The 230,686-nt window shown below is 41.5% G+C and carries 181 protein-coding genes, 5 tRNA genes, 1 other RNA gene and 1 pseudogene (2 of these 188 running past the window's edge); 108 read left to right on the forward strand and 80 right to left on the reverse strand.

Annotation, left to right across the window (positions count from 1 at the left end; all coding sequences use genetic code 11):
• Window positions 1–317: the start of a homoserine dehydrogenase gene (locus JMY09_RS01205; RefSeq protein WP_201621754.1), read on the reverse strand. Its footprint begins 1,057 nt before the window's first position; only the first 317 of its 1,374 coding nucleotides appear in the window; its start codon is at window positions 315–317; the stop codon falls past the left edge of the window.
• 349 nt (window positions 318–666) lie between these two features.
• Window positions 667–1,527 (reverse strand): DsbC family protein, encoded by an 861-nt coding sequence (locus JMY09_RS01210; protein ID WP_201621755.1) that lies wholly within the window; start codon window positions 1,525–1,527, stop codon window positions 667–669.
• 766 nt (window positions 1,528–2,293) lie between these two features.
• On the opposite strand from JMY09_RS01210, the gene JMY09_RS01215 reads away from it, so the two are divergent.
• On the forward strand, window positions 2,294–3,214 hold the full coding sequence (locus tag JMY09_RS01215) for a DUF808 domain-containing protein (protein WP_201621756.1): 921 nt from the start codon (window positions 2,294–2,296) through the stop codon (window positions 3,212–3,214).
• Between the two features lie 203 nt (window positions 3,215–3,417).
• Here the strand turns inward: JMY09_RS01215 and JMY09_RS01220 are convergent, their stop codons facing one another.
• Window positions 3,418–7,842, reverse strand: a complete 4,425-nt coding sequence (locus tag JMY09_RS01220; RefSeq protein WP_201621757.1) for an Rne/Rng family ribonuclease — start codon at window positions 7,840–7,842, stop codon at window positions 3,418–3,420.
• A 1,185-nt stretch (window positions 7,843–9,027) separates the two neighbouring features.
• On the opposite strand from JMY09_RS01220, the gene JMY09_RS01225 reads away from it, so the two are divergent.
• Window positions 9,028–10,038 (forward strand): RluA family pseudouridine synthase, encoded by a 1,011-nt coding sequence (locus JMY09_RS01225; RefSeq protein WP_201621758.1) that lies wholly within the window; start codon window positions 9,028–9,030, stop codon window positions 10,036–10,038.
• A gap of 202 nt (window positions 10,039–10,240) precedes the next feature.
• Window positions 10,241–10,987 carry an HAD family hydrolase gene (locus tag JMY09_RS01230; RefSeq protein WP_201621759.1) on the forward strand — a complete coding sequence of 249 codons (747 nt, stop codon included), beginning with the start codon at window positions 10,241–10,243 and terminating at the stop codon, window positions 10,985–10,987.
• Window positions 10,988–11,149: 162 nt separating this feature from the next.
• Here JMY09_RS01230 and yihA read toward each other — a convergent pair whose 3' ends face one another.
• Window positions 11,150–11,944, reverse strand: a complete 795-nt coding sequence (yihA, locus tag JMY09_RS01235) for a ribosome biogenesis GTP-binding protein YihA/YsxC (protein WP_227677095.1) — start codon at window positions 11,942–11,944, stop codon at window positions 11,150–11,152.
• A 462-nt stretch (window positions 11,945–12,406) separates the two neighbouring features.
• On the opposite strand from yihA, the gene JMY09_RS01240 reads away from it, so the two are divergent.
• The 4 genes from JMY09_RS01240 to JMY09_RS01255 all read left to right on the forward strand — a co-directional run bounded on the left by JMY09_RS01240 (window position 12,407) and on the right by JMY09_RS01255 (window position 15,529).
• Complete coding sequence (locus JMY09_RS01240) at window positions 12,407–12,757, forward strand: c-type cytochrome (protein ID WP_201621760.1); 351 nt, start codon at window positions 12,407–12,409, stop codon at window positions 12,755–12,757.
• A gap of 256 nt (window positions 12,758–13,013) precedes the next feature.
• Window positions 13,014–13,682 (forward strand): c-type cytochrome, encoded by a 669-nt coding sequence (locus tag JMY09_RS01245; protein WP_201621761.1) that lies wholly within the window; start codon window positions 13,014–13,016, stop codon window positions 13,680–13,682.
• A 348-nt stretch (window positions 13,683–14,030) separates the two neighbouring features.
• On the forward strand, window positions 14,031–15,170 hold the full coding sequence (locus JMY09_RS01250) for a hypothetical protein (RefSeq protein ID WP_201621762.1): 1,140 nt from the start codon (window positions 14,031–14,033) through the stop codon (window positions 15,168–15,170).
• Window positions 15,158–15,529, forward strand: a complete 372-nt coding sequence (locus JMY09_RS01255) for an RnfH family protein (protein WP_227677096.1) — start codon at window positions 15,158–15,160, stop codon at window positions 15,527–15,529. The genes JMY09_RS01250 and JMY09_RS01255 overlap by 13 nt, the downstream gene beginning before the upstream one ends.
• Window positions 15,530–15,701: 172 nt before the next feature.
• Here the strand turns inward: JMY09_RS01255 and JMY09_RS01260 are convergent, their stop codons facing one another.
• Window positions 15,702–16,127 carry an outer membrane protein assembly factor BamE gene (locus JMY09_RS01260; protein WP_201621763.1) on the reverse strand — a complete coding sequence of 142 codons (426 nt, stop codon included), beginning with the start codon at window positions 16,125–16,127 and terminating at the stop codon, window positions 15,702–15,704.
• Window positions 16,128–16,475: 348 nt separating this feature from the next.
• On the opposite strand from JMY09_RS01260, the gene fur reads away from it, so the two are divergent.
• The gene (gene fur / locus JMY09_RS01265; RefSeq protein WP_201621764.1) at window positions 16,476–16,907 is read left to right on the forward strand and encodes a ferric iron uptake transcriptional regulator; all 432 of its coding nucleotides are present in this window, start codon (window positions 16,476–16,478) and stop codon (window positions 16,905–16,907) included.
• A 325-nt stretch (window positions 16,908–17,232) separates the two neighbouring features.
• Here fur and JMY09_RS01270 read toward each other — a convergent pair whose 3' ends face one another.
• Both JMY09_RS01270 and JMY09_RS01275 read right to left on the reverse strand, forming a co-directional pair.
• Window positions 17,233–18,354 (reverse strand): PilT/PilU family type 4a pilus ATPase, encoded by a 1,122-nt coding sequence (locus tag JMY09_RS01270; RefSeq protein WP_201621765.1) that lies wholly within the window; start codon window positions 18,352–18,354, stop codon window positions 17,233–17,235.
• Window positions 18,355–18,501: 147 nt separating this feature from the next.
• The gene (locus tag JMY09_RS01275; protein ID WP_201621951.1) at window positions 18,502–19,539 is read right to left on the reverse strand and encodes a type IV pilus twitching motility protein PilT; all 1,038 of its coding nucleotides are present in this window, start codon (window positions 19,537–19,539) and stop codon (window positions 18,502–18,504) included.
• 251 nt (window positions 19,540–19,790) lie between these two features.
• Between JMY09_RS01275 and JMY09_RS01280 the strand changes: the two genes are divergently transcribed.
• Window positions 19,791–20,582, forward strand: a complete 792-nt coding sequence (locus JMY09_RS01280; RefSeq protein ID WP_201621766.1) for a YggS family pyridoxal phosphate-dependent enzyme — start codon at window positions 19,791–19,793, stop codon at window positions 20,580–20,582.
• Window positions 20,583–20,787: 205 nt separating this feature from the next.
• Here the strand turns inward: JMY09_RS01280 and JMY09_RS01285 are convergent, their stop codons facing one another.
• Entirely contained in the window at window positions 20,788–22,062 is a 1,275-nt protein-coding gene (locus tag JMY09_RS01285) for a hemolysin family protein (protein ID WP_201621767.1), read from the reverse strand.
• A gap of 261 nt (window positions 22,063–22,323) precedes the next feature.
• Complete coding sequence (locus JMY09_RS01290) at window positions 22,324–24,015, reverse strand: NAD+ synthase (RefSeq protein WP_201621768.1); 1,692 nt, start codon at window positions 24,013–24,015, stop codon at window positions 22,324–22,326.
• A 791-nt stretch (window positions 24,016–24,806) separates the two neighbouring features.
• On the opposite strand from JMY09_RS01290, the gene JMY09_RS01295 reads away from it, so the two are divergent.
• The 3 genes from JMY09_RS01295 (at window position 24,807) to epmA (ending at window position 28,290) form a co-directional block, all read left to right on the forward strand.
• A complete protein-coding gene (locus JMY09_RS01295; RefSeq protein WP_201621769.1) occupies window positions 24,807–25,964 on the forward strand; it encodes an AI-2E family transporter in 1,158 nt (385 codons plus the stop codon).
• Between the two features lie 70 nt (window positions 25,965–26,034).
• Window positions 26,035–27,156 (forward strand): 4-phosphoerythronate dehydrogenase, encoded by a 1,122-nt coding sequence (locus JMY09_RS01300; RefSeq protein ID WP_201621770.1) that lies wholly within the window; start codon window positions 26,035–26,037, stop codon window positions 27,154–27,156.
• Window positions 27,157–27,222: 66 nt separating this feature from the next.
• Window positions 27,223–28,290 carry an EF-P lysine aminoacylase EpmA gene (gene epmA, locus JMY09_RS01305; RefSeq protein WP_201621771.1) on the forward strand — a complete coding sequence of 356 codons (1,068 nt, stop codon included), beginning with the start codon at window positions 27,223–27,225 and terminating at the stop codon, window positions 28,288–28,290.
• A 221-nt stretch (window positions 28,291–28,511) separates the two neighbouring features.
• On the opposite strand, the gene JMY09_RS01310 is transcribed toward epmA, so the two are convergent.
• From JMY09_RS01310 to JMY09_RS01330, 5 genes are all read right to left on the reverse strand, one after another.
• A complete protein-coding gene (locus tag JMY09_RS01310) occupies window positions 28,512–28,961 on the reverse strand; it encodes a YaiI/YqxD family protein (protein ID WP_201621772.1) in 450 nt (149 codons plus the stop codon).
• Window positions 28,961–30,358: a 5-(carboxyamino)imidazole ribonucleotide synthase gene (locus JMY09_RS01315; RefSeq protein WP_227677097.1), complete on the reverse strand. Its 1,398-nt coding sequence runs from the start codon at window positions 30,356–30,358 to the stop codon at window positions 28,961–28,963. The genes JMY09_RS01310 and JMY09_RS01315 overlap by 1 nt, the downstream gene beginning before the upstream one ends.
• A 248-nt stretch (window positions 30,359–30,606) precedes the next feature.
• Entirely contained in the window at window positions 30,607–31,149 is a 543-nt protein-coding gene (purE, locus tag JMY09_RS01320) for a 5-(carboxyamino)imidazole ribonucleotide mutase (protein WP_201621773.1), read from the reverse strand.
• A gap of 187 nt (window positions 31,150–31,336) precedes the next feature.
• Window positions 31,337–32,284, reverse strand: a complete 948-nt coding sequence (locus tag JMY09_RS01325) for a metallophosphoesterase (RefSeq protein ID WP_201621774.1) — start codon at window positions 32,282–32,284, stop codon at window positions 31,337–31,339.
• Between the two features lie 45 nt (window positions 32,285–32,329).
• The gene (locus JMY09_RS01330; RefSeq protein ID WP_201621775.1) at window positions 32,330–32,938 is read right to left on the reverse strand and encodes a rhomboid family intramembrane serine protease; all 609 of its coding nucleotides are present in this window, start codon (window positions 32,936–32,938) and stop codon (window positions 32,330–32,332) included.
• Between the two features lie 1,249 nt (window positions 32,939–34,187).
• Here JMY09_RS01330 and JMY09_RS01335 point away from each other — a divergent pair.
• On the forward strand, window positions 34,188–35,819 hold the full coding sequence (locus JMY09_RS01335) for an OmpA family protein (protein ID WP_201621776.1): 1,632 nt from the start codon (window positions 34,188–34,190) through the stop codon (window positions 35,817–35,819).
• A 165-nt stretch (window positions 35,820–35,984) separates the two neighbouring features.
• Here JMY09_RS01335 and nagZ read toward each other — a convergent pair whose 3' ends face one another.
• Window positions 35,985–37,070, reverse strand: a complete 1,086-nt coding sequence (gene nagZ / locus JMY09_RS01340; RefSeq protein WP_201621777.1) for a beta-N-acetylhexosaminidase — start codon at window positions 37,068–37,070, stop codon at window positions 35,985–35,987.
• Between the two features lie 556 nt (window positions 37,071–37,626).
• Between nagZ and JMY09_RS01345 the strand changes: the two genes are divergently transcribed.
• Complete coding sequence (locus JMY09_RS01345) at window positions 37,627–39,837, forward strand: carboxy terminal-processing peptidase (protein WP_201621778.1); 2,211 nt, start codon at window positions 37,627–37,629, stop codon at window positions 39,835–39,837.
• Between the two features lie 722 nt (window positions 39,838–40,559).
• Here the strand turns inward: JMY09_RS01345 and JMY09_RS01350 are convergent.
• Window positions 40,560–41,045, reverse strand: a complete 486-nt coding sequence (locus JMY09_RS01350; RefSeq protein WP_201621779.1) for an FKBP-type peptidyl-prolyl cis-trans isomerase — start codon at window positions 41,043–41,045, stop codon at window positions 40,560–40,562.
• Window positions 41,046–41,357: 312 nt separating this feature from the next.
• Here JMY09_RS01350 and JMY09_RS01355 point away from each other — a divergent pair, with 312 nt between their 5' ends.
• Window positions 41,358–43,397: a M61 family metallopeptidase gene (locus tag JMY09_RS01355; RefSeq protein ID WP_201621780.1), complete on the forward strand. Its 2,040-nt coding sequence runs from the start codon at window positions 41,358–41,360 to the stop codon at window positions 43,395–43,397.
• 125 nt (window positions 43,398–43,522) lie between these two features.
• On the opposite strand, the gene JMY09_RS01360 is transcribed toward JMY09_RS01355, so the two are convergent.
• The 5 genes from JMY09_RS01360 to JMY09_RS01380 form a co-directional block, all read right to left on the reverse strand.
• On the reverse strand, window positions 43,523–44,395 hold the full coding sequence (locus JMY09_RS01360) for a DUF305 domain-containing protein (protein WP_201621781.1): 873 nt from the start codon (window positions 44,393–44,395) through the stop codon (window positions 43,523–43,525).
• A gap of 257 nt (window positions 44,396–44,652) precedes the next feature.
• Window positions 44,653–45,279, reverse strand: coding sequence for a pseudouridine synthase (locus tag JMY09_RS01365; protein WP_201621782.1), 627 nt, complete (start codon window positions 45,277–45,279; stop codon window positions 44,653–44,655).
• 194 nt (window positions 45,280–45,473) lie between these two features.
• Entirely contained in the window at window positions 45,474–47,693 is a 2,220-nt protein-coding gene (locus JMY09_RS01370; protein WP_201621783.1) for an NADP-dependent isocitrate dehydrogenase, read from the reverse strand.
• Window positions 47,694–48,230: 537 nt separating this feature from the next.
• Window positions 48,231–50,447: an NADP-dependent isocitrate dehydrogenase gene (locus tag JMY09_RS01375; RefSeq protein WP_201621784.1), complete on the reverse strand. Its 2,217-nt coding sequence runs from the start codon at window positions 50,445–50,447 to the stop codon at window positions 48,231–48,233.
• Between the two features lie 499 nt (window positions 50,448–50,946).
• Window positions 50,947–51,237, reverse strand: a complete 291-nt coding sequence (locus JMY09_RS01380; RefSeq protein WP_201621785.1) for a hypothetical protein — start codon at window positions 51,235–51,237, stop codon at window positions 50,947–50,949.
• A 119-nt stretch (window positions 51,238–51,356) separates the two neighbouring features.
• Between JMY09_RS01380 and JMY09_RS01385 the strand changes: the two genes are divergently transcribed.
• The 7 genes from JMY09_RS01385 (at window position 51,357) to JMY09_RS01415 (ending at window position 58,601) form a co-directional block, all read left to right on the forward strand.
• Window positions 51,357–52,829, forward strand: a complete 1,473-nt coding sequence (locus tag JMY09_RS01385) for a GNAT family N-acetyltransferase (RefSeq protein WP_201621786.1) — start codon at window positions 51,357–51,359, stop codon at window positions 52,827–52,829.
• 15 nt (window positions 52,830–52,844) lie between these two features.
• Complete coding sequence (locus JMY09_RS01390) at window positions 52,845–53,354, forward strand: chorismate--pyruvate lyase family protein (RefSeq protein WP_201621787.1); 510 nt, start codon at window positions 52,845–52,847, stop codon at window positions 53,352–53,354.
• Window positions 53,355–53,489: 135 nt separating this feature from the next.
• On the forward strand, window positions 53,490–53,933 hold the full coding sequence (locus JMY09_RS01395; RefSeq protein ID WP_201621788.1) for a hypothetical protein: 444 nt from the start codon (window positions 53,490–53,492) through the stop codon (window positions 53,931–53,933).
• A 440-nt stretch (window positions 53,934–54,373) separates the two neighbouring features.
• The gene (glyA, locus tag JMY09_RS01400; protein WP_201621789.1) at window positions 54,374–55,630 is read left to right on the forward strand and encodes a serine hydroxymethyltransferase; all 1,257 of its coding nucleotides are present in this window, start codon (window positions 54,374–54,376) and stop codon (window positions 55,628–55,630) included.
• 264 nt (window positions 55,631–55,894) lie between these two features.
• Window positions 55,895–56,392 (forward strand): hypothetical protein, encoded by a 498-nt coding sequence (locus tag JMY09_RS01405; protein ID WP_201621790.1) that lies wholly within the window; start codon window positions 55,895–55,897, stop codon window positions 56,390–56,392.
• A 61-nt stretch (window positions 56,393–56,453) separates the two neighbouring features.
• Window positions 56,454–57,584 carry a hypothetical protein gene (locus JMY09_RS01410; RefSeq protein ID WP_201621791.1) on the forward strand — a complete coding sequence of 377 codons (1,131 nt, stop codon included), beginning with the start codon at window positions 56,454–56,456 and terminating at the stop codon, window positions 57,582–57,584.
• A gap of 258 nt (window positions 57,585–57,842) precedes the next feature.
• Window positions 57,843–58,601 (forward strand): type 1 glutamine amidotransferase, encoded by a 759-nt coding sequence (locus tag JMY09_RS01415; RefSeq protein WP_201621792.1) that lies wholly within the window; start codon window positions 57,843–57,845, stop codon window positions 58,599–58,601.
• Window positions 58,602–58,827: 226 nt separating this feature from the next.
• On the opposite strand, the gene JMY09_RS01420 is transcribed toward JMY09_RS01415, so the two are convergent.
• The 3 genes from JMY09_RS01420 to JMY09_RS01430 all read right to left on the reverse strand — a co-directional run bounded on the left by JMY09_RS01420 (window position 58,828) and on the right by JMY09_RS01430 (window position 61,449).
• Window positions 58,828–59,145: a barstar family protein gene (locus JMY09_RS01420; protein WP_201621793.1), complete on the reverse strand. Its 318-nt coding sequence runs from the start codon at window positions 59,143–59,145 to the stop codon at window positions 58,828–58,830.
• 1 nt (window position 59,146) lies between these two features.
• Window positions 59,147–59,956, reverse strand: coding sequence for a ribonuclease domain-containing protein (locus JMY09_RS14650; protein WP_201621794.1), 810 nt, complete (start codon window positions 59,954–59,956; stop codon window positions 59,147–59,149).
• 191 nt (window positions 59,957–60,147) lie between these two features.
• A complete protein-coding gene (locus JMY09_RS01430) occupies window positions 60,148–61,449 on the reverse strand; it encodes a glutamate-5-semialdehyde dehydrogenase (protein ID WP_201621795.1) in 1,302 nt (433 codons plus the stop codon).
• A gap of 430 nt (window positions 61,450–61,879) precedes the next feature.
• Here JMY09_RS01430 and JMY09_RS01435 point away from each other — a divergent pair, with 430 nt between their 5' ends.
• The 13 genes from JMY09_RS01435 (at window position 61,880) to JMY09_RS01495 (ending at window position 76,217) form a co-directional block, all read left to right on the forward strand.
• Window positions 61,880–62,200, forward strand: a complete 321-nt coding sequence (locus tag JMY09_RS01435; protein ID WP_201621796.1) for a hypothetical protein — start codon at window positions 61,880–61,882, stop codon at window positions 62,198–62,200.
• 309 nt (window positions 62,201–62,509) lie between these two features.
• Entirely contained in the window at window positions 62,510–62,875 is a 366-nt protein-coding gene (locus JMY09_RS01440) for a hypothetical protein (RefSeq protein ID WP_201621797.1), read from the forward strand.
• A 201-nt stretch (window positions 62,876–63,076) separates the two neighbouring features.
• A complete protein-coding gene (locus JMY09_RS01445) occupies window positions 63,077–63,874 on the forward strand; it encodes an ABC transporter ATP-binding protein (protein WP_379606643.1) in 798 nt (265 codons plus the stop codon).
• Between the two features lie 394 nt (window positions 63,875–64,268).
• Window positions 64,269–65,063 carry a transporter substrate-binding domain-containing protein gene (locus JMY09_RS01450; protein WP_201621798.1) on the forward strand — a complete coding sequence of 265 codons (795 nt, stop codon included), beginning with the start codon at window positions 64,269–64,271 and terminating at the stop codon, window positions 65,061–65,063.
• A 136-nt stretch (window positions 65,064–65,199) separates the two neighbouring features.
• Window positions 65,200–66,093, forward strand: a complete 894-nt coding sequence (locus JMY09_RS01455; RefSeq protein WP_201621799.1) for a transporter substrate-binding domain-containing protein — start codon at window positions 65,200–65,202, stop codon at window positions 66,091–66,093.
• A 150-nt stretch (window positions 66,094–66,243) separates the two neighbouring features.
• A complete protein-coding gene (locus JMY09_RS01460; RefSeq protein ID WP_227677098.1) occupies window positions 66,244–67,200 on the forward strand; it encodes an ABC transporter substrate-binding protein in 957 nt (318 codons plus the stop codon).
• Between the two features lie 339 nt (window positions 67,201–67,539).
• Complete coding sequence (locus JMY09_RS01465; RefSeq protein ID WP_201621800.1) at window positions 67,540–68,274, forward strand: ABC transporter permease; 735 nt, start codon at window positions 67,540–67,542, stop codon at window positions 68,272–68,274.
• Window positions 68,275–68,286: 12 nt separating this feature from the next.
• Window positions 68,287–69,012 (forward strand): ABC transporter permease, encoded by a 726-nt coding sequence (locus JMY09_RS01470; RefSeq protein ID WP_201621801.1) that lies wholly within the window; start codon window positions 68,287–68,289, stop codon window positions 69,010–69,012.
• Between the two features lie 165 nt (window positions 69,013–69,177).
• Window positions 69,178–71,043, forward strand: coding sequence for a DUF3616 domain-containing protein (locus JMY09_RS01475; protein ID WP_201621802.1), 1,866 nt, complete (start codon window positions 69,178–69,180; stop codon window positions 71,041–71,043).
• A 169-nt stretch (window positions 71,044–71,212) separates the two neighbouring features.
• Entirely contained in the window at window positions 71,213–72,241 is a 1,029-nt protein-coding gene (locus JMY09_RS01480) for a DUF3616 domain-containing protein (protein ID WP_201621803.1), read from the forward strand.
• Between the two features lie 155 nt (window positions 72,242–72,396).
• A complete protein-coding gene (locus JMY09_RS01485) occupies window positions 72,397–73,059 on the forward strand; it encodes a fumarylacetoacetate hydrolase family protein (RefSeq protein ID WP_201621804.1) in 663 nt (220 codons plus the stop codon).
• A 242-nt stretch (window positions 73,060–73,301) separates the two neighbouring features.
• Window positions 73,302–74,780, forward strand: coding sequence for an alpha/beta fold hydrolase (locus tag JMY09_RS01490; RefSeq protein WP_201621805.1), 1,479 nt, complete (start codon window positions 73,302–73,304; stop codon window positions 74,778–74,780).
• 183 nt (window positions 74,781–74,963) lie between these two features.
• On the forward strand, window positions 74,964–76,217 hold the full coding sequence (locus tag JMY09_RS01495; protein WP_201621806.1) for a hypothetical protein: 1,254 nt from the start codon (window positions 74,964–74,966) through the stop codon (window positions 76,215–76,217).
• Window positions 76,218–76,372: 155 nt separating this feature from the next.
• Here the strand turns inward: JMY09_RS01495 and hslO are convergent, their stop codons facing one another.
• A complete protein-coding gene (gene hslO, locus JMY09_RS01500; RefSeq protein ID WP_201621807.1) occupies window positions 76,373–77,320 on the reverse strand; it encodes an Hsp33 family molecular chaperone HslO in 948 nt (315 codons plus the stop codon).
• A 378-nt stretch (window positions 77,321–77,698) separates the two neighbouring features.
• Between hslO and JMY09_RS01505 the strand changes: the two genes are divergently transcribed.
• The 5 genes from JMY09_RS01505 to JMY09_RS01525 all read left to right on the forward strand — a co-directional run bounded on the left by JMY09_RS01505 (window position 77,699) and on the right by JMY09_RS01525 (window position 82,545).
• A complete protein-coding gene (locus tag JMY09_RS01505) occupies window positions 77,699–78,664 on the forward strand; it encodes a glutamate/aspartate ABC transporter substrate-binding protein (RefSeq protein WP_201621808.1) in 966 nt (321 codons plus the stop codon).
• Window positions 78,665–78,763: 99 nt separating this feature from the next.
• The gene (locus tag JMY09_RS01510) at window positions 78,764–79,510 is read left to right on the forward strand and encodes an amino acid ABC transporter permease (protein ID WP_201621809.1); all 747 of its coding nucleotides are present in this window, start codon (window positions 78,764–78,766) and stop codon (window positions 79,508–79,510) included.
• The gene (locus tag JMY09_RS01515; RefSeq protein WP_201621810.1) at window positions 79,507–80,178 is read left to right on the forward strand and encodes an ABC transporter permease subunit; all 672 of its coding nucleotides are present in this window, start codon (window positions 79,507–79,509) and stop codon (window positions 80,176–80,178) included. Before JMY09_RS01510 ends, JMY09_RS01515 begins: the two co-directional genes overlap by 4 nt.
• Window positions 80,179–80,386: 208 nt before the next feature.
• Window positions 80,387–81,118, forward strand: a complete 732-nt coding sequence (locus JMY09_RS01520; RefSeq protein ID WP_201621954.1) for an amino acid ABC transporter ATP-binding protein — start codon at window positions 80,387–80,389, stop codon at window positions 81,116–81,118.
• A gap of 215 nt (window positions 81,119–81,333) precedes the next feature.
• The gene (locus tag JMY09_RS01525; RefSeq protein WP_201621811.1) at window positions 81,334–82,545 is read left to right on the forward strand and encodes an FAD-dependent oxidoreductase; all 1,212 of its coding nucleotides are present in this window, start codon (window positions 81,334–81,336) and stop codon (window positions 82,543–82,545) included.
• Between the two features lie 175 nt (window positions 82,546–82,720).
• Here the strand turns inward: JMY09_RS01525 and JMY09_RS01530 are convergent, their stop codons facing one another.
• Window positions 82,721–83,455 carry a pantothenate kinase gene (locus tag JMY09_RS01530; protein WP_201621812.1) on the reverse strand — a complete coding sequence of 245 codons (735 nt, stop codon included), beginning with the start codon at window positions 83,453–83,455 and terminating at the stop codon, window positions 82,721–82,723.
• 176 nt (window positions 83,456–83,631) lie between these two features.
• Window positions 83,632–84,636, reverse strand: coding sequence for a biotin--[acetyl-CoA-carboxylase] ligase (locus JMY09_RS01535; protein ID WP_201621813.1), 1,005 nt, complete (start codon window positions 84,634–84,636; stop codon window positions 83,632–83,634).
• A 195-nt stretch (window positions 84,637–84,831) separates the two neighbouring features.
• On the opposite strand from JMY09_RS01535, the gene JMY09_RS01540 reads away from it, so the two are divergent.
• From JMY09_RS01540 to ligA, 5 genes are all read left to right on the forward strand, one after another.
• Window positions 84,832–85,635: a sulfite exporter TauE/SafE family protein gene (locus tag JMY09_RS01540; protein WP_201621955.1), complete on the forward strand. Its 804-nt coding sequence runs from the start codon at window positions 84,832–84,834 to the stop codon at window positions 85,633–85,635.
• A gap of 80 nt (window positions 85,636–85,715) precedes the next feature.
• Window positions 85,716–85,964, forward strand: a complete 249-nt coding sequence (locus tag JMY09_RS01545; protein ID WP_201621814.1) for a hypothetical protein — start codon at window positions 85,716–85,718, stop codon at window positions 85,962–85,964.
• A gap of 227 nt (window positions 85,965–86,191) precedes the next feature.
• Window positions 86,192–90,070 carry an AAA family ATPase gene (locus tag JMY09_RS01550; RefSeq protein WP_201621815.1) on the forward strand — a complete coding sequence of 1,293 codons (3,879 nt, stop codon included), beginning with the start codon at window positions 86,192–86,194 and terminating at the stop codon, window positions 90,068–90,070.
• A gap of 380 nt (window positions 90,071–90,450) precedes the next feature.
• Window positions 90,451–91,491 carry a cell division protein ZipA C-terminal FtsZ-binding domain-containing protein gene (locus JMY09_RS01555; RefSeq protein WP_201621816.1) on the forward strand — a complete coding sequence of 347 codons (1,041 nt, stop codon included), beginning with the start codon at window positions 90,451–90,453 and terminating at the stop codon, window positions 91,489–91,491.
• Window positions 91,492–91,706: 215 nt separating this feature from the next.
• Entirely contained in the window at window positions 91,707–93,830 is a 2,124-nt protein-coding gene (ligA, locus tag JMY09_RS01560) for an NAD-dependent DNA ligase LigA (RefSeq protein WP_201621817.1), read from the forward strand.
• A gap of 183 nt (window positions 93,831–94,013) precedes the next feature.
• Here ligA and JMY09_RS01565 read toward each other — a convergent pair whose 3' ends face one another.
• The 7 genes from JMY09_RS01565 to JMY09_RS01595 all read right to left on the reverse strand — a co-directional run bounded on the left by JMY09_RS01565 (window position 94,014) and on the right by JMY09_RS01595 (window position 101,220).
• Window positions 94,014–94,874 (reverse strand): hypothetical protein, encoded by an 861-nt coding sequence (locus JMY09_RS01565; protein WP_201621818.1) that lies wholly within the window; start codon window positions 94,872–94,874, stop codon window positions 94,014–94,016.
• A gap of 66 nt (window positions 94,875–94,940) precedes the next feature.
• Window positions 94,941–95,495, reverse strand: coding sequence for an REP-associated tyrosine transposase (locus tag JMY09_RS01570; protein WP_201621819.1), 555 nt, complete (start codon window positions 95,493–95,495; stop codon window positions 94,941–94,943).
• A gap of 136 nt (window positions 95,496–95,631) precedes the next feature.
• Complete coding sequence (locus JMY09_RS01575) at window positions 95,632–96,000, reverse strand: hypothetical protein (RefSeq protein WP_227677100.1); 369 nt, start codon at window positions 95,998–96,000, stop codon at window positions 95,632–95,634.
• A gap of 9 nt (window positions 96,001–96,009) precedes the next feature.
• Entirely contained in the window at window positions 96,010–97,179 is a 1,170-nt protein-coding gene (locus JMY09_RS01580; protein ID WP_265087984.1) for a Fic family protein, read from the reverse strand.
• 183 nt (window positions 97,180–97,362) lie between these two features.
• A complete protein-coding gene (locus JMY09_RS01585) occupies window positions 97,363–97,914 on the reverse strand; it encodes a hypothetical protein (RefSeq protein ID WP_201621820.1) in 552 nt (183 codons plus the stop codon).
• A gap of 180 nt (window positions 97,915–98,094) precedes the next feature.
• The gene (locus JMY09_RS01590) at window positions 98,095–98,505 is read right to left on the reverse strand and encodes a hypothetical protein (RefSeq protein ID WP_201621821.1); all 411 of its coding nucleotides are present in this window, start codon (window positions 98,503–98,505) and stop codon (window positions 98,095–98,097) included.
• Window positions 98,506–98,769: 264 nt separating this feature from the next.
• Window positions 98,770–101,220: a YgiQ family radical SAM protein gene (locus JMY09_RS01595; protein WP_201621822.1), complete on the reverse strand. Its 2,451-nt coding sequence runs from the start codon at window positions 101,218–101,220 to the stop codon at window positions 98,770–98,772.
• Between the two features lie 275 nt (window positions 101,221–101,495).
• On the opposite strand from JMY09_RS01595, the gene JMY09_RS01600 reads away from it, so the two are divergent.
• A complete protein-coding gene (locus JMY09_RS01600) occupies window positions 101,496–101,801 on the forward strand; it encodes a hypothetical protein (protein ID WP_201621823.1) in 306 nt (101 codons plus the stop codon).
• Between the two features lie 46 nt (window positions 101,802–101,847).
• Here JMY09_RS01600 and JMY09_RS01605 read toward each other — a convergent pair whose 3' ends face one another.
• Window positions 101,848–102,315: an Lrp/AsnC family transcriptional regulator gene (locus JMY09_RS01605; RefSeq protein WP_201621824.1), complete on the reverse strand. Its 468-nt coding sequence runs from the start codon at window positions 102,313–102,315 to the stop codon at window positions 101,848–101,850.
• Window positions 102,316–102,608: 293 nt separating this feature from the next.
• Here JMY09_RS01605 and JMY09_RS01610 point away from each other — a divergent pair, with 293 nt between their 5' ends.
• Window positions 102,609–103,619: an EamA family transporter gene (locus JMY09_RS01610; protein ID WP_201621825.1), complete on the forward strand. Its 1,011-nt coding sequence runs from the start codon at window positions 102,609–102,611 to the stop codon at window positions 103,617–103,619.
• 160 nt (window positions 103,620–103,779) lie between these two features.
• Here the strand turns inward: JMY09_RS01610 and smpB are convergent, their stop codons facing one another.
• Window positions 103,780–104,256, reverse strand: a complete 477-nt coding sequence (gene smpB / locus JMY09_RS01615) for an SsrA-binding protein SmpB (RefSeq protein ID WP_201621826.1) — start codon at window positions 104,254–104,256, stop codon at window positions 103,780–103,782.
• 324 nt (window positions 104,257–104,580) lie between these two features.
• Between smpB and coaD the strand changes: the two genes are divergently transcribed.
• The 13 genes and pseudogenes from coaD to JMY09_RS01680 form a co-directional block, all read left to right on the forward strand.
• Entirely contained in the window at window positions 104,581–105,090 is a 510-nt protein-coding gene (gene coaD / locus JMY09_RS01620) for a pantetheine-phosphate adenylyltransferase (RefSeq protein WP_201621827.1), read from the forward strand.
• A 55-nt stretch (window positions 105,091–105,145) separates the two neighbouring features.
• Window positions 105,146–105,394: a YfhL family 4Fe-4S dicluster ferredoxin gene (locus JMY09_RS01625; protein WP_201621828.1), complete on the forward strand. Its 249-nt coding sequence runs from the start codon at window positions 105,146–105,148 to the stop codon at window positions 105,392–105,394.
• Between the two features lie 208 nt (window positions 105,395–105,602).
• Entirely contained in the window at window positions 105,603–106,970 is a 1,368-nt protein-coding gene (bioA, locus tag JMY09_RS01630) for an adenosylmethionine--8-amino-7-oxononanoate transaminase (RefSeq protein ID WP_201621829.1), read from the forward strand.
• Window positions 106,967–107,689: a dethiobiotin synthase gene (bioD, locus tag JMY09_RS01635; RefSeq protein ID WP_201621830.1), complete on the forward strand. Its 723-nt coding sequence runs from the start codon at window positions 106,967–106,969 to the stop codon at window positions 107,687–107,689. The genes bioA and bioD overlap by 4 nt, the downstream gene beginning before the upstream one ends.
• 139 nt (window positions 107,690–107,828) lie before the next feature.
• An RNA gene (gene rnpB, locus JMY09_RS01640) (RNase P RNA component class A) lies at window positions 107,829–108,193 on the forward strand.
• A 151-nt stretch (window positions 108,194–108,344) separates the two neighbouring features.
• Window positions 108,345–108,421 (forward strand) — tRNA-Met (locus JMY09_RS01645).
• A gap of 485 nt (window positions 108,422–108,906) precedes the next feature.
• A complete protein-coding gene (lepA, locus tag JMY09_RS01650; protein WP_201621831.1) occupies window positions 108,907–110,703 on the forward strand; it encodes a translation elongation factor 4 in 1,797 nt (598 codons plus the stop codon).
• 80 nt (window positions 110,704–110,783) lie between these two features.
• A complete protein-coding gene (gene lepB / locus JMY09_RS01655) occupies window positions 110,784–111,686 on the forward strand; it encodes a signal peptidase I (protein WP_201621832.1) in 903 nt (300 codons plus the stop codon).
• Between the two features lie 97 nt (window positions 111,687–111,783).
• A complete protein-coding gene (locus tag JMY09_RS01660) occupies window positions 111,784–112,179 on the forward strand; it encodes a DUF4845 domain-containing protein (protein WP_201621833.1) in 396 nt (131 codons plus the stop codon).
• Window positions 112,180–112,256: 77 nt separating this feature from the next.
• Window positions 112,257–113,054, forward strand: coding sequence for a ribonuclease III (rnc, locus tag JMY09_RS01665; protein WP_201621834.1), 798 nt, complete (start codon window positions 112,257–112,259; stop codon window positions 113,052–113,054).
• A 186-nt stretch (window positions 113,055–113,240) separates the two neighbouring features.
• A complete protein-coding gene (era, locus tag JMY09_RS01670) occupies window positions 113,241–114,395 on the forward strand; it encodes a GTPase Era (RefSeq protein WP_201621835.1) in 1,155 nt (384 codons plus the stop codon).
• Window positions 114,396–114,471: 76 nt separating this feature from the next.
• The gene (gene recO, locus JMY09_RS01675) at window positions 114,472–115,284 is read left to right on the forward strand and encodes a DNA repair protein RecO (RefSeq protein ID WP_201621836.1); all 813 of its coding nucleotides are present in this window, start codon (window positions 114,472–114,474) and stop codon (window positions 115,282–115,284) included.
• Between the two features lie 120 nt (window positions 115,285–115,404).
• A pseudogene (locus tag JMY09_RS01680) lies at window positions 115,405–115,854 on the forward strand (pyridoxine 5'-phosphate synthase); the annotation flags it as partial.
• Between the two features lie 90 nt (window positions 115,855–115,944).
• On the opposite strand, the gene JMY09_RS01685 reads toward JMY09_RS01680, so the two are convergent.
• Window positions 115,945–116,613: a prepilin-type N-terminal cleavage/methylation domain-containing protein gene (locus JMY09_RS01685; protein ID WP_201621837.1), complete on the reverse strand. Its 669-nt coding sequence runs from the start codon at window positions 116,611–116,613 to the stop codon at window positions 115,945–115,947.
• Window positions 116,614–117,269: 656 nt separating this feature from the next.
• On the opposite strand from JMY09_RS01685, the gene JMY09_RS01690 reads away from it, so the two are divergent.
• The 3 genes from JMY09_RS01690 (at window position 117,270) to mscL (ending at window position 121,403) form a co-directional block, all read left to right on the forward strand.
• Window positions 117,270–118,454 (forward strand): OmpA family protein, encoded by a 1,185-nt coding sequence (locus JMY09_RS01690; protein ID WP_201621838.1) that lies wholly within the window; start codon window positions 117,270–117,272, stop codon window positions 118,452–118,454.
• 383 nt (window positions 118,455–118,837) lie between these two features.
• Window positions 118,838–120,685, forward strand: coding sequence for a translational GTPase TypA (gene typA / locus JMY09_RS01695; RefSeq protein ID WP_201621839.1), 1,848 nt, complete (start codon window positions 118,838–118,840; stop codon window positions 120,683–120,685).
• A 274-nt stretch (window positions 120,686–120,959) separates the two neighbouring features.
• Window positions 120,960–121,403 carry a large conductance mechanosensitive channel protein MscL gene (gene mscL / locus JMY09_RS01700; protein WP_201621840.1) on the forward strand — a complete coding sequence of 148 codons (444 nt, stop codon included), beginning with the start codon at window positions 120,960–120,962 and terminating at the stop codon, window positions 121,401–121,403.
• A gap of 131 nt (window positions 121,404–121,534) precedes the next feature.
• Here mscL and JMY09_RS01705 read toward each other — a convergent pair whose 3' ends face one another.
• The 6 genes from JMY09_RS01705 to cysM form a co-directional block, all read right to left on the reverse strand.
• Entirely contained in the window at window positions 121,535–121,978 is a 444-nt protein-coding gene (locus JMY09_RS01705) for a hypothetical protein (protein ID WP_201621841.1), read from the reverse strand.
• 178 nt (window positions 121,979–122,156) lie between these two features.
• Window positions 122,157–123,134 (reverse strand): bifunctional DNA-formamidopyrimidine glycosylase/DNA-(apurinic or apyrimidinic site) lyase, encoded by a 978-nt coding sequence (gene mutM, locus JMY09_RS01710; RefSeq protein ID WP_201621842.1) that lies wholly within the window; start codon window positions 123,132–123,134, stop codon window positions 122,157–122,159.
• Window positions 123,135–123,196: 62 nt separating this feature from the next.
• Window positions 123,197–125,752: a RelA/SpoT family protein gene (locus tag JMY09_RS01715; protein WP_201621843.1), complete on the reverse strand. Its 2,556-nt coding sequence runs from the start codon at window positions 125,750–125,752 to the stop codon at window positions 123,197–123,199.
• Between the two features lie 606 nt (window positions 125,753–126,358).
• The gene (gene rlmD / locus JMY09_RS01720; protein ID WP_201621844.1) at window positions 126,359–127,915 is read right to left on the reverse strand and encodes a 23S rRNA (uracil(1939)-C(5))-methyltransferase RlmD; all 1,557 of its coding nucleotides are present in this window, start codon (window positions 127,913–127,915) and stop codon (window positions 126,359–126,361) included.
• Between the two features lie 193 nt (window positions 127,916–128,108).
• Window positions 128,109–128,933 carry a 3'-5' exonuclease gene (locus JMY09_RS01725; RefSeq protein WP_201621845.1) on the reverse strand — a complete coding sequence of 275 codons (825 nt, stop codon included), beginning with the start codon at window positions 128,931–128,933 and terminating at the stop codon, window positions 128,109–128,111.
• Window positions 128,934–129,050: 117 nt separating this feature from the next.
• A complete protein-coding gene (gene cysM, locus JMY09_RS01730) occupies window positions 129,051–130,004 on the reverse strand; it encodes a cysteine synthase CysM (RefSeq protein WP_201621846.1) in 954 nt (317 codons plus the stop codon).
• Between the two features lie 284 nt (window positions 130,005–130,288).
• Here cysM and JMY09_RS01735 point away from each other — a divergent pair, with 284 nt between their 5' ends.
• The 9 genes from JMY09_RS01735 to tsf all read left to right on the forward strand — a co-directional run bounded on the left by JMY09_RS01735 (window position 130,289) and on the right by tsf (window position 142,850).
• Entirely contained in the window at window positions 130,289–133,777 is a 3,489-nt protein-coding gene (locus JMY09_RS01735; RefSeq protein ID WP_201621847.1) for an ATP-binding protein, read from the forward strand.
• A 122-nt stretch (window positions 133,778–133,899) separates the two neighbouring features.
• Entirely contained in the window at window positions 133,900–134,712 is an 813-nt protein-coding gene (locus tag JMY09_RS01740) for a crotonase/enoyl-CoA hydratase family protein (protein WP_201621848.1), read from the forward strand.
• 176 nt (window positions 134,713–134,888) lie between these two features.
• Window positions 134,889–136,148 (forward strand): multidrug effflux MFS transporter, encoded by a 1,260-nt coding sequence (locus JMY09_RS01745; RefSeq protein WP_379606642.1) that lies wholly within the window; start codon window positions 134,889–134,891, stop codon window positions 136,146–136,148.
• Between the two features lie 922 nt (window positions 136,149–137,070).
• Window positions 137,071–139,329: an ATP-binding protein gene (locus JMY09_RS01750; protein WP_201621849.1), complete on the forward strand. Its 2,259-nt coding sequence runs from the start codon at window positions 137,071–137,073 to the stop codon at window positions 139,327–139,329.
• A gap of 20 nt (window positions 139,330–139,349) precedes the next feature.
• Window positions 139,350–139,712 carry a response regulator gene (locus JMY09_RS01755; RefSeq protein ID WP_201621850.1) on the forward strand — a complete coding sequence of 121 codons (363 nt, stop codon included), beginning with the start codon at window positions 139,350–139,352 and terminating at the stop codon, window positions 139,710–139,712.
• A 30-nt stretch (window positions 139,713–139,742) separates the two neighbouring features.
• On the forward strand, window positions 139,743–140,192 hold the full coding sequence (locus tag JMY09_RS01760) for a chemotaxis protein CheX (protein WP_201621851.1): 450 nt from the start codon (window positions 139,743–139,745) through the stop codon (window positions 140,190–140,192).
• Between the two features lie 43 nt (window positions 140,193–140,235).
• Entirely contained in the window at window positions 140,236–140,685 is a 450-nt protein-coding gene (locus JMY09_RS01765; RefSeq protein WP_201621852.1) for a chemotaxis protein CheX, read from the forward strand.
• 324 nt (window positions 140,686–141,009) lie between these two features.
• Entirely contained in the window at window positions 141,010–141,840 is an 831-nt protein-coding gene (gene rpsB, locus JMY09_RS01770; RefSeq protein ID WP_201621853.1) for a 30S ribosomal protein S2, read from the forward strand.
• A gap of 125 nt (window positions 141,841–141,965) precedes the next feature.
• Window positions 141,966–142,850: a translation elongation factor Ts gene (gene tsf / locus JMY09_RS01775; RefSeq protein WP_201621854.1), complete on the forward strand. Its 885-nt coding sequence runs from the start codon at window positions 141,966–141,968 to the stop codon at window positions 142,848–142,850.
• Between the two features lie 128 nt (window positions 142,851–142,978).
• On the opposite strand, the gene JMY09_RS01780 is transcribed toward tsf, so the two are convergent.
• Window positions 142,979–143,818, reverse strand: coding sequence for a lytic transglycosylase domain-containing protein (locus JMY09_RS01780; protein WP_201621855.1), 840 nt, complete (start codon window positions 143,816–143,818; stop codon window positions 142,979–142,981).
• Between the two features lie 576 nt (window positions 143,819–144,394).
• Window positions 144,395–145,855 carry a ribosome rescue GTPase HflX gene (hflX, locus tag JMY09_RS01785; protein WP_227677101.1) on the reverse strand — a complete coding sequence of 487 codons (1,461 nt, stop codon included), beginning with the start codon at window positions 145,853–145,855 and terminating at the stop codon, window positions 144,395–144,397.
• Window positions 145,856–146,270: 415 nt separating this feature from the next.
• On the opposite strand from hflX, the gene JMY09_RS01790 reads away from it, so the two are divergent.
• A complete protein-coding gene (locus JMY09_RS01790) occupies window positions 146,271–147,086 on the forward strand; it encodes a lysophospholipid acyltransferase family protein (RefSeq protein ID WP_201621856.1) in 816 nt (271 codons plus the stop codon).
• Between the two features lie 129 nt (window positions 147,087–147,215).
• Here JMY09_RS01790 and JMY09_RS01795 read toward each other — a convergent pair whose 3' ends face one another.
• Both JMY09_RS01795 and JMY09_RS01800 read right to left on the reverse strand, forming a co-directional pair.
• Entirely contained in the window at window positions 147,216–148,256 is a 1,041-nt protein-coding gene (locus tag JMY09_RS01795) for an aldo/keto reductase (RefSeq protein ID WP_201621857.1), read from the reverse strand.
• Window positions 148,257–148,349: 93 nt separating this feature from the next.
• The gene (locus JMY09_RS01800; RefSeq protein WP_201621858.1) at window positions 148,350–148,862 is read right to left on the reverse strand and encodes an FKBP-type peptidyl-prolyl cis-trans isomerase; all 513 of its coding nucleotides are present in this window, start codon (window positions 148,860–148,862) and stop codon (window positions 148,350–148,352) included.
• 154 nt (window positions 148,863–149,016) lie between these two features.
• Here JMY09_RS01800 and JMY09_RS01805 point away from each other — a divergent pair, with 154 nt between their 5' ends.
• From JMY09_RS01805 to JMY09_RS01815, 3 genes are all read left to right on the forward strand, one after another.
• Window positions 149,017–149,682 carry a DUF1294 domain-containing protein gene (locus tag JMY09_RS01805; protein WP_201621859.1) on the forward strand — a complete coding sequence of 222 codons (666 nt, stop codon included), beginning with the start codon at window positions 149,017–149,019 and terminating at the stop codon, window positions 149,680–149,682.
• Between the two features lie 80 nt (window positions 149,683–149,762).
• The gene (locus tag JMY09_RS01810; RefSeq protein ID WP_201621860.1) at window positions 149,763–150,374 is read left to right on the forward strand and encodes a glutathione S-transferase family protein; all 612 of its coding nucleotides are present in this window, start codon (window positions 149,763–149,765) and stop codon (window positions 150,372–150,374) included.
• A gap of 5 nt (window positions 150,375–150,379) precedes the next feature.
• Entirely contained in the window at window positions 150,380–150,847 is a 468-nt protein-coding gene (locus JMY09_RS01815) for a hypothetical protein (protein WP_201621861.1), read from the forward strand.
• Between the two features lie 145 nt (window positions 150,848–150,992).
• Here JMY09_RS01815 and lspA read toward each other — a convergent pair whose 3' ends face one another.
• The gene (gene lspA, locus JMY09_RS01820) at window positions 150,993–151,727 is read right to left on the reverse strand and encodes a signal peptidase II (RefSeq protein ID WP_406947570.1); all 735 of its coding nucleotides are present in this window, start codon (window positions 151,725–151,727) and stop codon (window positions 150,993–150,995) included.
• The gene (gene ileS, locus JMY09_RS01825) at window positions 151,702–154,578 is read right to left on the reverse strand and encodes an isoleucine--tRNA ligase (RefSeq protein ID WP_201621862.1); all 2,877 of its coding nucleotides are present in this window, start codon (window positions 154,576–154,578) and stop codon (window positions 151,702–151,704) included. Before ileS ends, lspA begins: the two co-directional genes overlap by 26 nt.
• Before the next feature lie 562 nt (window positions 154,579–155,140).
• Between ileS and JMY09_RS01830 the strand changes: the two genes are divergently transcribed.
• The gene (locus tag JMY09_RS01830) at window positions 155,141–155,956 is read left to right on the forward strand and encodes an ankyrin repeat domain-containing protein (protein WP_201621863.1); all 816 of its coding nucleotides are present in this window, start codon (window positions 155,141–155,143) and stop codon (window positions 155,954–155,956) included.
• A 118-nt stretch (window positions 155,957–156,074) separates the two neighbouring features.
• On the opposite strand, the gene JMY09_RS01835 is transcribed toward JMY09_RS01830, so the two are convergent.
• Complete coding sequence (locus tag JMY09_RS01835) at window positions 156,075–156,791, reverse strand: GntR family transcriptional regulator (RefSeq protein ID WP_201621864.1); 717 nt, start codon at window positions 156,789–156,791, stop codon at window positions 156,075–156,077.
• A 140-nt stretch (window positions 156,792–156,931) separates the two neighbouring features.
• Here JMY09_RS01835 and JMY09_RS01840 point away from each other — a divergent pair, with 140 nt between their 5' ends.
• From JMY09_RS01840 to ald, 3 genes are all read left to right on the forward strand, one after another.
• The gene (locus tag JMY09_RS01840) at window positions 156,932–157,630 is read left to right on the forward strand and encodes an aspartate/glutamate racemase family protein (protein WP_201621865.1); all 699 of its coding nucleotides are present in this window, start codon (window positions 156,932–156,934) and stop codon (window positions 157,628–157,630) included.
• A gap of 46 nt (window positions 157,631–157,676) precedes the next feature.
• Window positions 157,677–159,032, forward strand: coding sequence for an NCS1 family transporter (locus JMY09_RS01845; protein WP_201621866.1), 1,356 nt, complete (start codon window positions 157,677–157,679; stop codon window positions 159,030–159,032).
• 771 nt (window positions 159,033–159,803) lie between these two features.
• Complete coding sequence (gene ald, locus JMY09_RS01850) at window positions 159,804–160,919, forward strand: alanine dehydrogenase (protein WP_201621867.1); 1,116 nt, start codon at window positions 159,804–159,806, stop codon at window positions 160,917–160,919.
• A gap of 185 nt (window positions 160,920–161,104) precedes the next feature.
• Here the strand turns inward: ald and JMY09_RS01855 are convergent, their stop codons facing one another.
• Window positions 161,105–161,641, reverse strand: a complete 537-nt coding sequence (locus JMY09_RS01855) for a protein disulfide oxidoreductase (RefSeq protein WP_227677102.1) — start codon at window positions 161,639–161,641, stop codon at window positions 161,105–161,107.
• Between the two features lie 123 nt (window positions 161,642–161,764).
• Window positions 161,765–163,402, reverse strand: a complete 1,638-nt coding sequence (locus JMY09_RS01860; protein ID WP_201621869.1) for a carbon-nitrogen hydrolase family protein — start codon at window positions 163,400–163,402, stop codon at window positions 161,765–161,767.
• A gap of 436 nt (window positions 163,403–163,838) precedes the next feature.
• On the opposite strand from JMY09_RS01860, the gene JMY09_RS01865 reads away from it, so the two are divergent.
• Complete coding sequence (locus JMY09_RS01865) at window positions 163,839–164,468, forward strand: BLUF domain-containing protein (protein ID WP_201621870.1); 630 nt, start codon at window positions 163,839–163,841, stop codon at window positions 164,466–164,468.
• A gap of 550 nt (window positions 164,469–165,018) precedes the next feature.
• Entirely contained in the window at window positions 165,019–165,648 is a 630-nt protein-coding gene (locus JMY09_RS01870; RefSeq protein WP_201621871.1) for a BLUF domain-containing protein, read from the forward strand.
• Window positions 165,649–165,745: 97 nt separating this feature from the next.
• Here the strand turns inward: JMY09_RS01870 and JMY09_RS01875 are convergent, their stop codons facing one another.
• Window positions 165,746–167,302: an FAD-binding oxidoreductase gene (locus JMY09_RS01875; RefSeq protein ID WP_227677103.1), complete on the reverse strand. Its 1,557-nt coding sequence runs from the start codon at window positions 167,300–167,302 to the stop codon at window positions 165,746–165,748.
• Window positions 167,303–167,586: 284 nt separating this feature from the next.
• On the opposite strand from JMY09_RS01875, the gene serA reads away from it, so the two are divergent.
• Both serA and uraH read left to right on the forward strand, forming a co-directional pair.
• Entirely contained in the window at window positions 167,587–168,813 is a 1,227-nt protein-coding gene (gene serA / locus JMY09_RS01880) for a phosphoglycerate dehydrogenase (protein ID WP_201621872.1), read from the forward strand.
• 518 nt (window positions 168,814–169,331) lie between these two features.
• Entirely contained in the window at window positions 169,332–169,760 is a 429-nt protein-coding gene (gene uraH / locus JMY09_RS01885; RefSeq protein WP_201621873.1) for a hydroxyisourate hydrolase, read from the forward strand.
• Window positions 169,761–169,853: 93 nt separating this feature from the next.
• On the opposite strand, the gene trhO is transcribed toward uraH, so the two are convergent.
• Entirely contained in the window at window positions 169,854–170,930 is a 1,077-nt protein-coding gene (trhO, locus tag JMY09_RS01890; RefSeq protein WP_201621874.1) for an oxygen-dependent tRNA uridine(34) hydroxylase TrhO, read from the reverse strand.
• A gap of 548 nt (window positions 170,931–171,478) precedes the next feature.
• On the opposite strand from trhO, the gene JMY09_RS01895 reads away from it, so the two are divergent.
• The gene (locus tag JMY09_RS01895) at window positions 171,479–171,973 is read left to right on the forward strand and encodes a hypothetical protein (RefSeq protein ID WP_201621875.1); all 495 of its coding nucleotides are present in this window, start codon (window positions 171,479–171,481) and stop codon (window positions 171,971–171,973) included.
• Between the two features lie 200 nt (window positions 171,974–172,173).
• On the opposite strand, the gene JMY09_RS01900 is transcribed toward JMY09_RS01895, so the two are convergent.
• The 3 genes from JMY09_RS01900 to metX all read right to left on the reverse strand — a co-directional run bounded on the left by JMY09_RS01900 (window position 172,174) and on the right by metX (window position 175,203).
• A complete protein-coding gene (locus JMY09_RS01900; protein ID WP_201621876.1) occupies window positions 172,174–172,755 on the reverse strand; it encodes a tetratricopeptide repeat protein in 582 nt (193 codons plus the stop codon).
• A 415-nt stretch (window positions 172,756–173,170) separates the two neighbouring features.
• Entirely contained in the window at window positions 173,171–173,785 is a 615-nt protein-coding gene (gene metW, locus JMY09_RS01905) for a methionine biosynthesis protein MetW (RefSeq protein WP_201621877.1), read from the reverse strand.
• On the reverse strand, window positions 173,782–175,203 hold the full coding sequence (gene metX, locus JMY09_RS01910; protein WP_227677104.1) for a homoserine O-acetyltransferase MetX: 1,422 nt from the start codon (window positions 175,201–175,203) through the stop codon (window positions 173,782–173,784). Before metX ends, metW begins: the two co-directional genes overlap by 4 nt.
• Window positions 175,204–175,478: 275 nt before the next feature.
• Between metX and hemH the strand changes: the two genes are divergently transcribed.
• The 3 genes from hemH (at window position 175,479) to JMY09_RS01925 (ending at window position 177,500) form a co-directional block, all read left to right on the forward strand.
• Window positions 175,479–176,498: a ferrochelatase gene (gene hemH / locus JMY09_RS01915; protein ID WP_201621879.1), complete on the forward strand. Its 1,020-nt coding sequence runs from the start codon at window positions 175,479–175,481 to the stop codon at window positions 176,496–176,498.
• A gap of 167 nt (window positions 176,499–176,665) precedes the next feature.
• Window positions 176,666–176,974: a hypothetical protein gene (locus JMY09_RS01920; RefSeq protein ID WP_201621880.1), complete on the forward strand. Its 309-nt coding sequence runs from the start codon at window positions 176,666–176,668 to the stop codon at window positions 176,972–176,974.
• On the forward strand, window positions 176,940–177,500 hold the full coding sequence (locus JMY09_RS01925) for a BPSS1780 family membrane protein (protein WP_265087985.1): 561 nt from the start codon (window positions 176,940–176,942) through the stop codon (window positions 177,498–177,500). Before JMY09_RS01920 ends, JMY09_RS01925 begins: the two co-directional genes overlap by 35 nt.
• Before the next feature lie 99 nt (window positions 177,501–177,599).
• Here JMY09_RS01925 and JMY09_RS01930 read toward each other — a convergent pair whose 3' ends face one another.
• Window positions 177,600–177,938 carry a hypothetical protein gene (locus JMY09_RS01930; protein WP_201621882.1) on the reverse strand — a complete coding sequence of 113 codons (339 nt, stop codon included), beginning with the start codon at window positions 177,936–177,938 and terminating at the stop codon, window positions 177,600–177,602.
• A gap of 251 nt (window positions 177,939–178,189) precedes the next feature.
• Window positions 178,190–178,978, reverse strand: coding sequence for an SDR family NAD(P)-dependent oxidoreductase (locus JMY09_RS01935; protein WP_201621883.1), 789 nt, complete (start codon window positions 178,976–178,978; stop codon window positions 178,190–178,192).
• 237 nt (window positions 178,979–179,215) lie between these two features.
• On the opposite strand from JMY09_RS01935, the gene JMY09_RS01940 reads away from it, so the two are divergent.
• Window positions 179,216–181,474 carry an nSTAND3 domain-containing NTPase gene (locus JMY09_RS01940; protein WP_201621884.1) on the forward strand — a complete coding sequence of 753 codons (2,259 nt, stop codon included), beginning with the start codon at window positions 179,216–179,218 and terminating at the stop codon, window positions 181,472–181,474.
• 140 nt (window positions 181,475–181,614) lie between these two features.
• Here the strand turns inward: JMY09_RS01940 and polA are convergent, their stop codons facing one another.
• Entirely contained in the window at window positions 181,615–184,599 is a 2,985-nt protein-coding gene (gene polA / locus JMY09_RS01945) for a DNA polymerase I (RefSeq protein WP_201621961.1), read from the reverse strand.
• Window positions 184,600–184,873: 274 nt separating this feature from the next.
• Window positions 184,874–185,287, reverse strand: coding sequence for an Ohr family peroxiredoxin (locus JMY09_RS01950; protein WP_201621885.1), 414 nt, complete (start codon window positions 185,285–185,287; stop codon window positions 184,874–184,876).
• A 484-nt stretch (window positions 185,288–185,771) separates the two neighbouring features.
• Here JMY09_RS01950 and JMY09_RS01955 point away from each other — a divergent pair, with 484 nt between their 5' ends.
• Together JMY09_RS01955 and JMY09_RS01960 are read left to right on the forward strand one after the other, a co-directional pair.
• Window positions 185,772–187,379, forward strand: a complete 1,608-nt coding sequence (locus JMY09_RS01955; protein ID WP_201621886.1) for a peptide chain release factor 3 — start codon at window positions 185,772–185,774, stop codon at window positions 187,377–187,379.
• Window positions 187,380–188,242: 863 nt separating this feature from the next.
• The gene (locus JMY09_RS01960; RefSeq protein WP_201621887.1) at window positions 188,243–188,677 is read left to right on the forward strand and encodes an MgtC/SapB family protein; all 435 of its coding nucleotides are present in this window, start codon (window positions 188,243–188,245) and stop codon (window positions 188,675–188,677) included.
• A gap of 353 nt (window positions 188,678–189,030) precedes the next feature.
• Here JMY09_RS01960 and JMY09_RS01965 read toward each other — a convergent pair whose 3' ends face one another.
• The 3 genes from JMY09_RS01965 to JMY09_RS01975 all read right to left on the reverse strand — a co-directional run bounded on the left by JMY09_RS01965 (window position 189,031) and on the right by JMY09_RS01975 (window position 190,674).
• Entirely contained in the window at window positions 189,031–189,450 is a 420-nt protein-coding gene (locus tag JMY09_RS01965) for a hypothetical protein (RefSeq protein ID WP_201621888.1), read from the reverse strand.
• 319 nt (window positions 189,451–189,769) lie between these two features.
• The gene (locus JMY09_RS01970) at window positions 189,770–190,231 is read right to left on the reverse strand and encodes a DMT family transporter (RefSeq protein ID WP_201621962.1); all 462 of its coding nucleotides are present in this window, start codon (window positions 190,229–190,231) and stop codon (window positions 189,770–189,772) included.
• Window positions 190,232–190,239: 8 nt separating this feature from the next.
• Entirely contained in the window at window positions 190,240–190,674 is a 435-nt protein-coding gene (locus JMY09_RS01975; protein ID WP_201621889.1) for a DMT family transporter, read from the reverse strand.
• A 98-nt stretch (window positions 190,675–190,772) separates the two neighbouring features.
• Here JMY09_RS01975 and JMY09_RS01980 point away from each other — a divergent pair, with 98 nt between their 5' ends.
• The 9 genes from JMY09_RS01980 (at window position 190,773) to tuf (ending at window position 199,106) form a co-directional block, all read left to right on the forward strand.
• Complete coding sequence (locus tag JMY09_RS01980) at window positions 190,773–191,708, forward strand: LysR family transcriptional regulator (protein WP_201621890.1); 936 nt, start codon at window positions 190,773–190,775, stop codon at window positions 191,706–191,708.
• A 681-nt stretch (window positions 191,709–192,389) separates the two neighbouring features.
• Complete coding sequence (locus JMY09_RS01985; RefSeq protein WP_227677105.1) at window positions 192,390–193,202, forward strand: RsiV family protein; 813 nt, start codon at window positions 192,390–192,392, stop codon at window positions 193,200–193,202.
• An 84-nt stretch (window positions 193,203–193,286) separates the two neighbouring features.
• Complete coding sequence (locus JMY09_RS14480) at window positions 193,287–194,759, forward strand: FHA domain-containing protein (protein ID WP_227677106.1); 1,473 nt, start codon at window positions 193,287–193,289, stop codon at window positions 194,757–194,759.
• A 369-nt stretch (window positions 194,760–195,128) separates the two neighbouring features.
• Window positions 195,129–196,625, forward strand: a complete 1,497-nt coding sequence (gene trpE, locus JMY09_RS01995) for an anthranilate synthase component I (RefSeq protein ID WP_201621892.1) — start codon at window positions 195,129–195,131, stop codon at window positions 196,623–196,625.
• A 212-nt stretch (window positions 196,626–196,837) separates the two neighbouring features.
• Window positions 196,838–196,913: transfer RNA gene (locus tag JMY09_RS02000), tRNA-Thr, on the forward strand.
• A gap of 20 nt (window positions 196,914–196,933) precedes the next feature.
• Window positions 196,934–197,017: transfer RNA gene (locus tag JMY09_RS02005), tRNA-Tyr, on the forward strand.
• Between the two features lie 62 nt (window positions 197,018–197,079).
• Window positions 197,080–197,153, forward strand: a tRNA-Gly gene (locus JMY09_RS02010).
• A gap of 138 nt (window positions 197,154–197,291) precedes the next feature.
• Window positions 197,292–197,366 (forward strand) — tRNA-Thr (locus JMY09_RS02015).
• Window positions 197,367–197,915: 549 nt separating this feature from the next.
• On the forward strand, window positions 197,916–199,106 hold the full coding sequence (gene tuf, locus JMY09_RS02020; RefSeq protein ID WP_201621893.1) for an elongation factor Tu: 1,191 nt from the start codon (window positions 197,916–197,918) through the stop codon (window positions 199,104–199,106).
• A 262-nt stretch (window positions 199,107–199,368) separates the two neighbouring features.
• Here the strand turns inward: tuf and JMY09_RS02025 are convergent, their stop codons facing one another.
• Window positions 199,369–199,710 carry a hypothetical protein gene (locus JMY09_RS02025; protein ID WP_201621894.1) on the reverse strand — a complete coding sequence of 114 codons (342 nt, stop codon included), beginning with the start codon at window positions 199,708–199,710 and terminating at the stop codon, window positions 199,369–199,371.
• Between the two features lie 211 nt (window positions 199,711–199,921).
• On the opposite strand from JMY09_RS02025, the gene rimI reads away from it, so the two are divergent.
• Window positions 199,922–200,392 (forward strand): ribosomal protein S18-alanine N-acetyltransferase, encoded by a 471-nt coding sequence (gene rimI, locus JMY09_RS02030; RefSeq protein ID WP_201621895.1) that lies wholly within the window; start codon window positions 199,922–199,924, stop codon window positions 200,390–200,392.
• Window positions 200,393–200,444: 52 nt separating this feature from the next.
• On the opposite strand, the gene JMY09_RS02035 is transcribed toward rimI, so the two are convergent.
• From JMY09_RS02035 to trxB, 3 genes are all read right to left on the reverse strand, one after another.
• Window positions 200,445–200,864, reverse strand: coding sequence for a MerR family transcriptional regulator (locus JMY09_RS02035; RefSeq protein ID WP_201621896.1), 420 nt, complete (start codon window positions 200,862–200,864; stop codon window positions 200,445–200,447).
• A 118-nt stretch (window positions 200,865–200,982) separates the two neighbouring features.
• Window positions 200,983–201,795, reverse strand: a complete 813-nt coding sequence (gene aat / locus JMY09_RS02040) for a leucyl/phenylalanyl-tRNA--protein transferase (protein ID WP_201621963.1) — start codon at window positions 201,793–201,795, stop codon at window positions 200,983–200,985.
• Between the two features lie 26 nt (window positions 201,796–201,821).
• Complete coding sequence (trxB, locus tag JMY09_RS02045; RefSeq protein WP_201621897.1) at window positions 201,822–202,895, reverse strand: thioredoxin-disulfide reductase; 1,074 nt, start codon at window positions 202,893–202,895, stop codon at window positions 201,822–201,824.
• Window positions 202,896–203,400: 505 nt separating this feature from the next.
• Here trxB and JMY09_RS02050 point away from each other — a divergent pair.
• Window positions 203,401–206,751 carry a DNA translocase FtsK gene (locus tag JMY09_RS02050; RefSeq protein ID WP_201621898.1) on the forward strand — a complete coding sequence of 1,117 codons (3,351 nt, stop codon included), beginning with the start codon at window positions 203,401–203,403 and terminating at the stop codon, window positions 206,749–206,751.
• 488 nt (window positions 206,752–207,239) lie between these two features.
• On the opposite strand, the gene pepF is transcribed toward JMY09_RS02050, so the two are convergent.
• Both pepF and JMY09_RS02060 read right to left on the reverse strand, forming a co-directional pair.
• A complete protein-coding gene (pepF, locus tag JMY09_RS02055; RefSeq protein ID WP_201621899.1) occupies window positions 207,240–209,108 on the reverse strand; it encodes an oligoendopeptidase F in 1,869 nt (622 codons plus the stop codon).
• 142 nt (window positions 209,109–209,250) lie between these two features.
• Window positions 209,251–210,534: an MBL fold metallo-hydrolase gene (locus JMY09_RS02060; protein WP_201621900.1), complete on the reverse strand. Its 1,284-nt coding sequence runs from the start codon at window positions 210,532–210,534 to the stop codon at window positions 209,251–209,253.
• A gap of 350 nt (window positions 210,535–210,884) precedes the next feature.
• Here JMY09_RS02060 and JMY09_RS02065 point away from each other — a divergent pair, with 350 nt between their 5' ends.
• The gene (locus tag JMY09_RS02065) at window positions 210,885–212,378 is read left to right on the forward strand and encodes an amidase (protein WP_201621901.1); all 1,494 of its coding nucleotides are present in this window, start codon (window positions 210,885–210,887) and stop codon (window positions 212,376–212,378) included.
• 114 nt (window positions 212,379–212,492) lie between these two features.
• Here the strand turns inward: JMY09_RS02065 and JMY09_RS02070 are convergent, their stop codons facing one another.
• A complete protein-coding gene (locus JMY09_RS02070; protein ID WP_201621902.1) occupies window positions 212,493–213,401 on the reverse strand; it encodes a DODA-type extradiol aromatic ring-opening family dioxygenase in 909 nt (302 codons plus the stop codon).
• 135 nt (window positions 213,402–213,536) lie between these two features.
• The gene (gene rlmH / locus JMY09_RS02075) at window positions 213,537–214,025 is read right to left on the reverse strand and encodes a 23S rRNA (pseudouridine(1915)-N(3))-methyltransferase RlmH (RefSeq protein ID WP_201621903.1); all 489 of its coding nucleotides are present in this window, start codon (window positions 214,023–214,025) and stop codon (window positions 213,537–213,539) included.
• A gap of 235 nt (window positions 214,026–214,260) precedes the next feature.
• Between rlmH and JMY09_RS02080 the strand changes: the two genes are divergently transcribed.
• Complete coding sequence (locus JMY09_RS02080; RefSeq protein ID WP_201621904.1) at window positions 214,261–214,707, forward strand: DUF2147 domain-containing protein; 447 nt, start codon at window positions 214,261–214,263, stop codon at window positions 214,705–214,707.
• A gap of 135 nt (window positions 214,708–214,842) precedes the next feature.
• On the opposite strand, the gene JMY09_RS02085 is transcribed toward JMY09_RS02080, so the two are convergent.
• From JMY09_RS02085 to dapC, 6 genes are all read right to left on the reverse strand, one after another.
• The gene (locus JMY09_RS02085) at window positions 214,843–215,373 is read right to left on the reverse strand and encodes a DUF421 domain-containing protein (protein ID WP_201621905.1); all 531 of its coding nucleotides are present in this window, start codon (window positions 215,371–215,373) and stop codon (window positions 214,843–214,845) included.
• 226 nt (window positions 215,374–215,599) lie between these two features.
• Window positions 215,600–216,094: an ABZJ_00895 family protein gene (locus JMY09_RS02090; RefSeq protein WP_201621906.1), complete on the reverse strand. Its 495-nt coding sequence runs from the start codon at window positions 216,092–216,094 to the stop codon at window positions 215,600–215,602.
• Between the two features lie 117 nt (window positions 216,095–216,211).
• Window positions 216,212–218,323, reverse strand: a complete 2,112-nt coding sequence (locus JMY09_RS02095; RefSeq protein ID WP_227677107.1) for a D-alanyl-D-alanine carboxypeptidase/D-alanyl-D-alanine-endopeptidase — start codon at window positions 218,321–218,323, stop codon at window positions 216,212–216,214.
• Window positions 218,324–218,489: 166 nt separating this feature from the next.
• Complete coding sequence (locus JMY09_RS02100; protein ID WP_201621907.1) at window positions 218,490–219,095, reverse strand: 3'-5' exonuclease; 606 nt, start codon at window positions 219,093–219,095, stop codon at window positions 218,490–218,492.
• A gap of 83 nt (window positions 219,096–219,178) precedes the next feature.
• Window positions 219,179–221,248 (reverse strand): DUF294 nucleotidyltransferase-like domain-containing protein, encoded by a 2,070-nt coding sequence (locus JMY09_RS02105; protein WP_201621908.1) that lies wholly within the window; start codon window positions 221,246–221,248, stop codon window positions 219,179–219,181.
• 261 nt (window positions 221,249–221,509) lie between these two features.
• The gene (dapC, locus tag JMY09_RS02110) at window positions 221,510–222,766 is read right to left on the reverse strand and encodes a succinyldiaminopimelate transaminase (protein WP_201621909.1); all 1,257 of its coding nucleotides are present in this window, start codon (window positions 222,764–222,766) and stop codon (window positions 221,510–221,512) included.
• 219 nt (window positions 222,767–222,985) lie between these two features.
• Between dapC and JMY09_RS02115 the strand changes: the two genes are divergently transcribed.
• Window positions 222,986–223,612 (forward strand): hypothetical protein, encoded by a 627-nt coding sequence (locus JMY09_RS02115; RefSeq protein WP_201621910.1) that lies wholly within the window; start codon window positions 222,986–222,988, stop codon window positions 223,610–223,612.
• A gap of 149 nt (window positions 223,613–223,761) precedes the next feature.
• Here the strand turns inward: JMY09_RS02115 and glnD are convergent, their stop codons facing one another.
• Window positions 223,762–226,512 carry a [protein-PII] uridylyltransferase gene (glnD, locus tag JMY09_RS02120; RefSeq protein ID WP_201621911.1) on the reverse strand — a complete coding sequence of 917 codons (2,751 nt, stop codon included), beginning with the start codon at window positions 226,510–226,512 and terminating at the stop codon, window positions 223,762–223,764.
• A 279-nt stretch (window positions 226,513–226,791) separates the two neighbouring features.
• Window positions 226,792–227,583: a type I methionyl aminopeptidase gene (map, locus tag JMY09_RS02125; RefSeq protein WP_373416632.1), complete on the reverse strand. Its 792-nt coding sequence runs from the start codon at window positions 227,581–227,583 to the stop codon at window positions 226,792–226,794.
• Window positions 227,584–228,076: 493 nt separating this feature from the next.
• Here map and JMY09_RS02130 point away from each other — a divergent pair, with 493 nt between their 5' ends.
• The 3 genes from JMY09_RS02130 to JMY09_RS02140 form a co-directional block, all read left to right on the forward strand.
• Window positions 228,077–229,132 carry an esterase/lipase family protein gene (locus JMY09_RS02130; RefSeq protein ID WP_201621913.1) on the forward strand — a complete coding sequence of 352 codons (1,056 nt, stop codon included), beginning with the start codon at window positions 228,077–228,079 and terminating at the stop codon, window positions 229,130–229,132.
• A gap of 459 nt (window positions 229,133–229,591) precedes the next feature.
• Complete coding sequence (locus tag JMY09_RS02135) at window positions 229,592–230,077, forward strand: META domain-containing protein (protein ID WP_201621914.1); 486 nt, start codon at window positions 229,592–229,594, stop codon at window positions 230,075–230,077.
• A 498-nt stretch (window positions 230,078–230,575) separates the two neighbouring features.
• A protein-coding gene (locus JMY09_RS02140) for a PD40 domain-containing protein (RefSeq protein ID WP_201621915.1) crosses the window boundary here: on the forward strand, window positions 230,576–230,686 show its 5' portion. 891 nt of this gene lie beyond the right edge of the window; the window shows 111 of its 1,002 coding nt (coding positions 1–111); it begins with the start codon at window positions 230,576–230,578; the stop codon falls past the right edge of the window.

Raw genomic sequence — 230,686 nt, forward strand, 5'->3', positions numbered from 1 at the left:
AGTAGCGCTTTATTAGCAGTGACTACATGTTTGCCATTTTTGATAGCGTGCAAGATGATGTCTTTGGCAAGAGTAGTACCGCCAATCACTTCGATAACGATATCAACATTATCACTAGCCGCAATAGCCATTAAATCACTATTTTGGGTGATATCAGGATCAATATCATCACGCTGACGACGGGTGCCGACTTCGGTGATAATAATATCACGACCACTGCGACGCTTTAGTTCGTCTAAATTATCGCTGATTAGATTGATGACGCCTGTACCGACAGTACCTAGGCCTAGTATCGCTAGTTTGATGGATTTGCTCACAGTATCCTCAAGAGATTAGATTAATAAAAAGTAATTAAATAGAAATAAGGGGGAAGTGGAGTCAATAATTAGGCTGATTAACGCTTAGACCCCTAATAATTAGGGTGCAAAGGTAGTAACAGCTTAGTTTTTATAGCCTAATGTTAACAGTTGTATTGTTATAGCTCTATACTGATAATAGCATGCTTAGTAACAAGCTGATCGGCATCTTGCTTTATCGTATCATATCGCCAAGCATCTGCAATCACTAAAGCGTTGCTAGAATAAAGGGTTAGTAGATAAGGTATCGACTAACCCCTAAAAGCTTACATTTGATAGCTTTTGAGTAATACTTTTCAACTAATGCTTTTTAGCTAATGCCAAGTGCTTGTGCCAGTTGCGCTGCTGGTAGATAACCACCAACTTGCTCGCCCGTTTCAGTAAATACCGCAGGGGTCCCACGTACACCGAGCGCTGCCCCTAAGGCCAGCTGCTGTTCAACAGGGTTTTTACAACTAGGCCCTTGCACACTAGCGCCCATCTTTGCTTGATCCATAGCGGCATTACGATCTTCACTACACCAAATGGCTTCCATTTTAGGGATAGTTTCTTGACTGCGAGGCCAAGCTAAATAACGCACTTCTATACCACGTGCATTGATATCAGCCATCTCTTCGTGCATTTTACGGCAGTAGCCACAATCGGCATCAGTAAAGGCATAGAGCACAGATTTAGTTTTGCCTACTGCTGGGTAGATAATCATGTCTTTTTTATCGACTGCTGTCAGAGCTTGTTTAGCGGTAGCAGCTACTAGAGCAGCACTGATATCTACGGGTGTTTGCTGACCCACAGCAATAATTTGACCTTGAATAATATGTTTACCTGACTTATCGGCAAAAAATGGTGGAACTCCTTCACCAGTTACCCAGTAAATACCTGGCATATCAGTAGGTACTGCGGAGATAATTTTTTCTTCAATCCCAGAAGCTTTTAGGTTGGTCTGTAATGCTGTCACTACGGCAGGATCACTGGCTTTTGCAACGTTGCTAGCATTTTGAGTGGTTGGGGCGGCATCAATAGTAGCGCTATTATTATTAGTAGCGTCAGCCTCTTTATTTGAACAACCTACTGCAGCAATGACTAATAGCGTACTCATCATCGCCTGCGTCAGTTTACTACGAGAGAGCTTCTGAGTAGTTGAGTGGGCTTTAGTAGCTGAAAATAGGGACATAAGAGGTTTCCTGTAGGCCAAGTGCCTATATATGATATAAAAAACGTGATATAAAAAATGTGATATAAAAAACTATCATACAAAAAAATAATATGACATAAAAAGTAAAGCAGATAATACTAGCGATAAAACGCTAAGCTAAAATCTAGTAAAGAGGATTAAACTTGCACAAGTAGTTACTGCTGATGGCTACTGATTTATCAAAGCTGTGCTCTAGTCTAAGTAAAAATCGTAGGTACGAGGACAAGACTATTGTTGCCGTCAGCTACTATAAAATCAGTGTCTAAAAAAAGTCTCTATCAACAGAGTATAAGTGTTGTGGTCACTTGCTTAACCGCACTTAAACTAAAAATAGTTAGCTGGCAATAGCGTTGTACTTATTCGGCATAACTTTTGCATATGATGGTTATTAGCAAAATAATAAAACATTGTATATTAACATATTTTTTAAAATAGCAGCCAAACACATCCTGTAGCACCAGCTAAGGTTGTCATAAGCAAGATGAACACGGATTAAATGGCACTAGATACAAGCAAGAAGAAACATAGCCATAAAAATAAAATACATTGTTACTGTTTAATATAAGCGTCGCTATAGGTAGTCTACTGATAATAAACAGTCTGTATTCGCTAAGCTTACTATTATAACTATCGTCACTAACAGCATTATTGCCAAATGATTGCAAAAGCTGGGCCTAAGGTTATAGCAGCTATGCAGGCTACTCGTAAACAATATATCCAAATCACTCTCAATTAAGGAATATCTATGGCAGGTGCTAGTTTATTAATGCTGCTCGATGACATCAGTGTAATATTAGATGATGTTTCGGTCATGACTAAAGTTGCTGCTAAAAAGACTGCAGGGGTATTGGGCGATGATTTAGCACTCAACGCTGAACAAGTCACTGGAGTCAAAGCAGATCGTGAGCTACCGGTTGTTTGGGCAGTAGCAAAAGGCTCATTCATCAATAAGCTAATATTAGTGCCAGCAGCGTTATTGATCAGCACTATATATCCCCCATTAGTGACTTTTTTATTGATGTGTGGTGGATTATATTTAGCTTATGAGGGAGCGGAAAAAGTTATTCATAGGTTTTGGCCACATATTCTACCGCATGATGAAGAGCAGAATGCACGCCGACAAGCTAATGCCGATGACACTATAGATTTGGTAGCTTTTGAAAAGCAAAAAATAAAAGGTGCAGTACGTACTGACTTTGTTCTCTCAGCAGAAATTATTGTCATTACCTTAGGGGCGGCGGCTGGTGCAAATTTGTTAACCAAAACCTTAGTACTGTCTATTGTAGCGATTTTAATCACTATTGGGGTTTATGGACTAGTTGCAGGTATCGTCAAGATAGATGATTTAGGCCTTTATCTCAAAAAACAGAGCAGTAATATTAAACAAAAAATCGGTGATTTTTTATTAGCAGCAGCGCCAAAGCTAATGAAGTTCTTATCTATTGCTGGTACTTTAGCGATGTTCTTAGTAGGCGGTGGGATCTTAGTTCACGGTATAGGATTTTTGCATCATGGCGTAGAAGATATTGCTCATTTAACTGGAGTATTCGAAACAGTAACTACTACTTTACTTAATGGTTTAGTCGGCTTAATAGTAGGGGTGATAGTAGTCGCTATCGTTACTATTATTGGCAAGATACGCGGTGGCAAATCAGCTGCTCACTAAAGCTAAAAGTAACCGTTATAAGGATAGCTAGGGCACTTTGAGGTTACCAGAGTGTGCTATCAATAGTTATAAATAAGCAATGATAACTAAGATGAGTAACGCTGTACACTCTATCCTATAGCATATAAAAAGCCCCGAAACTATTGAGTTTCGGGGCTTTTTCTTGCGTACGTTTAGGATCTGCTAATAATGAGTACTAGTTATTAACTCTCACTATCTGACTCATCAGTCTCTGCTTTCTCTGCTTTCTCAGCTTGTGTAGGCTTCTTATGCTCAGTCTTAGGTTTACGAGTGCGAGCCTTTGGTACTTTTGCCGTAGTCAAATTAAACATGCCTGTTTGTGGCAGTAATTGCTCAGCCACATTCTCAATCATGTTCTTATAGCTAGCAATAGTGGTTTTTGACTTGCTGGCTTGGCTATCCTCTTTTACCGATAGCTCTGGTGAAGAGCCTTCAGCTGGCAAAGCGTTTGCAGAAGCATCCGATAATTCAGCATCCAGTGATTCATGACTTGCAGTCTTTAAGTTAGCATCAGCTTGTAGGAGTTGCTCGCTTTCAGTACTAACATCTTCGGCTTGGGCGGCGCCAGTTAATGCAGTTGCAGTAACTTGATGGGCATCTACGGCTTCAACAGCTGATGAGTCTACATTTTCAACTTGCTCAGCTTCAGCACTATCTTGTGGCTGAGCCTGCTGTGGCTGAAAACTAGGATGCTGACCACGTGGATCATTACTAGCACGCGCAGTCACTGCCTTTGGCTGTACAGAAGTTTTACCTTGCTCCATTGCAAACTGACTAGCAGCGGCCGTCATAGATTTAAAGCTAGTCACATAATCTGCTGTCAAAGGTTGATAACCGTAGTTGCTAAAATTAAAGCTACTATCACTGTCATCCGCTTTAGCGCTATGCGCATCCTCAGTCACAACATTTGCGCTCTGTACTTGAGCGGTTGCTTGGTTCTTATACTCAGCAATAGCAGCGATGAAACAGTTAATTACTCCTTCATCAGCTAAACGGGTTTGGCCGTCGGCTAGAGTAGCGCGGATAAAATCGCCAACCGTACCACGAATAGCTGGCACATCTGCGCTTGGCGCTATAACACTTGTGGCTACTGGCTGCTCAGCTACTGCCGGATTTTTGCCTTGTAGTTGTTGTGCCTGAATAATACGAGGATCATTACTGGCTTTGCCAAACTTATTAGCCGTCACATAGCGCTTAGCGAACAAGGCCTCATGAGTCAGCTCAATAGCTGGCTTCTCAGCAACGTCAGTTGCTTTGCTTGCGGGCTCTTCAATAGCTTTAGCTTCTGTAGCTTCTGTAGCTTCTGTAGCTTCTGTAGCTTCAGAAGCTTCGCTTGCCGTGGCTTCAGTAACTGGGCTTTTTGTAACTACGCTTTGTGTGACAGGAGTGTCAGCTTGCGGAGTTTCAGTAGAGACTACTGGTGTTGAGACTACTTCAGTTAGCGCTTGACTATCGGTATTGGCAGTACTGGCAGTATTAGCAATATTGTCACTAGGCTGCGAGCTGTGCTTAGGTTGAGTCGTTGTAGTTTCTTGCGGCGCTACTGGTTCGCTGCTAGCTTGCTGGACACTGTCTTGAGCTAGTTGATCTTCGCTAGAGTCAGCTTGGGTACGATCGATAGCAGCTGATTGATGTGCTGTATCCGTATCGACATCAGTATCGATACTATTAACAATATCAATATCAGTATCAACATCAGTATCGATACTATTAACAATATTAGTATTAATATTATTGTCAATATTGCTATCTGTATCAGCACCTTTATCATTGCTAGACTGAGTATTACCAGATTTGGCATTATCAGACTCATTGCGCGGTTTCGCTTCACTAGGTGAGGTAGTTTTATTATCTTTGGCTACTTCAACTATTTTAGCGGCAGGCTCAGCATTTTGCGGCGCAGCAGACTTATGATTCATTCGTGTAGATTTGCTGTCGTCTAAAGACAAATGCACTACTTCCGGCGATTTAAGTTTTGCTGGTGCTTCGTTTACTTGCAGCACAACCTCGTTTGGATTCTGATTACGACGCGCAGCAGCCGATTGACTATTACGATTGTCATTAGCGGTTTGCTTGCCATCATTGTTAGTGCTGGCAGTGGTCAAAGTCTCATTGCGTTCAAGAGTACCGCGTGAGCTGCGTTGACTGTGTGGCTTACGTTTAGCACGAACTTGCTCATCAGAGGCGGTAGTACTGTCTTTGCGCTCAGAATTAGTATCAGCATCAGCATCAGTGCTACGGTCTTGACGATTGCTGTCTTGACGATTGCTGTCTTGACGATTATTGCGATTACGATCGTTTGGACGTCTATTTTCAGAGCGTTGACTGTCATTACGCTGGTCTTGATCATTAGACGATTTAGTATCGTTGTCACTGTCATTAGCAGCATCGCTATCGCTACTAGTACTATCTAGTGCATCGTTATCGTCGCGCTGCTCTCTTCTTTGACGTGGCTTTGATGATCTAGATTTGCGTGACTTGCGTCTTCTTTTGTCATCGCTGCTCTCATCAGTGTCACCCTCATTATTGCGAGTGCTTGGCTTACGAGTATTATCTGATGGCTGCTCATCATTATTATTTTGGCTAGCATCTGGTTGAGTGGCTACTGAACCTTGAGTAGGCGTCAGCACACTGCTAGCAACTTGGCCAAATGAGCCTAAACTTTTGGCCCCAGTATTCACTAAGGTTTCGATAGCTTCAGCAGCATCACGACTGCTGACACTACTAGTGGTTTGCGCTTGTGGTGCTTGAGCGAACAGATTAGATAACCAAGCAACGGCCTGTGGCTGTGCTGGACTAACAGGATTTTGAGCCGCTACTGCTACTGCTGCAACTTGAACGTTAGTCGACACAGCAGAATCCTGCTGAGCATTAGTAGGCATCGTAGCAGTAGTATTATTGTTTTTACTATTATTACGATGCTCATTGCTATGGCTAACCGTACTAGCATTTTGCCCACTTTGCTGAGGGCTAGTAGCAGGGCTGTTTGGGCTAGCGTTTTTACTATCGCTGTTTCTTAGCGGCTGACGAGTGGGTTGCTGTTCAGGGCGCTCTTTTTCAGCCGTTTGCCAATCAACATTATAGCCAAGATCGCTATGCTCTTGCTGCTGAGTGTCAGTGATACGCTCGTAACTCGATGGGGCAAAGCCATCACGGTTGAAGTGTAGCTTGAAATTGGGTGACTCAAGGTGAGCATGCGGCAAGATAGTAATACGCGTGCCGCTGTCCTGCTCAAGATAAACTAAGCTATCGCGCTTTTCGTTTAGCAAAAACGCAGCAATATCAGTTGGCACTTCAGCTTGTACTTCGCCTTGACGTTCTTTTAGGGCAATCTGTTCAATCTGACGCATGATAGATAGCGATAGCGAACGTAAGTCGCGAATCATGCCATTACCATGACAACGAGGACAGATATAGCCAGTAGACTCTTCTAATGAAGGGCGTAGGCGCTGACGACTCATTTCCATCAAACCGAACTTAGAGATGTCGCCAAATTGTACTCGTGCTCGGTCGTATTTAGTGGCATCTATCAGGCGTTTTTCAACTTCTTTTTGATGCTTGTTGTCATTCATGTCAATGAAATCGATGACAATCAAGCCACCCATATCACGCAAGCGCAGCTGACGAGCGATCTCATCAGCGGCTTCTAGGTTAGTATGGTAAGCGGTTTCAGCGACATCTGAGCCTTTAGTTGACTTAGCAGAGTTGATATCGATAGACACCAAAGCTTCCGTTTGATCAATGACGATTGAACCACCAGAGGGCAGACGAACTTCACGCTGATAAGCGGTTTCGATTTGCTTTTCGATATTGAAACGCGAAAACATCGGCTCATAGTCAGTATATTTGCGTAGTTTTTCAGCTTGTTTAGGCATTACCGCATCGATGAAACCAGCTGCTTCAATATAAGCGTTTTCATTATCGATCCAGATCTCAGCGATGTCATCACGCAGATAATCGCGCACAGCACGAGTAACTACGCCTGCTTCTTGATGCACTAAACGTGGTGAAGGATATTTTTGATTTTGCTCTTGAATGGCTTGCCAGATGTTTAATAGATGGTTTAGATCGTGTTGTAAGTCTTCTTGAGTCTTGCCAATACCAGCAGTACGAATGATGACACTCATACCTTTTTCTAAATCAAGACTGCCTAGCATACGCTTCATGTCTTCACGAAGTTTGCCAGAGATTTGACGTGATATGCCACCACCACGAGGGTTATTAGGCATTAATACTAGATAACGACCAGCGAGTGAAACATAAGTTGATAGGGCAGCGCCTTTATTGCCACGCTCTTCTTTTTCAACTTGTACGATTAGCTCATCGCCTTCTTTGATGAGCTTTTTGATGTTTTCATCACGTGGATTACCGCTCAAGTATTCAGAAGAAATCTCACGAATAGGCAGAAACCCTTGACGCTGTGAGCCATATTCTACAAACACAGCTTCTAGTGAAGGCTCAACACGAGTGACGTGGCCTTTATAAATGTTGGATTTTTTTTGTTCGCGGGTACGGTTTTCTAAGTCAAAATCGTAGAGATGATTGCCTTTGCATAAGGCAACACGAATTTCTTCGTTTTGAGTAGCGTTGATCAAAATGCGTTTCATAATAGTATCCTATGAGTACGCAGAACAACGACTAGATTTCTTTGTGGCAGCAGTGGCAAAAAAGGGTAAAGCTGAGAAGGTTACTAATATTTATTGAAAGCTAATAAATAAACTATAGGCTTATCTGTCTGGCCTAGGAATATTGACCTAAAGCTCCGGCATAAACGTAAGTGCTACATGTCAGTGCTGAGCTAAAAGTTCAGCGTAAAATGTCAATAATAACTTACTTAGACGCTCAAGGCTATCTACCCGATTCGACTGGTTTTACCTACTCGCTAGCATAGTGATTTAGTTATTAGCAATGGCTATAAATTAAACAGGGTGTAAGGCTGTTAGCATCTAGTCTTTACAGGACGTTGGCAAATTTTGTAAGTATTCATACCCGAAGGATAAGGGGCTTACTAGTCAACATCGCTGGTCACTTTTTATCACTATGGTAATAGTAGCCGGTCATCAATATAAGTTGTAAGCTTATAAGGGCGGTTATAATCCAGTTGTACTTTAGAGCTAAAAGCTCAGAAATAAGTAATAGTATTTATTTATCAATTGGTTCAGTATTACAAAATATTAGTTTTATCTTTAATTAGATCAACACTGTATAAAAATTCAACGGGGCGTACTTGGCAAACAAAATAAAAATCCTAGCCTAGTTAGGGCATAAGTTGTCGATTGTTTAACTATTATTATCTGTTTGACCGTTAATATTTAAGCAACAGCGAAACACTAACCTCAATTTATCATTTTTTGCTCAACTGCGCGTGCCAATCAAAGTTGCAAAAATTGCAGGTCAAGTCGTGGTCATGCGTTTATTGAGTAAATGGTATCAAGTTATCGTTTAACAAATAAGCATATTCGCCTATATTACTAAGTCGAGTGGTCGATTGTTATATAAAGCTATTAGGTATAAATACCCTTTGTCGGGCGGGATTTACATGTCAGTAAGAAACTTGCCCTAAAAATCAGATGAAATGCATAAAGTTAGCAGGAGCCTTACTACTATTAAATATTGATTGCTACTCAGCCTTTATCAGTATTGAAAAATACTAGAATAAAAACTTCAGCAATAAAAATAGTAGTCGACTACAACAATGATTATTGTCGCAACCTCTGCTCAATTGGCATTCAACATGCTAAACTATAGCAAATCTTTATGCAAATACCTAACTAAAAATGACGAACTCCAAAATGACAAATGATGCACCCGTTCACGAAGCTCCTGTTATCTTCAATAGTAAAACTCGTCCCCAAAGCGCTGATGATGAGATTGGCAACTTTGAAAAGGTCAATTACTTAGAAGTGACTCGGCATCAGCATGACCAACGTTTAGACAATTTCTTATTGAATCGTCTAAAGGGCTTGCCAAAATCACACATCTATAAAATGATTCGCTCAGATGAGATTCGAGTCAACAATAAGCGTTGTAAAGCGCATGATAGACTGCAGCGTGAAGATGTTGTCCGTATCGCGCCAGTACAGTTAGCGACTCGCGAAAAACCAATCATTAGCGCTGAGTTTGCTAAAAGCCTATTGTCGCGTGTGGTCTATGAAGACGAAGGCTTGTTAGTATTGAATAAACCTTCAGGTATTGCAGTACACGGCGGTAGTGGTCTTGACTTCGGGGTTATCGAAGCCATGCGTGAAGCGACTGGTAAAAAGTACTTAGAGCTCGTACATCGCATCGATAAAGATACTTCAGGTCTACTGATGATCTCTAAAAAGCGCTCGGCACTTAAAACTCTGCAACAGCATCTCGTTGACAAGACTATTCAAAAGCACTATTTATGCTTAGCAAAAGGGCAGCCAGTACTTAATGAGCAGCGCATCGATGCGCCATTGCTACGTTATACGCTTGCTAGTGGTGAGCGCCGAGTCAAAGTGGATGCTCAGGACCCACAAGCCAAAGAAAGCCAAACTGATATCGTAGTACACAGTCGCTTTATGCATCTTAATCAGGCAATAAGTCTGATAGAAGCCAAACCATTAACTGGCCGCACTCATCAGATTCGTGTGCATTTGGCGCATATTGGTCATGCTATCTTAGGCGATGATAAGTATCACGTACATGATAAGTCTGGCGTGCATCGTTTATGCTTACATGCTTGGCGCTTAGATATCCCAGGTTATGAGACTATCACCGCTCCGCTACCTGAAGATATCGCTGCACTATTGCCAAAAGGGACTGAATTGCCCAAATAAGTGACTAACCTTTCTGATAAGACATTAAAGCCAAGCTACTAGCTTGGCTTTAAATATTGGTTTAGCTGAGTCTTATATGAGTTTGTTATCGGTATTTTGTCATTGTTAATTGAGCACGGGTCAGTTTATTACAGTTAGTCCCTAACAGCGTCCTGCAACATTATCCTTTCATGGTGCTAACCCTATTTATTAAGGTCTGTTTATGAGCGAAGCTACTGCCAATCCTACAGCAACGGCTACTGCTGCTACTTCAACACAAACTTCTTTACAGCCACTTGCTAGTGCCCCATCAGCTGCTGATTGCTTAGCAAGCAAAAAACTTATTATCTTTGACTGGGATGGCACCTTGATGGACTCCATAGGTCTAATCGTCGAGTCGATGCATATTGCTGGCGAGACTCATGGATTTGTTACTACTGATAAACAAGTGCAAGATATCATCGGTTTAAGCTTAGTCATAGGCATCGATATTCTGTATCCCAGCGCAACGGCTGCACAGAAGCTAGCCATTCAAGATAGCTATAGCGAGCATTACATCGCTAACAGTCACTGTACGCCGTTTTTTCCTCAAATCGAGGCGATGTTGCAAACCCTACAACAGCAAGGTAAGCAGCTAGCCGTAGCTACTGGCAAAAAGCGTCGCGGCTTAGAGCGAGTATTGAGCGCTACTAACAGCCACGATTATTTTGTGGTCACCCGCTGTGCTGATGAATCTGGCTCTAAACCTGATCCTAAGATGCTGATTGAAATTTTGCACGATACGCAGCAGCAAGTATCTGATGCGGTATATATTGGTGACAGTATTTATGATATTCAAATGGCCAATCAGTTGGGGATGACTAGTATTGCGGTTGACTACGGCTCAGCTGCTAGTCACGAGCTTGCTGCCCAGCAACCGACTTATCAAGTCACTACGCCACAAGCTTTGGTTAAGTTGTTAGGGGCTTAAAGTGGTTAGCGGTTAAAGCGTTACCATAAGCTATACTCAATAAAAAAGGGTTTATCGTGATTAGCGATAAACCCTTTTTATTTTTTAATAAGGCTATGCGTAGCAACTGCTAAATAATCTGTACTACAGCCTAATTAACAACCGTAAATAAAAATTATTTATCTATTTATCTGTTGATTGTTCGGTGGTTACTGTAGGTGTTTCTAAAGCTTGCGCTTCTAATTCAGCCTCTAATGCCGCATTGAGCGACGCTAGATCAGTTTGCTGGTTAAAGCCTGATGCCGATACTTTTTCATCGGTAAGTTTATAGTCATACCAATTACCCATGACGCCAGCCAATTCATCTAAACCTTCTTTTCTAAGAGCTGAAAACAACTGAGTAGTACAGTCTAGGCCTAATTTTTTTAGCTGCTTACGCGTATTGAGAAGCGCATTTTTAGAGGCTCCATACTTTAGCTTGTCCGCTTTAGTGAGTAAAATATGGACTGGTAGCTCACCTTCTTTGGCCCAATGCAGCATTTGCTCGTCATAAAACTTTAGAGGATGACGAATATCTGTTAATAGCACTAATCCAGCTAGGCTTGAGCGTGATACTAGATATTCCTCCAGCTCCACTTGCCACTCTTTTTTCATCTCTAGTGGTACCGCAGCATAGCCATAGCCTGGCAGATCGACTAGACGTCTATCAGTATCGCCTATGCTGAAAAAGTTGATCATCTGAGTACGACCAGGGGTCTTTGATGAGCGTGCCAACTGACGTTGATTGGTTAGAGCATTGATTGCTGATGATTTACCAGCGTTTGAGCGTCCAGCGAAAGCCACTTCAAAACCTGCATCGGGTGGACACAGACGAAAAGTAGGCGCTGAAGTCATAAACTCAGTTTGTTGTATGCGCTGGCGAGCTTTGGTATTAAATGCCGCATGCTCAGCGACAACATCTTTATACGGGGTACTCATAAAGGGCTCATTAATATATATAAATTCGAAATAAATCTTGGATAAAGGTAAGGGGTAGAGCGCTAGCAAGATAGTGAGTCTCGACATCACAGTATACGTGCCTATCTTTTGATTACTATCTACCTGCCGATCTCAAACTAGCTGCCGATCTAAAAAAAGATATTATAGCAACTGTTAGCGATAACTATCAGTATTTACGGGCAATTTAATAGTAAACTATAATCCAGATAGTTAATAAAAGGTGTAGCCGAAACTGTTGAAATAATAGCTAGGAACACCATATTAGTTATAGCATAACATTAAACGCCATAGGCGCTTATAGAAAGTTCTCAACACCGCTAAACAAAGCAGCACTACATTAAGTTAATATAATTTGTTACAATATAGGCCAAGCCAGTAGATATAAGAGAAGACAGCAATTCGCTGTACCTTTTATCGTTATCCAGCTAAAGGAGGCCTCTTATGCGCCTATTAACTCAATTGACAGCCGCTATCAGTAGCGTTTTAAGCAGTCGCACTTTAACTAGTGGGATAGCCGCTGTTTTATTAACTACAGCAATGGCAACGCCGGTTTCTGCTGCTGATATTGCTACTATCTATAATGATTCTTGCGCAGCTTGTCATAATAGTGGGGCTTTAAACGCTATCAAAAAGGGCGATAGTGTCAAATGGGAGCAGCTCAAGAAACAAAAAGGCATGCCAGCGCTTATCGAGTCAGTGAAGAACGGTATGATTCAAATGCCTGCTGGTGGCTTATGTAATAATTGTAGCGATGAAGATTACAAGCAGTTGATAGAATATATGAGCAAGTGACATTGAAAATGAATATAGATATAAAACTGAACAGGCTAATATATTCCTAAGATTAGGTAAGCAAATATTATAAAGTCTTGCTATAATAATCGTAAATAAACCTTGATGTCAGTAAGTACTTTTGGGTAGTTGATTACTAAGACTAAAAATGTAGCAATTGTTCTATGAGCAATGCTACCTACTATCGTATAGATAGAGTCTTGTTAATGCAATTATGCTAACGGATACTTACGCCAAGTTAGTAGGATTCATATAGATGAAAAAGTTAATCGCTGCCGCCAGCTTATGTATTGCAAGTTTCAGCGTACAAGCTGCTATTACTGTTCCTGAATATGACGCTAATGCAGGTAAACAAATTGTAGAAGCACAATGTGCCGCTTGTCATGGTGTTGACGGAGTAAGTGTAGTTCCGGCTCAGCCTAACTTAGGCGGCCAAAATGTAAAGTATCTTTATAAGCAACTAGTCAACTTCAAAGCCGGCTACCGCAAAAACGGTATCATGCAAGCGCAAGTTGCTAACTTGTCTCAGCAAGATCTAGCTAACGTTGCTGGTTACTACACTGAGCAAGCTGCTTGGGGAGTAGGTTTTGCTAACCCAGCTACTGCGCAAGAAGCGACTAAGTTATTCTTAGGTGGCGATAAGTCACGTGGTGTTATTGGTTGTGCGGGTTGTCATGGTCCAGATGCTGCTGGTAATATTTGGGCTGCTTTCCCACGTTTAGGGGGTCAACATGCTCAGTATATTGCAACTCAGCTTAAGCTATTCCGCGCTGCTGGCCGTGAAGATGATGTCGCTAGTGATGATCAAAAGCGCTACAATGATGCCGCTAAAGAAGGTGATAAAGGTATGATGCAAGTAGTAGCTTCGAAGTTGTCGGATCGTGATATCCGCATCCTTGCAGACTATGTCAGTGCTATCCATTAATTCACTACCTAGCACTTGAAAATATTAGCCTTATAGCGTAGCTAAATGAGTTTTTCAAATCCTATAGATTATCATTTAGCTACTAAACCCCGATTCCGGGGTTTTTTTATAGCTAGCTGTCTATTATGTGTAACCGCTGAAAGACACAGCTCTACAAATAATGGCTTATAGATACTGCCTTATATGAATCACAAGAGTTTATAATAAGCTGGTATTTCTATTAAGCTAGTACTCCTATATAGCTGTATTTATATATAAGAATAACTATATTTCTATATCAGGACGTATTTGTATCTATTGCAAAGCCTCTAACGCTACCTATTACTTTAGAACGTTTGGATTGAAATTATGATGATCCGTTATGCCTCTTATTTTATAGCTGCACTACTACCGCTATTATTGTTTCGCTGGTTTGCCCCAGCTTCAATTGGTGAAATTGATTTTTGGTTACTATGGTTATTAGCCATGGTGCTAGTATCTCTACCAGTCATTTATGCTGAGGTTGCTTTAGCTTATCGCAGTGCTGAGTCGCCATTAGCAGGCATGCAAAAGCTGACACGTGAAGCTGATGCCAGTTCACTATGGCGAAGTTTTGCCTGGCTTGCAGCTTTAGTATCGATAGTTATTGCAGCACTAGTAGTCTCTGATGCCAGTAACAGGATATTGGTCGCACTCACTGAGCTTAATAGTGTGCCTAATATACCAAGCTTCGCCGTTGGTGCCGGTTTGCTAGTCATAGCTGTCTTGCTAAGCTTGCTTGGAGCAGCTCCTTTACCAATTGGCCTAGGGTTGATGATCATAGGGTTAGCGCTAGGTGTTGCCAATGGCTTGCCTACTATTAGCTTTGCTATGACGGATATTAGCTTAAGCGAATGGGCACGAGCCGTAGCGTTAGCATTAGTGAGTGTAGGTGCTGGTACTGGTCTGTATTGGTTCGGACAGCACTTAGTCAGTAAACAAACGCTATTAACCTCAAGTGCCAACCATAGTGAAGCTGCCACGACAAAAAATCAGTCTACTGCGGTATACCGCACCACTAAACTAGTATTACCGATTTGGATATTACAGTTGATAGTTGGGGTGATTGCGTTATTTATTAGTGGTCTAAATCTGCCACCAATCGCGCAACTGGTATATGGGCTAGGGGTACTGTTTGTAGTCAGTTATTTGCTACATTATGCCGTACAACAATTATCTTATAAGTTTGGGCTGGTAATTAGCTTGCTATTGACTGTAGGTCTAGGGGTAGTGTTAGTAGTAGCCGTACCAACCACTTGGCTAGTAGGATTGTTAGTTATTATTAGCAGCGTAGCGGTATTATTACTTTCAGTATTCGTAGGTTGGCAGATGAAAATTAGTCATCTACGTAAGTCTTTAAACTTCGGCAATGAGGGTTTCTATAACTTATGGCGCATAGCCATTCGTATTTTTGTGCCCTTAGCACTGATTTTAGCCTTAGTAGGTTGGGTATTACAGTGGATAAGCTAATAGATAATGATGTGGCAGTGCAGATGCCGTTGCAAACGCTAGTATCTAAGCCAATAACGGTACACTTAGCTTATGCAGAGACGGCACAAATTCAGCATTATCTGAGCTTAGAAGTGAGTAAAGGCACGACAATATATCAGGCGTTGGCACAAGCAGGGTGGTTAACACAGTTTGCTGATTTGGCAGTATGGTGTGAGCAAGTAGCAGCGATTATCACTCCCACTGCCAAGCTATGGCATGTGGGAATTTATGCACAAAAGCAGCCACTCAGCTATCAGTTGCAGGCGCTTGATCGAATTGAGGTTTATAGGAGCTTAAGCACTGACCCTATGGCTCAACGCAAAAATAAGTCTAAATAAAGGCTAACTATACACTTATAGACTGTCAGCAGACAAAACCAAGCACATAAAAAAGCGCTGTTTAAAAAGTAAACAGCGCTTTATGCTAATTAGGGCTCAAGACTGAGTTATTAAAACTGATTTATCACCGCTAATTTATCATCCTAGCTTATCTTGCATTATTCAGCCTGTGTTATTTAACAGGTTGCGGCAAGGTTTCAATACCTTCAATACGATTAACTATACCATTGGCATCGAAATAGACTCGCAAATGCTGGCTAGCATTTTTTACATTAGCAATGCCCTTACGACTGCCTTCCGTACCTGCTTGGAAATCATAAATATAATCCCAACGATTAGGTTCTAGAGTGTCTCTAATGGCAGGGCTGCCTAAGATATAGAGCACTTGGTTCTGATTCATACCTACCTTTACGGTCTGGGCTTGAGTCTGAGTAATAGGGGTTCCTTGCGGCAGATCAATCTTATAAACGCTAAATAGTGAACAGCCTGATAGCGTCACTGTAGCACCAAGGCTCATAGCGATTATAAGTTTGCGTAGCATACGAGCATTAGCAATAGAACGAAGAGATAATGAATTTATCATGGTAAGATGACTCATAAGAAATGGGTTAGGTACGGCCAACAGTTGTTAATACAACCGTTACCGACAATCTTGGACAAATGATACGTGATTTACTTGCAATTGCCTATCACTTACGACATTATTTAATAAGCATTATAGAATAACTATAACTACTAGTACCTTATAATCTTAACAGAATTAAAGCTTTATAAGCTTAAGCTTGTATACTTACAATAGTATTTTCAGATAATTTAAAGCTGTTAAAGCCCAGTTCTTACCCTTTAATGATTGTTAGCTTTAGCCAATAGCTTGCTTTCAGCCGCACTTATTCATCATTGCAAAACATTTTTATTTACTGAGACTTTAATAGTCAAGAGAGATACTATGGCTTTTACCAATCAAGATTTACGTAAAGCAGGGCTTAAAGTTACCTTACCCCGTATTAAGATTTTAGAATTATTAGCAAGCGCTGAGCATCACCATATGAGTGCTGAAGAAGTTTATAAAGCACTGATTGGGCAAGGTGAAGATGTGGGTTTAGCCACGGTTTATCGAGTATTAACTCAGTTCGAGCAAGCGGGTATTGTTGAGCGTCATAATTTTGAAAACAATCTTTCTGTGTTCGAGATCACCCAAGACGAGCATCATGACCATTTGGTTTGTGATGTCTGTGGTAAGATTATTGAGTTTCACAACGAAATTATCGAAGAAGAACAGCTGAGAGTGGCAAATGAGCATGGTTTTAAGCTCTCAGGACACTCACTAGTACTGTATGGTATCTGCAATAATCAAGAATGTAAGGATAGCGCCAAGTAAGTCGCAGCATTCAGCTAGCTTTAGGGCTATTCGCTGTAGTACTGTGCTACTAATGTCTTACGCTTAGTAGCAAGTGCTTAGTATCGAATGCCTAGTATCGACTACTTAGGATTAAGCATAAGATATCAAGTATAAAAAAAGCCTTTATAAATGAAGGCTTTTTTTATTGCCGATAGCTTGAGGATAGCCCTTTCAAAGTTGGTTGGCAGTTGCTACTTTTCATTATTCGCCGTTATAAATATACTATCTAAACACTGACAGCTTAATAGCGGTGATTTGTTTAACCGCAGTTTATCAACGGCTGATGATGGCTCAATGCCAATAGTTAATTAGCATCTAAAGAAAGCTTTTCAATATTTTTATCTTTATGGTTATTACTATGTCTGCTATTGAGCTTGATCTGTAAACGCAGATCATTTGGTGAGTCAGCATACTTAATAGCATCTTGGTAAGTGATCTCAGAGTTTTCGTACAAGTCGAACAGGGCTTGATCGAAAGTTTGCATACCAGTATTACGTGAACGAGCCATAACCTGTTTTATTTCGTGAATTTCACCCTTACGTATGTAATCACTTATCAGCTGCGAGTTTAGTAATATTTCAACAGCGGCGCGGCGTCCTCGACCATCTGGGGTAGGAATGAGTTGCTGAGCGACAATCGCTTGTAAGTTAAGCGATACATCCATAAAGAGCTGACTATGACGATCCGCCTCAAAAAAATGAATAATTCGATCTATGGCTTGGTTGGCATTGTTAGCGTGCAAAGTTGCGAAAACTAAGTGGCCAGTTTCAGCGTATTGAATCGCATAGTTCATCACTTCACGATTACGAATTTCTCCGATTAGAATAACATCCGGTGCTTGACGCAGAGTATTTTTTAGACCTGTCTCAAAAGTTAAAGTATCGATACCCACTTCGCGCTGGGTGATAATACAGCCTTGATGCTGATGGATAAACTCTATAGGGTCTTCAATAGTAATAATGTGGCCATGCGAGTTACGATTACGATGTCCTATCATAGCAGCGAGACTAGTAGACTTTCCTGTTCCTGTAGCACCCACTAACAATATAATGCCGCGGTTCTTCATGGCCAGTTGTTGCAATAATGGGGGTAAGCCTAGCTCATCAGTAGTAGGAATTTTATTTTCGATTTTTCGCAAAATCATACCTGGCATGTCACGCTGCCTAAAAGCACTGACTCGAAAGCGTGCGGTTTCTAAGTCATCGGTGATAGCAAACTGACATTCATTAGTCTCAGCAAACTCTTTACGCTGACATTCTGTCATTACGCCTCTGACTAAGGTTTCAACTTGCTTACCTGTCAATGCAACTTTACCTACAGGATGGATGACACCGTTCATCTTCATCGATGGGGCGACATTGGCGGTAATAAACAAGTCAGAGCCATTATTCGTAATCATCAGTTGTAATAGTTTATCGAAGTCCATAATGATAGTCGCATATAGATAAAAGTTAAAAAGGCTCAAAGTAATCAAGTCGATGTCAAAAAGCCATGAAGTTATTGAGCACTAAATGTTGAGTAACAAGTAACAAGTAACAAGTATTAAGCTATAAAAACTGCCTATAAAATCAAATTACAAGAACGCATCAGGTTGTTTGGCATAAGGACGAGCGACTTCTTTACTAATAGTGCCTTTGCTGATTAAGTTCTTTAGTGATTGGTCGAGGGTAATCATGCCTTCGCTAGCACCAGTTTGAATAGAGGAGTACATCTGCGCTACTTTGTTTTCGCGTATTAAATTACGGATAGCCGGCGTACCAAGCATGATTTCGTGGGCAGCGACACGGCCACCTGTTTTGCGTGGCAATAGAGTTTGCGAGATAACGGCTTGCAAGGATTCAGATAACATAGCTCGAATCATAGATTTTTCTGCCGCAGGAAACACATCAATAACCCGGTCGATAGTTTTGGCGGCTGAGCTAGTGTGTAAGGTGGCGAATACTAAATGTCCAGTCTCAGCAGCAGTCAAGGCCAAACGTATGGTCTCAAGGTCACGTAGCTCACCGACCAAAATCACATCTGGATCTTCGCGCAAAGCTGAGCGTAGGGCTGGTTCAAAGCCCAAAGTATCACGGTGCACTTCACGCTGGTTAATTAGACTTTTTTTGGACTCATGAACAAATTCAATCGGGTCTTCGATAATTAGGATATGCTCTTTACGGGTCTCATTAATGTAATCAACCATAGCGGCTAAGGTCGTTGATTTACCAGAGCCGGTAGGACCAGTGACTAGTACTACTCCACGCTTAAAGTCAGATACCTGTTTGAAGACCTCACCCATATCTAAGTCATCCATGGACAAAACTTTGGAGGGGATAGTACGAAAAACAGCGCCAGCACCCCGGTTTTGGTTAAAAGCATTTACTCGAAAACGGGCTAAATTAGGTATCTCGAAAGAAAAGTCGGTCTCAAAAAACTGTTCAAAATCTGCTCGCTGCTTATCATTCATGATAGCGTAGATCAGCTGATGAACGACTTGATGGTTCATTGCTGGCATATTAATACGAGTCATCTCGCCATCCACTCGAATAATTGCTGGCATTCCTGCCGAAATATGTAAATCTGATGCTTGGTGCTTGACCGCAAAACGTAGCAAGTCTTCGATGCTCAAACTGCTTTTTTCAGACATAATTAACGATTCCTAATGGTCAATAAAATACAACGCTGTACCCTCTAAGCTTATATTTACAAAGAGCAAGGATGGTTTTATGTTAATCTGCTATGGCTATGATTGAACAAATATTCACATAGTAAGTAAGGTAATGTAACAATATAATAACAATACTAGTCACACTTAACCATCTATTAGCGCATACCAAGGCAAAAATAGATTTCTATAGAAACTTCCGATACGAGTATTTTATGAATAGTTCTTTGATTAATCCTAAAAATAACAACGATGCAAATACAGCAAGTAATAATGACCAAGCTAATAAGAGCGATAGTGATTACCGTCAACTGCTTAGTAACTGGCAACAAGTAAGTGCTCAAGTTATGCAAGCTTGTGAGCAGGCCTCTCAACAACCGGAATCCAAATCAGCGAGTAAAGTGACCTTATTAGCTGTGTCTAAGACTAAGCCTGCTGAGATGATTGCTACTTTAGCTAAGCAAGGTCAGCGTGACTTTGGAGAGAACTACCTACAAGAAGCCGTCGATAAGATAACTACCTTGCGGGCAGACCCTGAAGTTGCCGCTATTGTTTGGCATTATATTGGCAGTATTCAGCGCAACAAAACTCGTGATATAGCGGAGAACTTTGACTGGGTGCAGACTGTTGAACGTGACATTATCGCCAAGCGTCTGAATGATCAGCGCCCAGATGGTATGGCACCATTGAATGTCCTTATTCAGCTCAATATTGATAATGAAGACAGTAAATCAGGCTGCTTGCCTGCAGAGCTTGCTGATTTGATAGCTACTATCAAAAGTTATGAGCGCTTACAGCTGCGTGGACTTATGATAATTCCTGCCAAAGCAGATACTGATGCTTTTGCCCGTACTCAGCAGTTATTTAACGACATACAGCAGCAGTATCCAGAGCTCACTGCTTGGGACACGCTAAGTATGGGTATGAGTGATGATATGACTGAGGCGATTGCTAATGGCTCGACTATGGTACGAGTTGGCACCGCAATATTCGGTGCACGTGATTAGCCAGATGTTTTGTTTGAATGATTGTTGCTTAAAAAGAGCGTCTACTTGCACGAGCTACTACTTAAAAAAGCTCCTGCTCGAAAGAACTGTTTGTTGCCATAAGCTGTTATTAAAACAGTTCTTTCTACTCTTTGTTTTTGTGCAAACGGTGTTTTAGTTAAAGCTGGTCTTCTATAAATAGTATTTTATACAAACACGGTGCTGTTTAAACACCCTCCTCAGACTTAGTTACCAGCAGCTGATTGATTTTGAGTTTTTCAGTAGCAAGAATCTCAAAATGATAGTTGGCATAGTCAATACTGTCGGTCTTTTTGGGGATTTTGCGTAGCATATACATCATAAAGCCACTGATGGTTTCATAGTTTTGACTGTGCGGTAGATTGACGATACCAAGCGCTCTAATAACATCTTCAATCGGGGTCATACCGTCAATCAGCCACGAGTTATCAGTACGCTGAATGATAGGCTGCTCCTCTAAAGTAACTAGCTCGCCCATTACGATACTCATCACATCTTTTAGGGTAATAACGCCTACTACTAAAGCGTATTCATTAACGATGACCGCAAAATCTGCACCCGTTGATTTAAACGTTTCTAATACTTCAAATAGCGATAGCGTATTGGGAACGAACAGCGCAGGTTTTAGCAGTGCTTGATCGGTCAGGCACACCAGCTGTTGCTCAAGTACCGATGCCAAAAAACTGCGAGACTCAACATAGCCAATGATATTTTCTAAGTCGTCGTCGATACAAACTAAGAACTTATTGTGCGGCTGTCTAATCATCACGGCCACTATATGCTCAGTACTAGCCTTGCTATCAAAATAAACCACATGCTCGCGAGGGTTCATTACTGAAGTCACCGTGCGCTCTTGCATCTCAAAAATATTTTCAATCAAATGGTGTTCTTGATGCTTAATGACTCCTGCTTCTGCACCAGCATCCATCACCGCATAGATATCCTCTGAAGTCATATCATCTTGGCGAATAGTCGAAATACCTAGCGCTTTAAACAGTACGTTTGCTGCGCCATCGAATACCCAAATCATAGGCTTAAAAATAAAGATCAAAAATATCATTGGTCTTACTAATTTGACAGAGACATTTTCAGAGTCTGACATAGCCAGCCGTCTGGGCATTAAGTCGGCGAGCAGTGAAAATACACTAGTGATAATGATAAACGACAGCACAGAGGCCACAGTTTCATTTTTGAATAATAGGGATAAATAAGGACTGATAGCTGATTCGCCAATCGCTCCAGCGGAGATAGCTACTGCATTGAGCACGACTTGCACTACGGTAATAAAGCTACCGGAATGTTGTTGCATATTGAGGACATCAAGGGCGCGTACTTCCCCTTCTTTGGCCATTACTTGTAACTTAATCTTGCGGCTGGCGGCAATGGCAATCTCCGCACCAGAAACGAAGGCACTCAGGGCCAGTAATAAAAATAGAAATACACTAGCGGTTAGCAAGCTCATGAAATACTCGGATAAATATAGATAGGGTTAGAGAAGATTATTGAAGCGATAATTAAGGGGACGATTAAGGCGGCTATTGGGATAAAGATAAAAAGTAACGACATAAAGTAAAAACGCAACATAAAGACAGGGACTAAAATTTATCAACAGGTAATAAAAAAGCTGGGCAAGCACCCAGCTAATTATTTCATCATTGATTTCGCTATAAGTCTGATTATCGGCTAGCTAGGGTTTAAGCTAGCTAGCCTCTATCTTTTATAGTTAGCCTTTTAGTGACCATTTATTTACTAAAGGATAGCGGCGTTCGCGCCCAAAAGCTTTGTGGCTGATCTTAGTACCAATAGGGGCTTGTAGACGCTTAAACTCGCTATGGTCGACCATCTTGATAGTTTTAGCGACTAAGTCTTCGTCAAAACCTTTAGATACGATATCCTGATAGCCCATATCTTCATCAATATATAAAGTGAGGATGCCGTCTAATATGGCATAGTCGGGCAGACTGTCTTGGTCGGTTTGATCAGCTCGTAGCTCAGCTGAAGGTGGGCGAGTGATGACTCGCTCAGGAATAACTGGGGTATCTTCTAAACGATTACGATAGCTGGCCAAGTCATAAACTTGGGTCTTATAAACGTCTTTTAATACGTCAAAACCACCCGCCATATCACCATATAAAGTAGAGTAGCCTACTGCTAATTCAGATTTGTTACCAGTAGTGATGACCAAATGACCAAACTTGTTCGATAACGCCATCAAGATCACTCCACGGGCGCGAGCTTGGATGTTCTCTTCGGTAGTGTCCGCTGGTGACTTATTGAATAATGGCGCAAGGGTATGACGAATACCTTCTACTGCATCAAAAATAGGGCAGACAGTATAAGAAACATTCAAGCGACGCGCTTGTGCTTGGGCATCCTCTAAGCTGATTTTTGAGGTGTACTCATAGGGCATCATCACGGCATAGACTTTGTCTGCTCCTAAGGCATCGACAGCTATACATAAAGTCAGCGCTGAATCAATACCACCGGACAGACCAATGATCACCCCAGTAAAGCCTGAATTATTGACATAATCACGTAAGCCCACTACTAAGGCTTGATACATCTCAGACTCACGGCTCAATGACAGTGGCGCTTTAGCTTGAGTGTTAAAGGTACCAGTATTGACATCTAAAGTGGCTAGTAACAGCTGATTCATAAAGCGTGTAGCTTCGTGAGCAATAGTACCATTGGCTTGTACTGCCATTGAGCCACCGTCAAATACTAAATCATCTTGACCACCAACTGCATTAACATAAATAATCGGTAGCTTATTGTCACTACTGCGCTTGCTTAGCATAGCTTTGCGAGTATCTTGCTTTTCTCTTTGGAAAGGGGAAGCGTTGAGGCTAATAATTAGCTCTGCACCTTGCTCTTTTAGTTCTGCAATTAGGTTCTTTTCCCATAAGTCTTCACAGATAAGAAGACCTATAGTTATGCCTTTATAGTCAAATAAAACTTGGTTACGACCTTTATCAAAATAACGACGCTCGTCAAATACCCCATAATTAGGTAAGAATTGCTTATGATAAAAGCCCTTTTGATGGCCGTTATGCAGAATAGCTGCTGAGTTAAAAGTACCGTGATGATCCACATGAGGGTAACCAACAATCATGACGATATCTTCAATGTCACTCAAGTTCGATAAAGCGCTTTTGATACGACCTGAAAGACTAGGGCGTAGTAATAAATCTTGTGGAGGGTAACCTAAAAGCGCTAGTTCAGGGAAGATAATAACATCAGCACCTTGCTCACGTGCTTCTATTGCAAGCGCACGCATTTTTTCAGCATTGGCGGTAATGTCGCCGACTAAAAAGTGTGATTGAGCTAAAGCGAAAGTAATAGAGTTGGTCTTTGCAGATGGTTTTTCAGCAGTATTAGTAACAGGGGGATGAGCTTGGCTATTGTCTTTTGACATTGTTATTGTTCCTATCAATATAGTATTTAAAATTTAGTGGATTATTATTTATTTGGATCGTCTAGTTAAAATGCTTATTTAGAATGTGCTGACCAAACTATAATATATGGCTTAGTTTTTTTAAAATAATTCAGTTATAGGACTTAATGGTTTAACTTGTTTGTATAATTTATCGCTTATAATATTTGATAGCTAAAGTACCGCAATGGCCAGTAAGCTAGGCAAATAATAGGCAAAAAGTAAATACTTAGCTATTATTCGCAACTTTAGCACCAACGCAGGTCAGTGAATCTAGTGCTGAGACTAAGCTATATAGTTGTGCTAGCTAGCAAAAATATTGCCAAATAGGCAGCTAAAAAAAATCTCAATGGATTCCGTAAGCACAAAATAATACCCTTAGTATAACATCAATTACTAATGCTAAGAGAACGCTGCGGTGTTTTTGCACGCTAAACAAAACTATCTTATTATCGACTTAAGTGAATTTTGCTTACTATTACTTTTAGTTTTATTTCAAGACTAAAGCGTGTTGAACATTCGGCTGCAACAGGGCTACTGCTCGTGGCTCAACACCGCCTTAACACACTACCTAAAACAAAATTGTAAGTAAAAATTACAACACAGTATTATTTATTCGTCTTATCTTATTGCATAATGGCTGCTGGTTGTTAAGATGTTTACTGGGCGCATAGGTATACAGTTTATAAACTTCTATTCATAGGCTTATGCCTACATATTCATATAATTCGCAGTAATATCCTATAAGGCTGTTATTGGTTGGTTCATACGCTATGATTGAAAACTGGACAAAAGAGGTCGTTATTCAGCGATTACTAGCCATTACGTTACTAGTGATACTGTTTATACTTTGCTTTCAAGTGGTGCAGTTCTTCATTGTACCAGCGCTTTGGGCCGCGATTTTGGCCTACGTTACTTTTCCTATTTATAAGTTTTTCCATGAAAAAGTAAAGTTCAGTTCAAATGTTAGTGCGGCCATTATGACCATCAGTATCTCGCTAATGATAGGCATACCCTTAGTCATAGCGATATTTATACTGCAACAAGAAGCGCTTAGCCTTTACACTAACCTCATTTATCGTATCAAAGTTGGCTATCTTGATATGCCTGATTCTCTTAAAAACTTACCAGTTATCGGTCAACAAATTCAAGATATCTTATGGAGAATAAATAAGAATCCTGAAGGTACTCTCGAAGCTTTTCGTGCTTGGATTCAGTCGCACTTATACTACGGCAAAGTGGCTCTCGATGTGTTGTTCAGCAGCCTTGCTAAATTAGGTATGGCTTTGATGACGCTTTACTTCTTTTACCGTGATGGTATCAGTCTAATACGGCAGATTCGTCAAGCCTTGCGCAATATCATCGGCAATCGTATTGATGGCTATATTGATTCTGTAGGCACTACCACGCGCGCTGTGGTTTATGGTATTGGTCTAACAGCATTAGCGCAGGCATTATTGGCTGGTGTTGGTTATTACTTTTCTGGTGCGCCTAGTCCTATCTTGCTTACCCTCATCACTTTTGGAGTGGCGCTAATACCTTTTGGTACTCCGTTTGCGTGGGGCGCAGTATCGATTTGGCTGTTGAGTCAAGGTTATACTACTGAAGGTATTGGTCTGGCTTTATGGGGTGTTTTGGTGATCAGTTGGGTCGACAATCTTATTCGTCCTATCGTCATTAGTGGCGCTACTAAGATTCCTTTTATCATTATCTTTATCGGCGTATTAGGCGGTCTTACAGCTTTTGGTTTCGTTGGTTTGTTCATCGGCCCTGTAGTGCTAGCTATTGGCCTTGCTATTTGGCGCGAGTGGATATCACAGCATAAAAACGAGATTTTTGCCCCTAAGCAAGTCATATTAACTGATAATCAGATGTTACTAAACTTCGAGCAGCAGAACCAAGACGATAGTGAAAACCCTGCAAACAGTTAATAGCTGGTAATGATAAATGAATATTCCTACCTACCACTAATCCTATAACCATTAAGCTGGTGGCACTACTATGTTAACTAATAAACCGACTGTCCTTACTATCCTTGCCGATAGCAATATCGCTAGCCTTGATGACTTTTTTAATCCGCAAACCTTAGGTCAAGACCCAGCGCAGAATATAAAAATTATAAAAGCGATAGGCCGTGATATAGATGCGCAATTGCTAAGCGAGCTACAACCGGATATATTGCTGATACGTTCAGTGACGCTAGTGGATGAGCAATTACTAGCTAATAATACTAGTGTCAAATTTGTTGGATCAGCCACTATTGGTACTGATCATGTCGATCAAGCTTATCTGGCTGAGCGTCATATCACTTTTGCTAATGCTGCTGGCTGTAGCAAACATTCCGTTGCCCAATATGTGTTAACAGCGATACTGACTTTGCAGCCACAGTACTGGCAGCAGCCGATGAGCTTGGGTATTATTGGACTAGGGAATATTGGCAGTACGCTGGCTCAGTATGCTACTGATCTAGGCTGGCAAGTACTAGGTTACGATCCGTTGTTACCAGCATCAAAATATAATAATGCCAGCTTTGAGCAGCTGCTTAGCCAAAGTGCTGCTATTAGTTTGCATGTACCTTTGACGGTTGCTGCTAATGGCAAAGCTATTAACAATGCTAGCGATTATCCAACTGAGCATCTTATTGACTCAGCAGCGCTGCAGCTTATGTCGCCCGATACGCTACTGATTAATAGTGCGCGTGGGCCAGTGATCGCCGAGGCAGCGCTAAAGGCCAATATTGAAAGTACTGGACGCCAAGTGGTACTAGATGTGTTCGAGCATGAGCCGCAAGTCGACAAGAGCTTGCTGGACCAATTAACTTTTGCCACGCCACACATTGCAGGCTATAGCGTAGAAGGTAAGCTGCGCGGCACCCAGATGATCTATGATGCTCTATGCGAGCAGTTGGCTGTCGAACCTGTGCAATCTATGCTGCACTTATTGCCAGTGAACTTGTACTTATGGTCTGAGCTTAAAGCCCATCCTGAGCGTTTAAATAAGTTTTATGATATCGCAAAAGATGACCGAGCATTGCGAGCAAAAATAGCGGATGGGCAAGTTAAAGGTGCTGACTTTGATCAGTTGCGTCGGGACTATCATTTGCGTCGTGAATGGCAGTCCTAACGGTTTCGTTTCTAATATTTAACATAAAAAATCTAGTTGATAACTACCAGTGAGCACTAGTATAAGATGAGCCTAAATAATGAGTCGCTGATAAAAGCTACAGATGATAAGGCGATTTATGAGCCTACAATGAGCTTAGCAATGGCGCACAAAAGAGCAAAAATGCTAGCTGACATCAGGCAGTTTTTTGCGCAACGTCAAGTGTTAGAAGTGCAGACGCCTTTGTTATCACAAGCAGCAAATACTGACACTTTTTTGCAGTCAGTGGCTTGTAGGGTAACTTATCAGGACAAGCCTAGTGCTTACTATCTACATACCTCACCCGAATTCGCTATGAAACGTTTGCTCGCTAGTTGGCAAGTAGCGATATATCAAATCTGTCCAGTATTTCGTGATAACGAAATTGGTTCGCGCCATAACATTGAATTTACTATGCTCGAATGGTACCGACTAGGTTATAGCTTGACGGAGTTAGGTGAGGAGTTGGCAAAATTACTAGAGGTGCTGTACGGCTATCCGGTGGTTATGACTGACTATCGCTATATCGATGCGTTTATTGACTTTGTAGGTATTCATCCTCTCACCGCTAGTGTTACGGCATTGAGAGCTATAGCTGAGGATAAAGGCCTAGTCGCTAAAAGTTTTGCACCACCGTCCCACTCTGTAGAAAGTGAGGAGAGTATCAGCGCCATTTTAGAGGATGACGCTGACGATCGTCAACAGTGGCTGGATCTATTATTTAGTCACTTGGTAGAACCCAATCTAGGTCACGATTTACCTACTTTAATCATCGACTATCCTCCAGCTACTGCTGCACTAGCTAAGACTGATGTTGATAAAGACGGTAATCTTGTAGCCAAGCGCTTTGAGCTGTATATAAATGGTATTGAGATTGCTAATGCTTACGATGAACTGGCCGATGGCGCAGCGCTGCAACAACGCTTTGAGCAGGACAATCTGTTACGTCAACAGCATGATTTAGCACAAATGCCTATTGATCAGCATCTAGTTGCTGCTTGTGATGACTTACCGGCTTGTAGTGGTATAGCCGTTGGTTTAGACAGACTATTGATGGTTATCTCAGGTGCCAAAAATCTACGAGAAGTGATCCCTTTCCCTAGTGATTTGGCCTAATAGCTAATAGCGAGTAACCAGTAATTAACAAGCTATCAGCAATACTGATTAATTATCAATCATCAATAGCTACACCATTTAAATAAACAAAAGAGCGTACAGGCCTTTTAGCTTGTACGCTCTTTTAAGTATCTGCTTGCATGATGGTATAGTCACCATGCAAAATACCTTTCGCAAGTAAAAAATTTACAATTTAAAGTCAGTTAAAGCACGGGGTCTAATTAACGAACTAAGCGGTTCAGCCCATCAGCAAAAGACTTTTTATCACGGTCGCCATAAGGTTTCTGACCGCTCATCTCCTGCAATTCTAAAACGCCAGTACCACGCATAGTATCCATGAAGTCACGCATATTGAGCTTTTGCTTGATGTTATTATGATCGTAAATGACCCCACGTGAGGTCAGTACTTTGCCGCCTTTATCCAGAATATCATTGGCTAGTGGAATATCGCTAGTAATAGCCAAGTCTCCTGCTTGAATATTTTCGGCGATATAATCATCAGCTTTATCAAAACCTTGTGGCACCACGGTCATAATTAATAGCGGTGACTTACGTAATTTAATAGGCTGATTGGCGACGAATATTACGGTAGTCTGAGTACGTTCAGCTGTTTTAATAATCAAGTCTTTGGCTATTAGAGGTACTGAGTCAGCATCAACCCAAATCTGCATTATTTTTTCGCCTTATCAACAGGATGTTTTATAGATTTTGGCTTAGTAGTAGTTTTAGGCTCTGCTGTTTTGGTGGCATCAGCAGTATTACTAGCCATCACTATTTCAGCAGCGCTTGACTGCTCTTGTTGCGAATCATTGCTTTTAGTATCGGTTACTAGGTCCGCTATCGCTTGGTTAATTAATAGTGAAGAGGGCTTTTTATCTAAGCCCATTTTATTAGGCATAATAGTGATCAGCTTAGCTAATGCCAGTTCTAAATCGGCAACATCATTGGGCATCAGGGTAATATGAGCAATCTTGCGATCTTCACGCTCAGCTTTATGATAGCTGTGATAGTGCGCCCCATCAATAGCCATTATTGCTTTAGTATCAGGATACTGCCCCAGTACGTTGAGCATAATGACCGGATGTATATTATCAGTATCTCCAAGTGGTAAACCGACCACCGCCCGTATGTGATTTTCAAACTGACTAGTAACAGCGCCTTCAATGCTCCAATGCCCAGAGTTATGCACTCTTGGAGCAATCTCATTCGCCAACAGGTAATCATTACCGCGCTCATCTTTAGTAACGAACAGCTCAAGCGCCATAACGCCTACGTAGTCGAGATGATTCATCAAAGTAGTCATGCTGCTCTGTGCTTGCGCAAACAAGTGGCTAGTGCCTACAGCTGGTGCTTGAGTTTTAGCCAACACACCTTGATAGTGATGGTTTTCCACCAAATCATAACAGCGTACGGTACCGTCTTGGCCACGTGCTGCAATGATGGATACCTCACGGCTGAAGTTAATAAAGCCTTCGGCTATAAGTGGTGCTGGCAGTGAAGTAAGGCGACCATCGCCACTCACCGCAGCTTTGAGCTCTTGCCAAGCCAGCGCTATGTCATTTTGCTCTTTTATAACGTATTGACCTTTGCCATCATAGCCACCACGACTGGTTTTCAACACAATAGGCAGGCCCAAAGTACTGCAAGCTTGCTGCAAATCAGCTAGAGAGGAAACCGCTTTAAACGGTACAGTAGCGATGTCAAGATCATTGAATAATTGTTTTTCTTTTAAGCGGTCTTGCGCAATCTCAAGGGCGATAGGAGGTGGAAACATTCCCTGTTTTTGCTGGCTAGCAGAAAGTTTAGCCAAGCGTTCAACAGTCGCAGTAGGGGTGTTTTCAAACTCTAGCGTAAATACTTCAGCAGCAGCGATGAAATCCTCTAATTGCTCACTAGTATAAACCCGACCATAGAGGCCAGCTGGACAATCAGCATTGTCCTCCAAAAACACGCACTGATAACCTAACGGCATAGCTGCTTGAGCTAGCATCATGCCGAGCTGACCACCGCCTAAGATACCGATAGTGCGAATAGTTTGAGTAACAGGATAAGCATTGGCTGTGGTCATAGCTGGCCTTTAAATTAATAAGATGATTTGAATGATTTAGTTAAGCAGACTCTACAATACTCTAGAATATTGCAGAGTCAAAATCTAGGGATAGCTCGCAGAGTAGTAAGGCTAATAAAATAGCAAAAGGTGCACTATAGGCACCTTGTCACTAAAACACTCATGTAAAAGACTTATACAAAGTAACCTTTACCTACAATAAAAACTATTTATTAGCAAGTAAGTTAAATACAGTAGCTGTTTTTTATTTACTGGTTAATGATGCCTGGGGTGGGGCTAGCTAAGATAGTTTCGGTTTGCTTTTGACGTAGGTCATGCAGTTTGGTAGCTAGCACCTTATCTTGTAGCGCCAAGATCTGAATAGCAAGCAAAGCGGCGTTATAAGCACCGGCACTACCGATCGCCAAAGTACCGACCGCCACGCCTTTAGGCATTTGAACGATAGATAATAAGCTATCCCAACCGCTGAGCATAGAGGACTTAACGGGTACACCCAATACTGGCAATGGCGTTTGGCTGGCACACATACCTGGTAAATGAGCAGCACCGCCCGCACCAGCTATAATCACTTGTAAGCCATTATCTTTGGCGGCTTTGGCATAATCAAACAATCGGTCAGGTGTTCGATGGGCTGAGACTACTTCGCATTCAAAAGCAACATCGAAGTCGGCTAATAGTTGTGCAGCAGCGCTCATAGTAGCCCAATCAGACTGCGAACCCATGATGATACCTACTTTGGCTGGGCCGGCAGGTGAGGTAATGGGATTAGGTTGGGTAGTGACAGTGCTCATGGCGCAGTATCCTCAAAAAGACTATCATACAAAAATTCTACTACTGCCGTAAAGACAAGTTTGAGTGCTACTGTTAATAGAGCATAATTTAGCAGTTTTTTAAACGTTATTTAACTGCCGATTGCCAAAGGATGAATAACTAATCAATAATTAGTTAATTAATCAGACTGTATCAAACAGTAGAGGATTAGCAGTCGTGGCGATACTGAACAAAATTGCTGGAGGAGAGTGCTAAGGACTTAGTAGTCTCTAACTGGTAGCAAGTCAAGTAGCCACTATCTACCGCTGCAGAATAGTCGGTACAAATAACTTGTGCACTTAAGGGCTGTGGTTCACCAGTTAGCCAATAATGGCCCACGAATACTAGTTTATCGGTCTTCAAAGTAAAGTCTATATTTTCTGCTAAGGCATCTATCGGAATCTGCGCTAATCCTGAATCTGGGGCGCGCGCAATTTGATGGATAGTGCGTTTATTTAATTCATCTAGCCACCAGCGTACTCGCACTCTTGAACGTTCAGTACCTTCTTTATCGATAATGACTAACCCTGCTGGTAGCGGGGTTTCTACTCCCTTTAGCACCCGCTCTAATGCCTCATAAGGCAAGCTGTGCTTTTGTGAGGTCATTATCAGTGCTCGCTCCGTTAGACAGTGATTAGCGCTCAATAACGGCTGTAATACCGCCATGCTGTCGACATCCCAGCAAGCATGGACAAAACAAGCGTAGTCAGTTTCAATCCATAATGGCAGCTCATATAAACGTGCCAGCCAATAACGATGTAAATCAGAACCAAATGCTATCTCTGCCAAAAATGCTTGATGCTGAGCAGTATGGATAGCATTGTGCGGGCGTAAATACTGATCTGGCTCATTGGGGTCAATAGTAGCATAGGCTAAGGCATTGTATTCATGATTGCCCATAACCGCATCGGCCACATCAGCGTCTAACATGGCAAATACTAACTCTAAGGTGGCCAGCTGCTGCGAACCGCGGTCTATCAAGTCACCAATGAACAGCGCTCTATGATTGCTAGGAGGTTCAAAATATTGGCCGTTATGAACATAACCTAACTGCGTGAGCAAGCCAATAAGCTTGTCCGCATAACCGTGAATATCGCCGATAATATCTATAATCATAACTAGCTTTCTATACTGATTTTTTATACTAAAAGGTACAGCCCACTAAAAGCTGGGCGAGAGTAAAGCGTTAATGAAATGTGGCAATATCTGAGGCTGTAGAGCAATAGTAGCTATTACCCCAAAGGCACCACCCCATAAGTGAGCCATATGATTGATATTAGAGCCACCACGCTTGTTGGCATAGATACTGTAAGCGACGTAGGCGACAGCGAATAAAATCGCAGGAATAGGCACGATTGCGAATAAATAAATCATGTCCCAAGGTGCTAGTAAGATAAAGGCGAACAATACTGCTGACACCCCACCTGAGGCGCCTAGGCTTAAGTAACTGGCATTGCCTTTATTTTTAAGATAGCTTGGAATCATCGCCACGACGATAGCCAAAACGTAGAACACTAAAAAACCATATCCTGCTAAAAAAGGCTGATATATGCCTTCAATAGCTCGACCAAAAAAGTATAAAGTGAACATATTAAACAGCAAGTGCATACTGTCCGCATGAATGAAACCGTGAGTGACAAAACGATCCCATTGCCCACTGCTTACTGCTGGTGGATAAAAAATAAGACGATTAAACAAGGCCTTATTTTGCCATGCCAATAAGCTTACGATAACCGTAATAATGATAATAAGGGTGGTATGGTTCAGCAAAGGGAGTTCCTTAGGCAAATACTAATTAATAAAAGGGTCAAAAGGCTACCAGCTAGCATAAAAGGGTATAGCAAAAATCTAACAAGTAGACCTTATCTTAGTGACTTTAAAAATAAATCACAACGATAGCGCAGCGTAATTTACATACACATACAAATTTGTAATGACTAACTACTGCTTGAGTACCAGTGTCTTTATTACTTATCACTCATTACTTATTTATTAAAAGATTGACTTAATAGTTAAATCTTTCCCTGCCTTAACGTAATCTGTCATCAAAGTTTTCACTAGCAAATTAGCTGTTAAAACAGCAGGTGACCATATGTGAATACTTAGCGATATGGATAGCTTCTGTAATCTCAGCGGTTATGTTAGCTAGCCAAAAGCTATCTATAGCCTATTAGTTCTATAATTACTATCAGTTACTACTATTGATTACTATTATTAGCTAAAAAACCTAAAGCATAAATAGAAAGTGAGGCCAATAAGTCTATCTTATATAAGTCTTTATTCAATACGCTAGCAGTCGATAAAAATATGAATCCTAACCAGTAATAATTATTCAATAGTCACTGATACCTGCATTATTAATCAGTTTTTATTATTTCTTTACTATATTGTCCCATCTATATTCTGAGATAAAGAGTTAATTATTATCAATTATGGCTTATAGATTAGCAATTTAATAAGCTGATATTTCATTAATTCTCGTAATAGATAGCGCTATCTGTTTATATTATGTTATCCATTCGTTGCGAATAGGGCTTAGAGTTACGTCTAACGACTGAAAAATTACTTATAGTAGCATTTACACAACATCAGGTTTATTGTAGTTCACAGTTGTCCACAATTATAATGTAGGCATCTATTAGGTCAGCATTTGTATTTGTATTTATTTTTATAAGTAGTTATTTAGTAGATGGTTCTTTATCTAACGAGTTTGATTGTTAGAAGTGGTTGTTGATTGAATTGTGCGCATCTTCTTATAATAAGTAACTAATAAGTAGTGCTACCAATTATTATAATCCTACTGTTTATTGAATTTTAAAAGATAATATCAGACGTAAGTCATTATTTTTTTATAAAATCGATTACGTTATGGATAAATATTTTAGGTATAGTGATGAGGTAGAACCGTAGTCAATAAACAATTCTACTAGGCAGCAATTTCATGGTTTTGATGTTTTAAGAAAAGTACCAATGATTTAAAAGGTTGTTGGTAGACAATTATAACTTGAGGAAATATATTATGGATATTATTAGTCATTTAACACGCACGGTCACTCCAGCAGTACTAGGTGGTGATGATAACCCTGCTAAAAAGAACTTGCTTGAACAGTTCTATGCTGTTTTTGCCGCGCGTCTAGCAGACACAGACACTTATGGTCGCTTCGCTAACGAAAATATCGCTCGTGATGACCAAGGGTTTTATGATCGCGTATGGACAGAGGGTAGTCATCGTGATCAGATATCAAGTGAGTTATCAGCTGCGCACAATGTTGACGCTACTGCTTCACGTGGTTTAATCGCTATGGCAGCTCCTTTGGCTTATCACGAGATCAAAAGCTTGGCAGGTACTACGCCAGTACCGCAGTTCTTAAATGACAATTTATCCAGCTATCAGCATCATATTCCTGCTTGGGCTAGTGCGGTTATCCCTGCTGGCATGTTAGTTGCCGCTCCTGCTGGCAAACGTATTTCTGATACTACCAGTATGGCGCCACTAGTACGTGAAGAAGAAGAAAAATCAGGCAGCTTTATGAAGGCATTATTGCCTATCATAGGTCTGATTATTTTGGCTGCTTTGGCTTGGGCCTTGTTACGTGGTTGCCAAGAAAACCCAGAGCCTGTAGGAACGCCTGTAGTCACTGAAGAGCAAGTAGCAGATAATGGTCAAGTCGCCGTTGCTGCCGATGTAGAGCCTGCTTCATTACGTATCGCTACTGGCGAAACGAGCAGCACTTTATATGCTTGTAGTATGACTGTTGGTGATGATGCGCTACAAGGTACTGTAATGAGTGCGATGAGCGGTGCCTTTGGTACAGAAGCTGATAAGTGTCGTGCTGATGTCGATAATAACTTTGCTATAGATATGCCAGCAGCCCCACAGCTTGCTGCTATCTTAGCGGTTATTAAAGATGTTCCTAACGCTAGTATGGTTATTAAAGGCGATAAAATCTTAGTAAACTCATCTGATGAGACTGTGCTAGCTAAACTAGTTAGTGACTTACAAGCTGTTGCCCCTGCTATGACAGTAGAAGCAGAAGGTCCATTAGATCTACAAGGCGAAATTGATGGTGGTTTAGCTGCCGCTGATGCCGCTATGGGTAGACTTGGCGAAAACCCAGATCCACGTGATGTTGCTCGTGCCTTAAGCTTACAAGTTATCAACTTTGAACTTGATGAAGCGCTTATTCCAGAAGCCAACAAGCCTTTCCTTGACCGCGCTGCTGCCCTTATTAAATCAGTACCGGATATGGCATTAACTATTGTTGGTAATACTGATAGCTTAGCTTCAGATGCTTATAATTTAGATTTGTCACGTCAACGTGCAGAAGCTGTAAAAGATTACTTAGTGTCTAAAGGTGTCGATGCTAGTAAGTTATCTACTAAAGGCGCAGGTGAATCTAACCCTATCGCTGATAACTCAACGGACCAAGGTCGTTTCCGTAACCGTCGTATTGAGTTTACAGTATATGATGAGTCAGCAATGGGTAAAGAAGAAGTAGTTACTGCTGGTACTAGTACCAATACTGCTACTAAAGGTACGGCTACTATGCCAGATCCTGATTTGAATCCACTTGATAGCAACAATGATGATTTGCTACCAGATAGTGATGATCCAACTCAAGGTACTGCTTTAGATCCAAAGAAACCATAAGGTTAAAATATAACCCTGTTTAATTTTAACTAGTAAATGATTAAAGTTTCTCAGACTGTAGTAACCCTAAAACAAAAACCGCGTCTTTAATGGACGCGGTTTTTTTGGTTTTATCTATGACTTTGCAACCCGCTATCGATGTTGCATGCTATAGCTAACTAGCTATTATTTATAGTTAGTAGGATCTAGTAATTCGCTGACTTTATCTGATAGCTGCTCAGCCATTGACGGAGCAAAAAAAGCCGTTGAGACCGCAAGTCTTGCTTGTTGCCAGTGTTGAAACTGCTGACAAGTTTCTTCAAGATTGCCTTGCCATTGCGGAACCTTACCTCGCATGGTTTTAACTCGATTTTGATTAGGATAAGGCAGCTCTTGAGCTGCTTCAGCTGCTTCATGAGCCGCTACTCTATCATTACAAACTAAGGCGATATCACAACCCGCTTCAATCGCTGCTCGTACTCGTGCACTGACATCACCTGCAGCCTGAGCGCCTTGCATTGACAAGTCGTCGGAGAAAATTACACCATCGAACTGTAGCTGCTGACGTAGAATATCTTGTAACCAAACTTTAGAGAACCCAGCAGACTTAGCGTCGATCTGCGAGAAAATAACATGGGCTGGCATCACCGCATCAAGCCAAGGAAGGGTCTGTATAAAGGCTTGAATATCAGTCGCCATGATCTCATCAAAGCTACGCTCATCAATAGCTTCTGCAACATGCGAATCTGGCGCAATGGCGCCATGACCAGGAAAATGCTTGCCAGTAGTTGCCATACCAGCGGCTTTCATACCTTGCATCAGCTGAGTACCTAGAGCCACAATTATTTGCGGATCTTGGTGAAAACTGCGATCGCCAATCACTTGACTGATACCATCTCTGTCGAGCACAGGGGCAAAGCTGATATCGATACCTACTGCCAATACTTCAGCCGCCATTAAATAACCACAATCATAAGCTAAGCTTAAAGCGCGGCTCGGATCTTGATCAAATAACTTACCCAGCTGACCCATAGCAGGCAGCTTAGTAAAGCCTTCGCGTAAGCGTGCTACACGACCTCCTTCTTGATCAACTCCTATTAATATATCAGGGTTGTGATGGCGAATATCGTCACATAAATGGCGTACCTGCAAAGGCTCCTTTACGTTACGACCAAACAAAATTACGCCACCAACTTGGGCTTGCTTGATTAAGCTGATATCCTCAACTGTAAGTACTGTGCTATCAATATCAATCATTAATATGCCGTACATTGTCCATTCTCCAAAGTGCTATAGTTAAGTCAAAATTTATGGTTAGTTGTAGTTTACCGCGTTTACTATTATCGCTTGCTGATTAACTATAGCCTCTATTATAAGGCTAACTGCGCTAAAGTCTAACTAGCTGATATTATGTTATCGTTGGCATGCATTAATAGCTTTAATAAACAGTCCTGATAAGTAGCCCATTAAAATAACGGTTATATTAGGCTTATCCAGCTATCTTTAGACAGAGTGCTAGATTAGCAACAGTGCGAGGATAAACATAAAAGAAAGTTTGGTATAGCTAAGGACAGAGTGTAAGATTGTTTATACAGTTTGAGACAATTTGTCTTTAATTCGCATGCTACTATCAATTTTTCAACTAGATTTTTAGCTCAGTTTAAGTGGTTTTCAATGGCAGTTAAATCATTTGTTATCTAGCTTTGCACTATTTATAATTGATCAATCCTTAGACTATTAGCTTGTTAATTAACACCGATATTCAATAGCCCCAATAATAATTAGTTTCCAACTTAATACCACTATTCAAAACAACTAGGTAGATATGATGAAAAAACAACCCGCACAGTGGTTACTAAGCGCCGCTTCAGTTGGTCTCGCTGGTGTGATCTTGAGCCAAAGCTATGGCACGGCACTAGCAGACACTAATACAGAAGGCTTTGTAGGCACTCCAGAGCAAAAGCTCACTACTCGCCAGGTTGCCGCCTTACTTGATAGAAGCCATTATTTAAATCAGCCACTTGATACAAAGATGGGTAGTGAAATTTTGGCGATGTACATTGATAGCTTAGATCCTAATCATACTTTGTTTTTGCAGTCTGACGTCGATGAGTTCACCAAAAAGTATGGTAGCGAGTTTGGCAATCGTCTCAAACGTGGTGATCTATCAGCCGGTGTCGATGTATTTGAGCGTTATCGCAAACGCTCAAATGAGTATTTCGAGATGGCGACAAAAATGCTCAAGACTAAAATAAAACTAACGGGAAACGAGACTATAGTACTGGATCGGGAAAAGCTCCCCCATTTCACTACTAAAAAAGCCCAACGCGATTATTGGGAGCAGCAATTAAAGTTCCAGCTTATGAGCATTACTTTAGGTCAAGAGGACGAAAAGGCTAAAGAAAAAGTATTCCTAAGTAATCCTGATATTACGCGTGGACAAGATCTAGTACGTGATGATCAGCGTACGCCAAGTGAGATATTGATGAATCGTTTTTCGCGTCAGCAAGCACAAATGACGCGTCTTAACGATGACGAAATCATGGAAACCGTACTAAATACTGCCATGCTTACTTATGATCCGCACAGCAACTATTATGCCCCTGTTCAAGCTAATGAATTACAAATCCAATCCAGCTTACAGCTAGAAGGTATCGGGGTCTCTATCCGCCCTGATCGCAAAAACCCAGACTATACTCGTATTGTGACTTTAGTCGATGGGGGGCCAGCGGCTAAAAGTGGTCAAATCAAGCCTAATGACTTGATCATCGGTATTGCTAAAGACGGCAAAACTATGACCGACGTAGTAGGTTGGTCAACGCGTGAGATCGTCGGCCTTATTCGTGGTAAACGTGGCACTTCAGTGACACTAAAGGTACGTCAGCCCAATACTCCTGACGCCGCTGCTCGTACTATATCTGTAGTACGCGACATTATTCAGCAAGAAGAATCCGGTGTTACTCATCGAGTAGTAGAAGTCCAGCGTCCTAATATTGACGCTACTCCTAAACGCATAGGGGTGTTAGAGATACCTAGCTTTTATCTGAACTATCGTGCACGTCGTAATGGTGAAGACTATCGTAGTGTCAGCATCGATACCGAAAAAGCCTTAACAGAGCTTAATAAACAAAATATAGATGGGTTAGTCGTTGATCTACGTAATAACCCTGGCGGCTCATTAGATGAAGTGGCTAAAATGTTAGGGCTATTCGTCAAGAGTGGGCCACTAGTACAGATTCGTGATAACCGAGGTAATATCCAAGTCTATCGTGATGATGATGGTGGCAAGCAGCTGTATGATGGCAAAATGGTGGTGATAACCAACTTAGCCTCAGCTTCTGCTAGTGAGATTTTTGCTGCTGCTATCCAAGACTATGGCCGTGGATTGGTAGTAGGTAGCACAACTACTGGTAAAGGTTCAGCACAAATCCAGCTGGATACTTTGGCATTGGGTTCGGCGACTTTGACTCAGCGTAAATTCTATCGAATCACTGGTGGTAGTACGCAGAATAAAGGTGTGGTACCTGATATCAAACTAGTCAATATTTATGATGATGCGACTTTTGGTGAACGTGCTCAGAAAAAAGCTTTACCTTGGGATACTATAAAAACAGCGCCTTATAAGCCTGAAGCTAAGTTTAGTAACAGTACTTTAGCCACGCTTAATCAGCAGTCAAAGATTCGTCAGCAGCAAGATCCGCAGTTTGTCTATCTGTCAACACTCAACGATATTCGTAATATGGATGATGAGAAAAAACCTATAGATCTGGATATTAATAAGCGCCGTGCCAAAATGCAGCTGATCGAAAACCGTACTTTAGCCGCTGAAAATAAGCGTTTACAGGCTACTGGTGAAAAGCAATACTCTAACTGGAATACTTATCAAGCTGCTATGGATGCTAAGTTCGAAGAACTTAGTCAATTGAAAGAGAGTGAACGTCCCAAGCTACCAGAAAGTGAGGTGTTTGTTAATGAAGCGGCTTACTTGATGCTGAATGCTGAATCATCAGTACTAGCTAGTCCTGAGCAAAAACTATAATGGTAGACTAGTCATTAAATTTGCCACTGAAATAGGCGCTAAAATTGTCGTTAGGTCGATGTAAGCATATGCTTACGTCTAATGACGTTTTAGCGACTTACTGACTTTGAGCTAATCTGCGATTATGGACTCACAGCACAATTTAATGATATTGTTTATCGATACTGTTTTAGGATACTAGGGATTGGTATTTTCTCACAGCGTATAAATTGATCTAGGGATGGATTGCTGGTTATGGATGATAAAGCTGAATGACTGTTGGTTAGTGGGTACTTCGGGATTAAGTATTAACTAACGCTAGTAAAAATAGTTAGACAACTGTTGTAAATTGACAGTTAAGTGAGTAATAGAGACCGTATAGCGATTATCGTTATACGGTTTTGTTGCGTCTGGCGGCTAATTAATTTTTAGGGTTTAATAATGCCACTGAATAGTAGGTTATGGCTTTGAGATAGCTCGTTAAGGACGGTTATAGCTTGTTGCTGTAGAGGTTACAGGCATAGAATTATTATTAATCTAGCAAATAGCTCTTATTCAATAATTACCATTAAATCACTCCTAGTAAATAACTGCTATTTATTAAATAACGATAATCAGCCACAAAAAAGCCAGTAACTATTGCTACTGGCTTTTTTAGATTTAGACTATCAACCTGTTTAAATCTATAGATAGATCTTTGACAGAGTTATTGGCTAAATATTTCGCTAATCAATCAATTGAGATCAGTGCTCAACGCCACCAGCACCATGAGTATGGCCGTGGTTTAGTTCGTCTTCAGTAGCTGCACGTACTTCTTGGATTTCAACATCAAAAGTCAAACGCTTACCAGCTAGTGGATGGTTAGCATCTACAGTAACTTCTTTGTCATTAACGTCAGTAACAGTAACTAGCATTACTTGACCGCCAGCTTCTGACTGAAACTGCATACCAGGCTGAATGTCTTCTACGCCTTGGAAATTGTCGCGAGGTACTTTTTGTACCGCTAGTTCTTGATATTCGCCGTAGCCATCAACAGGCTCAACGACTGCATTGACTCTTTCGCCAGCAGATTTACCTTCGAGTTGTTGCTCAAGGCCTGGAATGATGTTGCTATGGCCATGCAAATAAGCTAAAGGTTGACCTTCTGGAGACTGGTCAAGCACGTTGCCTTCGTCATCTTTTAAAGTATAGTTAAATTTGACAGCAGTATCTTTTGTGATAGTAGTCATAAATTATCCTAAATATATTATAAAAATTAAATTCGGTTGCAATAAACCTGAAAAAGCCAATCTTTACGCTATAAAGCCAAAATATCAGTCGATTATAAGCAGTTTATTAAAGTAACTGTGACAGTTAGCCTCTTTAATTGAGATGGTGTTAATAACTTTCAAGGTAAAAACAATAAAAAAAACTAATTATATAATATATCAGCTGTTTTTAAGCTAATTATTATCCCAAATACTCATTACTCACGGTTTAGCCGTTGCGTTTTTTGCTAATGACTTTTACCATAAAGGTAAATATTACTATAAGTATAGACTATGACTACTATATCCAAAACCCCTAATGATCAAGCAAATAAAACAGTAGTAGACAGTGATAATACTACTGCCATCAACTACTGTATCAATTTTGAGCGCTTTAATGAGCATCTAGTGGATGTCACCTTAAACTTTACTGCGCTTGTTGATGCGCCGCAATTATGGTTGCCAGCGTGGATTCCAGGCAGTTACCTGATACGTGAGTTTGCCCGTCATATTACCGCCGTTCACTATAAGGTGTTAAATACTGATACTGATACTGATACTGATACTGATACTGATACTGAGGCTAATATTAATAATGCGCCTAATAAATTGTATCGTGGTCAAAAAATAGACAAAAATACTTGGCAGCTACCAGCGGTAAAAGCAGGGCAAAGGTTGAGCGTATATTATGAAGTCTATTGTTATGACTTATCTGTACGTACAGCTTATGTCGATCAGCAGCGTTTATATGGCAATTTTACCTCCTTAGCATTAGCTGTTGAGGGGCAAGAGCAGTCGCCAGTACAAGTCAATCTATTAGTGCCAGCTGCCTTTTTGGCGGATAAAAATCAGGCTGACGTTGAGTTGGCTTGTGGACTTGATGCTAGCCATGTGCAAAGCCTTAATCAACAGGGTGCCAACCAACAAGGTTATGGTTTACAAGCAGACAGTTATTATCAGCTGATTGATCATCCGTTTGAGATTGCCAGCCAACAGTTCTTTGATTTTATTATTCAAGATGATAATAATCAGGCTTTAAGCCATCGCTTCTATCTCTCAGGTAAGCATAGTGCCAATATGGTCCGATTACAGCAAGATATCACCCAAATATGCCAAACCTATCTTAATTGGCTAGGGGATGCGCCTTTTAATGATTATACTTTTATGACTTATGCCAGCGGTCAAGATTATGGTGGTTTAGAGCATATCAACTCTACTAGCCTCATTACCCCGCGCCGTGATCTGCCTAGTAGCAATGAGCCTGTAATGCCGAGTTCTGATTACCAGCGCTTTTTAGGCTTGTGTAGCCATGAGTATTTTCATTCTTGGTGGGTGAAGACAGTAAGTCCAGACGTGATGATCGATGTTAATTTGCGCCGTGAAGTATTTACCCCGTTACTTTGGGTGTTCGAAGGTTTTACCTCTTATATTGATGACTTTATGCTACAAGCATCAGCTGTTATCGATAAATCCAGCTATCTTACCTTGTTAGCTGAGCAGATCAGTCGTTATTATCAAACTCCTGGACGGGCCCAACAAAGCGTAGCAGAGTCGAGCTTTGATGCTTGGATCAAGCTCTATCGTAGCGATGAGAACACTGCTAATGCTGGTATTAGTTACTATAATAAAGGCGCATTAGTAGCCTTATGCCTAGACTTGAGCTTACTAGAAAAAAGCGCTGGTCAGTATCGTCTATTCGATGTGGTAAAAGCCTTTTATGGACAAGCTAAGCAACAGGGCAGCCAACGCGTTGGTATTAGTAGCGCTGATATGGGGCAAGTTATCAGTCAATTTATGCCACAAGCGGACTGGGAGGACTTTGAGGGCCGTTATATCAATGGGGTAGAAGAGTTACCTATCGAACGCCTGCTAAGCGCGAATGGGATCAAAATTCAAGTGGACTCTAAAGACAGTGCCGATAAAAAAATGCCTTGGGGTATGAGCTGTACGGAGACTGCTGCTGGGTTAAAAGTTAATCGAGTACAACGTAGTAGCGCAGCTGCGCTGGCAGGTATCTCTGCTAATGACGTGATTATCGCCCTCGATGGTATAAAAGCCGATAATAAGCAGCTATTCGCTTTAGCAGTGGCTAATAATGACCATGCCATTGGCTGTCATCTATTCCGCCGCGATGAGCTGCTATGCGTCACGGTATTACCCGCTGTACAACGGGATAGGCAAGACAGCTTGCAAGAAGTATTGGCCGCACCCTCTATACATAAAGTAAGTTTGCGTTTCGATAATGATGTTAATAGCACTAGAGATAATGTTGACCCTAAGCAAGCCCCTGCCTGGCAAAATTGGCTAGAAGTCCTATCAACAGCAAAAAGTTAAAATAATACTTTATAAATAAAACACTTAGAGTTAAACATCATGGTCTAACTCTAAGTTAATAACTAAATAAGCGTCGAGCGTGTTGCTAAGACAAGGGCTCCTAAAGTTGCAGCTGTCCAAGCAACTTAAGCGGCAGGCTTAGTCTTAGTAGCTGGTACAGTCTTTTTAATAGCCTCTGCGACTGCTGTGCTTTCGGCACTATTTAAGTCATTATTAGATACTGTTTCAATGCTTGGATGCATAGCAATCCATTGTTGCAGCATTTTTTTAGTAGGCTGCTGCTCGTCAATAATAGCTCTAGCTAATGCCAGCATATCTTCATCTGTACCATATTTCATCTCAATCATCGCCATATCAGCAGCGCCAACATAATGCGCAAGCATACTGCGAGCAAATGCTAGATCAGCTATTGGGTCTGTGCTAGCTAACATCATCTGGTCATACATCGGCTGCGTGCTATCCTTATAATCCTGCTGTACAAATGCAGTTTCAAGCTTAGGCTTAGCCGCGTCTAGATGGCTGGCCAGCCATTTGTTAATAATGGCCATCTCAGCTTGCTGCTCATCGCCAATTCGTTGAGCAAGCTCCTGCATACTAGCATCATCACCATACTTTAATTCGATAGTGACTAAGTCGAGTGCACCACGATGATGGCCAAGCATAGCTTTAGCAAAGGTAGCGTCTGGATCGTTATAGCCCATACCAATCTTCATCTCATCATACATTCTAGTTAGCGACTTAGTGTAGTCCTTACCCATATCAGTCAGCGGTGCTTGATCCGCCACCATATCACTCGCTGATATATTGTTATCAGTATAAGCTTCAGTACTAGCCTCAGTAGCAGTTGTCGCTTCATCTGTAGAGATTGATGGTTTGACTGGTTCAGCTGCCGTGGCCTCAGTAGTTTCTACCGAGCTAGTGGTTGGTTGACAAGCGCTGACTACAAGTGTTGCACAAGTACTAATAGCAACTAGAGCAAGACGATAACGACTAATCATGAGCGGTCCTTAACTTAAACTGGCGATATAATAGATTGGTAGAGCATAGGGCTACACTATAAAAAACCATATCATAAATACTAACAGAGTAACCTTACTGGTTCGAGACTCCAAGTTGCCAATGTATTAATAATAATGAGTTCAGCGGCTATAACTGAGTTCAGCGGCTATAACAGCATAGCAGACGTTGCTTTATCTCATTTAGGCCCTCAAGTTCAGTCACTGCTGTCATAACTAGAGCTTATAGCGGTTAGACCTTAATCGTTAATAGCTAATTGCTTATAATGCTCAGGGCTTAGCTCAATACGTAACTGTTCACCTACCGCAAGGTCTCCTAGCTCAAAACCTGCTACTGACCAGCGAATTAAACGTAGACAAGGCAGTCCAACTTGGGCAGTCATACGTCGAACTTGGCGATTTTTACCTTCATAAATGGTCAGCATCAACCATGAAGTAGGGATGTTTTTGCGTTCTCGGATAGGAGGATCACGTTGCCAAAGCTTGATTGGTAACTCAGCCTCATTAACTAGCACGGCTTTGGCAGGTAAGGTCTTCCCGTCTTTTAATAACACCCCTTTTGTTAATGCTAGCAGCTGCAATGGTGTCGCTAGCCCTTCAACTTGTACTAGATAAGTCTTACCTTGTTTGGTAGTAGAGCGAGCAAATTTATTGGTTTTTGGTGGCTGGGTAATGGCTTTATTCACCCGCCCATCATCAGTCAGTATCAATAAACCCTCTGAGGTAGCATCGAGTCTACCGGCTATGCGCAGTGATTTATCGTTAAAGTACTCAGATAAAGTCGTATGATCATTATTACTATCATCACGAAACTGGCTCTGTACCCCATAAGGTTTGTTAAACAACACGATGCTAGAGGTCGACATAAGACAGAGGTTCCTAAATAAACGAAGCAAAATTAAATAAAAATCAGACAAGTGAACGCCATGTTAGCAATCTTTACAGCAAAAAACACCCCAATAGTCTTAGACCATTGAGGTGCTTTACTTATAAGCCTAAATAGCGTCAAGCAATAAAGCCGCCTAAGCGCAATTATCTAAGCACAATAAGCCCATAAAAGTTATAAAGATGCCAAAGCTTCGTTAAATAACTTACTAGGACGCATTACTTGCTCGGCTAGTTTTTCATCAGCAAGGTAGTAGCCATGGATATCTACTGGTTTGCCTTGAGCTTCATTTAGCTCTTTAATAATCGCCGCTTCATTATCAGCGAGTTTTTGTGCTAATGGCGCAAACTGTGCTGCAAGCTCACTGTCTTTATCTTGCGCTGCAAGCTCTTGTGCCCAGTACATAGCCAAATAGAAGTGACTACCACGGTTATCTAACTCACCCGTTTTGCGTGAAGGTGATTTGTCATTTAATAATAGCTCTTCTGTAGCCTTATCAAGAGTATCGGCTAATATCTTAGCTTTAGCATTATTATCGTTCTCTGCTAAGTGCTCCAAAGATACCGTCAAAGCCAAGAACTCTCCTAATGAATCCCAACGTAAATGGTTTTCTTCAACCAATTGCTGGACATGCTTAGGAGCTGAACCACCAGCGCCGGTTTCAAACAAACCGCCGCCTTTCATTAGTGGTACTACTGACAGCATTTTTGCACTAGTGCCTAACTCTAGAATTGGGAATAAGTCAGTGAGGTAATCACGTAAGATATTACCAGTAGCAGAGATGGTATCAAGACCACGAGCAACGCGCTCCAAGGTATAGCGCATCGCACGAACTTGTGACATGATTTCGATGTGCAAGCCTTTAGTATCGTGATCTTTTAGATACATGTTGACCTTTTTGATCAGCTCGTTTTCGTGTGGGCGATACGGGTCTAACCAAAAGATGACTGGTGTATTAGATTCGCGCGCGCGACGTACGGCCAGCTTGACCCAATCTTGGATAGGCTCATCTTTTACCTGACACATGCGCCAGATATCGCCTTTCTCAACACGCTGCTCAAGTAAAACTTCATTGGTTTCTTCGTCAACAATACGCGCAATACCATCATCGCTTGCTTCAAAAGTCTTGTCATGCGAGCCGTATTCTTCGGCTTTTTGTGCCATTAGACCGACGTTAGGCACTGTACCCATAGTCGTTGGATCAAAGTTACCATGCCATTTACAGAAGTTGATCATTTCTTGATAAATACGAGCGAAGGTAGACTCAGGCATAACCGCTTTACAATCATAGGGCTTACCATCAGCACCCCACATTTTACCGCCGTTACGAATCATAGCAGGCATAGAAGCATCTACGATGATGTCACTTGGTGAATGGAAGTTAGTGATTCCCTTTGAAGAATCAACCATCGCCAAACGTGGACGGTGTACTTGGCAAGCATGTAAGTCGCGCTCAATCTCTTCACGTGTTGATGCGGGTAATTTTGAGATTTTGTCGTATAGATCTGCCATGCCGTTATTAACATTGATGCCTAACTCATCAAAGAAAGCACCATGTTTGTTAAAGGCATCTTTATAATAAGTTTTAACCGCATGACCAAAGACGATAGGATGCGATACTTTCATCATCGTGGCTTTTACGTGCAAGGAGAATAAAATACCTGCTTCACGGCAGTCTTCCATTTCACGCTCATAGAATTCAAGCAATGCCTTTTTGCTCATGAACATAAGGTCGATGACTTCTTTATCAAGCAAAGCGATGCCTGTTTTGAAGACATTAACCGTACCATCGTCGGCTAAGCGTTCCATACGCACGGTACGGGCTTTATCTAATGTGATAGATTGCTCACCTGCATAAAAGTCGCCGCTGTGCATGTGTGATACATGAGTTTGTGACCATTGCTTCCATTCACCCATTGAATGCGGATGCTTACGAGCATAGTTTTTAACCGCTTTGGGTGCACGGCGGTCTGAGTTACCTTCACGCAGTACAGGGTTCACTGAGCTGCCTAGGCTTTTGCCATAACGTTGACGCAGCTGTTGTTCTTCCTCTGTTTTTGGATCATCTGGGAAATTGGGTATAGCGTAACCTTTGCTTTGCAACTCTTTTATACAAGCTTTGAGCTGCTGAACCGAAGCACTGATATTAGGCAGTTTAATAATATTAGTATTAGGGTCTTGGGTTAAGCGACCTAGTTCCGCTAGATTGTCAGGGACACGCTGTTGTTCAGTTAAATACTCTGGAAATTCAGCCAACACTCGCGCGGCAACTGAGATATCAGTAGTTTCAACAGCAATCCCTGCTGTATGAGTAAAAGCCTTTACTATAGGTAAAAAGGATAGGGTTGCCAGCGCTGGGGCTTCGTCGGTTTTTGTATAAATAATTTTTGACATTGTTGTAGGTCATCCCTTTAGGTTGTCGTTAACGATAGAGCGTGTCTAATAGCTCAAAATAAAGCAAACCCTGTGCAGAGCTGCCAGTAGCTTGCAACACTATTTCAGACAAGACGCCCATTAAAGATAATATAAGTGGTTTAGTCTATTAGCCAATTAATGAGTCCATTAGCTAGTTATTGGGCTAAACCCTTATTTGTGAACAGCTAAGAGTAATATTAGTATCAGTGCCACTAGTATATAACAATGGTAAGACAGTTTATTATTATTACCGAATCAAAGATATCTATAAAGCAAGTTCCTACAGTAGGACAGACCTCAATAATTGTCAATTGAAGCTGTTAATTTTGACAATAAAAAACACCTCAACAGTCTTAGACTGTTGAGGTGTTGCTAGGATAAAGACTTTGACTATCCTAAGGCCAGCTTAGTTTTCCTGCAACGTTTTCAGTTGTAAAAAAACCAATCCAGCTTAGTGTGCCTGTAGCTCAGTCATTATTTAACTGCGATTGCCATTAAGTAATGACAAACATGCAATTACAAAGAAGCAATAGTCTCATTTAATAGCTTACTTGGACGCATCACGTCAGTGGCTAGTTTTTCATCGAAGAAATAATAACCATCGATATTGACAGCTTTGCCTTGAATGTCATTTAACTCTTTGACAATAGCGTCTTCATTATCAGCCAGTTTTTGTGCCAAAGGTGCAAACTTCTCTTTTAGCTCAGCGTCATCGTTTTGCGCGGCCAGCTCTTGCGCCCAGTACATAGCTAGATAGAAGTGGCTACCACGGTTATCCAACTCACCCGTTTTGCGTGATGGTGATTTATTGTTCAATAACAGTTTTTCTGTTGCCATATCTAAGGTATCGGCCAATATCTGCGCTTTTGCATTATCTTCATGAGTAGCTAGATGCTCTAAAGATACTGCTAGAGCTAAGAACTCACCTAGTGAATCCCAACGTAGATGGTTTTCTTCTACTAGTTGCTCAACGTGCTTAGGAGCTGAACCACCAGCACCAGTTTCAAACAGACCACCACCATTCATAAGGGGCACGATTGATAACATTTTGGCACTAGTTCCTAACTCTAAAATTGGGAACAGATCGGTTAGGTAATCGCGCAATACGTTACCCGTTACTGAGATAGTGTCTTTACCGTCTTTTAGGCGCTCTAAAGTGAAACGAGTAGCTTCACGTACAGGCATGATACGAATATCTAAGTCGCTAGTGTCGTAATCCTTTAGATAGTGTTCAACTTTTTTGATCAATTCTGCGTGATGTGGACGCTTTTTATCTAACCAAAAGATAGTTGGTATCTTGCTAGCACGAGCACGAGTCACAGCTAATTTAACCCAGTCTTCAATCGGCGCATCTTTGACTTGATTCATACGCCAAATGTCTTCGGCTTCTACTTTATGCTCAGTTAAGACTTTATCATTACTATCGATAACTTGTACTTTACCAGCAGAAGGTATTAAGAAAGTTTTATCATGTGAGCCATATTCTTCAGCTTTTTGCGCCATCAAGCCAACGTTAGGGACTGAACCCATAGTCGTGGGATCAAACGCACCGAATTCTTTATGGAATTTGATAGTTTCATCATAGATGCAAGAGTAGCTGCTATCTGGGATAACGGCTTTAGTATCATGCAGCTTATTATCAGCGCCCCACATTTTACCAGAACTACGAATCATCGCTGGCATTGAAGCGTCGACGATCACATCGCTTGGTACGTGTAGGTTAGTGATGCCTTTGTCTGAATTGACCATGGCAAGATCTGGGTTGCTTTCATAGATGCTCTGAATATCAGCTTCGATCTCTTTACGTTTTGCTTCTGGTAGCTCTTGTATCTTAGCTAGCAGATTGCTAAAGCCATTGTTAACGTTGACGTCTAGCGCTGCAAAAGTATCGGCATGCTTAGCAAATAACTCTTTGAAATAAACTTTTACTGCTTCACCAAAGATAATAGGATCAGAAACTTTCATCATCGTGGCTTTTAGATGCAACGAGAACAATATGCCAGATTTTTTAGCGTCTTCTACTTGTTCTTCAAAGAACTCAACTAAAGCTTTATGGCTTAAGATAGCGGCGTCGATTAGTTCACCTTTTAGTAGGGGAGCTGGCGACTTTAACTCAGTAACGGTGCCGTCATCAGCAGTATGGACGATACGGTAATCAGTGGCTTCAGCAAGAGTTACTGATTGTTCAGTATCAGCAAAATCACCATGGCTCATAGTAGAAACGTGAGACTGAGAATCGGCACTCCATGCGCCCATTGAATGCGGATGGCTTCTTGCAAATGCTTTAACCGCTTTTGGTGCACGTCTATCAGAGTTACCTTCACGCAAAACTGGGTTGATAGCACTGCCTTTGATTTTGTCATAACGCACGCGTGCATCTTTTTCTACGTCTGTTTCTGGGTGATCAGGATAATCAGGTAGATCATAGCCTTTATCTTGCAACTCTTTAATCGCCGCTTTAAGCTGCGGAATTGAAGCGCTGATGTTAGGCAATTTGATGATGTTTGCTCTAGGTTGTTTTACCAATTCACTCAAAGCTACGAATGCGCTAGGAATGCGTTGCTCTTCAGGTAAAAACTCTGAGAATAAAGCAATGATGCGACCCGCTAGAGAGATATCAGCGGTTTCAATAGTAATGCCAGCGGTGTTAGTAAAAGCCTTTACGATAGGCAAGAATGATAAGGTTGCGAGCGCTGGAGCTTCGTCAGTTTTTGTATAAATGATTTTTGACATTGTAGTATGACATTCCTTTAGGTTGTGGTTGATAAGGCTCAAATTTAATTTAATAGTGGTACATAGCCCTATAAAATAATGGACTGGGCGATTGGATCAAATACACTGCAGGTAGTTTGCGGAAGGCGTTCAAGTTTGCGTAGCTTTTTTTGTTGACTGGTCTTTAATTTACGGGCGTGAACGCTCTGAAAACGTTCATTAACCTAAGCCGTTTTGATGATGTAATCTGTACGGACTGAAAGAGAGAGACTAACTATAGTTAGCCTGCTATAAATCAATTAGGATGTTGAATGCGATGTCAACCTTGCATGTTGAACTTAGAATACTATTCTCGCTCGTATCCGCGGTATCTGAATTATATTAGACTATTAAAAGCATTATTCTACCAGTGATTAGTATAAATTACATCATTTGCGTGCAAGCAGCATTGATATAGCTTGTATCCTTAACCGCAAATTACTTAGTGGTTGGCTGTTTTTAGCCAGTAGACAGTAGTAGTTTAAGGATCAAAAGTATCGGCAGTTTTAATGACAGCATTACCATCTAAATGGTTATCGCTCTGCATTCGATCATCGATGCTATTACGTTTAATCTTATCAGGATTGGTTTGCGCAGCGAGGTTATTGCCTAAGGCTGACTTGTCACTGATCTGTTGACTATTGCAGGCAATTAAAAGCGTCAGACAGCTAATGATCAGTATAGCGCCAGCTTTCTGGTAACCGCAAAAGATAGATTCTATAGAGAAATAAGCATAGTATTCTCCTAAGGGGTATTGAGTATAATAAATCAATGTCCAGCTTAAGCTTGCCTATAATTTGCCTAAAAACCGAGATGATTTTTGCAAATCGTGACAGCAATCGGCTGGAATTTTGCTACCCTAGAAACCTTCCAAAATAAATGGTGAGCATTATGAGTTTACAGTATGCACTCGTCGGTGATATGAGCTGGCAAGATAGGGCTAAGTGGCAGACTCCTGACACCCCATTTATGTCTTTTGCATTTTGGCAAGCTTTGCATGCTACTGATGCTATTGGCGAGCAAGCTGGTTGGTTACCTATTTTTGTATTAGTGTATCGGGCTGGGACAGCAGCAGATAGTAACAGCGGCACTGATAACCCTGATGCCAGTAGGAGCGATGCTAATAACAGCGATGCTAATAAAAATCATACCAACAACAGTCAATTAAACAGTCAAGATGTTGATAAAGCGATCATTGATGAAAGCCTGATGCAGCCAGTAGCGGTAATGCCGGTGTTCGTCAAAGGCCATCATAAAGGCGAGTTCGTTTTTGATTATGCTTGGGCTGAAGCCTACGCCCGTTATGGTATCGATTACTATCCGCGTCTAGTGACTAGTTCGCCTTACACCCCTATTACCGGTCAGCGCTTGTGGCTAGTAGAAGGCGAGACTCTCAATACTCACATTATTGAAGCGGCTATGGCAGGGGTTGATGACCTCGCTCAACAAGTAGGTGCATCGAGCTGGCATGGCTTGTTTGTGACCCCTGAGCTGGCAGCGCTTGCTGCTTCGACAGACAATGAGATAGCGGAGGCGCTCGCCAATAGTCATAATGATAGTCATGCTAGCGATGAAAATGCTGAACTGATAAGTCCTAACGCTTTTACTACCCCTATTCTAGAGCGTCAAGGCTGTCAGTTTTTATGGCAAAATAAAAGTTTGCTAGATAACGAGCAGCCCTTTGCTGATTTTGACGGTTTTATCATGACCTTGACTGCCAAAAAGCGTAAAACTATTCGTGCTGAACGGCGTAAAGTGGCAGCACAAGGTATTACTTGTGTGCGTAAATGTGGTGATGCTATCACTGACCAAGACTGGAAAGCATTTTATCATTGTTATGTGATGACTTATGCGGTACGTGGCCAGCAGCCTTATTTGAGCGTTGACTTTTTTATGCAACTAGCAGCTAGCATGCCTGAGCATCTTATGTTGGCGCAAGCGCTCGATAGCGCTGGTGAGATTATTGCTAGCAGCTTATTCTTGTATGATGTACCGGATGCATTTAGCAGTGATGATAGTTCAGCAGATAATAGAGCGACAACTTTATACGGTCGCTATTGGGGTGCGCTTGGTGAGTACGATAGTTTGCATTTTGAGCTGTGCTATTACCAAGGTATCGAGTTTGCCATTGAGCAAGGCTTAAACTATTTTGATCCAGGTACTCAAGGCGAGCATAAGCTTATTCGTGGCTTTATACCGACCAAAACCCACTCGCTGCATCGTATTTTTGACTCACGATTTATCCCTGCAATAGCCAATTTCTGTAAAGAAGATCGCTCACGTATGGCGCAGTATAGACAGCAGGCGCATGAGGCTTTGCCGTTTAATAATGATAATATGCCAATATTCGATAGTAATGCTTAAGGGCTTTATCTGATTATGTCGCAGCTTAATAACTCCTATTCCTGTATAACTCAGCCAGCTGCACAACTGTTACCGTGGCTCGAAGCTAAAGGGTCGCTGACGGCAATGCTAGAGGCCAAAGCAGGGCAGCCACTACGAGTGCAACGCCAGTTTGAAGGCTATCGCCGTTTGTCGTTAGTACAAAAGCGCCAATTGGGTTTACAAGGTTCAGCGCTAAACCGCCCTATGATGGCGTGGGTGCGTGAGGTGCAGTTATATGGCGATAGTGAGCAGGCATGGGTATGGGCACAAAGTATTTTTCCAGTGTCCAGTTTACGAGGACGAGCCAAACGCTTACAGCAACTAAAAGGCACGCCGATTGGATATGTATTGTTTAAGCGCAGTCGCACTTTGCCTAATCAGCGCGGTATTAACGATACTAAGCAGGGCTGGCAACGACAAACTTGCTACGACTGGTACGGCCGTAAGCTATTAATTAGCGAAACTTTTTTGCCAGAATTTTTAGCTACATTATCCTTAGAATAGAGCAATACAGAGGCATATAATCAATAGGGCTTATTGGCTAATAACAAAATTAAAAACACTTGTTTGGTATAAGGAATTTATTATATAATTATTAGATTATGACAATATAGACTTCTATCGCCCTGAGGATTATTTATGACTCTGTCACCAGTTACTTGTTTACCACGCTCAGCGGCTACGTTAGCTGTACTAATGCTAACGATAACTGCACCACTTAGTGCTAGTGCAGGGTTTTTAGACAGCATATACGATGTCCAAAACACTATTAGCTCAATTGGACGCACGGCTGATACGATTCGAGGTAGTAAGCAAGCGGTAAGTAACTTAGGGGAAGAAGTCGGTTTTATAGGTCAAGCATCACAAAATGCCAATAGCAAGTTGGAGTCTGGATCTATGTTAGCAGGTAAGCTACAGAAGACTAACTTGTACTCGCAAGCTAACGGCTCGTCAAGTGCGGTCGCCGTATTGTCCCAAGATGATCCTATGGTTTATATGGGCAATGAGCAAAACGGTTATTACTATGTCCATAGCGATAAAGGCCAAGGCTGGGTCGCTAAGCCATTAGTAAACATACGATAGAGATAGCAATGTATGCTAAATCGTAGCTTTATAAAGGCTCTAGTAGTGAAGGAGTAAATTTTACCTAATCTGATTTTATAATTGAACACAGTCACCCTCGGGTGGCTATTTTTATGGCAATGATTTTATGCAAATTGCTTTGTAAACATTCTAAGCAGATAACAGATAGTTGTAAGGGTGAAATTATTAAAAAACTAAGCTTATGACGGTATTATTTGCCGATGCGGATGAGCATTTTATACAACTGACTCAGTTCAAAATGCGTATTTTTTGCGTTAATGATATAAGGTTTCATGGTACACTTGTGCGACAACAAAATTCAATATGCAACGGCGCATAAACAGTATTGTTGTGTATGGCAAGCCTCCTTTGGGCTAATCTCTTTAATATTTCCCTCTAGTAATATTTCTCATAAAAAATACTCTATATAGGACATAACTATGTTTAAAGATATCTCTATAAAAGAATATGACCCAGCTCTTTCTGCTGCTATGGAAGCTGAAAGCGTACGTCAAGAAAATCATATTGAGCTTATCGCTTCAGAGAACTATTGCTCACAAGCTGTAATGGAAGCCCAAGGTTCAGATCTTACCAATAAATACGCAGAAGGCTATCCAGGCAAGCGTTATTATGGTGGTTGTGAGCACGTAGATATCGTTGAGCAGTTAGCTATTGACCGTGCAAAACAGTTGTTCGGTGCTGAATACGTCAACGTGCAGCCACACTCAGGTAGCCAAGCCAACTCAGCAGTATTTTTAGCGCTTCTTGCTGCCAATGATACTATCTTAGGTATGAGCCTTGACGCTGGTGGTCACTTGACTCATGGTGCTCACATCAACTTCTCAGGTATCAACTACAATGCTGTGCAGTATGGCTTAGTTGAAGAGACTGGTCTTATTGATTATGACCAAGTTGACCGCTTAGCGCGTGAGCATAAGCCTAAAATGATTATTGCTGGTTTTTCAGCGTATTCACAAGTAGTCGATTGGCAGCGTTTCCGTGATATCGCTGATGAAGTTGGTGCTTACTTCTTAGTCGATATGGCTCACATCGCCGGTTTGGCTGCTACAGGCACTTATCCTAACCCAGTGCCGTTCGCTGACGTAGTGACTAGTACTACTCACAAAACCTTACGTGGCCCACGCTCAGGCATCATCATGTCACGTGATGATAAGCTAGCTAAAAAAATCAACTCAGCAGTATTCCCAGGCAACCAAGGTGGCCCATTGATGCATGTTATCGCTGCCAAAGCGATTTGCTTCAAAGAAGCTTTGGAAGATAACTTTAAGACTTATCAGCAGCAAGTGATCAAAAACGCCAAAGCTATGGCGGCAGTCATTCAAGAGCGTGGCTATGAAATTATCTCTGGCGGTACTGAAAACCATCTAATGCTTATCAGCTTAGTTAAGCAAGAAATGACTGGTAAAGAGGCTGATAAATGGTTGGGTGATGCACACATTACGGTTAATAAAAACGCCGTACCTAACGATCCAAAATCTCCGTTCGTCACTTCTGGTATTCGTATTGGTACTGGTGCGGTGACTACTCGTGGCTTCGATGAAGCAGACGTAAAAGAGTTAGCTGGCTGGATGTGTGACGTGCTCGACGCTCGTGGTGATGAAAAAGTACTAGCCGAAGTGCGTGCAAAGGTTGAAGCAATCTGCACGAAAAAACCGGTTTATGCTAAAAATCAGTAAGCTTTAATTAGTGACTGTTTGATTAATGACTATTTAATTGGTTATTAATAGTATTAAAAAAACCGCTTAGCTTTTTGCTAGGCGGTTTTTTTGTGGGTCGAAAATGTAGGTTTATTTAGCATATCAATGCTAATCTTGCTCTTTGCGCATACACTATCAATACTTATCGTGGTTTTGATTTTCTAATCTTTGTTGGTGGGTTACGCTTCGCTAACGCCACCCTACAGTGTAATTCATGAAGTTTGAGCGTTTAGGGAGCAGTCATTGTCAAATAATCTAAGTTTATTTGGGTCAGTATTCGTGGCGCTATTGCTTTCAGGTTGTGCCAGCCAAGCTTTAGAGACGCCTGTAGAGACACCTAAGATTGTGCAAACGGATGTGCCCCAACCTACACTCATTATTAAATCGGAACCAATAAAGCAACCCTTGCAAATCGCCACTTGGTCGCCAACCCCACTGATGGGTAGATTGACCGCCATGAACGCAGGCTATCTGCGCTCCTACCGAAACTGTCTGGTCTTAACTGATAGCAAGGACAGCTTACCAACGGACGAAAACAGTCTATTGCTGGTATTGGCCGATAAGTCCTTCTCTTGGGATGAGGGAGAACAAACGCTAGTCTTTGAAGGTAAGCCTTATAAGCTAGGCGATGAGCTTTATCTTGGTGGCGGCTCGTTCAGTTATCCCATAGGTATTCTCACGGATGAGGTAGAAATCAATTGGAAACAGTGTGGTTTAAATCGAGGCTGGCTTGGCGGTTAGGTTAGGCCTTTTTTGCTGGCTCTAAGCAGGCAATGTTAAAAAATAGTAATAGGAATAGACCTTGGCGATGACACCAGATATCGATCAATTACTCAGTCAGTTAGCTGACTATCCTGACGATGACAAATTATTAGCCATTATTGCTTTATATTATATGGAGCACCCAGACGGGGATAAAGATTTAGAGTATTTTGAGAGGGCTTATCAGGTAAATCCTTCGATAGAGAATACCCATAATCTAGCATTTTGGCTGCATCATGAATATGGTGAGCCCGAGCGTGGTTTGCTGCTACAAAAGCAGGTCATGAAGAGACAGCCGCAATCTTATTTGCCTTATATCAGCTATGCGCAGATGCTCTTAGCGCAAAATTATAATGAAGACGGGGTATTCACGCTTAGAGATGCTGAGCATCATGAAGAGGTCATCAGTACCTATCAGTTGGCCTTAGATAAGATTGATAATATAGCGCCTAATTATCGCCAATCTCATTTAAACAAGAGGGTGTTTTTTTATAAAAATATGGCCTGCGCTTATGCGATGATAGATAACTTTGAGCAGGCATTTACTTATTTTGAGAGGGCTCAAACCTTAATTTCTGAGTTGCTTACGGGCGACTTTAGCAGTATTCCTGCTGCTATATTAGAAGAGAAGTACTATGAGATTTTACTCGATAAAGCTCGCTTATATATATTACTAGGCGATGATTCTAAGGCGCTAACCCTATTGAATGAGGCCAGATATCATGGGGATTGCTGTAACTTAACAGTAGCCAGCCTATATAGTAGATTGGGCAGGTATAGCTTAGCCACCCAGTTAACTGAAAACGAGGCAGTTCATGAGTCTTGGGACTGGGTTTGGTATGCGGTTTATGAAAGTGATAGAGATAAATGGCGAAAAATTATGAGTGAAACATTGCAAAATGCGCAACAGTGTTTAGTAGAGAGCCAGTTAGAAGCTGAGCAATATCGCATAGAAAATAAACAACAATTGCTCAAGGAAAAACTGAATTTTATTGACCAACAGCAAGCCAAAATTAGTAGATTAGAGATGGTGTTGGCGGCGGACAATCACCCTAAACCGCAAGACGATATTAAACAAGAGATTCGCAGTATGTATTTTGGGTGTTTGTTATTTGGCTGTGAGCGTCATCGAGGCTTAATTGATGATAGCAATCTATACTATTGGCACTAAGTCATAGGGTTTAGGGCGTGTCCTCAATTAACAACACTAGCGTATAATGGACTAAAACTGGCTATATTTTCGTCACTCTGCGAAAATTTCTAGACAATATGCTTATATTCTCTGCAAAATTTCCATGGACTGACAAAAATCTATCTCACTTTTAGCCTCATGATTCAATTGAGGACACACCCTAGTCATTAAGACCAGTCAACGCTTTTAAAACCTGTAAATCACTATAACCCTTCATTAATTATAAAAGGTCACTCCATGACTCTTCGTATCCATGCCCTCTACCACGTTGATTTTGAAGATTTAGGCTATATCGGCCAGTGGGCTGACAGTCGGGGTCATCAGATAAATTACACCCGATTTTATAATGGTGAGTCTCTGCCAGAGCCAGACGGCTTTGATTGGCTAATTATTATGGGCGGACCTATGAGTATTCATGATGAGGTGGACTATCCTTGGCTAGCCGATGAAAAGCATCTTATAGCTGCGAGTATTAGTGCAGGCAAGACCATCATCGGCTTTTGCCTTGGCGCACAGCTGATCGCAGACAGTTTAGGGGCGACTGTGCAGCCATCAGGGATTAAGGAGATTGGTTGGTTGCCTATCGAGCTAACCGAAGCGGGTAAGCAACATTGCTTATTGCAAGACCTACCGAAAGAGGCGTTCACAGTGTTTCATTGGCATGGCGATGGCTTTGCGTCTCCCAAAGGAGCTACGCCTATTGCGACTTCAAAAACTTGGGAGCATCAAGGGTTTACTTATCAGACGGCTTTGCACAAACAGCAAGGGACATGGTTAATGGGCTGGCAATGTCATTTTGAAGTGACGCCTGAGAGTATGGTGAAAATGGTCACTAATGGCCGTGACTATATTGCCGAGTCATTGACTGACAACCTTGATTCTGTACAGACGGCTGAAACGATATTGCAGTTGCGGCAGCAGCATATTGCTAGTAATAATCACTGGTTATCGATGATGCTAGATAACATGGCTCAAGGTCAAAAACCTCATGAATAAAACCGCAGTGAAATATTAGAGAATAACTAGAATCAAAGGCTGCTTAGTGATCCCCTATAACCATCCTTTGATTCTAACTAAAGTAAGGAATAAGGAATAAGGAATAAGGGTCAAAATATAAAAAACGCCAACATTCAGCTCACGTATCTTAAAGGTTGATTAAAAACTAATTTTTAATACAGTTGGCACGGCACATCATATAAAATCTACGTAACCGATAAATATATCAGCCAATAACCCATAACTGCGGCTGCCCAAAGTCTCTATAAGCGTCCTCAACGATACTTTTAAACATATTGAAATCTTCGGTATTAATCTTCTCTATATCTGCTAAATCCAACTGCAAATATTTAATTCTACTATCTGTTAAGCAGTCCCATAGCGCATCCCAATTGTGACCGAAATAAGCGGGGAAATCGCCAGCTTTGGCTATGCTGGTTAATAGCGTCTCCTTACTTAATTCATCTTCGATATTGATATTGATAGCTTGCTTAGGGATGCTATCGGCATCGTTTTTATTAACATAAATAATGGCTTGGCTCATATCAGTCTACCTCAAGTTTACTAAAGCTGTTGTAATGGTCTAGAGTCAAGTAATAGACAGTTGGTGGATTGCCACCAGTGACGATACGTCGTGCGCCACGATGAGATACACCGGGCGTGGGTACAGTATATTCCCGATAGTAGCCTGACGACTGCGAGGGTAGTTGGCCTTCTCGATTATAAAAGCTAGTGCCGTCCTTACTAGGGTAAGGGAAAGGCCCACCTTGTTTAATCAGGGCAATAGTACGATCTATCTGCGCATCGCCAGTGATAGATGTCGCGGTTGCTTCACCAGTGGGAGCGCTTGAAGTTTGCGAGCTAGTTGCTAAGTCATTGGCAAACAAGCTGGACTTTAAGTCGGCAAAGAAATAAACCGCCACAGCAATAATGGCGATCAAACTAAATAGAGTCGATAACTTGCTTTTTTTATTAGGGTTAGCACGGTTGCTATTGCTATTGCTATTGCTATTGCTATTGCTATTGCTATTGCTATTGCTATTGCTATTGCTATTGTTATTAGTGTTGTGCTGACGATTCGCATTAGCTTTTTTAGAGTTATGCTTTAGTGAATGATTGGTTGAATCTGATGCTGAGCTTTCAGCAATACTTAAGGCAATGGAAGTAACTTCAGTTGCTTGTAGCTGGTTTTTATCATTGCGTTCACTATTGAAATACACCCGTTGGCCTACAGTTATTGGCTGCGATAGTCGCACTTTACTGATATGAAAGAATACATCTTCGGGTTGATCATCAACATCGATAAAGCCATAACCTTGGCTTTGATTCCAGTGTTTAATTTCGCCACTCTGCATAACTGCACTGCCTTAATAACTGTCTATGTTAAAGCAGTATATACAACATCATTAGCACTCACAAAACAAAAGCTAGTAGTAATGATGGTTCGTAAACATAAAAAACGCCAGCAACAATACTGACGTTTTAGTGGTTTGAGAGGATGAATATCATTAATGGTTATAAAAGCGATTAGCCATTATAAAAGTCACTAAGCACGAGTCTCGCCGTGACCATAAACGATCCATTTTTGTGAAGTTAGTCCTTCGAGACCTACAGGACCACGGGCATGGATTTTATCGGTAGAGATACCAATCTCAGCACCCAGACCGTATTCAAAGCCATCAGCGAAACGGCTTGAAGCATTAATCATCACACTAGCTGAGTCCACTTCACGAATAAAGCGCTGTGACTTAGTATAGTTATCAGTGATGATGACATCGGTATGATGGCTACCATGAGTATTGATATGCTCAATGGCTTCGTCTAAGCCAGCAACTATTTTGATCGCTAATATCGGTGCAAGGTATTCAGTATCCCAATCTTCAGCGGTTGCGGCCGATAGATGCCTAGCAAGCTTAGCATTGTCTTTTAATAGAGCATATGACTGCTCATCAACACGCAATTGCATCGCCTCGTCCGCTGCAATAATCGCTTCAGCAATCTTAGGCAGCAGCTCTTCAGCGACAGCTGTATCTACTAATAAAGTCTCCATAGTGTTGCAAGTACCGTAACGATGGGTCTTAGCATTAACACTGACTTTTATCGCAATCTCGGCTTGGGCATCACTGTCGATATAAGTATGACAGTTACCATCTAAATGCTTGATGACTGGTACTTTGGCATCGCGACTGATACGTTCAATCAAACCTTTACCACCACGGGGTACTATCACATCGACATAGGCAGTCATAGTGATCAATTCGCCGACCGCTGCACGATCAGTGGTCTGTAGTACTTGCACGCTATGCTCAGGAAGGTCAGCAGCTTTGAGACCTTGATGAATACACTTAGCAATCGCTTGATTAGACTCAAAAGCTTCTGAGCCTCCACGTAGAATAATAGCGTTACCTGATTTTAAGGCTAGAGAGGCCGCTTCTAAAGTGACGTTTGGACGTGACTCATAAATCATGCCCACTACCCCTAGTGGCACGCGCATCTTACCTAGATGGATACCTGAGGGCTGAAAAGTCATATCAGTGACCTCACCGATTGGATCAGGCAAAGTCGAGACATCTTTTAGGCCTTGAAGCATGCCATTAAAGCGAGCATCGTTAAGCTCTAAGCGATCTAGAAGAGCGGCGTCTAAATTATTCTTTTGCCCATTATCCATATCTGTTTTATTAGCCGCCAGAATCTCTGACTTAGCAGTGACTAATTGATCATGAATAGCTATCAATGCAGCATTTTTGTGACTAGTATTAGCAGCGGCAAGGGCGCGAGAGGCAGCACGTGCTTGTTTACCGACGCTTTGCATATAAGTAGCAATATCTGTAGTAATCGATTGAGTCATGTATTATTTTCCTTATGTTTATAAGATTTTTAAACCAGAGAAAGTAGCAAATGATTAGAGTGTTAAAGATACCAAATGGTAGCAAAAGCTGATATAAATAGAAGTTTTAGGCCCTTTACTGCCTAACGCTATTTAACATAGAGCAGATTAAGGCGATAGTAAAGGCGAATTTAAGCATACTAAGTAGTAATGATGGCCTGTTTGAGTAATGTTGGCTGAAGCGTATTGAGCATTTACAATTAAACTCTGCGCTAGTTGCATGGTCAACCTAGCCCAATAGTGTTACGTATTTTTAACACAAGTAGGGTGTAAATACTAAAGTAGTGCTTGCAAGTTGCCATTATAGTTACTATCAAATTATCCCTTATAACCGATAGTCTATTATCGTTATTTATTGCTAGGTAGGGCATAGCCACTATGGAGAGCCAAGATGGCCACGGAAGATAACAACTCTAGAAAACCAGCAATATCCAAAAAATGGCTATACGGCTCTTTGGCGGTAATTGCCCTGATTTTGGGGCTTTATTTAGATAATTCAGCGGTAGCTGCTGAATACAGGGCAGCCGTTAACTCAGTCACCCTAGTAAAGATTAATCCGCAAGAGGGCCATTTAGATAGGGCCACTGCTAGCGAAGACAATGATTCTGATAGTGCTGACGATTTTGACAATAACAATGATAAAGAAAACAACAACGATAAAGAAAACAACAACGACGTTGACTATTCTTTTGACGACGATATGGAAGACTGATTAATAGACGATATAGAAGACTAACTGACAATAGCAAAACTATTTTCTACCGCTATTGTGCTAGACCTATGCTCTTTGAATAAAAGTCTCGAAAGCTTTAGCGGGCTGGCTACTATCTTAAAATCAGCGAAAAAAATAGTCTTTGTTAAAAAAGCCTCCGCTAAAAATAGACAATTACTGTAGTCGATTATTAAACATTGCTTAATAAACCTAACTTGTTGCACAGCTCATGATGCAAGCTAGTCGGAAAAGTTCAAACTACTATTATTTATTATCACAGTTTTTAATTTCACTAAAAAGGTAACTATTATGATCACGTCATTACCAATAGCTAAGAAACTACTAATGGCTACTTTGGCAGTAGCGGCATTGACATTAAGTGCTTGTGCTGACAAAGAGGCGGCGACTACCGAAGCGGATACTACGGCCGATGCCCAAACTGCTATAGAGCAAGAAGCTACAGGAGTTAGTGATGTAGAGCAAGGGACTAAAAGCGTCACTAGTACAGTTACTGCAGATGATGCATCAGTCAATGGCAGTGTTAGCGCCGAAGCTGATGATAATAAGGCTACTGTTGATCAATTAGGCACGGAAGAGGGCACAGAAGCTAACACTATCGATGATTCAGAAATATTAGATGGTAGTGAAACGCAAGAACACGTGTCGACTTACTGAATTTGACCATTAAGCGGCTGACTAATCAACTCTGTAAAATAAACCTTTATGTTATTAAGTTGATTGGTAAAGCTGCTAATAGTGTTATTATATAGCCACATTTTGTGTTCTAAGATGATAAAATAAGGCTCAAGTCTGCACTAGCGGCTTGGCCTTTTTTTATGATGTATTTTTTATTAATAATCGGAAATATGCTGAACCATGCCTGATATGACTAAAGACTCGACTCGCCCTATCGCCTTAGAATTGCAAGACTTACATAAGAGCTATGGCTCCTTAGCTGTCCTAAAAGGCGTGTCTCTTACAGCCTACGATGGGGATGTTATCTCAATTCTGGGCTCATCCGGTTCCGGAAAATCCACTTTATTGCGCTGTATTAACTTGCTGGAAAAACCAACGCAAGGTCGAATTAGAGTAGGCGATGAAGAGCTAATATTAAAGCCTAATAAGTCTGGCGAGTTGCAGGCGGCAGATATCAAACAGCTTGAAAGCTTACGTGCCAGTGTGGGTTTTGTATTCCAGAACTTTAACTTGTGGCCGCATAAGACCATCCTGCAAAATATTATCGAAGGGCCAACGCAGGTTCTTAAGATAAAAAAAGACCAAGCGATTAGCGATGCAGAAGTATTATTAGCTAAGGTTGGCTTATTAGATAAAAAAGACGCTTACCCAGCCAATTTATCTGGCGGTCAACTTCAGCGAGTGGCTATCGCTCGTGCTTTGGCTATGCAACCTAGAGTATTGTTATTCGATGAGCCTACGTCAGCGTTAGATCCTGAGCTAGTTAACGAAGTATTAGTAGTAATGCGTGAGTTGGCAGAAGAGGGTCGTACTATGTTGATTGTCACTCATGAAATGCGTTTTGCCCGCGAAGTTTCTAGCCAAGTAGTGTTCTTGCATCAAGGCGTGGTGGAAGAGATAGGTACTCCTGAAAAAGTCTTTGATAATCCAAACTCGCAACGAGTCAGAGACTTTATGGCTTCGCATCGTCAACACTAGTATCTTAGAGCTATCCGCTTATCCGTTAGCAGATCAAAACTAGCAGCTGCCAAGGTTTTTGCCCAACACGCTCAGTACTACATATTAAGCCACTAGCCTTTGCTGAGTGGCTTTTTATTATCAACTAACCTTGAAGTAAAAAATCCACTCTCCTAGTTTTACTACTATTATCTGCATGGCACTAGTCAAAATCTCGGCTGAACTATTATAGTTATTACTCTACCGTTTATTACGGGATAATGACAGTCAACACCTAAAACGTTTGTTTTTGATATTTTAGTAAGGTATTATCGAGGGGTTTATAACCTATCGATATTTATGACTATTTTAGTGATTTGGCATGGATGTCAAATGCCAATAATAGCAGCCACGCTTATCAAGAATTAAGGAACATATGATGTTTAACTCCCGTCTTTTATGGTCATCTATGACTATTACTGCCGCTATAACCTTGGCTGCTTGTAGTCAGCAAGATACTGCTAACACTGATGCTAACGCTACTGCTACTGATAGCGCTGGTAAAACCATTCGTATCGCTACAGAAGGGGCTTATCCTCCTTTTAACTTCACTAATGCTGATGGTAGTCTTGGCGGTTATGACATTGATGTAGCTAATGCTCTGTGTAAGCAAATGCAAGCCAAATGTGAAATCGTTGCTCAAGATTGGGACGGTATCATTCCAGGCTTATTAGCACAAAAGTATGATGCAGTGATTGCTGGTATGTCGATCACTCCTGAACGTCAAGAAAAAGTTGACTTTACCGAACCTTATTTCGCTAACACTATGGTATGGCTTACTGACACTAAAGGCAGCTTTAATCCTTTAGCTATTAAAAATCTGAATCTAGGTGGTCAACGATCAACTACTCCTGGTGCTTATTTGCAAGATAACTATGAAGGCAAAGACGGCAATACTGTACAGTTATATGACAATTACGATAATGCCTATTTGGATCTAAAATCAGGGCGTAGTGATGCTGTATTAGCTGAAAAAGTCTCAGCAAAATCATGGTTAAAAGACAATCCTAAAGGCTTCGGTATAGTAGGCGATGAGATTGATAACGATGATAATATTGCTATTGCAGTACGCAAAGGTGATTCATTAAGAGAAGACTTCAACAAGGCTTTGACTGAGATTCGCAGCAATGGTGAGTTAGCACGCCTTGAACAAGCTAATTTTGGTGAATAGTTTTTAGTAATCGTTATGGTTTGTTAAGTTGCGATCTACTAAGTCATTTACCTATCAAGTTACTCCCTATACAGTAGTGAGCCCTTGGCTAATAAGCCAATTTAGCCACTACTAGATAAACACAGGAATAGACATTATGGCCCTTTCAATAGCTTCATCAAAAATAACTAAAGCCATGTGGCTGGCACCTTTGAGTGCTGCTGTACTTATGCTGGCTGGCTGTAATAATAGTGCCACACCAACTGAGAACGCTGCGACTGATACCTCAGCTGACGCTACGCCATTGAATATCAAAATCGCTACCGAATCGAGCTATAAGCCTTTTAGCTATACTGATGCTGATGGCAAACTTATCGGTTATGAGATCGAGCTAGTCGATGCTTTATGTGAGCAAATGAAAGCTAAGTGTGAAGTGATTTCTCAGGACTGGGATGGTCTGATTCCTGGCCTAAATGCGCAAAAATTCGATGCTGCTATTGCTGGCATGTCGATTACTCCTGAGCGTAAAGAAGTGGTAGAGTTTAGCGATCCGTACTTTTATAGTGGTATCGTGCTAATTGGTAAAAAAGGCGATAATATTAGGGTTGAAGACCTAAAAGGTCAATCTATCGGCTCACAGCGTGCAACTATTGCCTCGCAGTACTTGCAAGCCGATCATCCAGAAGCAGATATCAAGCTCTATGATACGCAAGATAATGCTTACTTAGATCTAACCTCAGGTCGTGTCCGTGCCATGATGTCTGATAAAGTCACTGGTATTGACTGGATAAAAACAGCAGCTGGTCAGGACTACGAAGTTAAAGGCCAAGAAATCAGCACTAATGATGATGCTATGGGTATTGCTTTTCGTAAAGGCGATGCTCTAGTAGCAAAATTCAATACCGCTTTAGCTGAGCTAAAAGCTAATGGTACTTATGATCAAATCACTAGTAGTTATTTCGGTACTACCACTACTGCTGCTGCGCAGACCTCAGTGACTCCAGCTACCGAAGCGGTCGTTGAAGATAAGACGGTTAAAGTAGCTAATTAATAGCCGCATCATTAATAGCTATATCAAAATCAGCTAAAAATATGATTTAACACTGTAGTAGCGGGTAGCTAATAGCCTGTTTATTGGTCAGAGCCAAGTTACTACTTTTAACTATTCAGTTCATACGCTTAGCTAATAAGGGAATTAAGGATGATGACCAACAGTAATGCTAGCCAAGTTTCAGTCTTCAATAAGCTACTAGATGGCAAGGGCACAACCAGAGGCCACCTATCGAAGACAATCCTGACCTTAGCTGCGGGCTTAGCTTTAGCGAGCTGTGGTAATAATCAACAAGTAGGCACAGAGGCGAATACTGACAGCAGCGACAATGCTGCTGCTAGTCATGATGAAGTGCTACGTATTGGTACAGAAGGCGCTTATCCGCCATTTAACTATACTAATGCTGATGGCTCGCTTGGCGGTTTCGATGTCGAAATGGCCAATGCTTTGTGTGCAGATATGAAAGTGACTTGTGAAATCATCGCTCAAGATTGGGACGGTATTATTCCCGGCTTAAAAGCAGGTAAATACGATGCCATCGTTGCTGCTATGTCGATCACCCCAGAACGTGCTGAGCAAGTCAGCTTTACTGATCCTTACTTTAGTAATAATTTAGTATTTTTGGCTAAGCAAGGTAGCAATTTTGATCCTAGCAACGCTGAGGATATTGATAAAAATCTAATCGCAGCCCAGCGCTCGACGATTTCATCACAGTGGCTTGAAAAAGCTTATCCACAAGCCAAAATGAAGCTCTATGATACTTTGAGTAATGCTTTTTTAGACTTAGGCTCAGATCGTGTTGATGCGATGATCTCTGATAAGCTACCAGCGCTACAGTGGCTTAACTCAACCTCTGGCAAGAATTATGTGCTAAAAGGTGATGAGATCGATATTAATGATAACTTCGCTATTGCTGTACGTCCGGGCGATGAGCTACAAGCTAAGCTCAATAAAGCCTTAGCCAATATAAAAGCTAATGGTGTTTATGATGATCTTAATAAAAGATATTTTTCAGTACCAGCCGCTACTAGTGCTGTAGGCGGTGAACCAGCAACCGCAGCAGCAGCAAAGCCGGAAGCTAGTACTGCTGATAGCAAAGCCCAGTAACCCTCGAATAATTTAGAAGTAAAATTTGGGATATCACTGTAATGGTGTTATCCTTTTCGCTTTTTTAGCTTCGCCTTTAACGGGCTATTTGAGATGGGCGTTAGCAAGATAAAGCCGTAGTACTATTAGCAATATAAAACCTTTATGCAAAGAGAAGTTTTTTGCTGATTATGGCTTTTATTTTTGTGATTAAACATCAATGCTGCTGGATATGATAAAATCAGCGCTCATTGCTATATCTGCAATGAGCGAACCGATCACTGATTGTTTTGACCATTATTTTATTAACTTGTTAGGGCGTTTAGTACGTCCCCATCTAAAAAGAATGAGTGAGCCCTAGTGTTTGATTTACAAGGATTTGGCGCGCTATTACTAAGCGGCGCAACCGTCACCATTAAGATTGCTATGGCCAGCCTAGTCATCGGTATGTTATTAGGGTTGCTAGGTGCTACTGCTAAGTTATCTAACGTTTGGCTACTGCGTAAACTTGCCCTTCTATATACAGGGATAATGCGTGGTATCCCTGAGCTGCTACTAGTACTATTTATCTATTATGGTGGCTCTATCTTACTGATGAGCGTCCTCAAAAAGTTCGGTTATACTGACTATGTCGAAATCAGTGCTTTTTGGGCTGGAGTCATGGCCTTGTCTATTGCTTTCGGTGCTTATGCGACCGAAATCTTTCGCATGTCGATCCAAGAGATCCCTGTGGGTCAAAGCGAGGCAGCACAAGCGATTGGTCTGCGTCCTTTGCAGATATTCTATCGTATTACTTTACCGCAAGTATGGCAGATTGCGTTGCCTGGGCTTGGCAACTTATTCCTAGTCTTACTCAAAGATACAGCTTTAGTCTCAGTAGTTGGTCTCAAAGATATTATGTATCAATCCTCACGTGCCGCACAGTCCACTCAGCAGCCGTTTACCTTTTATATGGCAGCGGCGATTATTTACTTGGGTTTAACAATGTTGATTACTGGCTTTATGATGTGGCTTGAGTGGCGCGCGAATCCTGCTGCTCGTTATGCTAAAAAGCTGAGTCGTCAATCAATAACCAATCAATCAATCAAAGGGTAGGGGGAGAAGCTCATGGATTGGAATTGGCAGGTTATTTTTGAGAGTATCCCAGTTTTGTTAGATGGTGCAGTATTGACTGCAAAGATGGTTGTTATCTCCGGTATTATTGGTTTGATCTTTGGTATAGTGCTAGCACTGTTGCGCTTGTCTAAAAGCTGGATGGTACAACTACTCCCTTTTTGTTATATCTTCTTTTTTCGTGGCACGCCGCTATTAGTACAAATATTTTTGATCTACTACGGTCTTGGTCAGTTTGAAGCCGTACGTAGCTCATTTCTATGGGAACCGGTACTGAGTCAAGCCTACTGGTGCGCTATCATCGCTTTTACTATGAATACTAGCGCTTATTTGGCAGAAATCATTCGTGGGGCTATTCAAGCTATTCCGGTTGGCGAGCTTGAAGCAGCTGACGCTATCGGTATGTCCAAGTGGCAAAAGCTGACTCGTATCACCTTACCACGGGCTTTTGGTATCGTTATTCCTGCTTATAGCAACGAAGTTATTTTTATGCTCAAAGGTAGTGCCTTAGCTTCAACTATTGCTTTGATGGATATCATGGGCGAGACACGAACAGTTATTTCGAAAACTTACACTTCAATTGAAATGTTCTTTGCCGCAGGTATCGTCTATTTATTATTAACTTGGGTAATATTGTTTATTTTTAGACTGTTCGAGAAGCATATGAATCGCTATATGACTTATGTGCCACCTGATGTGACCACTCATACTATTCCGTAACTTATTGACATATCTATTACAATAGTAATCATAAGTAAAAAAACATACGATGTATCAAAAATAAGGCCTTAAAAATACTTAAGGCCTTATTAGCTTAATAGAGCCTAAGATTTAGTAGGCCAGGTAATTATTTTAAATATTTTTATATGAAAAAGTAGGTAGATTTTGAATAGAAATTCCAATGTACTATTTGATAAAGATTTGAGCGAAAATTCATACCAGTTGTTAGAGAAAGGTATAGGCAAAAAAGTAGCAGGTTATCCTCTCCAACATTTAACTGCCGACTTAGGCAATAGCCTAGATAAGAGGTTAGATAGTGACTTAAACTATCATCTAGCAAAAGATGCTGATAATGGCTTAGAGGAGTTGCTAAGTAAAGATCTTATTAAAAAGAAGAAAAAAAAGAAAAAAGATAAACCTGAATTAGTAACCCCAGTAGCTATTAACTTTGATAAAGCCTTAGAAACGGATGCTAAACCCTTACTGGGCACTTCAAAAGCTGTCGAAACTATGTTTCGCAACGCCTTACGTACTGAGCTGGATTTGATCGCCTTAGCGGCCACCAAAGCCAATATTATGATCTCGCTCAATGGTATTATAATCTCAGCTTTGATGATTTCAGGCGCCTTTATCTTTGTGTCCTCAGCAGCATTTTTGATCCCAGCTGGGATGTTTATGTTTACTGCTGCCGCTTCAATATTCTTCGCTATACTCGCCGCCTCACCTGAAAAATCACAATTCTTCAAAGGTTTTTCTAATTGGTTAAAAGCCTTTATTAAGCGTGAAGCACATTTTCGTGATTTAAAGCAATACTTGGCACTAGCCAATCGAACTTCGTTGAACGGCGATATCAATCCACTGATTAATAAAGACCGTATGCAATTGTCGCGTGAAGAGTACTGGGAGCGCATGCAGATACTGATGCGTGATCGTGATGAGACTTATCATGCAATGAGTGATCAGCTCTACTGGCTCGGTCAAATAGCGGCGCACAACTTTAAAATGCTCAACATCTCTTATAGCTTATTCCGTTGGGGTATGCTGGCTTCCGTATTGGCTTCTATCCTACTAAAAGCAATGCTATTCTTTTATCCAGGAGTAGGTGCTGACGTTCCCCCACAGCTAGATCAAACAGGCATGGGTACTTTGACTGGGGTCTTTGAGCCATCAGCGGTGCAACAGTTGCCCGATGGTCGAGTGTTAGTAATTGAGGATGAAGAGCAGCGCGCAATGAATCTTATGACTATAGCGCCTGATGGTAGCTTGAGTGAAAATGCAGTAGCTAGTCTACAGTTGACGCGTAGCTTCGGTCGTAAGCTCAATGATTTAGAATGCCTAGCCGCTGATGACAAAGGTTTTATTTATGCGGCTACCTCGCATTCGTCTGACACGAATGGTAAACGTGATCCTAATCGCGAACAGCTAATACGCTTTCGGGTTAACGGTAACATCGCCGGTGATATCTCTAACATCAGTAATTTACGTGATAGCTTAATGAAGTCGCCAGTGCTGGAGGCTGCCTTTAAGGCACGACTGAATACTAAGGCTAATTTTGATAAGCTAGATATCGAAGGCTTAGCTTATGACGATAGCAAAAACTCTCTAATGCTAGGCTTGCGGGCGCCTATGGCTGGCAAGCTATCTGTCATTATACCTATTACTAACTCAAATCAGATGTTTACCGATAAAGTGGCTCCAGTATTTGATCAGCCTATTTTCTTAGATCTGAATGGCGGTGGTATTCGTTCTCTATATTTCGATCCAGTATTAGCAGTATTCGTTATCGCCAATGAAATCAATGATCCAGCAGGTAATAAAGAAGCGCAAATTTGGACATGGACCGGTAACCGTGAAGACAAGCCTGTTAAAGTGGCTACCCCTGAGTTAGCAGCGCTTCAAAATATTGAAGCGGTTGATTCAATCACTGCTAACGGTACTATCAAAATGTTATTCATGGCTGATGAAGGCGATGCTAAAAAGGGCATTCACGCCAGATATATGATGTTAGATTATAAGAAATTTACCCAATAAATGTTGTTTAGTCTGAGCTACGGCTATTAGTTAACCTAATTATAGCTGTGGCTTTAACAAGGTGAGCTTAGTAGCTAATCATCAGCGATACTATTTATTTTATTATTTAATTCACTATTTTATTATTACCTATACTGTTGCACAGTTAACCCTCTCATGAGAAAGTATTATGAACATATTACCAAGTCGTATTTCCTCGAATCTTCGTTTAGGTCTATTAACTACAGCATTGGCGGCCACTGCAGCTGGCTCCTTACTGTTGTTTTATCCTACTGCCGAGGCGACGCCGAGTTTGAGCAAAGATAGCATGGGGATTTTTAATGATATTTACGAGCCCTCAGCAGTGTTCCAGCTTAATGATGGCAGAGTGCTATTGGTCGAAGATGAAGAACATCGAGCGATGAATATTTTGACTATATCATCTAATGGGGGCTTAGTTGAGAACAAAGCTGCCAACCTTAGATTGACTGAAGGGTTTGAGCGTAAGCTTGATGATTTAGAGGGCTTAACGGCTGACCATGAAGGCTTTGTTTATGCAACTACATCGCATTCATTGCGAAAAAATGGCGACCGTGATCCGAATCGCGAGCAGTTACTGCGTTTTCGAATTAAAGGTGACGATGTTGCTGACATTGCCAGTATTACTACCTTACGTGATGATTTGACTAAATCTAAGGAGCTAGCAGCAGCAATAAAAGCCGAAACTAACAAAGAGCCTGACTTTAATGAATTGAATATTGAAGGCTTAACTTATAATCATAAGGCTGATGATCTGATGCTTGGCTTGCGTGCGCCACTGGCAGGGAAGTTAGCTATTGTAGTGTCGATTGCTAATCCAAATGCGGTATTTGATGACCAAGCTGCACCAATATTTGCTAAGCCTATCTTTCTTGACTTAGATGGTGGCGGTATTCGCTCATTACATTTTAGTACGGCTCTAAATAAGTATGTCATCGCTAACGAAGTACAAAATGAAAAAGGCAAAGACTACTCTAAGATATGGACTTGGAGCGGCAATCCTAAAGAGGCGCCTATCGCCATAGATTTACCTGAGCTGTCGGATATGAAGAACATCGAAGGGATCGACTCTGTCAAAGTGAATGGGGTAGCTAAACTACTATTTACCGCCGATGAAGGTGATGAGAAGAAAAATAAACCAGCAAAATATCGATTTATAGATGAAGCTAAGTTTAAATAGCTGGTTATTGATTGCTAACCGTTATGCAGCAGTAAGAAAATAACTATGAAATAGTTATCCAAAAAATAACTGTAAAATAGTTATCTAAAAAGTAGCTGTAAAATAGTTATCGAAAAAGTAACCGTTAACCCTTAATTCTATAGTGAGCTCCTGTTATGAATTCTGCATCGTTAAAGCCTTTAGCCATTGGCAAAGTTGTCTGTGTTGGTCGTAATTATGTGGCTCATGCACGTGAATTGGGTAATGAAGTGCCTAGTACACCGCTATTATTTATGAAGCCGGCCTCTGCTATCGTGACTATTAGTAATACCGCTACTGCTAATAAAATTGTCCGGCCTGATACTAGCCGTTACGGCGAAACTCATTACGAGGCAGAATTATGTATTCAGTTAACGGCTGACTTGTGTGCTGCGACGGTTGAGCAAGCGCAGCAAGCGGTTGGTAATGTGACTTTAGGGCTGGATTTGACCTTGCGTGATTTGCAAAGTGAATTAAAGGATAAAGGCCAGCCGTGGGAGCGTGCTAAATGCTTCGACGGGTCTTGTGTACTCGCAGACTGGATTGATGCGCGAGCGTTTGGCGACTTAACTGCAGTACATTATCAGCTGTATATCAATGATGAGCTCAAGCAAGACGGTGATAGCGCTTTGATGCTATTTTCAGTATATGAATTGCTGGCGGACATTAGCCACGCTTTTAGTCTGCAAGCCGGTGATGTCATCATGACGGGTACACCAAGTGGTGTTGGTATATTGCAGGCTGGTGATGAGCTAAAGCTGATTTTAGCTGGGCATCAGTGGCAAGCGCAAGTACAATAAATTCTCTTCATAGGCAATTATCCGCATAAAATTCGTTGTATCGAATCCTAGGTTTTTGCCTAGGGTTTTTTGTTATATGACTTATAGTTTATCGCTAAGCTAAATAGGCTGAGCCAGTGGCAAAAATTATCAATTGATTAGCCTATTAATGACAAAATTACTTAAGAGTCAAATCATCTTCTTTTGTTTAGTAAATTTAAAGGCTAAGATGATCCCATCTTTATCATAGAATACATAGAACTATGCCCAGTCCAGAGTCATTCGTGACCTTTTATGATCTCTCCAGCTCTGATATCAGTGCAAAACCTGATGTCGACACCGCTACTAATTTAAATACTGACAAATATCCCCCGAGCGATGTGTATGAGCAGTTAGCCGATCTTGACTACATTCATGTCGATCGTCCAACGACAGAGGATAGAGACCCGCTAGGCCATCAGGGACCTACTTCTTTGAGTGATGTGTTCGAGGGATTGGCTCAGTTGGCTACTATGGGTGTAGTTGAAATCACTGATATTGTAGAAGCGATTCATCGGGAAGTTATCTTACGACCTATTGGTCGCTTTAATGAAGGTAACTTGAGCAAGTGGCAGCGTGGTATCACTGGCCGTATTTACGGTACCGTACGCTATATTACCTCAGTGGTTGGTAATAACTTGACTACTGGGTTATGGCTATACAACAACATGACTAAGCAAAAAAACATCCAACGGCTTCCTAGAAGTCTGAGACGGCTAGTTAATATCCTAAACGGAGTAATGGGGGATCATTTAGTCACTCACAAAAACCCTCTCGCTATTCCTATGGATCTGTATGATAGTAAGAATTATCTGCAGCGCGAAACCCTGTCAGGTCGAGTGATTATTCTCTGTCATGGACTGTGTATGAGTCACTTAAGTTGGAACGTTGCTCATAATAATAGTCTAGGTGAAGCGCTCATAGCCAGTCAGCCCAACGCTACTATCTTATACCTTAACTATAATACTGGACGTCGTATCTCTAGTAATGGGCGCAGTTTCTCTAACATGCTACAGAATTTGGTCGATGATAATCCTGATATCTCACAAATTGATTTGATCGGGCATAGTATGGGCGGATTGGTTGCTCGTAGTGCGCTGTTTTATGGTAAAGAACAAGGTAATCACTGGGTACAGCGAGTGGGTAATCTAGTCACTTTGGGCTCACCGCATCATGGCGCAAGCTTAGAGCGCATTGGGGTTTTTGTGCAGGACATGATCGGTAAGCTACCTTTTGCTGGATCCTTAGCTAAGCTGGGCGATTTACGCAGTGCTGGTATCCTGGATTTACGCTATGGTAGCGTTCGTGATGCCGACTGGAATTCGTTACCCGGTCGCAGTGTGTTGCCGCAAGAGTTTCGTCATCCTGCACGCCTGCCTTTACACGTGCGCAGCTATTTTGTAGCAGGTACTTTAGTCGAGGGCCACTACGATTCTAAAGCTGCAAGCCTATTAGGTGATGGCTTAGTAACCGTAGAATCGGCCTTAGGTGAGGATGCTGGTGAACATACCTTGATCGTGCCAGAAGTTCACAAAGCTATCTTCTATGGAGTGAGCCATTATAATTTGATCTACAATCAACGCGTCCATGAGCAAGTCGCTATTTGGCTATTAGATAATGGTCAAAGCGATCTCAATCAGATGTATCAGGCGCTAAGAACTCGTATCTACTCTTATCCTAATGATTTAGATGTGGTGGTTTAGACAGAGTAGTGGTTTAGCTAGAGTAGTGATTTAGCTAGAGTAGTGATTTAGATAAGGTATTAATTTAACTAGAGTAGTCTTTAACGTCTAGATTATTTTTAAAAAGTGCGGTGCTTAGCAGAAGATAAGTTAGCAAGCCACTTATTAGTTGATAAAGGATTTACCTACTAGGCAGAGGTAATTATGATAATTATTAATAGAGCAACCGTTAATAAAATCAGCATTAACAAAGTAACTAGTAGAGCCATGATGATGGCGGTGCTATTGTTAGTACAGATTGGCTGTCAAGCCCAGCAGGGTCGCAGTGCTGATGATCAACAAGCTATTAACGATAACCAAGCTATTAGTGATTCTAAGCAAGCTATCAATGATCCTAAGCAAGCTATTAATAACCCTAAGCAAGCTGCCAGTATAAATACTAGTCGGCTAGGATCTTGGTCTGCTGAGCAATTCGACCAAGATAACAAGCCTTTGTCAGTGCTTTCTCTGGATATAAGGCAGTTAAGCACTACGCATATTGCTGGCAGCTACTGCTACGTTAGTAGCTATGGTAGAAAAATAGATTGTGATAATGATTTTGTTGGTAATAGACAGCAGGATGATAAATACTTAATCAGTTTTAATAGCTCTTTTGATAATATCAAAGTAACTGCTAGCTTAAAATTCGACAATAATAGTTTAGTTTGGCAGTTATTAGACTATCCTAAAGAGATGACAGTGGCGCTGCCAAAAGATAGAGTTTTGACTAAGAATAGTGAGGTTGTGGCTACAGAATATACGGTCATAAACGAGCGAGCCTTTATCTATGAGAATAAGTCAAAATCTGCTAAGACGGCTGCTTATTTTATAAAAGGTGACACCATTAAGCCGCTACGAGTTGAGGATAACTGGCTATACGTAAGCTATAAAAATAATACTAAATTGGGGTGGTTGTTAGTCGAGGATTTGACAGACAACCCCCGAAAAGTTGCAGCAACCAAAGCTGATCTTTTTCCCTCTGGCTTTAAGTTAACTAAAGATGGTGTTACTAATATTTTTATCAATCAGCCTTATGATGAGCAATTATTTGTAGAAATCGCTGATAGTAGAAACCCCGAAGTAGATTATTGCTTCTTTGCCAAAGCCAAAAATCATCCTGAGAGCTTGTTAGATTTATATATTATCGATAATAAGGTAGCGGCTATTTATGTTGGTGACTCAGGCTTTAAATCCTATACAGGAATAAAAGTGGGCGATGCAGAGCAGAAGGTATATGCCAAACATGCCAATCAGAGTCCTGAGGTGTATCCAAATAGTTATACTGGTCAACCTGTCATTATCTATTGGAATGATGATGGCAGCAAAATAGGTACGCTGTACGAAATTGATCAAGGTAGAGTGCAGGATATAAGAGTAGGTTATGATGAGGAGTTAAAGGCAGCAGAGGGCTGTTCTTAGGAATACTAAACTGTTTAAACATTCCTCATAGCTAAAATCTTAAGCCAGCTTGTAAACTAGCAGTTTCTATAAGTTCTCAACGAAAAAACCCTCAAGCAGCAAACTTGAGGGTTTTTTATTAGCTAATAAAAAATTTTGAGAGCGATTAACTCATCCTATTCAACAAAAATACTAGCTACGTCATCTTTATCGAACCGATAAATCTCGCCACAAAAGCCACAGTCCATCTCAAATTGTCCGCCTTGTTCATCACAGATATCGAGCATTTCATCTTGACCGATTTGCAATATAGCTGTTTCACATTTTTCTCTAGAACAAGTACAGCCAAACGTTAGCGCTTTGGCTTCTGGTAATACTACCTCTTCTTCATTATACAAGCGATAGAGCAGTTCAGTAGCCGGTAATGAGGTTAACTCGGCAGGCTTAATAGTACGAGTTAGTACTGATAAACGTGGCCATAAATCGGTATCGACTTTTTCTTGTTCATCATCATCACGACGTGGCAACAGCTGTACTAAGATACCACCTGCTTGCAAGCCATCAGAAGCCAAGTTAATCAAAGTTGGAATCTGCGCTGATTGTTTTTGGTAATGGGCTAGGCAGTCGGCTAAATTATCATGACTACGCTCGACAATACCTTGGTATGATTCCCCTTTTTCAGGCTGAATATTAATAAATAATACCCCTTCGCCAGCCGCGCCAAGCTCTGCAAAAGCTTGGTTAGCAGTAGTCATAATATCCCAAGCGTGCCGTTGTTCATCACTATCTGCTTTCCAGCTGGCAAGACCACGGATAACACCGTTTTGATCACATTCTGCCATCGCCCAATTGAGCAAGCTGTCGCTGTCTGAAGATTGTAATTGAATGGATAAGCGCCCGTCAATTTTGACTGTGCTTATCAATAGGCTAGCTGCCGTGAGCATCTCGCCTAATAAGCGCTTGATGGCTTCAGGGTAGGGCTTTTGTGCGATAGTATTGGCATAACTACGTGATAAACGTACTACATCGCCACGCACTGGTGAGTCTTGGATAAAAAAGCGTTGACGCACATCGTTATCAGTGCCAATAGCATCGGTTGTCGAAGTTTGCATATCTTGAGTCATAAGTCATTTATTGTATTGAGAAGTTGTGGTCTTTATGGGGATTATTGCTGATTTATCAACGATAACTACCCTTTGATCATCTAAAAAATAACCTTCATTAACGTTAAAATCTAATATAAGAGCACTAGTAAAAAATAGGGGCTAGCGTTTATAGGCTAGTTAAAAATAAAACCTTAGTAAGAGTCTGATGATGAATATAGCAAAGGCTCAAAAAATATTACTAACCCATGCAAAATTGTTGTACAGTAACATAAAGTTGCATTATGATAATTAACAGTAACAGCAGAGAGGTAATTGCTGAGCTGGATTTTTTTAATGGATGATTTTTTTGTTTTTAATGAGTTTTAACTTTAATAATGTGATAAAAGGATGTATCTCATGACTTATTCAATTGCAAAACCTTTAACGGTTGCTGTTTTTATGGCTCTAGGGTTGGCTGGCTGTAACAACAGTAGCCAAACCGCTACTGAAGACAAACCTGTTGACGCTGCAGCAAATACTAATGGTACTCTTCAGAAAATCAAAGAGTCAGGCACTATCGTCGTTGGTTATCGCGATTCTTCTATTCCCTTTTCGTATATTGCCGATGACCCTAAGCAGCCGATGGGTTACGCCCACGATTTAGAAATGAAAATCGTTGAGGCCGTTAAAGAAAACCTCAATATGCCAGATTTGAAAGTTCGCTATAACCTGATTACTTCACAAACCCGTATTCCTTTAGTGCAAAACGGTACTGTTGATTTTGAGTGTGGTTCAACGACTAATAACGTCGAGCGTCAAGAGCAAGTTGCTTTCTCGAATGGCTTCTTTGAGATTGGTACTCGTCTATTGACTAAAGTTGATTCAGGTATCAAAGATTTTGCAGACTTAAAAGGTAAGAGACTAGTTACTACTGCTGGTACTACTTCAGAGCGTTATATCCGTCAGTATAATGATGAGAAAAAACTAGGTGCTGATATTATCTCAGCTAAAGATCATGGCGAAGGCTTCTTGATGTTAGAGAATGGTCGTGCTGATGCCTTTATGATGGATGATGTCCTACTAGCTGGCGAAAAAGCCAAAGCTAAAAACCCTGATGAGTGGGTAATTGTTGGTACGCCGCAATCATTTGAGATTTATGGTTGTATGATGCGTAAAGGCGATCCTGAATTCAAAACAGTAGTGAATGACGCGCTAAATAAAACCTTTAGCTCAGGCGAAATCACTAGCATCTATGACAAATGGTTCTTAAACCCAATTCCACCAAAGAACGTTAACCTTAAGTTTGAGATGTCAGATAACTTAAAGGCCCTTATCGCTAATCCGCATGACAGTGATCAGCCAAAAGCAGCTGTGGCACAATAACGAGTATTTCTCCCTCACTATAGCCAGTACTCAAGTTCGGTTTAGCCACAAGCTAAGCCTAGCTTGAGTATCCATTGTTCGCTGCTCGGAGAGATCACCATGAATTATAGCTGGAACTGGGGTGTGTTGTTTGAACATACCGGTATCGGTAATGAGCTGTACTTACATTGGATGATTACTGGTGTGGGTTGGCTATTGCTGATCGGTAGTATTGCTTGGGCCATTGCTATGGTCATCGGTACTATCTTCGGTATTATGCGCACTTTACCTAATAAGACGGCGCGTAGCATCGGTACTGCATATGTGACCTTTTTCCGTAATATACCTTTGCTTGTGCAGTTATTCTTTTGGTTTTATGTTGCCCCAGGTTGGCTAACCCCCTCACTGCAAGAGTGGTGGTTTAGAGACTTGTCACCGAATACCTCAGCCATGCTCTCAGCGAGTATTGGTTTAGGTCTATTTACCGCTGCACGTATCGTTGAACAAGTACGTACTGGTATTGAGTCGCTACCTGAAGGCCAAATAAATGCCGCTTACGCCTTAGGCTTTACTATTCCGCAAGCTTATAAAGAAGTGTTACTACCGCAAGCTTTTCGCGTCATCCTTCCACCGCTAAGCTCTGAGCTCACTAACTGCTTTAAGAATGCTTCAGTGGCCTCACTAGTGGGGGTAATGGAGCTGATTAGCCAAACCAAAACCATCAGTGAATATACCCAAAACAGCCTCGAGATCTATACTTACGCTACTATTATCTACTTAGTATTTAACTTATCGCTAATTGCTATCATGGGCTTAATTGAGCGCAAACTGCGCGTACCTGGGCTTATTGCAGGAGGTCAAAAATGAGTATGATGACCGAACTTGCCACAGCTTATCCCGGTTTAATGGGCGGTATGATTACCACCATGAAAGTGCTGTTTATGGCCATTATTGGCGGTATCAGTTTAGGGACCTTATTAGCTCTAATGCGTTTGTCGGGTATTAAAGCGCTGGAGATTCCTGCTAAGTTATACGTTAACTACTTTCGGTCGGTACCCTTACTCCTAGTTCTATTATGGTTTTATTTTGCCGTACCGATGATTTATTTTTGGATAGCGGGTAAGTATCTGCAACTAGATGCCGCCTTCGCTTCTTGTGTTGTCGCCTTTATGATGTTTGAGGCCGCTTACTTCTCTGAAGTAGTACGTGCCGGTATTCAGTCTATTGGTAGTGGGCAAGTTAATGCGGCCAAAGCCTTAGGTATGACTTACGGTCAGACTATGCGCTTAGTCATTCTGCCACAAGCCTTTCGTAAGATGCTGCCATTGATTTTGCAGCAATGTATTATTCTATTCCAAGATACCACTTTAGTATTTGCTATTGGGCTAACCGACTTCTTCCGAGCAGCTTATGTACGTGGCGAGTTAATGGGCTTATTAACCCCTTATATTCTGGGAGCAGGCGCCATCTACTTCATTATCAGTTTGGGAGCTTCTATTGGCGTCCAGCAAGTACAAAAACGTTTGAGGTTTTAGGAATAGATTTCAAATATAGGCTTCAAAGATAAGTTTTAGTAATGGACTGTAAGTTTTTAAGCCTAAATAACAATGTTAATGAGCGCTTATTAAGCTCAAGACCATTATCTATGAATGTATAAGTTGGGAGACAGTAATGAATGATGCTAAGACCTTCATAAATGAATTTGGCGGGCTAGTCACTGATAATGGTCATGCTAGTAGCGAGATGGTCATTGAGATGGACAGTGTTAGCAAGTGGTATGGTGATTTCCAAGTGCTAACGGACTGCACTGCTCACGTTCATAAAGGCGATGTAGTAGTAGTCTGTGGCCCATCAGGCAGTGGTAAATCAACGCTTATTAAGACAGTCAATGGCTTGGAGCCTTTTCAAAAAGGCCAGATTATAGTCAACGATATCTCAGTCGGCGCCTCTAAAACTAACCTGCCTAAGCTTCGTAGTCGAGTGGGCATGGTGTTCCAACATTTTGAACTGTTTCCGCATCTAACCATTATCGACAATCTAACTGTAGCACAAGTCAAAGTATTAGGCCGTAAAGAAGCGGAAGCCAAAAAGAAAGCCATGGCTTATTTAGATCGAGTAGGCTTGACAGTGCAAGCGGCAAAATACCCAGCGGAGCTATCGGGTGGCCAGCAGCAACGAGTAGCGATTGCTCGAGCTTTAGCGATGGATCCTATCGCTATGTTATTCGATGAGCCAACCTCAGCGCTAGATCCGGAGATGATTCAAGAAGTCCTCGATGTGATGGTGGAGTTGACTCGTGAGGGCATGACGATGATGTGTGTTACTCATGAAATGGGCTTCGCTAGCCAAGTCGCTAACCGTATTATCTTTATGGATGAAGGGCACATCGTTGAGAATTGTAGTAAAGATGAGTTCTTTGAAGGCGCAAAAAGTGAGCGTGCGCAAATGTTCTTATCTAAAATCCTCAACCATTAATTAAGTAACGACTAAGCCTAATAGCCCGCTCATTATTTATAACAAGCGTCTTTAATCAAGGCGCTTTTTTATGGACGCTGGTTTTTTTCGTAGGCTCAGCGTTTACTGCTACAATAGCTAGCATCTTTTATAACCTATATTCAGAACTCACATGCAGAAATCACATTCAAAGCTAACACTCGTAACGTACAATATATAATTTATTCGGAGCTAATATGAGCGTAGAAAATTCTAATAAACCGGCAGGTATTGTCATTATTGGTGCTGGTCTAGCTGGCTGGCATGTGATCGATGCAATTCGTAGTAAGGATAAACAGATTCCTATTACCCTTATCACTAGTGATAAGGGCGATCGCTATCATAAGCCTATGCTGACTATGGCTATTAGTCAGAAAAAGAGTGCAGCCGACTTAGTACGAGCAACAGGAGCTGAGGCAGCAATAGCGGCAGAGGTTACTTTGATGGCCAATACTGATGTCAGCGACATTGACGCAGTGAGCCAACAGTTACAGCTAGTATCTACTAATCGCTCAGATCCAGCCAATACAGCTTATGCCACTATCAGCTATGACAAGTTAGTGTTAGCCATGGGTGCGCATCCTATTTTCCCAAAAAGCTTACCGCAAGATTTGGTATGGCACGTCAATCATATTGAGCGCTTTGGGCAGCTGCAACAAAAGCTAGCAACTGGCAGTCAGCATGTCGCAATCGTTGGTGCGGGTATGGTTGGTACTGAAATCGCTGAGGACTTACTAAAAGCGGGTCATAAGATAACTTTGATTGACTTGAATGATGCGCCATTAGCCCAGATGCTACCGGCAAAAGCGACAGCACGTATTGCTAAAGCCGTCGAATCGCAAGGTATTCAATTCCTAGGGGGTTATCTAGTGAAGAGTGTGACTCGCCACGATCAGCAGCTTGAAATTAGCTATAAGCCGTTAGCCTCAGAGGGTGATATTGAATCACCGCAATCGTCTACGCTTATCGTCGATCATGTGATCGCTAGTACTGGTCTAGTGGTAGACGATACTTTACCTGCTGCTGCTGGTATCGAATTCAACCCACGTACTGGTATTGTGGTTGATGCGCCAACCTTGCGTACTAATCAGGCTAATATTTATGCGATTGGTGACTGTATGTCTATCGATGGAGTGCCTTGTCGTTATGTCGCTCCGCTGCGCGCGCAAGCGACCACTATCGCTGATGATATCTTGGGGATCAGTCATGATGGTTATGATCATAAACCACCGATGATCCGCCTAAAAAATAAAGCCATTTCAGTGATGGTGACAGGTATACCTCGTAGCGATGGCAATTGGCAGATAACAACTGAAACCGATGATGAGCTAGTGATGGAACTGCTTAATGATAATAATGAAGTCAGCGCAGTGGCGACTATCAAAGCGCCTGCTCCTGCTAAGGCATAGGGGTTAATAGGCTAACTATAAAGCTATAAGCCAATTCTATTTTAAAAGCCAATCCTATCGGTTATAAAATTTTATAAACGGTAGGGTTGGCTTTTTTAGTTGCTTAGTTGCTTAGTTGCTTAGTTGCTTAGTTGCTTAGTTGCTTAGTTGCTTAGTTGCTTAGTTGCTTAGTTGCTTAGTTGCTTAGTTGATTACTGTTGTCAAAATATCGTGCCAAACCGTTTAATAATAAATCATCACGCATACGTACCGAACGGCTGAGGTGTTGGGCGATCATGCGAGCGTCACCGCCAGTCATAATGAGCTCAAAGTTCGGATGACGACGACTGATTTCATTAATAGCACCAACGATAGATAGTAGAATACCGCGATGTACGGCATCTTGGGTATTGACACCTTGAGCAATGCGATCAAAAGTACCGTTAGAGATAGTGATCTGCTTAGTCCCTGAAAACAGTGACTCACGTTGCAAGTAGATACTAGGGAAGATATAGCCGCCTAAGTGCTCGGCATGGTCAATCAAATCTATAGTTACTGCGGTACCGCACCCTATCACACATTGGCGTTTCTTTTTATCTACTGCCCCCAGCATCTGCAACCAACGGTCGCAACCCAGTTGATGAGGATTATAAACACTGTGCATTAGCGGATGCGCAGCATCAACATTGACAAAGGCAAAGGGGATGTTTAATCGACCCAAGGTTTCTGATACTTTGCCATTTAACTCGTCACCTAGTACCGATGAGATGCCGATAAAGTCAGGAGCGTAATGCGCAAAACGGTCGGTCAGACCCATAAGCAATTCGGCTGGTGCTTGCAAGTGCTGCTTGGCATCATGTGAGACGATTTGTCCGATATCATCGGTCAGCCAATATTTAAGTCGGGTATTGCCTAGGTCAAGCCAGAGCATAAGTATCCTTTTATACGCTAAATCAATTTATGAGCAACTGCAGTAAAGCAATTTATAAGCATCGGTGAACAAGCAACTACTAAGCGCTTGCAGGGCTAGATTAACTTTGTGTTTGTATCAATAATCATGCCACTTTCGACACTTTTAGCAAATTAAATCTGATGGTCATATAGCGTTTAATACTTGCCAATAACGTCAATACGACCAGTAAAAAGCGCGGCAAGCTTACCGTTATCTTGACGCAATTGCAAACACCCTTGAGCATCAATGCCACAAGCAGTGCCGGTTATGATCTGAGATTGGCCATTATGTTTTTGAGTGACTTGTAAACGTAGCCCTGCTAAGGCATCCAGCGTATTAAATTGCTGCATAAAATCATTGGCAGCAGTAACTTCTACCGATGATTTTTCAATCATCACTGAGTGAAAACAGCTGATCGATGCTATTAAAGCATTAGTTATTTGCTGATAAAGGCTCGATAACTTAGGTAGAGGAGCTGCCCCTATTGGCTCCAGCTGCTGATAAATATCTTGCAAGCTTAAGGCCTGATAGCTCATACCTTCACAAGTTTGAGCAGTCAGCGTTGGTGTGGCTTGTACATTCAGACCAACACCCATGACTACTCCAACTAGTTTGCTTGCGCACCATACTGGTTCGATTAAAATACCTGCAAGCTTATTAAAATAGATAATCTGCTGGTCAGTATTTTCACTTGTATGAGAGCTATTATTGGCATTGAGATCTGTTTGCTGGTTTATTTGATAGCCTATATTTCCCTCTGCTGGTTTATCTGACAAAGGCGAGGTGTTATAAAAGCCTAAATCATTAGCCCATTTTACCCCGATAGGGTTCAGGCCTTGGGCATTTAGTTGCTTATTTAACTCATCGATAACAGGCATTTTTGCTAACTCAACACCGATGATCAAGGACAACAAGCCACTGACCGGCATAGTCACTGGATGATACAGCGAAAGATAAACATTACCTAGTGGCGACTGCCAAGAGCGGCCACGTTGTCCACGCCCAGCACTCTGGGTTTCAGCAGTGAGTAAGTGCAGCTCATCGGCAGCGAGACTAGTGTTCTTGATGGCGTCTATTAGTTCGCTATTGGTTGAAACACTACTGATAACATGGCGATGATTGAAGCTTAATAGGCTATTAGGACTATTGGTTAATGACATAAGTTTAGTCGATGTGGTTATTAAAATCTTTGTTATACTTAGGCGTGTTATCCGTTAATTCCTCAGCTTACAAATAAGGTAAGTGATGAGAAATCCTAACTGATGATTGCTAGTGTTGATGCTAATAGTCATAGTGCCACTGACATGCTAACTATTATGATATAAAAATAAGCTCGATAAAAGGTCAATTTGATGATGTTATACGTATGGTTTGTCATTGCAGGTGCATTCGCAGGAGTTTGTGCTGGATTGTTCGGGGTGGGTGGCGGCATGATTATTGTGCCAGCTTTAGTATGGATTTTTACGGCTTACCATTTTCCTGCTGAAGTCGTTACTCATTTGGCGATTGGTACTTCACTAGCGACTATTGTTATTACCTCAATTAGCTCTATGACCGCCCATAATAAACGTGGCGGCGTGCGCTGGGATATTTGGCGCAAGATGGGGCTAGGTTTGGTAATTGGTAGCTTAATAGGAGCAGCAGTGGCAGAGTCGATTGATGGGCAAGCCTTAAAAGCTATCATTGGTGGCGGTGCCTTATTAGTAGCTATAAAAATGCTGTTCTTCTCTAATAAAGAACAATTGGGCAAACCTTTACCTTCGACTGGGGTGCAATTCGGTGCTGGTACAGGTATTGGCTTAGCGTCCTCTATTTTCGGTATTGGTGGTGGTAGTTTGACGGTGCCATTCTTAAACTGGGCAGGGCTGACTATGAAGCAGTCCGTAGGGACAGCTGCTGCTTGCGGTTTGCCGATCGCAATTGCGGGAGCATTAGGCTTTGCTTGGTTCGGTCAGAACGTAGAAAACTTACCAGAGGGTACTATCGGCTTCGTGCATATCAGCGGCTTCTTATGTATTTCGGTTATCAGTTTTATTATGGCCAAAGTAGGCGCAAAACTGGCTTATAAACTACCAGCGTTAATGCTAAAACGTGCTTTTGGTGTGTTGTTAGTGTTTGCAGGTGGTCAGTTATTGTTGAGTGGTCTTGGGATGATTTAGAATGGCATACTGTGAGCATGTTATAAGCTGAAATCTGAGTAGCAACGTGCTCTTAAGTAATTCTTACAAGGATAAAAAGTATGCATAGAAATGACAAAAGATTTGTTATAGCATTAATTTTGACGACTTTTATTGCAGCTGCTCTCTATTTCTTCTTAGGCCTTGTCGCCCAAAGCTATGCAAAAAATATATCGGCAACTGATTTAAGCGAAATATCAAAATCCCCGTTTATAGTTATCGACTTATTAAAAGGGGGTGTTTGGCTGCTTTATACTGTTGCCATGCTGGTACTCATATTGAAATGGTGGGCTAAGCGAGTAAAGAGTTAATAAAGACCCTGTTACAAAGTAAAAATTTTATTACAGCTTTTATGGCGCCAGGTTTTATATTGCTTGATGTTCTGTTGAGCCAAGGGATTAGTTTGTAGAAAGTGAAGTCTGCGCACAAAAGATTAATCTGCCTATATCAGATTATACTTAACGCCCTAAAACCCTAAAACCTCCCGAGAATTTAAGGTAGAATAGCCGCCTGTTTTTGCTAAGTTTACTGACTCTTCATGCGTTTAAAATCTCTAAAACTAGCAGGGTTTAAATCCTTTGCTAACGCCACTACTTTTACTTTCCCGCGCGGCATCACTGCCATTGTCGGGCCAAACGGCTGTGGCAAATCGAACGTCATTGACGCTATTCGCTGGGTATTAGGCGAGACCTCCGCTAAGCAGCTACGTGGCGGCGCGATGAGCGATGTTATCTTTGCCGGTACACAAGACAAAGCTGCCAAAAGCATGGCTAGTGTCGAGCTTACCTTTGAGCATACTCAAGACGAGCATACTGGGATTCGCCATGAGTTTAACTTGTATCATGAGCTGTCTGTACGCCGGCAAGTGAACTTAGAAGGTCGTTCAGATTACTTTATAAACGGTACTCGTTGCCGTCGCCGTGATGTGGTCGATGTGTTTTTGGGCACTGGTCTTGGCGCTCGTAGTTATGCAGTGATCGAACAAGGTATGATTGGCCGAATTGTGGAGTCCAGCCCACTACAATTGCGTGAATTCATCGAAGAGGCAGCAGGAGTCTCACGCTACCAAGTACGACGTGCAGAAACTCAAAAAAAGCTTTCGATGACCCAAGACAATCTAGCCCGTCTGTATGATATGCAAAGCGAATTAGTACGCCAACAAAAATCGCTAGCAAAACAAGCAACTAGTGCGCAGCGTTATGAAGAGCTTGCCATAGCCCTAGCTGACATAAAGCAGCAACTGGCCATCCAACAGTTATACCAAGCCAAACAAACCCAGCAGCAGCATAAGCTAACTCATGAAAATAGTGCTGCTAGCGTAGCGACACTCCAAGCTGATTATGAGCGTATCAAAGCCAAGCAAGATAAGCTTAGCACTCGTATTAATCAAGAACAATGGCTCAAAGATGAGGCACAAAGCGCCCATTATCAGCAGCAGTTGAGCTATCAGCAAGCCGAGCAGCAGATTAATAACGCTCAAGCACAACTCCAGCAAATAGAGCAGCAGCTACTTAGTTTAGATAGCCAGCGCCAGCAAGCAATCGCTGAGAGTGAAACGTTACAGAGCCAACGAGATCAGCAGCAAGAAGCGTTAGCAGAGCTACGTCCGCAGCTGAGTAAGCTGACGGCTAAACGTGAGCGCTATAATCGTGATGAGCAGCCCTTAAAATGTGCTTTGTATGAGGCGCAAGATCAACAGTCACGGCTACAAGAGAGTGAGCGCAAGCTTGAGCAACAGCAAGCATTGAATGCTCAGTCTCAGCAGCGCCTGCAGCTAAGCCAAGATAAATGCAGCCGCCGTCAGCAAAATTGGCAGCTATTGTGGCAGCAGTTACAGCAGCCTGATACTGATAAAGGGACAATGCTATCAATAACCACGCTTAAAGAGCAGCTGCAACAGAACGCGCGGCAACAAGATAGCGTGGCAGAGCGACTGTCGGAGCTACAACCACAAGCTCGAACCTTGCAGCAGCAGTTAGCGGCACAGCAGGCTGAACTAATCAAGCAAGAAAAATCTCAAGCATCATTGGCTGGCGAGTACGATACCCTACATCAAATATTGCATCCTAAACCAGTCAAAAATCAGCAAAATTCGCTTATCCAAAGTAGTGATGCAAAAGATAAAGCAGCAAGTGCACTGCACCAGCCCTCGAAGCTAGCCATAGCTACTTTACGTGAGCAAATTGAGTTAACTGCTCAAGGTCAGCAATACGCACAGCGACTCGATAGCTTGTTGGCGATGTGGCTAGATAGCCATGTGCTAGTGACCGCTCAAGCAGATCAGTCGCACCTAACAGCGCCTAATGACAGTACAGCATCCAAAGCCAATTTAGGACAAACGCTTGAGCCTTATTTGGCAGAACTACTTAGCTATCAGCAGCACAATAGCCGCCAGCAGCTAAGTCATAGCTTGTGGCTGCCTACTAAGCAAACCCCTAAGCAAACGAATAAGCAGCAAAGCGTATTTGATGAGCTAGCAACCGATCTCAGCGCCAAGATTTTGCCTTTAGCTCAGTTGATAGCGCAGCCAGCTTTGGCGCTATGGCAGCAGTGTTATCTGTATCTCGCTGATGACAATGTTAACAGCGATAAAGCGAGTGCAGAGCTGGCGACTATTACTAAAGCATTACCGCCAACAGCACTAGTATTAACTACTGACGGTTGGATAATTAGTAGGTTAGGTAGTGTCAACCTCACTAAGGTTACAGCAGCACAAGACTCTAATGGCAGTGACCAAAACAATGAGCACAGTAACAGCCAGTTTTTGAGTCAACGTTTGCAGCAGCGTCAACGCTTACAGCAATTAGAGACGCTACTCGATGAATCCGATAGTCAAATTCTAACCCAGCAGCAGACGATCAAGCGTACCCAAGCTAATTACGATGCTTTGACGGTCAGTTTAGAAGAAACCCAGGCACAGGCTCAGCGCTTAACGCAAGATAACTATCGCCAACAGCAACAGTTGACTACCCAGCAAGCTGCCAATGAGCGCCAACAGGCGGAGGAGCAGCGCTTACAAGCTGACCAAGCATTACTGTTAGCCGAGCAGCAAGAATTAGCTCAAGAGCAAAAGGTATTAGATAGCGAAAAGCAGCAAATTGAGCATAGCTTGGTGGCACTAAGACCTAAATTAGAGGCAGCCCGAGCTAATAGTCAGCACTTACAGAATGAGCGTAACGAGTTAAACCGTAATCGCCAATTGGACGACAACGCTTGGCAGTCATTGCAGCTGACCGTACAAAAAGGTGAGATGCGTCTTGAGCATAGTACTGATAGTTTAGCGCGCGTCAATGCCGTATATGAGCAAGCCGTACAAAGCGAGCTGACCTTGCAAAAGCGCTTGCAAACTCATAACCAGCAACTACCTAACTTACAAGCAAAACTGCAAGCGGCGCAAACGACCCGTGATGAGCAGCAAGCATTATTGGCAGAACGTGAGACGGCATTAACGGCACTGAAACAAGACTATAGCCAACAGCAAATCGAATTAGATAAGTCGCAAACTCAATTGCAGACTCAGCAAAGCAAATTAGCTAGCCAAGCAACTGAACTGGCGCTTAGCGAGGCCCATTTGCAAGATAGTATTGAGCAGACTCAGGATGCTTTAGATAATTACTATCAAATTATTAATAAAAACAATCCACATAATTCGCCATCGACTGTCAGTGTCTCCAGTTTATTGACTGACTTTATTACCCACGAGCGCCGAGTGCGCCCAGATAAAATTACTGAATTACAAGCTGAGTCCACTAAGCTTACCCAGCAATTGAGTAGGATTGGCCCTGTTAATTTAGCAGCTATTGCTGAATTGGCACAAGTTAATGAGCGCTTAGCACCCTTGAACCAGCAGACCGAAGATATTGCCGCTAGCATGCAGACTTTGACGGAGGCGATTGCCTCTATTGATGAGACTACTAAGACCCTGTTTATGCAGACTCTCGATAATGTTAATAGTGAATTGGCTAAGCTATTTGCCAAAGTATTCGGCGGTGGTCAAGCCAGTTTGACGCTGAATTTGGAAGATATGCCAGCGGATACGGCTAAGTCGGAACAATGGCGAGCGGGGCTGACTTTAATGGCGCAGCCTAAAGGCAAGCGCAACAGTCGCTTGGCGGTATTATCCGGTGGCGAAAAGACCTTAACGGCTCTGAGTTTGATTTTTGCTATATTTAAGCAGCATCCAGCACCGTTTTGTGTGCTTGATGAAGTCGATGCTCCGCTTGATGATGCTAATGTAGGTCGATTCACTAGTCTAATTCATGAGCTTGCCGATGACCTACAGTTTATATTTATTAGCCATAACAAGCTGACTATGCAAATCGCTGATGAGCTTAAAGGGGTCACTATGCCGAGCGCTGGAATCTCGACACTAGTAAGCGTTTCATTGGATGAAGCTGAGCACTATGTGGATCTTTAGACAGGCTTAGCTCAATATTTATCACTAAAAAAACATTAATAGTTAGGTTTTGGTGTTTGATTTTGCAACTCAAGCTACCGGATAATGCTCTCATTATAAGGGTTACCAGCTATTAGTAACTAAATGCTAGTTAGTAAATTAGTAAATTAGTAACTGAGTTAGGAGCTGAGTTAGTAAGTAGGGTAGTATTAACCGCTTTTAAATTAGCAAAAATAAGTCTATTGCCTAGCAAGTAGTAAACTCTACTACCTAGAGTCAGCAAGCAGCGCAAGCTAAGGGCTGTACAAAGTGGTGACGGCATGGGATAGCCATGCTAAACTATTCCAATTTATACTTTGCAGTTTATTTTCATTTGTTATTGTTATTAGGATGTGTCTCTCATGACCGCTATTCAGTTTGTATTAATTGCCATTGCTGCATTTATCGTCTTTGCAGGGCTGTTTATGGTCATTCGTAGCTTTAAGCGTCGTCAAAACGCTGAAACTGCTGTCGTCGAGTACGATAAAAATGGCATTCCGATCATTCCTCGTCATGAGCGTAATGTAATCGATCAGCCAGACCTAGAAGATACCTTCGCTGGTGAAACCATTATTGGCCCTAACCGTGACTATCTAAATGCTGTTATTGTAGATGAGCCTTCGTCATCTGTTCATAGTACTGTGCATTCCACGCCATATGATACTGTCAAAGACAATACTCATAACGAAGACAGTATTGATGCCGCTGACTATGCTCGCTGGCAGGCTGAGCAGCAACTTGTTGATGATCCTGAGTTTGCGCATTTCTCTAATGAGCTAAATAATGAGGAGAGTGAGTATCAGTCAACTTACAGTGCGCAAGAGCCTGATGCCTTCTCTAGCTTAATGTCAGCGACGGATAGCTTAATGCCTACTATTGATACAGCAGAAGAGCCAAATTTCACTGATAATAGTCCTATTCTTGATCAGCATTTGCTGTCGCCAGTCGATCAAGCACAGAACGGTCCGCTCATTAATGCTAAAGATAATATTAATATTACTATCTTGCCGCACCAATATCGTGATCGCGCGCCTTCGATAGTTCGTGGCCGTGACTTGTTAACCCTTATTGATAAGTATGGCTTACGTTTTGGGGCGATGAATATGTTCCATCGCTATGAGCAAAAAGACGGTACTGGTATGCTGTGGTTTAGCATGATGGGTATTACTGATGATGGCATTGCGCCTTTTGATCCGCACAGTGTCGCAACTAATACTTATAACGGCGTAGTAGTGTTCTTATCGCTACCGCATCCACAAGCCTTGCGTAGTTTTGATAGTATGATGAGCATTGCCTATATGATGGCCAATGATTTGGATGCTATGATTCTTGATGAGAATAATCAGCAAATCACTACTGAATATAAGCAACAACTGCGTAATCAAGTACGTGATTACGTGTAGTCGCCCTTTATCTCTAAAAGCGGGTCATTAAAAGTTATTAAAAGCCCGCTCCGCTAAATCTTGAAATAGTCAATAAAGGGCAAATAGCCTAACTTTTCATAGCAAGTCTGATGATAAAAGTTATGTTATTTGCCCTTATCAATACTTAATCAATGCTCACAAAAACAGCCAAACTTGTTATTATATCGGTATCTTGAACAGCGAAGACACCGACTATGACTGACTCTATCCGACCGACTTCTTCTCCAGCAATTCCTGCGCAAATCACTACTTCACAAAACAGCCAAAATACTGTTAATAGTGACCTTGCTACTCGTCCTGCAAATGATGATGTGATTATTGCTAAGATGCGCACACTTATTAAGGCGCTGCAAACCCATAATAATGCTTACTACGTACTCGATAATCCCGTTTTAGAAGATAGCGAATACGATCAATTACGCTTGTCTCTGATTGAGATTGAAGAAGCCTATCCTGATTTAGTGCAACCAGACAGCCCCATCAATCAAGTTGGTGATATTCCCCTATCAGCTTTCACTCAAGTGACTCATGATATACCAATGCTATCGCTAGGTAATGTCTTTGAGTACGATGATTTGCGTGAATTTATGCGCCGAGTCAATGATCGTCTCAGTGATGCACAACAGAACCCTGAATATGAAATAGAGCTCAAGCTGGATGGTCTAGCGGTCTCATTAAAATACGTTTATGGACAGTTTGTGCAGGCGGTCACTCGTGGTGATGGGCAGACTGGCGAGGATATTACTCAAAACGCTAAGACCATTCGTAACTTACCTTTATGGTTAGCCGATGCTGCTGATATTGAGTTGTTAGAAGTACGGGGCGAAGTGTTAATGCCGAAAGCTGGCTTTGAGCGTCTCAATCGTTTGGCGCAACAGAAGGAAGAAAAAGTCTTTGCCAATCCTCGTAATGCCGCTGCTGGTAGTTTACGCCAGCTCGACCCCGCTATAGCTGCCAGTCGTCCATTGGCATTTTATGGCTATTCGGTCAATCAAGGCTTGCCAGATACAATTGAAACCCAGTCAGCAGCACTAGCATGGATCAAAGCGCTCGGTTTTACAGTCAGTGCCGTTGAAGTAGTGGCTGATCCCCGCGCAGCACAAGCTTACTATGAGTCTATCATTGAGACTCGAGCTGACTTGCCGTTTGAGATTGATGGGACGGTAATCAAAGTTAATAGCTTAGCACTACAGCAACAGCTTGGCTTTTTATCACGTGAACCACGTTGGGCTACTGCCTATAAGTTTCCGGCCGAAACGGTGATGACTCGCTTGCAATCTATCGACTGGCAAGTGGGGCGTACTGGTCAGATTACCCCTGTTGGTAAGCTGGAGCCAGTCAAAGTTGGTGGCGTCACGGTCAGCAATGTCACTTTACATAATTTCGGTGAGATTCAGCGCCTCGATGTGCGTGCTGGTGATATGGTCAGCGTCCATCGTGCTGGTGATGTTATCCCTAAAGTTACTCGAGTTTGGCATGAGCAACGCCCAGCAGATAGCGAGCCAGTACTGCTACCATCTACTTGTCCGGTATGCGATTCGCCAGTAGTGCTACCCGAAGGTGAAGCATTAGCACGCTGTACGGGTGGTCTCTTCTGTCCGGCGCAACAGCAAGAAGCCTTGATTCATTTCGTCTCACGTCGGGCTATGGATATCGATGGTTTAGGCGAGCGTTGGCTGATTAGTTTCTTTGAGCATGGACTAGTCAAGACTGTCGCTGATATCTATCAGTTGCATCAGCATCAAGAGCAGATGATTACTTTTGAAAAGATGGGTGAAAAGTCAGTACAGAATATCATTGCCGCCATTGAGGCCAGCAAACATACGACGCTAGCTCGCTTTATCTATGCGCTCGGTATTCGTGGGGTAGGTGAAGGCACTGCCCAGAGCTTTGCCCAGCAATTTGGCGATCTTGATAGCTTGATGGCTGCTGATATCGAGACCCTTATCCAAACCCCTGATGTTGGTACTATAACTGCTGAGCTGGCGTATAAATTCTTCCGTGCCCCGCATAATATCGAGGTCATTAATGCCTTGCTGGCAGCTGGTATATATTGGGATAAAGTGGAACACAAAGCATCTAGCGATTTACCGCTTGATGGTCAGACGTGGGTAATCACTGGGGCACTGGCAAGCATGGCTCGTGATGAGGCGAAGGCTAAGCTACAAGCGCTAGGCGCAAAAGTATCGGGTAGTATTTCGGCAAAAACTACGGCGCTGCTGGCTGGAGAAAAGGCGGGTTCGAAGATGGCCAAAGCGGAGAAGTTAGGAGTTAAGGTGGTTGGTGAGGATGAGTTTTTGGCGATATTAGATGAGTGATATATCTTGAAGTCAGCTTGATTCACAGCTTTTAATGTAGGGTGCGCCTCGCGCACCGTTTGAGAGTCGGGTTTTGAAATTTAAAAGGATTATTTGATAAATAATTAAATGTGAAATAATTTGTTTAAAGAAGTAGATTTGATTTACTGTTTAACACTTATATATTAGTGTGCTGAGCGTAATCTACAAATAGCTATTTTTATACTCTTCAGGAATATAAACTGGTGATAGCTTATCTACATTTTCTTGAATCAAAGCAATCCTATTCTTACTAGAAATAATTGGAAATTTTTCAATATCAATAGCTTTTAAATTATCGTTTTCTACCATATTCTCAGAAATATAGTTTATGTATTCTTGACTTGAGAAACAGATTTTAAAAATATTTTTGTTCAAAAGGTCAGTCAATACTTCTGTATCATCCGAACTTTTAATATGAATTAGTCTGTTTCTAATATCTAACAGCTCAATTAAATCAGACCAAAAACTCATCTGTTTAATCTGTGGCACCTGATATATATCTGTTACTATTAGATTTATCTTTTCTTTCCAGGATATGTACCTTTCAATTTGTTCTTTATTATAAACCTCTGTTTTTCTTGGAGTTGTTTTGCTCCATATGAAATCGTTAGGTATTGATAGGTTAATAAATGTTTCTAAAGCTGTGAAGCTAAATATAATAGCTTTTTGGGCATGTTCGATAAAGTTGTAAACTTCTAATGTATGTTCTATCAATAAGTTATTTATAGATCCGTCATCAAGCTTCTGTTTAGAATGTAAGTTCTGAATTTTACTATTTAATGCTTTAATTTCTATCAAAGCTTCGTTTGCAATATTGATTTGTAAAGCAACCATACTTGGAGTAATGAACCTTACCTTATTGTTTTTGATATCTACTTCTTCAATACCTCTAGAAAGAAATTTGTAGTCTTTAATGTCATTTGGCACCAGTATTTTTGGAGGAAGAAATCTCATATCTACAAGCTCTAATGAGTTCTCGTCAAATTTAGATATAAGAACCATTCTCTTAGTTTTCGTTTCCATATTTTTACTCAATTTTAAGGTTGATATTGATAGCTGAGTAGGGTGCGCCCCGCGCACCATTAAATATTACTCTAACCTATCCGAAAAACTCTCTGAAAAATCAATCAAATTCTCACCCCAATCTGCCGAATAATTACCAACTTTCAAATAACGGTGAAAGCTTGAATACGGCCAATCTATTGCTCTTTTAACCAATCCATGTTTAAAAGGGTTATAGTGTATGTAATCCATATATTTTAGAAAATCTGCTTCATTTTTAATCTGATGCTCAAAGAATCGACGCTGCCATATTCCTCTCTCATTCCTACTAACCTTTGAATGGCTCAACTCATGTGTTGGCAAATGATACTGCGGACAAGCTTGTGTCGTTAGTCGTTTTATCTGTGACCAACGCATACTATAACCTGCATCGTTTTCAGGCATCTGCCAAATGCAATGCAAATGATCAGGCAATTGTACCCATGCAATAATTTCAAAAGGATATTGTTGTTGAATGAGTTTTATACTATTTCTAAGAGCTTGTAAAAAGTCCTCGTTGCAGAGTATTTGTCTTCGATTATAAGATACCAATGTAAAAAAATAGGCAGCGCCCTCTGTGTATGAGCGGATATATTGCGGCATTTCAAATTTCCCTTATAGAAATATTTTTAAATGCTGTCAATGTGCAAAGTTTTTCAAATATCATTGGTGCGCGGGGCGCACCCTACAATTTACATAACTAGATTAAGGTTTCTATTTTATAGACTAGTCTTTCACCCTAACTCCCCACATGAGGATCAACCTCACTCTTCACCCCATCAGGCACAATCTCAATCGGTAATATCAGTCCTTTAGCAAACTCTTCTTCAAAGACATAATCATAGCGACTGGCAGCGATATCAGCAGTGGTATGGACGACTAGCTTAGCATCTTTGCCATCAGTGACTTCATGAGAAGTATAGCTAGTATCCAATTGATCAAGCACCTTAGATAAGGCCTCATTACTAGCCATGCCTACAGTGAGATTATACTGAGCAGTGGGTTTATCTACTTTGAAATAATCAGCGTAATTTTGAACGTTTTGGCTATCCAGGGCAAAAGGGAATTTATAGCTAGCAAGATCAGCAGGTTCCTCTTCAAATCTCAATAAATAACTTCAAACCCTCACCAACTCCATTAATGGCTCAAACGAGTAAAGTGCAGGTCGTCTACCAGAGGATTCTTCAATTTGACTGATAATGCCTTCATCCAATAAGAGTCTCGTAAACCTTGAAGCGGTTGCCGCAGGAATACCGCTCTGGTTAGTAAACTTATTGTTACGAAATACAGGGTTAGTAAACACAAAGTCTAGAGCAATAACACTCCATTTTGAGGATAATATATCAGCGAAACGTTGTTTCATATCTTCATACAAAGCCTGAATATCTTCAGCGATTTTCAGATTTCTAATCGATTGCTTCTCCACGGCTTCTAGGAAGAAAGCACACCAATTATCCCAGTTATTATATTGTGAGACTTCCCTCATCATATCTATGTATCTGTTTTTGTTCTCTTCAAAGTAACCACTGATATAAAAATACGGAGCAGAAATAGTACCCGCTTGCCATAACATTAAAGTAATTAGCATACGACCTATGCGTCCATTGCCGTCTTTAAAAGGATGTAAAGCTTCAAACTCTACATGAGTAAGCGCAGCCTTTATTAAAGAAGGGTCCTGACTAGATTCTATATATTCAAAAAGGTTTTCCAGACCGTCGGTTAATCTCTCAGGCGTAATCGGCACAAATAATATGGTTCGCTTATAACGATCCGCTAAATAGTTCTGCTCAGTTTTAAACTCGCCTGGAGATTTAGTTGCGCCACGTCCAAAAGACAATAGACGTTGATGAATAGTTTTAAGCATAGATTGGGACATAGGATAGCCATCTATCAGCGCTTCTTGTGCAGCTTTCAAAGCTCTTTGATAAAGAATAGTCTCTACAACTTCAGACCTTACGCTAGAGGTGATAGTGCTATCATTCTCATAGTCTGCTTCAAACTTTAAAATCTCATCCATTGTACTAACGGTTCCCTCCATTCTAGAAGAGATAACCGCTTCTTGATTCCGTAGGGGTGCCAGCAGTATTTCACTATTATGCATGTTCTTGAGCATTTGATCATAGCGGGCAATAGCATCAGTAGCTTTGATTAGTTCATTGACAAACTCGCCATAATTAAGGTTTGTAGGCGGAAACTTGTCATAATGATAGGTAACAGCGTCAGTCAAATCTAAAGGCATAATAGTGGCCAATTTAAGTAATAGATTGTTTGGTTGTTTAAGTTTCAAAACTTTATCAATGTGAGCGTCTACATCACTTGCTATAAATATAGTTATAACGAAATATTTTGACTCTCACATTCTATCTAATCTGATAGACAAGCTGTATAGGGGTTAATATATATACCTTAAATGTTTTTGTCTATCAAATTCTGTAAGAAGTGAGCGACAAGTTATCGTATTTTTTAAATCCTAAGACCCTGCATGCGGATCACTCTCAATTTTGATACCATCAGGCTTAATCTCAATAGGCAATACCAGCCCTTTAGCGAAGTCTTCTTCAAACACATAATCGTAGCTACTGGCATCGATATCAGCAGTAGTATGAATGACTAGTTTAGTTTTCTCGCCATCAGTGACTTCATGAGAAGTATAGCTAGTATCCAATTGATCAAGCACCTTAGATAAGGCCTCATTACTAGCCATGCCTACAGTGAGATTATACTGAGCAGTGGGTTTATCTACTTTGAAATAATCAGCGTAATTTTGAACGTTTTGACTATCCAAGGCAAAAGGGAATTTATAGCTAGCAAGATCAGCAGGTTTTTCTTTAGTCGCTACCTTCGACCAGTCAACGGCAGTCGCCGGCGTATTGATATCTGCTGTGCTAGAGGCTGCTTGTTCGGTAGCTACCGCTTTGGTATCGGGGACAGTCTCGGTAGTTTCAGAGCGCTTATCACAGCCTAATAGCGTTGCAGTACTGGCTATTGTTATTATCATCATAGTTGCTAAACGCTTGGCCATCGATTGATCCTTTTAATAATATTACAGTTGCCATTATTGTCGCATAATTAATGCTGACTAAGGCTAATTTGATAGCCATTACACCCTTTAATTATTCAGATAGCCATAAAAAAACAGCCACCGTTAGATGACTGTTTTATCTATCTACTATCACTCACTGATAGTATTATAAATGCTAACTTAGATTTTACAATTTACTTGATATTCTTTACCATCTGCCCATTTCATGGCCAAAATACCTTTATCATCCTGCATGTGCCACGCATAGATCACTTCTGGATTTGATTCATTAACGTAGCTTGCAGTATTGCCTTGAACATCACCGTTTAATAGGATTGGCTGTTGTGACCAACCAACTTTTGGTAAAGTTGCAGTGACCATAACTTGCTGTTTATTGATAGATTGTTTGGCCATTACTTGACTGTTATCAGTACAAGTATAACGGGCTGGAGCCATGCGGTCATAAGCGAGAGTAGTAACACTTTCAGATGGTACTGTTGTTGGGGTGCTAGGAGCAGGGGTCATAGTCGAACAAGCACCCAATAGAGCGATAGCTGGTACGGCAGTAGCCAATTTAATTAAAGTATTCATGCGTTTCTCCGAAAGTATGGTCATTTGAATCTAAGTCTTGTAGCATTAATGCGTTAAATGCATCGCAGCCATAATAACTAAAACTAACCCGACTAAATGTTAGAAATTGTTCCGAGTTGTTAGCTTGGTTACTCAAATGCTGACTAATGTAATTATTCAGTTAAGCTAATAAATGGCAATAAAAAACACATAACACTGGTAAGATATTATGCGTTTTTTATACCGTTAAATGATCTAACTAGGTAGCTATATCAACTAACCACCTTATTTTGTCTTACGTGGTGGTAAACCAGTATGCTGCGTCTGGAAGTTACCCTTACTCACACGCTTTTTGACGTTTTTAACCGCAGCGTTATTGTTTGCTGAGTCATTAGTATCTGTACCAGTAGCATTATTATTGCCACGGCGTTTAACAGAATCATTACCTACACGACTGTTCTTCTTACGCGCTGATTGATAGCTGTCTTGTGCGGCATCGCGGCCTTCTAAGCTGGCGTTGAATGGCGGTATTAAGCAGCCTCTATTCTTACCAATCAAATCGCTACGACCCATATCTTGTAGCGCTTTACGTAATAGTACCCAGTTCTTAGGATCATGATAACGTAGGAAGGCTTTATGCAGTTTACGCTGCTTGCCAGACTTGACGATATCCATATCCCCTTCATCACGACTGATCTTACGTAGCGGGTCTTTATGGGTATGATACATCGTCGTTGCTGTCGCCATCGGACTAGGATAAAAAGCTTGCACTTGGTCAGCACGATAGCCGTAGCTCTTAAGCCATAGCGCCAAGTTCATCATGTCTTCATCTTTAGTACCTGGATGTGCGGCGATGAAATAAGGGATAAGGTACTGCTCTTTACCAGCCTCGGCGCTAAACTGCTCAAACATCGCTTTAAATTTATCGTATGAGCCCATGCCAGGCTTCATCATCTTCGATAGCACTGCTTCTTCTGAATGTTCAGGAGCGATTTTCAGGTAACCACCGACATGGTGAGTCACTAGCTCTTTGACGTATTCAGGGTCTTTTACCGCTAAGTCATAACGTAAACCCGAGGCGATAAGAATCTTTTTCACCCCTTTAATATCACGAGCTTTGCGATAGAGTTTAGTCAGATTACTATGGTCAGTGATTAGGTTTTCGCAGACATCAGGATAGACACAAGAAGGCTTACGACAGTTCTTCTCGATAGTCTCATCTTTACAGCTTAGACGATACATATTCGCTGTTGGGCCGCCTAAATCAGAGATAACCCCTGTAAAGTTAGGCGCTGTATCACGAATAGCTTCCACTTCACGTAGGATAGACTCTTCAGAACGGTTCTGAATAATACGACCTTCGTGCTCAGTAATAGAACAAAAAGTGCAACCGCCAAAACAGCCACGCATGATGTTGACTGAGAATTTGATCATGTCATAAGCGGGGATGCGTGCATTGCCATAACTTGGATGCGGCAGACGTGCATAAGGCAAGTCAAACACATAATCCATCTCTTCGGTCGATAGCGGAATCGGCGGCGGGTTAAGCCAGACATCGATTGACGTATGGGAGTTACCAGCACCACTACTGTGGCGTTGCACTAAAGCGCGAGCATTACCCGGATTGGTTTCCAAATGCAAGATACGGTTAGCGTGAGCATAAAGTACTGGATCTGACTTCACATGCTCATAATCAGGGAGACGAATAACCGTTTGCTCACGAGCTGGCATTTTAATTTTATGTTTGCGCGCGGTTTGTGGTTTATCGAAACCACGCATTTGTACTACTTGCGTCTCTTCATCAACTTGATCAGCGTTAAGCACTTTATTAGTGACAGGTTCAGACACAAATCCCTGATACTGAGCGGACATGGATTGTCCCACAGGAGAGTCGCTAGGCTTATTCTGTTCAATTGAGCACTGGTCTAAGTCTTCAGTCATGACATAAGGGTTGATAATCGGATCAACGCGACCGACAGTATCAACATCGTTACTGATCACTTCGATCATATCGGCTTGCCAGTGACGGCGACTAGGGGTCAATAAGTAGCAAGTGCCACGTAGCTTACTCATTTGCTCAAGGGTATAGCCTTTTGACAGGCCATGCACCACGTCGACAATAGCGCGTTCAGCGTTACCATACAATAAGACGTCGGCACGGGCATCTAGCAAGATACTACGGCGCACTTTGTCTGACCAGTAGTCATAATGAGCGATACGGCGCAAGCTACCTTCGATACCTCCTAAGATAATAGGCACATCTGGATAGGCTTCACGGCAGCGCTGGCTATAAACGATAGCAGCACGGTCAGGACGTTTGTCAGCGACATTACCTGGTGAGTAAGCATCATCACTACGAATCTTACGATCAGCAGTGTAGCGATTGATCATACTATCCATGTTGCCCGCCGTCACACCATAAGCGTAGACTGGCTTGCCGAGTTCCATAAAGGCATCTTTGCTCTTCCAATCTGGCTGAGCAATGATACCGACTCGGAAGCCTTGCGCCTCTAATAAACGGCCAATAATCGCCATGCCAAAGCTAGGGTGGTCAACATAAGCATCGCCGGATATGATAATCACGTCGCATGCATCCCATCCCAGAGCATCCATTTCAGCACGATTCATCGGCAAAAAGGGCGCAGGCTCATAGCAGCTCGCCCAATGTTTATCATAGTCGTAAAGGGGCTTAGTGCCTTGTTTAAAGGCGGTGCGGGCGATGGTATCGGCAGACATGGGCAGACCTATTTATTAATGCTAATTTAAAGGCGCTCATTTTAACATGAATTGTATTCATGATGCGACTTATTGAGCGTTATGATTTATGATAAGTTGTTGATAGCGTGGAGTAATCCAATTACAGTCTGTGAATAAAACGCGGGTGTTTTGATTGCTTTATGTCATAAAAAATGCTCCTATAAAAAACACTATTATAAAAATAAAACCATTCAGCCTATGGTTTTAGAATAAATGATGTAGCGACTTCTGTGCATCAGATTAAGGGGAGTAATATGCTTGCCATGATTTTATTGGTTTTTTTTATGCCGTTAGTCACAGTTATTCATTTGATAGCGACAATCAGTTTTCAAAGAAATGGCTTATATAAAAGTAAATCATTCACTATCAAGCATCTAGTAGTTGCACTTTTGTTTCCGATAGCGGGCATGGCGTTAATCACTTTTGAATACATAATCAATCTGCGGCTAGGCGGTATTGATGTGGAGTCGTATTTACTCATTTTATCGCCTTATGCACTGCTAACCTTAATTTTTGCCACTCCTTATTTTCTTCATTTATGGGCAGTCAAAAAATCCTAATATTATCCATCACCTAGTAGCTGTCAGCAGTTATTAACAATGGTTATTAATCTAAATAAATCTTCGTACCACTCTTGGTAAAGTTCATCACAAACTGACTTTTAAAATTGCGTACATTGTTTTCGTAAGTGAGTAGACTGCGGGTAAATTGATGATAGTCGCTCATATTCTTCGCACTGACCATAAGCATAAAGTCAGCATCGCCAGATACTTCATAACAGCTCATCACTTGCGCTTGGGCGTTCATTAAGCGCTCGAATCGATGCTGCATAGAGTTATTGGAGCGCTCCATTTCTACCATCACTACGGCCGTCAAGCTATAGCCAACTTTATTAGGGTCGACGATAGCCACTTGCTTAGTAATCACCCCGTTATCTATTAGAGCTTGCACCCGACGTTGCGCAGTAGCGATAGAAACATTGACGTGTTCTGCAACGGTTTTTAACGGTAGGGTGGCGTCATCTTGCAGCAAATTCAAAATGGCTTTATCAGTATTGTCTAATGGCTGGAGCATAAGGCTGATCTCTAAGAGTATAAATAATGAATAATGAATGGGATTAAACGAATCAAACTACGAACATATTTGGCTTAATTATAGAACTATTATCACTATAAGTTATAAAGTAAGAATTTATTGATATTTTAATCGATATTAAGATAAATATGTTCATATTTAATCCAATATAGAAATATTTTTTCACAGGCTAGCTATAAACTACTCCTTATCAACCCTACTTCTCGCTCAAAAATAATAGTAATAGCGATCATGAAGTAGTTTTTAACTGCTAATGCCACTCAAGGTGCCTTATGTTTACTTCAACCTTAGCTAACACTGTAGCCTCAACGCTGTCACGCTTACCGATGCCAGCGATGTGGACCACGGGTAGTGCACAGCAGCGCACTTTAATGATGGGCGTAGCGCTAGCGGTATTGTCCAATCTGCTATTCGGAGTACTCTATGCTTACAGTATCTTTTTGGCACCGCTATCAGGGACACAAGTTTTTATCTGGCGTATGCTGGCGATGTGGGCGGCGCTGATAGGTTACTTAGTGATTAGTGGGGGTTTGAGTACTCATATTGCTAAATTGAGGAGCTTAGGCTCAGTTAAGCAGTGGGCATGGTTACTGTTACCAACACCGATATTTTTGAGTCAGTTTTGGTTGTTTATGTGGGCACCAGTGAACGGCCAAGGCGTACAAACCGCTATGGGGTATTTCTTATTTCCGTTAATGATGGTGGTGTTCGGTTGTGTGCTATTCGGTGAGAAATTAAGCCGCTTGCAGTGGTTAGCCGTTGCTTTTGCCGCTTTAGGTGTAGGTAGTGAAATTATACGTACGCAAAGCGTCTCTTGGGCAACTCTGTGGGTATGTGGTACTTATCCTATGTATTATATTCTGCGTCGCTTGCAAGGCATTGGGGCGGTAACCGGCCTACTGATTGATTTGACTATCTTTGTACCCTTTGCACTCGGTTATTTGGTGTTCTTTGAACCAAGTAGTTTAGGCCTAGTATCTGGATCTTGGTTCTTTATAGCTATGCTGGCAGGCCTTGGTGTTTTGAGCGTCTTAGCAATGAAAACTAACGTCGATGCCAGTCAAATGTTGCCAGTAAACGTCTATGGCATGATGAGTTATTTGGAGCCGGCATTGTTATTTATCTTGGCGATAACTGTACTGGGAAATCCATTTGAATCTGCGATGATATATAGCTATGGTTTGATCTGGTTAGGTATTGGGTTTTTGATTATTCACGGTATTCGCCAACTGCGCCGCGCCCGTAAACCGCAGCAACAGCCTACAGTCTCGCAAGCGGTCTAGGTTTAGCGGCTATTTATTGAATAATATTAGTTAAAACGTATTAATGACAGCCTATTAGTCAGGCTATAAATGTGAAGATTTAAGCCAAAAAAAAGGACGACTCAGTGATTACTAAGTCGTCTTTTTTTCTGCATATTAGCTGTGTTTTTTATCAAAACACTTAGTCTAAATGCTGTTTAAAGCCACGCTGTTTGTCACGTTCCCAGTCGCGATCTTTTAAGGTCTTGCGTTTATCATGTTGTTTTTTACCTAATGCTAACCCAATCTGACATTTGACTAAGGAGTTTTTCCAGTAGCAAGATAAGGGCACGCAGGAATAACCCTTTTGATTGACCGCACCAAACAGCTTCTCAATCTCTCGGCGATTAAGCAGCAACTTACGAGTACGAATACCATCAGGGCTAACATGAGTCGAGCTACTTAGCAGCGGTTGAATATGCGAGCCAAAAAGAAAAGCTTCTCCATTACGGAAGATGACATAAGCTTCGGTAATTGTCATTTTACCGGCGCGAATGGCTTTTACTTCCCACCCTTGTAACACTAGTCCTGCCTCAAAGGTTTCTTCAATAAAATACTCATGCCGCGCTTTTTTGTTGGCACAAATTTGGTTCTCAGGTTTTCTTGATTTTTTTGACATAGGATCCTCCTCTATAATTCCTCATCGTATAAGCAAGCTGTGTATATAATTTTGACTATTAATATTGCCGCTAGTTGCTAATAAGTGCTGATGAGTCGAGCCGCTATTGTAGCAAAGCATTAAGCGCAAATGTAGCTCAGCTGCTATAACAAATGTAGTGACTGCGTTGCGACAACTACTCATAAAGTCAGCTGAAGTGGCCCCTAGTGATCGTGATATCTCCCTAAAAGCTAATAGGGACTCTTTTTGCTGACAGATAAGTGTTAACTTGAGCTAAAATTTGCTAGCATACGCAGTATTATTAATGATTAGAGTAGCCCCATTATGAGTCTCCCTGCTACCGCTTCACGTTTGCATACTAGAATTCTATACCCAGGCACTTTTGACCCTATTACTAATGGTCATGTGGACTTAGTAACCCGAGCGGTCAAGTTGTTTGATCAGGTCATTATTGCGGTAGCCTCAGGACACCATAAAAAGCCTTTATTCAATTTTGAAGAGCGCGTAGAGTTAGTAGAGACCGTATTTGCTGACTTACCACAAGTGTCAGTCATAGGCTTTGAAGGTTTGCTTGTCGATTTTATGCGTGAAAAAAATGCTACTGCAGTGCTGCGTGGCCTGCGAGCGATGTCAGATTTTGAATATGAGTTTCAGCTAGCCAATATGAACCGTGAGTTAGATGAGAATTTTGAAGCGGTATTTTTGACGCCCTCACAGAATTATTCCTTCATCTCATCGACGATGATCCGCGAGATCGCCAAACTGGGCGGTGATGTGAGTAAGTTTGTACCTAGCTGTGTTGCTGAAGCTTTTGCAAAAAAGTTAAAACTTTAAAAGTTCGAGTCCTAATGATTGTTAGTCCAAATAGTCTAAACCTAAGGAGCAGCGCATGGCGCTATTAATCACTGATGAATGCATCAATTGTGATGTTTGCGAGCCTGCTTGTCCGAATGATGCTATCTCTGAGGGCGACGATATCTATGTTATTGACCCTGATCTCTGTACTGAATGTGTCGGGCATTTTGATGAGCCACAATGCGTAGTTATTTGTCCTATCGACTGTATTCCTCATGATCCCGACTATGTGGAGACTCAAAGCGATCTAATGTCCAAATATAAGCGTATCACTGGCAAATAAGTCCTAGTAAAACGCTCCTGCTAAATGCAAGTACTAACCATCACTGGCAACTACTACCTCTAATCCGCTAGCCATGATAATAAGACTGGCAAAAATCTAAGCTAACTAGCAAAGGGCACGCCAGCACTAACTCATTGTGCTCATTGAGACGGTAAGCTTAGTTAGGTTGTTGGACTTAGTATAAAACCAATATCTCAGGGACAGAATAATGACAGCTGATAACTATCTGCCGACTAGTGATCAACCAACTAATGATTTTGATCAGCAACATCTCTGGCATCCGTATGCCAGCTTGCCACCGAGCTATCCCAACATAGTTATTGATCATGCTGATGGTATTTACATTGTTACTCAAGATGGCACGCGCTTGATTGATGGCATGTCGTCATGGTGGGCGAGCGTTCATGGTTATAATCATCCAAAGCTGAATGCTGCTGTTATTGAACAATTGGGCAAAATGGCCCATGTGATGTTCGGGGGCTTGACCCATCAACCCGCGATAGATCTAGGCAAAAAACTACTGGCTATTGTGCCCACTGCACTCGATGCGATATTTTATACTGACAGTGGCAGCATCGCTGTAGAAGTAGCGCTGAAGATGGCCCTGCAATATCAAATTGCTGGCAGGCGTCTGACTAAGCAGCAGTTTGCCTCTACCCATTCTGGCTATTATGGCGATACTTGGCATGCCATGAGCATCTGTGACCCGGTAGCTGGCATGCACAGCTTATATGGCAATCAATTGCCGATGCAGCATTTCGTACCTGCACCACCATTAGGTTTTGATCGCCTTTTGACAGAAGATGAGCGTAGCGCATTAACGGCATTTTTTGTTAAGTACGCAGAGCAGCTAGCAGGCTTTATTATTGAGCCAATTATCCAAGGCGCAGGCGGTATGCGCTTTTATAGCCCTGATTATTTGCAACTGTTGCGTAAGCTATGCGATGAGCATGATGTGGTGCTGATTGCTGATGAAATTGCGACCGGCTTTGGCCGCAGTGGTAAATTATTCGCCTGTGAGCATGCTAATATCAGCCCCGATATTATGACGGTCGGTAAGGCGCTGACCGGCGGTTATATGACTTTTGCTGCGACCTTGTGCACGCGTCACATTGCGGACACTATCAGCCAAAGTGACTATCCAGCCCTAATGCATGGCCCTACTTTTATGGGCAATCCGCTGGCTTGTGCGCTCGCCTGTGCCTCTATTGACCTGATTATGTCTTATGATATAGAGTCAAAAACTGCAAATATGCAAGCCATTATGCAGCAACAGCTTGCCCCAGCGGCGACTTTATCAGGTGTTGCTGAGGTACGCTGTTTAGGGGCAGTCGCTGTAATTGAGCTAGAAGATGCAGTCGATATGCCAGTGTTTCAGTCTTTGTTGATCGCTAACGGTATTTGGGTCAGACCCTTTGGTAAATTAGTCTATATCATGCCGCCTTATATTATTACTAATGATGAGCTTGCCCTACTATGCCAAGCCTTATTAAAAGTTGTCAGTAGTTATTTGACCCAAACTGCTCAAGCTTTAGCGGGAAAAGAGCTGTCCTTGACTGAAAAAGGTTCACTATGAGCGTGCTATTCATCTCTGGTATCGATACTGATATTGGCAAAACTTATGCTACTGGCATCATTGCTAAAGCGCTTATGCAGCAAGGCAAAAATGTTATTACCCAAAAGCTAGTACAGACTGGCGTAGCGATAGATGCAGATAGTAATGAGGTAGGTATTGCTGATGATATTATTACTCATCGTCAATTAATGGGTATGGCGCTACAGCCCTGTGATTTAGACTACACTACTTGCCCTCATCGCTATCAAAAACCTGCTTCACCGCATTTATCCGCTAAGCTGGCTGGCCAAACGCTCGATCCTAAGAGGATTACTGACGCCACCCAAAGCTTGCAAGCCGATTACCAAGTGGTGCTATTAGAAGGGGCGGGCGGCTTGCTGGTGCCAATAACAGAAGACTTACTAACCTTAGATTATATTGCTAGTCAGAACTATCCCATTGTCTTAGTCACTTCTGGGCGCTTAGGCAGTATCAATCACACTTTACTTAGCTTGGAGGCGATAAAATCGCGTGGCTTAACGATTCATAGTGTGGTTTATAACCATATTCATGACAATGCTGCTCAGACAGATGCACAGATAGCAGCTAGTACGATTGATTTTTTGCAAAACTATTTAGCTGAGCATTATCCAACAGCGCATTGGTTATCATTAGCTATGCAACAAACAACTCAATCGAGCAACTTAGACTTTATGTTGCCTAACAATTTTTTGCTGTAGAAGATTTTTTAAATCTTTTGTTTTAAGATTTGGTTGGAGTGAAGGGTTTTATGTCAGTCAAATCCATGGTTTTGATAGCCTGTTAAAATAAGCTAAAAAACTTTCCGATATTAGGATTAATTTTGCTATACTAGCGCGCTTGGTAGACTAGGCAATCGCCGCTGCACACTGGTAACAGACATGCGGGGGAGGAAAGTCCGGGCTACATAGGGCAGCGTGCCAGCTAACGGCTGGGCAGGGTAACCTGACGACAAGTGCAGCAGAGAGGAGACCGCCTTATTGCTTTCGGGCGATTCGGTAAGGGTGAAAGGGTGCGGTAAGAGCGCACCGCGTGGCTGGCAACAGTTCACGGCAAGGTAAACTCCACGCGTAGCAAGACCAAATAGGCATCGGCATGGCGCGGCCCGCGTTCGATGCGGGTAGGTTGCTTGAGCGTATTAGCGATGATACGCCTAGAGGAATGATTGTCCACGACAGAACCCGGCTTATCGGTTTACCAACTTTATATAGTTTTTAAGTAGTAAGGTCTTTAGTTTTTAGAGACTTGTTTGTTGCAAACAGGCTGTATTTTCAATTAAATTAAATTTTTTTGAAAAAAATGCCGCTTAAGGGTTGACGTCAGTCATCCATATCGGCATAATACCGAGCCTTAAATGGCGATGTAGCTCAGCTGGTTAGAGCGCATGACTCATAATCGTGAGGTCAAGAGTTCAAGTCTCTTCATCGCCACCATTTATTGTTAGTTGTTAAAAATTTAGTTGCTCAAATTTAAAATGCCAATCCTTAGCGATTGGTTTTTTTTTGCCTAAAATTCTTAGCTTAACGATTTAAGCATAAGAATCAGCAGTGCTAATACTTGTTGCAAATTACTCGTACTGCCGCTTAGTAATGAATTAACTGGCCTTAATATAAAGATAAGCCAAATGTTTTTGATTTATTAACTAAGTTTGCAGCTTGGGTTAAGGTAAGTATGCAAATACTTGCTGACAAAATCGTCTTACTTTACAGCAGAAAACTGCTAGAATACCTGTAGATATCTGTCAGCTGTTTGAGAATCGTAGCGAGCAGCGTTACCGCTATTTTATAATGATTTGATGACTGACTTTACTTTTGATGACCGACCGTATTAATGGTAGCTTCTCAAATTAGTAGTAGTCGCAAATTTTTTAGATTATATATTAGTATTATCCCACCTCCCTTTATTTAGTAGGCGCTTTGTGACTGCATTAGCCAATATTCGTAATTTCTCTATTATTGCCCACATTGATCATGGCAAATCGACCCTTGCCGATCGTTTTATTCAGATGTGCGGTGCGCTACAAGATCGTGAGATGCAGGCACAAGTGCTTGACTCCATGGATATTGAGCGCGAGCGCGGTATCACTATCAAAGCGCAATCCGTAACGCTGTTTTATGATCATCCTAATGGCGAGCGTTATCAGCTCAATTTTATTGATACGCCAGGTCACGTCGATTTTTCTTATGAAGTTTCGCGCTCATTAGCCGCTTGTGAAGGTGCGCTCTTGGTAGTGGATGCCGCGCAAGGGGTAGAAGCCCAGTCGGTCGCCAACTGCTATACTGCCGTGGATCAAGGCCTAGAAGTCATGGCGGTCCTTAACAAGATAGACTTACCACAAGTTGAGCCTGAGCGTGTGATTCAAGAGATTGAAGACATTATAGGTATTGATGCTGTTGATGCTCCAAGAGTGTCCGCTAAGTCGGGCTTGGGTGTTGATAAGCTGTTGGAGGCGTTAGTAGCGTTTATCCCTGCGCCAACTGGTGATCGTGAGGCGCCATTACAAGCACTAATCATCGACTCATGGTTTGATAACTATCTGGGTGTGGTATCACTAGTGCGTGTGCGCGAAGGCACTATCAAAAAAGGCGATAAGCTTTATATTAAGTCAACCCAAGAAGCGCATCTAGTAGGCTCAATCGGGGTCTTTACTCCAAAACCACTAGATACTGGTATTCTAGAAGCTGGCGAAGTTGGTTTTATCATTGCTGGTATTAAAGATATCGCTGGTGCTCCAGTCGGCGATACTATTACTCACGCCAAAACTCCTGATGTTGAACGTATTCCTGGTTTTAAGCAAATTACTCCGCAAGTTTATGCTGGTATGTTCCCAGTCGAATCCACTGATTTTGAAAAATTCCGTGAAGCTTTGCAGAAGCTACAGATCAATGATGCTTCGTTGTTTTTTGAGCCAGATACTTCTGATGCGCTTGGCTTTGGTTTCCGCTGTGGCTTCTTAGGTATGCTGCATATGGAGATTATCCAAGAGCGCTTAGAGCGTGAATACGACTTGGATTTGATCACTACTGCGCCTTCTGTTATTTATGAAATAGTAAAAAAAGACGGCAGTATTATCTACGTTGATAATCCTTCGCATTTGCCTGAACCAAATAATATCGAAGAATTCCGTGAACCGATTGCCCGTTGTCAGATTTTAGTGCCGCAAGAGTATTTGGGTAACGTCATGACTTTGTGTATTGATCGTCGCGGTGTACAAGTAGATATGCGCTTTATGGGTCGACAAGTACAGCTTATATTTGATATCCCAATGGGTGAGGTGGTGATGGACTTCTTTGATCGCCTAAAGTCGGTCTCTCGAGGTTTTGCTTCACTCGATTATAATTTTGAGCGCTATCAAGTTGATAAGTTGGTCAAAGTTGATGTATTAATCAACGGTGACAAAGTGGATGCTCTAGCGATGATTGTCCATGAAACTCAGTCGCGTTATCGTGGTAATGCTTTAGTTGGTAAGATGAAAGAGCTTATCCCGCGTCAAATGTTTGATGTGGCTATTCAAGCCGCTATTGGTAGCCAAATTATTGGCCGTAGCACGGTGAAGGCCATGCGTAAAGATGTCTTGGCTAAATGTTATGGCGGTGATGTATCGCGTAAGAAAAAGCTATTATCTAAGCAAAAAGCGGGTAAAAAACGCATGAAGCAAGTGGGTAATGTGGAGATTCCGCAAGAAGCCTTCTTAGCAGTCTTGCAGGTAGATTAAGTTGCCAGTAAACTAAATAGCGCACCGTTATCGGTAGTTATCACTTAAAAAATAAGCAGCTCGCTAATAGGCAGTTAAGTATGGATTTTGATTTTAATTTAGTTTTAGTGCCATTAACTTTGGGCTTAGGGCTGCTTTGGTTATTAGACAAGCTAGTATTTAAGCAGCGTAAAACTCAGGGCCGTGGCAAAGAAAGCTGGCCTGTACGCTGGGCCTACGACTTTTTCCCAGTGTTGGCAGTGGTATTAATTGTGCGCTCGTTTTTAATTGAGCCGTTCAATATTCCATCGTCTTCGATGGTGCCCACCTTATATACTGGTGACTTTATTGCCGTCAATAAATATGCTTATGGTGTGCGTTTACCGTTAACTTATAACAAAGTATTAGATACAGGCAGCCCTGAACACGGTGATGTGGTGGTGTTTCGTTATCCGGAAAACCCAAGCATTTACTATATCAAACGTTTGATTGGCTTGCCGGGCGACAGTGTCAGCTATAGTGATGGTCAACTGTCGATTAACGATGTCCCTGTTGAAACTAAGTCAGTAGCTTTCGAGGCAGATCCTCAGCTAACCTCGCAATTATATAATCCAGGACCCATAGCCCCAGGACAAGTATTGACTGAAAACCAAGCGGTAGAGATGGGGCAACAAGAAGAACAACAAGTACAGTATTTCCAAGAAACCCAAGGTCAGCATCAGCACTTAGTACGCTATCTACCGGGCATGAACAGTTCGCAATATGCACCATTTTTGCAACAACAATCACCAGAAGTGGTGAGCTCATTAGGGACTCAATGGCGTATTACAGTTCCTGAAGGCCAGTATTTCGTCATGGGTGATAACCGTGACCGCAGTGCCGATGGACGTTTTTGGGGCTTTGTTCCAGATGATAACTTAGCAGGTAAAGCCGTTTATATCTGGATGCATAAGCCGCCAGGTCTTAACTTGCCTACCTTTGCACGTAATGGTTCTATAGATTAAGTATTATCACCCTGCTAATTATTACCTAAGAATTGCACTCCACTAACTAGGCTTATATAGTAAAGAGAGTATTTTTTATAATTCATTAGGGGGTGATATGTTGCAAAAATTGACTGGTATAGCTTCACAGCGTGGTGCTAGTGTCACTAGTATTATTTTGCTAACGCTGGTTATCTTAGTTGCTGGTAAGCTTCTTATCGCCATTGTACCGGCACAAATAGGCGATTATCAGCTTACAAAAATTTTGACTGATCAATTACAGCAAGCTAATCTTAATAATGAAACAGCCAAGCAGTTTATTGCTCGAGTTGACAGGCAGCTTACTATCAATGGCGATTCTGATAGTAAAGTGGAAGACAGAATTACCTTTACCAATAAAAAAATCGGCCAATTGGCGGTTTATAAAAAATACGTTGAGACCCATAAATTTTTTGCTAACATTGATATTGTAAGCCGTTCTGAAGGCGGTATTGAGTTTACTCCAGTTGAATAAGGGTTAAACATTTTCACTCATTTATACGATGTCAGTAATCTAATTAGTAATACCAATAGGATAGTCAAAAATCACGCATGAAATCAAACTTAATACCGCATCAGGCGCTGAACTTGGCCACTAATACTAGTATAGATACTAAAGCTGTCCCTATCAACGCTGACTTTATAAAGCGTTTAGCCGTATTGACACGTAAGTTAGGTTATGTGTTTAAAGACCCTAGTCTACCTAAGCTGGCTTTGACTCATCGCTCTTTTGACAGCAAAAAAAACTATGAGCGTTTGGAGTTTTTGGGTGATGCTCTATTAGGCATGATTGTGGGCGAAGCATTGTATCATCGTTATCCCAGCCAGAACGAAGGTCGGCTGACGCGTATGCGGGCCACTTTAGTACGTCAAGAAACCTTAGTTATTATTGCCCAAGACTTGGACCTGTCTAACCACCTGATCTTAGGTACTGGTGAGCGTAAAGGCGGTGGCCGTAACCGTGCTTCGATCTTAGCTGATGCCGTAGAGTCATTATTGGGGGCTATTTATTTAGACAGTCAAGACCTAGTGGTTACCCGTAATTGTGTTCTAGGGTGGTACGGTGATTTGATTAATGATGTTAATGAGCAAAAAGTGCTCAAAGACGCCAAAAGTCGACTGCAAGAATGGTTGCAATCAAAACAGTTTGATTTACCTTTGTATGAGCTGTTAGAAATTCAAGGCAATGCTCCCCATCAGATATTTGTAGTGCGCTGTCAAGTCAATATCATAGGTTGTCCTAATATTACTGAGTCAGGAGAGAGTCGTCGTATAGCTGAGCAAAAAGCAGCTGAACTGATGATCAATCAATTACACAAACTGCCGAACTCAGTTAAGAAGCCGTCGTAACTTATGGCTGCCATTATTTGATTAAATAGGCTGTGATAGCCAATAGCCAATAAAACAGCTAAAAAATTATTTTAAGACAATCTCTTAAAACCCCTTTCTTAAATAAATAGTAGTCTACTGGTTGAGTGTCTAATTGAGCCGTTAACCAGTAGAATAACTGACTATAATACCCTATAGGAACTACCTATGAGCAATCGTACTGACTTGCCATTAAACGCTAAAGATGACGCTGATGAGAGCATCGACAACCCTACTGTTAACCATGATTCTGTTAGCAAAATCAAAAAAAGCATCGCCCTTAATGATACTACTAGCAGCAACGAAGAGGCTGTGAGTAGCGATGCCGATGATGACAACGATAATGCTATTGAAGCGTTTTTTGCCCCTAGTAATAAAGCAGAAAATCACAATGGTGTTAGTAATAGTGACTTTAAAACTGGCTATGTAGCAATTGTGGGACGTCCAAACGTTGGTAAATCGACTTTGATGAATCATATGCTAGGTCAAAAGCTATCCATCACCTCGCGTAAGCCGCAAACCACTCGCCACCGTATTCACGGCATTTTGTCCAATGATGAAATGCAGGCTATATTTGTGGATACCCCAGGTATTCATCGTAATGAAGTACGTGCTATCAATGAGCGTATGAATAAAGCCGCAGTATCCGCTTTAGTTGATGTGGATCTAGTACTATTTGTCGTAGATTCTGATCAGTGGCGTGATGATGATTTGTTAGTTCTACAGAAGCTTGGTGACACTAACTTAACCGTAGTATTGGTTATTAATAAAGCTGACACTCTAAAAGATAAAGGCACATTGCTGCCATTAATTGAAACTTTTAGTGACAGCTTTGACTTTGCTGATATCGTACCTGTTTCAGCGCTGAAGAATCAGAACCTTACTCGTTTGCAAGAAGTTATCGCTTCGCATCTGCCGGTGGCCGAGCCTATTTATGATACAGAACAAATAACGGATCGCTCAGAACGCTTTTTGGCTAGTGAAATAATTCGCGAAAAAATCATGCGTAGCGCTGGCGATGAAGTACCTTACGATTTGACAGTGCAGATTGATGAATTCAAAGATGAACCTGCGCATACTGATCCAAAAACTGGTCGTCCGCGTAAAGCTTGTACTTTTATCGATGCTACTATCTATGTTGAACGCGGTGGACAAAAAGCCATTATCATTGGTGATAAAGGCCAGCGTATTAAGCAAGTGGGCATGGATTCACGCAAAGACATGGAACAGCTGTTCGACAAAAAAATAATGCTAACCTTGTGGGTCAAAGTCAAACGTGGCTGGTCGGATGATGAACGTGCTTTGACTAGCCTAGGGTACTAACTATAGCGATAAGGTTACTGATAATTAGCATGGTAATAATTAATAACTATTATTACCATAGCTGAGGGAGTAGGCCATGCGTAATCAAGCGTTGACTGGGTATTTATTGCATCAACGTCCTTATCAAGAAAAGCGTGCCTTGTACTATTTATTCTCCGAACAGTTCGGGGTAATACATGGAGTGGGCAAAAAGGGCGCTCCACTATTTGAGCTGTTACAGTTATTCGCAACTGGCAAGCGTGATCTAAAAACCTTCAGCCAAATAGACCTTAGCCTTATTAGCATCAGTCAAATTGATAGCCTTACGATGAGTAGCAGTGAAACAGACAATGTTCAGCTAGACGAGAGCAGTACAGCCGTCGATCCGCTGCTATACCAGCCTAAAAGCTACCAAAAAGTTAGTGGTCAGCAGCAGTATGCCGCACTATATCTAAACGAAATCCTACTAAAGCTATTGCCTATTGAAGATCCAATGGCGGTCCTATGGCACCATTATCAAGATAGTTTATCTACGCTTAAACAACCGTTGAGCGCAGATGAGCTACGTCTATGTTTACGCCAATTTGAACAGTATTTATTTCAAGAGTTAGGCTTTGCCTTAAATTTAACTCACGATAATATGCAGGCCAGCATTGAGGCTGAAACGATTTATCGCTTTTTACCAGATGTCGGCTTAGTACCAATTGTAGCCAGCACTGATAACATTGAACACAATAATTCTCAGGCTATGTTTAAAGGCAGTGAGATACTAGCAATGCAGCAAGTTGGCATCGCTATGTCTAGTATTAATTCGTGGTCGCGGCTGCATCGACACCTTATCGATCATCTCCTTGATTATCAGCCGTTGCAAAGCCGTTTGTTATGGCAGCAGCAGCAGCGTTATCAATAATGGGCCGATTACAATAAGCTTAGCATTTTATCCTATTCTTCTAATAAGTATAACGCTGGTAATACCTATTAATAAGGATTTGATATGAATAAGTCTTTAGAAAACCTTGCATGAAAAACACCTTTATTAGGAGTCAATATTGACCACGTAGCAACCTCACGTCAAGCACGTGGGGTTGACTATCCTAGTCCATTAGCCGCTATGCTAGTCTCTGAGCAAGCTGGCGCCGATGGTATTACTATTCATCTGCGTGAAGACCGTCGTCACATCCAAGATGCTGATGTTTATGAGATCGCTAAACAAGTCACTACTCGTCTGAATTTAGAAATGGCAGCTACCGATGAGATGCTAGCTATTGCCTGTGAAGTACAGCCTTTTTGGGTGTGTTTAGTTCCTAAAAAACGTGCTGAGTTGACTACTGAAGGGGGCTTAGATGTGGCCGGGCAGGTAAAGGGGTTAGCTGATTACATCACTAAGTTACAGGCGGCAGGTATTAAATTATCTTTGTTTATTGATCCTAGTGAGACTCAAATTGATGCTGCGGTAGCTTGTAAAGCCGATGCTATCGAATGACATACTGGTGCTTATGCAGAAAAGGGGCTTGCTGCTGATAGTGATGGGCAAAACGCTGATGATTTTAAGAAGGCTGCCCAATCTTTTCTAATCACAGTTAGTACGGTGACTGCTATTGGGCTTATATTTGATGATACCGGCTTGGTTAAATGATATTTGATATTTAACGCTATTATTTACTGAGGTAGGACAGTATTTTATGTGTCCAAAATGTCCGCGTGGTTTGCCGCTATTACCCCAAAACTTAGTGTAATGGCGTCTTGAGCCCACTCGCAAATGTATAGTGGCGTACTTAGGGCTCAAGTGTTGTTGTTCGACTAGCTGATCAGTGCCTTGATCAAAATGATTATTGCGGTTGTTATCTATAAACAATAACAAAACCTCATTACTGTTGCGGTTACAGCGGCTATTATTGTTAGAAAGACACAGTATCAGGTTCTTTCGTCGAATGAGACTTTCAGCCTTAGCCACTTTTAAAGTGTTAGATAAAGCATACCTAATACGTTTGGCCTCCATCGTTGCCAATTGTCTTAACATAAATGGCGTCGCTATAGTTACAATTATAGCGATGATGGCTAAGGTTACTATTAATTCTACTAAGGTAAAGCCTTTATATCGATTTAAGCTATCCCTTTTACTATATTTTTCATAATAAGCAAGCTGCTGTTTAACGCAACTGGAGTGAGTAGTTGCCAATGGCGTATGGCAACCTGAAGTAGATAGGTATAGATGGTAAATAGAAACCTTACGTGACATAACCATTACTAGGGGTCACCTATAAAAGACTTGGTTTAACTCATTTATACCATTCAATTAAGTCATGGTATTAAAGATTAATCTTAACTTGATCGATCCTACATTAATAACCACAATAATTATAATGTTGTTCTCAGGTACAAATTCATCAATATTGATAAATGACAACCAATAAATAATAATAAAAACTAAGATACAAATATTTTGCAAGATAGAATATATTCCATTAAAAGAATATTGTTAGCTAGCTAAATATACACATAATATAACGCTAATGTCAAAAATTGTTTCAATTAGTGAATGGCTGGTTTTTGTAATAGAGAAAATTTGTTTATTGGATTAGAATGCACTTAGAAATAATCGATATTGTAACTACATATGTCATTTTTTAAGAATTGGCATAATGACAGTAGTTTAGGTGTTTGTTTTCAGTAACTTGAAACGATTATTGTGTTCTGCTTACAACACTATAGTGTAATAATGTGTAGCCCAGTAGCGAAAAAAGTTGTAAATTGAATTGATTGTCGCTAAGCTACTCCGTAATTAGTTTCGTTATATATCGTATAGTAATGTGTTTGGAAAGATGTCTATTCTTAGATCATCTAGGAAGCGATCTTGTTTAATGCCTTACTTAAATTATCCTTTGGAGGAAGTCCATGAAATTGAATAAAATTGCTCTAGCTCTGTTTGCTGTAACAGCTGCTCCACTAGCGGCTAACGCTGGTGTTACTATTAGTCCATTATTATTAGGTTATCATTACAGCGAAGGCGCTGACGATGAGCAAATCGAAACAATGGGTGATGGCGTCGGTAATGGTTATTACCAAGACAATGGCTTATATACTGGTGCGGCCCTAGGTATCGAGATTACTCCATCTACTCAGTTCCAAGTAGAATATGGCGTATCTAACACTGACGGTATACGTCAAGACGGTAATGATAATTTTGACGCAGAACAACAAATGCTTTCTGGTAACTTCTTAATCGGTACTGAGCAGTTTACTGGTTATACTGATAGTGCATTTAAACCATATGTTCTAGTTGGTGCTGGTCAATCTAAAATAAAAGTAGAAAATGCTGCTGGTAATGAAATCACTAGCTCTAAAGATACTATTGGTAACTTAGGTCTAGGTGCTATGTATCGCATCAATGACGCTCTAAGCTTACGTGGTGAAGCACGTGCGATACATAACTTCGATAATAACTGGTGGGAAGGCATGGCCTTAGCTGGTCTAGAAGTGGTACTTGGTGGTCACTTAGCTCCTACAGTAGCAGTTCCACCACAGTTAGAGCCTACTTATGTAGCTCCACCTGTAGTAGTGGTTACTCCAGTTGACGACATCGATTCTGATGGCGATGGCGTATATGATAGCGTTGATCAGTGCCCAGGCACGCCAATGAATGTAGTCGTTGATGCACGTGGTTGCCCACAAGTAGTAGACATCGAAGATACATTAAAAATGGAACTTCGTGTATTCTTTGATAACGATAAATCAGCTATCAAAAACCAATACAAATCAGAAATCGCTAAAGTAGCTGAGAAGATGCGTGAGTATCCAAACTCTGGCGCACGCGTTGAAGGTCATGCTTCTAAAACTGGTCCATCAGCACGTTATAACCAACGTCTGTCTGAAGCCCGTGCTGTAGCAGTTAAATCAATGTTGACTAACGAGTTCGGTATCGCACCAAACCGTGTATCAACAGTTGGTTACGGTTATGATCAACCGATCGCTTCAAACGATACTGAAGAAGGTCGTGCTATGAACCGTCGTGTTTATGCCATCATCACTGGTGACAAAACTATGACTGTAGAACAAACTAAAGACATGGTAATCAACTAAGCTTAAGCTTATTGAGTAACAACCAGTTTATAGTTAAGTTAAATGACATAAAAAAAGCCGCCTTATAGGTGGCTTTTTTTATGGCTAATTTTATATCTATAATAAAACACACAGATAAACAAGTAATTGCATAAATTTACAATGCAATAATGTTATACTAGCCGCCCAAACACTTTGTAAATTGACAAGGTGTCTACTAGCATAGCTGGTGGTAAAATAGATTTATTGGTATAGATACTGCTTAGTACTGCTCAAAATATGCTTTTACTCTCATTGCGTAGGTATATAAAGGCACCATAAAGTATCTAGTTAATTTATCCTATCATTTTATTCAACAGTGTTTACTGCTACTACATTTTTTTAAGACAAAACGAGCATTTTATATGGCGAACGATATCAAACACTTGCGTAATATTGCAATCATTGCCCACGTTGATCACGGTAAAACTACTTTGGTCGATAAACTATTACATCAGTCAGGTACTTTTGGTGACCGTGCAAACATTGCCGAACGTGCAATGGATTCTGGTGATATTGAGCAAGAACGTGGTATTACCATTTTGGCTAAGAATACCGCCATCAGATGGACAGATAAGTCTGATGACACTGAGTATCGTATCAACATCGTAGATACCCCAGGTCACGCCGACTTCGGTGGTGAAGTCGAGCGCGTTATGTCGATGGTTGATTGCGTACTGTTAGTAGTTGATGCAGTTGATGGCCCGATGCCACAAACACGTTTCGTAACTCAAAAAGCGTTTGAGCAAGGCCTGAAGCCTATCGTCGTTATCAATAAAATTGATCGTCCTGGTGCACGTCCTGATTGGGTAATGGATCAAATTTTTGATTTGTTTGATAATCTTGGTGCTTCTGATGAGCAGTTAGACTTTCCAGTGGTTTATGCTTCAGCACTAAACGGTATTGCCGGTTTAGAAGCAGATAATCTTGCTGATGATATGACGCCATTGTTCAAAACTATCGTTGATGTGGTTCAACCGCCACAAGTTGATGCAGATGCTCCATTCCGCATGCAAATCTCTAGTCTTGATTATAATAGCTTTGTAGGTGTTATCGGTATCGGCCGTATTCAGCGTGGTCGTATTTCTACTAACACCCAAGTCACTGTGATTGATAAAGAAGGTGAAACCCGTAACGGTCGTATCCTAAAAATTATGGGTTATCATGGTCTTGATCGTATTGATGTAGATGATGCACAAGCCGGTGATATTATTTGTATTACTGGTATTGATGCTCTAAACATCTCTGATACTATCTGTGATCCTAATCATGTTGAAGCTTTGCCACCATTGACTGTTGATGAACCAACAGTATCTATGACCTTCCAAGTGAACAATTCACCGTTTGCTGGTCGTGAAGGCAAGTATGTGACTTCACGCAACATTCGTGAACGTCTGCAGCGTGAATTGATTCATAACGTAGCTTTGCGTGTAGAAGACACCGATTCTCCTGATAAATTCAAAGTGTCAGGTCGTGGTGAGTTGCATCTGTCAGTATTAATCGAAAATATGCGTCGTGAAGGTTTTGAGCTTGCTGTATCACGCCCAGAAGTTATCGTTAAAGAAGTAGATGGTAAACTACAAGAGCCGTATGAAAATGTAGTCTTTGATATTGAAGATCAACATCAAGGCAGCATCATGGAGCAGGTTGGTCTACGTAAAGGCGAGATGACTGATATGCAGCTTGACGACAAAGGTCGTATGCGTATTGCAGCCACTATGCCAGCTCGCGGTCTTATTGGCTTCCGTTCTGAGTTCCTAACGCTTACTTCTGGAACCGGTATCTTAACCTCAAGTTTCTCACATTATGGCCCACAAAAAATTGGTGAAGTAGGCGCACGCTCTAACGGTGTACTAGTTTCTATGGCCAAAGGGGTTTGTTTAGGCTTCGCTCTATTCAACCTGCAAAAACGCGGTAAAATGTTTGCTGAGCCACAGCTTGAAGTTTACGAAGGTATGATCGTTGGCTTGAACTCACGTAATGATGATATGGCTGTCAATCCAACAACAGCTAAGCAGCTTACTAACGTTCGTGCTAGTGGTACTGATGAAGCATTGACACTAACGCCAGCCATCAAGTTTACGCTTGAGCAAGCACTTGAGTTTATCCAAGATGATGAACTAGTTGAAGTAACACCGAAAGCCATTCGCCTACGTAAGCGTTACCTTACTGAGAGTGAGCGTAAGCGTTATGGCCGTAAGAAAGGTGCTTAATACTTACCCTTACCAATAATTTTTGTCAGTAACACCATTAGTAATAGTTACTAGTAAAAATTAGGTAAAATAAAAAGGCTAACTTTAAGTTAGCCTTTTTTTGTGGGCGTAAGTAAGGCCAAGATACTCTATGAGTAGAGTAAAAATCACGGTTTTAATAATTGATACAAGTTACTATCCTTACATCAGTCAAAAAATACCTGCTATCGGGTTTATACTGTAGTATAACTTAAATAGCAATATACTCGCAGTTTTGTAATTGGGAGGAATGTTTATGAGTATGGTATCGGAATTTAAAGAGTTTGCCATAAAAGGCAATGTGATGGACTTAGCCGTTGGGGTTATCATTGGTGGTGCTTTTGCTACTATTACTACCTCTTTGGTAGAAGATATCATCATGCCTATCGTAGCGATGATTGTTGGTGGCGAACTTAACTTTACTAACATGTTCTTTGTGTTAGGTGATATTCCTGAAGGGGTAGCCAGAAACTACGCCAGCTTAAAAGCGGCAGGTATTCCAGTGTTAGCTTATGGTAGCTTTATTACGGTGCTAATCAACTTCCTTATCTTAGCTTTTATTATCTTTATGATGGTAAAGTTTGTTAATAGATTGCGTCGTCAAGAAGAAGTTGCTCCTACAGTAGAAGCACCAGCAGAAGATATCCTCTTACTGCGTGAAATCAGTGCAAAACTTGGTAACAACAATTTAACTAAATGAGATTAGGCTTAATAGGATAAATTGAGCAAAGTTTCTTGTTAAAACAAAAAAGGGCTAACTTATGAAGTTAGCCCTTTTTTGCTGGTATCTATTAGGTAAAACGTCTTAAGAGAAAGCTAAAAAATGAGTTATTACTGTGGATTGACCATGACGTAGTCGTTAGTATTGATAATGATCTCTGATGGTTGGCTCACGACTATGCGAACCACGTTGTTGCTAATAGCCGAAGATTTATAATAGTTGTCTTCAGCAACTGTACAGCCTAAACAGCGTGCCATAGCATCCCAAGGCTCTACAAATAGCTTCTGCTGAGCTTGCTCAGCATTACCGCTGATTAGCGAAAAGGGTAGGCTGACCAGATAAGTAGCAGTACCGGCGATAGCGGTTGCAAGTTGCAGTGGCTTGCCAACCATAGTATCCACGGCCATAGTGCCGTATGAGGGACCAAAATCTGTCTCATCAATTTCTATAGCTGCGCTAGCAGGCTGCATAACAGCAATAATACAGCTAGTGCTAATAATAGCAGTAATGAGTTTATGCTTAACAGAGTGCTGAAAATTAGCGTTAACAGTCATAATGGTTTCCTAAAGTGAATAGTAGCCAGTTATTATAAATAGCACTATAAAAAACTGAAATTTTGTCAGTAGTTACTATTAAAACAAGACTAGAATGGATAAGCAATACAAATATAGCTATGAATACCACAGTGATGATTATCTATTCAGCTTGTCTAAGCCATTGACGGTTAATCAGCTATTGCAGCGGTTGGCAATTGGGACAATAAACACTAGCACGACCATTAATTTTGATATTATCGAGTTCCGTAGCGCAATGTGGACAGCTTTCTCCATGCTTACCATAAACATTAAGCGTTTGTTGAAAGTAGCCCGTTTGCCCGCTGGCGACTGTGAAGTCGCGTAAAGTTGAGCCGCCAAGGGCTATAGCTTTTTGCAGAATAGCTTTGATATGAGCTACTAATACTTCTATTTGTTGATAAGTGAGGTGATGGGCAGGCGTTGCTGGATTTATAGCGGACAAATATAAGCTTTCAGTGGCGTAAATATTCCCCACGCCAACTACTATCTGCTGTTCCATAATCACAGATTTTATTGCCCGAGCTATAGGACGTTTGGCAGATTTTTTGTTAGGCGATTGAATAGCTGAGTGAGGCGTTAGTGGTCCCTGGGCTATTGAGCTGCCAACAGATTCTAGCAATGTGCTATCAGGCACTTTAGCAGGCGTATCAGTAACCTCGGTACGTTGAATAAGATGATATAGATAATCGGCACTAAATTCTGTTGCTAGCGGTTCAGGGCCTAAATGCTCTAAGAGCTTAGCAGCATATTCTTTGTGCCACAGTACCGCACCAAAACGTCTTGGATCATGATAGTGTAATTGAGTTTGCTTATCGGCTTCGTCAAACAGCATAATCAAATGGTCATGCTTACGTTTCTCTGCTCCTACTGGATGCTGCTGTAAGCTGCCAGACATACCTAAATGGATGATTAAGGTACGTTCAACTGGACTGATAGCTTCAGTAGATTTAAAAGTTACCAATAAATACTTAGCACGACGCTCGACTCGATCTAAGGAATAGCCAACTAAATCAATCAAATCATTAGGCATTGGCCAGCGCAGTTTAGGCTGAAAGACTTCGACTTTGCTGACTCGCTGCCCTAATAAGGGGCTCAGGCTAGTTTTAGTGGTTTCGACTTCGGGCAGTTCAGGCATAGTGGTTTTATCTAAACTCTATTATCGTAAGATTAATGATGGTACTCGATATCAAGGTGCTTTTAAACAACGGCACGCCGTGCATGCAATATTCCAGGCTGTTGTTCAAGTTTTGCCAATAGTTTGGATAAATGCGCCAAACCTGAGACTTCGATATGAAATTTTAAAAAAGCAATATTTTCATCGGTGCTAATAGTCTGAACTTGTCTGATATTGACATTTTCTTTATCAATAACTTGAGTCAAATCTCGCAGTAAGCCACGCCTATCGTAGGCTTCTATATGAATATCCACGGGCTGATAGCGACCTGATTTTGACTTCCAAGCAGCACTAATTTCACGTTCAGGATCGCGTTCGATCATGCGAATATATTCAGCGCAGCCACGATTATGAATACTGACACCACGCGATAAAGTGATATAGCCGGAAATAGGCTCACCGTGTACCGGGTGACAGCAGCCTGCTAAGTTAATCTCAATATTATCTAAACCATCAATACAGATTTTATAGGCATCTAGCTTACCGGTAGTTTTGGGATCAACACTAGGAGTAAACTCCTCCTCTGCTTTTTCAGGCTCTAAATGTAGCTGGCGTGAAACATGTCCCATCAGCTGATGAATACCAATCTCACCCGTGACTAAACCAACAACGATATCATCAGTATTATTGACATTAAAAAATTTCAGATAATCGTTTAAGTCGATACTATTAGGATGCAAAGATAGGCGTTCGAGCTCTTTACTAAGCATCTGTCGACCAATCTCAATATTCTTGTCACGATCCTGCTTATTGAACCATTGACGTAGCTTTGAGCGGGCTCTATTGGTATGTATATAACCTAGAGCTGCCACTAACCAATCGCGATTCGGCTCGCGTGAGGACTTAGTAATAATTTCCACTTGCTCGCCGGTTTTAAGCTGGTAGGTGAGGGGTACATAGCGCTGATTCACTCGAGCGGCTTGAGCACGGTTACCAACTTGAGTGTGTACGTAGTAAGCAAAGTCGAGGACAGTAGCACCTTTAGGGAGCTCGGTAATATCGCCGTCACGACTGAATATATAAATACGTTCAAGTTCATCAAAATCAACCGTTTGCTCTTCTTCATCCAGCTCAAATAGATCACTATTATCAATACCTTCACCGTTAGACACAGCGGTACGTGCCTGATTACGAGTCTCATTGTTTATAGATAGTAGCTGTCTTAGAGAGCTGATTCTTTGATTAAGGTAGTTGTCTTTTTTATTCTTAAGCCCCTCTTTATAGTTGACGTGCGCGCACATACCAAGCTCAGCTTCAAAGTGCATAGTATGAGTACGTATTTGCACTTCAAGAGACTTGTTTTCAGCAATAACGGCGGTATGGAGCGAGCGATAACCATTGGCTTTTGGATTGGTAATATAGTCATCAAACTGCTCAGGGATATAGCGCCATAAGCCATGGACTAGCCCTAAAGCATGATAACAATCTGAAGGGTTCTCAACTAATACTCGTAATGCGCGAATGTCATAGAGCTGATCAAAGGATAAGCCTTTAAGCTTCATTTTTCGATAAATAGAGTAGATGTGTTTGACACGTCCTGAAACTTCACCAACGATATCAGCCGCTATTAAAGCGTCGCTTAGTTTATTCTCTACTCGTTGAATATAGTCTTCGCGCTCACTGCGCTTCTCAGATAGTAATTTAGCGATTTCTTTATAGCGCTCAGGAGCCAAGTAGCGAAAAGCTAAGTCCTCAAGCTCCCATTTAAGTTGCGCAATACCTAAACGATGGGCTAATGGGGCATAAATAGTCATAACCTCACGAGCAACACGCTGCTGACGCTCTTCATTAGAGAACGACAGTTCACGCATAGCAAAAGTACGCTCAGCCAGCTTGATCAGTACGACCCGCACATCATTAGTCACTGAAATAAGCATACTATAGATGTTAGACAGCTGATCACGTTGATTATTGGCGAAATGATCTTCTAAGCGCTTGTTACTCTCAATGATAGCTGACAGCTTGCCCATCGCTAAAGCATCTTTCACCAAACTGCTTATATCCGTACCAAAGCTCTTCTGAATATCAGCTAAACTGATAAGCGATTCACGGGCACTACGATAAAGCATTGCCGCGACTAGTGCGTCTTCATCTTGATAGAGGTAAGTCAATATATCGGTCATACCGATGCCGGTCACATAAGCACCGGATCGTTCAGATTCAGTAGTATTCATGCGGTTGCGAATAAATTCACAAGCCATTGTCAAATTCGGAACCGACTCTTGACCGATACGCTTGGCCACATTATCCAACCACATTGGCACATCGATATTGGCTTGATCTAAGTCAATATTTTCAGAAACGTCTGTGAGCAATGAGAGACTTTGTAAGTTGTTATTGAGGTACTCTTCATTCAATTGAGGATCATGACTATGATAGGAATGCTGCGCGGAACGATCAAAAGTGGTGTGCAGCTTATGAGTACTGAGCTGTCTCTTGATATCTAGTGGAATTTGAGCATAGCTATTGGCAGATTGGTGAGAACGTTGACTGGCCACTAGCTGCGCAGCTAATGACGCACTATCAGTCTCCGCTGTCTGCCCATCCATTAATGGCAATCCTTCACGAATTTTTACCATAGCTGACTCCTTTTGACCGAGTTACTGCCGTGTATGTCGATTATTACTTTATATATATCGACTGTCCCTCAACCTATTACCTAGAGTCAGCGATCACATAAAACAGCGCAGTTGCTAAAGACAAAATCTTTTAGCAACTGCGATAAACTTACTTTTATATAGTGACGGTCGATAAAGTGATAGCAGTTAATACAAAAGTATTGATATTGAGCTTTATTTTTCTCTTTCTCTTCAAGTTAAGCAGTGGTTCACCATTGAACTGTCTACTTGTGAATGTACAACACAGCCTGTTCTTTATGAACTTTCTTAAAAAGTATCTCGTAAAAATATATATAAACCAGTCCATTTACCATTATATTTTTATTAGTATAGTGATGACTAATGATAAGTTAGTTGGTCACCCTTATTCAAGCAAGGGTCTGTAATTATTATACGTTAAAAGGTAATTTGAATAAATTATTTCAACCAACAATAATCGATTTTATTATAAAGTAGTATGATTTTTATTATATTAGCTTGTGTTTTAACTAAATAATAGTAGTCGTTGCTTGAGCAGTAGCGGGTATCTACCATTGCTCAAGCCTTAGTATTGAAGCTACAGTGACGCTATTTGGCCTCTACCTTTTCAAAGCGGGCAATTGATTCAACATGACCAGTATGACAGAACATGTCCATCACTCCCGCATGAGTGAGTCGATAGCCTTGCTCTAACAGCGCCTTAGTATCTCGAGCAAGGGTTGCTGGATTACAAGACACATAGACTATGCGCTCAGCATTGAATTTCGGTAAATACTGCATGATCTCCCAAGCGCCAGAGCGTGGTGGATCAATGAGGAGCGCATCAAAACCTTGATTAGCCCACGGCTTATCCGTGCAATCTTGAGTCAAATCTTGGCTATAAAACTCAGTGTTATTAATAGTATTGCGACGCGCATTATCAGCAGCTCGTAAAGTCATAGCTTCGCTGCCTTCAACTCCCACTACTGAGCCTGATTCGCCAACTAAGCGAGCTAATGGCAAACTAAAGTTGCCTAATCCGCTGAATAAGTCTAGTACTCTCTCACCGGGTTTTAGGTCTAATAAGTCACAAGCCAGCTTAGTCATCTGCCGATTAACAGACAGGTTTACTTGAGTAAAGTCAGTCGGAATAAACTCAAAGGTAAGATCGTATTCAGGTAACTGATAATACAGACGACCGAACTGTTGGCTCATATCATCGTTAGCCGTTAATGCAATGCGCTGGATACTGTCGACACCTTTAGATTGTAAATATAACTGCCAGTTACGCGCCGCAAAAAAGGTTTTGAGCTTATCTATATCCCCGTCAGACAAAGGTTCTAAGTTGCGTACAATCAATGCCACTGGTTGATCACCGTCTGGCAGTTCAGGGAGGTATTCGCCCATAGCTAGCTCTAACTGAGCAATTTTGTTACGACTCTCAAGGGTACTGATTAGGGCTTTTAGATTTTCAATTTCAAAACCAATACGTGGATCTAGAATATGACATTCATTTAGCTCGGCTAAGAAATTACTCGAACGCTCACGAAAACCTACTAACGCTGTTTCCTTCTTGACTACATAACGTACACCCAATCTAGCTTTAGTTCGATAGCCTAAACGATCGCCAACTACTGGTGGTAGCCAAGTATCTGGCTGTATATTGGCTTGATGCAATAACATCTCTGCTAAAACCGATTGCTTAAAATTAATTTGGGCCTCAGGTTGCCAATGTTGCAGATTACAGCCACCACAAACCCCAAAGTGAGGGCAAGGTGGTACAGCACGTTCAGGGTTTGGATTGGCAGTAACCTTAGTAGCATCCCCTTCCTCAAAACTGGCACGGCTATTGGTTATCTTTACTTCAACACTCTCGCCAGGTAGGGCAAAACTGACAAAGATTTTTTTGCCATGTTTGTCTTCAGTATGACCTGCTTGCGCATCGAAACCATTACCGTAGACCGCAACTCCACGACCATCATGCGATAATCCATCGATGGTAAATGGTAAGGGTTCAGCATCTTTTAGACGACGGCGTACCTTTGGTGAAGGCTTAGACTTTTTCTTGTTAGGCGGGGTAATAATTGCCTGACTGTCATCAGCAACGGTATTAGATTTAGTAGTCAAGCTATCTGCTACAGCAGTTTTTGAGTCGGTGGGTTGCATAAACCTGCCTATAAAATAAAGGGATGAAAAATGACCGCAATTTTAACATACAAAAGCGCTAAGATAATGATTGGCTGCTATAAAGTAAAAAACGGTAGGCCGATATAAATACAGTATATAAAAACTGTCACCGTACAACATTTTAGAGCGGGTTTTATTTGAGGCATATCGAATATTCACAACTAGACACCGCTTATAGCTTTGGTAACGACGACCAGTTAGCCATAAAGTCTTGATGACGGGCGCTACCATCAGCTTGAGTAAAGGCCTTTAAGTAAGCAACACTTTGCTGCTGCCAGTAATCAAAAGCTGGTGAAGATAGTTTGCCGGTGAGGCGCAACCAACGTAAGTAAATCAGCCAAGTGTTGAGTACATCGGACTCACAATATATGGATAAGGTTTGCCAATCCTCAGCTGCGACTAAAGCCCCAACCATACTGCCATCTACAGCCGTTTTACCAGGTAAACCGTACAAACTAGCTACTACGTCCATAGCTTCACGACGACTAGCGCCGTATTGGCTAAATCTATCCATTAGATCAAGGTGGCGGGTTTGGAAACGATTGACGTAATTATCAAAGCGCATGTTTTTGATACGCTCACCTTCTTCAAACAGCCAAGGCGCTGCTAAGTTATATTGCATAGCACGGTAGATAAGCACTGGGATATCAAATCCAGAACCATTCCAGCTGATCAGCTGCGGCAATTTTTCAACTTCACTAAAAGCTCGGAAAAACTTAGTTAGAATCTCTTCTTCACTGAACCTATCAGCCGTTAGAGAAAATAGGGTTAACTGACCGTCTTTAATGTAGAGCGCAGAGATACAGACAATACGCTGCAATGGCAAACGCATAAAATCGTGGCCAGCTTCTTGCAGACGAATAGCCGTCAGCGCTGATAAAGTATCGGCATCATTGAGTTCGCTCAGCTGTGGATAAATGCGACGTGCGCCAGCAGTATCAGCGACAGTTTCAATATCAAAGACCAATACTGGATTAGCGGGTAGGGCATATGTCATAGATAGCTCTCTTACTAGTCACTATTTTCATTATTGTTAGCGGGCTTATTTATTAGCTGATCATTCACTAGTTTTAGCCAACTGACTGCCATAATAAATAGCAAATCAGTTAACTAGCTAGCCATTATCCAAGTCGTCGTTAATATTATAAAGACCCGTTGAAAGGTAACGATCGCCACGGTCACAGACAATAAAAGCTATGACAGCATTGGGGTTATCCTTAGCAATCTGTAACGCTGCCCAAGCCCCTGCACCAGAAGACACTCCAGCAAAAATACCTTCAGTTTTAGCCATCTTGCGCATATAAACTTCAGCGGTGTACTGGTCGATATCCATAATTTTATCAACGATATCGGCGTCATAGATACCCGGCATATAAGCAGCAGGCCAGCGACGAATACCAGCGATAGAAGCTTCTTCATCAGGTTGTAAGCCGATAATTTGTACTGCTGGGTTTTGCTCTTTTAAATACTGTCCCACGCCAGTAATAGTACCAGTAGTCCCCATAGAACTAATAAAGTGAGTAATTTTACCGTCTGTTTGTTGCCATAATTCAGGGCCAGTAGTCAAATAATGCGCTTGTTTATTATCGGGGTTATTGAACTGATCTAATACTATTCCTAAGCCATCGTTTTGCATCTGTAGCGCTAAATCACGCGCCGCTTCCATACCTTCATCAACTTCAATCAAAGTAGCACCATAAGCGATCATCGCATCTTTGCGCTCTTGGGTTGAGTTGGTTGGCATTAGCAAAGTTATAGGATAGCCACGCATGGCAGCAACCATAGCCAAAGCAATGCCAGTATTGCCACTAGTAGCTTCTATCAAAGTATCACCAGGCTTGATATCGCCACGCTGCTCTGCCTGATAGATCATATTAAAGGCAGGACGATCTTTCACTGAGCCTGCAGGATTATTACCCTCAAGCTTAGCCAACAGCTGCGCACCATTATTTATGTTTTCTAGTTCAGGTAAACGCTGCAGCTTGACCAAAGGAGTCTGGCCTACGCAATCAGCAAGGGCAGTTGTTTGGGTAATAAAGTTGGTATTCGCTATGGTCGTAGACGACATGAGGCATCCTAAATTATCGTTTAATGAGTGTTATTAAGGGATAACTAACTGATCAGTTTTGTTTTTGCTCTATAATTTTAAAGACCAAAAAGTGCTGTGCCAGTATATCAGGTTGTTTTTCACTGCGCTTAAGGCAAGTACAATTATTGGTAACTGGCTTTTATTAACTGCGTTTATTGAACCACATCCAATGATAGGTTACTGGTTAGATAACTGATAAAATAATCGCTATAGTCAGCTTGTTAGTGATAACTACACAACGGTAAATGAGGTTTAAACATAGCATGACATACAAAAAACGCTTTAATACTAGTAGTGCTTATGGTCAACTTATTATATTAGTGTTTTTGCCGATATGCTTGTTAGCGGCAGTAGGTGGTATTTTGGTGTTTTACGAAACCATGCGTGCCAGCAACTCAGAACAAGAAGCCTTAGCTGAAGCGGTATTGATCCGCTATAAGCCCATGGTGACAGAGCTTATTCCCGATCTACAGTTTGGGATGTCATCGTCTGATAGTAACCTGACTAATCCTGATAGCAAGTCGCAAGAAGCAATGGCGACCCTAGCTGCTATTCGCGATAAGCTTAGTCGTATGCAGTCTGAGCAACATGTGCAGCGTATTGCTATTATCGATGAGGACAATAAAGTACTAGCTAGCGTCGGCTATGGGGTTAACGAAACTTGGCCAGCTGTAGACAGTAATCAACGTGCTTTATCTAAACAAGCGACCTCAGTGGGAACGGCTTACGGTAGTATGTTGGGCGAGTTTAAAGGCCAAAAGTTATGGCTGCTCATTGATATGGATAACGAGCCTTTATATATTGCGCGTTACCGTATTGCAATGGCCTTGGTTATTACCGGTTTATTCACCATATTGATATTACTACTCAGCCTTAATATCTATGCTAAGCGTTGGATTGCTCCTATCTATGAGCTACGCTTGCGCTTGCAACGTACCCATGTCGATAATCTATATAAGCCTATTCTGGTCGAATCTGACGGTGAGTTGAACTTATTACAACAGGATTTAGTCAAAGCCTTACGCCGTCTGCATAGTAGCTTTCAAGAGCTCAAAGATCATGCTGAACAAACCGAAGATGACTTGCGTTTGGCCTTTGATGAGATGGAGATGCAGAACATCTCTATTCGTAATGCACGCGATGTCGCTATTTCAGCTAGCGAGTCAAAGTCGGCTTTTTTGGCTAATATCAGTCATGAGCTACGTACGCCACTCAACAGCATTGATGGGTTTATTAACTTGCTGGCGCGCCACGGTGAGCTAAATTCTGAGCAAGATTTATATGTACAAACTATCCGTAAATCCTCAGCGCATCTGCTAGCTTTAGTCAATGATGTGTTGGATTTTTCTAAAATTGAAGCGGGTAAATTGCTCCTTGATAGCCACGAGTTTGATCTGTATGACACTATCTATGATGTCGTAGATATGCTGTCACCAGTCTCTGCAGAAAAGGGCCTACGTACCGCCGTATTGTTTTATAACGATGTGCCAATGCGTATCAATGGCGATGCCATGCGCCTCAAACAAATACTGACTAATATCGTCGGTAATGCCATTAAATTCACAGACAGTGGAGGAGTGGTAGTGCGAGTGAGCTTGGACGACTATCAAGAAAACTACCTTATGATTAGCGTGCAAGATAGTGGCAAAGGTATCTCAGAGTCGGATCAAAAAATGCTGTTCCAGAGCTTTAGTCAAGGTGACCCTTCTATTACTCGTCAGTATGGTGGCACAGGATTAGGCCTAGTTATTTCCAAGCAATTAACGCGATTGATGGGTGGTGATATAGGCTTTTATGACAATGCGCGCGAGAATATTGACAATCAAGGGGCGACATTTTGGTTTCGGATGCCCGCTCATGTTGACGTATTAAAAGCGGCGACTGGTCAGACTATTGCCTTACCAGTACTAGCACCTTTGGCTAGCGCTGCCGATGAGTTTCATGTGTTAGTTTGGATCAATCACACAGCTTCTAGACAAGTACTAAAAGCCAGCTTGCAAAACTTGCCGATCAAATTGACCCAAGCCAACTCTTTACCCGGGGTACTCGAATCGCTAAAGGAGCAAGGGAACTATTGGGATTGGGTGATCGTCGATAATGATACTCAAGATGACATGATGGCCTTGCTAAAACAAATTCGCTTACATTATCAAGGCAAGCTGGCGGTATTTGGTTATCAAGTTGCCGCTGATCAGGCGTTATTGACTCGTTATCATGCCAATATATTATATGAGCCGTTAGACAAGCGTCAGCTGTACGCTATGCTAGATACTCAAAAGAGCAATACCCCTATAAAAGCCCAGCTACCAACTTGGCAAGGGGTTACAGTGTTGGCAGTTGACGATCACTTACCGAACTTACTAGTATTGGACGCGCTACTGAGTGAGCTTGGTATTAAGGTAGTGACTGCTAGCAGCGGCTTTGAAGCTATTGAAATTATCAGTAAGCAACAGTCAACAAGCCCCCAAACACTTAAGCCTAAACCTGATAGCTTATCAAAAAAAACACAAATATCAAAAGCGGAAACTCGTGAGCAAGTCAGTAGTATGTCCATGTCACAAAGCACTAGTGAAGACAACCTACGTATTGAGGATAAAGACCGTATTAAGCTTATCTTTATGGATATCCAGATGCCCCGTATGTCAGGGCGTGAAGCTGCAGCACAAATACGAAAAATAGAGCATCCTGATAGTCATATTCCTATCATTGCCTTGACGGCACATGGTCTAGCCGATGAGCGTGATAAGCTCATTGCCAGTGGTATTGACGATTATGTAGGCAAACCTATCAGCCAACCACAGCTACTACAAATGCTGCAAAAATGGCTGGGACGTACTACTAATATCAATGCCGATGGTTTAGCAGCGCCTAATAATGAAACGCCAGTGACTAGTGTCAATATGCTTAAGCATAGCTTAGCTATAGATGAAGAACTAAGCGATGGCTATAGCGCTGAGGCCAATATGACTGGTAGTGAGAGTCGTATAGGGGTTAGCAGCATTAATAGTGATGTCAGTATGGCTACTAGTGCCAAAGACACAGCACTGCAAGCTGATAAAAGAATAGCTAGACCTTTAGCCCTAAAAAAGATTAGAGACGACTACTTGCGTGATAGCCAGCCAAATGATGGGTATTGGCATAAGACTACGCAAGCTCTGCAACCACGTAATCAAAGTCTGCCTAATGAACAGCAGCTATCAGAAATGACTACTGATGCAGAGCAAGGTTCGCAGTTGCATAGCCATCCTAGCCATCTCAGTCCTATGCTAGTCAATCAGTATGCCTCGCAGCAACCATTAATGGTTACTAATGAAAGTACTATATTGAAAGATAATTCAGACACTTTAAGTATTCTGGATTGGGAAGATGCTTTGACTCGTGCCGCAAACAAGCCAGATCTAGCTGCCAAATTAATTCTTATGATGCTGGAAACTATCGCTGATGAAAAAGAGGCACTATCGCAAGCGTGGCAGGCACGTGATCGCTATGAGCTAGCACAGATTGCCCACCGTATTTTAGGGGGCAGTCGCTATACTGGCGTACCTCAACTGCGCCAAACTAGCCAAAACCTAGAAGACAAGTGCCTACTAAACTTGCAACATACTACACCGGCACAATTTGCGATGCTCAAACCTTATTATGAAGCGCTTTTATTGGCATTAACTCGGCTACAAACGCTTGATTTGTCTTCTTATACTCAGCTGAACTACCATCGACTTAATGAAAATGATATGAACTGGAAAATGATTTAACGGTTTTCTTGAATGTAGGGTCAGTTATTGCTAAGGCTGTTTATAGCCAACCCTGCTATGATTTATGGCTTAATGAACTCAATTTATCGTTTATTGTTACTTATTCATTGTAAAGGATTGCCATGCACGCTGTTGCCTCCTATCAGTATCAAACACTACAAGTCACGGTCAACCAAGCTATCTTGACGGTGACTTTGAATCGGCCACAAAAAAAGAACGCTATGAGCTTTGCGATGATGGCTGAGTTAATCGCTGTGGCGACTAAGATTAGTAAAGATAAGGCACTGCGCGCGGTCATCATTAAGGGTGCTGAAGGCACTTTTTGTGCTGGTATTGATTTGAGTGATCTTAATCAGCCTAAAAACCAAGCTTATGCGCTGTGGCAACTGATTAAACCGCAACAAAGCTTATTTCAACGAGTATGTCTAGTCTGGCGTGAGCTACCTATTCCCGTCATTGCGGTACTAGAAGGCCACTGTATTGGCGCTGGGCTACAATTAGCGCTGGCATGTGATATTCGTATTAGTCATCCTGATTGTCAACTGTCAATCATGGAAGCAAAGTGGGGCCTAGTGCCAGATATGGGACTTACTCAATCAGCATTAGGCATCGTCCCTGCTGATATATTAAAGGAGCTAGCAATGACGGCTCGGGTGATTAGTGCTGAGCAGGCGCAAGCACTAAGTTTGGTTAGCCACTGTAGCGATGAGCCGTTAAAGCAAGCACAGGCTTTAGCTGCCGAGTTAGCCATGCGCTCACCTGATGCTGTATTAGCTAGCAAGCGTATTATCAATGCGATGTATCAACAGTCAGCCCTAACGCTGTACAAAGAAAAAGCTTGGCAAGTCAAATTAATGCTGGGAAGAAATCGTAAACTGGCTCTCAAAAAAGCTAAGGTAGCCGCTACTGAATTTAGCAAACGTCAGTTTAGCTAGCCTCTTAGCTTTTATCTTGCCCATTATCAGCGCTTATTAAGTCTAGCCATTTACTCAGACTATACTTGATAAGCGCTTGCTACCTATTGAAATATAACTAGACAGTACGATATAACACTGTCTGGCTGCCTTTTTGTGCGCCTTGATAACTCCTTTACTATCAAATGGTCTCCGCTATGTCTGCTCCAAAACCTACTTTATCCTCTAACACTGCTGCTCCTACTAGAGTGCGCTCGGCGGAGCTGCCTGTCGCCTGGATTATGATGTTAGGACTTATTGTGTCAGTCGGGCCATTATCTATCGATATGTATTTGCCAGCGCTACCGGCTATGGCTGATAGCTTTGGGGTATCAACCGCATTTATGGCCAACTCAGTACCAGCCTACTTTATAGGTTTAGTATTTGGTCAGCTGTTTTATGGACCCCTTAGTGATCGGATTGGCCGCGTCAAACCCTTATACTTCGGTATGACGCTATATATAATTGCCTCTATAATCTGTGCTACTACTAATAATGAATACGTTTTGTTCGCTGGTCGTACGGTACAAGCACTGGGCGCTTGTGTAGGAGCAGTAGTGACTCGTGCAGCCATTCGTGATCGTCTTACTGCTAAGCAAACGGCCAAAGCCTTTTCTATCATGATATTGGTAATGGGTTTAGCACCGATATTAGCACCCTCTCTTGGGGCATTATTTTTACGGTTTTTTAACTGGCACTCCATCTTTTGGTTCTTAGCGGCTTTTGGTGCTCTGAATTTACTATTGACTAAGTTTTTCTTCTTTGAAACCTTGACTGAAGAGAATCGTAATGTGCAACCTGCTAAAGAAGTATTGAGTCAGTACTGGGACTTGTTAAAGGATCCTACCTTTAGTTATCCAGCGATTGGCGGTGGCTTATTAATGGGCGCTATGTTTGTATACATTAGTGCCGCTTCTGAGTTAATCATGGATACTTATCGTATTTCAGCCACTCATTTTGGTTGGATATTTGGGCTTAATGCTGCTGGATTTGTAGGCTTAACGCAACTTAACCAGTGGCTTACTAATCGCTTCCGTATTCTGAGTATTTTGCGCTTTGGGGCGATGATGCAGGTTATTTCTGCTGCAGCCCTGTTCGTCATCGGTTTAGTCCTTGGCACCGATGCTTGGCTACCTTTAGTGTTGGCCTGTATCTTTTTCTGTATTGCCGGTTTAGGTCTGACCCAACCGAATGCCTCTGCTATCGCCTTAGCCTTTCAGAAACGTCGTGCCGGTATGGCCAGCGCTTTACAAGGCTCGTTGATGTTTTCAGTAGGTATTTTTGGTGGTTTATTACTGAACTTATTCCCCGTTAATCCGGTACTAAAGATCGGTACGGCCATGTTCGTACTCATGAGTTTAGGTTGCTATTTGATTTGGCAAATAGATCGCAATCTAAATCTTGATGATGCTGAGTAATAGGATCAAACCAATAGTTTCTTAATTAAAAGCAGTCAAAAAGTAGCCAACAGCATCCATAAATCAGCTAGATTTTGGATGCTTTTTTAGTTTTCGAGTTTCTGTTTTTATTCTGATGCCGTGCAATCAACGGTCAAATCCACGACCAATAAAACTTATTTTTTCTACTATCCGTTTTTATTTATACAGCCTTTATTACCTACTATATAGGCTTACATAATAAAAAAATAGTCAACTTAATTCTGTATTTGATAGGGCTAATCTAACAAATTATTAGCTAAATATCGACAAATATGGTTTATACATTTACCTTAATGGATATTTTTATCTCATAGATAATATTTGCTTTTATAAAATTAGTTCCGTATTATCGATTGTTAATTTATGTAATTAAAGAATAGTACCTATCGTCAATATCAATATATAGCAGTGAGGTAGTATTTGATAAAACTGGTTTTTTGAGGTGTTATAGACCTATTTTCATACATTATCGATGCATTAGTGGTGTTTTATGATGCATTTATAGATATATTTATAAACTGATAACAACGATTATTTTGGCGTTATTTCTTTAATTAGTCTATCAATAGTTAGCTATTAGTTATTTTATTACTAATATAGTGAAGATTATATAAATTATTTATTTAGATAATAATCTAGATCGTCAGATAATTCATAAAAATTATCTTTGAAAAGGCCATAGAATAAAAGTTATATGAAAATCGTTTTTAGTCGGGTATTTTGATCTAGGTCTATAGTTCTAAATGAGTAGTAATAGCGGTTTGCAAACCCAATTGAATCGTTAAAATAATGAGGTTTTAAGGCTTATCATGATAGGAAAATAAAAATAAACACTCAAGAATTTGTCAATTATTGCACTTATTGCAATCTTTAAAATTTAATTTAGACAAGGAAGTCAATTATGGATGCATCGCCACAATCGAGTACCAACACTCCTAAGAGTCGCTATACCTCAATTATCATCTCAGTCATTATTTTCTTGATTTTAATTTCAGGCATTTTGGTTACTAGTATCTATAACTCACTCAAAATCCTTGATTTACGAGCTGCAGTATCACTGAGTACCAATCTTCGAAGCGACATTCAAACCCTAACTCAAGATATATATCTACTCAACACTATGCGCAGCGGTCAACAGCCTGCTAGTGTTACGCAACCACAAGCTATAAAAGTTGCCAAATCCACTCAAGAAATTGATGAAAAAATTACCGTTCTAAAGCAGGGTGGTGATGTCAAGATTGGTGGCGATCAAGTCGCTTATGAAACTTTGACGAAGTCTGAACAGATAAAATTCGTTGAAGAAACCTCAAATCTATGGGCGCCTTACAAAGATCAGGCCATAAAGTTTGTAAGCTCGCCAATAGTGGTAAGCTCAAACTTTCTAAAACAGAGTTTTGGTAAGCCTACCGAAGGCATTTACGATAATGTTACTGGTCTTACCAATAATTTGAATAGTGAAAATGGTAAACGTGCTGGATTTTTGCGAAATATTCAAACTTTTGGTATCTCCTTTGCGATCTTATATTTTATTATCTTTGTATTATATTTTGTACGTAGATTGAAGGCGTCCGATGCAGAGCTTAGAGCGGCCCGTCGTGAGACTCAAGAGATTATGCAGACGGTCAATACTGGACTGTTCTTACTGGATAAAGATCTAAGTATTGGTCAGCAACACTCCAAAGCACTCACCACCATTATTGGGACACCAAGCCTAGCAGGTGAGAATTTTACTAACGTCTTACGTGGCCGTATCTCTGATACAGACCTCAATACCACGCAGCAATTTATTGAGCAGCTTTATAACCCTCGGGTTAAAGAAAAGCTAGTCGATGCTCTAAATCCTCTACATAAAGTCATGTTGCATAATGCCTCGAATGAAAAAGGGGCTAACAGTCGGTTTTTGGACTTTAAGTTTTCTCGGGTTTATGAAGGTAAAAGCATTGCGCGTATTTTAGTTAACGTCAACGATGTTTCAGATGCTGTTTACTTAGAACAGCGTTTAGAGAAAGAACGTAGCCAAAACGATATGCAAATCGAGATGCTTACTACTATTCTTAATGTTGAACCGACGATTATTAATGAGTTCATTAGCAATACCAAATTGTACATCGAAAAAATGAATAGTATTTTGAAAAATCCTGGCAGCTCACAATATGAGCTGGAGAATAAGCTGAAAGCGATTTATCGTGACATGCATAGCTTAAAAGGCGAGTCCTCTGCTCTTAAACTGCACGGCTTTACTAAAATCTCATCGGAAGCCGAAGATAAGTTGCAGGCGTTACAGAACCAAAGCGAGCTAGCAGGCAATGACTTCTTGGCTTTGGCTATCCATTTAGATGAATTATTAATGTTATCTGAGACTATCGAAACCTTAGGCCAACGTATAAATCGAGAATTACCTACTAGCAGTAAAAATAGCAGTGTAATTAGTAGCGATAGCAGTGTAATTAGTAGCGATAATAGCAGGGCGGGAAGTGTAGTAACACTCAATGCCACAAAACCAGCTGATGATATTGTTGAAACCATGCCGCTAGTGGCTGTCACTAATGATCTAGATGAAGCAGACCTCGAATCAGGTATAGATATCGACTTAGACGATGAGCCAAACCGTCATCTCCTCTCTTATTATCAAGACTTTGCTCAAGATATCGCTGTAAGACAGGATAAGCAAGTACAGCTCAATAGCGAAACTTTAGCGAAAACCGTTATCCCTGAGCATCTCAGAACTTCAATCAAAGAGATCAGTGTGCAGTTATTACGTAATGCTGTAGTACATGGGATTGAAGCGCCTGCTGCTCGGCAGTTAGAGGGCAAACCTACTATCGGCATCATCGATATAGAAGTTAAAAATGAGGGTCAAGACTTCATCATCACCCTACAAGATGATGGTCAAGGTATCGACTACGACAGTATTCGTCACAAACTAGTGGCAATGAATCGTTATAGCGTAGAGCAAGCTAGCAATTTGAATCGCACTGACCTGTTAAAGCAGCTTTTTTCTTCTGGGTTCTCTACTAAAGATGACGCAGATGAAGATGGTGGTCGCGGTGTTGGCTTGGATATTATCAAAGCTCAAGTCAAAGAACATGCTGGTAAGCTCAATGTAAAAAGTGAGTTGGGTAAGATGACGCGCTTTGTCATTACCTTACCAGCAGCTTAATAAAGGATAATAAGTGCTCCATGTATAAACTAATGATTGTTGATGATTCAAATATTATTCGAAATCGTATTCAGCGTGCTTATGATTCAGGACAGTTCATGCTAGTGGCGACTGCTAACAGCGGGGTACAGGCTATTGAAAAATTCAATATCCACTGTCCTGATGTGGTGACTATGGATTTGACTATGCCGCAAATGGATGGGCTTGAATGTATTGAAAGAATAATTACTCTTGACCCTGAAGTACGTATTTTAGTGGTGTCTGCTTTATCGGATAAAGCTACAGGAATTCATGCTTTGTCGTTAGGAGCTAGTGGCTTTTTATGCAAACCGTTTTCAGAAGACGAGCTTATCGAATCATTGTATGAGTTAGTACAAGAGTAACGTGACGTGAGCTATGAAATGGATGCGATTATGAAAGAGAAAAAGTTACAAGTTTTTTTACAGATCATCTCCAACTATTTTGCTCAGCTAGGTGGCGAAGCCCTTAAGGTGGAGACCCCTTATCTATCAGCTGATAAGCAGCCTGAAGTCTATGACTATACTGGGATAATCGGGGTGTCAGGAGGGCAAAAAGGCGTAGTATATTTTTCAGCTACCCAAAGCTTGTTGTGCTGCATTTTACAGAGTTTAGGGGAGAGCGATGCCAGCGAAGAGAACCTAGTAGATATTGCTGGAGAGGTGGCTAATACTATCGCTGGTAATGCACGCAAAGAGTTTGGGGCTGAGTTTCATATCTCCGTACCTTTGGTATTTAAAGGAGTACCACAGAGTATCGTTTTACCCAAAGATGAGCGTTCCTTTATCATTCCTATTGCATGGCGCGGGCAGCTTGGAGAGATTGTACTCTGTTTTCAGAAATAAACACTCAGCCCATTAATGATGGGTAAATGGACACTAAAGTATTATGGTCAAAGTTGAAAAATTAGGGGTGTTTTTAAGCTCGATTAGCGCATTTTTTGCGCAAATTGCTGACACTCAGATTGCTATTGATACCCCTTATTTGCATGATAACAAAAGTGCGATAGGCTATGATTACAGCGGTATTATCAAGATAACAGGCCCTGTAGAAGGCTATGTCTATATCAGTGCGCCAAGCACTATGCTAAGAGCACTGATAAACATAATGGACGAGTCTGACTCTTCTCTTAAAATGATGAAAGATTTACTGGGTGAAATGGCCAATACTATCGCCGGTAATGCTCGTACTGAATTCGGCACTGATTTTATCATTGCTCCACCAGAAATCGTAGTAGGAGCCCCTAGTGCTGCCTACTTGCCAAAAGATCGTAATAGCTATATTACCCCGTTTAGCTGGGGTGGTTATCAGGCGGTGATAGGGATTTGTATTACTTAGTTAGCCCTGCTAGATCAATAAATAAACTACTGGAGCTTGGCTAGCTATATATGGTAAAATACAGCGCAGCTATTTTTATAATCTGTTATATCTGATTATAGCTTAAGTCTAGACATTCGGTCTGTTCGTAAGTAATAGCGTACTCTATAAACCAACCAATGACACACACATCATGACAAAAAATTGCTGGGTGTTTGGCGACTTGATTAATTTGCATTAATAATAGTCTTACATAAATCATGTATCGATTATTGGCAAATGCGTGTTGCTAGATAGGTAGTTTTTGTGATGTGGAGGCATAACCCAACCACTAGGATATTGAACATGGCTACAGAAAATAAAAACCCTACCAAAATGCCAATGCGCGACTTATTACAAGCCGGCGCTCATTTTGGTCACCAAACACGTTTTTGGAACCCAAAAATGGGTCCATATATCTTTGGTGCGCGTAACAAAATTCATATCATTAACTTAGAGCACACCGTAAAAGCCTTCAATGAAGCGCTTAACTACGTTAACGGCTTAGCTGCTAAGAAAAACAAAGTATTGTTCGTAGGTACTAAACGCGCAGCTAGCGGTGTTATCCGTGAGCAAGCAGCCCGCGCTGGCATGCCTTATGTTGACCATCGCTGGTTAGGTGGTATGTTGACTAACTGGAAAACTCTACGTCAGTCAATCAATCGTCTAAAAGAGCTTGAAAAACAAGCAGAAGACGGTACTTTTGCTAAGCTTACCAAACGTGAAGCGCTAGAGCGTACTCGCGATATGGAAAAACTAGAGCGTTCATTAGGCGGCATCAAAGACATGGGCGGTTTACCTGACGCTATCTTTGTCGTTGACGTTGATCATGAAGCGATTGCTATTAAAGAAGCCAAAAACCTTGGTATTCCAGTAATCGGTATCGTTGATACTAACTCTAATCCTGATAATGTTGACTACGTTATCCCAGCTAACGATGATGCTATTCGTGCGGTAACTCTATACGTAACAGCTATTGCTGATGCCATCATCGCTGGTAAAGAGTATGCACAAACTCAAGCCAGTGGTAATGCTGATCAACAAGCTGCTGAGCAAGCGCCTACTACAGAAGAAGCTCCTGCTACTGCTAAAACTGAAGAAGCTCCAGTTGCTGCAGCAGAAGAAAAAGCTGAGTAAGACTTATAGCGTAACAGTTTAAGCAAACAACAGGCATGATGTAGTTCTACTCGTCATGCCTTGTTGTTGATACGTACAATAGAATTTAAGTACTTGTAATACATCACACTACTGAGGTAACTCTTATGACAGAAGTAAAAGTATCTGCCAAAATGGTAAAAGAATTACGTGACCGTACTGGTCTTGGCATGATGGAATGTAAAAAAGCATTAGAAGAGTCAAATGGCGATGTCGAAACTGCCATTGATAACCTACGCAAATCTGGTCAAGCAAAAGCAGCTAAAAAAGCGGGTAACATCGCAGCTGATGGCGCGATCATTATTGCTCAAGGCGATAAAAAAGCATTTTTGGTAGAAATCAATTGCCAAACTGACTTTGTAGCTAAAGACGATAGCTTCACAGCTTTTGCTGAAAAAGTAGCTAACATTGCTCTAGAAAATGACACTACTGATGTAGCTGCTCTTTCTGAATTGCCTTATGGCGATGGTCAAAGTGTTGAAGAAGCTCGTGTATCTTTAGTACAAAAAATTGGCGAAAACATTCAAATTCGTCGCATTGAAACCTTAGAAGGTAACAATATTGCTGCATACCGTCATGGTTTACGCATCGGTGTTGTAGTTTCTCTTGAAGACGAAAATGCAGACACTGGTAAAAACCTAGCTATGCACATTGCTGCGTTTAATCCAGTAGCAGTCGATGATGAAAATGTAGCTGCTGATGTATTGGCACGCGAAAAAGACATTATCGAAGCCAAAGCTAAAGAATCTGGCAAGCCTGATAACATCGTTGAAAAAATGATTGAAGGTGGCCTACGTAAGTATCTAGACGAAGTAACTTTACTACGTCAGCCATATGTTATGGACAATGACAAAAAAGTCGGCGACGTACTAAAAGCTGAAGGCGTAAAAGTTCTTGGCTTTAAACGTTTGGAAGTTGGCGAAGGCATTGAGAAAAAGCAAGAAGATTTTGCAGCTGAAGTTGCGGCTACTCAAGCGCTAGCTAATAAATAACTATTGATTTAGTTTATAGAACTTATAGTCTGATAATATACAAAAGGCCCGTTATTTAATTAACGGGCCTTTTTTGTACTATGATTCAATGATTTATAGGCAGTGCTTATATTTAACGATTAAAAAGCTTAGTTTAAAGCATTAAAAGCTGAGTTAGCATAGCTGGCTTTATTATTAATAGTACCATAACTGATATTTTGCAAACTTGGATTGGAGCTAGGACTATTAAGAGTAGGGTCGTTGAAACTACTGCCATTAAAACTACCGCTATTAAAACTACTGTTATTAGCTGATAAGCTGGCGTCGCCTTTATAGAGACTATTATAACGGTCCATTACTCTTTTTACGTAGTTACGGGTCTCTTTAAAGGGTGGGATACCGTTATATTTATCGACATTACCTTCACCAGCATTATAACCAGCTACTGCAAACTCAATATTATTATTAAAGCGACGCATCAACCAAGCGATATATTTGGCAGAACCCTCTATATTCTCAGCAGGATCCCAAGCATTGATGACTTTGAAGCGACGTGCTGTAGCTGGCATTAACTGCATTAAACCTTGCGCCCCTACTGGAGAGCGTGCATTCGGATTAAAGGCTGACTCAGTATGCATCATCGCTTTCATCAGTCCAGGGTCAACACCGTGACGCGCAGCTGAAGCTATAATATAGCCATCATAGGCATTACGACTACCACTATTGCTCGCGGCACTGCTACCATAATTGCTAGCGCTATTATTGTTAGAGTAGCTGCTGGCATCTTTATAATAAGTCACTTTAACTTTTTTAGTAAAGCTATCAAAATTACCGCTAGGGTTGACATTAGTGAGCAGTACTTGTCCGCCTTTGTCTTTAAAAATGTACATATTGCCAGCATGTGCACTAGCCGTTAAAGTTGCTAAAGTGACCGTGGCGGCCAACACAGATAGTAACGAGCAGCTAAATAAGGGCTTAATTTTTGTCATAAAAAATCACTTCTAATCAAAGAGTATCAGAGCACTTCAAGTATTTAAATAGGGTTCAACACAAAAAATATGCTCATGAAAAAATTGATTGACCAATAATAGTTAGTATTAATAATACTATTGACAATGGATAAAAAAGACAATAGTCGCTTATTATAGCACAAAACAGTCTTTTACCCTATGGGCTTATTAATTGAAAAATATAATTAATAGTAAAAATTTTATAAATAAATCAGCAGGATAGATTTAGTTTTTTCGCTATTGGCAGGGGAAATATCATAGCAGTTACTATTATAAATCAGCAATAAAGTTTGCTTAAAGTAGGGCTAACCGAAGAAGGGGACTGTTAGACGCTATACTCATCATTAACGGTCTATTACCAGTTATAGGGTGAAAGCTGCAATAGATGATTAAGCGTTAGCAAATAATTAAAAATTATATTATCGCAATAAAGGGGCTTAAAAAATGAGCATATAAGCCTATTTATGGCTCATATACTCAGGTTGTCATTGCTAGGGTAGCCCTCTACAGCGGCAGATTCTAATAACCTTCTGTGTCATTAATCACCGCTATTATTTAGTCATTATTACTATCGATAGAAACGTTAGCGATAGCCTCATCAGCAATGGTTTCATCTGCACTGGCAAATATCTGCTCATAAGTCAAATCTTCATCAGCGTTCAGCTCAATATCGTCCTTATCATCTTGCTGTTCAAAAGGTTCTAGAACTGGCAATAACAAGGTCGCTTGCGCTAAAGGCAATACATCTTTGGCTAATAAGTTAGCTTGACCTAATAGCTGGGTTAAGCGCTCGCTTGGCAGGCGTATAGTCAAACACTCATGACCACTATCGTCATAGCTTTCTTCTAAAATAACACCAAGCTCATATAAAGTGTTTTTGAAGTGTCCGGCATTATAAGGTAAGGTCAAATCAAAGGTGGTCAGCGTACCAGTCATCAGTTGCTGTACCGCTAGCGATAACTCTTCAATGCCTAAGTTGTTTCTTGAGGATACATAAACACGATTAGGGTCGCCTTCACTCGCGTAACCGATATGTGCAGGTTCGCCAGTTAGATCGATTTTATTATAGACATTGAGTACGGGTACATCATTCTCGATTTCAGCCAACACGGCTTTCACTGCTTCGATCTGCTCATGCATATCTTCGCTAGAAGAGTCGATAACGTGTAATAATAAATCTGCCTCTAAGGTCTCTTCTAAAGTGGCATGAAACGACTCCACCAACTCATGGGGTAGATGGCGGACAAAACCAACCGTATCGACTAACACCACACGGCCAACGCCTTGCCAATCTAAGCGGCGTAAGGTTGGGTCCAAAGTGGCGAATAGCTTGTCAGCGGCATATATGTTTTCATCGACTAAACGATTAAATAGCGTTGATTTACCAGCGTTGGTATATCCTACTAAGGAGATAGTAGGAACGTCTGATTTTTGTCGTCTTGCGCGACCTTGCGCTCGTGTTTGTCGTACTTTTTCGAGCTTGACCTTAAGCTGGCCTACTCGGGTTTGTAGTAAACGACGATCGGTTTCAAGCTGAGTTTCACCGGGACCACGTAGACCAATACCGCCTTTTTGACGCTCCAAATGCGTCCAACCACGCACTAAGCGCGTAGACAAGTGATTGAGCTGTGCTAGTTCAACTTGCAACTTACCTTCATAAGTACGAGCACGTTGAGCAAAAATATCGAGAATCAAACCAGTACGATCGAGTACTCGGCACTTCACCAAAGCTTCAAGGTTACGCTCTTGTGATGGCGATAAGCTATGATTGAATATTACAATGTCGGCGTCATGCTCACTGACCAGTTCAGCTATCTCTTGCGCTTTTCCTGAGCCGACGAAATACTTAGCATCAGGTCTTTGGCGTGAGCCCGTTACTAGCTCTACACGCTGCGCACCAGCAGAGTCAACCAGCAGCTCAAATTCGCCTAAATCATCAGGGTCTTGAATCTGACGAATGTCTAAATGTACTAAAATGGCGCGCTCGCCACCTTCATATCTTCCAAAATATTCCAAAGAGTATCACCTATTAGTTATGTAACATTTCATTAAATAGTAAGTTGAACGCTGTTATTAAAATAGCAGTTAGTTAATAAATTACGCTCAGATGATCACTTATATAAGGCCTTATCTGTTGATATTAAAGGTTATTAGCCTAATTATCGATGATTTTGTGTTACAGATTTTAATTTAATTAATAATACCGGTTAAGGGTTTGTCAAAAGCGTCAGTGTAGACCTTACTAGGCATCAGGTACTGAGTGAACAAATCATCACTGACTAGCAGAATTTTGCTATACTTATTTCGCTTTTTGCAACGCTGTTAACTGATAAAATCTAACTACCTATAACATCTAATTGCATATAAAGTCTAACTACCTATAAGCTTCAAAAATACCTAAACAGCCGTTATTTAATGATGAGGGACACAGATGAGTCAATCTAAGTCAAAAATTTCACTGAGAAAGCAATTGGGTCGTGGCAAAAAGATAGCCGGTATGACGACAACTATTGCTGGTGGCTTGCGTACGGCACAGCGTATCGGTGCTTTTAGAGAACCACCTCGCGAAAAGCTACCACGCTATATTCAAACCTTTTGCCGTAAAATGGCAGGCTCTTTTGGGGTAAAGATAGTACCTATCGAACCTGTGCCCCAGCATCATGGACTATGGGTGTCTAATCATGTTTCTTGGATGGATATCCCAGTAGTGGGCAGCGTCAGTCCAGCGTTCTTTTTGTCAAAAGCTGAAATTGGTGAATGGCCAGTATTTGGTAAGCTGGCCCAGGCAGCAGGCACAGTGTTTATCGAGCGTGGCTCCGGTGATACTGGATCAGTAGCAACCCAAATAGCGAGTTTTTTGAATGAGGGGTTTTCGGTTATTTTCTTCCCTGAGGCAACGACTACTGATGGTACTAAGATCAAACGTATTCACGGTACTTTATTGCAAGCAGCGATAGATACTGGTGTACCTATTCAGCCTTTAGTATTGTGCTATGTCAATAAGGATGGAGAGCTTAGTAAAGAGTTGCCTTATTATGGCAAGCTGACTATGAAAGATAGCTTGAAAATGGTACTCGACAGCAGGCAAATTACCGCTTATGTGCTACCGCTTGAACCTCTAGATCCTAACGGTCATAATAAAAGTCAGTTAACCAATTTATTGCAACAACGAATGCAAGATGGCTTAAAAGAGCTGCATGCTCGGGTATTGACGCAGCCAAACAATAACTCTACTTCCGTGCTATAAAATACAATCTTATGACTCTAAAGTATAAGTCAGCATTTATTATTATTTAACGTTATAAAAAAGGCGCAAATCATAATGGTTTGCGCCTTTTTTGGTTAAAACCAATTCATTACTGTAACACAATAAATATTATGGTGAAGGATTTGGTTGACGCGCATGCACAGCTTCAATGGCTTCTAATACTTCTGGGCTTAAAGTGATATTCACACTACCAATATTAGATTTTAGCTGCTCAATACTAGTGGCACCAATGATATTGCTAGTCACAAAAGAGCGAGTATTAACAAAAGCCAAAGCCATTTGCGCCATATCTAAACCAGCATCAGCGGCGATCTTGGCATACTGTACAGTTGCTGATACTGCTTGCTCATTGATATAGCGATCAAAGCGATCATACTCAGTTAGACGTGCGCCAGCTGGACGCTTACCATCAAGATACTTACCAGATAATACGCCAAAGCCAAGTGGCGAGTAAGCCAGTAAGCCTACGTTTTCGCGATGTGATATCTCCGCCATAGCGACTTCATACAGTCTATTGAGTAAGCTATAAGGATTTTGTACAGTAATAGGAGCAATTAAGCCATTTTTATCAGCTTGCGATAGATAGCTCATCAGTCCCCAAGCCGTATCATTAGACAGTCCATAAGCACGGATACGGCCCTTTTTAATCTCATCATTCAAGGCTTGAATGGTCTCTAAAAACGGCGTCAAATCGTCTAACGACTGTGCTGCCATATCTTCGCTATAGCCACGTTGACCGAAGAAATTAGACTGACGTTCAGGCCAGTGTAGCTGATAGATATCAATATAATCAGTTTGTAGACGTTGAAGGTTACCATCGATAGCGCTGCTAATGTGTTCAGCATTAAAGCGAGTTTTACCGTCACGCAAAAAGTTCATTGGAGAGATTTTGCTGGCTAGTACTACTTTATCGCGCTGCTTAGTTTTAGCGAACCAGGTGCCCATAAAGCGCTCAGTATCACCTTGCTTGTCTTTGTCTGGTGGTGAAGGATACATCTCAGCGGTATCCCAAAAATTCACCCCTTCACTAAGTGCTACATCCATCTGCTCATGGGCTTGGCTTTCACTATTTTGTTGTCCCCATGTCATAGTACCTAGACAAATTTTGGAAACCTTTTCATCGATTTGTGGGAGTGTTTGATACTGCATAAGATGTCCTTTAACGATTGGTTTTGAATAATTGGTTTTAACTATTTGGATAGTTTCAATGTTTTATAACTTTTCGTACTTTGCTAGCACCTACTATCTTAGCTGGATACCGGTAACGCCAGGTGGGGTGACTTTAAAAATTTTGACTTTGAATAATACGGCTTGTCCAGCTAACGGATGATTAAAATCGACCTCAATCTCATCATCTCCAATGGCATTAATAGTGCCCGCTAGCGTGTTTTTTCCCTTGTCCTCAAATTCAATCATCATACCGATTTCAGGATTATCAGCGACAAGTGCAAACTGAGCGCGGCTAAAATGCTGAATATTATCGGGGTTCCAGTCGCCAAAAGCTTGCTCCGGATCTAAGTGGGCACTACGAGTATCTCCAGCTCGCAAATTCATCAGTACTTGCTCAAACCCTGGTAATAAGCTCTCGTCACCGATAGTCAAAGATACAGGGGTCTCTCGACTAAAGGTTGAGTCAATCACCGTGCCATTCTCTAAGGATACTTCAAAATGTAGCTTAACTAGACTGGCATAAGTGATACGAGTATCTTCATTGGGATTAATAAATTGCGATTCATTGATAGTTTCTTTGGTCATAATCAGGAGGCCATCTATTGGTGATGTGAATGAAGGCAGTGCATTAATAATAGTCATAGAAATGATAAGCTAAATACAAAACCCTGTAAGCGTAAATAGTGTAACGCAAATGGTGTAAGATATCTGATGAATCTAGAAGACGGTAGCATTATCAATGACGAGCGAACAACAAAGCACTTTTCAGCAAGGAAAAGTTAGGAAATGGCAAGAAGACAAAGGCTTTGGTTTTATCGAGACTGAAGCTGGCGAGTCAGTATTTTTTCATGTCAGTGAGTTCAAAGCACCACGCAGACCGGTTAATGGTGATGAGGTAGTGTTTACCATTGGACCAGACAGCCAAGGAAGGATGCAAGCGAAGCAAGTACAAGAGCTAGAGTTTGTACAACAGAAAATCGCTCATAAGAATAAACAAATCCGTAAGCGTAATTCACACAAAAGCCAGCAAGCTGATTTTGAAGAAGGCCAGAAGAAACGCTTGTTTCTTGGTGTGGGCTTTTATGGGATGTTGATATTATTAGCGGCTACTAATAAGCTGAGCTGGCTAGTAGTTGCTTGGTACATAGCAATAGGAATAATTACTTATATCGTCTATGCCAAAGATAAAGCTGCGGCGCAGAGTAATAACTGGCGTACCGCAGAGACGACTTTGCATATTTTAAGTGCGCTTGGGGGTTGGGTGGGGGCGATGGTTGCGCAGATTTACTTACGTCATAAGTCACAAAAAGCTGATTTTCGTGTCGCTTATTATTTGACGGTAGTGATTAACTTGGCAGGGCTGTTATTTGTATTGGCAGGTGGCGATGTAAAAGGGCTGTTGTAGATCTTCATTATCTTATTTAGGCCAGCATAAGTAATTGTACTTTAGCAAAATTTCTTATTAATTATAAAAGGCAAAATCTAGTGATTACATTATATAAATACACTCATCCAAGTCGAGCAGAAACAGTTCTTTGGGCCCTTAAAGAGCTTGGCTTAGATTATGAAATCAAAGCGTTAGATGCTAAAAAAAACGAGCAAAGAAATCCTGAGTTTTTAGCGATTAATCCTTACGGAAAAATACCTGCTATCACCCATAATGGTCAGCACTTCACCGAATCTTTGGCGATCATTGAATACTTAAATGACTTACATCCTGATAAGCCCTTAACCCCAAACATTGACAATGTAAATTACGCTGAACAAAACTATAAGCTACGTAAAGTTATCTCATTTGGCATGATTGAGATCGAAAGCTATTTATGGATATTGACTAAGATTAAAGTTTTAAGAAACTTTGAAAACTGGTCTGAAGGTACGGCTGAAAACTGCATAGCTTCTATTAATAAAGCGCTACCCATAGCGTGCGATTGGCTAGAAGGACAGAACTATATAGCAGGAGAGAGCTTTACGTTAGCAGATATTTATTATCATCATCTGTTTTCTTGGTTAAAAATGTTAAGGATAAGATTACCTGAGACAGTGATGGCTTATCTCAAAAGATTGTCAGCACGGGAGAGTTTTCCTAAGGGGTAGGTTCTATGTACACTTTTGAACAAGTCCTACCTCTAATCGAAGGCAGCTACGGCGAGACATGTTGTCGCAAGCGAGTAGGCTATTACTATAGTCTAGCAGTAGATTTTGGAAAGAAAATTTATCACAATAAAAAACGGAATGTAGATTCTTTTTATGGTGAATGGCAATTTCGTACTTACAATCGTATGTGGAAAATAATAAAAGATGAGCAGGTTATCCTACAAGGTCAGAATAATACTGGCAGTAATGATGACTTGGATGATTTATTGCAGCAGATTGAATTTGGTAGACTAATAAATATTTCAATCAATACTGATCTTGATTTAGTTTTAGAACTTGATAATGGCTTATCGATTGAGTTTCTTAGTCGTAGCAAAGAAGAGGAAATCTGTGTGATTTTTTTACCTAATAATGGATATCTTACTTATCACTTTAACCAAGACTGGGAATATGATATCAGCGACATACAATAATAATTCATTTTAAGCTTGATTATAAATGATTGAGTGTGAAAATGTGTATTTTTGCTGGGCTAAAAGCGCCAGCCTACAATAAAAACAAACCCCGCCATAGAGAGCTAGGACGGGGTTTGTTGTTGATAATTTGTACTAACTCACATTAGCTACTACGTTTGCTCTCTAAAAATATCATATCGATGATAATCAACAGCACACCGATGCAGATAGCCATATCAGCGACGTTAAAGATAGGATAATGCCAAACGTTGGCATAATGCACATGGATAAAATCGATAACGTGACCATGTAACAATCGATCGATCAAGTTACCTACTGCACCGCCAAGTACTAAGGCTAAACCAAGAGATAGCAGTTTAGCTGGACGTGGAGCTTTGATTAGATAGATAGTCAAAAATATCGACATCACTAAAGCTAACCCTGAAAAAAACCACTTTTGCCAACCGCCAGCATCCGCCAAAAAGCTAAAAGCAGCCCCGTAGTTATAAGCCAAAGTCCAATTAAGGAACGGCTCAATCACTGATAATGGCTCATTAAAAGTTAAGTTAGTTTCAGCTAGCCATTTAGTCCACTGATCGATAGCTAATACTAGTAGTGATAGCGCATACCAGACAAACGCACGACTACCATTAGCAGTCATTTTTGCAGTTTTACGCAAGCGTCCTTTCGGTACTAATGAGCTACCAGTAGTGACATGCGCAACCTTACGATCATTAGTGGCAACGTCAATCGATTGCTCAATGCTAGCACTATCTAGCGTAGTTTCGTCAATGATTTCAACGCTACCCAACTTAGTGCTATCTAGCTTGACGGTATTTAAACCATCATTACTACTATTGTGCTCAGTCGAGTTAGGCATAGTGGCGCACCTCGCCATTACCACTGACGTTAGTCACGCAACGCGCACACAGTTCAGGATGAGAGGCATCGACACCGATGTCATCACGGATATGCCAGCAGCGCACGCATTTAGTGCCTTTAGCAGCAGTAATCACCACTTTTAAGTCAGCAGCGCTTTCGTTACTATTCTCAGCATTATCTCCAGCAGTAGCGGCAATATTAGCATCAGCAGGTGCTTTGCTGATTGGCTGTAAAGTGGCACTACTAGTAATCAACACAAAACGCAGCTCTTCGCCTAATTTAGCTAAGCTGTCATACATACTACTATCAGCGTATAAAGTAGCATCAGCAGATAGGTTGGCATTAATAAGCTTGTTTTCACGTGCGGTTTCAATGTTCTTATTGACCATGTCTTTGGCACGCATGATATGTTGCCAGTCCTCAATACTAATAGCACTTAGCTCGAATGCTGGGAACTCATACCAGCCTTGGGTAAAGACGTAACGGTCTGCCTCATCCAAGCTTGCATCATTACCCTGCATGACTTCCCATGCTTCTTGAGCAGTGAACGACAAGATAGGGGTAATCCAACGAATCAAGGCTTGAGCGATATGATAAATAGCAGTCTGTGCCGAGCGACGTGGCTCACCATCCGCTTGGGTAGTGTACTGACGATCTTTAATAATATCTAAATAGAACCCACCTAAGTCTTGCGAGCAAAACGCAGTAATGTGCTGAGTGACTTGATGGAAGTCCATAGCATCATAAGCTTCAATGATTTGCTGCTGTACCGTTTGCGCACGCTCAATAATAAACTTGTCTAAGCTCACCAATTGATTGACATCGACGCTATTGATAGCAGGATCAAAGTCGTCAGTATTGGCCAATAAGAAACGTAAGGTATTACGGATACGGCGATACATATCGATAGCGCCTTTGAATACAGTCTTACCCGCACTCATCTCATAGCGATAGTCGCTAGAGGCAATCCATAAGCGTAACATATCGGCACCGGTCTTATTGATCTCTTCTTGTGGGGTGATGATATTGCCAAGTGACTTACTCATCTTACGGCCGTTTTCATCAACTACGAAGCCATGAGTCAATACTTGCTTGAAGGGGGGGCGTTGATACATAGCCTCAGAGGTCAGTAGTGAGGTCTGGAACCAACCACGATGTTGATCTGAACCTTCTAGATATAGATCAGCCGGGTTAGTGAGCTCATCGCGTTGCTCAAGGACGGTAAAGTGGGTCGTTCCTGAGTCAAACCATACATCTAAAGTATCAGTAGCTTTATCATAATCGCTAGCTTCGCTACCTAAAAAGTCCTCACAGCTGGCATCAAACCAAGCTTCGACACCGCCGTCATGGATCTTTTGGGCAGCAACTTCCATTAGCTCTAATGTGTTAGGATGCAGCTCGCCGGTTTCTTTATGAGTAAAGAAAGCAATCGGCACACCCCAAGTACGCTGGCGAGAGATACACCAATCTGGACGACCGTTCATCATCGACTCAATGCGGTTTTGACCCCAAGCTGGCGTCCAGTTCACTTTTGTAATATCAGCAAGGGCACGCTCACGTAGGCCTTCAACTTCCATACTAATGAACCACTGCGGCGTCGCCCGAAAGATAATCGGTGACTTGTGACGCCAGCAATGCGGGTAGCTATGCTCGATTTTGGTATGATTAATTAAATGGCCGTTGTCATGCAAAGCAGCAATAATCTTAGGATTGGCTTTATAGATATGCTCACCGGCAAATACTGCAGCGCTCTCTAAATAGACCCCGTTGCCACCGACTGGGTTTTCTACTGGCAGGTTATACTTTAGACCAACAATATAATCGTCAAGACCATGACCAGGAGCGGTATGTACTAGACCAGTACCACTATCGACAGTGACGTGATCGCCTAAAATGATTGGCACTTGACGCGTGTCAATAAGTGGATGCTGGGCACGTAGACCTTCAAGCTCAGTCCCTGATACAGTGGCTAATACGCCCTGATTGCTCAGTCTAAGCTCAGTCAATGCGCTTTCAACCAGTTCAGCTGCTAACAGTAGATTGCCTTTTTCAGTGGCTACTACACTATAGTTATGCTCAGGATGTACTGAGATAGCTTGGTTAGCAGGCAAAGTCCAAGGCGTTGTGGTCCAAATAACGGCTGCAATAGTATCAGTGATATCAGTGATATCAGTGATATCAGCAAAAGCGGCTAGCTTGTCAGTATCTAATACATCAAAGCTAACATAGATAGCATCGGAGACTTTGTCCTGATATTCCACTTCGGCTTCAGCCAATGCTGAGGTACAGTCTAAACACCAGTTAACCGGCTTCATTCCGCGAGTTACATGGCCATTCTCATGAATCTTAGCCAAGGCCCGAACGATATTGGCTTCTTGATGGAAGTTCATGGTTAAGTAGGGATTATCCCAATCACCAAAGACGCCCAAACGTTTAAAGTCAGCTTTTTGCAGCTCGATTTGAGTGCTAGCATATTCGCGGCAAAGACCACGAAACTCCGTAGCGGATACTTTTTGGCCGACTTTACCCACTTTGGCTTCAACCTTTTGCTCGATTGGCAGACCGTGACAGTCCCAACCCGGCACGTAAGGCGCATCGAATCCTGATAAAGTTTTTGACTTTACAATAATGTCTTTTAATACTTTATTGACGGCATGCCCTAAATGAATCTGACCGTTGGCATAAGGAGGGCCATCATGCAGAATATATTTAGGTGCGCCTATACGGGCTTGACGAATCTTGCCATAGACATCGTCAGCTTCCCATGCAGTAAGCCAATCTGGCTCACGGTTGGCGAGATTGGCACGCATTGGAAATTCAGTGTCAGCAAGGTTTAGAGTGTCTTTATAGTCGGTAGGTTCAGTCATATTAGGGTCTTGCCTTTAGTCATACGGTAAGAGGATTTGTGTCGTTCAAAGCTAGATTTAAGTGGTTCAAAGCTAGTGGTTCAAAGCTAATAGTACAAAGCTAATAGTACAAAGCCAAAATTGCAATGAGGTCTGTTAAACAATGATTTATAAGATGGTGAGCATAAGTAGTAAAATCAAGGCTACCTATTATAGGATAAATAAGGCATTAAAAACAGCGAGTAAGATATTGAAGACAAAAGCTAGGATAATAAAAGCTTGTTTATAAAAACACCTCTTCTATTTGTCTATAATTTATCGCTTGTTAAGAACTGGCATTCAGTATTTATTCTGTATTTTAAGTCGTAAACAGTGCTAACGATTGGCTCAATATATTAATAATCACTACAACAATAGCTGAAGTAAAAAAAATTTAAAATTGTTAACAATTATTAAAAGTCTGATTAAAAAGGTGCTATATTCGTGATTGTGAGAGCTGAATACATTAGCAATACTCAGCAAGGATTGCTGTCATCAGTTGATCATATGGAACTATCTTTCAATTCAACTGTGAGATTATGTTATGGAAAACATTTACAGAATAAGCGCTTCAGCCCTTATGGTCGCTATGCTGGCAACGGGTTGTTCAACAACTAACCCTACAACTCTCAATAACCAAAGCACACTGGCCAAAAATATAAAAGTAGTGCAAGTACCTAAGGGCGAGCCTGTAGCGCAACCCTATTTTCGCTTTAGTGATGCTAAGAACTTTGAGCTTACTAATAAAGACCGACTTGCCAACCGCAATTTTTATTCTCAACCTTCTATAGGCGCAGATGCTAAATGGTTCGATGCTCTAAAGCATGGTGATATGGCGACGGTTACATATATGGTGGAGAATGGTCAAAATTTGGAAGCTATAGATACGGGCAGTCTTGATCAAACCGCTTTAGGGTGGGCGGCGTTTATTGGTTATGAAGATATGGTCGATTATTTAGTAGAACAAGGCGCAAACCTATATGCTACTGATAAGGGTGATGCCTACAACGCTTTAAAGTCTGCCACTTTAGGGACCAACGTTCGAATCACTAAAAAAATACATCAACTATTAGATGCCAAATCCCCTATAGACTTAGACGATCAATCTGCAGCGGTTGACCGCGAAGGGGAGACCTTAGTCATGATTGCCGCTAGTAATGATCGTAGAGAAAACGTCAAGTACTTGATATCTCAAGGAGTGAATTTAAACTTAGTTGCAACTACTGATGACAAAACACGCTATGCCTATGATCAAAGCGCCTATTCCTATGCCTGCACGCGCAATCTAGTAGATATGCAAAAGCTGCTCGCGGCGAATGGGGCAATAAACCATCGTACTGGTAAGGCGAGCTGTGAATAACCGTTAACCGTTTTAACTTGATTATTACTATAATAAATAGCTGTTAAAAAGCCTCTAACATACAAATTCATTACGACTTGTGTGCTAGAGGCTTTTTAGTGGCTAATTAGGCAAAATGCTAAATAGGCGTGGCCGTTAGTTGCTCTGATAAACTATAAAAAGGTTGGGCTGTACGCTGGAAATCAAGCCCAGACTCTAAATGATTGAGATGTTGATCGATCAAAAATATAAGCTGTGCTTCATCTCTGGCTTCTATGGCTTTTACAATACCTAAATGCTCATCTTCGGCACAGTTAGAAGAGCCTATTTTATTGTATAAGCCAATGATTAGAGTAGTACGTAAAGTCAACTCACTCAAGAACTTCTCTAATACTTGATTGTTAGCGATAGTCGCTAAGTGCATGTGAAATTCTCGTGATAAACGCAGTTCTGCTGGCTTATCTCCTAAGGCACGAGCTTCCGCTTCAGCAGTGATAGTAGCGCGCATATTAATAATATCTTCAGCACCAGCGTTCTCAATAACACTACAAGCTAACTTACGTTCGATAGTACGGCGAGCCTCGAATACATCTCCTGCTTCTTTAGGAGAAGGTGTAGAGACAAAAGCGCCTCGGTTGGGCTGCAATTGCACCACATGCATAGTGGCCAAAGTGGAGAGTGCTCGCCTGACATTGGCTCTATTACAATTAAATAAGTCGCTCAGCATTTGTTCACCAAGTTTGGTCCCTGCTGGTAAACGCTGTTCTGATACTGCAGCTGTGATAGAGCTGATGATTGCCTGTTCTGGTATTTCATCAACTTCTAAAGCTAGTTTTTTAAGTTTTGATTTAGTCATAGTTGAGATTATAGTGGGCTAAATCCTTCTTCACAACAAATAATAAAAATATTGATTGTTTTGTTAACAATAATAGTTAACAATGATTGTTAACAAGTATATTTAGTCTGCAATCAAACAATGATCAAAGGTGAAGCCCTATGAAAATCTTAGTTATGAACCCTAATTCAACCACCTCTATGACTGACAAGATTGTAGAGAGTGCGCGTAAAACAGTCAGTATAGGTACAGAAATAATCGGCGCATCAGGAACAGATTCTCCGGCATCTATCCAAGGCCATTATGACGAAGCTATGTCAGTACCTGGTCTGTTAGCTCGTCTAAAACAAGCTGAGGCAGATGGAGTTGATGGGGTAGTGGTTGCCTGTTTTGATGATCCTGGTATTGGCGCTTGTCGTGAAGTGTTTTCAGGTCCGGTTTTAGGTATCTGTGAAGCAGCAGTGAAAGCGGCTAGCATGATTTCGACTTCTTTTAGCGTCGTTACTACCTTGCCACGCTCTATTCCAGTGATTGAAGAGCTGATTCATGGCTACGGCTTATCTCATCGCTGCAGACGTGTACGCTCTGCTGCTATTCCAGTACTGGCACTTGAAGAGCCTGGTTCGGGTGCGCGTGAAAAGGTTCGTGATGAAATATTACGTGCCGTAGCTGAAGATAACTGTGAAGCCATCGTATTAGGCTGTGCAGGCATGGCTGATTTGACAGAATGGTTAACCCAAGAAACAGGCGTTCCGGTTATCGATGGCGTCACGGTTGCTACTCGCATGGTTGAGGCTTTAGTTGGTTGTGGCTTGAAAACCAGCAAAATTGGTGCTTATGCGAAACCTATTCAAAACTAGATCAGCCTAGATTTATCAATAAATTTTCTCAAGGAAGGAGAATATAATGGAAAATGTGAGAACTGCTAGCGCATCTGGGGTGGATACCCTTGACCATAAAGGAGTAGGGCAAGAAAGCCTTGCTCCGCAGACCACACGTATTATGGGTCCTTGGTCTTATCTGTTTGCTTGGTTGGGTGGTTGTGTATCGATTGGCACATTCACTGTTGGCTCTGGCCTAGTCGGTACATTGAACTTACTACAAGTGGTTGTGGCTATCACTATTGGTTGTACGGTCATTGGTGCCGCGCTAATGATAAATGGTCGTGCTGGTCACAAGTATGGCATTCCATTCATGGTGCAGTGCCGGTCCGCATTCGGCTTTTCAGGTAACCGTATCCCAGCAATAGTACGCTCAGTGCCCGCTATTGTATGGTTTGGCTTTCAAAGCTGGATTGGTGCTGGTGCGTTAAACTTAGTATCGGATACTTTGTTTGGCTACAACAACCTAATAGTGTTCTTTGTTGGTTTTCAGTTTCTACAAATTGGTCTATCTGTTCTTGGTTTTCACGGTATAAAGTGGCTAGAGAATATCGGTTCAGTCTTTATCATTGGCTCGCTCGTTTATATGTTTTTTAGTGTCATCAGTAAATATGGTGACGCCATCTCAACCAATCTGATTAACGTCGAAGGTACTTGGGGTACGCCTTTTTGGGGTGCAACTATGTTGTTCCTAGGGGTTTACAGTACTATGATGCTCAACGTCTCTGACTATTCGCGAGAATTGCATAAGAACGTTGGTCTATTTCGTCAAGTCGCCATCTATGCCAACTCAATCCTACCAGCAACCCTGTTCATGGGTTTGATTGGTCTAATGGTTACTAGTGCTACTGGGGAAGTTGACCCTATTAGCGTATTTTCAAGCGCCGTTGATAACAAGCCTTTATTAGTTATCACTATGATTTTTATTGCCTTTGCGCAAGTGACTACTAACATCTTAAATAACGTAGTACCACCCGCCTATGCATTAATGGATATCTTCAATCTTAAATTTAAAACAGCGGCAGTTGTTGTCGGCCTATTGGCATTCTGCACATTTCCTTGGGAATTAGTAAAAGACGAGTCTGCTGCCGGATTAAACTTATTCATTCAAACCTATTCAGCATTCTTAGGTCCATTGTTTGCCATCTTAGTGGTTGATTATTATTTCATCCGTAAGCAGAATCTTGATCTTGATAAACTGTATGATGAAAATGGTCCTTATAAAGGTGTCAATATGGCTGCTGTCATTGCGATGGTGGTTGGGGTTGTGGTTGCTTTGACGTTCTCAAGTGTTTCTTGGTACGCCGGTTTGATTCCAGCAGGTGGTCTGTATTGGTTACTGATGCTTAAACTACCTTCTGCACAGCGGTTTATGCCATAAATCTACACCAGTTAATCGATGTTTAATAGTCCCTGCGCTGGTAAATCCTGCGGCGGGGACTATTGCGTTAGCGGCGACTAAAATGCGATATTTATCAATAGTATTAGTTATCTAATTACATGGATCATCTAATGGCACTCATTGTCCAATCATCCAATCATCCAATCATCCAATCATCCAATCATCCAATCATCCAATCATCCAATCATCTATAGTCAATCCTATATAAAAAAGCACAGCCATTACAGCGTGCTACTAATATAAATTTTCCTTGTGTGCTGCGGTTAACCTAATTTTTTATAGGGATGTTTTAGTCAAGGGCTAAGACTAAAGAGCGTTGCAGGATACTGCTATAATTTTAGTTGCTTAATCTGGCCGCATTGTGTACAACAGTAGCTAATAACTATTATTAATTAGTCAAAATCTTAGTAATCCCTCTACAATTGCCATCTCCTCAAAAAACTATTAAAACAGCAAACCCTCAAAACCTATTAGTCTGTCAAAAAACTACTAAATTATTAACCCGTCCTAATAACTATTCAAGCCGTTATTATCAGCAGATTCGCATTGTCATCTGCAATACTACCGCCCAACAATCCTATACAACCCCTATCAATAGCCTAGTATGCTATCGGCGTTATAGCGCTTTTGTTATATCCAATTCCCACTATTAATAGCTGAAGACTAATCGCTAAGCCCTTATCTATAATCTATCAAGCAATCAAGTTTTGTCCCCTTATAAAAACATAACCACTAAGCAAGGAGCAGAAAATGAAAGTAGGTATCCCAAGAGAAGTAAAAAATAATGAGAATCGTGTTGGCTTACCCCCTAATGGCGTTAGTGCCTTAGTCGATAACGGTCATGAGGTTTATGTCGAAACGAATGCTGGTATTGGCTCACGGTTTACTGATGAAGATTATAAAAATGTGGGTGCAACTATCGTCGATAGTGCCGAAAAAGCATGGGCTGTCGAGATGGTCATCAAAGTCAAAGAGCCGCAACCACAAGAATATAAGTATTTAAGCCAAGGTTTGACGTTGTTCACTTATTTACATTTAGCCGCTGAGCCTGAGCTGGCCCAAGTATTAGTAGATAATAAAGTGACTGGTATTGCTTATGAAACAGTGCAATTGGCAGATAACTCGTTACCTTTACTGACTCCTATGAGTGAGATTGCAGGGCGTATGAGTCCGCAGATTGGGGCGCAGTTCTTACAGAGCTTTTATGGCGGTAAAGGCATCTTGCTCAGCGGTGTGCCAGGAGTGAGAAGAGGTAAAGTAACCATTATTGGCGGTGGTGTATCAGGTACCGAAGCCGCTAAAATTGCTATAGGCTTACGTGCTGATGTGACTATTCTAGACTTAGATCCTAAGCGCTTAAAGCAGCTGTCTGAGCTGTTCGGTAATGATGTACAGACCCTGATGTCCACTAAGTCAAATATTGCTAAAAGCGTAAAGGAGAGTGATTTAGTCATTGGAGCCGTACTAATTCCGGGTGCAGCTACCCCTAAGCTAGTAGATGAAGAGATGATCAAATCAATGCAGCCAGGCGGGGTAGTAATAGATATTGCTATTGACCAAGGCGGTGTATTTGCCACCACGGATCGCATCACTACTCATGATGAACCTACTTACGTGAAGCACGGTATCATTCATTATGCGGTTGCCAATATTCCTGGTGCGGTACCACGAACCTCGACTTTAGCTCTATCGAACGTGACTTTACCTTATGTGCTAGCCTTAGCTAAAAAAGGCTATAAACAAGCCTGCATAGATAATCCTGCATTAGCAAAAGGAGTCAATACGGCGCAAGGTTATGTTACTTATCAGGCCGTAGCTGAAGCGCTAGATTATGAGTATAAAGAGCTAAGCTTATTAATTAGCTAATAGTAGGCGTTAGTGCTAAGTATATATAAGCTGTAAATAAAGCCTACTGATCGATATGATTGGTAGGTTTTTTGCTGTAACGAGCTAGTGAGGCAGAGTGCAGTACAACCCATTTAGTAAAACGAATTGAGTAACCGCTACTTATTGATAACGATTATGCCTTTGGTCTTTTATTGATAGCCCTGTCAAAACATCGATGACAGCCATAACCGTAACTTGAGCGACCACAAAGGTTGAATACCTGTTAGCCCTTGCATCATCTCGCCATTTTTTAAGATCACATACGAGGGGGTGACTTGGCCTTGCCAATCATCGAATATCTGCCCTTGTTGATCATTAATAGTAGTGAAATTATAATTATGCTCAGTTAAGTACTCTGTTAGCTGCTGATTGCTACCTGATTGAACAGCGACAGTGACTACCGGATAGTCTCCTGCTGCCGCCAAGCGATTTACTGACGGTGATGTGGTAGTGCATATCGGACACCAAGTTCCCCAAAAGTATATTAACGTTGGCTTATCTTGACTCAGAGCGGCTAGATCAACGGTATGTCCTTGATAATCTGTCATCTGTAATTGTGGATTGGCTGGCATGACAGGCTGTCGCCACCAGTTAACGGCAGTGTAAATGACTAAGAAGACAATGCCGTATAGCACTAAGGTCTTAAGCCATGACCATGCTTTTTGTTTACCAGTCTTTTTAAGCTGCAGTTCAGTATTCATATTATTGGTTTTTATAGGCATAGCGGTTATTTTTTTATACTCAATTTTAGATAAAAATAAACGGCTGAATAGTCAGCCGTATTATTAAAATCTATTATTTAACGATCAGTAAAATGTGAATCTTTAAGGCTTTTGCGCACGATCTTGTAGGGGCTCACCTTGCAATACACTACCTGAATTCTCGCGAAGTTCGGCACTGCTTAATTTGCTAGCGGGTACTTTAGATTTTTTCTTCCATTTAAGGCTGAATAAATCATCACGGCGATCGAGTAAGTTATGAACTGAACCTTCATTACGCACATGGATAAGCTTGTCCAGATTGACATCGGAGAAAAATACCATTTCAGTATTAGCTGTGGTTTCAGCCATAATAGCGTCATGAGGAAAAGCAAAGTCTGAGGGTGAAAAAACTGACGACTGCGCATACTGAATATCGAGACTCTCTACTTGTGGTAAGTTGCCAACTGAGCCGCAAATCATCACATAACATTCGTTCTCAATAGCTCGTGCTTGAGCACAAATACGTACGCGCAGATAGCCATTCTTAGTATCAGTCCAGAACGGCACGAATAAGATATCCATATCGTCCAGCGCCATTAATCTTGCTAGCTCCGGAAACTCAACATCATAACAAACCAAAATACCAATACGACCGGCATCGGTATCGAATACTTGTACTTTGTCACCGCCTTCAATCACCCAAGCACTACGTTCATGCGGTGTGATATGGATTTTGCGTTGTTCTTCTACAGTACCATCACGACGGCACAGATAGCTGACGTTATATAATACATCTTCATCATCCAGTAACGGCATAGAACCAGTAATCACGTTGACGTTATAACTGACCGCTAAATGCGAGATTTGAATTTTGAACCATTCGGTATAACCGGCTAAGAAACGGATTGCAATGTTCTGATCGGTAGACTCACAAAGACCCATAAGCGGCGCGTTAAAGAACTCAGGTAAGCAAGCAAAGTCAGAGTTATAATCAGCCATAACATCTACGAAGAACTCAACTTGTTGCAGCAGCTCTTCTGGCGACTCGACTTCACGCATCTGCCATTGGATACCGCCGATACGTACCTCAGATTTGCGAGTATTGGGCTTGTAGTCTTGGGGCTCATAATAAATGTTAGACCACTCAAGCAAGGTAGCAAAGCCTTTTGACTGTGCATCATCAGGCAAATAACCAGTCAAAATACGCTTGACGATAAAGCCATTTGATAGCTGAAAAGAGAGCGCTGAGTCATGAATCTCACGACACTCTACAGCATCAATATACTCACCAGGAGTCAACTCTTGATGGTTATAATAATTGGGAATACGGCCCCCAGCTAAGATGGCCCGTAGGTTTAACTGACGACATAACTCTTTACGCGCATCATATAGTCTGCGTCCCAAACGATAGCCGCGATAGTCAGGATCAATCAGGGCGTCAAGGCCATAAATGGCATCACCTAATGGATTATCTTTGATGATTTCTTTGAGCCCAATCAAGTCATCATAAGTATGCGGGTTGGAGAATCTAGCGTAATCTACTCGTACTGACAGCACGATACCTATCAATTGCTCATGGTCGAATAAAGCAATCTGCCCTTCTGGAAAAGCATCAATTAAAGTATTAATAGTAGTTTTAGACCAAGATCCTCCCAAGTTGGCATAAACTCGATCCATTAATGCCTTTAGTTGTGGATAGTCTTTTTTCTTTATTTCGGCAATGGTTAGATGGAGGTCATCTAGCTTTTCTATTTTACTCATAATGTTTACCGTTCCTAGATTTTATGGCTCTATAAGTTATTGAATACGTTTAATTTAACCGCAATAATAAATGAAATAATTATGTAACAACTGCTATAAATAAATATTAATATATCAATATAAACGCTACACTAACGACTGGTGACAAAAAGCCAACACAGCTATATCCAATAGCTGCAACCACATATTCTTAATACTGATATCTCAGTGAATATTTTAAGTCAACTGATAATAGTTTGCTGTTAGCCTTATCTTTAATGATAAATTTAGCTCTAGCGCAGCTGTCCAGTATCATAGCAAGCAAGATAATTAATAAAAGCCTAACGTAGTAACACTATGCTACAGTTTTGTGAGCTTAAACGACAAGCACATGGTGAACTAGGACTTTTTGTGTTTCTTATGTGTTCGAACCTGAAAATTTCTAGGGTCATATAATATGATTGCATTGCATGTTGATACCGTTAATTCTTTAACAGAGGTGGATGAATCAGCATTGATTCAACTGGTATATACCAGCAGTCTGACCCTAAAAGGACGCTTTAATACTTCTGTATTCAATGAGGTAGAATCTCAGGCTAGTACTTATAATAAGCAGCAAGGTATCACTGGTATTTTATGCTATGGCAATGGTCAATTCTTACAGTGTATTGAAGGTAGAAAAGCTGACATACTACGACTACAACAGCGTATTTTTAGTGATGAACGTCATAAAGATACTAAAGTTCTATTAGTAAAAGCCATTGATAGACACAACTTTAGCGATTGGCGTATGCGCCTACTATTTTTAGAGCGCTGGCTTTGGTCTCCTGCTACTAAACAGCAGGCAACGCAGCTATCACCATTTTTACCTTTCTCACCACGCAGCTGGACCCCTGAGCAAACTCAGCATTTTTTACAGATTATGCAAGCTTTTGAGAATTCACCGCATATAAAAGCTGCTGGTATTACTTATAATGCGTTAGGCAATATGGTCCGCCATATTGTTGCTCCGCATCAAGCATTCTTAGTGGTTCAAGGTATTTTAGCGCTGTTAACATTAATTGCCTTACTACTATTATTTTATTAAAAAAGTGCTTTTTGGTAGTAAATTGAGCGGTATCTAAGCTAGAGAATGACGCAAGTATAATGACTTAGCGTCATTTTTTTTTACTTAAAAAAGGCACAGCGCTTTTTAGCTTATAGCATTAAGCAGACAAGCCTTGAAGGGTTTTAACACTTGCTACAGATTTTAGAATAATAACCAAACTAAAGCGGGAGATAAGGTTTTGTAACAATAGACATAAAAACCTATCATTAGCAGAACATAGATACTACAATAAATATTCACTTCAATAAATATGCACTTCAATAAACATTATGATTGACTGATCCTTACAATGTCTCACTTAGTTATAAAAAGCTGTCAGACTTAAGGTTTTACCTACTTATACTACTGTTGATATTAGCAAGATCGATCACCTACAAAATAATATATTAATAGTTATATGTTCTAGCTCATAAGTCATCCGCTTTGCTTGTTATTTCCTAATGAAGGTAGTTTTTATACCTAGAGTGACTTATAGGTATGTCTACACCTATTCATTATTCATTCGAACTATCTTTTAGGAAGAATCATTATGCCAGTAGGGGATATTGATATAGAAAGACGGTTACAACAAGTGCCCGATACTGCTTTGATTCAACTGGTCTATGTCAGTAACGCAACATTAAAGACTCGCTTGAATAGCGCGATATCTACTAATATAGAAAAACAGGCTAAGAGCTATAATAAGCAACATGGCATTACGGGTGTTCTCTGTTATGGTAATGGACAATTTTTACAGTGTATTGAAGGCAGTAAGTTAGAGATAGTAGCGCTTGTGCAAAAGATATTTGCTGATAAACGCCATAATGATTTTAGAATACCCTTAGTGCAGCGCATTGATAAGCGCATGTTTAGCGACTGGCGTATGCGCTTATTATTTTTGGAACGTTGGTTATGGTCACTAGCTACCAAGGAGCAAGCGACCAGCCTATCAAGCTACTTGCCATTTACACCCCATAACTGGTCAGCCGAACGGACTAGAAAGTTTTTACAGAGTATTAGAGTTTTTGCCACTCAACCCTATGCCAATACCGCTAGTGTTAGTTACAGTGCTTTTGGCAATATGTGTCGCCATATCATCAGGCAGCATCAAGCATTCTTGCTGACTCAAAGTATTTTGATGCTGCTAACAATAAGCGCTTGCATATTCTTCTGGCTATGAGGTTTTGCTTATGACCTTTTATTTATCATCAATGTCCATGTAGCACTGTACCCATAACCATGCCAAGCCAAGCTTTATTAACTTCTAATAACCTCTATTACATATCGAAGATCTTACCTCTATTCATAATATTGTTAGGATCAAATACTGTTTTGACTGCCTTTAGGTAATCGATCTCTAGCGCACTACGACTATAGTGTAAATAGGGCTTTTTAGTCATACCCACGCCGTGCTCGGCTGATACTGAGCCACCGTATTTTTGCACAGTCTCAAAAACATATTTATTGACTATCTGACATTCTGCAAAGAATTCATCTTTGCTCATGTTTTCAGGTTTAAGAATATTCAAATGCAGATTACCATCACCGATATGACCGAACCAACAGACCTCAAAATCAGGGTAGTTACTACTAACGATAGCATCGATATCGTTAATGAAGTTAGGAACATGAGTAATAAGTACTGAGACATCGTTCTTGTAAGGGGTAAACACTGAGATGGTCTCAGAAATATACTCGCGTAGCTTCCACAGTTCCGTTGCTTGCGCAATACTTTGGCTCATAACCCCATCAACGACCCAGCCTTGCTCCATACAATGCTCAAATATCGCCATCGCTTTATCCATAATCGGTTCATAAGGCGCTTCAAACTCAATTAAGGTATAAAACTTAGTGCGCGATTCAAATGGCTCTTGTACTTGCCCATGGGCCATTAGTTTATCAATAGCCACATCGTCAAAGAATTCAAATGCAGTCAAATCAATTTCAGCTTGAAAAGCTGAAAGCACGTTCATGACGTCAGTGAAGTTGTCCATACCTAACACCATCACCGTCAGCGCTTGTGGTAAACGCTCAAGCTTAATCTGCGCATGAGTCACTAAGCCTAGAGTGCCTTCACTACCGATAAATAGCTGGCGCAGATCATAACCAGTAGCGTTTTTGACCATACCGCGATTGAGTTGTAAGATATCGCCTTTGCCAGTAACTACCGTTAGACCCATAATCCACTGACGAGTCATGCCGTAGCGAATCACTTTGATACCGCCAGCATTAGTGCCAATATTGCCACCCATTTGACTAGAGCCTGCTGAAGCGAAATCAACAGGGTAGTACAAGTCTTTGGATTCGGCGAACTGTTTTAATTGCTGAGTGACCACTCCGGCTTCTATTTCTACTAACCTATCGGCAGGATAAAACTGTCCGATATGATTCATCTTATCCATACTGACCACTATCTCACCATTGGCGGCAACTGCACCAGCTGATAGACCTGTGCGACCACCACTAGGGGTCAGCACTACTTTGTGCTGATTAGCCAGTAGCACGATAGCTTGCACTTGCTCAGTACTTTTTGGAAATACAATAGCCGCTGCCGCAGGTGCAAAATGCTTAGTCCAATCTTTACCCCAATGTTCCAGACTCTGTGCATCGGTTTTGATTTGACTATCATCGAAATGATGGCTGCTAACAAGCGCCTCTAGCACAGCTTGTACAGCAGCAGTGTTGGCAGCTCTAACAGAATCAAGGGTGCCAAGCGTATCGTCCGGATTAGATAATTTGGTCGATTTAGACAGTGTCTCATTGGTATGCGCTTGGTCTGCGGCATGAGTGCGCTCGTGAGCAGGACGGTGGTACTGGTTCTGTGCTACAGTCATGGTGGTCTCGAATAGGGTAAGGTGGCTATAAAAGGCTAAGACTAAAAGTCAAAAACTGCCGATTGAATGGCTGAAGTTAGCATTAATTAATAGTAATATTATCATAATAGTAACCTAGAGCTATGCAAGCTTGATAGTGATAGATAATATCATTGAATAAAATGGTAACTATTTATTTAGTCCTCTCCTCTAACATCGTGGCTTGAATTTGTGTAAGATGATTAAACCGTTTTTCGTTGCAGGCATGCAACTTATCTATCAGTCAATTATAGGACAGCTTTCACATGGCGCTATCACTACAAAAAGATAAAATTCGCTTCTTATTACTAGAAGGCGTGCACGAGAATGCTCTAAAAATATTAACAAACGCGGGCTACCACAACATTGAGTCTCTTAGTCATGCACTTGATCAAGATGAATTGATAGAGAAGATCAAAGATGCGCATTTTGTAGGTATTCGGTCACGTACTCAGTTAACTCGTGAAGTGCTTGAGCATGCTGATAAACTCATTGGTATTGGTTGTTTCTGTATCGGTACTAACCAAGTTGATTTAGAAGCCGCTCGTCAGATGGGTATTCCAGTCTTCAATGCTCCCTACTCTAATACACGTTCAGTAGCTGAATTGGTATTGGCCGAAGCTATTATGCTGTATCGTGGTATTCCTGAAAAGAGCGCTACGGTTCATCGTGGTGGTTGGGGTAAGTCTGCCAAAAATTCTCATGAAGTACGCGGTAAAACTATCGGTATTGTAGGTTACGGCTCTATCGGCTCGCAGTTATCAGTATTGGCAGAGAGCTTCGGTATGAAGGTCATCTACCAAGATGTAGTGACTAAACTGCCCCTTGGGAATGCTGAACAAGTCGGAAGCTTGGAAGAGTTGTTGGGTAAAGCTGATATCGTCACTCTGCATGTCCCGGATGTGGCAAGCACTCGCTATATGATGAAGGCCGAGCAGTTTGCGCAAATGAAAGACGGTAGTTACTTTATCAACGCGGCACGCGGTACTTGTGTTGAGATTGATGATTTGGCTGCGGCACTCGAGTCAGGCAAGATCTTAGGCGCGGCTATTGATGTATTCCCTAAAGAGCCAAAGTCTGCTGATGAAGAGTTTGAATCCCCACTGCGTAAGTTCGATAATGTGATTTTGACTCCGCATATCGGCGGCTCAACTCAAGAAGCACAAGCCAATATTGGTTTAGAAGTGGCCGAGAAATTCGTTCGCTATTCTGATCAAGGCGATACCGTAACGGCGGTCAACTTCCCAGAAGTATCAATCCCATACAAAGAAGGCACACACCGTCTGCTACATATTCATAAAAACGTACCAGGCGTACTATCACAGATTAACCGCTTGTTCGCTGAAGCGCATATCAACATATTAGCGCAAAGCTTGATGACTGATGGTGATGTAGGGTATTTGATGATGGATGTGGATTATCAAGATTCTGATGCTGCTCTTGATCAACTCAAAGACGTGGAAGAGACTATTCGTGTACGTATTTTGTTCTAACCGCCGAAACGCTAACAGCAGTTATAGCTATTCCTTAATAGTAGCTAATCAATGCTATAAGTAGTTTTAGGTAGTCTAATAAGAAATAGCGGACAGTTCTCAGAATTGTCCGCTATTTTTTTGTGATTTAAGTAGTGCTAATGTTGCCGATGCTACACGCTGTGTACATTTAATCGTATAAGTTAACATAATCTTTATAATAAAGCACGTATGACAACTTATACTACACAGCTGAGTCTATCAATGAACTTACATCTTAGTTTAAGGTAGGGGTCATCTATTACATTCAGATTAATCCGCTTTTATTCAATTACTAATTTGATCTACATTTTTGGTCTACGTTATAGACAATCATTACGACTGTTCTATGGGCAAAGTATCCGTTTTTTAGTACTAGTTTTATAATATAACAATATAACAATATAAGAATCGAGCAATAGTAAAAGTCTTATAAAGTTATTTTGTTAACTCTACTCTCAATAATTTCAATAACCTAATCAATGATTAAAGGAAGCTTTATGAAAATGAACATAATGAAAGCTGCCGCACTCGGTGGCGTATTAGCTATGACTGCAACAGCTAGCTATGCTGCTGATCAAGATTCTTTTCAGTTATCAAGCCATATCTTAGATATCAGTACTGGTAAACCTGCGACAAATGTCAATGTAAAACTGATGATGCAACAAGCTAACGGCAGCTGGAAATTAATAAATACTCAAAAGACTGGTGACAATGGTCGTATCAGTAATTTCTTGCCGAACGAAGGCGAAATCGATAACGATGGTACTTACAAATTGATTTTTGAGACTACTCCATACTTTTATAACCAAGGTCTAGAAACTTTCTATCCTTATATCGAAGTTAACTTCAATATCAAAGGTAATAATCACTACCATGTGCCAATTACTTTATCTCCATACGGCTATAGCACCTATCGTGGTAGCTAAATCGTAACCTGCTTAGCATAGTTAGTGCATAAAAAAAGAGATGGCCTATTAAGGATCATCTCTTTTTTTATGTTTTTACGTTAGCTATTGAGCTTATTTTGCCTTAGCTTTGTTAGCGGCATCAGCTTGACGACGCAACTCAGTTTTAGCCGCTTTACGCTTTTCTATAACTTCAATCACATCGCTGCCGATATGTGCTTCGCCACGCTTTTGTGCCAATTGCATCTGATGCTCACGCTCACGAAAGCGCGCTTTTTGTTCCTCAGTAGCTTTGCCAATACAATGAGGGCAAGACTCGCCTTTGATATAAGCGCTGCTCTGCATCTCTGTTTGGGTAATAGGCATACGACAAGCAAAGCACTGCTCATAGTCACCCTTTTCTAAGTTATGATTGACTGATACTCGGTTATCAAAAACAAAGCAGTCGCCTTGCCACATTGACTCTTGTTGTGGTACTTCTTCTAAGTATTTTAGGATACCGCCTTCTAAGTGATAAACCTCATCAAAGCCTTGTTGACGCATGTAGGCAGTAGATTTTTCACAGCGGATTCCACCAGTACAGAACATAGCCACTTTTTTATGCTTGCTAGGATCTAGCTCTTTGGCGACGTAGTCGGGGAACTCGCGGAAAGTGTCAGTGTGAGGGTTGACGGCATTTTTAAAAGTGCCGATTTGTACTTCATAATCATTACGAGTATCGATTAAGATAACGTCGGGATCAGATATTAGGGCATTCCAATCGCTTGGCTTTACATAGCGGCCTACTGACTGTAGCGGATCAATATCCTCAACACCCATAGTGACGATTTCTTTTTTGAGCTTCACTTTAGTACGATAAAAAGGCTGCTCGCTCGCATAAGACTCTTTAAAGGTAAAGCTAACAATGGCTTCGATAGTACGCAAGTAAGCAAGTACCTTATCTATACCTTCACGTGTCCCAGAAATCGTCCCATTAATGCCTTCAGCGGCAATCAGTAAAGTACCTTTGACATCATTATCGAGCATAGTGTTTAAGATAAGCTCACGGTATTGCTCAAAGTCAGCAAAGCGAGTGAACTTGTAGAGGGCTGCGACGACGATGTTGTTGACTTTACTGTCGTAAACGCTGGCATGGTTTGATGCTTGAGGATCAGTTTGCTCAGTAATACTGCTCAGTTCGGGGCTGCTCATTTATTTCTCCTGCTGGCTAAGTCGTAAACTTAGTGCAATGATTTATTTAAAAAGTTTGATTGGCAAAATGAATAACATCTACTAGATTGTGGAATTAGTAAATGCGCGCGTATTGTAGCAAGTTTTAGTTATTTTTGCAGAGGGTTCTGCTTATGGTTTTAAATAGCGAAGGGCATTTTTTATTAGCAAGTATATCAACAGTGTAAAGACTCTAGCTCATAAACTATTAGCTCAAGCTATTAAACCTACTGGTCAATACGGAATTTAAGTGGCTGATATAATTAATATTGGCTAATGAGTTATAAAATATAACTACATAGATCTTTATCGTAAGCCTTGATATACAGGTGGTTTTATATTTACAAACTCTAAACAGGCGGCTATGACAACGAGTGTATATTGAATAACATCGTGATAACTCCTCATCCCTTAGCTAGCCCATTCCACTGTAATTTCTTTATATCTGCTGCAAGGCTTTTTAGCTATTGAATACAGACAGAAATTGGTCATTTGTGTAAGGCTCAGTTTGCCCGCAAAAGAGAAAAACTATGACCTATAATCCAGCGGTAACGAAAAGCGTGTTCAAGCCTAAATTTTCATTTATTAAAAAGGCTTTTTTTGCAGGTGCACTCGCCACAGTAGCCTTTGATTTTTTTGGTCTATCAGTAGCGCCTATTCTCGGTTTTGCCCAGCTCTCACCAGTCAAACTGCCTACCTCTATGATTGAGGCTTTGTTTGGCTCCGCTCCGACAGGTATTCCAGAACTGCTGCATTACATCACCGGTTTGATGCTTTACCCAATAGGGTGGATGATTGTGGTACGACCCATTTGGAAAGCGGTGTTGCCCTCACTACATTGGTCAGTTGCCGCTGTGCTTTATGGTATTGTGCTCTGGGTGTTTGCACTGTACGTGGTAGCCCATCTACTTACTGGATTGCCAGCATTTCTTGGTTTTGCAGAAGTTGCTTGGGTAGCCTTGGTTGCGCACGTTATTTATGCAGTAGTTGTAGCGTGGGGTTTAGAGACGCAGCTACTCGGATAGGGATATAAACAGTGATTACTTTTACTAGTGATTGCCGTTTAATAAATGGTGCAGTAACAAGAAATGGTTAGTTCATTGGCTAATGGCAGCTAAAACTGGCTTTTGTGACCGCCCGTTAAACTGCCCAAATAACTAACTTACAAGCACAAAAAATCCAGCACAAAGGCTGGATTTTTATTATAAGCTAACCTATCAAAGGCTTATTTACTTTGAAACCAACGATCGGCTTTGCTACGAGCACTAGCGATATCTGAAGACGATAAGTTCAATGCTAATTGGCCAATTTTGCCACGAGCTTTAGTACGTACTTTTTCGTCCAACATTCCATCACGAGCCGCTAAGTCATACCATTTATAGGCATCAACTAAGTTCTTTTGCTTTTCGTCTAATAAGGCCAGAGTATAGCTAGCACGGTTGTCGCCGCTCATAGCTGCTTTTTCTAACCAAGTTTTAGCTTGTTGTAAGTTAGGTTTTACCCCTTCACCACGTAAATACATGATTCCTAGGTTAAGCTGAGCAGGAGCAACGCCTTGTTGAGCGGCACGAGTATACCATTCGATGGCTTGCTGAGTGTTCTGGGCAATGCCTTCACCTTTTTGCAAACGCTTAGCTAAATAAAACTGAGCATGGTCGCTACCTTGGGCAGCACGAGCTGACAGATCAGAGACACTCATTAACTCAAAGCGTGAAGTATCAAGAGGTACGTTTGAGACTAAGTCAGCATTAGCAAAACCAGCACAAGAGAAAAGGGCAGTAAATAAGGCAGCTTTCAATAGTTTCATAGCGACTCCAAAAGTAGGTAATTAATAGGCAAAAAATAAAGCTATACCGTACGAATAATACGGTGATAACTAGTTATCGTTTGCAATATAAACTTGCCTATTTATGATTCGACTAGTATTAGCAGCTTTAGAAACTTACTAAAAATTGCTAGTCATAAAACAGATAAGTAATAGCAAAAGGGGTGCTATTGACAAGATTTAACTAGCTTAACACCCAACGTTACGAAACTCAAATACTAATTACGAGGTTTAACAGTAGTTTTTATCAAATTCTTTCTAATAAAATCATGAGGTTATTAAGTTTTGAAATAAGTGCTGCTATTTTTAAATAGTTACAAAATAATTATACGGCAGTTAGAAACCACTTACAGTCTAGTAAGAAATACTTGCTAAGAGGGCTAATTTAGCCAAGCTATCATTTATGACGTTTAGTAACTCGATAGATAGCGACATCAGCGAGCAAGTTAGGCGCTTGGCGGATTAGAGCCGTCATTAAAGGCGAATGACCCCTATCTGAATCGCTAACTGCAAAGCGGTTAATAATATCAATATCCTGTTGCGCGCAAAGTTGCTCAAAGTCTTTAAAGGTACATAGATGTATATTGGGGGTGTCGTACCATTCATAAGGTAGTGCCTCCGATACGGGCATCATACCTTTGAGACCTAGATGCAGACGGTTTTGCCAATGAGCAAAATTAGGAAAGGTGATGATAGCCTCGCGCCCCACTCGTAACATATCGAGTAGGAGCTCATCTGGGGCTTTGACCGCTTGTAGCGCTCGTGCCATTACTACCGTATCGAAGCTGTTATCAGCAAAACGTCCCAAACCATCGTTAAGGTCTTGCTCGACGATTGACAGTCCATTAGCAATTGCTTCATTAATCTTATCTTCGTCGATCTCTAGTCCGTAACCGCTAACGCCAAGCTTGTGTTGTAAATGTGCTAGCAGCTCGCCATTACCGCAACCTAAATCAAGCACATACGACTGAGGGGCAATCCAGCGCTCAGCTAATTGATGATCCATTCTCATGAGCGTGCTCCTGTCAGGGCGGTGTTTGGTGCAGCACTACTAGCTGCGATAAAAGGAGCAGTCAAAAATCCTCTAACGGCGCCCATATAGCGTGGAATATCAAACAAGAACGAATCATGACCGTGGGGAGCATCGATATTGATATAGCTGACCGGTTTGCCAGTAGCCATTAATGCATTGACGATCTCTTGTGAGCGCTCAGGGGCAAAGCGCCAGTCAGTAGTAAATGACACTACTAGATACTGACATTTAGTATGAGCAAACGCCGCTTTTAGATCGTTGTGTTCATGATGAGTATCAGGGTTTTGCAAGCTAGCTTCATTCGCTTGCGTCATCTCATTGCCACTATTGCTAGCAGCTGCTAAAGAGTCTTCGGCTGGCGCTGACGATTTGGTGACTAATCCGCGAGTTGGGTCGAAGTAATCTAAAGCTTTAGTCATCAGCAGATAAGTGTTGGCATCGAAGTTTTCACTAAACCGCTCGCCTTGATAACGTAAGTAGCTCTCAACCTGAAACTCGACATCATAGCCATACATGAATTTGCCGGACTTAAGATCGCGACCGAATTTGGCTTTCATCGCATCATCAGTCAGATAAGTAATGTGGCCAACCATCCTTGCTAGAATAAGGCCACGACGAGGATAAGTACCAGCTTGCAAGTAGCGTCCTTGTTTAAAGTCAGGATCTGATAGGATCGATTGACGAGCGACTTCATTAAAGCCAATATTCTGTGCCGATAGTTTCGGGGTGCAAGCAATCACTACGCAGCGTTTTAGGCGCTCGGGATAATCAACTGACCATTGCAGCGCTTGCATACCGCCCATAGAGCCACCGACGATCGCGTGCCAAACTTCAATACCTAGACGGTCTGAGAGCATAGCTTGGGTTTTGACCCAGTCCTTGATAGTAATCAAAGGAAAGTCAGGCCCATATACTTGTGGCGCGCTATCTGTTGAATCAACACTGTCAGGGTTGATAGTGGTGGGACCAGTAGAGCCAAAGCAACTGCCGATGTTATTGACACTGACTATATAGAATTTATTAGTGTCTATTGCTTTGTCAGGGCCAATCATATTGTCCCACCAGCCAGCCTTAGTGTCAGCTTCACTGTGGAAGCCGGCAGCATGATGATTGCCTGATAACGCATGACAGATCAAGATCGCATTTGACTTATCATTATTTAGGGTGCCATAAGTTTCGTACACTAAATCAAACGCTGGTAAGGTACGGTTGCACTCTAAGGTCAGCGGTTCAGCGAAATGTAGAGTCTGAGGGGTGACAATGCCGACTGAGCCAGCCGATTCAAGCGAATCATTTAAATCAGCGGATTGTGCCGAATTTGATAAATCAGTGGCATTATTAGGGGTAGAGCGTTCAGTGGCTGTAAACTCACTAGAAGGATCGGGACGTGCTCTCAAAGCTACCTCGCAGACGACAGTCATCAATAAAAGAAAAGTAAAGCACTAGAAAAAGGTGGTGCGTCTATTGTATGGCGATGCGCTAATGAGTACAACCTCTGCGTTAACTGTTTATTTATCAGGATATTTTAATAGTTGATTATTGGTTTTTACCCTGCGGCTGTCAGCGATAAAATGCTACACTAATTACCATTACCTTAAACTGTTTTCTACTATAATCCAGCAAGATAGTTTGTTTATGGTTAATCCTCTACCCTCTAAGAAAATGTGCCTTTATGAAACCTCAATTGCCCCCACGTATCGCTGTCTTATTGATCAATCTTGGTACCCCTGATGAGCCGACTGCGCCAGCCGTAAGACGTTATCTACGTCAGTTTCTGTCAGATCCTCGGGTGATTGAGATACCAAAGTTCTTATGGGCGATTATCCTAAATCTGTTTGTGTTGCCTAGCCGCCCCAAGCGAGTAGCGGCTGCTTATGCCAGTATTTGGGATGGTGATTCACCAATGCGTAAAATATTAAATGAGCAAGTGGCACGATTAGAGCCACGATTGGTTAACGAGGCCGCTCCATTTCGCGTGTCTGTACATTCGGCGATGAGCTATGGCAACCCCGGTCTACCTGAGGTCATGGACAAATTGCGTAGCGAAGGTGTTGATCACTTTGTGATGTTACCGGTGTTTCCACAGTATTCAGCGACCTCAACAGGCGCAGTCTATGATGCCATAACTAAGTGGACACTTAAGCAGCGTAATTTGCCCAATATCACTATCGTAAAAGACTATTTCGCCCATCCTCTTTATATCAAGGCTTTAGCAGATAGTATTCGTCGCTTCCAAGCTAAGCACGGTAAGCCTGAGAAGTTGATGTTTAGTTTTCATGGTATTCCGCAGCCTTATATGGATAAAGGTGATCCCTATCCTAGACGTTGTAAATGTACGGCTGCTCAAGTAGCACATGAGCTGGGCTTAAACGAAGATGAGTGGATTATCAGTTTCCAATCACGCTTTGGTAAGCAAGAGTGGGTCAAACCTTATACTGATGTGGTATTGGATGAGTGGGCGAAGTCTGGAGTGAAGTCAGTGCAAATTCTCAGTCCAGCATTCTCAGCGGATTGTCTAGAGACTCTAGAAGAATTAGCGATTGAAAACCGTGAGAACTTCATTGAAGCGGGCGGCGAGGAATATCATTATATTCCTGCACTTAACTTCGATGAGGCGCACATAGATTTATTAGAAGCGATGTCGGCACCCTTAGTCAAAGGCTGGGCAGGCACGTTAGATGGCTGGGCTTAGATAAAATAAAATAGACTAGCTAAAGTACCGGACACTATGTTCGGTATTTTTTTATCTACATTTAACATAATTATATGAGTCAAAGAGCTGTGTTTTAATCGACGAATGTGCAAGACTGTAGAAAATAGTAAGTTCCATCATCGATTATAGTAACTTGGAAACCAAAAATGTCATTACCTAGTGATCCAAATCCGAGCATATCGTTACAAAAATCTAGTGGCTCTCTCCCTAACCAGCCACCAGATCTACCACCTCTTGACAACTATGGCAGCTTATTACCTCAGCTATTATCGGCACCGCGCCAATGTAATGCAGGTGCTGGCATAGGCTGGATTACTCAAGCTTTTGCCATATTTAAAAAGAACTTTTTATTATGGATAGGGATTGGCTTGGTTTATATGATTATATCGGTGATAACCAGTTATAAACCTCCTGTTTGCTTTGATTACCTTTGTATTTGTTGGCGGCATTATTAAAGGATGTGCGGCACAAGTAGCGGGCGAAGAGCTTAGGTTTAATCATCTTTTTTCGGCTTTTAAGACGCATTCGATGCCGCTTATTGTCTTATGCTTGTTATATATAGTAGCGCTCATTATCGCTTTTATTCCTATTACCGCTCTATTCTTAGGCGTCTTTTTGTCATTAGGTGAAAATACTGCTTCTATCGATCAGTTAAGTAGTGGTGATAGTGTAAGGTTAATTATTGTCATGATCTTGGGTATGATAATAATTCTACCAGTGACAATGTCCATTTGGTTTGCGCCTGCATTAGTGGTACTACATAACAGTAAGCCTTTTGAAGCCATGAAAATGAGCTTAAAGGGTTGCCTAAAAAACATAGTGCCGTTTTTGGTTTTTGTATTTGCGCTTATGATTATCAGCTCATTACTTATCGTGTTTACGCTAGGACTGGGTCTGCTAGTAGTCGTTCCCGTAGCAATGATTACTTACTATACTAGCTACCGCAGTGTTTGGACGGATCAATCATTATCGGTGGCCTAAATTAGTATAAAAACTGATTTAGTTTAAACACTAGCTATAAAAAAGCCTACTTATCATCAGGATAAAAGTAGGCTTATTTTATACTAGCTTCATTATGATTTATAAATCATCGCCATTAGTCATTTCAGCAGCTTCTTTGTCAGCGATATCGACAATGTCAGGATAATTGTCATTATCCAAATTATCCTCTACTAATAGCTCATCAATACGCGACTCATCAATATTCTGTCGATGCATTGGAGTCAGGCCTTGAGTCGCACCACTACCAGCTTGCGAGTTATCAAAACCAGTATTGTCATCAATCATCTCGTCATTATCAATAGTATGCAGCATGTCATTGTCTAAATCGATCAGTTGGTCATCACGATCCATATCGCTACTTTTGTGACTGGCGATTTCATTCATCTCATCAGCAAGAGGTTGCTTTGAGTTATCCATAAGTAATTCCTTATTAGTCAGCTGATTTTTTATAGCCTATTGTTAGCGCTTGTTTCATAGTAGTAATACCTTATTTGCTAGTGTGCAACGTTAAAACAGTCACTGCTAGTAGTAAGCTGTGAAAAGATGTGCAAACAATGTAAGGTAGCTACTATTTTTAATTATAATTTTAATTATGACTCTAACAAGCAAAACGGCTACCAATGTTTGATAGCCGCCTGTTCAGTATAAGTTTATTGTAAGCTAAAGACTTACTTAGTACCAATTCTACTGTTAACAAAGCGCATGATTGGATCTGGTGCGACTTGTGAGGCCTTTTGCAATACTTTTGCTGGCAAGCCGATAGGGTAATGGGTAGCTTTTAGCTTGCGATTCGCACAAGTGCTCAGTTTAGCTAGCTTTTTTGCCACATCTTCTACAGTTAAGTTAATGCCGAGACGATCGATACTAGTCACGCTAATGTCTTTAGTCATATCAGACTTAACCCATAAAGGCATCACATCGATCACCTTGATACCCAGCTCAGCATATTCAATGTTTAGCCCTTCAGTGAGACCGCGCACAAAGAACTTACTGGCGGCATAAGGGGCAACTTCAGACTGACCATAGATAGCAGAAGCCGAAGATAGATTGATGATCTTACCTTGTTTGCTATCGGCCAAATGTGGCGCTAGTTTATGACAGCCGATCAATACTCCTTTACAGTTAATATCGATTAACGACAGCTGTTTATCCAAATTAGTGCTTGGCAAGGTACCGCTAACTAGCACGCCAGCGTTATTAATCAGCGTATCTATACCGCCAAGATTATTAACCATATGCTCGATAGCCGTATCCCAAGACTCGGGATCAGTCACATCGAGATGACCCTGTACAATGCGCTTAGCTTTTAGGGCTTTTTTAAAGGCTTTATCGGTAACTGCACGCTCAAGCTCAGCGGTATCAATATCGAATAAGCCAACGCTATGGCCTTTGGCCGCTAGACGTTTAGCGGTCGCTAAGCCGATACCACGTGATGCACCTGTTATTAGAATGTTCATGTTTATCCTTTTTTAGTTGTTGAAAGTGCTTAATTTATCAAAATTATAATTTATTAAGTACAGAATCAAGTAATCAAACAGCATACTTTATTGTAAGGCTTAAGTCGTATTTTAATAGTATATAGAACATACACAATGATAATTGAATAGACCTTATTTTATTTGACATTTTATTTTTAACTGGATATTAGAGTATGCTAAAGCCTAATTTAATAGATCTCAATGGATACAAGTTTTATGAGTGATTACACCTTTGAAACTCTTAATGATAAAGAATTTGAGATTCTAACTGTCGATTTACTAGCTAAAGAATTAGGTGTAAAAATTGAAAGGTTTAAAGCGGGAAAAGATGGTGGAATCGATGGGCGTTTTTTTGAAGGAAATATCGCTAATGATGTTGTAATTATACAATGTAAGCACTGGCTGAAATCGGGTATTGCTAAGTTAATAGCAGAATGCAAAAAAACTGAAGCTGCTAAAGTTAAGATACTTAAACCTAGTAGGTATATTTTTGCCACTTCGTTAGAACTATCAGCTCAAAATAAAAAAGATATATTCAATGTTTTTAATCCTTATATCAAATGCGAGTCTGACATAATTGGTAAGGAAGATATAAATAGCTTGTTGGGCAAATATCCAGATGTAGAGCGTCAGCACTATCAACTGTGGTTAGCAAGTACCACTGTTCTACAGTCAATTTTGTCTAACGATATACTGGGAAGAAGTGGTTTTCAATTGGAAGAGATTCAAGAGTTTCTATCTAAGTACGTGCGAACTGAAAATCATAAAAATGCGTTCGAAAAGCTAGAAGAACTTGGCAGTATCATTATTAATGGCGAGCCTGGAATTGGTAAAACTACTCTAGCAGAACAATTGTGCTTTGAATATGCTGCTAAAGGTTATCAGTTAGTTGTGGTTCATGAGTCTATTACTGAGGCTGAAAAACTATATAACCCTGAATTACAGCAAATATTTTATTTTGATGACTTTTTAGGAAGTAACTTCTTATCTGCAATAGATGCAAAGCAAGACTCACATATTGTAAGTTTTATGAAGAGAGTAAGTAAGGGTAGCTCTAAACGATTTATTTTAACGACTCGTTCAAATATCTTGAATCAAGGGAAAAGACTGTCAGAAAAATTCGAACAAGGTAACCTTGATAGGAATGAATATGAGATAAGGATTCAGTCTCTGACAGAGTTTGATAGAGCACAAATTCTTTATAATCACATTTACTTTGGTGATTTGTCTGAGGAGTTTGTTGAGCAAATATATATTGATAAGCGCTATAGAAGTATCATCTCACACAAAAATTTCAATCCACGGTTGATTGAGTTCATTACTGATACTATCAAAGTTGAGAAGGAAGCCAGTCCTGAGGATTATTGGGATTACATTCAAAAGTCTCTTGATAACCCAAAAGATATTTGGCGTGGCATGATACAGACGCAAATCAGTGATTTGGATAGGCATATAGTGATCGCTATTGTATTAAACGGAAGTCCAGTTAGTGAAGAACAGATAGTTGCATTATTGACCAATTTAAAAGAGTCAGGATTAGATATTACCTCCGAATATCCTACAGTTGATAATATCATGCGAGGATTAGCAGGCTCAGTATTGAATAGAAATATAAGTCAAGATGGACAAGTCACGTACAGTTTGTTTAATCCTTCAATTGCTGACTTCGTAATTTCAGAATACTTTAATAGAGCTGATTATGTATCAAAGTTAATGAGCTGCTTAAGAACCCATAATGCTTTATCAAATCTTAAAAAATTATCTGACAATAAAGAGATTAATTTTGACTTTAGAGAAATACTAAAAAATTTATTGAATCTTGAGTTAGCTTCTATGCTAAGTATTGAAAAATATACACTTGAATTAGTAGAAATGTCAGAGGTTGATACGACTGAAGTCAAAGCAGTAGTTGAGAGGATAATAAGAGCTTATCCTATTGGATTGTTTGAAAAATTTGGAATGCGTTCTTTAAAGGTTTTTCAACTTGCTGTAAGTCATGACTTTCTTGCAAATGATGATGCTTACCTTTTGTTAGTAATTTCCAAGTCGCTGGAAGATGCTGATTTCGATGATTTTAAAGAAATCTCTAAGCTGATCGAACTTATAGATTCCAAAAATAATTTAGCTTATTTACTTAAAGAAAAAGTTATTGACTTCTTGTGCGAGGTAATCACTGATTGGGCAATTGAAGGGTATGACTTTGAAAACGTATATTATGAATCTGAGATAGAAGTTCAACATATTTATGACTATATCGAAAAATTAATAAATGAGTTAGATTGTGGACTTTATTTAGATGATACAGAGTTTGAAAAAATTTTAGAGTCACTAGATGTTGATCGCATTATTAATCACAATATAGATAGAGAAGCAGATAATGAGAGAGGAGCTGAGTCTTATAGAGAAACTCGAGATCTTAACGATATTTTCAATCCTGTAGTTGACCCAATCGATGATTTATTTAGCAGGGATTAAGCAGTGTAAAGTGGATGAGCAAATATACTCTTAAATATATGAATATTAGGAATGGTGGATTAGTTTTGTATGAGCCTTTTTTAAAAGCTTGAAAAAACTAACCCACTTTACGCCAAACTTAGCTATTGATACGCATACTTTTAGTGCGCCTCATCCCAATTAGCACCAATATCTGTCTCAACGAGTAACGGCACGGCAAAATCTATATCCCAGCCCATACCTTTTGCCGTCTCTGACAATACGTTTTGCATGGCGTCTTTAATCAATTGACTGATTTCAGCTGCTTTATCGCTATCTACTTCAAATACCAGCTCATCATGTACTTGTAATAACATCTTAGCATTGGCTTTAGGTAATACTTTATCTACCGCAATCATCGCCAGCTTGATTAAATCAGCCGCTGAGCCTTGTAGTGGAGCATTGATAGCGGCACGTTCGGCACCTTGCTTAACCATACGGTTACTATGATGGATATCAGGGGTGTATAGTTTGCGGCCTAATATAGTCTCAATATAGCCTCGCTCATGAGCGCTAGCCCGGGTATCTATCATATATTTTTTGATACTAGGATAACGGTTGAAATACATATCGATATAGTCTTGCGCCTCACCGCGGCTCATTTGTAATTGCTTGGCGAGGCCAAAGGCACTCATACCATACAATAGGCCAAAGTTAATGGCTTTAGCATTGCGGCGTTCAGTAGCAGTGACCTCATCAATCGCTTTGCCTAATACTTCAGCGGCAGTAGCTGTATGAATATCCAAACCTTCATTAAAGGCACGAGTTAAATTCTCATCGCCGGAGAAATGAGCCATCAGGCGCAGCTCAATTTGTGAGTAATCCGCTGCCAATATGACGCGGCCTGCGGGTGCAATAAAGGCTTGGCGAATAAGGCGGCCAGTTGCGGTACGAATAGGAATATTCTGTAGATTGGGATCAGTAGATGATAGTCTACCCGTACTAGTCAATGCTTGATGGTAGCTAGTATGTACGCGATCAGTCTCGCTATCGGCAACCGCATCGAGGGCATCGGTATAAGTGCTTTTTAGCTTCGATAGACTGCGATACTCCAACACAATATCGACTAGGGGATGGTCAATTTTAGATAATACGGCTTCGCCAGTAGAGTACTGACCTGACTTAGTCTTCTTACCACCACTAACGCCAAGCTTATCAAACAACATCTCGCCGAGCTGCTTAGGTGAGCCTAAGTTAAACTCTGCATCAGCCACTTGGTAAGCTTGCGCCTCTAAAGCGATAATTTGTTCATCAAAGCGCTTTGAGAGCTCATTTAAGAAAGGACGCTTAATCAAGATACCTTCAGCTTCCATTTGGCAAAGGATCTCAGCAGTTGGAATTTCTAACTCATGCAGTAGTTTAGTATTGTTAGCGTCCTCGGCTAACTTGTTACTAAACACCTCAAATAGCTGGTAAGTAATATCAGCATCTTCACAAGCATAATCACTAGCTATATCGATAGCGACTTGATCAAAGGTTACTTGCTTAGCGCCTTTGCCAGCGACATCTTCATAACTGATAGTCTGAGTCTGTAGGTAGTAGCGGGCTAAGTCATCCATACCATGACGAGTAATCGCCGCATTAATGACGTAGCTGGCGAGCATAGTGTCCATTGTCCAGTTATTTTTATCACTACCTTTATGACTGCTTTGATGAATCTTACCAACTAAGTCTATATCGTAATGACTTAAAATATGAGCGTCATACTTGAGATGCTGACCAATTTTGCCAATGTTAGCGTTTTCTAATATAGGTTTTAGGCGAGCTAATACTGTATCACGATCAAGCTGTTTGGCTATTAATTCATCACCCTCTAAGCTATGCGTGAGCGGGATATAGTAGGCTTCATGCGCTCGCATGGCGAAAGATAAGCCAACGATTTGCGCTTTACGCCAATAGACACTAGTAGTCTCAGTATCGATAACGAAGTGCGGCGCAGCTTCTAATTGCGCCACTAAGCTGTCAAAAGCTGGCATGTCTAAAATAGTATGCCAAGCTTTATCTTGGCTACCACTGTTTTTAACATTATCAATCTGTATCGATTGCATTGCTTTGGCAACTTGCGCTTGTGATTCAGCGTTGGCTTGACTGTCTGCTACACTTTGCGAGCCATGCTCATTAGCGTTGGCGGGATGATTTGGATGATCGAGAGAGGCGAGCTCGTTTCTAAACTCAAGCTCATGGTAGAGCTCACGTAATTCATCGATATGAGCTGAAGGGTCAGTATTTATTTTTAAATCGTTCCAGTCTTGACCAATATCTAAGTCGGTGACGATGGTAGCCAGTTTTGCATTGAAAGGAATATCATCAGCGTTCTCAATCAAACCTTTTGCACCGCGACCTTTAATAAAACCAATATGCTTTAACATATTGTCAATATCACCATATTCAACTAGTAAATCTTTGGCAGTCTTTTTACCGATGCCAGGGACGCCTTTAATACCATCAGAGGCATCACCCATTAAGGTTAAAAAATCAATCATTTGACTAGGCTTGATACCGAATTTTTCGATGACCGCTTGGGTGTCTGTTACTTTACCTGTAAAGCTGTCTTCCAATATGACGCAGTCATTGACCAATTGCATCATATCTTTGTCGCCAGTAGAGATCACCACATGATGACCTTGTTGCACCGCACGATGAGCCAGAGTACCGATGATATCGTCAGCTTCTGCGCCTTCAATGCGTAACAGGGGCAAGCCTAATGCCGTCACTAAACGATGGATATAAGGAATCTGTTCTACTAACTCTATATCGATAGGGGGACGAGCAGCCTTGTAATCAGCAGACATATGATGGCGGAAAGTCGGTGACTTAGTATCGAAGCAGACCGCCATATGGGTCGGGTGATAACGGCGCATCAGCTTTAGCAAGGCGTTGAGGGTGCCACGGATAGCATTAGTGATCAGTCCTTGCGAGGTTTGCATGGTTTTTGGCAAGGCATGATAAGTACGAAACAGATAATAAGACCCATCCACTAAGATAAAGGGCGGTTGGTTTTTGTCCACGTGACTAGTAGACATAGTCGCGACATTGGGCATAGTATCGAAGTTTGGCAAGGCTTTAGGATCGAGCGCTTGATGTGAGTTGTGGTTGCGGTCGTCCATTTTGTCAGTCGTGTGCTCAGTCATAAAGGTCACTTATTATTAGGTATCAGATAAAGTAAGTATCAGATAAAAAGATGTCTCTATTATAACCATAAAATCAGTAGTTGCCGAACTTCTCAATAGTTACGATGTGTCTATTAAGGAGCTACCCCCATAAAAGATATGCCCATAAAAAAAGAACCCAGTGCTGACTGGATTCTTTTATTAAATATAGCAGGTATGCTAATACTTTTATAGTTCTATGATGCTATTAACAGGTTATAAATGAGAACGACTACTTCACTTCAGAAGTGACTTCGCTATCGATATTACCATGGGTAGCTTTAGAATATGGGCAGACCTCATTGGCTTTTTCGACTAGTTTTTGGAACTCTTCCGCTGATAGCTCTGTGTTTTCAGCGCTAACATGAATTTTTACCGCCAATTGATAGTCGTGGCCTTCACCTTGTAGTAAATCTACTGAAACTTCAGTGGTAGAATCAAATTTAGCTTTTTCCATGCCTTTAACAGCCGCAAGCGCTCCATCAAAACAAGCGGCATAACCCATTGCAAATAGTTGCTCTGGATTATTGCCCTCTTTACCAGATCCTGGTGCGACCATATTGATAGTCAGATCACTGTCTTGCAGACTAGCTTTACCTGTACGACCACCAGTAACCGTTCCTTTGGTAGAATATAATGTTTTCATGATATGTCCTTTTATATGAGTTTATTGTTGTAAATAGGCTTTAGTTAAAACTTAATATATTATCTGCGTTTAATGAATAACAGTAGAATACATTGCTAAGAATAGCAAACCCTTGTCATCACACTATGTAGGCGTGGTAACTCTAAGCTACTAATTTGTAAGTGTGCTGTAGAATAAATCTTTGATAATCGCAAAAAAATAATCAGCCAAGCCTTATATGCAAGTGCTACCACTACTAGGATAAGCTCAAAAATTCCCATATAAAGGCAGCAAATACTAACTTTATAGAGCCTTGAAGGTAAGGTTTTTTTGTCTTATATTGATAAGGTTGTGTGGCTACTAGAACCATTAAGATAGTTGGCAAAAATAGCATGTTAAGCATAAATCCGCTACAATACGCCCACTAAAATCTATCCTATTTATTATTAAACTCTTTATTAAATATTGCTATTTCCTTCCGAAATTTAACCATAAGTTACCGATTATGAGCGCAGACAATAACATCTCTCCAGCTAAGCTTGCCCGCGAGGTTGCTAAACGCCGTACTTTTGCGATTATCTCGCATCCTGATGCTGGTAAGACCACCATGACCGAAAAGCTCCTATTATGGGGTCAAGCTATTCAGGTGGCAGGCGAAGTCAAAGGTCGTAAGACTGACCGTCATGCGACTTCTGACTGGATGAGTATGGAGCAAGAGCGTGGTATCTCTATCACTACCTCAGTGATGCAGTTCCCTTATCAAGATAGTATGGTTAACCTGCTAGATACGCCCGGTCACGCCGATTTCAGTGAAGATACTTATCGTACTCTAACTGCCGTCGATAGTGCATTGATGATGGTCGATGGGGCAAAAGGTGTTGAAGAACGAACCATCAAATTGATGGAAGTGTGTCGGATGCGTGATACGCCTATCATCTCCTTCGTCAATAAGCTGGATCGACAGATTCGTGAGCCCCTTGAGCTATTAAGTGAGATTGAATCAGTATTGAAGATTAAATGTATTCCACTGACTTGGCCTATAGGTATGGGACAGGATTTCATTGGGGTTTATCATTTAACGGAAAACAAAACCTACCTTTATGAAAAAGGCCATGGCGGTGATCTCACCGTAGCGCAGACTCGTGATGGTTATGACTATCCTGACATTCGCGAGCGCTTAGGGGCATTGATGTTTGCCTCCTTTGAAGAGTCGTTAGAGCTAGTGCAAATGGCGCTAGAAGATTTCAGTGTCGAGTCGTTCTTAGCGGGTGAGATGACGCCAGTGTTGTTCGGTACGGCCTTAGGTAACTTCGGGGTCAATATGGTACTTGATACCTTAGTTAAGTATGCGCCGCCACCAAAAGCGCATCCCACTGAGGAGCGTGAGGTTAAGGCTACTGAAACGGCATTTACCGGCTTTGTGTTTAAGATTCAGGCCAATATGGACCCTCGTCATCGTGACCGTATAGCGTTTTTACGTGTTTGCTCAGGTAAATACGAAAAAGGTATGAAACTACAGCATGTGCGTCTAAATAAAAGCGTGCGTATTGCCGATGCTCTAACTTTCTTGGCTGGTGATCGTGAGGCTTTAGAAGAGGCTTATCCTGGTGATATTATTGGTCTGCATAATCACGGTACTATCTCTATCGGTGACAGCTTTACTGAAGGGGAAGAGCTGAACTTCACCGGTATTCCACATTTTGCTCCTGAGCTTTTTCGTCGAGTAGTTTTACGTGATCCACTGAAGTCAAAAGCCCTACAAAAAGGCTTACAGCAGCTGAGCGAGGAGGGCGCTACCCAAGTATTTATGCCACAGATCAATAACGATTTAGTCTTAGGTGCAGTTGGGGTACTACAGTTCGAAGTAGTAGCTCACCGACTAAAAGAAGAGTACAAAGTACAATGTACTTTTGAGCCAGTATCTATTGCTACGGTACGTTGGATTCATTGTGACGATGAAGTGGCATTAGCGAAATTCAAACGCAAAGCTCATGACCAGTTATCGATTGATGGCGGTGGTTATCTAACCTATCTAGCCCCATCAAGAGTGAATCTGCAGCTGATGCAAGAGCGCTATCCAGAAGTGACTTTTAGCAATACTCGTGAGCACTAATATTTAGTAATGATCAGTATAAAAAAAGACACGTTTATCGTGTCTTTTTTATGGGTTTAAATAATTATTCTAGTAAGTTCGGGGTTTATAGAAATTGGCCATATTAATGAGGATATGAGTAGCTAATTTTTTAGATCACAAGCTAGTGTAAGTCATTTGGTCATTTGGTCATTTGGTCATTTGGTCATTTGGTCATTTGGTCATTTGGTCATTTGGTTATTTGGTTATTTGGTTATTATAGTTAGCTAGAAGTTACAGTATAAATTGTTGATTTAGAACTTAGTTTCTAGTGGTTCGCCTTAGGTAGTTGTTGCGATTAACTCGAAAGTTTTATGATTTGAGTCAGTCTGTTGTAGGCTCAATTCAGATAAGCGGCCTTAGCTATTCAAAAAAGGATTACTGCTGTGGTTGCCTGCTGAGTAAATAACCACTGTTTTAATGTGCTTAAAATCAGCTACTAGACAGAATATAAAATTACCAGATAGCCTTGATAAAGGACATACAGCCCGATACCAAAAGCTAAAACAAGCAAAGCTATCAACGAAAACAAAGCTATGTTACTAGTCTTCTTCATTTTATCTATCCTTCAAATTGAGCCGAATAGATTTTTATTTTTACATCTTATAAGTTTTTTTTTTTGCTAAATTTCTTTAGGGAGTGGCTCTAGATATATGGTCTCGACCGTTGACTACCTTTAGCTTTATAGCGGTAAGTATTAGCAGCAAATGATCTACTTGCTACTGTTATTCATAACTTTAGTCTGACTCTATTAATAGTAAAAAATCTTAACTATCAAAATATTTATTTTTAGGTATTATCACATTTTTTTGTGTAATCACTTATTTCTAGAGAGTAGATCAGCTATGTTTGAATTTGATTTGAGCTTAAAACTGTTAGGGTATCACTTTATTCAATTAGGAATTGCCTTTGTCCTTTCACTACCGATTGCTCTTAATCGTGAAATGAAAGATAAAGGTGCAGGACTGAGAACCTTTCCATTAGTGAGTATTGCATCCTGCGCTTTCATGCTAGTTGCTGTAGATATCTATCATGGATCGGAGCCTGAAGCGAGAATCATGTATGCGATTATTACGGGTATGGGCTTTATCGGTGGCGGTGCTATTTTTAAAGGTGACAATACTGTAAAAGGTACTGCGACGGCCGCAAGTTTATGGAATACCGCAGCTATTGGAATATCAGTGGCCTATGGGCGTTATGAAATAGCAATAATATTATCAGTTGTCAACTTTCTAATACTTCAGTTTTCAGAACCATTTAAGGCAAAAAATAAGCTGTAGTAGGTTTTCTTATGGATTTCAGTGAAAATGCCGTTATAGAAACAAACACGATTTTCTAGTAAGGATTCGTTTAAAGGTCTTATCATATTAGGGTATAGCTACACCGAACCAATCGAGCTCCTTCACTGGTTCGGTTCCCTAGTGAGGACTTGAACCCTTGGCTGTGTACTAACAATATCAATAGTTTTAGTTATTTAGGTAGTCGCGGTGTACTTCGTTGTGTACATACCGTGAGCTTTTGAATCATTATTTTTATTTACCCTAATCAATGTTAGGGGAACAAAGCTCAAGGACTTGAACTGCCAAGATTAGATACACATTTAGATAAGTAATCTTCGTTAAATATTTCACAGTTAGTCGAACATACTCATAAGATCTTCTATTAGAAATTTACGCCATTCCTCATATTCCCTATTATTTTCATAAAATGTTGCAATTTTATCGTAGCTAGCTCTTACAACTTCTTGATCAATTTTTTCTTTAACGTTGTCTAGTATTTCAAAAGCCTCATGCGCTACTTCAAAATTTCCAGTCAAAACTAGCTCTATAGCAAGACTAAAAGAGTCTTCTGATGGAAAACTTCTTAAACAGTACACGAACGTGCCCCTCATATTTTTATAAAGAGGATTGTTTATAAGATCGTGTAAGCAATACAAGACTCTTTTGTCTGCTGTCTCAGATAAGGAAATAGCAATGCTATTCTTAGTAATCATATCTATTTTCGGGTCATTTAATATATTTATATTATCCAGAATATTATGATCATTTGACATTTGGTTTTCCTGATTTTCTTCTGCTACTTTTCCACGAGGTATAATATTGATGTTCGATGCGCTATACAGGAGTCGAACTGGTAGCGTTAGATATCAATTTAATCACTATGAAATCGTCAGCGTATGTTATTACCATTGAACTGTCTGGTTAAAGACTTTCATGTTAGTTTCTAGAATTACTTCAGCATAGCTCATTCTGCCAATGGAAGCACCTGAACAGTGTGCAGATATCATTCTGCAGAAATTCAACAGCGGTACATCTACAACCTAGTAGCTGCGACCTAAAAAATTATAGTTAACAGCGATCAATAGATATGAGCTACTGAGCCTCTTTAGGCTCAGACTTGCTACTCGCATAAATAAAATAAAGCGCAATTGCCAAACAAACCAAAGCACTCATTCGACTACTTGAAAGGCTAATGACCTCATTACCAAGCAAACCAAAATTATCAATCAACACACTCATATTCAGCTGACCAAAAATAACGGCTACCGTTGCCACAGCAGTTCCAATACGCTGGACCGCAACCACCATAATGACAATATAGGGAACACCGCACAAAGCGCCAAGTAGTTGCCATTTAGGGACATCCATCAAAGTCACAGTATGGCTAGGTTCAAAAAAGAAAATAAGCAACGCGGTCACAACCGCACCCACAGAAAAGGTTAAAAAAGCACTTTTAAACACCCCAACGTTACTGCCAAGGCGACCATTTAATGCTGCCTGAACACTTAAAGCCGCGCCGCCAATTATTGCCAATACAATCATTAAAATAAGCATCATTTAGGTTATCCTTTTGCCATAAAAATAAGTGCGGCAATAATGAAAAATAAAGCAATAATGCGTTTACTGTCTATTTTTCGCTCCATGGTCTCAAACAAACCATAATGATCTATGAGTAAACTCTGAAACACTTGCCCAGCCAGTATGCCAATCATCGTCAGCGCAATACCTATAACAGGCGTCACCACGGTTAATACCACCACATAAACAGGCCCTAAAATACCACCAACTAGCAGTAAAGGCGGCTGTGAGAAAAAGGATGGGCTATCTCGCGGACTAAAAAACAACATCAAAAAAAATGTCAGAGCAGCGCCAACGCCAAAAATACTCAATGTCGCCCACAACTCGCCTACTTCACTCCCTAAAGGCCCAAGTAACCCCGCCTCAACGGATAGCCCCATACCGCCTAAAACAACAATGAGTATCAATAAAATTTGCATGAAAAAATCCTTAATGAGCAATGCGCTGTAGCTTACAGCACTATATACCCATTAAAAAACGCTATAATACAGAAATGACCTTTGCATAAGTTGCACAAATGAATACGGTAGATACCATCAACATACAAACACTATTGTTTTTTATAGAGGTTTTTGACGCTCAGAGCTTTTCTGTGGTGGCTCGAAAAGAAGGCGTGTCAGCTTCTACAGTGTCACGTATCATCAAGCAGTTAGAAGATTCACTGGGGCAGCAGCTTTTTTACCGTAATACACGCGCTGTTACTCCTACTGAAGCAGGTAATGTATTTATGCGCTATGCAAAGTCTATGACTGAAAGCATGAATGCAGCACAGCAGGAGCTTCAAGATAGGACATTAGAACCGGGTGGTTTAATTAGAATCAACGCCCCCGTATTTTTTGGACAGCGACATATCGCTCCTTGGCTGCCACAGCTTAGTGCTCAGTATCCTAAATTACAGATAGATTTGAGTTTAACCGATGACTTTATTGATCCACATCATTATGCAACAGACATTATTTTTAGAATCGGTACCCTAAATGATTCCGCCTTTCATGCGCGTATTTTTGGAGAGCAAACCTATCATCTTGCCGCTTCTCCAGCGTACATAGGCACACACGGTAAATTGCAATTGCCAGCAGATCTAACGCAGCATAACTGCCTAGTATATAAAGGTTCAACAGGGCCTAACCGTTGGCTTTTTAAGACAGGAAATGAAGGTTGGACGCCATTCTTAGCGCCTGCTTTACTGATGTCTAATAATGCAGAATCTTTATTGGTATCTGCACTCAAAGGGATGGGAATCGTGCTTTTTCCAGATTGGCTGATCGGTGAGTATTTGAAAAGCGGTGAGCTTATTAAGCTACTACCTAATTATGGTTCGGCAGTCAAAACAACATCTCAGCATGTCGCTGCTCTCTATCCTCATACTCGTCATGTTTCTCTAAATGTAAGAACGCTAATTGATTATTTTGCCAAGGTTTATGGCACTCCTCTTTATTGGCAACTCCATTAACGATTCATAATTTAACGACAATAATTATTCCTACATCTTATGAGAAAAAGGCGAAATAGGAAGGAATTACTACGCTCGTTTTGTTTAGAAAATTAGGAGGTTTTTCAAGTAACAGACTAGGCGCTATTTTGGGTATACCCCAAGGGAACCAGCTATTGCACCCTTAAACCTATTAACAGACCACTCAAAACAGACTGCTATAATGGAACTACTCAAATTAGACTATTAGAGGTAGTATCAGCTTGACGCTAATCAGAGAGTAAGGATTCAGTCTCGACTCTCAGTATTAACACTCTTAGGTTATCACCATATTACCGGTTAGCATCACTCACAAGGTAGGAGCACAATAACTATTGACTGCATAAGCCCAAAAATCGCCTCAACTTAGACATCAGTCAAAAGGCATGCTAACGGTATCTTCTTCATCAGCTATTTTCTATAATTAGTCGCTAATCTGCGACCGTGTCTCAACTCAAACACTGCTATAGAGCGCTGAGCGCACTACCAGCTATCAACACATTTCAAACAAAGATTTATTTATAGATAGGCTATGATTATAAGAACTAAGCAAGCTATTTATTAATCAATTCACTAGTAGAGTTTACAATGTTATTTAATCTATTGCTTAATAATCATAAGACAAACGCTGGCTTTTTCAAAAGCTGTTTATTAGCGTCTGTTATGGGATGCTTTTCATTACTTAGCCTCTCTGCTAACGCTAGCACTCTTATTAGCAGCACAGAATATATTGATTATGAGCTGCCTAAGACTGTCCAAGATCAATGCTATAAAAAAAGTAACTGCCCAGAGATTGAGGTTAAATATCTTAAGACTAATCATGATTGGATCAATAACATAGTTAACGCTCGTATTAATAATTTGGTGATCAATAGTAAGCCTAGTGAGTCGCCAGTCAATAAATCGACTACTATAAAAGCGGCAAAGTTAGCTATCGATGACTTTGCCCGGTCGCAGTTTAAAGATATGCCAGCTGATAGCTCAGGGTCTTATAGCTTACTGGTTAAGCCTGAGTACTTAGGTCATGTACAGCAGGGTCATGTACAGCAGGGTCATGTACAGCAAGGTAGTACAAAGTCGACCCAAACTGAAGATTTTGAGCTGTTTGAGATCAACTCTTATGTTTTCACTGGTGGTGCTCATGGCATGCCGCTTAGCGAGTACTTAATATTTGATGTTAATAGTAAAAAGCAAGTAACACTGGCAGACATGCTGCAACCAGGTAAGCAATCACGCTTTAAAGCGCTGGCTTATCAGGCCTATAAAGAGTGGGTTAAAACAGTTGATGAAGATGTCAGTAACTATGAAAAAAACTGGCCTTTTACTCTGAGTGATAATGTGACTCTAACAGATAAAGGGGTTAATATTCGCTATCAGCATTATGATATCGGCCCTTATGCTTATGGTATGCCAGTATTAAGCATTCCTTATGCTAAGCTTAGCGGCATCATTAAACCTAGTTTTTTAGCAAAATAATAAGGCGCCACAAAAGCTATCGATAAACCGTTACAGGGTAGTTAAAAACATTTAAAAGTTAAATCAAAATCAAGGAGCAAGACAATGAGTGATCAATTGGGTCAACAGGATTCATCGAATAGCGATAAACAAGGTTTAAGCTGGCAGCTAAATGCGCTGACCGAAGCGCTTGGTAACTTAACATTAACCGTTACTGATAGCTTGTCAATTGGCCGTGGCACTGATAATGATGTGGTGTTGGGCAGTAAAGAAGTATCGCGTAACCATGCCCTACTCAGCGTGTTAAATGGCGAGTTATATGTTAAAGATTTAGCCTCATCTAACGGCACTTTCATCAATGATGAACGTATCGAAAGTAATCAGTCCACGTCGGTGCAAGTCAACGATACTCTAGGCTTTGCTAGCTTTAGTTTTAAAGTGACAACCCCAGCAGCTGGTATGGTTAGCGAGTCTAATTTGCTTACTGGGTCAGATGGGGTTAATGAAGCTGATCTAGTTACTGAGTCTAATATAGTTACTGAAGCTGATGCGGTTAGTGAAGACGATTTATTTAATGAAGTCGATGTAGTTAGTGAAGCTTATGTAGATGCTGATGCTAGTATTAATACTGCCACTGATGTTAATACTGCCACTGATGTTAATACTGCCACTGATGTTAATACTGTCACTGATGTTAATACTGTTACTGATGTTAATACTGTTACTGATGTTAATACTGCCACTGATGTTAATACTGTTACTGAAGTTAATAGCGTTGAGACAGTCAACAGCAACGACACTTATAACGATATAGAAAAGCTATCGGCTGGAACGGCGAGCACTGCAATAACGGACACTATCACTACTCCAGTAATAGAGCCAGCCACAGTAGAGCCAAGTGTAGTTGAAGAGACGGTATTAGAAAACTATGCGTTAGCCACTGAGACTGCTGAACCAGTTAGCACTGAGGAAGTTAGTGAGCACTCATTAGTTCAGCAACCGATAGTCGAACCACCTTTAGTGACTCCATCGACAGATCCAGTAGTCAAATCGACTATGATAGCCGAGGTATTGGCCTCAGCAGCTATGCCGAGCTTGGCTACTGAACAAGAAAAAGTGCTTGCCGATGAAATGCCTAAACAGCCCTTAGCAGCAGCGTTGCCAGTCAAAGAGCCTGTGGTTAGCGAACCTATTATCAGTAAGCCTATGACTAGCGAGGCGGTAAACAGTGCAGCAGTGAGCGATGAGCCGCTTATCCATGAGCCAGACGCTTATCAACAGCCTGTAGTTAGTCCTGAGCATGACAAGACTACCACCACCGCGCTGCAAGAAGAAGCCGATCCAGATGTATTGCGAGCGAAACAAGCGGCAACTGGGCAGTTCTCAGGGACCGCTAATTTAGGCCAAGGTCGCGACTTAGGTACCCAAGGCAACAATGCTATGGATCAAGCCCTGGATAACTCAGCCAATGGCGCGCATTCAGACAAAAAGCCTAGTGGCACTTGGTTTATTTGGGTATTTATTGCGATTATCATTGTGGGATTAGCCTTATGGCTGTTCAATATGGGCGGTGCGTAACTTTCTTATCCTATAGCTCTGTTCAATGAATAACCGCTAGTAAGGAGTGCTGCAGTAGCGACTGAATACCTGCTATTGTGGCCTTAGCCTAGTTAGTATATAAAAGTGTCTCTAGAGTGGAGTAGAGACGTTTATTCGACTACTTCTGAGCTCTTAAGACACTATTAATAGCTCGGCAAACGCAGGCCTACTTTAAATACCGTCTAGTAACCCTCATTACTTATAAAGCTCGCTAGTTTTGCTATACTGGCGGGCTTAACTATGTCACATACTTTATGGCCTAATAGCCTATTTTAATTTGTATTCAAGCCTTCGTTATAGCGTGTCACGCTTATATCTTATAAATGTAGTGTCAAGAGACTGTCGATTATGATGACCTTTGAAGAATATCAAGCCTTTAAACATGGAGGTTATAGCCATGTTCCCTTAGTGAAGAAACGACTAATGGATGCTCAAACACCCGTTTCTGTGTTCTCTAAAGTGCGAGACTTGAGCGGCTCAGCTTATCTGTTTGAGTCAGTAGTAGGCGGGGAGCGTTGGGCACGATATTCGATGATTGGCTTAGGTAGTGATCTAATCTTGCAGTACGCTGATGGCATCATGACTATCAAAAAAGATGACCAAATCGATAGCGATGCAGTAGCAGATCCTTTTGATTATATTCGTCAGCTTATGAAGCAGTATAAGATGCCAACAGAAGATGAAGTGGCTGCTTTACCTAGTTTTAGTGGCGGCTTAGTCGGCTATTTTGGTTACGACATGGTTAGAGTAATTGAGCCTAGTGTGGGCCTATCTAATGCCCCGAATACTATGTCATTACCCGACATGTGGTTGATGCTATCGATGAGTGTGATTGTTTTCGACAACTTAGAAAACACGCTATCTATCATCGTGTACGCTGATTGTAATACTGAGGACGGCTACGGCACCGCTATCCGTGAGTTAGAAAAAATAGAAGATAAATTAGCAGAAATGCCGGATTTAAATGCGCCAATTATGCCTACACCAAAGTTTGTCTCGCAAACGGGTAAAGAAAAATACTGTAATGATGTTAATAAAATAAAAGAGTATATCTTTGCTGGAGACGTAATGCAGGTAGTGCCTGCACAGCGTTTGACCGCTGATTATAAGGGGGATTCATTAGCCGTTTATCGTGCCTTGAGGTTCTTAAATCCATCGCCTTATCTATTTTTGGTTCACGGTTACACTTTAGATGACCATAAACGTTTCGATATTATTGGCGCTTCGCCTGAGATTTTATCCCGCATCGAAAACGGTAAAGTGACGGTAAGACCGCTCGCTGGAACCCGTAAGCGTGGGATAGATGAGGCCGAAGATTTGGCCTTAGAAAAAGAGCTGCTGTCAGATACCAAAGAAATCGCCGAACATTTGATGCTAATTGATTTAGGGCGTAATGACATAGGTCGTGTCTGTGAATATGGCAGCGTCAAAGTCACTGAGAAGATGTTTATTGAGCGTTACTCACAAGTGATGCATATTGCCTCTAATGTTGAAGGTACAGTACTGCCTGATAAAGATGCCCTAGATGTGTTCTGTGCTACTTTTCCCGCTGGTACGCTATCAGGGGCACCCAAAATTCGTGCCATGCAGATCATCGATGAAGTTGAGCCAGTACGCCGCACAGTATTTGGGGGCTCAGTCGGCTATTTAGGCTGGAATGGTAATATGGATACCGCTATAGCGATTCGTACTGCAGTAATGCGTCGTGGCAAAATACATATCCAAGCAGGGGCAGGAGTAGTTGCTGACTCAATCCCAGAAGCGGAATGGGATGAAACTAACAAAAAAGCCTTAGCGTTGGTAAAAGCAGTAAAAATGGCTTGTGATGGTTTACGAATTCGTTAATATTTAGGCAGTACTACCCTAAGTTACTCATGTTAGTAATTACTAGGGTAGTTAAATTAAAAACTAACGGCTAATTACGATATTTTTTTACCAAAAAAAGGCAGTGTAATCAAACGTTTAAAAATTAATTTCAATAAAGTGATAAAAAGATAGAAATAAGGGTTGTGTTTTATAATATATTTGATAGAATACACACCACTTTGAAAGAACAAGCCGACTTAGCTCAGTTGGTAGAGCAACGCACTTGTAATGCGTAGGTCGCCAGTTCGAACCCGGCAGTCGGCACCATTTCTTTCAAAGTAACCTAAGGTGGGATTGGGGAGCGGTCAAACCCAACAGACTGTAAATCTGTCGCGAAAGCTTCGAAGGTTCGAATCCTTCTCCCACCACCATATTGTTTTAAAGTTTATCCTAGCGCCAAGCACGCTCTTAAGTCGTTTAATATAGAGCCATTGCGGGTGTGGTATAATGGTAACACCTTAGCCTTCCAAGCTAATGACGCGGGTTCGATTCCCGCCACCCGCTCCATATATGTGCCATAAGTGATCTAGATAAATACTGTCAAAATAACCACCCAATAATTAATCACGACAATCAGCTTTTATGAATTGTTTCGTGATATTTTTTTATAAGCTGTCAGCTAATTTGTCAGTCATTTAAAAATATGCTCATATAGCTCAGCGGTAGAGCACTCCCTTGGTAAGGGAGAGGTCTTGAGTTCAATTCTCAATATGAGCTCCATTTATTATTAAAGCTTATGATGTTTACTTTATTAAGCTGCTATAATCTATTTTCGATATAGTGATCGACATTGTTTTCGACATACTAGTATCGGTTGGGATGAATCGCTTTATAAAGCCTATGACATCATCAAAAAACATAAAGTCAATTCGGTAGTGATAAATTAAAGGTGACACCGAGGTGTTGCCTTTTAGTGCTGTCAGTAGCATATATTTTGCTTTTTTGACGTTAAGCATTAACGATAATAAACGACTTTTAGCAACCCTGATGATTAGTGATAATGATTAACTAGTCGCTTGCTAAAAAATAATATTGATTTAGAGTTTTTGCTAATAATATGTTACTGAACAAAAAATGGATACTAAGATTGAAAAAATCAGTCTCGTACCCATATATTAGCTAAGTTTATAAACCTATTTACTAGATAAGCCATAGCGTCAACGGTTTGATGGTTTTAAATCTATCATAAGCCGTCAAATAGCTATTCATTAATCTTACTGTTTATTGTTTTTTAAGCATAAAGATTCACCAATAAAAGAGGAAATACCCATGGCAAAGGCCAAGTTTGAACGCAAAAAGCCACACGTCAACGTCGGTACTATTGGACACGTTGATCACGGCAAAACTACATTAACGGCTGCTATTGCAACTGTTGCGGCTATCACTTCAGGTGGCGAAGCCAAAGACTACGCGTCTATTGACTCAGCTCCAGAAGAAAAAGCACGTGGTATTACGATTAACACAAGTCACGTAGAGTATGACACTGAAGCTCGTCATTACGCTCACGTTGATTGCCCAGGTCACGCCGATTATGTTAAAAACATGATCACTGGTGCGGCACAGATGGATGGTGCTATTCTTGTAGTATCAGCTACTGATGGTCCTATGCCACAGACTCGTGAGCACATCTTGCTTTCACGTCAGGTTGGTGTTCCATACATCGTCGTATTCATGAACAAATGTGATGTTGTTGATGACGAAGAGTTGTTAGAACTAGTAGAAATGGAAGTTCGTGAATTACTTAGCGACTATGATTTCCCAGGTGATGACACGCCAATCGTTCATGGTTCAGCTACTGAAGCGCTAAAAGGCTCACAAGAAAAATACGGTCAGCCTGCTATCGTAGAATTGCTAGGTATCCTAGACACTTATATCCCTGAGCCTGAGCGTGAAATCGATAAGCCTTTCCTAATGCCTATCGAAGACGTTTTCTCAATCTCTGGCCGTGGTACTGTTGTAACTGGCCGTGTTGAGTCTGGTATCGTTAAAGTTGGTGACGAGATCGAAATCGTTGGTATCCGTGACACTCAAAAAACCACTTGTACTGGTGTTGAGATGTTCCGTAAACTGCTTGACGAAGGTCGTGCTGGCGAAAACTGTGGTGTACTACTACGTGGTACTAAGCGTGAAGACGTGCAACGTGGCCAAGTACTAGCTAAGCCAGGTTCTATCACTCCTCACACTAAGTTTGACGCTGAAGTATATGTATTGTCAAAAGAAGAGGGTGGTCGTCATACACCATTCCTAAACGGCTATCGTCCACAGTTCTACTTCCGTACTACTGACGTAACTGGCGCAATCCAATTACAAGACGGTACTGAAATGGTAATGCCTGGTGATAACGTTGAGATGGGCGTAGAGCTTATCCACCCAATCGCTATGGACAAAGGTCTTCGCTTCGCTATTCGTGAAGGCGGCCGTACTGTAGGCGCTGGTGTTGTTGCTACTGTTCACGCATAAGTTTTAACTTACAGAGTATTCTGTAGCTTAAGCTGAACGGCTAGCCAGAAGCCATTCTCGAAAGAGGGTGGCTTTTTTGTGGGTTATAATAAAGGTAGGTTGGTGTCGAGGGACGAGACCCAACATCCTGAAATATCAAGTAGGCGTAGGGTGAGCCTTGTGCACCAAATAAGAGTTTAAATAAAGTCCTATTAGATTAATTATAGGAATAATTCATTCGATATTGAACACTATATTTTCTAATTGATGGTGCGCTTATAATCTAACCGACATATAGAACTATATCTTCTCTAAGTTTCTCTGCTTCATCAAGCTTTTCAAAAAATAATTCAATTCTAGAAAGAATATACTTTCTTTCAGATAAATAATAAGTCTCCTCTCCCTTTAATAAAAACTCCTTAAATAACTTCAATTCTGTCCTTACTTCATCAAAATTAGCTCTTTCAACTTCGATACCGTATAGAAAGAACTTAAGCCAATATAAATTATTATCCTCGGCAAATTTATACCAATAGTTCTTGTACACTCTTTCAAAAGCTACAGGAAACATAAAATTTTTTTCAAAAGGGCACACGGCACTTTCGATCCATCCCATAACTGACATTTCATTTAACTCCATAAATTGTATTTAAACTATACTCAGCTAACGTCGGATGGTTTAGCAAAAATGTAACTTGCCAATCTATGATTAAACATCAAATGGCGTGTTATGTTTACTCTTCATCTTATATGAGAGTTTGAATAAACCAACCTACCTTACACAAAATCCTTGAATCCATTATTATATATAGGACTTATCTAACAAAGGAAAATTGATGCTAACTGTAGAAAAACTAACAGATGTGAATGATGAAAACGAGCCTAGTGTCCGAACTGTTGCATCAATTGAAGCGATCGTACAATTGCAAGAAGCGTGGGATTATAAAGCTATTATTGAATTACTGGCGCAAGATAGCGTTCAACTGTTAATTATCAAGAATGGAGTAGAAGATATTGTCGGATATTGTCTTTATCAAATGATATTTGAGCAAGCAGAGATATTGCGCATAGGTACGCATCCTGACTATCAGAGGCAAGGTATTGCCTCACAATTATTCATTAAGCTAAATAAAGAGCTGCAAGATAATAAAGTTGAAAATTTATTATTAGAAGTGCGGGCAGATAATCTACCAGCCATAGCTTTGTATGAGCGGCAAGGATTTATCGTTATTCATCAGCGTAAAGGCTACTACAGCCAACCAAATTATCCTGCGATTGATGCTTTAATTATGCAGCTTAAACTTTAAAAATTACAATGCTGGGCTAAAAGCGCCAGCCTACAACAGAAGATAAAGGTAATTAATTTTTACAGATATCAATATTGAATTTATGGTTATCATCAATCTTCATTTGTTCAAGCGTCGTAATGCGCTGAGTTAATAGTTCAACCATCAGGTTGACATTATCTTGTTGTTTTTTAACTTGCTCAAGCTTTTGTTCAGTAAGCAAAAGTTGCTCATTAAGATTAAGATAACCGTCATAATAATCATTAAGGCTATCTTTGATTTCAGTCAAAGTAAAACCAATTGCTTGCGCACTTTTTATCAACTCAATACGCTCGATACATTCAGGATGGAACTCAGTATAAAACCGTGATCCTGCTTGGCGCTTGCGGGATTTGAGCAGGCCGAGTTCATCATAATGACGCACAGTATCTTTGGTAGTATTGGCTTGACTAGCTAATTTACCGATGAGTAAAAATGAGGTATCTGCTGTCATGTGCGAACCTTATTATCATAATAGTTATGCAAAGTGAGGCAACTAGCTATAAAAAGCTCATTTAAACCTTCAATAATGGCAAGTAATGTAAATAACTAGCTTCTTTAAAACCGCAACTTCAGTCCTGCAACTGCCAAGGTGTGGCAGTATCTAACTGAGTAACGGCTAATGGCTTATGCGAGCTGCGCTGCCATTTTACTGAAGGACTAGCGATCAAGTCATCCAGCTGAGTCAAGAAGTCTTTACGTGTCATTGTTATAGCTCCTAAGCTCAGTAAATGATCATTAGATAACTGACAGTCTACTAATGCCACCTCGCTTTGTTCGCATAAACGCATCAGGCCCCAAAAGGCTATTTTGGAGGCATTAGAGGCGGTATGAAACATTGATTCACCGAAGTAAATATTACCAATCTTCAAGCCATATAGGCCACCAATCAGCTGTCTATCGGCATCCCAAACTTCAATACTATGAGCGAACCCATAGTCGTGTAGCTGGTTATAAGCCTCAATCATCTCAGCGTGAATCCAAGTGTGCTCGCCTTCAGGCTGCTGGTCATTGAAGCCATCACAGCGTGGTAAGCTACAAGCCTGTATAACTTCATCAAAAGCTTGATTGACCGTTAACTGCCAGCGCTCACGTTTGGCTTGCTTACGTAATGATTTACTTGGCTGATAAGCAGTTGGTACTATTACGCAACGAGGGTCAGGACACCACCAAGCAATAGGTTCATCTTCATTAAACCACGGGAATAATCCACGCGCATAAGCAGATATCAGGGTTTCAGGCGCTAAATCAGCGCCCACAGCTATGATACCGATACCGTCAGGATCGACAGCTATCGGATTTGGGAAGTCATAGCACCCAAGATTTTTTAGAGCATTAGTAACATGTTCAGAGGTAGGATGGGCATTATCGTCAGCGTGACCAATAATGCTAGCGGACGATTCGCGCACTTTTAAACCTCTGATTCTTTATCAGCAGTCTCTTTATCAGCGGTTAAAGTTGAAGCATAAGTATGATCGGTAGCAACAGCTTCACCTATAGCATCCAAATACTTTTCGGCATCAAGCGCGGCCATACAACCAGTGCCTGATGAAGTGATCGCTTGACGATAGACATGATCAGCGACGTCACCTGCAGCAAATACTCCTTCCACACTAGTTTGGGTCGCATTACCATTAAGACCGCTGTTCACCACGATATAGCCATCTTTCATCTTTAGTTGATCTTTAAACAGCTCAGTATTGGGCTTGTGACCGATAGCGACGAACATACCGAAAACGTCTAGTTGCTTAGTGCTACCATCAATAGTAGATTCGATAATAACGCCGTTAACGCCCATATCATCACCCACAACTTCTTTTACGCTATGATTCCACTCAATCTTGATGTTGCCATTTTTAGCTTTTTCAAACAGTTTGTCTTGTAAAATCTTTTCAGAACGCAGACCATCACGGCGATGTACTATAGTCACTTCAGCAGCGATGTTGGATAAATAAAGTGCCTCTTCAACCGCAGTATTACCACCACCGATCACCGCTACTTTTTGATCTTTATAAAAGAAACCATCGCAAGTAGCACAAGCAGAAACCCCTAAGCCTCTGAATTTTTGTTCTGATTCGAGGCCTAAATACTGGGCAGAAGCACCCGTTGAGATAATTAATGCATCACAAGTATAGCTGCCATTGTCACCCGTTAACTTAAAGGGACGCTCGCTAAGGTCAACGGCATTGATATGATCATAAACTAGGACTGTACCGAAACGCTCAGCGTGGGACTTCATCCGATCCATCAGTGCAGGACCTGTCAAATCGTAAGCATCACCAGGCCAGTTATCGACTTCAGTCGTTGTAGTCAGCTGCCCACCGACTTCTAAACCAGTAACCATTACTGGCTTTAGGTTGGCACGAGCGGCATAAACAGCAGCAGCATAGCCTGCAGGGCCTGACCCTAGAATGATAAGTTTTTCGTGACGTGGGCCTTTTTCATTATCTTTATTGGCATTATCTACAGTTGAATCAGTGGTCATAGTATTTCCTTGTTGGGATGAAGAATGATAATTGGGATGTATAGTCTAGATTTACAGCCAAAATTTATAGTTAGAATTTATAATTGTAGGCAAGTTAGACTAAATGCAAGTTAGCACTAACATAAGCGCTGTAAGCAAAAAGTGCAAGTTTGCTAAAATAAACATAGGTATTGTTATAATCAAAGCCTAGGGCGCTCAGTATACTATCAAGGGGCAAGGCTAGTTTCTTAAACGATTTTACTACCCTTAATACTGTAATTAACTGTTATAAATGAGTTATTTTTAAAAGTTAATCAGTTTATTATCAACACAGTCGCCACCTACCTCAGGTATTTGTTATTATAAGCAGTTATGCCGCAGCTGACCTAAGTTTAGGTGGAAAAGCTTAGGCTGAGCAGTAATTATTTGTGACCATTGAACCCACTTTAGTAATAGTAGGTTCGACCCGTTTTAAGCAGCACTTGACCATTATCCAGCATCAATTATACAACAAGGCAGATTTTACGTGATATCAGCAGCGACTATCGATTATTTAAAAAAAGGTATATTTACTATTTTAGGTCTAATGGTGGCAGTTTATCTGTTTGTCATTTTGTTGACTTATACTGGTAACGATCCTAGCTGGTCACATATCAGTAGCGATATGACCACCATCAACAATATGGGTGGGGCGATGGGCGCTTGGTTATCTGACTTATTGTATAGCTTTTTTGGCTTTGGCGCGTGGTGGTTACTAGCGTTTTTGGTGTATGAGTCTATCTTGATTTGGTGGGATAACAAACCGACGTTTTGGTTATTGCGTTTAGTGGCTTATGTATTCTTGCTGTTAAGCGCTAGTGCCTTGTTTGCACAGTTGATCGCATTGATTCAGCAAGTAGTAGATCCTATATCTACTGGTCTACAAGGGGTAGCTGGTGGCATCATAGGTCTAGAGCTACAAGCCCGTTTAGCGCACCTACTATCAAAGTGGGGCAGCATGGCATTCTTGACGGTATTCGTTATTATCACCGCCACTTTTGCCTTTAATATTCATTGGCAAGCGCTTTATTATAAATTAACTCGTCTGTCTTGGTTAGGTTCGGGGCTAAGAGCGCCAGCGAGTTCTCAGTCGTCTATTACTGTAGCTGACGATCTGCCACAACAAGGCACTAACCTTGGCCATAAGTCTGTGACGGCTAAAGATGATTTAGTGACTAGCAAGATGAAGCGTAGTAAACCAGATTTCGGTCAGTTACCACTTGAGCTGGATGCCACTCAGCTATCCACAGCGCCAGAGACGCATAAGCAAGGTCGCTTTGGTAATGTGTTAACCGACTTCTTAACTAAGTCAGGATTGGGCGAGAGTGTTAAGGCCTCTATGGCAGCAGCTACAGAAGCGGCAGCCAATAGTAGAATGCGAAATGAGAATTTGCAAACGGCAACGGTTATGCCTAATAGCAATGCTAATAACACTACTAGCAAAGAGAATGCTAGCAACGATAATTTCAGTAATAACAATACTAATTTAAATCCAACGGTCGCCAGCTCTTCAGTCGCACCTCTACGCAAAGTTGAGCCAAGCTTTGCTTGGAACGATCCGAATATGGTCGATGATTTATTGACCAATCAATTCGCCACCGACCAGCAGGCAATGGAGTCTTTAACAGTTCCCTCAAGCCCTGAGTTTTTGAATTCTGGACTTGCTGACGCTAGTCAATCAGCACCGGTCGAGTCAGTGTCAGATCTAGCAGTGCCAGTCGATGATCTGGCTGAGTATAACTCTGTAGAAGACAGCGCTCTAGAAGAAGAGTATTTAGAACAGAGCTTGGTAGAAGAAAGCTATGTAGAACCAAGCTATTTAGAACAAGGCTATTTAGAACAAGGCTTGGCAGCAACAGATAGCACCGATACCTTCAGCAACTCGTCAGCGATAGATAGTGCAGTTGTAAGCAGTCCAGCTGCTATTAGCGCCGCCGCTATTAACACCGCCGCTATTAACACCGTAGAGAGTGCCAGCACTACAGCGTTAGAGCAGGAGACCACAGCAGCTCTAGTGCAGCCAACTGTAGCAAGAAAAGTGCGAATCATAGTACCATCAGAAACTGAGGCGGAAATAAAGTCAGCAGCTGTTAGCACTGAGCAATATTCAACAACCGTTGATATGACACCGACTAACACGCCACCATCCGATCCAAAAGCTGCGCCAACGGCTGATGTTAAGCCAACTTTCAGCTTTGCAGTACCTGAGGGAGATTCTAGTAATCATATCGAGGATATGATGCCTGAAGACTACAGCATAGTTGATGATATGCCGGCGCCAACGATGGCAGCTATCCATGATGATGCGGCTTTTACTACGCGCTCAAGATCAATGCAAACAGCTGCGTATCGCGCTAGCTTGTCACCTATTCCATCGATAGCTATCCTTGATAAACCTGATCCTAACCGTCAGCCTAGTTATACTGAGGCTGAGCTTGAGCAGTTATCAGAGTTGCTAGAGATTAAGCTACAGGAGTTCAATGTCAAAGCCAATGTAGTTAATGCTATTCCGGGGCCAGTAGTGACTCGCTTTGAGGTCGATTTGGCTGCTGGCATAAAAGCTAGCAAAGTCACTGGTATCTCACGCGACTTAGCACGCTCATTATCGATGGCGTCGCTGCGGGTAGTCGAGGTTATTCCTGGTAAACCGTACATTGGCATTGAAGTTCCGAATAAACAGCGTGAAATGGTACGCTTGATTGAACTATTAGACACCGAAAAGTTCAAAGACTCTAGCGCACAAATCAGTATGGCTATGGGTAAAGACATCGGGGGTAAGGCGATTATTACCGATTTGGCACGCGCGCCACATATGCTAGTTGCTGGGACCACAGGCTCTGGTAAATCAGTACTAGTCAACGCTATGCTACTATCGATGCTGCTCAAATACACCCCTAATGAGCTGCGCCTTATCTTAATTGACCCTAAGCAGCTGGAGCTGGCTAATTATAATGATATTCCGCATTTATTGACTCCTGTAGTCACTGATATGACCGAAGCCGCTAGTAGCTTGTCATGGTGTGTGGCCGAGATGGAGCGCCGTTATCAGCTGATGAGTTTGCTCAAAGTGCGTAAGCTTAACGAGTTCAATAAAAAAGTCATTGCCGCTGAACAGGCTGGCAACCCGATGTTAGATCCGTTATGGCGACCTAACGATAATGTGAGTATCAGCCAAGCTCCTAAGCTGAAGACTCTACCGATGATCGTAATCGTCGCTGACGAATTTGCTGATATGATTATGCAAGTTGGTAAGCAAGCCGAAGAACTAATCACCCGCTTGGCGCAAAAGTCGCGGGCAGCAGGTATTCACTTAATTCTAGCGACTCAGCGTCCCTCTGTTGATGTCATTACTGGTTTGATTAAAGCGAATATTCCGGTGCGTGCCGCTTTGCGAGTGAACTCAAAAGTCGATTCTCGTACTATCCTCGATAGCGGTGGCGCTGAGGACATGCTCGGTAATGGTGATATGTTATTCTTAGGGCCAGGACAGATCGAGCCGGATCGTGTGCATGGCGCTTATGTTAGTGATGAAGAAGTTAATAGTGTCTGTGATGCTTGGCGCGAGCGTGGTGCCCCAGACTATATCGATAATATGGCTGGCAATTTTGAACTGTCTAGTCCTAGTGGCGGTAGTACTGGTAATCCATCTGGCGAAGATGATGATCTATATAATGAGGCAGTAGGTTTTATTATGGAAACCCGCAAAGTGTCAGCTTCGAGCATCCAACGCAAATTTAGCATTGGTTATAACCGTGCCGCCCGCATCGTCGACTCGATGGAGGAGGCTGGACTAGTCAGCTCTATGGGTAAGAGCGGTAAACGTGAATTACTAATGTAGTGTGCTAGCGAACTTTTATTTGCTACTGTTAAGGCGAATTATGATTAGATAATTTGCCTTTTCATTAATCCCTCGTTATGGCTGGTTTTTAATCAATAGATTTTCCCCGTTTGTGGGCATAGAGGAGTTCGATTAGCCTGCATCACTTTTATATTGTCAAACACCTTAGTTTTTAAGGCGGGTAAATCAATAAAGGTCATTAATTTGTCGCCATCATGCCAACACCATTCCAAAATAAAAGAAACTTAATAATCCGGATCGAGGAAGGTGTTGAGCACACGCATCTCCTCACGGTATTTGGGCCAAGTTTAGTTGCCCAATCAAAAGATAATGAGTCGCCTTCGGATTTTGGTACTGTCTTCCTAAAAGCCATAAACGATTCGAAAATCTAGTAAAGCTTGGTTAAAGCCGCAGCCTACAAAAGCTAAACCTTACCTAGATTAAGCAAGTTCGCGTAGGCTGGGTTTTTAACCCTGCACTGTCTAAGATTACCCTTCTTGCATCTGCTCAGTAAGCGCAATCGCCTGATCCACCAACTCACTAATAAAGCCAATAGTATCAATCAAAGTGGCTTTGTCGGTTATATCCACGCCAACCATTTGCGTCAGCTCGGCTGGAGTTTTGCTGCCGCCTGCACGAAGTACCGCTAACCAGTCATCGATGATATTGTCATTCAATGAGTCACCGCTACGCAGCTTTTTAAACAGTTGGGTGGCGATACTGAGACCAGCACTGTAAGTATAAGAGTATAAACCCAAATAATAGTGCGGTTGGCGCATCCAAGTGAGGGCGGCATCGTCATCAATCTCTACCGTATCACCCCAAAACTGTTGCAAGGTGGCTTTTTTTAGGGCATGAAGATCTTCGGTGCTTAGATTTTTGCCGCCATCGACAGCGCGGTAGACTTCACGCTGAAAGTGCGCTTCTAGGTAATGGGTGACGAAATTGTGATAGTAAGTGTTGGACAGTAAGGAGCCGATGACATAACGCTGAAAGGTAATATCGTCTTGCTTTTGCTGCAATAAGTGGTGACCGAGTAGTAGCTCATTGCAAGTTGAGGGCGCTGCAATAAAGTAGAGCGAGGGCTCGTAGCTTAAGTAATTTTGCTGCTGACCTGCATTATAGAAGTGCCCTGCGTGACCGATTTCGTGAATGAGGGTAAAGACGTCGCCTAGGTTTTCGGTCCAAGATAGTAAGATATAAGAGTGCTCACCATAAGGGGAGGCGCAAAATCCGCCAGTGCTTTTGCCTTGGTTTTGTGCAAAGTCATACCAGCGCTCGTTAAAGGAGCGCTTGACCATAGCGGTGTAATCGTCGCCCAATAGCGTTAGGGCATCCACGCAATAGTCACGGGCTTCATCGATGCTGACTTTGGCGACGAAATTGGCATCTAGTGGCACTTTTAGGTCGGCAAAGCTCATTTGCTCGATGCCGTTGGCCGTTTGTAGCAGGCGGGCGTAACGGCGCATTGGCTCAGCTAAGTGGCTCATGATGGTATCGATGTGCTCATCATACATGGCGCGCGGGACTTTTTGCTCGTGCAAGAGATAGTCAAATACCGAGTCAAAGCCGCGCATGTCGGCGAGGATTTTCTCTTTTTTCACTTGAGTAAGATAGTCGCTGGCGATGGTGTGCTGCGATTGACGTAATCGTGATGAAAAAGCTTTAAAGGCAGCGCGGCGAAAGTCGGTGCGCGGATCACTTTCGTATTCGTTTTCGAAGGCTGAGAAGCTAAGCGGGTAGGTTTTAGTATTACCTTCAGAGTCATTAACTTTGAAGTCAGGAAACCTCATGTCGGCCAGCTTACATTGCTCATAATTGTTATAAGGTAAGTCTAACACTGGTGATAAGGACACCAATGCTGTCTCGACCTCTAAGCTTAGGGTGTAGGGCTTTTGCGCTAGTAAGTCGGTCAAAAAGGCCTTGTACTTGGCATTAAGGTCAATGGCTTGGGTTAATAATGTCTCATCGGCCTGTTTGAGGGTTTGCAGCACAATAGTGGTTTGGCTATTAAGCTTAGCCACGGTTGAGTCAAAGTCGCGGGCGCGGATTTGTAGCTCGCTGTCGGTCATGTCAACCGCGCTTTGTGCCCCAGCATAAGTACCTGCTTTAGATAGAATGATAAGATAGCGCTCATACAGCTCTAGCAAACGAATGATACTGGCGGCATTGCTTAAGCTTAGCATTTGAGTACTGCTCAGCTGCTCAGCAAGTTGGCTTGCTTGCTCTAGCTCAGCATAAAAGTCATCAGGCGTGGCATAAAGGGCTGTCATGTCCCACGTTAGATGGGTGGGCACGTCTTTACGTAGTGGTAGGGCTTGCGGTTTGGCTGTGGTATGGGCTGTGGTTTGGTTCATGATTGTCCTTAGTATTATCGTTTGGATCATTTGTAGTTTTAATAAGTTTATGGCTTTGATTAACTTACCGCTTTGATGACTTTATAGTTTGGCTGATAGTTTGGCTGATAGGTTGGCGAATAGTTTGTTGCTAAGTACAGTTTTAGTCTTCTGCTTCCCACCAAGCCTCAGTAGGTAAGTTAACCAAAGTAAACCCTTCTCCAACTCTTGGTGATGCTAGTTTGATTTGCCAGTCCTCTAATACCTTTTCATTGCCTTTAGCAACGGCTTGCTTAATCCGGCGCACCGGATCACGCCAATGATGCGTCGATAAGTCAAACTTGCCCCAATGAATAGGCAGCACCACTTTGGCTCGTAGATCAAATCCTGCTTGCGCTGATTCCTCGGGCAACATATGCACGTCACGCCAGCGCTCGTTATAAGCACCATCTTCCATAAAGGCGATATCAAACGGACCATAATGTTCGCCGATATTAGCAAACTCATTAGAGTAGCCGCCATCGCCACTAAAGTAGACATTCAAGGGGGCTGATTGTACTACCCAGCTGCCCCACAGCGTGGTGCGATGGCCTTTGATGCGGCGACCACTAAAGTGACGGGTGGGGGTAAAGACTAGTCGCAGCTCATCGGTAACAAGTGGCCGTTTGTTTTGTACCGAATTTTCTATTAACGCTGGATTGCTGGGCTTTAACTGGGTGAGGTCATTATCGCTAACGGTTATTTCTTCGTACCAATCAAACTCGGTGACACTATCTGCAAGCACGCCCCAACGCACTAAGTGCGCTTTTACGCCTAACGGCGCATAAAAATGCCCTGCTTTGTTTTGCTTGACCAGCTGCTTGATGACTTTGTGATCTAAATGGTCGTAGTGGTCATGCGAGATGAGCACTATATCAATGAAAGGTAAGTCGTCGACGCTTGGCATATGCGTCATGGCAAAGGGCTTGCCGCTAATGGGCACTGGAGAAGCGCGATGAAAGACGGGGTCGGTAATGATGATCTTACCTGCCAGGCGAAAGATCACAGTAGAGTGACCGAGCCAGACAAACTCACCGTCTTTTAGGGTAGTGCTTAGCTTTTTGGCGTCATTAATGAGCGTCAAGCTGCGACTGGTAATGGGCTGGCTTGGATTTTTGCCTTTTGGCGGGAATAAAAACTGCAAAAGCAAATGCCTTTCATCATCATTAACGCCATCGGTAATGTCAGCTATATCAAGGGTGCTGGCATGAGTGGGTATTAGATTAACAAAGGTCTCACCGTTAAAATGCTTTGATGCTTTAATTCTTGCTAAGGTGGTCGCATCAGGCCTGCCGCCAAAAGTAGGCGCAAACTTTAGAAATAATACCGTACCGACAGCAATCACCACCACTAGAGTGATGAGAAAAATAAGCACCCATTTGACTAGCATCAACAGTAAATAAATCATCAATCAAGTTCCAATAGAATAAGTAAACTTGCTCGTATTAATCGGTTAATAAGGACGAAAGTCGTTATTTAAAACAGCAGTAATAGTTTTAGACAAGCTGCTCTATATTAAACCAGTGTAAGATAAAATTTGTATAACTTTAGGATGGCTTTGAGGTTAATAGGATGACGTTCTTATTGAAGCGTGCTACTAGTAAACACTTCATGAATGGCAACGGTTTTATAAAGCTAACTAATTATTACTGCTTAACTTTTTATCTTTAACACAGAAAACTACTCAGTAAGACTGCTACTGTTCATAATGGTAAAAAGCTATACTTTGCGATGACATACCACTAAGGAAGGTAAATTATGTTTAAAGAATATACCCAATACGATGCATTAGGATTGGCAGGGTTAGTGAATTCTGGACAAGTCAGTGCCAAAGAGTTACTCGATGCTGCGGTCGAGCAAGCCAATAAGTTGAATCCAAAACTCAATGCCATTATCCACCGCTTTGATCAGCGTGCTTATGATGCAGCGCAAGCAGGACTGCCAGCAGGGGCTTTTACTGGGGTGCCTTATCTGCTCAAAGACTTATCATTTAGCTTAGCAGGTGAGCCGATAACTATGGGCAGCCGTAGTGTCAATATAATATCAGAGAGTGATAGCGAAATAGTCAAACGCATGAAAGCCAGTGGAGTCAATACGTTTGGTAAGACTAATACTCCTGAGTTTGGCCTGATCATCACTACTGAGCCTAAATCATCAGGCGCGGCGCATAATCCGTTTAAAAAAGGCTATAGCACGGGTGGCTCATCGGGGGGTAGTGCAGCGGCAGTGAGCAGTGGCATAGTACCGATGGCAGGGGCCGGTGATGGCGGTGGCTCAATACGCTTTCCAGCAGCTTGGTGCGGTGTATTCGGTATGAAGCCTAGCCGTGGGCGTAACCCGATGGGCCCAGCTTTTGGTGAGGGCTGGGATGGTGCAGTCGCCGATCATGTTATTACTCGTAGTGTGCGTGATAGTGCCGCTATGCTCGATGCTACTAGTGGCGCAGAAGTTGGCGCGCCTTATGTGATTGCGCCGCCTACAGGCAGCTTTTTGCAAGCGGCTATGCGTGCGCCTAGACCGTTGACAATAGCATTGCACACTCAGCCTTTGATAGCCAATACGGTAGTGGACAAAGAGGTATTGGCCGTGTTAGAGCAGACTGTCAAGCAGTTAGAGGCGATGGGTCATCGGGTAGTCGCGGCTGAACCTGCGATCAATATAGACAAGTTTTGGCATGATTTTATAGTAGTAGTCTGCGCTCATACTGCTTTTACTATTGATAATATTGAGCGCAAATTTGGCGCAGAACACGTCCGAAATCTTGAACCGCAAACTTATAACATGGCGCTATTAGGACGCTCGCTATCAGCGGTAGATTTGGTACATGCTAAACATGGCTGGCACGACAGTCAGTATCAGACTGGTAAGCTACTCGAGCAATACGATATGATCTTGTCCCCGACAGTGCCTAGTGCAGCCGTCAAGCACAGTATTCTACCGCCGAGCCGTATGGAGGAGATGTTAATGCGTAGCTCATCTGTGCTCAATAAAGGCTTTGATATGGGTAAGTTTGCTTTTAGTTCTGGAGCGATTGAGAAGCTTAGCCAACCAGTATTGGGTAAGATGGCCTTTACTTTATTAGGTAATATCACAGGACTACCAGCGATGTCGTTACCTTTGGGTATGAGCAAAAAGGGTTTGCCTATAGGCATACAGCTGATTGGGCGCATGAATGATGAGAGTACGTTATTTAGCTTAGCCGGAGAGATGGAGCGTGCAGGCTTGTTTAGCAAACCTGCTTTTGAGAAGTAGCTTTTATGGCTTAAAGGTTATTACTCAGCTAAGCTTAATAAATAGTAGCTATCGATTAATAATGACTAAAATTTAGAAATAATTACAGCGCCAGCTCAATTATTAGACAAAGCATTAATCAAAGCGATAGATATCCATTCCTAGGCTATGATGCGCCATGCTCTGATGTACTACGCTGACTCGCTGGGCAGCACCTAAAGCGAAAAACAGCGGTAATAAGTGCTCATCACTAGGATGGATGTTTTGATAATCGGGGTATTGCTGCCAGTCCAAAGCAGTAGGGATATCTATTTTGAGCTGTTGCAGCAGCCACAGCTTGAAGTCTTTAGCGGTTTGATCAATGCTATCCGCTTGCCAGCGCATCGCTTGCAAGTTATGAGTGATATTGCCTGAGCCGATAATCATTATCTGCTCATTACGCAATTGTGCCAACTGCGCGCCTAACTGGTAACAAGCCACGCTATCATAATTTTGCGGCAAAGATATCTGTACGATAGGGACATCAGCTTCAGGGTATAGATGGCGTAGTGGCGCCCAGACCCCATGATCACAAACCCTTATCGGATTGACTCGGCAAGTAATGCCACGTTCGCTTAACTGCTGCGCTAGAGACTCAGCCAGTAGGGTATGACCAGCCGCTGGGTACTGTATCTCATACAGCTCAGAGTCAAAACCTGAGAAATCATGCCAAGTTTTAGGTAGTGGGTTACTGCTGATTTCAAGCTTAGAGGATTGCCAATGGGCCGACATAATGACAATGGCGCGCGGCTTAGGTAAATTATGTCCTATGCGTGCTAGTGCACTAGTAGTGGCTGATTGTTCGATAGCTAAGGTAGGAGCACCATGCGAGATGAACAGCGCTGGCAGGCACGCCGCAGCAGTAAAGCTGGCAGGAGCATCGATCCAAGCCACTGAACCAGTAATCGGCAAGTTAGGCGTAAGCGCACTGTCAGTCTTACCTTGCGGTACTGGCAACGAGGGCGAAGAGAAGGCTTTAGTAGTACTTGATTTTGGGTAGCTCATGGTACATCTATTAGGGCACTTAAGGGTTTTTCAATCTATTTACTGTCCGATATTTCTAATGCTTCACCCTGATGTCTACTACGGCCTTGCTTACCACTACAATAAGTATTAATAGGCACCCTATTACTGAGTTGACTAGTTACCACGGTGATAGGGATGGTTATTATTGATACTCATTGCACGGTATAGCTGCTCCATAAGCACTACCCGTACCAGCGGATGCGGGAGAGTCAAAGCCGACAATGACCACTTCATATCAGCTTGTGCCAATACTTCAGGCGAGACACCGTCAGCGCCACCGATCACTAGCGCTACGTCATCACCTTGTTGCATAGCGTCGGCCAGTTTTTCTGCTAAGCCTTCAGTCGATAGCATCTTACCTTTCACATCCAGTACCCATAGCTGTTCACGACCACCATTATTACGGGCAGCTAGAATAGTCTGACCTTCTTGCTCACGATACTGAGCTAAATTAGCATCAGAAGGATTTTTGGCGCGCTTAGCGGCAGCAAGTTCAACGATATCGGTAGTTAGCATTGGCTGAATACGTTTGTGATACTCATCAAAACCGCTCTGGACCCAACTAGGCATTTTATTACCTACGGTTAAAATTCTTATTTTCATAATAGCGACCATTTTTATAGATAAATGAAGTAATAAAACTTTTAAAATCAGTATTTTACTGGATATTTTTTTACAAATAAACAATTGTTTTTTATTCTATTACCCTTAATAATAGCTTTATTATGGTTACAGCAAATTTTTTCTTTGCTTACTGTTTTGCATTGCTGCTGTTAATTATTTTCTTTTATTTTTATATTTAATTACTATACTCATTGCTATAAGAAAGGAATCGATTATGAAGCGCATTATACCAAGCCTACTAACCGTTATCACTGCTAGTTTACTATCCACTGCTGTTTTTGCTGCTTCTTTGAATGGTAGCCAATGGCAAACTATAGATGACAAGACTGGCGCAAAAAAGGCTATCGTTCAGCTCAGTGAAAATGCTGGTCAGGTCACAGGAAAAATCATAAAAGTAGCTGATAAAAAAGAGGCTAAAGCTAACTGCGAAAAATGTACAGGCAGCCTTAAAAATAAACCTATTGAGGGCTTACAGATATTAACAGGTATGAAAGCTGATGGTGAGAACCAGTGGAGTAACGGCAAACTGGTAGATCCTGAAACCGGCAAAATATACTCAGGTAAAATGACTTTAAGTGACAATGGGCAAAGCTTAAAACTTAGAGGCTATGTAGGCTCGCCAGTGTTTGGTCGATCGCAGACTTGGCAACGTATTAAGTAGCTAGACAATGTTGTTAGCACTCGTTATAAAAGTATTAGTAGTGCGGTGTTTATAATAAAAGGGCAAGCTACTATTTATTAGTAGCTTGCCCTATTTGTGGTCGGTCAGATCGATTATAGCTATAGTTTTACCGGCTTAATTCTGAATGATAGGGAGTAGAGTTTCAGGAACCACATCAGCTGGTACTTTCTCGTCCCTTTTTATTATCGTAAGCTTGGCATCAGATTCGAACACAATGGCTTCAACCTCAGATAAGCTATGAATACCTTCGCTGCGCATGGCACATTCAAGTTCCTGACGATTCAAACGTTCAGCTTGCATAGCTTCTGGTAAAAACTGCCCTTGATAAAAGACAATACGTGGCTCTGATAAAATAACACTACTAAACTGCGGCGAAATAGAGGCATATTTAGTCACTAAATACTGCAGTAGATAAAGGAGGACAATAGAGGAGGCGCCCTCAATTAGCGGTATGTCTTTGAGCAAAATAGTACTAGCGCCTAATGAGCCTATCATCACCGTGACTATCCAATCGAAGTTATTAAGCTGGGAAGTTGAGCGCTTTCCTGAGACTTTAGTAACTAAGACGATAAGCAGATAAATTATCACTGTGGTTAAAGCAATGCGACCAAGCTTCTCGATACTATCAAAAAATATCATATCCATAATGCTTACTCCTATAGGATGCTAGCTAACAAATGGCAATAAAGGCACTTTGTATTAAAAGTGATTGCCGATAAAATCTTATTATTTAAAACCGTTAGTCAGTTAAGGTAGCTATCTAACTAAAACACTTACTATTTAAAATAGCTTAACGGATTTTTCTATCAATAGTACAAAAGCTTTGTAGTTACTGTGAGTATGAGCTAACCATCCTGCTTTAGCCTACTGGTTATTTACGTCTAGGGTCGAGCAGGCGATTAAATACTCCTAAACTGAAACGGTTAATCAGCAAAGTAAATATAATCATCATCGCTAAGGCAAACAGTAATGGCAACGGCTGTTGTCTGGTCATCTCTATCATTACTGCCCGATTAGCAGTATCGAATAAAAATAACCATAACCCCAAAAAATACACCGCAGTCAACAGCCACAAGACAGCAGTACTGCCCATAGTTAATCGATTGGTTTCTTGTTTAGTAAGCGCTCGCTGCTGATGATTGATAAATTTATATACTGCAATATAAGCACCTACTACTATAGACAGTCCCGTCACTAGCTGCGCATTCAAGGCAAACTTGCTTTGTATCAGCATGAAGATAATGCTAGCTATGATGAACCCTAAGGTAAAAAAACCGATATATAAGGTCAACTTGGCGGTACTTTTAGTGGTAGTCAAGGTTGCTTGTTGATTAGCTTTGCTGCTGTTTGGGGTGATGCGCGCCATAAGTTTACCTGTATGTGGGTCTAGCTATAAGTAGAGTAATGGTCCGCCTATTGTCCCATGCTAAAGGATAACATAAGCGGTTATTAAAATAATAAAGTAGCTGAGGTCATCGCCAGCTTACTGCTGCGCGGTCCAATCAAGCATGGCATCTAGCACTGGTCTGGCGTTGTCAGCATTTATAGCTTGCTCAGTATTAATCAAGCCTACCACGGTATAATCCTGTCCAGACTGCCCTTTGACATAGCCCGCCATTGAGGTGACGTTATTTAGAGTGCCGGTTTTTATCCACGCGCGTCCAATAGCAGCCGAGTCCGGCAAGCGTTCGCTATGATGAGAAATAGTCCCACTAACGCCAGCAACGCCTAAAGAATCAACATAAGCATTGAAGCTTGGGTGGCTATAAGCATAGGTCAGCAGCTCGCTCAAATTAGCCGCTGTAACCGTACAATCGCGGCATAAGCCTGAGCCATTAGTCAGATAAGGGGGTGGCGTCTGTAAATGGCTTAGCCACCACTGATTGATGGTGGCTAATGCTTGTGGATAATCGCTAGTTTTAGGTTTATCGAACTGATACAAGCTAGTGCTACTATCCACGCCTTTATTAACGGTTGCTTGCTCAGATGTAGTGCTAGATACAGCGGCTTTAACCGTATTGACGCTCTGATCATAAGACCCTATAGATAATGCCACTTGTTCAGTCATCACGTTATTGGAGAAGTGATTAATATCGTAAATCTGCTGGGTTAGATTTAGCGAAGGATAGCTGACAATAGGTAATGGTGATAATGGCAACGAGGCATGCTGGCGATAGGGTTGCTTGTTATTAATGGCTAATGGGGGCTTAGAAGCGCTAGCAGTATTTATAGCGTTATAAGGTATTTCTTGGTTAAGGACTTTTCCGCTTAAAGTATTGCCCAGCGCTTGCCATTTGGCTGCAACCACCCGAGTAGCAAAGTCCTTAGCGTCTGGATAAGCCACATAAAATATATGCTCGCCGCAGCTCTCTGGTAATTGGGTATTAAAGGTGAGCTTATCACTATGCCACTGCGGCGCTAGGCTATAGTCAGCATTCGAGCAACGTGATGCTCGAGTGCTAATTAGGGGTGGCAGTTGATAGTTTGCTAGTTGTGGAACGTAAGTTAATTGAGCTTGGCCATTATTTGGCAAATGGCTATTGATACTTATACTATTAAAATTAACCAAAAAGCCATCGGGACTAGCGTTATAAGGTTGCAAGGGTGCGTTATCAAAAGCAGCAGGGTTTTTGCTGACCTTAGCAAAAATACTGCTATCGATAATGATATCGCCCTGAATATGATCAATACCTGATTTTTTTACTCGATACAGCAGTTGCTCTAAGCGTTCATGAGTCATCTTCGGATCGCCACTACCCTGAATGATTAAATCGCCATATAGGCGGTTACCGATGAGTATGCCGCTATGATAAACCCTAGTAAACCAAACAAAATCAGCACCCAAAGTATCTAAGGCAATAAAGGTAGGTATCAGTTTCATAGTGCTGGCAGGTGTGCGAGCGCTAGTAGGGTTATGGCTCAACAGCGGCGCTCTTACAGGATTGGCAGCAGTAGCTAGGTTAGAATAGTTACTAGTAGTTTTACTGGCGTCGCTGTTATTATTAATAGAGGGTTTAGAGGGGTTGATGCTGGGTAATGCAGGAGCCGTAGACTCTAAACTTTGATAAATATAAGGGTCATTAGTATAACTATTTAACGCCCGCTGTTGCTGTTCGATAGCTTGTTTATCTAGCGTAATCGAGGCTGGGGCTGACTTATCTTGGCTGCTATTTTTGGTGGCATTGCTTTTAGTACTGTTGCTAGGAGTGCTGCTATTAGAATGACTGGTTTTAACAGGGCTATCTACAGTGTTTAAGCGGCTTGAGCTGTTTGGATTATTAGTAGCAGTTAGCAATTGGCTATTAGCAACTTTATCAATACTGTCAATACCGTCAGCACTTTTTGCGTTATCAATCACTACTACTATTGGCGGTAGACGACTGGCATTTTTGTCCCCTACAGGGCTAATGATGATACTAATATTATTAGGCGCTAATGCCGCTTTATCCAGTGCTAGCTGTATAGATGCTGGTAGTGCCGCTTGCACACTCACACAGAGGCTCAGGGCGGCCGTTAAAATAACTAAGCGTCTACAGTAAACAGCAGAATCACTATAAAAGGTATGAATGGGAAGGGAAGTAGGAAAAATAGACATGATAATTCTGTGGTCGATTAACTAAAGCCAGCTATAGTAACATGAGTTGCAAACTAGGCGTAACTACAGCAGCATTGTCGAGACTATGTCAACGGCGTTATTGGCAAATTCAGCAATATTATAAAATTATTTAAATAGTATTAGGTGCTTTAATTAGCGATGAAGTTCAACGAAGGTGCATAAAAGCCATAGCTGTCATCACCGCATCATTATAAGCATCGTGATTGCCAAGCTGGGGAATATCATAATGTGCCAGTATTTTGGCTAATTGCTGTGACTGCTTGGGAATATTAGGGTTATGATCGCCCATTCGTTGACCATATAAGCGCCGCACATCGATCACTTTATTAGGTAAGTTAGTACCCATATAGTGCTTAACTAAGGGGTTTAAGAAGGCCATGTCTATTTGGGGACAGAAACCCACAATAGGTCGGTTGTTAATAAAAGGCAATAACAGCGCTAACATCTCCTCATAGCTCATGCCTTGCGCCACGTCGGCACTACGCAGACCGTGAATGACAATAGTATCGCGCTCAGGCATCACTGGTGGACTACAGACTAAGTGCAAGCCGTTACCAGTATCTATATGATTGCCATTAATATGAATAGCAGCTATCGACAATAGATGATGTTTTTTTGGATTAAGTCCGGTCATTTCACAGTCAAGCGCTACCCACTGCTGTGCTATGGGCGCCTCGAACATTGACAGCAACTCCGGGCGCTGAAGCTGCTTTTGCTGCCATGATAAAGATAATTGTTTAAACCAGCTCATAAGATTTCTTATCCCGTTTTTCGCTCTTTTAGCCATTAGTTGACTACGATTAGTTAACGGCTAATAGCTAGCCAAGACGGTAGCTAGCCAAGATCTAATTGATAGTGCTGGCGCAACTGGGTCTTGAAGCTTTTGACTACCGCAAGGCACTCTTTTAACACATCCCGTTCTAGAGCAGACAAAGTGGTTGGATCAATTTGGTGAGCATACTTGTCTTCATTCATGAGGGCTACTGACAAGCGTTGGGCCATAAAAAACTCTAGTGCTTCATTCAAGGTATCGGCACGTTCTTGGGTCAAAGTACGTGCATTCACTAATAGTTTGAGTCGGTTTTTAGTGCTAGGAACTTCTAAAATATCGTGCTCGAGTGCCAAAGCGCGAATGCCATGCACTAATGGAAAAATACCAGCTTTTTTTAGGTCGATATTATTAGCCTTTGGCTTACCTAATAGCGGAACAAACTTTTGCCACCACTGATTGACTTCACCAAACTGTAAGGCTGCACGCGCAAACTGACGAATAAGCATAGGGTCTGAGTGTTGATGAGCGAATTTTAGATGTTTGCGTATTTGGGTTAGCAGTGACTCGTCACCGCAGACATATTCGCCGTCAAGAATGGCAGACAGATAAATACTGTGTATAGGGTCAGTATTTTTAAACCATAAGCTAATCTGCGCTTTAAAAGGCTTGAGCTGTTGACGCCACATAGGGTTGGTCATCATGATGTTGCCATTACATAATGGGTAACCAAAATCAGCCAATTGATTATTAAAGGTTTCGGCAAACTCTGCTAGTCTTTCATGACTATAACCATCACGAATAATAAGGGCATTGTCCTGATCAGTACGCATGATTTGCTCACCGCGACCCTCCGAGCCCATCACTATCACACAACTATTCTTCATTACTTCTTCTAGCACGATAAGTTGCCACAGCTTAGTAAAAACTTGCGCATTTAAAGTCTGTACCATGCGACTAACAATACCAATCTTCACCCCATTTTGCTGTTGAGCACGAATATAGCGACCGATTAGCTCTACTGCTGTATCTAAGCTAGCTAAGTCTTTGGCTTGTTCGATCTGAATACTAATAAGTTGTGAGTGATGACCAATATGAGCCAACATGTCGCTTTGACCTAATACGCCAATGGCTTTGCCCTCGTCATCAATAACTGGCAGTCGATGGATACGATAGCGAGTCATAATCAGCAGCGCATCGCCAATCTCATGATCAGCGTCGATAGTGCGTAAATTAAAGCTAGCGTAGTGCTGGCAAGCAGTGTTGGCAGGATCACGCTGATCGCTGACCGCACGGCAAATATCAGTATCCGTTAAAATCCCTAAAGTACGGTCGGAGCGAGAGCCAAAAGTAGTAGAAGCGCTGACGTCAGAGGCATTAGTGGAGGCAGTAGTAGAGGAACTGATATTGGAATGAGCATCGAAACTAGCCGCCGTTTCCGAATCTTCAGTAGGGCGCACTAATACATGTTTAAGACCAGCCTTAGTCATAATCTGGGCCGCTTGGTATAAGCTCTGCTCAGCATCGATAATATGGATAGGTAGCAAGGTCACATCAGTCACCGGCTGCAACATGATTTGCTGCACTTCTTGCTGTGCTGTATAGCTAGTGGTTCCTAAACCTAGTGCTTGACCTTGGGCACTACGCCGCTGCTGCAAGGCTTTTAGGCGCTCTGGTAGTTTATCCGATAGCAATTGGCGTATTAGATGATTTTGGGCACTGATTCTATCGATAGCCGCACCGTCAACTTGTAGGAGCAAAGTATCTTCGCCAGCTCGGTATTGATAGTGTGGTGATGACTGAGAGTTATTAAAGTCATAATCTGCAGCAGGGTTGCTAGCTGATGTGATTGAAGGCGTATCTGTTAGCAGTGTCTCAGGGCGACGACGACTGTCAAACCAATCATTGCTTTGTATATGATCAGTATGATTACCACCTAAATAATTAGCCACAAACTCAGCATTGAGGGTTTGTTCGACTTGGCCTTTTATCACCACAAAAAAACAGTTTAAATCAGTAGTGGGTAGCATTTCATCAGCGGCTAAATAGCGTACTTGAGTATGCTTTTTTAGGCTTTGACGCTCAGCGAGGCTCAATACATCAAAGGGGGGTTGAGCAAAATCAAGATGGGGCATAGCATCATCCTTGACAGTATGATAAGTAAAGTTACTTTACTATAGCACCATCTACTAATTAATCCTTAATAACTTTGTGGTTATGCTTTATAATAGCTCAAAGTCGCAGTTTGCAGCGAGTATTTGTAGTACTGTTTGATCATAACAGCAACTAACCGCTGACCAGTTGCAGGGGCTAGTTATAGGTAAAGATTAGTTAAGTACTTTAGCAACTATAGCAGCAGTGGCTAGCTAAAAGCCCGCTGCTTAGTAGTAGAGGACTTAACAGCTAAGTAGCTTGCGAATACGACTGATAGCCTCACGACTCTCGGCAACACTAGCAACTAGCGCCATACGCACGTAACCTTTACCAGGATTATGACCATTAACTTCACGAGATAAGTAACTGCCAGCTAAGGCATAAATATTAACTTGTTCATATAAAGCTTTGACAAAAATCTCATCATCGCCATTGAAACGGTCAGGGACTTTTATCCAAAAATAAAACCCAGCATCCGGCATACGCAGCTCTAATAGCTCACCGAGTTCCGCCATCCATAAGGCGAATTTTTCTTTATATAATGCTCGGTTTTGCACTACATGCTTTTCATCTTGCCAAGCAAGGATAGAAGCCAGCTGATGGGGTATCGGCATAGAACAGCCTTGATAAGTGCGGTATTGCAAGTAGCTTTGCAAGATCTTAGCATCACCAGCGATAAACCCCGAACGTAGACCCGGTAGGTTTGAGCGCTTGGATAAAGAATGAAAGACTACGCAGTTTTTGAAGTCATTACGACCAAGAGTAGCGCAAGCTTGTAACAGACCAATAGGGGGCTCATCAAAATATAGCTCGCTATAACATTCGTCGCTGGCAAGGATGAAGTTATATTGATCTGATAGGCGAATCAGTAGCTCCCAATCCTCCATAGTCATGACAGTACCCGTTGGATTGTTCGGATTACACACAAACAATAACTGCGTTTGCTCCCAAACCTTTTTCGGCACAGCACGGTAGTTTTCTTTAAAGTTATTCTCTAAGGTGCAAGCAACAAAGTAAGGGGTTGCTTGGGCTAATATCGCAGCACCTTCATAAATTTGATAAAAAGGATTAGGCATAACTACTGTAGCATTACTGGGCGCTTGCTCACTACTATCCAAACCATCAGCACGGTCAATATTTTCAGCTAAACCACTGTCATCATGATTCACCACCGCTTGTACAAAGCTGAAGATAGCCTCACGCGTACCCATTACTGGTAGTACTTCAGTATTAGCATTGACATGATGCAGAAAAAACCGTCTCTCAAGCCAGTGAGCGATAGTCTGGCGTAGCTCAAACAGCCCATTAGTGGTCGGATAACGACATAGACTGTCCAAGTTTTCTCTTAGCTCGTCCAACACAAAAGCGGGTGGCGTGTGTTTTGGCTCACCGATACCAAGCTTAATCTCGTAGTAGGCGGGGTCTGGCGTGCTATTAGCCAGTAGATTAGTCATCTTGCTAAAAGGATAAGGATGCAGCTTTGCTAGATTGTGATTCATAAGTGGGCTGACTATAATAAGTAACGGTTAGTAAATATAAGAAGCTATCTGTAACTGTAATTGATAAACCTGAAAAATGGACAATAATGTCATTTTATTAATAGAGCTATACCGTCGCAGTGTAGCACTTCTTCTATTTATTGTCTTTTGGTAACGCTTATCTATAACTATAAAATAATAACCCTACAAGGGTTGCTACCCTAAGGATAGCTCATTGATATGCTGAATATTTCCAGTAGTAGTATGCAGGGCTCTAAAGTTTATGAGCAGTTAATACGCTGCGAACAGCAGTGGTGGAAAACGCGCCAGCGTCTAGTAATACTTAAGGAGCGCCAGCTGTTCTGGTATGGTGATAATAGCCTGCAAATGTGGCTGCTTTGGCAATTACTTAGTTATATAGTAATAGCCATTGTGCTTATGATGTTGAGTAAACTATTACAACTGCACTTGACCTTATGGCAAGGGGTTATAGTGTTTGGTTTACAAACGCTGTTTTTTTTAGTGATGTTGGTTTCTAAAACTAAGCTGTCTAAACACATGCAGCATAATATCGACCAACAAAGTTTAATACGTGAGCAAGCCCTCACTGAAATGAATATCTTAGCTAGTGATAGCATTTTGCCAGATATTCATGCCAATGCGCCAATCTCCCTACAACATATTTATGAACGCTATGACGCACAGCTACGTAGAGCCAGTTTACAGCGCTTATTACAAACAGAGGTCGAAGCGGGGCGGATGATGTTAGGGGCTCAGAATCTGCTAGTGGAGATTTTACCACCAGAGTTTGCTGACAATGAGTTAATACCTTATGCCCGCAAGATGGTCTATACAAGCACATTGTAAAATAGACTAAAGTAAGGTTAGCTAGCAGCAGTGGTTACTTGTGAATGTCCTAAAGCACCTAATAGACGGTTAGGGCGCCGATATAAAAACTTTAGTGTCTATATCGGTAGCCCTTAACTGCTTACTGTTTTTTACTATAGCGGCTATTTTTAACTATAGCTACTATCAGCCAATACCGCCAAACAGTCTATCAAAGCTTGCTTTAACGCCTCAAGCTTAGCCTGCGTTAAGCGCTCATCATTACGATCACTGATATAGAACATATCTTCTGCACGCTCACCTAGAGTAGTAATGCGAGCCGCATGTACTTCGATACTTTGTTGCAAAAACACTTGGCCTACGCGCGCAAGTAATCCTGGCTGATCTAAGGTTTGTAGGCTCATGATGTGTTGATCAGAAGCTTCGTTAAACTCAAAGTTAATCACCGTAGGCACATCAAAATGTCTGAGCTGGCGTGGTATGCGCTTATGAGTGAGCTTTGGTACTGTGGGGTTCTTAAAAGCATTGATGAGTTTTTGTTTAAGCTCATGCTGACTATCTTCATCAGCTAATAGCGTCCCACTGCGGTCTAGTAATACATAAGAGTCTAGGGCGAAGTCACGAGTAGCGGTGATGATACGCGCATCTAGAACGTCCAAGTTCATCTGATCAAACACCGCCATAGTTACGGCGAACAGATTGACCTGATCTTGAGTATAAATAAAGACTTGCACAGCATCCAAAGCCAGCTCTCGATGCTCACGCAATACCACTAGCGGTGTACTATCAGCATTTGAGGCACGACCTATAGGCGGGTGGTTTAAAATAGCCTCAGTATGCCATAAGATATCCTCGGCAATCTCGCGCAAAAAGTACTCATCGCCCAAGTCATCCCATAAGCTGAGCACCTCTTCACGATTCATACGCTGATTATCGACATTATCGAGCATAATGAGCGCCTGTTTTCGAGTGGCACTGATCATATCTTGACGATTAGTTGGGGCATCAATATCGGCGCGCAAAATACGCCGAGTTTGTGAATACAACTGTTTCATCAGCGTCGCCCGCCAGCTATTCCAAAGCTGAGGATTAGTAGCATTCATATCGGCGACTGTTAGGACATATAAGTGATTAAGATGAGTAACGTTACCGATGAGATCGGCAAACACCGTGACTACTTCTGGATCAGAGATATCTTTCTTCTGCGCAGTCATCGACATGAGCAAGTGATAACGAGTCAACCACCCTACTAAATTTGCATCCGCCATACTCATACCATGAGCCAAACAAAACTCAATGGACTCGCTTTCACCAAGTTGACTGTGATTACCACCGCGACCTTTGGCAATATCATGGAACATGGCAGCTAGCACTAAGATCTCTTTACGCTCGATACGCTGATACAAGGCGCTAACCAACGGGAATTCATCCTGAAATCGAGGATCAGTGAAACGATGTAAAATTCGAATCAAAAATAGCGTATGCGCATCGACGGTATAGCGGTGGAACAAGTCATATTGCATCAACCCAGTAACTTGAGCAAAAGCGGGAATATAATTACCCAAAACCCCATAGCGGTTCATGGCACGCAGACGATGAAACAGATAGTTTTGTTCTTTTAGATTTTCTAAAAATAGCGCTTGGTGCTCAGGGTTGTCGCGATAGTTCTGGTCGATACCACGCGCAGCGATTTTTAGCGCCCGCAAAGTATGCGTACGTACATTCTTGATGCCATACTGACCCATCAGTAAGAACATCTCTAAGATAGCCTCAGGGTGTTGGGCAAACACTCGGTGATGGGCTACTGCTATCTGATTGCCGATTTGATTAAAATGAGCATTTAGAGGATGTTTGTTAGGACGCTCATCATCTGGTAGATCGGGCTCTATAATAGTTTCGTAATAATGATTAGTCAGCATCTCCGACAAAGTCGATATCTGCATAGCACAGCGATAATAGTCACGCATAAAGCGCTCAACTGCTGCATTTGGCTCGTCATCTGGCTGAGTGTCATAACCCATAAGCTGGGCAATCTCACGCTGATAATCGAACAACAGCTTATTCTCATTACGACCAGTCATCTCATGCAAGTAATGACGTATTTGCCATAAATAAGCTTCTGCAAAACTGAGCTCATCGAATTCTTTTTCAGTCAAAAAGTCTTGCTGTACTAAGTCATAGAGTTTACTAACCCGAAAGTAGCGCTTAGTTACCCAGCCAATAATATGAATATCACGTAAACCGCCCGGCGCAGTCTTGATATTAGGCTCAAGGTTATATTCCGTAGCATTGTGCTGCAAATAACGCAGCTTTGCTTCGTGTATTTTTACCTCAAAGAACTCACGCTGCGACCATAGCTGATTGACAATGTCGCCGGGAGTATTATGCAAAGTCTCATTGCCAATCAGTAGCCGCGCCTCTAATAAAGTACTAGCAACCGTATGGTCTTTTGCCGCCTCCAAGCAGTCCTCAACAGTACGTACAGACAATGAAGGCTCAAGACCTACATCCCATAACAATGCTACTAAACTGTCAATCTTGGCGCTAGTTTGACTATTAATAGTAGTAGGAGCCAGCAACAAGATATCAATATCAGAATGTAGCGATAGCTCGCCACGTCCATAGCCACCAGTAGCAAACAGCGCTAAGTCAGTATCATCGAGCTGATACCAGTTAAATAAAGCGCTAAGCAAGCTATCGATCGCACAGGCACGTGCTGCTACTAGCTGCCGGATACTGACCCCACGCTCAAGCGCCCGACTAATATCATCCTTTATTTTTGCCAGCCACTCAGGGATACCCAGCAGTGGATTATTCGCCGGATTAGTCACCGTCAATGAAGGGGCAGCAGGTGCCATAGGCGATGGCGAAAAACGGGGCAATGGGGTGATATAAATAGAGGCGAGATCGCAAGTAAACATGAGTATTATCCGGTTAAGCTAAGTAGTTAAGTTTAGTGATTATTTAAAATCCAAATCTATCTTAAGTCGATAATAGTTATAGGGAGTGGCTATAAAGGTAGCCTTCTTAAACGGCCTATTAGCCTGTAATGAAAGCTTATCGCTATTGAATCATCATAAAACCAAATGATCACTCAACGCAAGGTGTTACTAAGCACTGCATAAAAAAAGCCCTAAAACTTGTCTAAAATCTCTAAAAATTCTGTAAAAAAAAGACCGCCTAAGCGATCTTTTTTATTATTACTGAGTCAAGAAGCTTAAATCTTCTTCAGGGCGAGCGGTAAATACCTCACAGCCATTATCAGTGACGACCATCGTATGCTCCCATTGTGCTGAGAGCTTACGGTCTTTGGTAATAGCGGTCCATTCATCCGGTAGGATTTTGGTCTGCCATTTACCTTCATTAATCATCGGCTCAATAGTAAAAGTCATACCAGTCTTAAGCTCAAAACCAGTGCCTTTTTTACCATAGTGCATCACTTGCGGCTCGTGATGGAACTCATTACTGATACCGTGACCACAGAACTCACGTACGATACTGAAACGCTCAGGCTCTACTACTTCTTGAATAGCCGCTCCTACATCGCCTAAACGTGCGCCATTTTTGACCACGCTCATGCCTGCATAAAGTGCCTCTTGAGCCACTCTACAAATGCGTTCAGCCATGATCGAGCCGTTGCCTACTATCCACATTTTAGAGGTGTCGCCATAGTAGCCATCTTTGATAACTGTCACATCAATATTAATGATATCGCCATCTTTGAGAATTTTATTCTCACTTGGAATACCGTGACAGACCACATGGTTGACTGAGGTACAGATTGATTTTGGAAAACCATTATAGTTCAGTGGGGCAGGGATAGCGTCTTGCACATTGACAATATAGTCATGAGCGATTTGATTCAACGCTTCAGTACTGATGCCTACTTTGACGTGCTGGTCTAACATAACCAGTAAATCGCTAGCAAGTTTACCGGCAACACGCATTTTTGCTATGGCTTCAGGGGATTGGATAAGGGATTTTTTAGTCATCATTATTGATCTTATAGTTGTAAAATTATAGTAGGCAAATTATATCATAAATGAGCCAGCAACAGTTTTGCTATCATTAATGACTGTGATAAGTGTTTATCAACATCAAAACTAATATTAAGATCATTATTATCAATGTCAGGATTAATATCAATGTCAGGATTAATACCAATAGCAACTATTAATATAAGCACTAAAACTAAAACCACTAATCAGGCTATTAATTAACTAGGCTTTATTGGCTTAACCTTAAGTCATTAAAAGTTAATCTATGACTAGTGGGTCATAGAAACGGTAGACTCAGCTGAAAAATAAGTTGAATGTTACCTTATAAAAAAGTAGTGTAAATTGGACCGCTAAAGGAGTTGGTAATTGTTTTATATACTTTTGGGTGGTTCGATATCGCCAAAAGTGGATAAAGCTGTTATCAAATCTTGTCTCTATACCTCAGGGCAACCATTAAGAGAACTCTTACAATGACAAGGATGTTGTTATGACCCTAAATATTCGCCTGCGCGCTGGCACAACCTCAAGCAAAATTTTACCAGCTTTTAGTGCTATCACAGCTGGTGTGCTGTTAATGACGCTACAGACTACGGCTGCCCAAGCTGCTGGACAGTATTATAACTGTGCCAATGCTAACGGCTGTCAGGTAGTAGAAAGTAGATATTTTACGACTAGTTATACCAATACTCAGTACCCTATAGTATTGGCCCATGGGGCGAATGGCTTTACCAAATTATTTGGAGCTGTAGACTACTTTTATGGTATCCCGCAAGATTTAATGAAAGGCGGTTCAACAGTATTTGCCACTAAAACTTCCGCTATTCATAATAGCGAGATTCGTGGAGAGCAGCTACTCCAACAAATCAAAACCATCCTTGCGGTGTCAGGTGATGCTAAAGTCAATTTATTCGGGCACAGTCAAGGGGGTATCGATATCCGCTATGTCGCTGGCGTTGCTCCGCAATATGTGGCATCAGTCACCGCAGTTGCTAGCCCAGAGCAAGGATCGAAAACAGCAGACAAAGTGCTGGAAGAGTTTTCGCAGGACAGCCTAATTACTAAAGCTACCTTGAGTTTGGCTGAGCTGATTGGGGGCTTTGCCGATGTAGGTTCTGGGATTCCTCTAGCACAAATACAACAGCAAGATGGCTGGAAAGCTCTGATAGCCTTGTCTACTGATGGAGCAGCTAAGTTCAATGCAAAATTCCCAGCAGCGCTGCCAAGCCGATACTGCGGTCAACCAGCTGATACGCAAGTCAATGGCATTAACTATTATTCATTCAGCGGTGTGGGTCAGATAACTAGCGTACTCGATCCTAGCGATTACTTACTAGCAGCGACTGGCATACCGTTTGCAGGCGAGCCGAGTGATGGCTTAGTCTCTGCTTGCTCAAGTCGTCTAGGCTATGTGATTCGTGACGATTATAGAATGAACCACTTAGACTCAGCGAACCAAGTTTTTGGCCTTACTTCTTGGGGAGAGTCTGAACCAAAAGCTATCTATCGTAGCCAAGTGAATCGATTAAAGAATGCCAATCTTTAAGCCGGCTGTTAAGCTAGTTACTAGGCTAGCTGCTAAATTAGTTACTAAGCTAGCTGCTAAATTAGTTACTAAGGTTAAAAATGACAGGGGTACTATCACACTGCGGCCTAAGGAGTAGCAGGTAATACTATAACTAGCAATAGACAGTAGCAAAACGCCTATACGAGAGAACAATGTTTGAGTGAAGTCTATACATAAGGAGGGATGACACTTATAAGCGCTGAGTCCATAATAGTGTCACTGTTTAATACAGTTATTAATAAAGTTGATTAATTAGCTGTGGCTGTTGATTAAAAATAAAAAGACTAACAAGCTTAAGTACAGTAGTAACATAGATACTGTATAGTGTGCCAAGTTCATTAATGTAGCAGTTTTTAGACAATTGCTAAACTTTATAAAAGCAAAATCTTTTAACACTATTATCAATTAAAACCTTTTTTGATACCTCTAGGAGTTCATATGAAAAATTTGACTAAAGTAATGATGGCAAGCGTATTGGCAGTAGGTACCCTTGCAGGTTGCCAAACCAGTCCAACCGCTACTGCACCAACAACTCAAGCTCTAAGTAACACTCAATTACAGTCTTATGACTGGCAGTTAGTTGATGCCAAGCTTACTAACGGCGTTAAGATTAAGCAGTTATTCGTTAACCCAGCTAAGCCATTAATTTTAAGCTTCAATAACTATAATGGCGAAAACCGCGTTAACTTTAAGAACACTTGTAACAATATGGGTGCTGAATACAGCGTAGTGAATAATAATGTACAGTTGAACAATGTACTGAGCACTATGATGGCCTGCCCTGAGCCACAAGCAAGCTTCGATACTGCTACTATGGCTACGGTTCAAGGTAGATATAGCTTGAGCAAAAGTGGTAACAATGCACCTACGTTGACTATCACTAACGCTAATCAAGTTGCACAATTCAAAGCCGTTGCTAAGTAATTATCTATAAGAACAGACTATAAAAACAGACTATAAAAACATAAGCGGTTAGCTTTAGAGCCAATAGCATTGATTTATAGCCAAAATGACAGTCGATTAATACTAGACTGTTATATAGAAGAGGCCTCACTATCTAGTGAGGCCTTTTTTTGTGTAAAACTCATCATGGTTTACGCTACACTAAGGTGTTTATTAAATATTCAAAGCTTAGCCAAGTGAAAATAAAACCGCATCATTGCTAGTTAGATTCAACCGGTAACGGCCATTGATATAAAATTTGCTACCCGGCATTTATCGGTCCTTGCCTAACAGCAACTGCAAAAAATACTATGGCAGCATGGCTATAGCAGTTTTAAAGCTTATGATCTTTACATTAGACAGCTTCTAAATTAGACAGCTTTTAAATTAGATGGTTTTTAAATGATCGACCGCTCAAAGTAAATAAATAAAAGCTATAAGCTTTTCCTTTTTCCCTAACGCTTGGCGAGATATTATTCTATGGTTAATCCTATTGGCTCTACGCATACTATCAGTAATGGTTATACGCTGAGGAACATAACTGCAGTGGTTAGTACCATAACTTTGTTTGCTTTGAGCGGTTGTCAGACG

Source organism: Psychrobacter urativorans (assembly GCF_904846695.1).
Lineage (GTDB): Bacteria > Pseudomonadota > Gammaproteobacteria > Pseudomonadales > Moraxellaceae > Psychrobacter > Psychrobacter urativorans.

Coding starts and splice junctions, on each gene's coding strand:
- JMY09_RS01520 (WP_201621954.1), top strand. CDS start 80,387: ATGGTCATTGAGATGGACAGTGTTAGCAAGTGGTATGGTGATTTCCAA.
- ald (WP_201621867.1), top strand. CDS start 159,804: ATGAAAGTAGGTATCCCAAGAGAAGTAAAAAATAATGAGAATCGTGTT.
- JMY09_RS02105 (WP_201621908.1), bottom strand. CDS start 221,248: ATGCCCCATCTTGATTTTGCTCAACCCCCCTTTGATGTATTGAGCCTC.
- JMY09_RS01230 (WP_201621759.1), top strand. CDS start 10,241: ATGAGCGAAGCTACTGCCAATCCTACAGCAACGGCTACTGCTGCTACT.
- bioA (WP_201621829.1), top strand. CDS start 105,603: ATGACAGCTGATAACTATCTGCCGACTAGTGATCAACCAACTAATGAT.
- bioD (WP_201621830.1), top strand. CDS start 106,967: ATGAGCGTGCTATTCATCTCTGGTATCGATACTGATATTGGCAAAACT.
- JMY09_RS02035 (WP_201621896.1), bottom strand. CDS start 200,864: ATGACAGCAGATACCTCATTTTTACTCATCGGTAAATTAGCTAGTCAA.
- JMY09_RS01420 (WP_201621793.1), bottom strand. CDS start 59,145: ATGAGCCAAGCCATTATTTATGTTAATAAAAACGATGCCGATAGCATC.
- JMY09_RS01550 (WP_201621815.1), top strand. CDS start 86,192: ATGCGTTTAAAATCTCTAAAACTAGCAGGGTTTAAATCCTTTGCTAAC.
- JMY09_RS01390 (WP_201621787.1), top strand. CDS start 52,845: ATGTCGCAGCTTAATAACTCCTATTCCTGTATAACTCAGCCAGCTGCA.
- JMY09_RS01970 (WP_201621962.1), bottom strand. CDS start 190,231: ATGCTTATTTTAATGATTGTATTGGCAATAATTGGCGGCGCGGCTTTA.
- JMY09_RS01370 (WP_201621783.1), bottom strand. CDS start 47,693: ATGTCAAAAATTATTTATACAAAAACCGACGAAGCCCCAGCGCTGGCA.
- JMY09_RS01240 (WP_201621760.1), top strand. CDS start 12,407: ATGCGCCTATTAACTCAATTGACAGCCGCTATCAGTAGCGTTTTAAGC.
- mscL (WP_201621840.1), top strand. CDS start 120,960: ATGAGTATGGTATCGGAATTTAAAGAGTTTGCCATAAAAGGCAATGTG.
- JMY09_RS01795 (WP_201621857.1), bottom strand. CDS start 148,256: ATGCAGTATCAAACACTCCCACAAATCGATGAAAAGGTTTCCAAAATT.
- JMY09_RS01955 (WP_201621886.1), top strand. CDS start 185,772: ATGAGCGCAGACAATAACATCTCTCCAGCTAAGCTTGCCCGCGAGGTT.
- JMY09_RS01765 (WP_201621852.1), top strand. CDS start 140,236: ATGGTCAAAGTTGAAAAATTAGGGGTGTTTTTAAGCTCGATTAGCGCA.
- JMY09_RS14480 (WP_227677106.1), top strand. CDS start 193,287: ATGAGTGATCAATTGGGTCAACAGGATTCATCGAATAGCGATAAACAA.
- JMY09_RS01435 (WP_201621796.1), top strand. CDS start 61,880: ATGGCCACGGAAGATAACAACTCTAGAAAACCAGCAATATCCAAAAAA.
- JMY09_RS01350 (WP_201621779.1), bottom strand. CDS start 41,045: ATGACTACTATCACAAAAGATACTGCTGTCAAATTTAACTATACTTTA.
- JMY09_RS02135 (WP_201621914.1), top strand. CDS start 229,592: ATGAAAAATTTGACTAAAGTAATGATGGCAAGCGTATTGGCAGTAGGT.
- ligA (WP_201621817.1), top strand. CDS start 91,707: ATGACTGACTCTATCCGACCGACTTCTTCTCCAGCAATTCCTGCGCAA.
- JMY09_RS01845 (WP_201621866.1), top strand. CDS start 157,677: ATGGAAAATGTGAGAACTGCTAGCGCATCTGGGGTGGATACCCTTGAC.
- rpsB (WP_201621853.1), top strand. CDS start 141,010: ATGGCTACAGAAAATAAAAACCCTACCAAAATGCCAATGCGCGACTTA.
- yihA (WP_227677095.1), bottom strand. CDS start 11,944: ATGAGTACCCCGTATAAAGATGTTGTCGCTGAGCATGCGGCATTTAAT.
- rimI (WP_201621895.1), top strand. CDS start 199,922: ATGCTAACTGTAGAAAAACTAACAGATGTGAATGATGAAAACGAGCCT.
- coaD (WP_201621827.1), top strand. CDS start 104,581: ATGAGTCTCCCTGCTACCGCTTCACGTTTGCATACTAGAATTCTATAC.
- JMY09_RS01525 (WP_201621811.1), top strand. CDS start 81,334: ATGAGCGTAGAAAATTCTAATAAACCGGCAGGTATTGTCATTATTGGT.
- JMY09_RS01705 (WP_201621841.1), bottom strand. CDS start 121,978: ATGACTGTTAACGCTAATTTTCAGCACTCTGTTAAGCATAAACTCATT.
- JMY09_RS01865 (WP_201621870.1), top strand. CDS start 163,839: ATGATTGCATTGCATGTTGATACCGTTAATTCTTTAACAGAGGTGGAT.
- JMY09_RS01745 (WP_379606642.1), top strand. CDS start 134,889: ATGTCTGCTCCAAAACCTACTTTATCCTCTAACACTGCTGCTCCTACT.
- JMY09_RS01595 (WP_201621822.1), bottom strand. CDS start 101,220: ATGTCTGCCGATACCATCGCCCGCACCGCCTTTAAACAAGGCACTAAG.
- JMY09_RS01860 (WP_201621869.1), bottom strand. CDS start 163,402: ATGAGTAAAATAGAAAAGCTAGATGACCTCCATCTAACCATTGCCGAA.
- rlmH (WP_201621903.1), bottom strand. CDS start 214,025: ATGAAAATAAGAATTTTAACCGTAGGTAATAAAATGCCTAGTTGGGTC.
- JMY09_RS01570 (WP_201621819.1), bottom strand. CDS start 95,495: ATGCCGCAATATATCCGCTCATACACAGAGGGCGCTGCCTATTTTTTT.
- pepF (WP_201621899.1), bottom strand. CDS start 209,108: ATGAACCAAACCACAGCCCATACCACAGCCAAACCGCAAGCCCTACCA.
- JMY09_RS01470 (WP_201621801.1), top strand. CDS start 68,287: ATGGATTGGAATTGGCAGGTTATTTTTGAGAGTATCCCAGTTTTGTTA.
- JMY09_RS02095 (WP_227677107.1), bottom strand. CDS start 218,323: ATGTCTATTTTTCCTACTTCCCTTCCCATTCATACCTTTTATAGTGAT.
- JMY09_RS01590 (WP_201621821.1), bottom strand. CDS start 98,505: ATGAATACTTTAATTAAATTGGCTACTGCCGTACCAGCTATCGCTCTA.
- JMY09_RS01460 (WP_227677098.1), top strand. CDS start 66,244: ATGATGACCAACAGTAATGCTAGCCAAGTTTCAGTCTTCAATAAGCTA.
- era (WP_201621835.1), top strand. CDS start 113,241: ATGAGCAATCGTACTGACTTGCCATTAAACGCTAAAGATGACGCTGAT.
- JMY09_RS01940 (WP_201621884.1), top strand. CDS start 179,216: ATGAGTGATTACACCTTTGAAACTCTTAATGATAAAGAATTTGAGATT.
- glyA (WP_201621789.1), top strand. CDS start 54,374: ATGTTTAAAGATATCTCTATAAAAGAATATGACCCAGCTCTTTCTGCT.
- JMY09_RS01335 (WP_201621776.1), top strand. CDS start 34,188: ATGGATATTATTAGTCATTTAACACGCACGGTCACTCCAGCAGTACTA.
- JMY09_RS01415 (WP_201621792.1), top strand. CDS start 57,843: ATGACTCTTCGTATCCATGCCCTCTACCACGTTGATTTTGAAGATTTA.
- JMY09_RS01315 (WP_227677097.1), bottom strand. CDS start 30,358: ATGACCACAGCCAATGCTTATCCTGTTACTCAAACTATTCGCACTATC.
- JMY09_RS02090 (WP_201621906.1), bottom strand. CDS start 216,094: ATGGCGCGCATCACCCCAAACAGCAGCAAAGCTAATCAACAAGCAACC.
- JMY09_RS01225 (WP_201621758.1), top strand. CDS start 9,028: ATGACAAATGATGCACCCGTTCACGAAGCTCCTGTTATCTTCAATAGT.
- rlmD (WP_201621844.1), bottom strand. CDS start 127,915: ATGCAACCCACCGACTCAAAAACTGCTGTAGCAGATAGCTTGACTACT.
- typA (WP_201621839.1), top strand. CDS start 118,838: ATGGCGAACGATATCAAACACTTGCGTAATATTGCAATCATTGCCCAC.
- JMY09_RS01220 (WP_201621757.1), bottom strand. CDS start 7,842: ATGAAACGCATTTTGATCAACGCTACTCAAAACGAAGAAATTCGTGTT.
- JMY09_RS01375 (WP_201621784.1), bottom strand. CDS start 50,447: ATGTCAAAAATCATTTATACAAAAACTGACGAAGCTCCAGCGCTCGCA.
- JMY09_RS01300 (WP_201621770.1), top strand. CDS start 26,035: ATGTTAACTAATAAACCGACTGTCCTTACTATCCTTGCCGATAGCAAT.
- JMY09_RS01900 (WP_201621876.1), bottom strand. CDS start 172,755: ATGAAACTATTGAAAGCTGCCTTATTTACTGCCCTTTTCTCTTGTGCT.
- smpB (WP_201621826.1), bottom strand. CDS start 104,256: ATGTCAAAAAAATCAAGAAAACCTGAGAACCAAATTTGTGCCAACAAA.
- JMY09_RS01625 (WP_201621828.1), top strand. CDS start 105,146: ATGGCGCTATTAATCACTGATGAATGCATCAATTGTGATGTTTGCGAG.
- map (WP_373416632.1), bottom strand. CDS start 227,583: ATGACTAAAAAATCCCTTATCCAATCCCCTGAAGCCATAGCAAAAATG.
- lspA (WP_406947570.1), bottom strand. CDS start 151,727: ATGGCGAGGTGCGCCACTATGCCTAACTCGACTGAGCACAATAGTAGT.
- JMY09_RS01360 (WP_201621781.1), bottom strand. CDS start 44,395: ATGATTAGTCGTTATCGTCTTGCTCTAGTTGCTATTAGTACTTGTGCA.
- JMY09_RS01740 (WP_201621848.1), top strand. CDS start 133,900: ATGCACGCTGTTGCCTCCTATCAGTATCAAACACTACAAGTCACGGTC.
- JMY09_RS02070 (WP_201621902.1), bottom strand. CDS start 213,401: ATGAGCTACCCAAAATCAAGTACTACTAAAGCCTTCTCTTCGCCCTCG.
- trxB (WP_201621897.1), bottom strand. CDS start 202,895: ATGACCACTGATTCAACTGTAGATAATGCCAATAAAGATAATGAAAAA.
- JMY09_RS01790 (WP_201621856.1), top strand. CDS start 146,271: ATGAGTCAATCTAAGTCAAAAATTTCACTGAGAAAGCAATTGGGTCGT.
- trpE (WP_201621892.1), top strand. CDS start 195,129: ATGATGACCTTTGAAGAATATCAAGCCTTTAAACATGGAGGTTATAGC.
- JMY09_RS01840 (WP_201621865.1), top strand. CDS start 156,932: ATGAAAATCTTAGTTATGAACCCTAATTCAACCACCTCTATGACTGAC.
- glnD (WP_201621911.1), bottom strand. CDS start 226,512: ATGTTTACTTGCGATCTCGCCTCTATTTATATCACCCCATTGCCCCGT.
- polA (WP_201621961.1), bottom strand. CDS start 184,599: ATGGACGACCGCAACCACAACTCACATCAAGCGCTCGATCCTAAAGCC.
- ileS (WP_201621862.1), bottom strand. CDS start 154,578: ATGACTGAACCTACCGACTATAAAGACACTCTAAACCTTGCTGACACT.
- epmA (WP_201621771.1), top strand. CDS start 27,223: ATGAGCCTAAATAATGAGTCGCTGATAAAAGCTACAGATGATAAGGCG.
- recO (WP_201621836.1), top strand. CDS start 114,472: ATGCGTAATCAAGCGTTGACTGGGTATTTATTGCATCAACGTCCTTAT.
- JMY09_RS01965 (WP_201621888.1), bottom strand. CDS start 189,450: ATGTCAAATGATCATAATATTCTGGATAATATAAATATATTAAATGAC.
- JMY09_RS01565 (WP_201621818.1), bottom strand. CDS start 94,874: ATGGAAACGAAAACTAAGAGAATGGTTCTTATATCTAAATTTGACGAG.
- JMY09_RS01830 (WP_201621863.1), top strand. CDS start 155,141: ATGGAAAACATTTACAGAATAAGCGCTTCAGCCCTTATGGTCGCTATG.
- purE (WP_201621773.1), bottom strand. CDS start 31,149: ATGAGCACTGTCACTACCCAACCTAATCCCATTACCTCACCTGCCGGC.
- JMY09_RS02080 (WP_201621904.1), top strand. CDS start 214,261: ATGAAGCGCATTATACCAAGCCTACTAACCGTTATCACTGCTAGTTTA.
- JMY09_RS01510 (WP_201621809.1), top strand. CDS start 78,764: ATGAATTATAGCTGGAACTGGGGTGTGTTGTTTGAACATACCGGTATC.
- JMY09_RS01715 (WP_201621843.1), bottom strand. CDS start 125,752: ATGGTAAAAATTCGTGAAGGATTGCCATTAATGGATGGGCAGACAGCG.
- JMY09_RS02085 (WP_201621905.1), bottom strand. CDS start 215,373: ATGGATATGATATTTTTTGATAGTATCGAGAAGCTTGGTCGCATTGCT.
- JMY09_RS02065 (WP_201621901.1), top strand. CDS start 210,885: ATGTTTAAAGAATATACCCAATACGATGCATTAGGATTGGCAGGGTTA.
- JMY09_RS02115 (WP_201621910.1), top strand. CDS start 222,986: ATGCTGAATATTTCCAGTAGTAGTATGCAGGGCTCTAAAGTTTATGAG.
- JMY09_RS01805 (WP_201621859.1), top strand. CDS start 149,017: ATGACGAGCGAACAACAAAGCACTTTTCAGCAAGGAAAAGTTAGGAAA.
- JMY09_RS01495 (WP_201621806.1), top strand. CDS start 74,964: ATGATAATTATTAATAGAGCAACCGTTAATAAAATCAGCATTAACAAA.
- uraH (WP_201621873.1), top strand. CDS start 169,332: ATGAAAATGAACATAATGAAAGCTGCCGCACTCGGTGGCGTATTAGCT.
- JMY09_RS01505 (WP_201621808.1), top strand. CDS start 77,699: ATGACTTATTCAATTGCAAAACCTTTAACGGTTGCTGTTTTTATGGCT.
- lepB (WP_201621832.1), top strand. CDS start 110,784: ATGGATTTTGATTTTAATTTAGTTTTAGTGCCATTAACTTTGGGCTTA.
- JMY09_RS01555 (WP_201621816.1), top strand. CDS start 90,451: ATGACCGCTATTCAGTTTGTATTAATTGCCATTGCTGCATTTATCGTC.
- JMY09_RS01280 (WP_201621766.1), top strand. CDS start 19,791: ATGAATAGTTCTTTGATTAATCCTAAAAATAACAACGATGCAAATACA.
- JMY09_RS01355 (WP_201621780.1), top strand. CDS start 41,358: ATGACTACTATATCCAAAACCCCTAATGATCAAGCAAATAAAACAGTA.
- JMY09_RS01540 (WP_201621955.1), top strand. CDS start 84,832: ATGTTATACGTATGGTTTGTCATTGCAGGTGCATTCGCAGGAGTTTGT.
- JMY09_RS01215 (WP_201621756.1), top strand. CDS start 2,294: ATGGCAGGTGCTAGTTTATTAATGCTGCTCGATGACATCAGTGTAATA.
- JMY09_RS01395 (WP_201621788.1), top strand. CDS start 53,490: ATGACTCTGTCACCAGTTACTTGTTTACCACGCTCAGCGGCTACGTTA.
- JMY09_RS01605 (WP_201621824.1), bottom strand. CDS start 102,315: ATGCTCCAGCCATTAGACAATACTGATAAAGCCATTTTGAATTTGCTG.
- JMY09_RS01445 (WP_379606643.1), top strand. CDS start 63,077: ATGCCTGATATGACTAAAGACTCGACTCGCCCTATCGCCTTAGAATTG.
- JMY09_RS01930 (WP_201621882.1), bottom strand. CDS start 177,938: ATGGATAACTCAAAGCAACCTCTTGCTGATGAGATGAATGAAATCGCC.
- JMY09_RS01690 (WP_201621838.1), top strand. CDS start 117,270: ATGAAATTGAATAAAATTGCTCTAGCTCTGTTTGCTGTAACAGCTGCT.
- JMY09_RS01440 (WP_201621797.1), top strand. CDS start 62,510: ATGATCACGTCATTACCAATAGCTAAGAAACTACTAATGGCTACTTTG.
- serA (WP_201621872.1), top strand. CDS start 167,587: ATGGCGCTATCACTACAAAAAGATAAAATTCGCTTCTTATTACTAGAA.
- JMY09_RS01950 (WP_201621885.1), bottom strand. CDS start 185,287: ATGAAAACATTATATTCTACCAAAGGAACGGTTACTGGTGGTCGTACA.
- JMY09_RS01455 (WP_201621799.1), top strand. CDS start 65,200: ATGGCCCTTTCAATAGCTTCATCAAAAATAACTAAAGCCATGTGGCTG.
- JMY09_RS01480 (WP_201621803.1), top strand. CDS start 71,213: ATGAACATATTACCAAGTCGTATTTCCTCGAATCTTCGTTTAGGTCTA.
- JMY09_RS01245 (WP_201621761.1), top strand. CDS start 13,014: ATGAAAAAGTTAATCGCTGCCGCCAGCTTATGTATTGCAAGTTTCAGC.
- JMY09_RS01295 (WP_201621769.1), top strand. CDS start 24,807: ATGATTGAAAACTGGACAAAAGAGGTCGTTATTCAGCGATTACTAGCC.
- JMY09_RS01815 (WP_201621861.1), top strand. CDS start 150,380: ATGTACACTTTTGAACAAGTCCTACCTCTAATCGAAGGCAGCTACGGC.
- JMY09_RS01725 (WP_201621845.1), bottom strand. CDS start 128,933: ATGACATATGCCCTACCCGCTAATCCAGTATTGGTCTTTGATATTGAA.
- JMY09_RS01755 (WP_201621850.1), top strand. CDS start 139,350: ATGTATAAACTAATGATTGTTGATGATTCAAATATTATTCGAAATCGT.
- JMY09_RS01210 (WP_201621755.1), bottom strand. CDS start 1,527: ATGTCCCTATTTTCAGCTACTAAAGCCCACTCAACTACTCAGAAGCTC.
- cysM (WP_201621846.1), bottom strand. CDS start 130,004: ATGTCGTCTACGACCATAGCGAATACCAACTTTATTACCCAAACAACT.
- JMY09_RS01290 (WP_201621768.1), bottom strand. CDS start 24,015: ATGTCAAAAGACAATAGCCAAGCTCATCCCCCTGTTACTAATACTGCT.
- fur (WP_201621764.1), top strand. CDS start 16,476: ATGGCTTTTACCAATCAAGATTTACGTAAAGCAGGGCTTAAAGTTACC.
- JMY09_RS02130 (WP_201621913.1), top strand. CDS start 228,077: ATGACCCTAAATATTCGCCTGCGCGCTGGCACAACCTCAAGCAAAATT.
- JMY09_RS01870 (WP_201621871.1), top strand. CDS start 165,019: ATGCCAGTAGGGGATATTGATATAGAAAGACGGTTACAACAAGTGCCC.
- JMY09_RS01535 (WP_201621813.1), bottom strand. CDS start 84,636: ATGTCATTAACCAATAGTCCTAATAGCCTATTAAGCTTCAATCATCGC.
- JMY09_RS01920 (WP_201621880.1), top strand. CDS start 176,666: ATGTCATTACCTAGTGATCCAAATCCGAGCATATCGTTACAAAAATCT.
- JMY09_RS01270 (WP_201621765.1), bottom strand. CDS start 18,354: ATGGACTTCGATAAACTATTACAACTGATGATTACGAATAATGGCTCT.
- hemH (WP_201621879.1), top strand. CDS start 175,479: ATGAAACCTCAATTGCCCCCACGTATCGCTGTCTTATTGATCAATCTT.
- JMY09_RS01385 (WP_201621786.1), top strand. CDS start 51,357: ATGAGTTTACAGTATGCACTCGTCGGTGATATGAGCTGGCAAGATAGG.
- JMY09_RS02100 (WP_201621907.1), bottom strand. CDS start 219,095: ATGAGCTGGTTTAAACAATTATCTTTATCATGGCAGCAAAAGCAGCTT.
- mutM (WP_201621842.1), bottom strand. CDS start 123,134: ATGCCTGAACTGCCCGAAGTCGAAACCACTAAAACTAGCCTGAGCCCC.
- JMY09_RS01530 (WP_201621812.1), bottom strand. CDS start 83,455: ATGCTCTGGCTTGACCTAGGCAATACCCGACTTAAATATTGGCTGACC.
- JMY09_RS01600 (WP_201621823.1), top strand. CDS start 101,496: ATGCTTGCCATGATTTTATTGGTTTTTTTTATGCCGTTAGTCACAGTT.
- JMY09_RS01485 (WP_201621804.1), top strand. CDS start 72,397: ATGAATTCTGCATCGTTAAAGCCTTTAGCCATTGGCAAAGTTGTCTGT.
- JMY09_RS01780 (WP_201621855.1), bottom strand. CDS start 143,818: ATGACAAAAATTAAGCCCTTATTTAGCTGCTCGTTACTATCTGTGTTG.
- JMY09_RS01750 (WP_201621849.1), top strand. CDS start 137,071: ATGGATGCATCGCCACAATCGAGTACCAACACTCCTAAGAGTCGCTAT.
- JMY09_RS01545 (WP_201621814.1), top strand. CDS start 85,716: ATGCATAGAAATGACAAAAGATTTGTTATAGCATTAATTTTGACGACT.
- tsf (WP_201621854.1), top strand. CDS start 141,966: ATGACAGAAGTAAAAGTATCTGCCAAAATGGTAAAAGAATTACGTGAC.
- hslO (WP_201621807.1), bottom strand. CDS start 77,320: ATGACTCAAGATATGCAAACTTCGACAACCGATGCTATTGGCACTGAT.
- JMY09_RS01285 (WP_201621767.1), bottom strand. CDS start 22,062: ATGAGCTTGCTAACCGCTAGTGTATTTCTATTTTTATTACTGGCCCTG.
- JMY09_RS01365 (WP_201621782.1), bottom strand. CDS start 45,279: ATGTCGACCTCTAGCATCGTGTTGTTTAACAAACCTTATGGGGTACAG.
- nagZ (WP_201621777.1), bottom strand. CDS start 37,070: ATGTACGGCATATTAATGATTGATATTGATAGCACAGTACTTACAGTT.
- JMY09_RS01875 (WP_227677103.1), bottom strand. CDS start 167,302: ATGACTGTAGCACAGAACCAGTACCACCGTCCTGCTCACGAGCGCACT.
- JMY09_RS01345 (WP_201621778.1), top strand. CDS start 37,627: ATGAAAAAACAACCCGCACAGTGGTTACTAAGCGCCGCTTCAGTTGGT.
- JMY09_RS01895 (WP_201621875.1), top strand. CDS start 171,479: ATGACCTATAATCCAGCGGTAACGAAAAGCGTGTTCAAGCCTAAATTT.
- JMY09_RS01430 (WP_201621795.1), bottom strand. CDS start 61,449: ATGACTCAATCGATTACTACAGATATTGCTACTTATATGCAAAGCGTC.
- JMY09_RS01585 (WP_201621820.1), bottom strand. CDS start 97,914: ATGGCCAAGCGTTTAGCAACTATGATGATAATAACAATAGCCAGTACT.
- JMY09_RS01325 (WP_201621774.1), bottom strand. CDS start 32,284: ATGATTATAGATATTATCGGCGATATTCACGGTTATGCGGACAAGCTT.
- JMY09_RS14650 (WP_201621794.1), bottom strand. CDS start 59,956: ATGCAGAGTGGCGAAATTAAACACTGGAATCAAAGCCAAGGTTATGGC.
- JMY09_RS01250 (WP_201621762.1), top strand. CDS start 14,031: ATGATGATCCGTTATGCCTCTTATTTTATAGCTGCACTACTACCGCTA.
- JMY09_RS01760 (WP_201621851.1), top strand. CDS start 139,743: ATGAAAGAGAAAAAGTTACAAGTTTTTTTACAGATCATCTCCAACTAT.
- JMY09_RS01490 (WP_201621805.1), top strand. CDS start 73,302: ATGCCCAGTCCAGAGTCATTCGTGACCTTTTATGATCTCTCCAGCTCT.
- JMY09_RS01610 (WP_201621825.1), top strand. CDS start 102,609: ATGTTTACTTCAACCTTAGCTAACACTGTAGCCTCAACGCTGTCACGC.
- JMY09_RS01660 (WP_201621833.1), top strand. CDS start 111,784: ATGTTGCAAAAATTGACTGGTATAGCTTCACAGCGTGGTGCTAGTGTC.
- JMY09_RS01450 (WP_201621798.1), top strand. CDS start 64,269: ATGATGTTTAACTCCCGTCTTTTATGGTCATCTATGACTATTACTGCC.
- JMY09_RS01310 (WP_201621772.1), bottom strand. CDS start 28,961: ATGCAGATTTGGGTTGATGCTGACTCAGTACCTCTAATAGCCAAAGAC.
- JMY09_RS01515 (WP_201621810.1), top strand. CDS start 79,507: ATGAGTATGATGACCGAACTTGCCACAGCTTATCCCGGTTTAATGGGC.
- trhO (WP_201621874.1), bottom strand. CDS start 170,930: ATGAGCAGCCCCGAACTGAGCAGTATTACTGAGCAAACTGATCCTCAA.
- JMY09_RS01855 (WP_227677102.1), bottom strand. CDS start 161,641: ATGAATACTGAACTGCAGCTTAAAAAGACTGGTAAACAAAAAGCATGG.
- tuf (WP_201621893.1), top strand. CDS start 197,916: ATGGCAAAGGCCAAGTTTGAACGCAAAAAGCCACACGTCAACGTCGGT.
- JMY09_RS01800 (WP_201621858.1), bottom strand. CDS start 148,862: ATGACCAAAGAAACTATCAATGAATCGCAATTTATTAATCCCAATGAA.
- JMY09_RS01735 (WP_201621847.1), top strand. CDS start 130,289: ATGACATACAAAAAACGCTTTAATACTAGTAGTGCTTATGGTCAACTT.
- JMY09_RS01985 (WP_227677105.1), top strand. CDS start 192,390: ATGGGATGCTTTTCATTACTTAGCCTCTCTGCTAACGCTAGCACTCTT.
- JMY09_RS01980 (WP_201621890.1), top strand. CDS start 190,773: ATGAATACGGTAGATACCATCAACATACAAACACTATTGTTTTTTATA.
- JMY09_RS01960 (WP_201621887.1), top strand. CDS start 188,243: ATGTTTGAATTTGATTTGAGCTTAAAACTGTTAGGGTATCACTTTATT.
- JMY09_RS01935 (WP_201621883.1), bottom strand. CDS start 178,978: ATGAACATTCTAATAACAGGTGCATCACGTGGTATCGGCTTAGCGACC.
- JMY09_RS01260 (WP_201621763.1), bottom strand. CDS start 16,127: ATGAGTCATCTTACCATGATAAATTCATTATCTCTTCGTTCTATTGCT.
- JMY09_RS01685 (WP_201621837.1), bottom strand. CDS start 116,613: ATGTCACGTAAGGTTTCTATTTACCATCTATACCTATCTACTTCAGGT.
- dapC (WP_201621909.1), bottom strand. CDS start 222,766: ATGAATCACAATCTAGCAAAGCTGCATCCTTATCCTTTTAGCAAGATG.
- JMY09_RS02060 (WP_201621900.1), bottom strand. CDS start 210,534: ATGATTTATTTACTGTTGATGCTAGTCAAATGGGTGCTTATTTTTCTC.
- rnc (WP_201621834.1), top strand. CDS start 112,257: ATGAAATCAAACTTAATACCGCATCAGGCGCTGAACTTGGCCACTAAT.
- JMY09_RS02025 (WP_201621894.1), bottom strand. CDS start 199,710: ATGTCAGTTATGGGATGGATCGAAAGTGCCGTGTGCCCTTTTGAAAAA.
- JMY09_RS01975 (WP_201621889.1), bottom strand. CDS start 190,674: ATGCAAATTTTATTGATACTCATTGTTGTTTTAGGCGGTATGGGGCTA.
- metW (WP_201621877.1), bottom strand. CDS start 173,785: ATGAGAATGGATCATCAATTAGCTGAGCGCTGGATTGCCCCTCAGTCG.
- JMY09_RS01835 (WP_201621864.1), bottom strand. CDS start 156,791: ATGACTAAATCAAAACTTAAAAAACTAGCTTTAGAAGTTGATGAAATA.